Below are 230,686 nucleotides of genomic sequence, written 5' to 3'. Positions count from 1 at the left end.
CACCGTGCTTGACGTGGCTGTCGGCGAAAACCTTGATGTGTTCAGCGCGCAGCAGCGAGCGATAGCGCAGCGCCTCACCTGCACGGCCTTCCATGAAGCCTTCGTTGGCGACATAGGCATTGGCCCACTGGTTGACGCGGATGAAGCTGGCGCTGCCAGCAAGCGCGATTGCGAGTGCCGGAATGGGCGCATTGGCAAGCACATTGATGCCGATCGGCACACCGGTAGCCTGTTTGATCCGGTCGGTCACCACAGACATGAAGGCCGCCGTTTCATGGCCGATATCATCCGGTTTGGAAAACGGAATATCGCCGTGGTTTTCGATCACCAGCCCGTCGAGCCCGCCGCCGATGAGCGCGTCTGCATCGCGCATGCAAGTGTCGTAGATGCTGTCGACAGATTGATCCCTGTAGCGCGGTGAACCGGGAAAGGACGGGCAATGGATCATTCCGAGCAATACCTTGTCAGTTTTGAATATTTCCCGTATGGCGCTTGAAGTTCCACCTGATATTTTCTGCATAAAGTTCTCCAGGAAGCTAAAAAATGCGTGCGTTTGTGATTGGCAATGCCGCCATTGACGAAACAATTTCAGTCGACGGGCTACCCGAGCCCGGCGTTTCGATATTAGGCCGGATCGCCAGCCGCGATCTCGGCGGCAAGGGCACAAACCAGGCCGTGGTGATGGCGCGCGGCGGCCTTGAAACGATACTCGTTTCGGCCATCGGCGACGATTTCCGCTCCGCCACGATCCGCGAGCAACTTGCCGAGGAACCACTCGATGCGCGGCTTTCCAGCCTGTCCGGCATAACCACCGACTTCTCGATGGTGCTGACCACCCCGGACGGGGAGAATTCCATCGTAACAACAACCGAAGCAGCCGAGGCCCTGCCGCTTGAGGCGGCTCTTGAAGTGCTTCGCGAGGCCCGCCCCGGTGACTTTCTGGTGATGCAGGGCAACCTTGGCACCGCAACCACCGAAATGCTGCTCAGGGCCGGCAGGGAACACGGCATGGTGACGGCGTTCAACCCGTCGCCACTCCGACCGTATTTCGATAGCCTCTGGCCCTTCATCGATATTGCCTTTCTCAACGAAAGCGAAAGTAAGAGCCTTACGGGCAGCACCGACAGACAGGCGGCGGAAACCCTGCATGAACGGGGCGTCCGCCAAGTGGTGCTGACAGCCGGCACCGATGGCGCCATACTGAGCACCGCAGGCGGTGAGTTTGTCCATGTTCCCGCCGTCAAGGCGAAAGCCATCGACACCACCGGTGCGGGCGACACCTTCATGGGCGCGGCGCTCGCATCAGCAGCACTTCGAGGTGGTATGCTCGACGCGCGGGCCATTTCCGATGCCAGTGCCGCATCGGCGCTGACAGTGGCCCGGCGCGGAACACGCCGGGCCTTTCCCAGCCGGGACGAACTTGCACAGATATTCGCCGGTTAAGGGGAGAACCGGCGGGTTGGGAAGGCAAGCTCGTCCCTGTTCGTCAATCCTTGGCGGCAAGCCAGCCGAGGATGTTCTTCCACAGTTTGCCGTAACCGTCCCATTCGCAGAATGCCGGCGAAAGCCAATGCGGGCCGATATCCGAGGTCCATACTGCGCTGCGGCCCTTGCCGGCCTTGCCGGTCACCAGCAGCGGATGTCCGCCCTGGTCTTCAGGCAGACGGGCAACCACTTCGATATCCTCACGATCCTTCAGCTCAACCTCGTTGACGCCGAGCATGACCGGCCATTCGCCTGAAATTCCGGCAACAGTTGGGTGGTCCGCCATCAGAATATCCGGTGTCGTGCCTTCCGGAATTTCAATGCGGTCATCCCACGGCAGGCAGGTCACCGGCAGCACGTCTTCCACAGCGGTACGCCGCCAGCGCGCCTTCCCATCAATACCCTGGAAGGAGAAATAGCCGCCGCACATCAAGAGCGCGCCACCCTTTTCGACCCAGGACTTGATCAGTTTCAGACGGTTCGGCACCGTCTTCGATTGCAGCCAAACGGCCGGCGGCAGAAGCAGGGTGTTGGCGCCGATATCGGACAGGATGATGACGTCATATTCATCCAGCCCTTCCATTTCAAAGGGAAAGCCGTCAGCCGCCTCGTGTGCTGTCATGTAGGTCAGTTCGAATTCGCTGCCCTTCAGCGCGTCAACCAACGGCTTGGCGCCGAGGTGGAAATGGACGCTGCCGAACTGGTCGAATCCCTTATAGTGGGTTTCCGAGGTGACCCAGCTTTCGCCAACCAGAAGTACTTTCTTTGTCATTTCAGTCCTGTTTTCTGTTCGAATTTCGCTGCGCGGCGCTGTCAAAGACGGCGCGCGGATTGTGGTTCATGAAGCGTTGAAGCGTCTTCTCGTCAAGCCCGTGACGGGCAAGACGCGGCAGGAAATGGCGCAGCACGAAGGCATAGCCATTGCCGCCATAATGCGTCAGCATCATTTTGAGGAACACGTCATGGGACAGCAGGATCTCGGCCGCCATGACCGGCCTCAACCAGCTTGACGATGGCGCGGGCGCATTCCTCATCGCTCGGGCATTGAACCTGCTGGTCTGCATAGAAGAAATCCATGCCGATCATATCATATTCGATGAAGGCACCGCGCCCGGCGAGTTCGCTTTGATAGGTGAAATCGTCATGTGACGGGTTCATGTGGCAAAGCACGGTGTGCTTCAGATCCGCACCTTCGGCCTCGACGATATCAAGCACGTCATGGCCGAGACGGAACCAACCGGGCAAATGCACCATCAGCGGCAAGCCTGTTCGGACCTGCGCCTGAGCCGCACCCCGCAACGACTTGCGCTCTGCTTCGGTGAAGTCTCCGGACACGCCGATTTCGCCGATCAGGCCGATCTTCACACCCGTGCCGTCAACGCCGTTTATGGCCTCGGCGACGATCTCGTCGGCGATATCTTTTTCTGTCATCGCCGCGAGCTTTTCGGGATGGGAATCCTGCAGATAATAGCCTGCGCCGATGACGAGGTTGAGCCCGGTTGCGGCCGAAATCCGCTGCATGGCTTCAGGGTTACGCCCGATGCCCTGACAGGTCGGCTCGACCAGCGTACGTCCGCCAGCATCGACGAAGGACTTCAGCTCTGAAACCGCCAGCTTCTCGTCATCAAGCGTGATGTTGTGCTTGTTGACGAAGGGATCCTGATGCAGTTCGCTCAGGATCTCCATACAGACGAAGCTGTCGGCGAGATGCTGACGCTCGGGCGTTTGCGGCGGATTCCACCAGCATGTGCAGTCGTTGAGCACATGCTCGTGCATCAGCGTCACGCCCATGGCCGATGCATCCACCGGACCATTGACGGTCATGACCTTGCCGGAGTTCGTATGGGCTTCGGAAAGCTCGTTTGCAGACATCATTTGCCTCCCTTGCCCCGGCCAAAGCTGAAATTCGCGCCGAATATCCGGGTGTTGAGCCAGATCGCCAGCAGGATGATCGCGCCAGTGACAATCTGCGTGAAGAAGGGCGAGATGTGCATCAGGATCAACCCGTTGCCGATCACGGCAATGGTCATGGTGCCAAGCACAGTGCCCAGGATGGTGCCGCGTCCGCCCATCAGCGATGTGCCGCCAAGAACCACAGCGGCAATCGCCTGAAGCTCAAAACCAACTGCGGCATTGGACGAGACCGGAACCGAGACGCGCTGCCATCAGCAGGCCAGCGAGCCCGCAAGCCAGGCCGGAAAGAACATAAACCGACATCAGCACGAATTTGGCGGGCATGCCGACACGGCGTGCGGCTTCCAGATTGGAGCCGATGGCAACAACCTGACGGCCATAACGGGTCTTCGAAATCACGATGTAGCCGATGATGGCGACGACAATTGCGATCATGGCCGGAAACGGTACGCCGAAGATTTCACCGCGACCGAGAAACAGAAATCCAGGAACATCGCGGATCGGGATCGAGTAGCCCTTGGTGAGATAAAGCGCGATACCACGAAAGATCGAAAGGCCTGCGAGCGTCACGATAAAGGCCGGAATACCCTGATAAGAAACGAACCAGCCCTGAAACAGACCGATGAACGCACCGAGCGCCAGCATGGCGACTATTGCCAAGGGCCAGGGAACACCGGCAACGATGATCATGGCGACCACCGCATTGATGACAGCGATGATCGAACCGACCGAAAGATCGATGCCGCCGGTGATGATCACAAATGTCATGGCGATGGCGACAATCAGGATGGGCGCTGCCTGCCGGATGACGTTGAGCAGGTTTCCGGCCGTCAGAAAGGTGTCGGTGCTGACCGCAAAGAAGATGAAGCAGGCGACAAAGAAAAAGGCGATGGAGAGCACCTGGGCATTTTCACCGAGAAAATCGACGATCGGCGAGCCCTTGGCGCGTTCGGTGTAGGCGCTCAATGTTTTTCTCCCCCGACGATGAGCTGGACGAGGTCTTCAAGTCCGGTGTCTCCGATCATGCGTTCTGCAACCTTGGTGCCCTCATACATGACAGCAATGCGGTCGCAGACGCGGAAGAGATCCTGAAGACGATGGGTGATCAGAACCACGGAAACGCCCTTGGCCTTGACCCGGTTGATCAGGTGCAGCACGGCTTCCACCTCCGCCACGGCCAGCGCCGAAGTCGGTTCGTCCATGATCAGCACTTTCGGCTGGAACGAGGCCGCCCGCGCAATCGCGATCGCCTGCCGCTGGCCGCCGGAGAGCTTTTCCACCTTGGCGGAAAGCCGGGGAATGCGGATTTCAAGCGCCTCGAGCATGCGCTCGGCCTCGGCCGTCATTTTCTTGCGGTCGAGAAACAGTCCGCTGGAAAGTTCGCGCCCGAGAAACAGATTGCCGACGACATCAATATGGTCGCAGAGGCTGAGGTCCTGGAACACCATTTCGATATTGCGGTTGCGGGCATCGGCGGGCCCGGTCAGTTCGACGGTCTCGCCGGCAACCTTGATGGTGCCGCCGTCGGGAATATAGGTACCAGAGATGATCTTGGTGAGGGTTGATTTCCCAGCGGCATTGTCACCGACCAGACCGAGGCATTCGCCGGGGTAAAGATCAAGGTCAACGCCGCGCAGCGCCTGATGCGAGCCGAAGGTTTTTGTGATGCCGCGAAGGGAAATGGCGGGTTCTGTTGCAGGCTGTTCCGGCGAACGGAGGGGGTTCCCCCTCCGCTGCCGGCAGCACCAGTTTGCTGTAGATCAGACATCATTTAAAGATAGCACGGTAAGGTTCGACATTGGCTTCAGTCACGATTGTGACCGGCACGGAGATTACGGCTTCAACGCTGTCACCATTGGAAAGGTCATTCAGCGCTTCAATCGCTGCCGCTCCCATCAGGGACGGGTCCTGCTGGATAACTGCGATCAGGAAGCCGTCATCGATGGCGTTGATTGCCTGCGCCGTCAGGTCCCAGCCGAAGATCTTGATGTCGTCCTGCTTGCCCTGGCTTTCGACAGCAGCAATCGCACCCATCAGCGCCGGTTCGCCAGTTGCATAGATCGCGGTGAGGTCGGGGTTGGCGGTGATCAGGTTCTCGGCTGCCGTCAGCGCATTGTCCTGAACGTTGCGGCCATCAACAACACCTGCGACCGTGATGCCGTCCACACCATCGATGGCATCTTCAAAGCCCTGCTGCCGCACATTCTGGATGTAGGAATTCAGTGCACCGACGATACCGACCTTGGCTTCGCCCCCCATATCACTTTTGACATAGTCGAGGAAATAGCCGCCGATGTCACCGCCGGCCTTGGCATTGTCGACGCCAATCTGAGCCTTCTGCGGCCCTTCCGGCAGGATCGCATCGATGGCAACCACCGGAATACCGGCCTCATCGGCCTGCTCGACGGCGGCCATGATGCCGTTGACATCGATAGCGACAACGGCAAGGCCGTCAACACCTTCCTGGATATAGGTCTCGACGGCGTTGTTCTGCATCGCCGGGTCATTGTTGGCGTTGTAGATCTGCAACGCGACGCCGAGTTCGGCGGCCTTTTCTTCGGCACCGCGATTGATGTCGTTGAAGAACAGGGCCTGCTGGTTGATCTGGACAAGCGCGAAGGTCTTGTCTGCAGCCGCGGCACCGGTGGAAAGAGCGCCTGCCATCATACCGGCGGCAAGCGCTGTCGAAAGAAGCGTCCTGCGGGAAATTCTGGAAATCATGAGTTCATCCTCTGGCTTGGTTATGAGCGTCGCTGTTTTTTGATCGCCGGCGGCGCGACGGAACTCCGCACGACGATTTCAACGGGCAGCAGTTCTTCCTGCGAAAGGTTATCGGGCTGCTGCCAATCGGTTTGTAGAAGAAGGGAAAGCGAACGTGCTCCGATGGCGCGCACCGGCTGGCGCACTGCCGTCAAAGGAGGCGCGAACAAATGTAGCGGGCCAACATCATCGAAGCCCACGACCGAAACCTGGTCGGGGATGGTCACGCCTTCGGAATAAAGCACCTCGATCAGGCCGACGGCGATCTCGTCCGAGCTTGCGAAAATAGCGGTCGCCGGAAGCTTCTCGTCAAGAAAGCGCCGCGCCGCGTGACGTCCGGCTGAAACGGTGTATTCGCCCCGGTAGCGCCGGATTTCGGCATCTTCCCCGAAGCGTTCGCGCAGCCCCTGCTCCAGACCGGCATAGCGGCGGGTTGTGGAGATCATTTCGTCCGGCCCGCCGATGAATACCACCTTTTTGTGCCCGAATTCCGCCAGATGCCTGCCTGCGAGATAGCCGCCCTGATGATTGTCGCAGAACAACTTTGGAACCATGGCGCCCGGCACATCCTCATCGACGATCACGACCTTGCCGGTACGGTTGATCATTCCCGCAAGCTCGCCATCATCGGGATGGTTGGTCACGAAGATCAGGCCGTCGACATGATGATGTTCGATCAGTCCGAGATATTTCTTCTCGCGGCCCGGCCGGTTCAGCGTCGCGTTGAGCGAAACGGCAAGCCCGAGCTTGTCGGCCTCTTCCTCGATCGCCGCCACCAGCATGGCGAAGAACGGGTTGGCGATGTCGGGAACAACAAGCCCGATCATGTCGGAACAACCACGGCTTAGCCGCCTGGCATGGGGGTTGGGCACATATCCGAGCTCGCGGATAGCAGTTTCGATACGGGTGCGGGTGTCGTTGGGCAAAACCAGCGAACCATTCAGCAGACGAGAAATCGTCGCTACGGAAACGCCTGCGGCTTTCGCAACATCTTTAAGGCTCGGTGCCTTCGCCATACTGTTCGCCCTTGCGTGACCGTTCAATGGCCATCATCATAATTCTGTAAAGCGATTTACTAAACCGCTTTACAAGAAAAGTATAACGTCCCTATTTTGTCAATACCGTTTGTGAAGAAGCTTGGAAAACAATACCCGGCGCCGCCGAATGTAACGCAGAGCGACCCAAGGGGCTTCTCTGACGGCCTCGGCTCGCCGCTTGCGGCAGTCTCGACGACAAGCCTGTTTGTTTCTGCCGAACACGCATTCAATCCCCCTCCTCCACCGCCATTTGCGCCGTGTTCGAAGGCCTCACTGCCGCCGATTCAAGCCTGCAGCCAGGACTAGCCACCAGACACCGGCAGTTCTTGGAGGCATCCTATGCCTGGACGATAGGCAAAGATGGCCATTGGGGCCGCAGGGAATAGCCTACGGCGCCAGCGGTCTGAAAACCGAGAAGACAGACGGAGATTTCGTCGTCTTCGGAATGCCCCTGGTCCGGGACACGCATCATGGCGAAAAACGGAAACGCCCTGAAGCTCAGACGGATGACGAGCGGCCGGGTTCGAATATCGCCAGATCACAGGCAGGAACCGTCTTCTGCCCGAGCAGGAAACGCCTGGTTTCAAACGGGATGGTCCATGCCCCCGGTCCGTAGTTGAAGACGAACATCAGTTTGCCACGCCGCTGAAGCCGGACATGTTCGGGAACGGTAGTTTTTGCAATATCGAAACGGTCAAGCATCATTCCGAAGATGGCGTGGAGCAGGTCCGGGTCGGCCCAGGCACCGAGATAGCTCGCGCGCTCATTGCCCACCATCACCGGCGCTCCGTCTTTTGCCGTAACCATCGCGTCCAGCTCAGTCTCAAGCAATTCGCGCCAACGCGAGATCGTCCCGCTCACCCCTTCCCCGCTCACCGCGATTTCCACGCCCAGCCGCAGCGAGGAAACCTCCGCAACCGTCACCGGCAGGAAATGCTGCAAAATCCCCGGCGGCAAAGTGGATGGAATGGCAAAGTTCTCTGTCTTCGAACCACTGCGCGGACCAAACAGAAGATGCGCATCTGTCGCCTCAAACGCCGCCATCGCGGCTTCGGAGATCGACGGCATGCAGGGTACGAGCACAAGCTTGTAGCCTTCAAGCGGCGCACCGGGCGTCAAAACATCGACATTGATGCCGTGCCGGCGCAGGGCCTCATACCAGCGATGCAGCAGAAGCTTGTAGTTGAAATCTTCGCCCTGCGGCTCAATCGTCGTAACCCAGGCGGCCTCGTAGTCGAGAACGATCGCCACATCGGCCTGCATGATTTGCGGCAATGACCCGACAGCCTCGATCTCGCGGCCCAGAACGGCAACCTCCTTGCCACCCGGAGACAATTGTCGGTCCGGACGCTGCAATCCGGCATGCATCTGTTCTTGCGCGAAGGGCACCTGACGCCAGCGGAAATAGCTGACGACTTCGGCGCCATGGGCGAGCGCCTCCCATCCCCAAAGCCGAACCATGCCCTGGCGTGGGGCCGGGTTCCAGTGGGCCCAGTTTACCGGCCCCGGCTGCTGCTCCATGATCCAGAACCGATCATTGCGCAGCTTGCGGTAAAGCGCATGGTGGAACGCCGAAAAATCGGGATGCGATGTATCATACCAACGCGCGCGCTCTTCATTGGAAAGCGGAAAGTGCTCGACCTTGCCGAGGGGATATGAATCCCAGCTGCAAAAATCGAGAGAGGCTGCGAGCCGAGCATGATCGAACTGATGAAAGAAGCCCATGAAATTATGGGTGATGAAACGCCCCGGCGCGTATTTGCGCAGGATGTCTGCCTGGGCGGCACAATACTCGGCAAGACTGTCTGATGAATAACGCCAGAAATCGAGCAGTGCGGCCGGATTGGCATCGGAAACCTGTCCCGCCGGTGGAATGACCTCGCCAAAAGACCGGAACTCCATGGACCAGAAGACGTTGCCCCACGCCCGGTTCAGTGCCTCGACCGACTGATATCGCGCCGAAAGCCATGCCCGGAACCCTTCGGCATCTTCGGGACCATACAGAAGAACGGTATCGTCACCGCCGAATTCATTGTCGATCTGCCAGCCTTCAACAGCGGGGTGGCCACCGTAACGCTTCGCCATTTCGGTGACGATCCGGTCGGTCTCGGCCCGAAATCGCTTCGATGCGGCGGTATAGTGCCGGCGAGAGCCGAAACCACGCGCCTTGCCATCGGCAAAAACCGGCAGCACATCCGGATACATGTCGACCAGCCATTTCGGCGCTGCCGCTGTCGGCGTGCCCAGCACAACACGTAGCCCCTCGCCCGCAAGAACCTCGATCGCACGATCAAGCCAGCCCCAGTCATAGCGACCGGGCGACGGTTCCATCCGGCTCCAGGCAAATTCGGCAATGCGCACGTAACGAATGCCCATTTCGCGCATTTGGCGTGCGTCTTCCGCCCACCAGTCCTCGTCCCAATGTTCAGGATAGTAGCAAACGCCGAGCATCTCGTTTTCCTTTTCCGGCTTGAAGTCTTGCGCGCGGCCTGGGCTATTCAGGGGATGCTATTGCGCTGAAAACCACGGTTTTGCCAGCAGCATTGAACAACTGGCAGGCTTCCGGCCGGACACCAAGCGAAACACTGTCGCCCGAACGCACGTGGCTGACGCCGTCGACCTTGACCATCAGCGTGATGTCGCCTTCCGTTTTCAACATCAACAGGGTTTCAGCACCAAGGTGCTCCACCAGCTCCACCGCCGCTTCGATTTTTGAGGCTCCGTCTCCCCCGACCACGAAATGTTCAGGACGGATCGCCAGGGTCACGGCGTCACCCTTCGAAATATCGGCTGAATCAAGCGGCAGCGAGACGGTTGCGCCGCCGGGAAGCGGCAGGATTGCAACCCCTTTGTCGACCGCCTGCACCACCGTTTCGAAACAGTTGATCTTAGGAGAGCCGAGAAACTCGGCGACAAAACGGTTAGCCGGTTTGAGATACAGATCCAGCGGTGAGCCAACCTGCTCGATATGGCCGCCGTTCAGCACAACGATCTTGTCTGCCATGGTCATAGCCTCCACCTGATCATGGGTCACATAGATCATCGTCGAGCCCAGGCTCTTGTGCAGTTTCAGGATCTCCACCCGCATTTCATGGCGAAGGGCTGCGTCAAGATTGGAAAGCGGTTCGTCAAACAGGAACACGCTGGGATCACGCACGATGGCCCGGCCGATCGCAACGCGCTGACGCTGCCCACCGGAAAGATGTGCAGGCTTGCGGTCCAGATAGGGCTGCAGGTGCAGCATCGTCGCCGCCCGCTCCAGACGCTCGGCAATGATGGCCTTGTCCACGCGGTTCATGCGCATGCCGAAGGTTATGTTGTCTGCAACCGTCATATGCGGGTAGAGGGCATAGGACTGAAACACCATCGCAACGCCGCGATTTGCGGAATCGACCGCTGTCATATCGCGTCCGTCGATGACAAGGCGGCCTTCGCTCATCTGCTCAAGCCCGGCAATCAGGCGCAACAGCGTTGATTTTCCGCAGCCCGACGGACCGACGAAGACGACAAATTCGCCCTGCTCGATCGACAGATCGATGCCTTTGATGACGCGGGTCGTACCAAAATCCTTGGCGATATTTTCAAGAGAAACATAAGTCATTTTTGAAACCCGTATTGTCAGCCCTTGGTGGCACCGAAAGTCAGCCCGGCGATGAATTGTCGCTGCATCAGAAAGAAAACCAGAACCGGAGGAACGGCAGCCAAAAGCGAACCGGCAGAAATCAGATGCCAGGTATTGGTCCACGTTTCGCGCAACGCCTGAAGACCTGCGGTCACCGGGCGGGCGCTGTCCGACTGCACCAGCACCAACGACCAGAAATAGTCATTCCAGACAAAGGTGAAGACCAGCACGAACAGCGCGGCCAGGGCCGGGCGCACGAGCGGCAAAATGACGTGGAAGAAGATCTGGATCTCACTGACACCTTCGACGCGTGCAGCCTCAATCAGCTCACCCGGCAGTTCGGCAATGAAATTGCGCATGAACAGGGTGCAGAACCCTGTCTGGAATGCGATATGGAAAATCACCAGCGCCCAGATCGTGTCATAGACCGGTATCACGTGAATGGCGATATCGCGCACCGGTATCATAAGCATCTGGAACGGCACAAAATTACCCGCAATGAACAGTGCAAGCAGCAATGTCGAGCCGCGAAACCGATAGCGGCTCAGCGCAAAGCCCGCCATCGCCGAAAGCGCAAGCGCTCCAACGCAGGAAACCAGCGTGATCACCATGCTGTTGAACAGGAAACGCAGCATCGGTGAGGACGTGAAGACACGGGTGTAATTGGCGACTGCGCTGAACTCGGTCGGCCAGCCCCAGTAATTACCGGCGTTCAGATCCTGAACAGAACGGATCGATGTGATGGCGATGGCGATAATGGGAAGCAGCCAGACAAAGAGGCAGATCCAGACGGTCGCATAAAAGACCCGTCGCCTCGCAGGTGAAGCGGTTTCAATCGGTATCGGAAACATGGCCTCAGCGCCTCCCTCTTGGCAGCGAGCGAATGAGAAAGATGACGATGCAGATGTCCATCAGGAAGAACAGGCAGGAAGCGATTGCAGCGCCATAGCCAATGCGAAATGCGCCGAATGTCTGATCGTACATGTAATAGGCCAGCACCGTGGATGACTGGTAGGGGCCGCCATCCGTCATCACCGATACGAGATCGAAAGAGCGCAAGGCACCGACCACCGAGACAATCATCGCGATTGAGGTGGCGGGACGGAGCTGCGGCAGCACGATATGCCAGAGAAGCTTGAACCCCTTCACCCCCTCCATCCGTGCCGCTTCGAGAAGCTCCGGATTGATGGCAGTCAGCCCCGTCAGATACAAGATCATGCAATAGGCGACCTGTGGCCAGAGCCCAGCTGCAATGATGACGAAGGTCGCGGTATTCTCGCCCTCGAGGAGAGAGACCGGCGGCAGGCTGAAAAATGCCAGGATGTGGTTCAAAAGCCCGAACTCGGCATTGAAAAACCAGCTGAACATCAGACCAACAACAACCTGGCTGATCACGAACGGCATGAAGTAAAGTGACTTTACAAACCGCATGCCAAAGCCAGACTGGTTCAGAAAAAGTGCCAGCAAAAGCCCGAGAGCCGGCGAAACCAGAAAGGCGATCAGCCAGTAGATATTGTTCTTCAAAGCGGTCCAGAAAACCGGGTCTTCGCTGACCAGCTCGACATAATTCCCAAGCCCGATGAAGCGGGCCTGATTTATGCCGTCCCAGTCATAAAGGCTGAGCCGCAGGCTCATGATCACCGGAATGATCACGAATACCGTAAACATCACAACTGCCGGGGCCAGGAACAAGGCCGGCGCCAGCCTGCGCTGGTTTCGCCGCCAGAAGCCCGGTTCATGCATATATGGTCGTTTCAATATCTGTTCGGACAAGCCGGAAACTCCCCTCGGTCTTCTTCATGGATAGCCCGCAAATGGCGACCATGGACCTTTTGATTTTGGCCGTGCGCGAATAATCGAGCACCGACGACCCGAAGGCCGCCGGCACTGTGTTGCTATGTGGTTACCGTACGATCAGTTGGGATACGCACGGGCTTGTGCCCGCTGGATATTGGTGAGGATCCGATCAAGCCGGTCGGGATGGACGAGGAATTCCTGGAAACCGTCCATCGCGATATTGGCGACCTGCGAATCCGTGTCGCGATCGATGAACTGGGCATAAAACTCGGCCCCTGCGGCAAGATCCGCGCTCTCCTGCAGCAACCGGACATCCGGTGCTGTCGCTTCAGGATTGGCCGGAAGAACCGGATAGATTTCCGTCATCAGCGATTGCGTTGAAGGCTCGGCAAGAAAAGCCAGAAAGGCCTTTGCATCCTCGATGTTCTTCGCCTTGGCCGGAATATGGTAGGTTTCTATGGGGGCGTCTTCTGCGCGGGCAATATCGGCATTGATGACCGGGAAGTTCATCACGCCGGTGACGGGCTCGCTTTCCGGCGTCAGGCTGGCAATCAGATAATTGCCCATCAGCATCATTGCCGCTTCGCCCTGGTTCATTTTGGCGAGGCCTTCACGCCAGGCCAGACTGGTGTGGTTTTCCGCGAAGCAATCGGCATCGACCATCTTCTTCCACTCGGCAAAGACGGCCTTCACCCTGTCATCGGTCCAGGCGACCTTGCCATTCATCAAATCCATGTGGAACGCGTAGCCGTTCAGCCTGAGGTCGATATAGTCAAACCATCCGGCAAGCGGCCATGGCGCTTTGGAGCCGAGCGCAACGGGCGTGATATCGTTCTCGCGAAATACCGTGCAGGCTGCGATCAAATCGTCAAACGTCTCAAGCGGAGCGGTCAGGCCGGCATCCTCAAAAAGATCGGTGCGATAGTAGATCGCCCAGGTCGAGTAGGATGTCGGCACACCATACTGTTTGCCGTCAAAACTCACCGATTCAACCATGCCCGGACCAAACTGCGCTTTCAGCGTGTCGGGCCAGATATCGCTGACATCGGCCAGCAAACCGGGCTCGACAAACTGGACCATCTTGTTGCCGCCATACCATTTTACGACGTCGGGAGGACTTGTCGTCAGCCAGTTGCGGATGGCGGTCTTGTTGCTTTCCTCGTCATAAAAATTCACTTCGACGGTGATATCCGGATACTCTTCCTCGAATGCTGAGATTGCGGCATTGAGAGATTCCCGATCGGGTTCACTGGCAACGGATGCGTTGAAAACCACCGTGCCGGCGAAAGCCTGCGGAGCGGCCAGTATGCTGGCGCCGAGCAGAGCAGCTGCAATATGCTTGGAAAACGTCATGAAACGGCCTCTAAATACGGATTGGGTCAAACGAATGCTTGATTGTATGCAGATTGCGCACAACAATTCGTCTTGCTTTGACCTCTTTAATTCCTGAATAGTAAGATTTCCGTATGACCAACAAACGCAAGGCGCCCTTCGGAGTTGCCGAAAGCCTGTTCTCGGCAGATCAGCGCGACACAGTTATCCCGATGCGCGCGCCGCATGTTCATAATCAGGTTGAGCTCAACCTCATTCTTTCGGGAACTGTACGGTATCTCTTCAACGGCAGGGTCGTTGATCTGAAGGCGGGAGATTTCGTCTTCTTCTGGGGATCGATCCCGCATCAGGTCACGGAAACGACTGGCGATGCCCAATTCGCCTGTATCTATGTGCCGGTCGAGACTTTCATGTTCACGGCGTTCAGCAAAGCGCTCAAACTCGCAATCCTCAGCGGCGGTTTCGTGCGGATCGATGAGAAGCTCGCGCTCGATACCGACCTGATGCTGATGATTCAGAGAGAACTTCGCGCCAGCGAGGAGGTGCTCTCAACACTCAATTATGCGCATCTGGAATTGAGGTTACGCAGGGCGGACCACACCGGCTGGACGGATCTTCTGGAGACTGCGCCAAAGGTATCACGAACGCTCAGGAGCAATCATCGCAAAGTGGTGGAGATGACCCGCTACATCAGCGCCAACGCCGATACCAATATTCAGACGGATGACGTGGCGCGGGCTGCGGACCTGCATCCGAAATATGCCATGAGCCTGTTTCGCCAGTCGACCGGTATGACAATCACCCAATACCTTCTGCGCTGCCGCCTTGTTACCGCTCAGCACATGCTGCTCGGGAGCGAAAAGAATGCAGCAGCCGTCGCTTTTGAGGCAGGGTTCGGATCTGTCAGCCGCTTCTACAAGGTCTTTCGCGAACAGACAGGCATGTCACCGAAACGGTTCCGTGACGTCTACCGCCTTGTTTCAAGCGAACCCGCCTGACTGAAGTGGTTTGAGAAAAACGAACAGGCGGGATATAATGTCGTAGAGCTCCTTGATGGCGCCGACATCGACGCCATTGGTGGGTTCGACGATGATGTAGAGCGAAGCCTTCGCACTCATCCATTTGCCGATCACCACCTTCTGCTGGTTGCCGCCGGAAAAGAACCGGACCTGGATCGAAGCGTCGCGCGGCCTGACCGCCAGCCGTTCCATCACCCCGTCGGCATACGACTTGACCGGCCCGGGCCGGATCATCAGCAGGCGCTGCAGCGAACCGAGCACCGGCAGGCAGACGTTTTCGGCAACCGAAAGCGAGGGAAACAGCGCCTGTTTGCGGCGGTCCTCCGGGATCAGCGCAACGCCAGAGCGGCGGGCGGCAATCGGCGTGTTGACGCTGACCGGCCTGCCGCCCAGCTTCACCGATCCTGAATGCCTGGTGACGCCGCCGAGCGCACGGGCAATGTCTTCCATCCCGCCGCCGACAGGACCGGTGATGCCCAGAACCTCGCCGGCGCTGATCTGGAAGTTGATCGGCGCAAGATTTGCCGTGGAAAGCCCTTCGACCTCAAGCAGCACTTCATCGCGGACGTTTTCGCCCTCATTATAGGTCGCAAGCTGTGAGCGGTTGCGGTCCACCATCAGTTCGGTGACGCGGTCTTCGGTCACCTCGCCGCGATTGAGCGTGCCGGAGACCAGCCCGCCGCGCAGGATCGTCGCCCGGTCGCAGATCTCCTGCACCTCGCGAAGCCGGTGGGAGATATAGACAATGGTGATGCCCTGTTTCTTGAAGCCTTCAATGATGCCGAACAGAACCTCGGATTCAGCCGCTGACAGGCGCGCCGTCGGTTCGTCGAGAACGATCAGTTTGTAGCGGCGGTGAAACAGGGTCGCCAGCGTCACAAGCTGCATCTCGGCGGCCGACAGATCGCCCGCCAGACGGTAGATATCGAGATCCAGCCCCATGCTGTCGAGGATTTCGGCGGCCTCGCGGTGAATGGCGCGATAGCTGATGCCGATCCTGCCCGGTTCATTGCCAAGCAGGATGTTCTGGCCGACCGTGAAACCCGAGAACAGTTCGGCATCCTGGTAGACCGCGCCGAGGCCGAGCTTGTGGGCCTCCGGCGGGTTTGAAATTCTGACCGGCTTGCCTTCGAGCAGGATCTCGCCCGCGCTCGGTGAATAGACGCCGGTGAGGATCTTGATCAGCGTCGATTTTCCGGCGCCGTTTTCGCCCAGCAGGCCATGGACCTCGCCGCGCAGGAATTCGAGGCTGACGCCTTTCAGCGCCTTGGTGCCCGCGAATTCCTTCTCCAGATCTTGAAGTTCTACAAGTGCGTTGCCGGTCATTGCCTATACCTCAGATGAACTTCAGGTGGACTTCTTCCCGGTTGAGCAGCGCATTGGCGCCAACCGCGATGATGAGAACCAGCCCCTGAAAGATATGGCGGGCGGCAAACGGGAAACCGACCATGTTCATGCCCGAGTCGACCATGTAGAGGAAGAATACCCCGACCAGCGTGCCGAGCAGATGCGGCTTGCCCTTGCCGAGAACCGTGGCCCCGAGAAAGACGGCGGCGAACGCCTCGAGCAGATAGCCATCGCCGCCGACCGGCTGCGCGGAGGAGGAAATGGCGGTGACGATGATGCCAGCACCGCCGGACAGAAGCGCGGAGAGCATGAAGGCCAGAATGACCCAGCGATAGACATTGATGCCGGAATAGAACGCCGCCATCGGATTGTCGCCGACGGCCGAAATATAATGACCGATGCGGGTGCGGATCGCGGCAATGTATGCAATCGCGAAGACCGCAAGCAGGATGATGACCGGCACGGCGATCATGCCGATTTTGCCCTGGCCGAGATAAAGGAATGCGGTCTCGTCATAACCGACGGGCACCTGATAGCCGCCCGTTATGAAAACGTTGATCCCGTCGAGAACGAACACACGCCGAGCGTGACCACGATGCCTGAAAGCCGTCCATAGGTGACCAGCACGCCATTCACCAGCCCGATAAGGCAGGCTGCGGCAAGCGCCAGGATGATCGCGGCCCAGGGCCCGACCACGGGAATGAGAAAGGCAACCAGGATCGAGGTGGTCGTCACCGTCAGCCCGATCGACAGGTCGAAACTGCCAGCGATGACCACCCAGGTGAGACCGAGCGACACCAGAGCACTGACGATCATCGAAAACAGGATGTTGTTGAGGTTCGACACGGTTGCGAAATAGGGAGACGCCACGGCGAAACCTGCCGCCGCCAGCACCAGCACGATGATCGTGCCCCACTGCCGCAAAATTCGAATGGCCGTAGTTTCGCCGCGTGTCGCCATTGCTGTCCTGGCGGTGTCCTGAGGGGGGCTTCCCCGGCCAGACTGTCCTGTTCCACTGTCATACTGCCTGATTCCAGTCGTTAGGTTGCGTTCGTAGTCTCACCGACGGACGCAGTCCGACGATGGTGTTCTTCGATCTTTCAGATGTTTGCCGGGCACCGGGCGACGGCGACAACCGCCGCCGCCTTGCTGCAATCAGCCGCCGAACTGCTTGAGCAGTGCGATCGCCTGTTCGTCCTGGCTCTTGAGAAGGGTAAGCGCCTCTTGCGCCTGTTCCGGCAGAACGGTGATGACCGGAACGCGGTAGACCAGGTTCGGCACATCTTCGCCGCGTGCAAGCTTGACCGCCAGTTCGCCGGTCTTGCGACCGATTTCGGGGAACGGGGAATCGCAGCTGAATGCAACCGGCACCTGCTTGGCGACCCAGGCCTCGAGGAACTGAATCGAGAGATAGTGGTTGAACAGCGGCACATCGCTTCTGTTCATCTGCTTCAGCGCCTGAGCGGCGCCGAGCGTGAACGGCCACCACCACGAGATAAAGCCCGCAAGCGACCCCGGTTCCGGATTTGCCTGCAGCAGCGACAGCATGTTCTTGCGACCGACGGAGATTTCGTCGGACGTGCCCTGCCCGCCATCGATGAACGGCAGCACCTTCATGCGCGGCTCGTAGCTGCACATCAGCTCGAACATGTCGACTTCCATGTCGAAGGGCGTGAAGTAGCCGCGCTGCTCGGCGGTCTGCGCGAAGGTGCCCTGGCGCTTGGTGTAGTTCTGAACGAAGTAGCCAAGCGTTGTCGCCGTGCCCCAGACATCGTCCATGACGGCCGGCGAATCCTTGACCGGAATGGTAAAGCCGACGGTCTTGATGCCGCGCTTGTGGGCTTCGTCCGCGATATAGGCGGTTTCGGATTCCTGGGAATAAATGCCCATGACCAGCGCGTCGATACCGCGGTCAAGCAGCGCCCGTTCGGCTGACTGCTCGCTGGCCTTGGTCGGCTCTCCGCGCACCGTCACCACCTCGCCGCCGGCATCGAGAACCGCCTTGACGATCTGCCAGCATCCGCGCCGCCAGGGTTGATTGAAGGGTCCGTAAGTCAGCGGCACACCGATCCGCACCTTCTTGCCCGGCTTGGGGGGCGTGATTTCCTCCCTTTTATCGCAACAGCCCAACCATCGATACCGAACTCCACCTCCAGAGCCGCATGGCTGCGATGCCATCATGTTCCGGTTACTAATGAACCATATAACATGGTTGCCTGACAAGTTAAATCTGGTATTCTCGTGATGATAATGTTGAGACTCCTTGTGGAAAGGGGTTCAACGCGTACAAGATTGATTCGAGGGAGATTGATATGGCTTATGACGACAGGGTGCGGCGCGGCCCCTCCCTTGTGGACTCGGTGTCGGCTCGGATTCGCGACGAAATCACATCAGGTGCGTACAAGAAGGGAGACAAGCTCCCGACCGAGCGCGACCTCTCGCAGAAATACGGAGTCAGCCGCCCGATCATCCGCGAGGCGATTGGCACGCTGAAGCGCGACGGTCTGGTGGCGACCCGACAGGGGCTTGGCGCATTCGTAGTCGAAACCCGCGAAGTCGCCTTCCGTCTGGCCAATTTCGACCTGAGCGACACAGACGATATCCGCAATGTCATCGAATTGCTGATGGCGGTGGAATCGGCAGCCACCGCGCTTGCCGCGGTGCGTCGCTCGCCGGAACAACTGGCCGCGATCGAACAGAAACTTCATGCGATCCAGACCGCATTCGACAATAATCAGGCCGGCATCGAAGAAGATTTGGCGTTTCACCGGGAAATCGTGGACGCCTGCGGCAACCCGCAATTCCGCGACATGTCGGACTTTCTGGAATCCCATGTGCGCAACTTCATCCGCAGCGCCCGCGCCAGTTCGCTGCGCAATGCGCTGTTATCCGAGGTACAGCGCGAGCATGTCGCGATATTCCAGGCGATCGCTTCGTCAGATCCGCAGGCGGCCCGCAAGGCCGCCGAGGATCACCTGCGGGGCGCAGCAAACCGGCTGGCCCTGCACCGCGGGAGCAACGAGCCGGTTGGCGAGGCTGTGTTCGAGAAACGATAGTTGGGTTCCGCCGGGGTTTGCCCCGCCTGTAAGCCGCGTTTTGAATATGTCTTCAATGCAGCCGCTGGTCAGTGTGTCGAGGCCGACTTTATCATGGGTGTCGATTTATCGTTGAAACAGGGACTCTCGTATTTCATTCTTTCCATGGCTTGCGCAACGTGTCGGTGACCTCGAAGATTGCACTGGTGCTCAACCTGCGTCCGGCTGTAAGCGTCATGGTAATCGTCTCGAATGGAGTTCTTCCAGCAATCAACGGCATACTTATTGCGACTGTGGCGTTTGGGCTGTTGCCAGGTGGCAAGCCCCCGCGCCAAGACACCCGCGACAACAAGTGACCAGAATGAACCGATGGGTTCTACGCGGGGGAAATGCGTGTGTTCTTCCGCCGGTCGCTTACGCCGGGTCCCCCGGCGCAAAGCAGAAGTGGATATCGCGATAGTGCTCCAGTGTATGCGCCGGTTGAGCGTGTCCTTTCGGCAGAGGTAGCCGGGAAATGGCGGAAAAATAGGCCAGACAGGCGTCGCGCCACCACTTCGCCTCGCGATGCTGGATCCCGAGAAAGGCACGGACCTGCTCGAAACGCTGGCCGTCTACCTGTGAACGCAACGTCTCCCAGGATGCGACCATTTGTGCGACACCATCCACGCCTTCATCGTAGCGCACTGCCAACCCTTCCCAGAGGGTCTTTCCGGACGCCAGCATGAAGTCCCATGGGACGTGGTGAAACCAGAGCAGATAGCGCTCGTCGAAGGCATGCGGGTCAGCAAAAAGGGCGGCGACCTCGGAGCTGTACTGGGCGACCGCATTGCTGCCGTCAGAAAGGCGGCTAAAGCCGATACCGTTTTCATCCGCGCGGTTATAATAGGTCGGGTTCCACTCCGGCCGATCCAGTTCGCTCACCCACGGCCCCGGCCCGTAATGGTGGCTGGTTGCCACCTGATGGTGAAGGCCATAAGGCATCATATAATTCACCAGCGTTTCGTGAGAGCCCATCATCATGTCTACGACGGTGCGAACGAAATCGTGGTCGCCGTCAAAGGTCATCCTGACCCAGTCTTCGGCGATGGCGGCGGCCGGTTCGTCCGGGTCCCATGCCATCCTGCCGAAGACATACCAGTTGGCCTGGTTGAACGTGCCGCCGGTCCAGTCGCGGTCAGTCCCAATATTGGCAACTGCGGCTATTCCCGTCACCGGCTGCGGGAAGACCTCACCTTTGATAATTCTGCTGACGGTCGAGCCCGCGCCACGCGCAAAGGTGTCGAATTTCAGCACTTCTTCGAAGACCGGACCAAGATAGGCCAGATGCGTAGCCTGGCCGAGATATTCCTTGGTGATCTGGAACTCCATGACCAGCGGGGTTTGTGTGATCTGGCCAAAAGCGGGCGAAACCGGTTCGCGCGGCTGAAAGTCGATCGGCCCGTTCTTGACCTGCAACAGCACATTGTTCCGGAAGGTGCCGTCGAGCGGTTTGAACTCGCTCAAAGCTTCCGTGGCGCGGTCGGTACCGGGGTCCGAGGCATAGACGAAGGCCCGCCAGATCAGGATACCGCCATGAGGGGCGAGCGCGTCCGCCAGCATGTTGGCGCCCTCAGCATGGCTGCGGCCATAGTCGCCTGGACCGGGCTGTCCTTCAGAATTGGCCTTTACCAGAAAGCCACCGAAATCGGGGATCAGGCGATAGATCTCGCTGACCTTTTCCTTCCACCAGCCCAGGACGGCCGGGTTTGCAGGATCCGACGTTTCAAGCGCCCCGAGGGCCGACGGCGAAGCGAAATTGACGGAGAGGAATACTTTTAGCCCATAAGGCCGGAAGATATCCGCAAGCTTTGCCGCCTTCTCCAGGTAGCGGCTTGTCAGGATTTCAGGCGCCGCATTCACATTGTTCAGCACCGTGCCGTTGATGCCGGCAGATGCGTTGGCGCGGGCATAATCGATGTAACGCCGGTTGACGTAATCGGGAAGCGTCCACCAGTCCCAGATGGTATATCCGGCATAGCCGCGCTCGACCGAACCGTCGAGATTGTCCCAGTGATTGAGGAGCCGCAGATCGAGCTTCGGCGCGGAACCAAGGTCGATCAGCGCCGGATCGCCTCCGGTCTGGATGTGACGCAGAAACGCGAAACAGCCATGCAGAACACCGATGTCCGTGTTTGCGGCAATGACCGTCACCTGCCGGCCCTCATGTGTGAGGCTGCGCACGCGGTAGCCTTCCCGGCCAAGGTCCGACAAAGCCAGATCCAGTTTTGCGACTGCGGGCAGTGTTTCGGGGGTGCCGACCAGGACGGAGCCATCCGGAAAGGCACTTTCGTTCGCGACCGGCACGCATTTGACCAGCATCGCGAAAAATGCCCGTTCCAGCTCTTCCCGCGCAACTGTCATCGTCGGGCTCGCACTGCCGAATACGAATGCACTGACGGCATTGTCCACAGCGCTCCGGCGGGGTTCTGTGAGCGGGCGGTAGCGAAGCCAGAGGTCGTAGCCATCTTCGTCGACAGCCGATGCGGCGCAGTGGTGGCCGGTTTGAGCAGCTTCCAGTTTGAGCAGGTGCGATAGCAAGGTGTTCATCGATTTATTACCGTCAGAACCGGATGACGTGGACCATCGATCGTCCATTTTCAGCGTCAACCGTATTTCAGGGAGCAAACCTCACCTGTCTTCGGCGCTTGGCGCCAAAGCCAGATTTGTCTGCGGGTTTCAAGCAAGCGTCGGGGCGAGGCAGCGCCTAACCCGGCATTTCGTAGTCGAACCATTCAAAATCGGCGGCGTGGCCCTGGCCGCTGATGTCGTAGGCGGCCATGCCAACGAAAGCTCCGGTGAAGTTGTTGCCCTCACCGACACCGGCTTCATCCGAAAGGATGGTCGCATCCAGCACGGGGCCGACCGTCTGCCATTCACCATCGGGAACCCGCCAGCTGAACTCAAGCGCTGCCGCATCGACCGTGGCTTGCAGCTCGACCGGTCCTTCCGGCAACCGAACGGGGTCACCAGAGAAGACGGAGTTGCCGAAGGGAAAGTCGCCGAGCGCGGACATGATGCGGAGCGCCCGGCTTCCGTCGTCTTCACGCGTGATGCTGAGGAAGTGATACTGGCACTGGTTGTACCAACACATCAGCCCGGCAAAACTCTGAAAATCGCGCGGTTCATAGTGCACAAGCGTGGCGGCGCGATAGCGGTGAGCCGTCTGCCGCCGTGCGAGAAGCGCCTGCTCGAACATTGTGCCGGGCGACTGCCGTCCGTAGATGCGAAGCTGGCCCGGACTGGCATCGAGCGAAAACAACCGCGCGGGCTCAGGGCTGCGCAACCACTGAAATGCCGGCGGCAGCGGACCGGGAGCGAAGGTCGTACGCACCGCTTCCTGCACGCAGGCAGCTGGCACAATGCCCTTGGGCCGCGGCGTATGAACGGAGGTTGGATGCTGTCCACCTTCCGCCAGATAGAGCCAACCGTCGTCCCGCCATTCCACCTTCTGGATTGCTGTCTCGCGACCAAGCGGCGAACGGCGTTCCAGCGCATCCGAACCCGGCAGATCGCGCCGTGTCTGCGCGTTTCCCGCTGTTCCGCTGACCGAAATCGGGCGGGAGCAGAGGTGAACCATATAGGTCTCGCCCGCCGCAGTCTCGACAATATCGGCATGGCCGCAACGCTGCAAAGGCGCCTCCGGTGCAAAGGCCGTGGTCAGGACATGCTTGTGCGGATGGACCTCATAGGGGCCGAGAAGATCGCGGGAGCGGGCCAGCGTCACGGCATGGTCGTACCCGGTTCCGCCTTCGGCCGTCATCAGGTAATACCAGCCGCAGCGGAAATAGAGGTGAGGCGCCTCCGTCAGCTTCCGGTCGGTTCCCTCGAAAATGTTGTGAACCGGGCCAACCAGTTTCTTTTCTGCGACACTGTATTCCTGAAGGACAATGCCCGCGAACTGGTCGCCATGACCTTCCTGGCGGTGGTCCCACAGCATGTTGACGAGATATTTCTTTCCGTCCGGCGCGTGAAACAGCGAGGGGTCGAAGCCGCTGGAATTCAGATAGACGCGGTCCGACCAGGGGCCGGAGATCGAAGGCGCGGTTGTCAGATAGTTGGGCGCATCCTTGAAACTGCCGGAAAGCCGTTTGACGTCCGTGTAGATCAGCCAGAACAGGCCATCGGCATAGGTCAGGCACGGCGCCCAGATGCCGCAGCTATCAGGATTACCGCGCATGTCGAGCAGATCGGCTCGCGCCAGCGGGCGGCTGACGAGCGTCCAGTTGGCCAGATCGCGCGAATGGTGGATCTGCACGCCGGGATACCATTCGAACGTCGAGGTGGCGATATAGTAGTCCTCGCCGACCCGGCAGATCGAAGGGTCCGGATTGAAGCCGGGCAGGATGGGATTGGTGATCATGTTTTCGGTCATCGGATCGCCTGCTCATCTGTGTCGAAGAGATGCCACGCGCCCTGCCTCGGCCGGACCACGAGCACGTCGCCGCGTTGTGTTTCGAACTGACCGGGCTTGTGCAACAAGACCTCCGTGCCGTCTTCCAGCCTTCCGTGCAGGTAGGTGTCACGACCGTGCTGCTCGGCGATGGAGACCGTGAACCGCCAACCGTCACCGTCGACAACCTCAAGGTCTTCCGGGCGAATGCCGAGACTGACCTCCTGGCTCTCTTTTACCGGTAATTGCGGAACGGCAAGCGTGATGTTGCCGAGCTTTGGGGACCCGAATGTGAGTTCACCGCCGCCAACGCGCGTGATCCGGCCTTTGAGGAAGTTCATTCGCGGAGAGCCAATGAAACCAGCGACGAATTTATTGTTCGGGTGATTGTAGAGTTCCAGCGGTGCGCCGACCTGTTCGATATTGCCCTTGCGCAGAACCACGATCTTGTCGGCCATGGTCATGGCTTCGATCTGGTCGTGGGTCACGTAGATCATGGTATTGCCGAGACGCTCATGAAGGGCGTTGATCTCGAAGCGCATGACCACACGCAGTTCGGCATCAAGGTTCGACAGCGGTTCGTCGAAAAGAAAGATCTTCGGCTCGCGCACAATCGAGCGGCCAATAGCCACGCGCTGCCGTTGCCCACCGGAAAGCTGGGTGGGCCGCCTGTTCAGCAGTTCATCGATCTGCAGCAGAGTCGAAGCCTCCTGGATGCGTTTTTCGATTTCCGCTTTGGGCATGCCGATATTTTCCAGCCCGAAGCTGAGGTTCTGCCGGACGGTCATATGCGGATAGAGCGCATAGGACTGGAAAACCATCGAAACGCCACGGTCGGCAGCCGGCGTGCGCACGACGCTTTTTTCATCAATCAGGATATCGCCGGAGGTCGCAGTCTCCAGACCGGCGATCATGCGCAGAAGGGTTGACTTTCCGCATCCGGATGGTCCGACGAAGACCACAAATTCTCCGTCTTCGATGTCAAGATTGACATTCGGAATGATCTCGACAGTGCCAAAAGTCTTGTTGAGGTTTCTGAGTTTGAGATTAGCCATCGGTGGTAGCCTTTTATTTAACGCCCGAGGAAGCGATCCCGGCGGTGATATAGCGCTGCAGGAAAAGGAAGGCGCAGGCCAGCGGAAGCGCCGTCAGGGTCGTCATCGCAAGCAGAAGATGCCAGATAATCCCGTTTTCGGTCTGGAAACCTGCAAGAGCGAGCTGCAACGTGTGAACTTCAGGACGGTTGAGAACAATCAGTGGAAGCAGGAAGTCGTTCCAGCGGCTCATCACTGAGAACACGGCCACGACGGCCAGTGCCGGAGTCGAGAGCGGAAGCACGATCCTCCAGTAGATCTGCCATTCCGAAGCATGGTCCATGCGGGCCGCCTCGAGAAGCTCGTCGGGAATGGTGAGCATATACTGGCGCAGCAGGAACACACCTGTCGGCGTGGCCACGGTCGGCAGGATGACCCCCCACAGATTGTTGACCAGCCCGAGTTCGGAGACGATCAGGTAGGTTGGGACGAGGATCACGGTGGGTGGCACCATCAGCGTTGCAATGATGGCGACAAGCGCCACGGTCGATCCGGTAAACTTGTATTTCGACAGCGCGAATGCGGCCATGGAGTTCATCACCAGCGTGATGAGCGTGGCGATCACGGTAATAAAGGCCGAGTTGTAGATATTCAGCCAGATATTGCCGCCGGAGGTTTCCAGCAATTCGCGATAGTTCTCGAAGGCAAGATGAAATTGCCGGACCGGTTCCGCCTGGTCGACACCAACGGTTACCCGACCAGCATCTGGATCGGCGGGATCGACCATCTGTGCCTTGATGCCGAGGCGCCTGATTTGCGCCATCTGCTTCACCGAGCCGTCTTCCTGGGTGACATTAAACAGCGGCAAGGGCTCATCAAAGCCTTCAACCTGCATCGTCTGCAGCGTCTGCGGCAGCAGTGTCGGTGGATACTCGGAAAGGTTTGCGGGCGCCTTGAACGACGAGATCAGCACCCACAGAACGGGCAAGAGCATGACCACGACACCAAGCATAAGATAGCCATAGGTGACGTAGTCGCTCCAGCTTGCCTTGATGCCACCCTGTTTTCGGGTCAGAAACGGAACGATACCGCGTCGATTTTGCGAAGAAGCGTACATGGTTATTTCCTGTCCCCCGAAATCTTCATCTGAATGAGGGTAAAGACGAGGAGAGCAGCGCCGAGAAGCAGTGAAGCGGCGGCAGCGAGGCCGTAATTGCGTGGCTGCGCGGCAAAGCCCGTTTCGTAAATGTACTGAACCAGAAGCATGGTCGCCGAGCCGGGACCGCCGCCTGTCAGCACGTAAATTTCATCGAAGGTCTGCACCGAACGGATAACGGCGAGAATGAAAACAACCAACAGCACGGGCTTGAGCATCGGAACGGTGATGCGCATGAAAACCCGCCATGGTGACGCCCTGTCCATCTTTGCGGCTTCATAGACATCCTGAGGGATCGACTGCAGGCCGGCCAGCAAAATGATCATGAAGAAACCAGAATGCGCCCAGACGGTAACGAAGATCGTCCAGAAAAAGGCCCAGTTCGGATCGGCGAGCCAAGTGTAGCGCTCGAGGCCGAAAATACCGAGAAACCCGTTCAGAATGCCGTTTCGCTGCAATATCCATTGCCAGGTCAGCGCCACGACGACCGGCGAAAGCATGACCGGGAAAAAGAAAACGCCACGAAAAAATCCGCGCGCCTTGATCTTCCCGTTGAGAGCTACCGCAGTAATCAGCGCCACGCCCATCATAAACATGACCTGCAACGGCACGAACATGATGAGATTGCCGAGTGCGCGCCAGAACAGATCGCGCGAGCAGCTGGCGGGGTCTAGATAGTTTTGGCACGCCAGAAGCGTGGAATAATTCGAGGTGCCGACAAAGGGGCGTTCATTCAGGAAAAGATTATCGCTGCCGGTCACCGAGTAATAGATATTGATGAAGACCGGAAGCAGGGAGAAGAAGATCACGCTCGCCATGTTCGGCGCCAGGAACGCCCATGGCAGCCGTTTGACGCCGATCGTTTTCTGAAGCCATTTCCACAACGGATTGAGAGCACGGGCCGGTAGCGAAGCCACCGTGCCAAGCATGGTTGAGATCGTTCCACTTGTCACGATGTCACCTTCAGGAGTTGTCGCCTTCGGCCGTGGCGGCGAAAGACCGCCACGGCGTCTGGACCATTATTGTGATTAGTTCTGGGCCGCGGAAATCGCCAGCCGGACATCTTGGTCGATGCGTTCAAGCGCCGTGTCAACGTCCATTTCGTGGTTGATCACCTGGCTGATGCGCGTGGTCATCGAATTCATCATCGCACGCTGGAAAGGCCATCCCTGGAAACGGTATGCAGCAGGCGCCATTTTTGGAATCTGGTTGATGAAAGTGTCCAGCGCGGTCTGCACCTTGTCGGAGACGCCGGGATATTCCATGCCGGATTCGATCATCGACTGAGCCGTGGGAATATTGACGGCCCCCGAGATCATCGTCCGCAGATTTTCGTCACGTGCGGCAAAATCGAGGAACTTACCGACCAGTTCGGGTTCATCCGTATGTTTGAAGCCGGCCAGCGCTCCGCCACCGGGCATCGCCGAGCAGGCGGCAACGCCGCATGGCGAGATCGATGACTTTCCAGTCGAAAAAGTCGCCGACCTCTTCATCCAGGCGGCGAAGTTGCCATGAGCCACCATAGTAGAGAACCGTTGTGGCATTGACGAAGTCGGTGAAGTTGTCGCGCATGGTTGCGCCGCCGACGGCGCCCCAGAGATCAAGCGGCATCGTGTCGTCACGGTGCCATTCGACGAACTGCTCAATGGCATTGCGCAACCCATCGTCGATGACCGGCATGCCTTCTTCATCAACAAGCTCGGCGCCATAGGAAATGGCCATGGCAGCAAACCGGTGGCCGGAGCGATCCATCTCGAACGGAAAATCAGTATTGGTTGCTTTGGCAACGGCATGGGCAGCAGCGCCCCATTCTGCCCAGGTTGCGCCGTCAGCAGGCAGGTCGATACCAGCCTGTTCGAACAGCGTCTTGTTGACGAAACCGCCGGTGATGGTGATCGAATCCGGCAGGCCGTAGATGCCATTCGGATCGGAGCCCTTACCGCGCATCCAGTCAAGTACCATACCAAATTGCTTTTCAAAGTAGGCCTGATCAACATAGGGCGTGAGGTCAAGATAATATTTGGACAACCCGCCAAGATCCGTCACCACCGAAATGTCAGGGCCTCCGCCAGAGGCCAGCTGCACCGGAAGGCTCTCGGCGACAGACTGATAGCTGACGACCTCAAGATTGACCCTTGTCCCTGGGTTTTCTGCCTCAAAGGCGTCGATAACGGGCTGAAGATAGTTATCCAGCGTCTGAACCGTGATTTCCTGGGCCTGAGCACCCGCGGCAAGGGAAATAGATGCTGCCGCTAGAGTGAGGGCAGCGAAGCGTCGTGTAAGGCAATTCATGTCAAACCTCCCGAATGTGGTAGAACGTCCATGCGATTAAGCATTCCATAACTACCATACCATTATTGTGTGTCAATACTCCTACGATGCCATGCGAAACTCTCACATCAGCCACATGGACGAGCATACAGGGCTTGATATCCAACGCTCGTGGGCAGTCTCAAAAGCGGAGGCTCAGGTGTTGCGGAAATGCACGATTTGATGAAATCCTTATATATTAAGGGACCAAGGGCCAAAATGTTGGCGGAATTGGCCGTCGCAATTCCTTGTGGCACGGAGCGCGAAGCGGAATAGCCGCTTCTCAACGTAGCGCACCTCGCATCAGGAAAGCTTGCTTCGATGTAGCTACCCCAGTCGCCAAAATGAGAGAAAGTACGCATATTCGCGTTGAATTCCGGTGCTTTTCTGCTTTTTGGTATGGTATTTACGGAAATCAAAATGGTATGGTTGACAATCGTCGCATTTTTTGTGCGCCGCAGCTGGAGAAGAATATGACGGAAGCGAGTCTTGAGTTTCTGGGTCCGGTCGATTTTACCAAGGCTATCGCCCCCCAGGTGCACAGAAAGCTGCGCAATGCGATTATCCGCAACTTTCTTGTGCCCGGTCGCCGGGTCTCGGAGGCAGGCGTTGCCGAGGCCTTGAAGGTATCGCGCCAGCCGGTGCGCGAGACCTTCATCCTGCTTGCCGAGCAAGGCATGCTTGACATCCGTCCCAAAAGCGGCAGCAGCGTCCCGCAGATTTCAATCTCGAAGGTGCTTCAGATCCAGGCCGTTCGCGAAGCCATTGAGGCCGATGTTGCGCGCGCGGCCGCGCGGCTGATGACCAAGCCTCAGATCGACGAGCTTTATCGTCAGCTCGAACATCAAAACGATGAGCAGGCGCGACAGACTTCTGACTTCATGGAGCTGGATGACCTTTTTCACAAGACGCTGGCCCAGGGTGCAGGCCTGCCCTTTGCCTGGAATGTTATAGAAATGCAGAAAGCGCAACTCGACCGTGTTCGCTTCCTGGCCTTGAGCAAGGAACCATCCAAAGGCACGCCGGCGCAACATTTTGCCATTGTGGAAGCGATTGCCGCCCATAACCCCGAACGGGCGGAAATGGAGATGCGCGCGCATTTGCGTGACGTTCTGCGCGACCTCCCCGTGATCGCCCGCAAGAACAGCGACTACTTCAAGGATTAGGCGCAGGATCGAGCGCCGAGCGGCACCTATGTCGACTTCCGATCGCAAGCGATGAGCATAAACGGCGGAGTAAGAAGTCGGACGCGGTAAAATAGTCCGATCACGGGCGGCGTAAAACCCCGCCGCCTATTTTCGTTCCGCGGTGTGCGCAAGAGCCTGATTGCGCTGAAAATTCTCGGTCCGAATCAACGCCAACGGACACTCCGGGCGTTGGAGCAAATCAGGTTTTTATCCCGCATTGAATGACAGCCACAGTCAAAGCGGAACAATGAGACCTTGAGGAACGCGACTGATCAGCGCTCTGAAAAGAGCGCACCTCCCGCGTCCTTGAGGTTGACGCCTGTGAGGCCGCGACGCAGGGCCTCGCGGGTCAGCCAGAAGGCTTTCTCGGCGGCCAATGGTGGTTTTAGCCCGCCGTCGCGGATGTTGGAGATACAGTTGCGCTCCGCATCGGAACGGCCAACCTTCGGCCCGAAGGTGAGATAGGCGCCCAGACTGTCAACAGACGACAAGCCCGGTCGCTCGCCAATCGCCATGATCACCATCCGCGCCTTCAAGAGCGCGCCAACCTCATCGCCCAGCGCAACACGGCCGTTTTCAACGATCGTGACCGGTGCAAGCGTGAGATTGATCTTTCGCAACATCGGCACAAGATAACTGACAAAGTCGACTGAATTCTCGGCCACCGCAGTGGTCGACAGACCGTCGGCAATGATGATCGCTACGTCGGACGGCGCGGCATCAAGCGCGGAAATGGCCTCCGCCGAGGCTGATGACAGGCGGCGGCCGTAATCGGGCCGCGCCAGATAGGTGGTGCGGTCAGGCACACGGCTTTTGGCGCGGACAGTGGCGAGGCCAAGCGCCCATAGCCCTTGTTCGACCGGTTCAGGCTCAAAAGGTGTGTGGACGGCATCGCGGGCGCGCGCATGGGCAAGCGCGAAGGACAGCACCTCTTCCGTTGGCAGAGATGCGCCCGCCCGACCAATCGCAATGCGGGCATCGGTGAAACGCTTCAGACTTTCCCAGGGATCGTGCATTCGCCTGGTCGTGCGATCAGCGCTCATGAGGCAATCCTCAATAGGCTTTGCGCGTCATCCTGCGGCAAAAGATGGCCAGCCCTGTCTGCAACGCGCACTTTTTCCAGCCACGCCTCGAATTCCGGTGCCCGCTTCAGCCCGAGCACTTCGCGCAGGTAAAGCTGATCGTGGAATGATGTCGACTGATAATTCAGCATCACATCGTCAGAGCCTGGAATCCCCATGATGAAATTGACACCGGCCGCCCCCAGGAGCGTCATCAGCGTGTCCATATCATCCTGATCAGCCTCCGCGTGGTTGGTGTAGCAGATGTCGCAACCCATCGGCATGCCCATCAGCTTTCCGCAGAAATGATCCTCAAGCCCGGCACGGATGATCTGCTTGCCATCATAAAGATATTCCGGTCCGATGAAGCCGACCACGGTGTTGACGAGGAGCGGGGCGTAGGCCCGCGCGACGCCATAAGCGCGCGCTTCGAGCGTCTGCTGATCGCAACCGAAATAGGCGTCCGCCGACAGTGCAGAGCCCTGGCCGGTTTCGAAATACATGACATTCTCGCCAACCGTACCGCGTTTAAGCGCCAGCCCGGCCTCATAGCCTTCTCGCAGCATTTCAAGCGATATGCCGAAGGAGGTGTTGGCCTTTTGCGTACCGGCGATCGACTGAAAGACGAGATCGACCGGCAGCCCGCGATTGGCCATTTCTATCGATGTCGTGACATGGGTGAGTACGCAGGATTGCGTCGGGATTTCGTAACGGGCGATGATCTCGGCAAGCATTTCGACCAGGTCGGACAGCACCGCGACATTGTCTGAGGCCGGATTGATGCCGATCACCGCATCGCCGCAGCCATAGAGCAGACCGTCGACAATCGAGGCGGCAATGCCCATGCGATCGTCAGAGGGGTGGTTGGGCTGTAACCGCACGGCCATGCGACCCTCAAGGCCGATCGTATTTCGGAACCGTGTCACCACCCGGCATTTCTTCGCCGCCAGAATAAGATCCTGATTGCGCATCAGCTTGGAGACGGCGGCTGCCATTTCCGGCGTGATGCCGGGCGCGATCCGGGAAAGCGTGGCGCTGTCGGTTTTCTCCGAAAGCAGATAGTCGCGGAAGTCGCCGACGGTCAGATGGGCAATTTCAGAGAAGGCTTCGCGATCATGGCTGTCGATGATCAGGCGCGTGACCTCGTCATCCTCGTAAGGGATCAGCACTTCTGAAAGAAACGTCTTCAGCGGCACCTCGGCAAGACACATGCGGGCGGCAACGCTTTCCTCAGCCGTCTGCGCCGCAACACCGGCCAGAACATCACCGGATCGAAGCGGCGTCGCCTTTGCCATCAGCGTCTTCATATCCGGAAAGCGCCAAAGCGTGCTTCCGGCATTGATATGATATTTCATAGCCCGTTTCCCGGTTGCTGGGCTCTGATCATTCCTCCCGTATTCACATGAGCCGATACAGATTTTGGCAGTCTGGATATTTCACCGATGCTCGGCAAGAACAAGGTCTGCAGCCTTCTCTGCGACCATGATTGTCGGCGCATTGGTATTGCCGGATGTCAGCGTCGGAAAGATCGACGCGTCGACGACCCTGAGCGCATCTGTTCCGTAAACCTTCAGTGCGGCATCGACAACATCCATTTCAGGGTCTGGCCCCATGCGGCAGGTGCTGACCGGATGAAACACCGTGCCGGCGCGTTTGCGTGCATCCTCAAGCAACGCTTCGTCCGAGCGCCTGTCCGATCCTGGCTCGACCTCCGCCTTGATGATTGCGGCGAGCGACGGCGCTTCGGCAAGCCTGCGTAAAAGGCGAGAGGCGGCGATCATTTCCTGCCGGTCAAACTCGGTCGAAAGATAGTTCGGGTGGATGAGCGGGGTCGCGGCCGGATCGGTACTCCTGATCTCCAGATATCCACGACTTGTCGGCCGTGTCGGCTGCGCGCCGAGCAGGAAACCGGAAAACGGGTCTGGCTTCATCAACGGTCGTTCGCCAGGTGGAGCCTTCGAGTAACTCATCGGCGAGAAGAAAAGCTGCATGTTCGGCGCATCTAGATCCGGTCGCGAGCGGACGAAGCCGCCCGCATGGTTGATGCCAAGCGACAAGGGGCCGGTCCGCGTTAGAAGATATTGCAAGCCGAAGCGCAGGCGCCCCGTCAGCGGCGACAGTTGGTCATTCAGTGTCGGCACCTTTGCGGTAAACAGGTAATCGATGCAGAGATGATCCTGCAGATGCCGTCCAACACCTTCGCGCGCGCTCACGACTGGAATGCCATGGCGCTGAAGCAACGCACCAGAACCGATGCCTGAAAGCTGCAACAGCAGCGGCGAATTAATCGCACCGGCCGAAACGATGACCTCCCGGCGCGCCCTCGCCTCGCGCGCGACGCCATTTCGCCGATAGCGGACGCCAACCGCCCTGTTGCCGTCAAACAGGATCTTCTCGGTCAGAGCATGGGTCTCGACCTTCAGGTTCTCACGTTTCCGCGCCGGCCGCAGATAGGCCCGTGCCGCCGACATCCGCATGCCACCCTTGGTGGTGATCTGGTAAATGCCAACCCCGTCCAGAGAAGGACCGTTGAAGTCGTCATTTTCGACAAAGCCCGCTTCCGCACCAGCCCTGATGAAATCCCTGCAGATCGGGTGGCTATCCCTGTTCTTGCTTTCAATCGTCAGCGGTCCATCACCGCCGCGCATCTCGCTTGCACCGCGATCATTGCTTTCAAGCTTCCTGAAATAGGGCAGAACATCATCAAAGCCCCAGCCGGTATTGCCCATCGCCGCCCAGCCATCAAAATCCGAGCGATGGCCGCGAACAAAGATCATCGCATTGATGGCGCTCGAGCCGCCGAGCGCCTTGCCCCGCGGCCAGTATGACGGCCTGCCGCCAAGCCCATCATCGGGCTCGGTCATATACATCCAGTTGTAGCGCTTGTCATAAAACGCCTTGCCATAACCGATCGGCATCATCAGCCAGAATGAACGATCCGAGCCGCCGGCCTCCAGAAGCAAAACCGAATAGCGGCCGTTTTCCGAAAGCCGGTTGGCCAGCACGGAGCCGGCTGATCCGGCACCGACGACGATGAAGTCGAACTCCGCCATGGGGTCAGCGCGCCTCGATGACAAAGAGTTTGCGGACATGCTCATGGATTTCCCACTCGCCCGTCCAGCCCTGCGGCAGAACCAGAAGATCGCCGGCAGAAACCGTCCGTTCCCCGCTTCCGTCAGCGTTCTTGACCGAGGCACGGCCCCAAATGATATGGCAATACTCACCCGCATTGGTGCGGTCTGCCGTAAAGCGGCCGGGCGTGCATTCCCAAACACCGATCTTGGTGGAACCGTCGGGCGAAGACCACAGCATGGCAGACGCTTCTTCCTGACCGTCGCTCAGGGTTGTCGGTTTGGGTTTGAACGGGCCCAGCGTTACGTCGCCGAGCGCCGCAAAGGCTTCGAGACTTGTCATGTCATACTCCTCACACTTACTCGGTTTTGTTCTTGCCGCCAAAGACCAGCGCCAGCACCATCATCAGCGTCGTAATCAGGATCATGATCGTCGAAATGGAGGCGATGGTCGGGTCTATCTGATCTCTCAGAGCATTGAACATATTGCGGGTCAGAGTCGGATTTTCGCCGCCGGAGATGAACATCGCCACCACCACTTCATCGAACGAGGTGAGGAAGGAAAGCAACGCCGCCGTGACCACGGCAAAGCGGATCTGCGGCAATGTAACCGTCAGAAAGGCCTTCCATCGCGGCGCGCCAAGCGAGCGTGCCGCATTTTCCTGCGCCATATCGAAGGTCTTGAACCCCGACCCGACGACGATCACCACAAGCGGCAAAGCAAGAACTGTATGAGCCAGAACCAGACCGGTGACCGTGTAGAGGATATTCAGTTTGACGTAGACATAGAAGGCGCCGACAGCCACCAGAACCAGCGGCACCATCATCGGCGTGATCAGCAGCACGAAGGCAAGCCGGACGATCGGTATTTTTGCGGTGTGCAGGGCGTAGGCCGCGAGCACGCCGACCGGCGTTGCCACCACCATGGTCAATATCGCGACCTTGATCGAGGTTCGGGTTGCCAGCATCCACTCATCGGACCCGAAATAATGTTCATACCATCGAAATGACCAGTTCTGCGGCGGAAACTCCAGATATTGACTGTCGGAGAACGACATCGGAATGACGATCAGGGTCGGCACGACGAGGAACAGGATGATCAGCGTTGCCAGCGCATAAAGCCAGAGCCGGCCGCCATGGGTGATCTGCGTCTCGGTTGCGGGGGATTTAAGCCAATTCAGCATCAGTGCCCGCCTCCTGCGATCCGGTCGAGGTTGAGGAATTTCGAGGCAATCCAGAGAATGATCATGGTCATGATCAGCAGCACGACGCCAAGTGCGCTCGCAGCTCCCCAGTTTACGAACATCTCGATATTGGAGACGATCTTCATCGATACCATGATGACCTTGCCACCGCCGAGAACAGCAGGCGTGACGTAGAAGCCGAGGCAAAGGATGAAAACCATCAGCGCTCCGGCAAACAGGCCGGGAATGGTGAGCGGAAAGAATACCGTCCAGAATGCATGTTTCGGCGATGCCCCCAGATTGGATGCGGCCTTCATCAGGTCGCGATCGATCGATTTCATCGCGCCATAGGTGGGTAGGATGAGGAAGGGCAGCATGATGTGCACCATGCCGATCAGCGTGCCGTTCAGGTCATGCACCATCTTGATCGGCTCATCCCAAAACCCGAGCGCAATGGCCCATTGGTTGATCAGCCCCTGCTTCTGCAACAGAACCAGCCAGGCGTAGGTACGCACAAGCAGCGAGGTCCAGAACGGCAGCAGCACGGCAATCATGAAAACACTGGCAAGGCGGTTGGGCAACTGCGCCAGGAAATAGGCCATCGGATAGCCGATCAGGATCGTCAGGGCGGTCGTCAGAACGCTGACCTCGAAGGTCATCTCGAAAATGCGGCGATAGGATTTTCGGTCGATCATCCGGGTGTAGTTCTCAAGCGAGAACGTGCCGTCTGCGCCGAGGAAGGAGAGATAGAAAAGCCAGCCGACCGGGATCACAAGCACCACAAAAACGATCAGTAGCGCTGGCGCGCTGAGACCGAAAAGTTTCAGCTTTTCAACCCGCTCATCGTGCCTCAGGCCGGCAGCATTGGTCTCGTTTGCGAGGGATGCGGCCATATCAATCCTCGCTTCCGTCAATGACGACGGCATCGTCAGGCTCGAGATTGAGCATCACCTGATCGCCAACGGACGGCATAACGGAAAGATTGGCACCGCGCACAGCACCGCGCATGGTGATCAACGTTCCATCCGCCAGTTCGGATTGCAGAAGATAGCTGTCACCCTGATAGACCACTTCACGCGCCACTGCCGAAAAGCGATTGCTGCTTTCGCCGTTGTTGTCGCGGGCCAGCGTGATGCGCTCCGGGCGGATCATCAGCTGCAGGTCTTTGGCATCCGGCACGGAACCGGCGATTTTCAGCGGCATATCGCCAAAGGCAACGCCTTTGCCCTGACGATGGACCGGAAGAAATGTTGAATCGCCGATAAAGTCGGCAACGAAGCGGTTGGCGGGCTGCTCGTAGAGATCGCGCGGTGCGGCCAGTTGCATGATCCGGCCATGGTTCACAACGGCAATACGGTCGGACATGGTCAGCGCCTCGCGCTGGTCATGGGTCACGTAAACCGTGGTCATGCCGAGCTTTTCGTGCAGATGGCGAAGCTCGATCTGCATCTGGTCGCGCAGCTTCTTGTCGAGAGCCGACAGCGGCTCGTCCATCAGCAGAATGCGCGGCTCAAAGACGATTGAACGCGCAAGCGCAACGCGCTGACGCTGACCACCGGAAAGCTGGGTGATGCGGCGATCACCATAACCGACGAGTTGGACTGTTTCCAGCGCATTTTCGACACGCTCGGCAATCTCCGCCTTGGGCACTTTTCTCAGTTTGAGCGGATAGGAAACATTGCCCGCCACCGTCATATGCGGAAACAGCGCATAGTTTTGAAACGTCATGCCGACATCGCGCAAGTGCGGCGCAAGGCGTATCACTTCGCGGTCGCCGAATTTCAGGCTGCCGCTGTCAGGCCGGGTAAAACCCGCCAGAACCATCAGAAGTGTCGTCTTGCCCGAGCCGGACGGGCCGAGCAGGGTGAGAAATTCACCGCTTTTGACCTCCAGCGAGACGTCGTTGAGCGCATGAACTTTCCCGTAGGTCTTGGTAACGTGGCTGACACTAATAGGCAGCGCTTCAATATTTCGAGCCGTCAAGGCCGTCCCTCCCTAAGGAGCTTGAATGATTGGATGTGCAGGAGTGCCGGGCGACGGTGCGCAGCCCCGACAGGCTAAGCACCGTCGACCAACATTTAAGATCAGTCAGACGCCTATTCGGTGATCATTTCCTGATACATTTCATTCGCCGTCGTTTCCCACTTGATGTACCACTCAAGAGAGATCGGAAGCTGCATAGCTGCATTTTCCGGAGATGAGGGAAGCATGGCTGCAACCTCCGGCGAAATCTCGCCCGTTTCATAGGCCAACATATTGGTGGGGCCGTAGGGGATGTATTTCGGCAGGTCGTCCTGATATTCCGGCTTGGAAATTTCCGCCAGGAACTTCATCGCCAGATCCTTGTGCGGCGCGCCCTTCGGAATGGCGAAGCAGTCAACATCGGCCAGGCCCTGATTGAAGCTGTAGGCGACCTTGCCGCCATCTCTGGCGGCGGTGTCAAAACGACCGTTCCAGCCTGTGGACATATCAACTTCGCCATCCTTCATCAGCTGCGCCTGCTGAGCGCCGGAAGACCAGAAAACCTCGATATGCGGCTTCAACTCGCGGACCTTTTCGATGGCGCGCTCGATGCCTTCTTCGGAATCGAGAACGCTGTAGACATCCTCCAGTGCAACGCCGTCGGCCATCAAGGCCGGCTCCAGCGCGCCGGCAACGCTGTTGCCCCGATAGGCGCGGCTGCCCGGAAACTTTTCAGTGTCCCAGAAATCAGCCCAGCTGTTGGGGCCATCTTCGCCATAGGTGTCGGTGTTCCAGGCATAGGTGGTGGAAAACACGTCGCTGCCGACGCAGTATTCGGAATAGGTGCCTTCAAGGAAATTCGAAACATCGACGACATCATAATCGATCGGTTCCAACAGGCCTTCCGCACCAGCGCGCGCAGCCAGATCCGGTGCCGCTTGCCACCAGATCGAAGGTGACCTGCCCGGTCTGAACCTGCAAACGGACGTCTGACATGCCGCTATAGGTTTCCTGCGTCAGATCAATGCCCATTGCCTCGGCAGCAGGCTCAAAAAGCGCCTTGCTTTCGGCGTCTTGAAACGAACCGCCCCATGAGGCAACCGTCAGTTCATTCTCCTGCGCCATCGCCGTCGAGGCGAGCAGCGTTGCTGCCAGTATCAAAGTCAATCTGCTGTTCATTTTTCCCTCTTTCTCTGTTTTTAGAGCCTTCAATAATCGTATGCTCAGGTCCGCCATCTCCAATGCATTCCGGTCTCAATGCCACTAGACGTGTGGCCTCCCCCGGCCCATGGGTGCTTGTCGACAAAGCGGTACCAGGTCACTGCGGCGGGCAGGAACCAGGGTTTGCCGAAATAGAATGGCCGCGTCGGGTGATTCAGATCGTCAAAAGCTGTCCGCCCTTCCGGCGAACCCAGAATTTTGAGGCCCGCCTTCATGCCAAGATAGCTCGCCATCGACACGCCGGAACCGCAATAACCGAGTGCATAGTGAACGCCGTCATGACAGCCCGTATGGGCCAGCTCATCGAATGAGTAGGCGACGAACCCGCTCCAGGAATGGGTGATCGCAGCGCTCGCAAGCTCCGGAAAGATGCGGATCATCGCTTCGCGAAGCCTTGGGCCACTGACCGCCGGATCCATCTCGGACGCCGACACACGGCCGCCGAACAGAATGCGCTTCCGATCAGGGCTGGCGCGATAATAGTAGAGCACCTTGCAGGTATCGCTGGCGATCCGCCCGGTCGGGAACAGCCGGTCAACCACACCTTCAGGCAGTTCCTCGGTCGCTATCATATAGCTGCCGATCGGGATGACCCGTCGCTGCAGCCACGGCGTTGCCCCGGTCGTGTAGCCATTGGTCGCCACCAGAACATTGCGCGCCGAAACCGGTCCCTTTTCGCTCCGGACTTCGAAGCCAGACCCCTTCCGCTCAATACCAGAAACCCTGCAGCTGCCGACAATTTCGACACCGGCCTCAAGCGCCCGTTGCATCAGGGCACGGTGGTATTTGGCCGGCTGAAGCGCGCAATGCTTCGTATAGACCACACCGCCGTGATAGGCGTCGCTGCCAAGCTCCTTGTGCTGTTCTGCGCGCGGCACGGCAAAGGTTTCGATGCCCTCGTCACGCTTCAGCTTTTCCGCTTCGCGCACCAACTCCTCATAGTGCTTGGGCGTATGAGCAGCATGAAATCGACCCTTGCGCTCAAAATCGCAGTCGAAACCTTCATCCGCAATGAACCGGCCGAACCAGTCCAGAGCACCAGCTCCGGCTTCGCGAATGGCGCGTGCCTTCTCTTCCCCGAACTTCGCCGTCAGCGTCGCCAGTGACGGCTTTACGCCTGTGCTGATTTGCCCACCATTGCGCGTCGAGCAACCGAAACCCGGCTCTTCGGCATCAAGCACCAGAACAGACCGGCCGCCACGCGCAGCAACCAGCGCGGCGTTCAGCCCGGTATAACCGGAGCCGACAATAACCAGATCCGCCTGTTTCGGCGGCTCTGGCAGAGTGTCCGGCGCAGGCCCCAGACCCATGTGCCAATACGGTGTTGTGCTTGATTGCGCGGAGCGCATGCGTCTTTCCTATGTTAAGCGACCTGACAGTCTGATGGCCGGACAGCCAATGGCTTTGATCTTCGTTAGGAAAATCGTATGAGAGAAATGGATTACTCGTGATATCCAATTTGACGATTTAACCAGACCAATTTGAATTCAGAGACGGCAGATCGCGGACAATATCGATCCCTTTGCGCAACGCCTCCGGCGGCGCGCTGCCAAAGCCGAAAACCAGTCCGTTCTTTTCAATCGGCTGAAGGCAATAGCGCGATAGCGGTGCCAGAATAACGCCGCGTTCACGCGCCTGCTCAACGACTAGCTTTGCGTCGATATGCGGCGCGAGATCGGCCGTTGCGTGAAATCCGCTTCTGGTTTCTTGCAACCGCACGGTTTCAGGAAGCGAGGCGGCGGCTTCCTTCAATGCCTCGTAACGGGCCTTGTAGAGCCTGCGCATCAGGCGGATATGGGTGGCAAAATGCCCCTCATCCATGAAATCCGCGACAATCGCCTGCGTGGCGGTCGCCGGGCCACTGGCCCAGGCAGAAAAGGTCTGGTCGAAGGCGTCGATCATGCGTTCGGGTACAAGAATGAAGCCGAGCCTCAACGCCGGGAAAAGCGATTTCGAAAAGGTGCCGACATAAAGCACACGCCCGGAGGTATCCGTGCTGTAAAGCGCCGGCTGCGGTGCATTCTCAAAATAAAACTCGCCATCATAATCATCTTCGATCACAAGTCCCTGCGCCTCTTCAGTCGCGCGCAACAACTCGAACCGCCGCGCCAGAGACATCACATGGCCGAGCGGCTGTTGATGCGTCGGCGTGACGAAGGCCAGCCGGAAATGCGGCGACTTACTCAACCCGTCGGAAACGACCATGCCCTCGTTATCGACATCAACCGGCACCAGTTCAGCACCCTGCGACAGAAAGGCGTTGCGCGCACCCGACGCACCTGGGTTTTCCATCCATACCCGGTCCCCCGGATTGAGCAGCATATGCCCGATCAGCGCAAAGCCGTGCTGTGCGCCGCAAGTAATGAATATCTGATCCTCGTGACAGCGTATCCCCTTCAACGCGCTTAGATGCGTGGCAATCGCACGCCTGAGCGCCCGCATGCCTTTCGGCTCGCCATAGCCCATGACCGTGCTGCGCGCACCGCGTAGCTGCCGCGCGGATATGCGCGCCCAGTTGGTCATTGGAAAGGCATCGAGCGCAGGCAGTGCGGTAATAAACGCACGCGCTTCATGCGGCAGCCAGTTACGCCGCGCGTAAGACGGCTCGGCATGGGTGATGGCATAGGAGAGGCGCGGCCTGTTGCTGTTTTTCGCAGGCGCAGGCTCGCCCTGTGCCGGGCGCTGGGCATCAAGCACATCGCTGACAAAGGTGCCCGCGCCGACCCGTGACACCAGCATGCCTTCGGCAACGAGGCGTTCGATGGAATCAATCACCGTCGTTCGCGAAACACCAAGTTCACGTGCAAGAATGCGCGTTGCAGGCAGACGATCACCGGCCCTCAGACCGCCGGAGAGGATGATGTCGCGCAGCGCCATATAAAGCTGCACGCCGACACCCTTGCGAGAAGAACGGTCGAGCTTGATGTAGGAAAGAAGCGCACCGGCAGAATGTTTCATAAACCGCCATCCTCACGACACGTGATAAAATTGGTCTGGAATAAGTTCCGAAATGGATATGTCTGATACGCCAATTATGCCGCAAATGAGAAGAAGTACAAGTTGACCAGAACAATTGAAGCCTTATGAAACTGACCAAAATCGAAACATTCACTGACGAATTCATCTGCTTTGTCCGCGCCACTGCGGAGGACGGGGCCATCGGCTGGGGACAGGTCGCCCCCTATTTCGCCGATATCACCGCCGAGGTGCTTCACCGGCAGATTGCGCCGCATGTGCTCGGCTTTGATTGCGACGATATTGATGCCATGCTTGACCATGCCCGCGACAGGGAACACAAGTTTCCGGGCGCCTACCTGCGCCGCGCCATGGGCGGTGTCGATACCGCATTATGGGACATGGCAGGCAAACGCACAGAAAAACCGGTTTGCGCGCTGATCGGCGGCACGCCCGGCACGCTCAGGGCCTATGGCTCGTCGATGAAGCGCGACATTACGCCCGCCGATGAAAAGGAACGTTTCCTGCGCCTTCGTGGCGAACATGGCTTCGACGCTTTCAAGTTCCGTATCGGGGCCGAAGTCGGACATAATCAGGACGAGTGGCCGGGCCGCACCGAAGAGATCGTGCCGATGATTGCGGGTGCGCTGGGCAACGAAGCCGCGCTGCTGGTTGACGCCAATTCCTGCTACTCCCCAGCAAAGGCCATCGAAATCGGGCATATGCTTCAGGACAACGGCATCTCCCACTATGAGGAGCCCTGCCCTTATTGGGAATTTGATCAGACCAGGCAGGTCAAGGAAGCGCTCGACATCGACATTACCGGCGGCGAGCAGGACTGCATGATCGAGAACTGGCGGCTGATGATCAACGATCAGGTCGTCGACGTACTGCAGCCTGATATCCTTTACCTGGGCGGCATCTCACGAAGTCTCAGGGTTGCCCGCATGGCTGAAGCTGCCGGCATGCCGGTGACGCCGCACGCCGCCAATCTGTCCATGGTCACGCTGTTTACGATGCATTATCTGCGCGCGATCCCGACCGCCGGCAAATATCTTGAATTTTCGATCGAAGGCCGCGACTACTATCCGTGGCAGGAAGGCCTCTTCCTCAACGATCCATTCCGCCTCGAAGGCGGCAAGGTGACGGTAACCGACGCGCCGGGATGGGGGATCGAAATCAATCCGGAATGGCTGACCAAATCGCACTATCAGGTCAGCGAACTGCAAGACTGAAGGTATAATCATGAACATCGAAGATATTCTCTCCGGGAAAAGGCCGGAAGGTCTGCCCGAGGGCCACTTCATTGATGGTCAGTTCCGCCGCGCATCTGATGCCGAAATGATGGAAAGCTTCGACGCCGGGCGGGGCGAGGCCTTTGCCAGTTTCGTCAACGGCACGGCTGCCGATGTCGATGACGCGGTTGCGAGCGCCCGCAAGGCATTTGTGAATGTCTGGCGCGACATGGCCCCGGCCGAGCGCGGTCGCATTCTGAGCCGCGCGGCAAGCCTGTTACGCGAAGAGGCGGAGCGCTTTGCCATTGTCGAAACGCTCGACTGCGGCAAGACGCTTTCCGAAGCTCGCGGCGACGTTCTGGGTGCCGCCCGCGCCTTTGAATATTACGCCGGCGCTACCGACAAGCTGCAGGGCGCAAGCTTTCCGCTGGCAAAAGGCTATCTCGGCTTCAGCCTGAATGAACCGATGGGCGTTTCCGCGCAAATTATTCCGTGGAACTATCCGATTTCGACTGCAGCGCGCGGCATGGCCCCCGCCCTCGCCGCCGGATGCTGCGTTGTCGCCAAACCGGCAGAGCAGACCCCGTTCACCGCGCTGATGCTCGCCGAACTGCTGTCGCGCGCAGGCCTTCCCGATGGCATCTGCAATGTTATCACCGGAACCGGCGTTGCCGTCGGCGCACCGTTGACAGCGCATCCAGATATCGACCAGATCACATTTACCGGCTCCGTAGTCACCGGCCAGCGGGTGATGCGCACCGCCGCCGAACACGTTACCCGGCTGGTGCTGGAACTTGGCGGGAAATCACCAGTCGTCGTCCTTGGCGATTGCAATCGCGAAGCGGCCATCGATGGTGTTCTCGGCGCGATCTTCGAAAATGCCGGGCAGATCTGTTCGGCAGGCTCGCGGCTGGTGATCGAGCGCTCGATCCATGATGACTTCGTCGCCGAACTTGTTCGCAGGGCTGAAACATTCGGCCTCGGCCACGGGCTCCGCGACCCGGATTTCGGCCCGCTGAATTCCGCCGCACATCTGGCAAAAGTCGCCGGCATCATCGATCAGGCCAGAGCACGCGGTGCAGAAATCCTCACCGGTGGCGAGGTAGCGACCGATCCGGAAACCGGCAAAGGCTGGTTCTACAAACCAACGATCATTGCCGACACGCCGTCCAGTGATGATCTGGTGCAGGAAGAAATCTTCGGCCCCGTACTGACCGTCCAGATTGCAGACAATCCCGAACATGCGCTGCAGCTTGCCAATGACTGCCAGTATGGGCTCGTCGGCGGCATTTACACGCAGGACATCTCCAGGGCCCTGACGCTCGCCCGTGATATCGATGCGGGGCAGATCTTCGTCAACGAGTATTTTGCCGGTGGCGTGGAAGTGCCCTTTGGCGGCAACAAGATGTCCGGCTTCGGTCGTGAAAAAGGCCTCGAGGGCATGCTCTCCTACTGCAAGAGCAAGAACATCGCGATCAAGTTATAGCTCGTCCCCCAGATGCTGGCAGCCTCCATAGAGATTGCATAGCAACCCCAGGCGCAAACACGAGCGTAACCGCATGGTATATCCTTTCGAGGTCGGAGGGAGTCTGATAGAGATTTCGGACAGCACCGGAGGGGTTGTCGTCGCAGGATCGGCGATCCTGGCAATGCAGTCACGCACAGCCATTGTCGGCTTGAGCGACGATCAGCAAAAGTGCTGGTATGCCTGCCCTTGGGAGAAGAGGCAGACAGCGGATGTCATGCTTGGCCAGCTGCCGTTGCGTGTTTGGAATCTGCGATTTATCGCACGAACGCTCACCAACATAGCCGGAAAACCGGTTGTCACTCAGAGCACGCGGCGCAGGCCTGCCTGGACATGAAGCCGTTTCGGCAGGAACGTGTCGGCTAGTGTATCCACGCCTGCGGCCGTTGCGGCCATGCCGGTGTTGAGCGCGGCGACGGTTCTACCGCGTTTACCGATCAGCGGCACAGCGATGGAATGGAGACCGGCTTCGACCTCTTGGTCGAAAATGGCTAAACCGTCTTCACGCGCCTGGTCGACACACCCGAGGATCTCCGCCGGGTCGGTCACGGAAAAGGAGGTGCGCGGTGTGAGGTCGGATTTTTCGATCAGGGCGATCGCCTGTTCGCGGGGCCGTGAAGCCAGCAGGATGCGCCCCATAGAGGTGCAAAAGGCAGGCAGGCGCGTGCCGGGCATGCGGCCGATCAACATGACACGCTTCTGCGCCGCGCGGGCGGCATAGACGATTTCGGTTTGATCCAGAAGCGCCACCGAACAGCTTTCACCAATCTGCTCGGAAAGCTGATCGAGCCACCGCTGGACCAGTTGCGGCAGCGGCAGAGAGGCCAGCCCCGAGGCGCCGGATCTGCGGCGTCAGCGTGAAGTATTTCCCATCATAATCGGCATATCCCTCGCGGGTCAGCGTCAGCAGAACGCGCCGTGCCGTGGCGCGGCCTGGGTGATGGAAAGACGATCGCGCAAGTCGCAGAACTCGGCACGCCCGGTTCGATCGATCCCAACCAGGCGATGCAGGCTGCAAGTTTCTCTGCATCGAAAGCTTCGAGTTGATGCGGCTGCGCTCAGCCGCCGGTTTCCTGATCTCAGAGAGCCTGCTCCCCGGCCAGCTGCGTGAATACATCGACGGAACCCATCTGGCCGCCCTTCAGCGCCACTTCGAGCCCGTCGAGTTCATTGTCGGCTGCAAGTCGGAAGAGCGATGTACCAGGTGTGTTGCCCGGATAAAGCGCAGTAACGGCCAACCCGCCCAGGGCGGTCATGATCCGCCCGGAGGTATCGCCTCCGGCAATCACGGCACGGGTGAGCCCGGTTTTAGCCAGCACACAGCGCGCCACTTGCCCAAGCGCCTCGCCCAGATGTTCCTGCGCCTTTGCGGGGGCATGGCCCTGCCGACGGACAAGTTCGCCGAATGCTGCAACCGCGGGGTCATCCGGCCCGGTGGCGCTGAAGATGATCGGCATCCGTCCCCGGTTGAGAATGGCCTTGGCGCTCGCGGTGGCCCGTTGTGATGCGGCCTCGGCCGATCCCGGCAGCAGCTCGTCCGGACGAGATGCGGATGCCCTCAAAACCATGGGCAAGCGCATGGTCGATCTGCGCTGCCGTTGTCGGCGACACCGAGCCTGAAATGACCACCGTCGGACGCGGCTCGGGTCGTGGCGGCGCAGGCGGGGAGGCAAGCATGCCTTTTTTCGGAAATGGGCGACAAGAGCGACCTGAACCCCTTGCGAGCCGATCACGAATCGCCGTTTCCCGCGTTCGCTCCAGATCGCAGCGCCTGTTCTTTCCATATCGGCGGCATTATAGGCATCGAGACAGATGATGCCGTCGATTTCCGGTCGTGTCGTCGCCGAATGAGCGCTGACGGTCTGCAGCATGGTCTGGGCAGCCAGATGGCGTGCGACATCGGCCTCATGCATAGGGGTCACTGGATGGCGGGTCATCACCGGGTGCCGATCGAGACGGTGGACGGCGCCATCAGGGCCGGTCGCGAACAGATTGCCGAAAACCTGATAGCGCCCCATGGAAGGGCAGGCGATAAGGCAATCGACCGACGATTGCGAAAACGCCGTCAGCCCCAACTCGGCGGCGTGGCCGATGGAGCCGACTCCAGGGGCTGAATCGAGCGTCGAACAGGCCTTGTAGGCCACAATCTCGGCGCCCGTAGCCGCGAGCCAGCGATAGGTCGTCGGCAGGTTGGTGTCCATCCATTCGGGCGATTGCGCCCGTGCCGTGCCGGCAAGTCCGATGACGTCGAGCCCTTCGAAGCGAAGCATCTCATCCGCCGTCGGCATCTTGAGAAAGGCCGCGCCGTAAAGCCCGGCGAAGGCGAAGATTTCCAGAACGGCGAGGGTGCCAGTGAAGTCATCGCCATACCAGGCGCAGACCGGCCTGCCATTCGTGAATGCTGTCACGTTACTGCCTCCCAGGCCGCCCGCATTTCGGCCACCCCCGCGGCAGGTCCTCCGGGGTGGCCGAGAATGCCGCCGCCTGCGGCGTGAATCAGATCGTCCGCGCCGAGCGCGCGATAGGTCTCGGGCACCTGTTTCGGCGTCTGGCCCGAGGAAAATACCGGCATGATGATTGCCGGTTTTGAGGCGCCAAGCGGTTCGAGGCAGGAGCGGGCCGAGCGGATCACACTCTCATTGCTCTCGCAGAACTTGTTGTCGAGGCCATTCACATGGATATGGTCTGCTCCGGCAAGCCTCCAGAGTTTCGACCATGCCGGAAACGACCAGCCGAGCATCGGATGGCGGCTCAGCGCGCCCCAGCCGGCACGGTGGGCGTGAACCGGCAACGGACTGTCGCGCGAAATCGCCATGAAACCTGAAAGCCCTACAGCATTGAGCGACATCATTATACAGGTACCACCGGCATTGAGCACATGGTCGCGCCGCCGCTTCATATCGTCCAATTCACCAGTGATGTTGAAAGCAAACATCGGCAGTTTTCCGGTGCGCTCGGCATGCCGCTTCAGTCGCCTCATCACGGCATCCACGCGCTCATCGAAGGGACAGGCGGGGCTGTCGGCCTGCAATTCATCGTCCTTGATGAAATCGAGCCCGGCCTCGGCCATGGTTTCGGCAAGGTCGGCCGTCTGTTCGGGGGGCAGGCCGACAGACGGCTTGACGATCGTACCGATTAATGGCCGGCCATGCACGCCGGAAAGCCGGCGCGTTCCCTCGATGCCGAAACGCGGTCCCGGTCCGGCTGCGAGAAAAGCCTCCGGCAGGCGGATGTCATCAAGTCTCAGGCCGGAGAAATCCTTCAGTTCAAACAGATTGCCGCCAATCACGATTGAGAGATGCGGCACGGAAAGCCCGACGGTTGCCATTGGCCAGGACAGCGTCACGCGCGCGCGCCGGATCGGCGCGCCTTGGCGCGCGCCCGGCAGCGAGGGTTCGGCGACGGTTTCGAGGATTTCCAGGTTTTCAACCCGTGCTCCGGCGCGTTCCAGCAATTCCGGGGTCTCGCCGGGGACCTTCGTGAAGGTGCCGGAGGATTGCTCGCCAGCCATGGTGGTGGCGACCTTTTCCGGTTCGCCCGCCGTTTCGATGATGTAATCGGCTTCGATACGGTCGTTCAAAGCGTATCTCCCTTGTCGATATGAATGGTCGAACCGCTTGCGGCCGAGTCATAGGCCGAAAGCGCCAGCGCCAGCGTCATGAGGTTGTCGGCGCCGGAAGGCTGCGCGGCTGCCCGGCCTGCCATCACCTCGATCACGTGCGTTTGAAAACGGATGACGCTGTCCTGGACGAGAATGCCACGGGGCCTCGCCCCAGGCCGGAATTGCGGGCGCTTCATAAAATACCTGCCGCCCGTCCTTTGTGTGCAACGTCAGTTGACCGTCTGCTGCCAGCGCCAGCGTTCCCGTATCGCCCTCGATCCAGGCGAGTGTGCGCGGAAACGGATCGGGATCGATCACCGAGCGGAACGAGCAGTCGCAGATGGTTGTGGTCCCGGTCTCGTGAACCAGCATGGCGGTGAAGGCGTCCTCGCCGCGCACCTTCGGATTGAGACGCTGGCTGTTGCAGGAAATCCGCGTGACATCGCCCATGAAATGGCGCGCGAGATCGAACAGATGAAGCCCCACATCCATGATCGTGAAGCGCTCGATTTCGGCGAGATAAGGCTGGTTGACGTAGTTGTCGAAGCCGTGACGGAAGGAAAAACGGGCGAATTGCAACGCGCCTATTCGGCCCTCATCGACCATTTTCTTTAGCGTTACGAACGGTTTCTGCCAGCGGAAATTTTCGTGGATGATCAGCGTCGCCCCTGCCGCGCGGGCAACCTTGACCATCGCCTGCCCGTCTTCCAGCGCCTCGGCAAACGGCTTCTGGCAGATCACTGTCTGCGCATGCTGCACGGCCTGCGATACCAGCGGGCGATGAGAAGGCGCGGTGGTGGCGATATCAACGAAATCGAGTTTTTCGCCCGCAAACAGAGCCTCCGCATCGTCATAAACGGCGGCGATGCCGAATTCCTTTGCAGCCTGCTCGGCGCGGCCGCGGTCTCGGTCGCAGACAGCAACAAGTTCGGCCTCTTCAAGTCCGCGCCAGGCATGCAGGTGGTTTCGGGCAAAGAAGCCGCAACCGATCAATGCCCCTTTGAAAGATGCCATCATTTATCCTCCGTGTATGTAACGCGCCTCGCCGCCGGATCGACATGCAGCCTGCCAACGGGCCCGCAGAGCGTCATTGCGCCATCGTCATGCCGGACAAGCTCCATCGCAGCGCCCGCAAAGCGGGAAAGGGCCTCGATCAGATCGGCAAGCGGGGTTGGCTTGCCGTTTGCATCATGGAGGCCAAGCGGACCGCGCGGAGCCGCAAGCGCCATCGCCTCGATACCGCAAGCTGCCGCCAGCAGCACCGCACAGGCGGCAAAGGCCGCACCTTCCCCGGTAAAGTGGCGGCCGTCGAAGCCAGCCATGGCTTTAGGGCGGCCATCCATATTGTCGGCCAGACCCGCGCCATACGGGTTTGATCGCATCGGGATCGCCACCAGTCCGAGTCGCTGGGGCCGCTTGCCGGCATGTACCTTTGCCGAGGCGAAAATGTCGGGCAATGCTTCCAATGTCTGGAAGACACTTGCCGTATCCGCCGCATGAACGATCGCGGATGTGCCATAGGTCACGTAGTCGCCTAGCCCTTGGGGCGGCGGGCATCGATTCAACTCGGTGAACAGAGTCAGCATCCCGACCCCAACCCGCGCCTGCGGAAAGGCCCTTGCCGCCGCATTGACGGCGTCTTCCGGCGTGGGGGGATCCGGCCACGGCCCCTCCGGCTGATAGCTCTTGAGATAGGCGACCGGCAAAGCGATGACATGACGGGGGGCCAGTCCGAGACGCGAGAGCCGTTCAGCAAAGGCGGCGAGTTCCGCTTCCGGATCATTCCCGGTGACATATTCAAGATCGAAGGGCGTATCGCCCGACAGCTCGGCGAAGGCGGAAAGCGCCTCGTCGGAAAACGGGTTGTCCGGTCCCTCGCGCAGCAACCAGCCCGAAGGTCGGACCGGTGGCATCGCAATGGCGCCGGGCTCGGCGATCAGCAGCAATTCGGGTAGTCTGACAGCCTGCGATGCGGGCGGTGCGGATGGCGCGGCGGTGTTTGTCGTATCGCGCGAAAGCATAATTGTGACTTCCTGCTCGATCCGCTCGCCAGCCTCAAGCCGCATCGGAACCGGCAGGGAGAGCGGCCGACAGTAGGTCTTGTAGCTGGCGTCGCTCCAGTTGCGCTGGTCCTCCATCTCGAAGACCTCGCCGGAAAACCGGTAGCTGCAGGTAATCGCGCCGATCCTGTGTTCCATGGCGGCAATGTCGCGCGCGGGTTGGGCAGGCGCGATCAGCGCCGGAAAACGGGTAGCGGTCTCGCGGCCATCGGGATGTTTCAGGTGAAGCGGCGCCCCCTTTGGCCTGCGAGCGGATGCAGAAGGCAGAAGCCGGCACGGTTGGCCGCAAAGCCGCGCTCGGCTTGCAGCGAGAAGCGGGCGGTGACCGAGAAGCCATTGCCGTCGCTTTCGAGCCGGATCATCATTTCCTGCCGGGCTTCGCCCTCCGCAAGCCTGGCGGTGCGGGTGTAAAGCCATCCATCCCCCGTTTTCACGAGGTTGGTGGCGATCCCATCTTCCTTCATGGTGCCCCAGGAAGGATCACGGATCGGCGCGCTCAGCCCGCGCAGAATTTCAACGCCGTCGAGCACCAGCGACGTCAGTCCGTTTTCGCTGAAAACGGCGCTCAGATTGCCGTTGTCGTGCTGAATTTCAATGTCCTTCATGATGCGGAACGTTTCCTCAAATCTCGTTTCGGCGCAGCCTGACCGACTTTTTTGTTGCATTACTGGCATACTGGTATAATAACAATATAACTGCAAGCCCGATTTCGGGTTACGCAGTTCATCATTGCGAAAGGGGAGGAAAGCATGAAGAAATTTATATTGGCCGCAAGCGTTGCGGCTGCGAGCGTTCTGGCCGGCAGCGGGGCCTTTGCAGCAGATGGCAAAAGCATATGTTTCGCCTATCAGACCCTTGAGACCGAATTCTGGGTGGCCGGTCACAAGGCGATAACAAAATCGCTGGCCGACAAAGGCATTGACGTCATCGAGGTCAACGCCAACGAGGATGCAAACCGTCAGCTGGAACAGGTGCGTGATTGCATTACACAGGGTGTCGAGGGCATCATCATCATTCCGCAAGACGGCGAAAGCGTTATCAAAATGATCGCCGAAGCCAACGAGGCCGGCGTTCCCGTTGCTGTCTTCAATCGTCCGCCGAACCCCTCCAACCCGAACGATGCGATCGTCGTGGTTGCCGACAATGTCGCGATCGCTGAGGCCGCCGTCGAACATCTGACCAAGGAAGCGCGCGCGCTCGATCTTGACCGTAAGGTGCAGCCTTTGATCATGGTGGGCGCCCTTGCCGATACCAATGCGATCGGTCGCCGCGAGGGCTTCTTCAATGTCATCAACGCCAATCCCGACCTTTACGCCGAACCGATCGAAGTGCCGACCGAGTGGGACGCAACGGTGGCGCTCGCCAATCTCGAAAGCGCGATGCAGGCCAATCCGGATGTCGACGTAATTTTCACTTCGTCCGACTTCCTTTTCCCACAGATTCGCGCTGTCTTGCTGCAGCAGGGGCGCTGGACGCCTTCGGGCAAGGAGGGGCACATGATCCTCGGCGGTCTGGACGGCGACGTCACGGCCTGCAACCTGATCCGCGAGGGGTATGTGGATTCCACCGGCGTACAGGATCTCTTCTTCGAAGCAGATTCAACCGTGGAGGCGCTGCTTGCCGCGATCGAGTCCGGCGACAATACGCCGAACCAGATGATCAACGACAAAGGCTTTGCCTTGACCCAGGATAATGAGCCCGAGCGCCACGCTGATATGTGGGGCTGTGTCCTGGCCGACCAGTAACAAGAGATAGGCGGAGTGCCGACGTTTGAGGAAAGCGGCGCTCCGAACTGGCAATATGCATCTGAATGCCGGGGCGGGAACGATCCGGCCTGGCGATGTGTAGCGCAGGTGGCTTTCGCCATCCGCCGCCTTAAACTGGAGGAGACCCCATGCCCAACCAGACCGCCTCTTCCGGCGGCAAAAGCAGCAACGCCGGGTTTGTCAATGCGGTGCTGAAGTCACAGCATTTCGTGCTCTACGTGACGCTGGCATTCTTTGTTTTGCTGATTCCCTTCATCCCCAGCGTTGCCACGGCCGGCAATCTCTCCAACCTTCTTTCCAATGTCTGGCCGCTGCTGGTCATCGCGATCGGACAGACCTATGTCATGATCGTCGGCGGCATCGATCTCAGCCAGATCGCCGTAATCGCGGTGACCAGCGTGATTGGGGCTGCGGTGATGACGCTCGGCGTCGATCCGCGCATCTTCGAGGGCACGGTGCTTTGGGGAACAATCATCGGGCCTGACGGCGGAATTCTTTCCGGCCATATATGGTCGATGCCCGCAGCCGTGATCGTGATGCTGGTTGTTGGCGGCGCGATCGGCGCGCTGACCGGTTTTCTGATCGCGAGATTCTCCATACCGGCCTTCATGATGTCGCTGATTGCCCTGCTGTTTTTCTCCGCCTTTGCGGTATGGCTGACCCATTCCGAAAACGTCACAAACCTGCCAAGCTCCTTCAGTGTAATTGCCGAGCGCGGCTATGGCGGCTTCCTGTCGTGGTCGGCGCTGATCGCGATTGCGGTGGCCATCATCGCCCATATCGGCCTGTCGCGCACCATTTTTGGCCGTTGGGTCTACGCCACCGGCATGAATCCCGGCGCCTCGACGATTTCCGGCGTGCCGGTGCGCCGCGTCATCATCCTGAGCTTCTTGGTTTCCGGTGTCTGCGCGGCGATTGGCTCGGTGCTCTATTCGGCCAGGCTCGAAATGGGCCGCCCCGCTTTCGGCGATAATATGAACCTTTTGCTGGACGTCGTCGGCGCCACGGTCATCGGCGGAACAAGCCTTTTCGGCGGGTCGGGCAAGATACTGTGGACCGTATACGGCGTTCTTTTGTTCACGCTGCTTTCGAACGCGCTCAACCTGATGAACCTGTCATTTTTCGCGGTCTTCATCGTTAAGGGCGGCGTTATTCTATTGGCGGCCTATCTCGATGTCTGGCGGCGGGAGGCGGCGCTCAAATGAACACGGTAGCACGCGAACCGCTTCTGGAATTCAAGGGCCTGGGCAAGAGCTTCTTCGGCGTGCAGGTGGTCAAGGGCGTCGACCTTGCTCTTGCCCCTGGCGAAATCCTGTGCCTTGTCGGCGAAAACGGAGCCGGCAAATCGACCATGATGAACATGCTGGGCGGGGTGCATATTCCCGATGAGGGGAAAATGCTGCTGGCTGGCGAACCCTATACGCCGGAAAAGCCCGCGGATGCGAGCGCTGCTGGCATCGCCTTCATTCATCAGGAGCTGAACCTGTTCGGCAATCTTTCCATCGCCGAGAACATATTGCTGAACCGGTTGCCGCATACCGGCAAGCTGCCGATCGTCAACCGCCGGCGGATGCGGCGCGAGGCGGAAGAGGCAATGCGTCAGGTCGGGCTCGATCTTTCCCCAGATACAACGGTCGATACGCTCGCGCCGGGCGAGAAGCAGCTTGTCGAGATTGCCAAGGCGCTGGCGCTTGATGCCCGAGATCATTATTCTCGACGAGCCCACGACATCGCTGACGACCCGCGAAACCGAGGTGCTCTTCGCGCTCTTGAAACGGCTGCGCGCCGAAGGTCGGTCGATGATCTATATCAGCCATGTGCTGGCCGACGTCATGGCGCTTGCCGACCAGATCCTTGTTCTACGCGACGGAAGTCGTGTCGATGGCGGGCCTACGGGCGAATTCGATATAGACCGCATGATCCTCAGCATGGTCGGCCGCTCGCTGGAGCAGCTGTTTCCCGAGCGCCACGCCGCAATCGGCGCGCCGGTGCTCGAGGTTGCAAGTCTTGGCCAACCCGGCGTTATTCGCGACATTTCCTTCTCGCTGAAACGGGGCGAGGTGTTGGGCTTTTTCGGCCTGATGGGCGCCGGGCGCTCCGAAATGGCGCGCGTTCTCTTCGGTCTGGATCCGCACAGCAGCGGTCACATCAGACTGAACGACGTGGAATTGCCGGATGAAGGCGCGCGCGAGCGGGTGGCGCGTGGTATGGCATTCGTCACCGAGGACCGCCGTCATGAAGGCTTGCTGATGGACAGCTCCATCCGCGACAACATGGCACTTGCAAGCCTCGGCCGGTTTGCAGGCGCCGGCGGCATGGTGAAGGCCGACGCGCTGTCCGATGAAATCGGCGACATGTCGTCCAGATTGCGGCTGCGCACTGGCGATCCCACACTTTCCATTCCGGTTCACAGCCTCTCGGGCGGCAATCAGCAGAAGGTCGTGATCGGCAAATGGGTAATGAACAGGCCCGAGGTGCTGATCATGGATGAGCCGACGCGCGGGATTGATGTCGGCGCAAAATACGAGGTGTTCACGATCATGAACCAGCTCGCGGAAGAGGGTGTCGGCATCCTCTATATCTCCTCCGAACTTGATGAGCTGATCGGCGTTGCCGACCGCATTCTCGTGATGCATCAAGGCATGCTGAACTCGAGCTTCGAACGCGGTCAATTCGACCGCCAGGCCATCCTTTCGGCAGCCTTCGGCGGGAGGACAGTCGCATGAACCTGCATCGGATCACCAATTTCGCGCTTGCCCATGCGCCGGCACTACTGTTCATCGTCATCTTTATGGTGTTCGGGGCGCTGTCCGACCGGTTCCTGCAATTCCAGAGTTTCGAGAACATCGTCAAGCAGGCAAGCTTCATCGGCATTGTCGCGATCGGCATGACCTTCGTAATGCTGACCGGCGGCATTGATCTCTCGGTCGGCACCAACATGTATCTGTCCTCGGTGATTGCCGGCCTTCTGATGCGCGATTTCGGCGTTTCGCCCGCCATCGCCGCCATCGGGGCGATGGCCACCGGGTTTGTCTTCGGCGGCATCAACGCCTTTTTTATCGTCAGGCTCCGAATGGTTCCCTTCATTGTCACGCTCGGCATGCTGGTCGCCGGGCGCGGCGTCGGCCTTCTGCTCACCCAATCCCGTGGCGTGATCTTGCCCAATGATCTCCTGAGCTTCGGCGCGGGCCGCACCTTCGGCCTGCCGAACCCGATCATCGTGTTTCTGTTGGTTGCTGTGCTTGGTCATATCGTGCTGACCAGAACGCGTGTCGGACGTCATATCTATGCCGTGGGCAACGATATCAAGGCGGCGACGCGCGCCGGGATCGCGGTGGGGCGCACGCTCGTTTCGGCCTATCTTGTCTGCGGCGTATGCGCGGCTCTTGGCGGCTTCATTTCGGTGTCACAGCTTGGCATCGTCAATGCCGGCTTCGGCGAATTTTCCGAGCTTTATGCCATCGCGGCCGCGGTGCTGGGCGGCGCGAGCCTGTTCGGCGGGGTCGGCACCGTACTGCCGGGAACGGTGCTCGGCGCGGTGCTGATCCAGATGGTGCAATCCGGCCTCGTTTTTCTGCGGGTAGACATCTATCTTCAGCCGCTGATCCAGTCAGCGATCATCCTACTTGCGGTTGTCATAGATTCCGTGCGCAACCGGATGATCACCCTCAGAAGCCGGCGCAAGATCCGCGTTGACGAGGAATAGTGCCGTCAGGCCGGATCATCAAAAGCACGGTAAAGCGTGTTGGCGCGGGACAAATGGTGGCGCATTGCCTGGTCCGCCGCTTCGCCGTCGCCTGCTTCTATGGCGGCGATGATTGCGCGGTGTTCCTCAAGCGTCACGTTTTCAAGGCCGGTGGTCCTCACCGCCACCGGGTGGAACCGTTTGAGCCAGGCGAAAATCGCCCGCACCACCGAAGCCATAAGCAGATTGCCGGAAACCTCGGCAAGCCGTCCGTGAAAGACACCATCCATTTCCATAAAGCGCGGCGTTTCTCCGGTAAGCTCGGCCTGTTGTGCCACGATCGCCTTCAGTTCGGTGACGTCGGCTGCCGTGGCCTTTTCGGCCGCGATGCGGGCGAGCTGGGCTTCCATCAGTAGCCGCGCTTCCTTCAGTTGCGCCAGAACATTCGAATCATAGGTCAGCACATGGTGCATGGTCAGTGCAAGCTGCTCGGCAAGCAGATCAAGCTGAGGTTCGGCGACACGGGGGCGTTCGCCATGTCGGACTTGTATGAGACCGAGGTTCTGGAGCGATTGCATCGCCTCGCGGATTGCCGGTCGGCCAACACCCAGCGTTTCCATAAGTTCGCGCTCGGAAGGCAGCGGTGCGCCGGGGGGCAGGTGCCCCTCCTCAATTTCCGCCAGCAGCCGCTCACGCACTTCGTCGGACAGTTTTTTCTTCCGAATTATTTCTTTTTTCAAGTCGCAGACTCCGGTCCAGTGAAGCGATTTGGCTATCTTAGCAGAAGTTCAACAGATTATACCAGATTGACTTGTCACATGATTTCTCCTACTGGTATACTCAGTATATGGTAAAATCACCTAGCAGGAGGAAATTTCATGCATTCAGTCGCCGTTTTCGGTGCGGGCGGAAAGATGGGCTTTCGCGTCACCCGCAAGATCAGGGACGCCGGTTACGAACTTAGGGCTGTCGAAGTGAGCGAGGCCGGCCGCACCCGTCTCGCCGAGGCGGGAATCGAAACTGTCGAGCAGGACGCTGCCCTTGCGGGTGCGAAAGTGGTCGTCCTGGCACTCCCCGACTCGCTGATTGGCCCGGTTTCCGGCAAAATCGTGCCGCAACTTGATGCCGGCACCATTGTCGTCATTCTGGATGCCGCAGCCCCCTATGCCGGGGTTCTGCCGCAACGCGAAGACATCACCTATTTCCTTGGCCACCCCTGCCATCCCCCGCTTTACGCCGACCTTGCCGATTCCGAACAACGCCGCGATGTTCATGGTGGCGTCGCGCCGCAGTCGATCATTTGCGCGCTGATGCAGGGACCGGAGGCGCATTACGCGATCGGCCGGGAGATCTGCGAGACCATGTGGTCGCCAATCCTGCGGGTGCACCGTGTGACGACCGAGCAGCTTGCGATCCTTGAACCAGGGCTTTCGGAAATGATTGCCATGCCCTTTGTCGACGTGATGATCGAGGCGGTGGAGCTATGCGCGAGCCGCTATGGCATCCCGCGTGAAGCGGCATTCGATTTCATGATCGGCCATCTCAATGTCGAAATCTCGATGTGGTTCGGCTTCACCCCGAAAGTCCCATCCGATGCCGCGCTCCGCCTGATGCGCTTTGCCCGCGGCATCGTCGTGCGCGAAAACTGGGACCGCGCGCTCGATCCCAAGGTCGTGCGCGAAGCTTCCGAACTGATCGTCAACGGCTGATAGATGTGAACTCCGGCGGAACCTGAGCAAGGGGCGGCGCTGCACGGCGCGCCGTCCTTCGTCATCAAAGGCCCGATGTAGGTCACCGGAACGTCGAGTATCGGCTCCCTTGCCGTACGCATTTTGGGCAACCGAGCACTCTATTTGCAACATATGCCCCACACGGAATATTATGCATTCTCCGGCAATGCCCCTTTCGCCGGCTTTCCAAGCGAAGGCGATAGCGACCGACACACGGGACAACATTAGCAATCGTAATCAGCTTGCGTGCGAAGGCGACGATGACGAGCTTGTGGGGTTTTCCACGTTCCTTGAGGTGTTTGGCAAGGGGCTTCATCGTCGGGCTATGGCACGCAGCAGCGAGTGCAGCCTGAAAAAGAACATGTCGCAGCGCTCACCGGCCTCCCGTGGTCATCCGGCCAAGTTCAGGCATCTCAGCGATCAGCATGCTGCCGAAACCGGGCCAATCCCCGGGATGGACCGCAAAAGCCGCGCTTTCGCAGCCATCTGTTCTTCCTGAGCAATAAGGATTTCAATACGGCTCTCGAGGCCGGCGAAATGATCGTCGAGCGCGGCCTTGAGAGCTTTACCCAACGCTCCGAATGGTGTTGTCACATTAACTCACCCAGTCTGCCCGTTTGGGAACGGATGAGAGATCAAGCTGCGTTTGCTGCAATTTCCCCTGCATCGAACGCTTTGAGCCGATGGTAGCGGATTGTTTGTGCAGCGCGGCGGCGGGCTGGAACTGAAAAGCAATTGCGGCTAACGGAGTGCATGGCGACGAACCGTTGCAATGCTCCCGGTGACCGGTGGCCTTGCATGGTTCGTTCCCGTTTTCGAAACGGCACATGTCTGTTCTCGGCCCTATTGTTGAGACCCTTGTGCGACCAGCAATCGAGGCCGGGTGCCACGTCCGCCTTCGCCGCACCGTACCAGCGCAGTTTATCGGTGATGATCCGCTTTGGAACAAAGCCATACTGATCCACCGCACGCCAGAGCCGGAACTTCTCTCCAGCGCATTTCACAACGACCTCGTCCAGACGCCAAACATCGCCAGGGCGCGCCTGTCGTTGCCGCAGATTGCAGGCAATCCGAGGTCCGAGCTTGGCGATCCAACGGCGGATTGTCTCATAGGAAACGTCGATCCCACGCTCAAGCAGCATTTCCTCAACTTCGCGCAGGCTCAGATTGAACCACAGGTTAAGCGACAGCCGGGGATGCGGTCGAGTTCGGTGACATCGCAAACAACTGTGTTGACTTGCGGCAGTCGTTCCAACAGGCACGCCCCCGGCAGACTGTGACCGGATGGTGCCATGACCGTGTGGGTGATCTCACATTGTTGGTGACGACTCACGTCGGGTGAATAACCGTCATGCGGAACGGGCCTGCATTTTGCCGGGCACATGCGACCGCCTCGTTTGCGTCATCAAGCCGGAAGGCATCGAAGGCGAACTGGTCGAGGGGAAGAAAGCCACCTTCGGCCAGTCTGATCATGTTCGGCACGGCATGGCGCGGATACATCCATTGGCCTCGGATCGTAATATTGTTGCGCATCAGATGGCGATAGGGCAGATCAAGGCTTACGCCCGAGCCGCCCATCAAGACGACAGTGCCGCCGGGACGCACCGCCATTGCCGCGGCGCGGATGGGTGATGCGTCCGCCGCCAGCGGGGGCAGGATGTCGAGGACGCAATCGATCAGTCCGGCGGCTGCAGCCATGTTGCGGCGATCCTCGTCTTCGTCTCCGGTCAATTGAACCGTACGCACCCGATTGCCAAACCGCGCAGAAAGATCGGAGAGAATTGCGGCATTTCGCCCGGGGGCGACAACGGTGACCGCGCCCATTGCCAGCGCCACGGCCACGGCCGCACTGCCAAAATGACCGGTCGCACCGCTGATCAGCGCCGTCTGCCCCGGGCGAAGCCCGCTTGCCAGCAGGCCACCATAGGGAACGAGGAACGAGCCGAGCGCGCACCACCTTGTCGGGTCATCGTCCGCGCCAAGGGCGATGCGGCTTGCGCATTCCATCGGCATCAGCATCTGCGTGGCGAAGGCGCCATGGTGAAAATGCTTCTGGAGAGCCTGCGCGCCGACACTCGGAGCGGCCCAGCCCTGCAGGAGAATATCGGGCGTTTCGGCGTCATCACGGGCCCGGAACGTCGGGTCGCAATAGACCCAGTCTCCGACCTTCAGACGCGTCGCATCCGGCCCGATCGACCGGATACGACCGACGGCGCCGCAGCCGGGAATGATCGGCAGTTGCAGGCCGTGTGGGCGGCTGTTGGCAAACACCTCATCGGAATAGGGTAGAACCGGCACTGCATGAATATCGGCAACGAGTTCGCCGGCGGCGGGGACCGGGTCCGGACATGTCTCGATCGCGAGCGGCATGGAGAATTGACGGAGGACTGCGGCTTTCATTTCATACCTCTTTGCAAATTGTCGCACCAAAACAGCATGTCTTGGCCAGGCAAAGACGAACTGGTATTATCCTAGCATTATGGAAACACATGGGAACAAGGCACTCGGCGACTTCCTGCGGGCGCGCCGGGCTCGACTTTCGGCGGAGACGCTGGGATTGAAGACGAACCGCCGGCGACGTACGGAGGGATTGCGTCGGGAAGAAGTCGCGGAGCGCGCCGACATCGGGATCGATTGGTATATTCGCCTGGAGCAAGGACGGGCGATCTCGCCCTCCATCGCGACGGTAGATGCACTGGCACGCGCGCTCTGCCTCGATGAAACAGACCATGCCCATTTGCGGGCGCTGGCACGTTTGAAATCTCGACAGCAATTTGCGCCTGAAGAGGTCAGCGCCGACGTCAGCGTTGTGGTGCGGTCCCTACGCGAACCGGCCTATATCATGGGTCAAAGATGGGACGTGCTGTGCTGGAACGAGGCCACGGCATCACTCTTTGTCGATTTCGCCCGCATACCCGAAACGGAACGCAACATCCTTCATTTCATGTTCCTTGACGGGAAAGCGAAAGCCCTGTTCGGCTGTGGCTGGACAGCGCAGGCCCGTCGAATGGTTGCGCAATTCAGAGCAAACCACGACCTCTGGTCCGGCGATCCGGCGTTTCAGAACCTTGTCGGCGTACTGACCGATGGCAGTCCGGAATTCTCCGGCTGGTGGCGCGCCCATGACGTCGGGTTCCCGGAAGCGGGCGCCAAAACCCTCTACGACGGCGCCAAGCAGCGCGCCTTTCACCATGCGAGCTTTCTGGTCAGCGACAATCCTGCACTGAGGCTGGTGATCTATACCAGCCTGTCTGACGATGCAGATCACCGGATGGAGAAGAGCTAGAGATCACGCTTGCCGATGTCGGTCTGATAGACCTCCAGTTCGGCCATCATCCGGTCTACGTTGCCAAGGGTGACAACCCCTGCCTCGCCGACTTTCTCTCCGGCGCGGATATGGATAGCCAGCACCGTGCCGGCTTGAGGCGCGACAATCCTTGCCCCGGCAATATCTAGAATGGCCCGATCGAGCCTGGCGCGCGCCACGTCCACATTGCGCTGCGCCAATACGATGTCGGCCTGTGTGCCTTCCTCCACGCCGGCATATCGTTCGAGGAGCGCTGTCATCCGATCAATTTCTGCTGAAGCCTGAGCGGCAGTCGATTGCGCCTGGTCCAGTTGTATCTGCGTGCTCAAGTTTTTTTTCGGAGAGCTTTGTCATCCGTGCAAGCTCCTGCTTTGCAAGCATAAGGGCAGCCTCGGCGCGTGTCTGATTGGCGCGGGCTTCCCGGTAACTCGCAAGCATGGCGGCGCGGGCCTGTTCCAATGTCGCCTGCTGCGCGGCAAGCTCGGACTCCGCGCTCGATTTCTGGGCGAGAAGTTGCGGCAGATTATCGCGTTCCGCGATCACCTGCCCGGCTTCGACCCGCTCACCTTCCGCCACGAGCAGCCGCGCAACGCGTGCATCGCCAGCCCCGCTCGGCAAGGCCAGTGCCACGATGTCGCCAAGCGGAAGCAGGCGACCAAGGGCGACGACATCCAGAGGCTCTGCAGCGGCAGATACCGGAGCTTCTTTCGTTGTTGATTGCGCGGTTTCGCTGTCGCCTCCGCGTCCTGCAATTTGGCGGAAGACACCCAAAACTGCCGGCTGGAGGCAGGCGCCAATAATGGTGCCGGCCAAAAGCGCTGCCGCCATCCGCAATCGTGGCCTGGAACGCGGTGATCCGTCATTCGCCATAAGCCCTTGATCCGATAGCGGGACCTTCCTGCTGATCATCAGCGGCAAGGCGGTATCGTTGTTGTCATCGACCACCGCGTCCCCCGACAGTTCGGGACACGAGACCTTGCCACTGCCTGGCATGGGCAACACGGCAAAGCACGTCCTTGGTCGCTGCTGCCGGGTCTTTCGGCATCGCAAAGGCGCGCCAGGCAATGTAGCCGTCCGGGCGGATCAACGACGCACCGGATGGGCCGATACCAAAGGCCCGCGTAAAGGCATCGGGTTCAACATCCGCAACAGAAGGGGCCGCGATCCCCGCAAACGCCAATTCGGCCCTCGCAAGCGCATCAGCGGAGATACTGTCGGGCGCCAACGGCTGAAGCTGGCGAAGGCTCATGGATTTGCTTCTCCGGTAATCCGGATGATCCATCATCTCCGGGAAAATTGATGCAAGCGCGGAGCTGCGCTGTGGATCGGCGGCAATCCATTCGATCGGCAAATCAAGTACATTGCTGGTTGCTGATGGCGTCGGATTCTGCAACCGCCCCGCCAATCAGGACACATTCAAGCTTGAGTTCCAGGCTATCGACTGCAGCCTGCGCAGCCGCGAGCCAGCACGTGTCTTCGGTCAGCATCACCCAGCCGGACTGCACCAGATCCAGTGTGGAGATCCGTGCGCCACCCACTGCAACCCAGACATGGGGCGCCCGCGTGCCCGGCTGGCCATTCCACTGATCGGGCCGCAAGGCTGGCGGTAATTCGTCGCTGGCGTCCATCACGGCAGACGAGCGGTACAACTGGCCCAGCTCCATCGCCTCGTCCTCGATCACAGGCACTTCCACGTCCGATTCCGTCGCGAACCGGCGGTAGTCCGGTCTTGCGAAAATTTGTCCGTGCCGAAGCCAGGCGATCGGCCGGCGTTCGGCATCATAGGTATCCAGCAGGTCCGGATTCTGATACTCCCGAAACCACGCAGGCGATTTTCCAGGCAAGGTTGTGGGCATCCTCGATGCCGGTATTGGCACCATAGCCGCCGCGCGCGGGGGTAACGTATGAGCAGCGTCGCCGGCGAGAAATACGCGGCCGGACGTGAAGCGATCTGCTATCAACGCACTGAGTTCCCACCGGCCCGTGGTGATGATCTCCACCGGCAGATCGGTCCGGCCTATGGCCTTCTCTATCAGCGTTACCAGGCCCGGCCCGTCCTGGTCCTGTTCGTCGGGAAACATCAAAAGCCAGCGACCGTCCCGGTAAGTTGTCAGCATTCCCGCGAAGTCGGGCTGCTCGATCTCGAACTGGCTGATGCCGGATTGCAGATATTGCTCCAGCGGCGCACGAAACAGCACGCTTCGTACCGTGTGAAGCAGACCGCGCCCGTCTTGCCCGATGCCCAGCGCCTGACGGATAGGACTGGAGTGCCCGTCCGCCGCGATCATGTAGTCCGCCCTCAGCGTATATTCGCGACCGTCACGGTGCAGCAGGGCGGTTACCCCATCGGCATCCTGATTGAAGGAACGAAGTTCGGTCGACATCCTGACATCGGCGCCCAGCTCCGCGGCTCTGGCCCTGAGAATAGGCTCGAGGCGATCCTGGGCCAGCGTCGCGCCGGTGCAGATCGAGTATTCGATGCCGGCCGGGGCCTGCTCCGCGGCCTCGCCGTCAGGTCCGGCCGGGGTCCATGCGATCTCATCATCTGCCCAACGGCCAGCCAGGCTCTCGACCTTCAACCGGCGGGGGCCCCGGAGCCAGCTGGCGCCTGGGGAATTCGCGCGCCGAGGCCGACGGCACGGTAGAGCTCCATCGTACGCGTTGTGAAACCGAACGCGCGGGGGTGCGGCGAGCTGTCGGCATGGCGCTCGACCAGCAAGCACTGAACGCCGCGCGCAGCGAGGAAGACCGCCGCCGACAGCCCCACAATTCCACCGCCGACCACCAAGACCTTCGTTGCTTCATTCGTCACGTGGGCAGACCTTTCGCCATCCAAGCTGCATATTTGCAGAAATTTACGGCGTACACATATATACACTGTAAATAATTACTGTAAAGCTGGTTTGGAGCAGCTCTGGCCGCGCCTTCCACCCGACTTGAACGGATGCAGGCCCGTTTGAAAGCGCGGTGTCTGCGATGCCTTCAAACCGGGGCGCCCTGGCCGGCAGCAATGGAAGGCGTTGACCAGAGATGATACAAAATGAAATGATCGTCATGGCAAGCAAGCCGATACCGAAATGCAACCCGGCAGACAGGTGAAACAAATTCGAGCATGACAAGACGGCCGAAGAAGACTGACCTCGAAAACCTGTCGATTTGGGAACGACCGGAGCCGGTCAGCCGCCCCGCGCCCGTTGCATTGAGCCGGGACATGATCGTTCGGGCTGCTGTGGCCATCGCGGACGAAAAAGGCATGGACGCGGTTTCTCTTCGAAGCGTCGGCGGAGCGATGAAGGCCGTCCCGATGCGGCTCTATCGCTACATCGCGACGAAAGAGGAACTCGTCGACCTGATGATTGATCACGTCTATGGAGAGACGCATATCGGCGGGCCGGATTCGGTTGACTGGCGAGACGCACTGAAGGCCTTTGCGTTTCGGACACGGGAGGTGGCGCTTCGGCATCTTTGGTTCGCCGCTTTACTGGGCGGGCGCCGTCATCACCGTGGACCGAACGCGCTGGCTCATTTCGAGACGGCGCTCGCCGCGCTCAGCAAGGTGCGGGGCTTCGAGGACATCAACATCATCGTCAAGGCGATGAGGACCGTTCAGGCCTATGTCATCGGGGCCATTCAGCATGAGGTCAGCGAAATCCGCCTGGGGGCAGAGACAGGCCTGAACAAGGCAGAATGGCAACAGGCGAACTGGTCAAGCGCAGAACGAATGATCAATTCCGGCCGTTTCCCTACACTGTCCCGTTTCGTTCTGGAGGCCGACGACGTCCCGGCAGAGACATTGTTCAAAACCGGCCTCGATTGCGTCCTCGATGGAATAGAAAAGGGAATAGGCAATCCGCAGGACGCCGATTGAAACAGGTTCGATCACGGCGCGAAACCACAAGCCGGATCAATAGGCTGGGGCGGTCTGGGGCACATCCGTTTTCTGTACCGATTTGTCGGTCCATGACGGCGGCGGACCGATCTGCGTGCTCTGCCCCCTGAAAACCGGATCGTTTGAAGTTAGAGTTTTCCGCGGTATTTTCCCGGCCGGGAGAAGGAGTGGAAGAGATGAAGGCATCGAGGTTTTCGGACGCCCAGAATGCGTTTATTCTCAAGCAGGGCGATGACGGTGTGCCTGTGGCTGAGATCTGCCGCAAGGCTGGGATCAGCCAGGCGACCTATTTCAACTGGAAGAAAAAATATGCGGGCCTGCTGCCTGACGAGATGCGCCGGCTGAAGGCTTTGGAAGATGAGAACTCCGGGCTGAAACGGATCGTGGCGGACCTGACGCTGGACCGCGAGATGCTTCAGGATGTCATTCGCCGAAAGCTCTAAGGCCTGCCCGGACGCGCAAGCTCGTGGATGGGATACTGGTGGATTGGGGCGTGTCGATCCAGACGAGCCTGCAAGGTTTTGACGTTCGACACCTCGACCTACCATTACAAATCCCGCCGCATCGGTCAGGCCGCTCTTGAAAGGCGTATCAAGGAGATATGCGAGACACGCGTCCGGTTTGGCTATCGCCGTGTTCACGTGCTCCTTCGACGAGAAGGCTGGACGGTCAATATCAAGAAGACCCGCAGAATTTACAAGGCGTTAGGGCTTCAGCTCAGGAACAAGAACCCGAAACGCCGGGTGAAGGCAAAGCTGCGCGAGGACCGCCAGGAGGCCATAGGGCCGAACGATATCTGGGCTATGGACTTTGTTCACGACCAGCTCGCGGCGGGCAAGAAACTGCGGATCCTGACCATTGTGGATATCCATTCCCGCTTCAGCCTGGCGACCGACCCGCGCTTTGCCTATCGCGGTGAAGATGTGGTGCACACCCTGGAACGGATCTGCAGGAAAGGCGGTTATCCGAAGACGATACGGGTCGATAACGTCCTATGTCGAGAAAATCTGGCTGCTTAGGTCAGCAGGTCATAGGGCATCCGGTGTCCCGGGTGCCTTGTTAAGATTGCCCAGACGGGCTCTGCCGTCAAGAAATGATCTCTTCCATGAGCCAAACACAGGGTACGCGCGATGGCGGCCCTCACCGTCCTTAATACGAGATCCCAATTCCCAAGCAGAAGGCCCGAACATTATCTACGAGGTCAGATGCCTGCCTCCACGGCTCGTGTCAGAAAGAGGTCCTTCCGCCTGGGCTCACCCCCTCGAAGAAGGGGCGATAGGGTTCGCCGTGTTTAACTACGGCGTGTACGGTGCGCGCCATCTTTGCCGCGATCGCGGTGTAAGCCTTGCGACGCAGATGAGCGTTGTGTCGATCTTTCGAGATGTAGCGTTCGAACTTGTCACGAAAGCTGTTGGTCCGCTTGAGAACGGCAGTCTGGCCGGCCATCCAGAGCGTACGACGCAGGCGGGCGTTGCCGTACTTCGATATCCGGCTTTGACCGCGGAACATGCCAGACTGCACAGTGGCGAGGTCCATGCCGCAGAACTTCAGGAATTGCCGGTGATGTCGGAACCGGCGCAGGTCACCTGCCTCGGCCAGAATGGTCATGGCGTTGATCGGACCGATTCCGGGAATGGTTGTCAGCAACTGATAGTCCGGCAGCTCGACTGCCCTGGCCTCGATCTCGTTGCGTTGGCGGACAAGGCTTCTGCCCTCGGCAAGGACAAGGCGGAACATGCGCACGGCGTCGGAGCCCGCATGTACGGGCAATCCAACAGAGATTTCGGCCGTGGCGTAAATGTCTGAAAGCAGGCGCTCTTTGGAGACCTTCTTGCCAACCACCTGCCAGGTGTCTGCGATGAAGGCTTCCTGGTTCATGGTCGTAATCATCGTCGGTGTTGGATACTTCTCGATGAATGCCAGGAGCCAGTCGGTCCGAGAGCTTCGATGAAACCGCTCAGCCTCGGGGAAGTAGAGTGGCAGGTAATGCGTCAGGATGCGGTGCCAAAGCTCGGTCTTCGAGCGTGAGACGATCTCGTGGGTCTTCGAGAGCTCCTGAATGTCCGCTGTCCCGACGACCAGGGGATCATGGAAAAACTGCACTGCTCCGATCTCGAGCATGTGCAGGATAACCTGAGCATCCTTCGGGTCATTCTTGTCCCAGCTGTTGTGCAGGGCCTCCCGCGTCCGGGCGAGGCCGACAGAAGAGACGAGCTTCAGCTCAAACCCATACTGGCCGAGATGGTGCGCCAGTGGCCGGTGATAGTTACCGGTCACCTCGAACCCGATCCGCACCGGGAGATCGTAGCTGGCTAGGGCCGCAGACAGTCTTCTGAAGTCCTCGAGCGTATTGGTGACCGTCATGCGCCGGCGGCGCTTCTTGCCCGGAATTCCGATCAGAACCTCGTGGCGATTCTTGGAAATGTCGATGGCGACCAGCAAGGTCGCGGGGGTAGTATGGTGAATGGTCATAGCCTGTCTCCTCAGCGGTGTGGTTCAGCAAAACCACTGTTGAGACCTGGGACCGGTTATGGCCACCCACTATGCTATTTGGGGCTCCGCGGTTGGCCATAACCTATCGACAGCACTTCTTCCCGACGTGCTATGGCAGCGAATTTATCTCCCGCGACCTCGATCTGTGGGCCTATGTGAACATAGGTCACACTGGACTTCTCGCGGCCTGACAAGCCGACCGACAACGGCTTCATCGAAGCCTTCAACAGCAAGCTGCGTGCGGAATGCCTGAACGCGAACTGGTTCATGAGCCTTGCGGATGCGCGCGAAAAGTTGGAGGATTGGCGTAGACACTTGTATGAAGCGTATTTTGTCAAGCCATTGAAATTCTCTTCTGCTGCAGTCGGTTGAGCTTGTTGGTTTGGGTCTGCATTCGTTTGGCTGATCTGGCACCGTTGGTGCCTCCACTTGTATCCGGTCGGAGCCTCGCTCCCCACCATAATCCCGATCCACGGTGGCCAAACGGCTGCTGGCAAGCGCAGTACCAAACTACAACTCGGCGTATGGTTGGTTGCCCTATCTACGCACGGTATCCGCACTTGCCTTCAACTGCCCGTCGGCAGATGAGATGATTTAATTGGCGGTTATTTTTGCTCCCTCTGGGATAATGCCATCCTCGATGAACCTCCAAAATGCAATTGCCAGTTTGCGAGCCAACGCAACAATACCAACTTTTCCAGATCGGCTTCCGTGCCCTGAGAAACGAGACTGGTACCATTGGGTCAACCGGCTTTCTGGCTGATATTTGAGCCAGCACCACGCCAGTTCGATAAGCATGACACGAGCCTGCTTGTTTCCCGCTTTGCTGATACCCTGGTCTCTGGAAACTTCTCCACTGCTATAGGGGCTTGGAGCTAACCCGAGATAAGACGCCAAATGCTTTCGATTCTTGAAGCTTCGATGGAAAACTTCGCCAACAAGCTGAACGGCTCCCACTTCTCCGATTCCGGCAAGCCGCTTTAGGGTCCTGATCTTTTGAACATTACTGACACCGTTTGCAGCGCTGCACACTTCCATGCGCTCCCGTTCAAGAGCTTTGAGCTGAGCGTTGACAAGATCAAGACGTTCAAGCTGACGGCACAACTCTCTGCGAATGAACGAACCTAATTCTCGCCCGTCACCGGTGCGGGTCCTCAATAGCCAGTCTTTCCATCGCCCGCCCCAGAGACCCGGAACTGATCGAATTCCATGCAGGATCAAAAGCGCGCGTATGCGATTGATGTGTCGAGTACGCTCCTTCTTCAATTACGTTCGTTCGCGCGACAGGCGCTTGGCATCTTCCTCGTCCACGCTTGGTAGACGAACAGGGCGGCAAACCGATTTGTCGCCGAGGGTGTAGGCCTTCAATGTGAATACCATGGCCTCAACATCAATTCGGTCCGTCTTTGCCCTACGTCCACGTCGTGAAACCAGGAAACTTGAAGGGTCGAGGATCAACGTGTCGATATCACGATCGATTAGAAATCGTGCCAGCCAGAAGCCGTCATAGCCTGCCTCGAAACATACCCGAAGGGTATGTGAGCAACGCTCTGGACCGGTTTCCATTTGGCATTTGCTGGCAATCTTTGACAGCGCCTCCAGTAGAGCGTCGGTGTCGCCACCTGCGACATTCTGCGTTTGCACCTTTTTTGAGCCAGGTAAAAGATAGCCAATTAGCCAGCTTCTCTGGCTGAGCTCCAGCGCCACATAGCAGTGTTCAACGTAATCGGTATCCATCGTATTCCTCCTCTTCAAAGCGGAGGTCGATTATCAGGCTCCGCGGTGAGCCTGCATAGGATCTACAATGAGGACCGTCCTCATTCGGCGATCGGATACAATGTCCCGATCGCGTTGCATAATCCCGGTGGCGCTGCCAGCCTGCCATCGTGATCATAGCCGGAAAACCCAACATCCGGCGGTCCAATAAATGGGCGCAGTGTAGATGCATGGGGAGCAGGTCACCACTTATCTCGCCTGTTCAGTTTTCCCGAGCCACTTCAGAAAGGCTACAAAAACATACACTCCCGAAGGGGGCCCTCGGGAGGGTTGGAATCGGTGGTTGCGGGGGCAGGACTTGGACACTGTTTTGCTGGAACGTGTAGATAACCACCACCTTGCCACGCAAGTGTCCCCGGAATGACGCCTGCCGGTACAGCGTTGCAGCGCGCGCGATCGGCGTGGCTAGTGCGGGCCGACCCGTCCTGGTACTCGTAGGTCTCCCCTTATCTCTTGAAGCATGAGCATACGTCTGACAAGCAGGTGTCGGAGACGCCGACAAGATTTATGGCTGATGGAGCCGTTGTTATAGAGGGCGTTGGCAGCGTCCACATTTTCCGTGCTTCGTGCGGAAGGATCGTTCTTGAGCAACGGACAAGCGGCACGATCAACCGTTGATTTTGGCGAGGCGGAACTCGTGTTCTACTACATGATAGCCTGCGGAAAGCTCCAGCCGCAGACCGGGGATGCGGGTTCGCGGTGAGAGCATGTTGGTGTTGGTGCGGCTACTGTCGATTTTCGCGCGTGGCAGGTCACCCCGCGCGGAGATCGCGGAGACCGCGTTTTCTCCCTTCAGAACCAGCGCCATTTCAGCGTCGCCGTCCAGCCTTTCTGCCTCCTGATACCACTGATTCACGGCAAAGCCAGTTTCGACGAGACTTGCCGGCCGGTCCAGAACAAAACGGTGCTCGCGGGTAAACCGACCATCGCCGATAATAGTGATTGTCGTTTCGACCTCCTGCAATCCGCTTCTCCAACGCACTGAAAGCGTTTCGCGGTCAACGGAAACCGAAAGGTTCTGCTGCCGCATCTGCCAGTTGGCACCGCCATCGAAGCTGAAAGCCAGAATATTGTCGCCGAATTGGTTCATATCGGCATATTGGAGCGCGCCGACGTCAAAACCGCAAAGCGTCGAATAGGCAAACTTGTTGTATTTGTCGATCTGCAGCCATCGGTGGATCGGTGCGGCAAAATGAGCGATGGCGTGGCCGCCGGTCCGCTGAACAAGCGTGTCGCATCCTGGCATGGGGTAGACCTTGCGCGGCGCGTCAAGCGGTTCTTCTTCCGCCTGCCAGAAATCCGCGTCCTCCGACATCGCCAGCGGCATAAAGGCTTTCAGCGCCCAGTATGGCGACGTCGGCGAATTATACTCCTCGCAAACACCGAGGTTCGGATAGGCATAGCCGCGCGAAAGCACGCCGTCCGGCCGGAAAATCGGACGCTTTCGCCAAAGCCGCAGCTGCCGCGCCCACAGCCCCTTGATCTGGCCAACCGGAAGCGGCCGCTCGCCGCTGAGCGCCAGCATGCCCCAGAAACCCGCAGTGGCGAAACGATAGGTCAGCGAACGACCCTCGATCATCGCCTCGCCGTTTTCGGCAAACCAGTGCGCAAAGGGTTCGGCAAAGACGCGAGCGCGGGTGCGGAAGAGATCTGAAAATTCATCCCCTGCGTCACCCTTGAGCCAGGCGTAGAGCAGCCCGTAGAAATGCATCGCGAAGCCGCCATAGTGATCGATCGCGCCGGAGCCGCCATCGCCATACCAGCCATCGACCCGGTACCAGTCGGCGAGTTGGCGGAGGTTGCGTATCTCCACCGCGTCATCGACAAGATCGCTGCGCCCGGCCCTGCGCAGCCCTTCCTGAACCAGCACGGTGAAAAACAGCCAGTTGTTCTGTGAAAGGACACGCTTCTGGATGTCGGCGAGCCAGACGGCAAGATTTTCCTTCACACGCGAGGGCAGCGGTGCCCACCCTTCGGAGGGAAACGCGGCCAGAAGAAAGCCGATCGCCGCCATCTCGACCGAACGTTGATCCATATCTCCCACCGCGCCCCAGTAGCGGGGAGTCGGGATCGGTGCCTTCTGCGAGCGCATTTCGGAAGACCTGCCAGTGACCGAACGCACCACCGCCCAGTCCATAGGGAACAAGACCCCAGAACGGCCGCGCCACGCCTTCGAGCGAGGCCGCCCGCATATCGAATTTCGCCGCACCTTCCTCCAGATCGATGGCAGCACCACCGGCTTCAAGATGCGGCAAGAGCTGCATGACAAGGACTTCGAGAGCGCGCTGAAAATCGGCGCGGGATGTCATCGGGTTGTCGGAAAAACCTTTGAGCAGAAGAGACATGACGGATCACCGGAAATACGGGAGAAGACCTTGGCGGGCCAAGCCCGCCAGCGCACCGATATCAAACGCCGAACAGACGCGGCAACGTCAGCGACAGGGCCGGCACGAAGGTGATCAGCAGGAGCCCGAGGATCTGGACCAGAAAGATCGGCAAAAGCGGCCCCACAACCTTGGTGATCTTTTCACCCGACACGCTGCATGACACGAAGAGTACGGTTCCGACCGGCGGCGTGACGACGCCCATCGACAGATTATAGACCATCAGCACGCCGAAATGGACGGGATCGACGCCCATTGCAGTGACGACGGGATAGAAGATGGGGGTGAAGATCAATTGCGCCGGTGCCATGTCCATGAACACGCCGACGATCAGAAGCGCCACATTGATCAGCAACAGGATAACGTATTTGTTGTCGCTGAGACTGGTCAGCATCTCGCCGATCGTGTCGGGGATCGAGGCAAAGGTCATGCTCCAGCTCATCAGGTTCGAGCAGGCGATCAGGAACAGGATGATACCGGTCGCCGCAGCCGTTTCGATCAGAACCTTAAGCAGGGTCTTCGGCGTCAGGCTGCGATAGAAAAGCGCCAGGATGAAGCTGTAGAGCACCGCAATGCCAGAGCCTTCCGTCGCGGTAAAGACGCCCATGACGATGCCGCCGATAACCACGACCACAAGCATGAGGCTGGGTGCCGCCCGCAGGAAGGTGCGGGACACCTCGCTCATGCGGAAAGGGCTCTTGTCGGTCGCATATTTCCGCTTTTTCGCGTAGATGTAGGCGACTATCATGACCGTAGCACCCATGATGATGCCCGGGACATAGCCTGCAAGAAACAGGGCGACAATCGAGGCGCTGCCGCCGGTAATCAGCGAATAGACGATCAGCGCGCCCGATGGCGGGATCAGCATGCCGCATGGAGCCGATGCCGCATTCACCGCCGTGGTGATCGGCATGTCGTATTTTTCCTCGCGCGCGATCGGCGTGACGATGCCGCCGATGGCGGTCGCAGCGGCAATGCCTGAACCGGAGAGCGAACCGAACAGCATGTTGGCCAGCGCATTGGTCTGCCACAGGCTGCCGGGAATACGCCGGCCAAGTAGCATGGCGAAATCGATGAGACGGCGGGCAATGCCGGCCTGGTTCATGATGTTTCCGGCCAGCACGAAAAAGGGAAGCGCCAGAAATCCGAAACTGTCGAGACCATTGAACAGTTTCTCACCCATGGTCGAGAAAAGCTGCGCGGTGTCGACCTGCAGGCTGAGCGTTAGGATCCCTGAAAACGCCAGACCGACAGCGATTGATGTTCCCAGAACCAGCAAGGCAAACAGCGTGCCGAATAAAATGATGATCGAGAACAGTTCGAGGTGGTTATCGACCCAGCTCATATAAGTGTCGGTTCCCCGGAAGACGCTGGCAAGAAAGATGAATGCCGTGATCAAGGCGATGACGAAAACGACATCCACCACACGCGTCTGACCTGAGCGGATCAGCATTGCCAGCACAACAAGCTGCGACAGACAAATCAGCAGACCGGCGATCAGCAGCACGCTTTGCAGCGTGCCCACGGCGACATGAAGCATTGGTGTGAGGGTCAGCGCATTGCCAATCATCGAGTGATAGCCGCCCCATGCCAGAAGCGCCCCGAACAGGAATGTCAGCGCTGCGTTGAAGGCGTTGAGCCTGCCGGCCCGGCGTGGGCTCAGCGCATCGACCAGGAGCGGCAGGTTCAGATGCTTGTTCAGCATGAAGCAGTAGGCCGAGCCAAGAATACCGAGCCATATCAGCGAGTAACGCAACAGTTCTTCCGTCAGGCTGCTCGGCGCGTTGAAAAAGTATCGGGAGATCACCTGATAGGAAATCAGCACAGACATCATTGCCAAAAGCAGGGCAAGGACGACGCCGAGTGTATGTGTCAGGCCGTTATAGGCGCGCGAGAACAGGCCATCTTCGCGCAGGACTTCATCAAATGCAGGTTCTGATTGCTTGGTCATGGATCTCGTCCCGGATGGAGCGGCTCGGCAGATTGCGCCCGGTCGGCACCCTGAAAAATGTCAACGGGCGACCCCGGTGGCGCCGCCCGCATCTCTCTAGTTGAGTTGGCGACCTTCGATCGCAAAGATGGCCTCCAGCAAGGCAGCCTTGCCGGGGTCCTTGGCCGCTTCCGTGTACATCGGTTCGACCGATTTCATCAGCGGCTCCTTGTCGATCTGGATGACCTCGACACCAAGTTGATCGACGGCTTTCTGCAGATCCTCGGCTTCGCTGCGATCGGCAATTTCAATCGAACGGGCCGAGATGTCGGCGAAGACGGCATTCACAACTTCCAGATCTTCCGCAGGCAGGCTGTCCTCGAACTTCTGGCTGGCGACAACGAAATCGGTGAGGCGCGTCTGTTCGGTCTCCAGCGCATATTTAGCGACTTCGCCGAATTTTGCCGACCACAGCCCCGCAAGCCCGCCTTCCGCACCGTCAACAACACCCTGCTGCAGGCCGGAATAAAGTTCACCGAAGGAAAGCGGCGTCGGAACAGTGCCGAAGCGATCCAGCATTTCGATGTAGGTCTCGGAACTCATCGTACGGAGCTTCTTGCCCTGGAGGTCGTCAATATTTGCGACCGGTGAAGTCGTGTAGATCGACCGGAAACCCGATGAGAGAAATCCAAGCGGCACGAAATTGTGTTTGCCGGCCTCATCGAAAAGCGCTGCACGCACGCCGGGATCGGCCATCACCGCGCCATACTCTTCAGATGTGCGGAAGATATAGGGCAAATTGACGACGCCATAGGCCGGAATGACATTTTCGAGTGCAGCGCTGTTGACGAGACCCAGATCAATGACGCCCTTCTGAATCTGCGAGAAATAGTCAAGCTGGTCGCCGAGCACGCCGTTGGCAAAGATCTTGATCTTTACCCGGCCGTCGGTCCCTTCCTCGACCCGCTCGGCGAACTCGGAGAGCATATATCCTGCTGTGCTATCGGGCTGAACATTGTGAGCGAGCTTGTAGGTCTTGGCCTCGGCGCCGGTCGCGAAAACGGCGAGAACGCAGGCCAGTCCCATAATTTTGCGAGAAACTTTCATTTTTCCTTCCCTAAGCTGATCGTCATGGCAAAGACCGGGGACCTCCTGACCAGACCACCCTTTCGGATGGAGTTGCGGCCCCTTTTGCGGAGCCTGCCGGCCGGACTTCCGAGCCAACCGAAAATTCATATCGTCCTCCGCGCCCACGCTGCAGTGACGATCTTGAGCAGCGTGAACAGTTACAGTGGTACTGCCAAGGGACACGAAAGGTCAACACAAATTTTCTCTATTGACGAAATAACGAAAGTTTACGAAATTGGAGGCGTTGATTTCGCCAAGAGGAATACACCCCATGAACCGTATCGCCGACTCGTATTTCGCAAAGGAATCCGACGTGCATACAAACGTCGCGCATCAGGAAGCCCTGACACGCTGTGTTGAACGCATCCATCAGCAAATGCCGGCCGTCGGTCTGCGCAACCCCAAGATCGGCAATGCTGACAACCGCTGGATCTACTGCAACGGCGCAGATTGGGTGATGGGCTTCCAGACGGGACAACTCTGGCTTGCCTGTCAGCTGACCGGCAGCAGCACATTCAAGAATGCGGCCAAGGCGAGAAGGCCCGAATTTGAACAGGTCCTCCGCGATCGACGGCTGCGCGATCATGATCTGGGCTTCCAGTTTTCACTCTCTTCCGTCGCCGAGTGGCTGATGACAGGCGACAAGTCAGCCCGCGCAATGGGCCTTGCAGCCGCCGACGCCCTGTTGGCGCGGTTCAGGCCAGAAGGCGGCTATATCCAGGCTTGGAGCGCACAGGGCACGCATGACCGGGAGAAGGCAGCCTTCGCCAACGGCAGAATGATAGCCGACACCATGCAGAACCTCGCGCTTCTCTACTGGGCGCACCGCGAGACTGCGGTTGAAGATTACCGCGATGTCGCGCAGATCCATGCCGCCACTGCCGCCACCTGTCTTGTCCGGGATGATGATACCAGCTTCCACACCTTCGTCTTCGACTCGTCAACCGGCGAACCCATTCGCGGCGAAACCCATCAGGGATACGCAGATTCGTCATGCTGGGCCCGTGGTCAGGCCTGGTTGATGCATGGATTTGCACAGTGCTATGCGGCGACCAAAGACCCTGCTCATCTCGAGGTCGCACGCAGGCTCTCTGCGAAGGCCGAGGCGCTGGTCGGCTCTGCCTCCGTTCCTGTCTGGGATTTCAACCTGCCCGAGACCGAGACGCCTTACATCGATTCCTCAGCAGGCGCCGTCATGGCGGCAGGGCTTTACCTGCTGGCGGATCAGGATATCCCCGCAGAAGAAGCCCTGCGATGGCGCGCCTTTGCCGATCGCCTGATAGACGGGTTGCTTTTGACCTGCGATCTGACCAAGACCGAAGGTGCCCAGGGGCTTCTGGCCCATGGCGCCGCGCATGTTCCTGCCGGACGCTGCGACACGATGCTGCCTTATGGCGACTATTATTTCATGGAAGCGCTGATGCGCTCCGACGGGCACACTCGGTTTTTCTGGTAAAAAACGACTTCAACGCGTGATGGGAATAGGAAAGTTTCGGAAAGTTTCGTATAAGGCCGGCAAGAGACCAAGCGACCGGAATGATCATGACGAAACCATTGCCCGCACCAACGCTCAAAGATGTCGCAGAAGCCGCCGGACTATCCGTTGCGGCAGTTTCCAAGGTCTTCAACAATCGGGAAGGCGTCAGCGCAGCCAATCGGGTTCTGGTAACACGCATCGCGGAGGAAATCGGCTATCGCGGCCGCAGCGGCCGCGCCACAATCGCCACGCGGATATCATCCGCGCTCGTGGTCACCCTCGACAAATACGTCACCAATGACGTGTTTTACGGTCAGATCGTCGACAGTCTGCTCAAAAGTGCTCGCGAGGAGAGCATCGATATTGATCTGGCGCTGGTGACATCCAACGACCCGACAAGCGCAGACTACGACACCCTGCGCAACATCCGCGCCGACGCTGCGATCCTCGTCGGTCTTGACGAGACGCCGGTCATCGATGCCGTGCGCTCCACCGGTCGCCCTGCGGTACTGGTCAATGGCATGGATCGCAAGATGCAGCTTTCCAGTGTCTCGCCGGACTATAATTTCGGCGGCTGGGCGGCCACTCAACACCTGCTGGAGCTTGGCCATCGCGAAATCATTCACGTGACCCATCTCTACCGGGAATCGCTGAAACGCCGCATGCTCGGCTTCCGCGATGCCATGGAAGAAGCCGGCGTCGCCTTTTCGTTTGCTCACCACGTGATCGATGTCGGCGATCCCGATCTCCTCACACTGTCCTGCCGCGACAAGATCACGGAGATCCTCCGTGAGCGCACCCCACGGCCCACGGCAATCTTCTGCGCCAACGATCTGGTCGCCCTTGGCGTGATGCAGGCCGCGTCCTCCCTCGGGCTTTCCGTGCCGGACGACCTGTCCATCATCGGCTTCGATGACCTTTCGCTCGCCGCGCACGCTTCCCCGCCGCTGACCACAATGCATATGGACCGCGCGGAAATGGGCCGCCTGGCCGTAACTCTGCTTCTGCAACAGTCACTGGCCACCTTCAATTCGGCGCGCCGTATTACACTGGGCGTTCAGTTGGTGGAACGAAAGACGACCGGCCCGGTGGGAGGAATTGCGGCCCTGCCGCGGAATGAAGTGGCTCGGTTTGTTTGAACGGGCTTATGGTCGTTCTTAAGTGGTTTCCGGCGTCGTTATGCTGCCGCTGATATGGCGGGCAGCGTGTTGAAGTAAGCCTGATCGGGTGTCTTGCGGTCAAGCGATGAATACGGGCGACGGCTGTTGTAAAAGGTCAGATATCGCCCGATGCCCGCCCTGGCTTCGGCGACAGACTTGTAGGCGTGAAGGTAAACCTCTTCATATTTGATAGACCGTCACAGCCGTTCAATGAAGACATTGTCGCGCCATGCGCCCTTGCCATCCATCGAGATCTTGATCTCGGCCTCTTTCAAAACATCAGTAAAATCAATGGACGTAAACTGCGATCGCTGATCGCTGCTGAATATCTCGGGCTTGCCATATCGGCCGAGCGCTTCCTCGACGGCTTCAATGCTAAACGCGGCTTCCAGCGTGATCGAAAGCTTCCATGACAACACCCGGCTTCTGAACCAGTCGATGGTATAAAAAAGTAATTCGCAAAACCGACAAGTCGGCCATTCATTTCAGCCACGAACCCATTGGGTTGCCCCGTTCTTTCAACGAGGGCCGTCCACGTTCTCTGGGTAGTTCTTTCTTCCACCTTGCGAAGATAAAAATGAGTGTACCCAGACCAGAGCGCCAACCAGTCTAACCTGTCGCCGACTAAAGCATCACCAACTTTTATGCCTGGCATCTGCAATCCTCAATAAACTCATAATCTTCATATTCGTGAATGACGCATTCGATATTGCGCCTTACGGGAACGGGAAAGCGGAAAACGCTGTGGTCGCCTCCGCGCGAGCGCACAGAGCGGTAAGTGCCGGGTGAGACTCGGCATCGACAAGGTCCGGTAGCGATTCGCGGGAGAAGCGGAATGCGACGGCACTCGTGATATCTGCCTGAAGCGGGCGGGCATCGAAGAGCCAAGGGTCGGCCTGTCTGACATGCTCCTCCAGCAGCCGATAGGCCTCCGACAGTTGGTCGCCGACGCGATCGATCCAGGGCTGATGCAGCTTTTCCGCCGGACGGAGATTGTGTTCATAGACTATCTGAACAGTCTTCTCGCAGGCAGCAAGTGCCAGGCCGATAACCCTTTGTGCCTGGACATGCACATCGATATCGCTCGGCGTGAGCTTGCGATCGGAAGAGGCCAGCCGCTCGCCAAGTTCAAGGATCAGGCCGGAATCCATCAGGGCGGTTCCATCATCCATCACCAGTGTCGGCGCTTTCACGACTGGGTTGATGGCAGCGAACGCGTCGAAGGCAGAGAAGACGGATAAAGGCCTGTGCTCAAAGCTGATGCCCTGAAGGTAAAAGGAAATCGCTACACGCCGCACAAAGGGAGAATCCAGCATCCCGATCAATTTCATTGTCTTAATCCCGGGTCGAATTTTGTTTGTGGGAAGGTACTTTGATCCTCCCGCAACGATGACGCTACCGGGACGGCAACATCATTGCGAGTGACCGAATTTGCCACTATCGTAACAATCATGCCAAACGACTTCCGTCCACTCGTCGTCATCATTGCTTATGACCAGCTCTGCACATTCGAGTTCGGCTGCGCCTTCGAAGTCTTCGGTCTGTCACGCCCTGAAATGGGATCCGGCTGGTATCGCTGCAGAACCGCCGCGGTCGAGCCGGAACCGATCCGGGGCGCCGGCGGATTGCGGCTGGAGGCAGATGGCGGGCTGGAACTCCTCGAAGCGGCAGATATGATTGTCATTCCGGGTTGGCGCGGGCCGGCCGTAGCCGGTCCCGAAAGGCTGCTCAATGCTCTCCGCCGGGCAAATGCAAAAGGGACCCGCATCGTCGCGATCTGCGGCGGGGCTTTCTTGCTCGCTCAGGCCGGCCTGCTTGCGGGTAAGCGTGCGACGACGCATTGGCGCCACCTCGATGCATTGTCATCTCGCTATCCGGAGATCGTGGTTGAACGAGACGCCCTTTATGTCGATGAGGGCGATATCCTCACATCGGCCGGAAGCGCCGCCGGACTCGATCTGTGCATCCATATTGTCCGAAAGGATTTTGGAGCGAAAGCTGCCAACAGTGTTGCGCGCAGACTGGTCGTCGCGGCTCACAGGGATGGCGGCCAATCGCAATTCATCGAGCGGTCTCTTCCTCCCCGTCCGGCGCGAGGCTCTCGAAATTGCTCGAAGTGATTCAGAGGCGAATTGGCGAAAAATGGACCGTCGAACGCATGGCGACGGAGGCTCATGTCAGCGTTCGTACCCTTCACCGGCACATCAGTGAGGCAACCGGTCTTGCACCTGGCGACTGGCTTCAGCGACAGCGTATGGCTTATGCGCGCGATCTTCTGGAGGAAACAACCCTGTCCATAAAAGAGGTTACAGTTCGAGCCGGTTTCGGCACAACCACGAATTTCCGTCAGCATTTCCGCGCCGCCAGCGGTTTGTCGCCAGCGACCTACCGGACCCGGTTTCACCTCAGGCAGGACCCGTTGGGTCAGTCTGCTAATTGTTCAGATATGAACACAAATGGTGATACAGCTTCAAACTGAGGTTAGCGGACGTCCGACGCACTTGACGTGGTCCCGGCTTTCCGTACAGCTCGGCGGCCAAGCTAAAATGTTCCTGGATGGTTCCCATGCCGCCAGTTTCTCATCTTGCCCGCGCGAAGCCCAACCGCTGTTCCCGTGGCCAATGAAATGCGGCTTCGGGAAAACGGATATGGCAGTTTCGGATAAGTTGTTTGACTGAAAATATCGTCTGAGGCAGGTAAACGGGCGATGCAACTCGCGCACATAGAGGGAGCCATGCGGGTATTCATTCTGGGTGGAACGGGGTCCATTGGCACCGCAATTGTTCGCGAACTGCGCTCCCGATCGCACGACGTTGTCGCTCTATGCCGTTCCGAGGTCTCTGAAGAAAAGATCAGGAACCTCGGCGCAATACCTTATCGAGGCGACATGCGCGCACCGGAAGCATGGGTGAACGACGCCATCGACCATGATGCCATTATCCAAACCGCCGCAACTTTTACTGAGGACATGGGAGATATTGATGCGCGGGTTGTATCTGCTCTGCTCCATGCATCGGCGAATGCAACGAAAACTCGTCGTCTGCTCTACACTGGCGGATGTTGGCTCTATGGCAAGACCGGAGATGAAGTAGCAACGGAAGGTTGGCCGTTTAATCCCCTACCAGCATTTGCTTGGATGGTGAGCCATGCCGAAAAGCTGTTGCGTGCCGAATTCCTCTCAACCGCCGTCATTCATCCTGCGATGGTTTATTCCGAGGACGGCGGCGTGTTTGAAGAGTTTATTGACGCCGCACGAGGCGGGCGCACGATTGAAATTTGGGGAAGCCCCGATACACGTTGGCCAATAATACATCGCTCTGACCTCGCTCGCGCCTATTGCGATCTGCTGGAAAGACATGACCTGACCGGGCATTTCAACGCCGGTGCAGAACAAGGTGTCCGGGTGAGCGACATTGTGAAAACCTTGGCTGACCGGCATGGCAATACGCTTGAACCGTCGATCCTGGGCGTCGAAGGTCTTGCCGAACGCCACGGCGACTGGGCCAAGGGGCCAACGCTTGATCAGCAAATGTCATCACACAAACTGCGACAGGCGACCGGTTGGGAACCGAAAACCGGCGATTATCGTCTGTCAGATCTGCTTGCCTGAGTTCAGATTTTGACAGCAAAGCGGACCACAAGGAGGAAAACCGGTTGTGAGCCAAACCACGCATGACAATCGCCAGGGTATTTTGTTCGAGCCACTGCTGCTGCCCTGCGGCACTGTATTGAAAAATCGCATCGTGAAAGCAGCAATGTCGGACTCCTGGGCGATGGGACAGGGCATCCCACGCAAGCACAGATCAGGTTGTATCAACGCTGGGCCGAGGGCGGTGTGGCCCTGTCGATTATCGGAGAGGTTCAGGGGAGCGGCAAATTTGCCGAGAAACCGGGCAACCTCGTTCTCGACGACACCGCCGATCTGGAACGGTTCGAGGCGCTTGCCCGAGCCGGCACCAGTGCATGGTGCCCAGCTCTGGCTCCAGCTCGGTCACGCCGGCGCCCTGGCTTACCCCTCGACCAGCACCCCCAAGGGTCCGAGCGCACTCAATCTGCCCGGCTTGATCTGCGCGGAGCTGTCGCGGGACGAGATCGCGGCACTGCCTTTCGAGTTTGCGCGAACGGCGCGACTGGCTCGGGACGGAGGGTTTGGCGGGGTCGAAATTCATGCCGCCCATGGCTTCCTGATCAGCCAGTTTCTGTCACCTCTGTTCAATCGGCGCACCGATGACTATGGCGGCTCCATTGCCGGGCGGATGCGGCTCTTGCTCGAGGTCGTGGGGGCAGTGCGCGCGGCCGTCGGTCCGGACTTTCCCGTTGGCTTGAAGCTCAATTCATCTGACCAGTTGGAAGGCGGTCTCGACGCTGAAGACGCATTGTCGGTGATCGCCGCGTTGGACGGGACCGAACTCGACCTGATCGATATCAGCGGTGGAACGTATTTTCCAGGCGCCCGGTCCGCTTCCGACAGCGGCGGCAAGGGTCCCTATTTCGTCGATTTCGCCATGCGCGCCCGGGCGGTGACGACAAAGCCCCTGATGGCGACAGGCGGATTCAAGACACTGGGCCAGGCTGAGGAGGCGGTGGCCGGCGGCGCCGTCGACCTCGTCGGCATGGCGCGAGCGCTTGCCCTTGAGCCGTCACTACCAAGTCTCTGGCAAACGCGGCACGTGGCAAATCCGGCATTTCCGAGTTTCACCGATCCTCCGGAGGGCGGTGTGACCGCATGGTATACGATGCGGCTGACCGAGATCGGTGAAGATTGCGGTCTGTCGACGACAGACGATTTGCGGGCAGCTCTTGAGACCTACAAGGCACGCGACAAGAAGCGCACGGAAATCTGGCTTCGCCGTTTCTAAGCAACTTCGCAATACAATCAGTGTTGAAATGCATGAACAGACACACCCCAAAACGTCCATCTGAGAATGTGTTGGCTGAGTGACTTGCCCTCACATGAGCGAAAACCATGGACCGGAGCGAGAGCGGCGCGCGCTCAAGCTGAACTGCTTTGCCGCTCTGTCCTTTTGTGGTCGCATCGGTTTCTGCGCGAAACCGGGGCCAGTTTTGCGTACGATGCTCTATATGGATGCGCCGCGCCGGGTGCATCGGCCACCCCAGCGATGATGGTGCGGATGACCATCGCTGACCTGTCTTTACCGCCGCCACATGACAAGTAGCGCTCCAAAAAAGCCCAGGATCGCCACGGGCGCAAAAGTCGTGCCGGGAACAAGATCGACCAAACCGCCAGTGATAGAGGGTCCGATCACTCCCCCGAAGGCGTAAGCGAGCGAGAAGGCGGAGGCGCCTGCCACCAGCATTGCACCGCTATGTTCCTGCCCCAGAATTGCAAGCGCGCTGGTGTAGATGCCGAAGAATGCCGCCCCTCCGAGCGCGCCAAGCACCCAGATAAGGGCTCCCGTCGCTGGTACGAAGACAAGCAGGCCGAAAGCCAGACCTGTCGCAGCCATGCATCCTGCCGCCACGAGCCTGCGATCCACTTTGTCCAGCACCACCCCCAGCAGCGGCTGAGCAACGATCATGCCCATGTGCATGACTGCCACAAAGGTCGCTGCAGTTGCGGCGCTAACACCGCCTGCCGTGAGGTGCAACGGTGAGAGTGAAAGGACTGTGGCGTCCACGAAGCCAAAAATCACAATCAGGAAGACAAGCAACGGCGCGGCACGAACAAACCGCGGAAGGTCGGCGAGCACCAGTTTGTCCGGCTCGATCCGAGCGCGGCGCGACAGAAGCGCGAGACCAAAAGCAACGAGAGAGACCAGCACCGCGCAGGCGGCGAAGGCCAATCCATCGTCCGTGCCCAGCACCGGGATGGCCAGCGGACCTATCACAAACCCCGCAGACATGCCCGCGCCATAAACGCCCGAGACGCGACCGCGCACCGCGTCGGCAGTGGCAGCGTTCAGCCAGGCCTCGCCAAAGACGTAAATGGTATTGACGCAAAAGCCCAGGGCGAAGCGCAGGATGAACCAAATCCTCAGGTCCTCGGTAGCAGCGAACCCCGCCAGAATTACCGCTGCGCCCAGCAGGCCGGCAACAATCACTTGCCCAGCCTTAAGATTTAGCGTCAGTGCGGGCACGACGATCACCGACACTCCCAAACCAAGCATAAAGGCGGCCGCGTTGAGGCCAACGATCGTGTCAGATGCGCCCATCTGGCCGAGAAGCAATGAGATAAGAGGATAGGTCATCCCCTGCGCCACGGCAAAGACGGTGATCCCAATGATGACGGTGGCCACCGACCACCAGTCAGTAGCGGGCAACCGATGTGGCGACACGGAGCGGGTGGAATTCATACCGGATCTATCCCACGGAGGTGATGGCAATCACAAGACAAGACGCGGTTGGAGAGAGCAATGAAACCATTCGGACAAAACACTTTAACTTCAACCAAAGCGGCTACGACCGTCATGCGTGATCGTGATGGCGTTTTACACTCGCGTGCATGATGGTACGGCTGTTCGCTCAAGGAGGACCGGATACGCTATTGGGACTGGAAATTCCGGACAGGGGCGGCAGATGGTCCGAGACCTCGGGGTGTTCGGGCACCTCGAACGAGACGACCTCGACCGCGCCATTGACCAGCATGTAATCGGCGAACCGGCCCGGTTTTTTGTAGTGCGACGAGCGCGTGCCGGAAAACCCGCGGCCAGTCACAAGTTCATCCATGCCGATTTCGCTGAACACCTCGAAGGTCTGGCTGTCCGGTTCGACGTTGAAGTCGCCGCATATGATAAGGCGATCGCCCGGTTCTGAAACGCCTGTGGCAAGGCTGGCAAGCCTTTGCGCCTGTTGCATGCGCTCGGGCGTGTCCATTTTCCCGCGCCGATCCCGCAGGCTATGCATATGCGCGATTGTCACCGGCCAGCCCCTTTCATAGTCCCAGAGAACACCCTGCGCCGCCGGGCAGAACGTGGCCGTGTGTCCCGGCAAGGCCTCGCAGACGTCGCGAAAGAAGTTCGCGCGCTGTGGCAGGACATGTTCGCCATCGCGATAGGTCAACCAGCCTTGTTGCGTGTCGGGCGTGTGCACGACCTCCTGGAGGCACAGCACGTCGGGCGATGTTTCGCGAAGGTAATTCTGCAGGTGATCACAAAGCTTGCCGCCCCATCCATTCGGACACATGATACGCAACTGAAATCTCCTTGTTTCAACGATCAGCTGGTCGAGGGAGCGGTGTGAATGAGGAGTTCCTTACTATCTGACTATTCATTACATCCAGCGACTTGCGCTCACCACCCACGCGGCATGATCGGGGGAACACGCATTGCAGGCTTTGAAGCCGTGCTTCCGAGCCTCATCCGGCGTATCGAAAAACAGGACAGCGTCCCGATCAGTCGGGCGGTTGTGGCAAAGTGGGGAATGGTAGAGACCGTCGGCTTTGTTTCCATAAACGAATGTTCCGGCAGCCTGCGTATCGCAAGTCTGGATAGCCTGCCAGCGTAGGTCATTCCTGGTCATGATGTCGTCGTTTCCTTTTTTCGAAAGGCTGTTGTACGGACGGCCTTCCATGGTCGTCCATCGATCGCTGCCAGTCCGACGCCGATCAGCGCCATGCCCGCGAAATGGCGGGCAAGCAGGACTTCGCCGAGAATCAGGGTGCCGAGAAGAATGGCGCTTACCGGAATGAGGAAGGTCACAAGGAGCAGGTTGGTTGCCCCTGCCGTGGCAAGAATGCGGAAATACAGAACATAGGCCAATGCGGTTGAGATCGCCGCCACACCGATCAATGCACCGATAGCGTTCAGGCTGGGTGCCTGGAGCGTCCAGGGACGATCCACCACCATGACGAGCGGCAACATGATGAGACTCGACGCTACGACCTGCCCGGTCGCTGTGCTCATCGGCGTAACGCCCATTGCCCTGAAACGGCGCCCGTAGATGCCTGCGAAGGCATAGGAAACCGCCCCGGCGAGACAAAGCAGCTGTGCCGCGACATTCACGCCGAAATCGCGGAACGCATCCGTACCGATCATAACTGCGACTCCGATGAAGCCGATCAGCACGCCCGACAACTTGCCCCCCGTCATGCGTTCATCGCGGGTCAGGAGGTGGGCAAGAATGACTGTAAACAGCGGCGTCGAGGCGTTCAGGATCGAGGCCACGCCCGAGGCGATGTGCTGCTGTCCCCAGACGATCAGCGAAAACGGGATGGCGTTATTCAAAAGGCCCATGCCGAAAAACGCCGCCCAGACACGTCTGTCGCGGGGCATGCGTTCTCCCCGCAACCGCATGATGACAAGCAGAATGATCGCGGCCAGCGCCACGCGGGACACCACCACGGTGAAGACCGGCAGTTCCAGAACCGCAATGCCGTTAAAGAAGAACGAACCGCCCCACACAATGGCGAGAGCAAGCAGCATGACCCATTCGAAAGCGGTCATCGGGCGGTTGGTTGTTGATGCTGTCGACACGTCAAGTCCTCTGCTTCTGCCAGTGGGGTGTTCGGCGAGACGACGATGTCATGTAAGGAATGTGCTGCGCGATCCGTTTCTTGCGCTCAAATTCCGAAGCCCTGTTTTGAAAGCAAGGAACGGAGTGAGATCGGCACCTGGTTCTCCTATGGTGTTCTCGACATCTTCAATCGAACGAGTCTGACATGGTCGAAAAGCAGACATCCACCGAACTTGATCCACGCTGGCAGAGCGTGGTGGCGCGTGATGCCGAGGCTGACGGTTCTTTCGTCTTTGCCGTAAAAACAACCGGCATTTACTGTCGGCCTTCTTGCCCCTCACGGAGGGCGAAGCCGACGAACGTGACCTTTTACGACACGCCTGCGGAAGCGGAAGCAGCAGGCTATCGCGCCTGTCTACGGTGCAACCCGAACGGGCACTCGTTGGCGGAAGCGAATGCAGAGATTATCGCCGAGGCCTGCCGGCTGATCGAGGCCTCGGACAAGACCCCAAAGCTCGATGAACTGGCCCGGCGGATCGGATTAAGCCCCTTCTACTTCCATCGTCAGTTCAAGGCGATCACAGGCCTGACGCCGAAACAGTGGGCCTCGGCACACCAGGCCAGCAAGATTCGGACCGGGCTTGCAGAGCAGACGGAGAGCGTCACCGGCGTCATTTACAGCGCCGGCTTCAATACCAACAGCCGCTTCTATGAACGTTCCAACGACGTGCTCGGAATGACACCGACCGCCTACAGGAACGGTGGCGCGGACACCGACATCCGCTTTGCCATGGCCCAATGTTCGCTTGGAGCGATACTCGTAGCCCAAAGTTTGCGGGGAATTTGCGCGATCAGCCTTGGCGACGATCCGGAGCAATTGCTCCGTGACCTCCAGGATCGCTTTCCCAAAGCCAATTTGATCGGCGGCGATGAAGCGTTCGAGGCGCATATCGCTCAGGTGGTGGGTTTCATCGAGGCACCGCAGATCGGCCTGGACCTGCCGCTCGACATACGCGGAACCGCGTTTCAGAAACGCGTATGGCAGGCTCTGCGGCAGATCCCGCCAGGCCGGACAGCGTCCTATACCGACATCGCCCGTGAAATCGGAGAACCGAAGGCTGCTCGGGCCGTGGCCCGGGCCTGCGGCGCGAACAAGATCGCAGTGGCTATTCCATGCCATCGGGTCGTCAGGAACGATGGCGCGCTTTCCGGGTATCGCTGGGGTGTGGAGCGCAAACGCGCTCTTCTCGAAAAGGAAGCCCCGGCGTGAGCATGGCCACGGCTGCCATGCCTTCAGCGGAAAAGAGGCAACGGTGCGCAACAGAAAAATGGTTATTACGGGTGCGGGCCGTGGTCTCGGCAGAGCGTTGTCGATTGTTGCCGCGCGCCTGGGGGCGATTCCCATCTTGCTGGGCCGATCCGAACATGCCCTGCAAGACATTGCTGACGTAATATTCAACGATAGCTCCGCGAGGCCGGACATCGTGGTTTGCGACCTGTCCGACACTGCATCAGTGAGTCAAGCGGCCGCCGAGATTGCCATCGCTCATCCAGACATCGACATCCTTGTCAACAACGGCGCTCATTGGACAGGCGGAGCCCTTGAGCATCAAACCAACGATCAGATATCGGCAGTGGTCAACTCCGCGGTTACCGGTACATTGGTCCTTACACGGCAACTGCTGCCCTTGCTCAAGGCCAGGGCGCACGCGGATATTCACACGGTCGTATCGATGTCGGGCTTGCCGTATACGAGGTTTGCGGGAGCCTCACTGCCATTCCGGGCCGCAAAAGCGGCCCAGGATGGCTTTGCGAAGGGGCTTCTCGAGGAGCTGCGGGGGAGCTCGGTCCGCGTGACATCGATCTATCCGGGTATGATCGAAGACGTGCCGCCGGAGTGGGACAGAGAACGCGGGATCAATGAAAGTCTGACAAACAAGGACGTCGTCGATGCGATCCTTTTCGCTTTGTCCGCTCCGGCGAATGTCTCATTTCGCCAGATTGTCATTGAACGCACCCGCTCCCATTTCCTGCTTTCTGGATGACCATGCAGCGAGGATTGGTTGAGCTGCCCGCCATCGCTTGGACAGGTTTAGGGCATGTCTTCGTGCCTTGGATGCAAGGAAACCCAGTATCTCTTCCAGGCATATCCGGGGTGCGTCCAAATGGGGCCAGTGCCCCACACCATCTATCATCACACCCCTCGATCCTTGCCCAATGCGACCTAGGCCTCCTTTAAGACGACCTTTCCGATGACTACGTTCAACCGTGAGCGGTCTTCGTCTGCTGTCACCGTCAGCAGCACCAGAAGCAGAACGCCCCGCCCCGAAATAGCCGCCATGGAGGGCCACAGCCCCTCCGCCATGCCCGTGACGGGCCCTATTGCCACATTTTTCCGCATATGCCAGCGGTTGAGCGCCGGGAAGGTGAAGAAGGGGCCTCCGCCCGCGATCTCGTTGCGCCATCCGCCAACAGGGTCGCCCCCATGAGCAGCCCTATATCCGATATTTGCATCCCGTCCTCCGATCCGCGTCCGCGCGATCCTGACGGAAGGGATGGAAAAATATATCGTGCGGATGACGGATGATGTCGGGGAGGTGCCAGAATGCAGAGAGACGAGACCGTGGCTTTATCGAGGATGGCAGTCCCGTGATCGGTACGGTCACAGGATTTTAGGCCAGCGCCATGCCTGGCGTCCATGCCCACCGGCGCGGACAGCTCCCCTGCCATCGCATCCGGCCCCCTTCGCGTTGAAGGCTCTTGAGAATGAGCTAATCAGAACGCTGGCAAGCGCCCCGCACGCGGACCGGCGTGCCCCATCTGGAGGGAGATGAACAGTCGCTCGACCTGTCGCGTCGCAGCCTGCAACGCCTCGTCAACCGCAACACCGGGCGAAACTGGACTGCCTGGATGAGGGAACTGCGGCTCGCAAGGGAAATTGCCCCGCTTATGGTCGGGCCAACGTGCAAGTCGCCGCGCATACCGCGGGCTATGCCACGGCGAGCGGTTACGTCGCCGCCTTCCACGCCGCCCACGGGATCACCCCAGGGCAGTTCCAGCGCCGGATGCGGTCCTGAACCCGGCTCTACCGGGCCGTCGCACGTCCGTCGCTGTCCCAGTCGCTCCATCCCGGGAATGTCAGGGGCTCAAGAGTGTCGGCCCGCAGCACATATCCGGCCCACTCATTCAGATTGTGCCTCAGCCGCAGCCGCAGGCTGTCGGCCCCCTCATAGGTATAGCCATGCCCCTGCACCCCGTGGGAGATAAACGGCCGCAGCACGGAAAACCCCAGATAGTGCAGTGAGTACTGCAGCGGCCAGAGCATCGTCTCGAAGTCCCCGCCACGCGCGCCAGGTCCAAGCGCCGCCTCCGGCGCGCCGGAGGTGACCGAAACCAGCGCGCGCTTGCCTCGGAAGTACCCCGTGTCGTAGCGCATCCGACTGGTATAGAGCCCGCCACTGACGAACACCCGATCGAACCAACCTTTCAGGATCGCAGGCGGCCCGTGCCACCAGAGCGGGAATTGCAGGATCAGCAGATCGGCCCATTCCAACGCATCGATCTCGCGACGGACATCGGCGGGCAGGTGGCCGCTCTTCCAGCCATGCCGCTGTTCGGCCAGAGGAGCGAAGGTTTCGGCTTCGGTTCGATCGGGATAATGTCGCGCGGCCTCCACGGGATCGAACCCGGAGGCGACGAGATCCTGAAGCGAAACTTCATGTCCCGCCCCTTCCAAAGCCTCGTGCGCACGCTGCGACATGGCCCCATTGTAGGACGCAGGCTCGGGATGCGCCTGCACGATACGAACACGCATGAATGCTCCTTTCCTTCAGACCGCGCTCGGCGTGGGAGGCAGCCGTTTTTCCATATCCACGATAGTAAACCCGGGCCGATCCGGCGTGGACCGACGGCCAGTCTAGCGGTATCCGAGTCTCCGGTAGAAAGCGATGTTCAGCTCCATCAGCGCGTTGGTTTACAGTCTCATGCTGGTCTTTCCGGTAGCGGTGGACCGACGCTCTGCCTCCGCCATCAGTTGGCGCCCGACGCCCTAGCCGTGAAATCGGGATTTATCGCGACGCTGTAGATCAGATCGACGGACGGCCCGGGCTTCACCACAACAACCCCGCCAATTCGGTCGTCGCACCAGACCAGAAGCACCTCTCCCCGGAAGATGCGCGGCGCGTGATCCTCCGTCACCGGCCGAGGTGGATAGCCCAGCACCGGCAACCAGACCGTAAAGGCGCGCCGGATCAGCTCGTGTACCGCCGCGAAATCATCAGGCCTCTCAAGTCTGAAGGACATGCACATCCGCCCAGTCTCTTGAGGCTATGGCGACAGAGCCCCACCGGCCCGAAGCGGTCGGCTAGCAGAACAGCGCGTGGTGTCCGCAGAAAGGTCCGCGCCTTATGGGCCATCAAGGTCCAACTGAGATTGATGGCAGCTAGAGTTACGAACTTGACAGCCGCAAGAGCCGACCAGTCTCGCACACCGACCGAAGACACGTCGATCAGGGCGGACAGCAAAGCCACATAATAGACCATGATTTTGGGATTGCCCAGCGCCAACGGCATCCCAGTAGCAAACATCGGCAGTGGCACCGCGCGCTTCGGCAAGGTCCCTACGGCCGTTTCGGCAGGCTGGCGCCATATCCGGATCGCCAGCCAGAGCAGATAAGCGACGCCAAGCCATTTCAGAATGTGGAATCCTATCTGAAACGTCTGCGCCACGGCAGAGAACCCCGCCAGCGCCATGGTCAGCCAGATCACTTCTCCGATCCACATCGCTGCCAGGAACGGAATTACATCACGCCATACCACACAGCGATTGCGCGAGAAACAAGGGCCGTTATACTGGGTCCCGGCATTCCGGCGTTCAGAAAGAGCGCCCCGGCAAAAACGGCGACGACAAACGGGTCCGTTCTCCAAACTCCTCTTGGTCCGGCCATCCGAAACGGACGTCAGGCCTCAACAATCGGCCCTACGATCCGCTGATCGCACGTCTCGCAAACCGCCTCCACCTCTTTCGGATCATGTGGAACCGGAAGTGCCGACAGGGCCCGAAAGAAACGGTCGTGATGCGCAGGGTTGGACACCAGCGTCATCCGTGCGGGTTTACTCCCAAGCGCGGAAAAGCTGTGAACCTGCCTCCTGCCCGCGAACAGGTGGTCGCCAGCTTTCGCCTTTATCCGGTCCTCGCCGATCAGGAACAGGAAGTTCCCCTCGGAGATATGGAAGACCTTGTCCTCGTGAAAAGAAATATGCGCCGGAGCGCCCATCCCGGGACGCACAATCATCTCCATCACCGTGAACGGCTTACCGTCGCCGCCCATAAGGATCGTTGCATCTATGCCGGAAAACTCGGCCGTGCCCATCGAGGTCAACCGGCCACTGGCACGCGGCACGGGTGCGGGGTTCTGGGTCATGTTCTTCTCCTTTTCTGGGGAGAAGGCTAGACCCTCAACACTGTTCGCATAAGATGCCCATTTATGTTTACAAAGGGCAGATATCTGCACAATGGAAAAACTTGATCCGCTGCAAACCTTTGTGGAAGTGGTGCGCGCCGGCAGCTTCACTGCAGCAGCCAAGGCGCTCTCCATGCCACGTTCCACGGTGAGCCTGCATATCCGCTCGCTAGAAGCCGCGCTCGCCACGCGGCTGCTGAAGCGCTCCACGCGATCCCTGTCTCTGACCAATGACGGGCAGTTGCTGTTTTCGCGTGCGGAAGACGGCCTGCGTTCGCTGATCGCGGCAATGGACATGGTGCGCGGCGACCCGGGCAACCTGAGCGGGCTGATCCGCCTGACCGCCCCTGCCGACTTCCCGGCCGAAACTCTTGCCACTGCCATGACTGGATTTCGGCAAACCCATCCCGCTGTTCGGTTCGACATAAGGCTGACCAATGCCGCGCTCGACATGATTGCTGATGACGTCGATATCGCCCTTCGGATCGGCCGGCGTGGCGATCTCGACCGGGTGGAGCACAAACTGGCTCCGGTGCGATGGCAATTCTGCGCGAGCAAGGACTGGGTTGGTCGCAACGGCACACCCGGAACGCTTGGGGAGATCGCCGAGTTCATCTCTCCCTCCCCGGATCTGCGAGCATTTCTGGAACGGTTCGTGCTGGCTGGGCGCAAACTGCCGACCGGTGTCATCACGGCCGACAACCAGTTGATGATCCGCGATCTTGCCATTGCCGGGTCCGGGGCCGCATTGCTGCCCTCGGGCGTATGCCAAACGCCGATTGCCGCGGGTCGCCTCCTGCCGCTTCTGCCGGACATCCCGACCGAGGCGCCATCGTTGAACCTCACCTTTCCCAGCCGGGCTGACATCACGCCACGCGTCCGGGCCTTTGCCGATGCGCTGGCCTTACAGTTCCGGTGAAGGCTCTTATCCGGACAAGACCTGTCCCTCACGGCGCAAGCACCTTGACCGGGCGCCTGCGAACAGAATTGACTCGGTTCCATCGATCCAGCGCGCCATCCTCAAGTATACGCGCCGCACGGCCGGCAACGAAAAGCCGAGCGCATAGCAGTGCGGGATCGTCCCTGTCTGGGCGCCGACCGCGACGACGGCCAGGGCCAAATCACCGGCGGAGACGTTGGATGGCATTCCTATGCCAAAGAGTGCCGCAAAGAAGAAAATCGCCTTCGGGTTGGTCAGGTGGAACCCCAACCCGGTCAAATAGGAGGTGCGGATCGGATGAGGCATCGCCGCCTTCTTCGACAGCGACGGCCCGCCGCGCCGAAATGCCGATCGAGCCGCCTTATAGGCCAGAAACAATAGGTAACCGCCGCCCGCATAGCGCAGGATGGACCTGTGAATCCGATGCTTCACATCGGAACCAAAACCCGCCGTTTTGTGACTTTTATGGGTGCATTTACAACCAGCTTCGACGCGTTGAGCGCGAGGGCCGGCGAACTGGCACAGTGGGACCAGGCCGACGGGGCGCTATTGAGCTGGCTGCGCGAGGCGATCGCGGTGACCCACAGCTACAAGGGTGTCATCGCGCCGATAGTGGCCGCGATCGCCGACGAAAACTCGGCCCTGCACTCCTCATGCGTGGATCTGCGGCAGGCGGGAGCGGAGCTTCTTCAACGGGCGCAAGCCAAAGGGCTGACGCGGGATGATATGGATGGCAACGATCTTTTCGCGCTGATCAGCGCCCTGGCTTGGCTTGCCGATCAGCCTCCGCTCGAACCGCGGGCGGATCACATATTCGACATCGTATCGGACGCCATTCTTCCGAGGCAGACCGGCGTGGTTCCAGGAATCGACCGCGCCTGAGCTGCCTGAGAAGATCTGCCCAGCGTCTAGTCGGGCTTATGTGCGGGACTTGCAGCGCTCTGCGGACCGGCCGCGCGATAACGCAGCCCGTCAACCAGAAGGGCGACCAGCCGGCGAGCGGCTGCTGGATTTCCATCACTTGACGGCATGCACAGGCTCGCCACCGCTCGAAGGAGATCATAGGGATTTGCGTCGGGCCTTATTTCTCCGGCGGTGACGGCGGCATCGAGCAATTTTTGCAGCGCAGGCTCAAACCGGCTGTCGAAATAGGCCGGCAAGGCCTCGAATGCCGGGTCGCCCGAATGCAGCGCGGCGGCCAGTCCGCGCTTGGCAACGATGAAGTCGACATAGCGTTGCATCCAGCGGTCGAGCGCTTCTCCGGGAGGAAAGCCTTCGGCAAGACTGGCCGCGGCGTCAGCGCAGGCGTCGACCTCACTGCGAAACACCGCTGCAATCAGATCGGAGCGCTGCGGAAAGTTGCGGTAGATGGTCCCGACGCCGACACCTGCCTTTTCCGCGATCTCGCGCATTGGCGCCTCGACCCCGGATGTGGCGAACACGTCCCGAGCGGTGCGCACCAATGTCTCGATATTGCGTTGCGCATCGGCCCGCACGTTCCGTTCCGACGATCTGCCAGGCATGGATTCCAAAAATTCCCCAATACGCACTTGTTAAACGGAACATCGTTCCGTATATAGACGGAATACCGTTCCGCTTAGTACGCCTTCGATCTTCAAAAAGCCAGCAAAGAAACAAGGAAACTTTATCATGTCGGACGAACGCGTTGCTCTGGTCACGGGCGCCACTCAAGGGATAGGCCTCCAGATCGCCAAGTATCTGGTTGCAAAAGGACTGACGGTGATCGTCGGCGCGCGCGACCTTGAAAAGGGCGAGAGGGCGGCGCAGGACATCGGAGCGGGCGCCCACGCCATCCAGCTCGACGTCACGGATGAAGCATCGATCGCTCAGGCGGCCGCTTTCATCCGCACCCGGTTCGGCCGTCTGGACATCCTGATGAACAATGCCGGGATCTCTCGGGCGAAGCCGAACCAGGAGTTCGCGGAAGCCGTCAGGACAAACCTGCTCACGGACGCGCCGCTTGCCGATATCCGCACCGTGTTCGAGACCAATGTGTTCGGCGTGATTGCCGTGACACAGGCGATGCTTCCGCTTTTGCGCGAGTCGCCTGCGGGCCGCATCGTCATCACCGGCAGTTCCGGCGCATCTCTGACGCTCAACTCCGATCCCGCCAACTCGCATCGGCGGATGTTCGGCAATTACTCCGCGTCCAAGGCGGCGGCGCATGCCGTGATGCTGGCGTTTGCGCTGGCGCTCGAAGGCACGAACATCAAGGTCAATGCCGCATGCCCCGGTTTTACCTCGACCGCGCTCAACAATTTCAACGGCACGCGCAGTGTGGAAGAGGGCGCGCGCGAGCCTGTGCGGCTTGCACTCATCGGTGACGACGGCCCGACAGGAACCTTCTCCGATGAAAATGGAACCGTGCCTTGGTGAAGCGCGCGGAATTGCGGTCTGCACTCGGGGAGACAAGCCACTCCCACAACCAATCTGAGGGATAAGGAATGCGAATTTTTCTGACTGGCGCGACCGGGTTCATCGGTTCGGCGATCGCGGCCAACCTGCTCAACGACAGACACGAGGTCCTGGGGCTTGCCCGGTCGGATATGTCCGCGGATGCCTTGCGGCAAGCCGGCTGCGACGTCGTGCGGGGCGATCTGCGCGATCTGCAGAGCCTCCGCCGTGGCGCGGAGCAGGCCGATGCCGTCATCCACACAGCCTTCGATCATGACTTCTCCCGCATGGCCGACAACTGCGAGATGGATCGCCTCGCAATCGAGGCGATGGGCAGCGCCCTTGCCGGATCAGGCAAAAGCTTTGTCGTTACGTCGGGCCTGCCGCCTCTCATGGGACACGTTTCCACCGAGACCGACATACTGCCGGCGGGCGCCCATGGCATGCCGCGCGTATCGGAACAGGTGGCGATGGCGCTGACCGACAGCGGCGTCCGCGTCTCGGTCATCCGGATGCCGCAGGTCCACGATCAGAACCGGCAGGGATTCGCGTCCTACCTGATGGATCATGCGCGTAAACACGATGTCTCTGCCTATGTGGGCGACGGACAAAACCGCTGGCCGGCGGTTCATCGGCTCGACGCCGCCCGGCTTTACAGCCTCGTCCTCGACAAGGGTGTGAGTGGCCAGTGCTACCATGCTGTCAGCGAGGAAGGCGTTGCGGTTCGGGACGTCGCCGAGGCGATCGGCAAGCGTCTGAACGTGTCGGTGACGTCGCTTTCAGACGAAGACTCGATTTCCCACTTTGGCTGGCTTGACCGGATCGCGAAAATGGACGTTCCCGCGTCCAGTGTCCTGACAAGGCAAAGCCTGGAATGGCACCCTGCGCAGAAGGCCGGCCTCATCCAGGACATCTGGAGTCGGATTGAACGAAGAACTCTGTCCAAGATATCAACCTCGTGAATGGAGACCAAGCCCATGCCTGAACCAACCGTAAAGCCGGACAGACCGCCGGTGCCGATGGCCACCCCGATCCTCTCCTTCAGTCCGGTGACCTTCGAGGTCCCGGAACGCCAGGCACCGCTTGAAATGCGGGTCGTCGTCCCGGCGACGGGCGACAAACTGCCGGTGATCCTGCTGTCTCACGGCCACGGCTCCTCGAATTTCATCGCCTCGATGCGTGGCTATGGCCCGTTGGTCGACTTTTATGCCTCCCACGGTTTCGTGGTGATCATTCCGACGCACGAGAACTCGAAGACCCTCGGTCTCGATGTGTCTGGTCCCGAAGGGCCGCTGTTCTGGAAATCACGCCCTCGGGACATGAGCTTCATCATCGATCATCTCGACGAGATCGAAACCGCCGTTCCCGGCCTTGCGGGACGCATCGACAGGAGCCGCATCGCTGCCGTGGGTCATTCCCTGGGCGGGCACACCGCTGCCATGCTGGCCGGCATGCGCGTGAAGGATCCCGCAAGTGGCGAAGACGTCGACGTCTCCGAGCCCCGGATAAAGGCGGCTGTGCTGTTCTCGCCGCCCGGCAGTGGCAGCGGTGCCTCCGCCAGGATCGCCGAGCTTTATCCGGCGCTGGTCAACAGCGACTTCAGCGGCATGACGACGCCTTGTCTGGTCGTTACGGGCGACAAGGATGTCAACCCGATGTTCTCCGAGCGCGCGGACTGGCGGGCCGATGCCTACCGGCTTGCGCCCGGCCCCAAGTCACTCCTGTCCCTGAACGATGCCGGACACATCTTCGGCGGCATATCGGGCTATGATGCGGCGGAAACGTCGGACGAAAGCCCTGAACGGGTTGCCGCTGTCCAGCGCATCACCTGGGCCTATCTCAGGACCGCCCTTTATCCCGATGATCCGGCCTGGAGCACGATAAAGAGTGAAACTGAAAATGGCTCTCCGGGGCGGATCGAGAGCAAATAGGCAGGCCGGAAAAGCTCCGCTCCCGACCATCGTGCCGGCGGCAGGAACTCGCGCGAGCCGTATGACTAAATTGGCGACCAGGCTGATACGGCAGGCGGCGGCTCAGTCTGCCACTCGCGCCGCCAGGTTGCTCAAAAGCCAGCGACCTGCCGGGCCAGGCACACGATCGGCGAGATGGGCCGCGTAAATCGTCAACGGATCTGTATTCCCTCTGGTATCGTCATCAAGCGTGAGCCTGACCAGCCTGCCTGCATCCAGGTGCTCCTTCACAAGGTGCTCGGGCATCCGGCACCAGCCGAAACCCGCGAGCAGGAAATCCATGCGCCGCCCAAGATCGACGAACCGCCATGGAGCCGAGCCCGTCAGGCCATAGTTCGGGCCATGCCGGTTCGCCGGATCGGATAGAACCAGCTGGATATGGGTCTCCAGATCGACACGGGTTGCCGGACGGCCAAGGGTCGCCAGGGGATGATCTGCTGCAGTCACGGGCAACAGGTTGATCCGGATAAGCGGCGTCGCCGTCACATCCTCCGGCGCGTCGGGCAGCAGCAGGCAAAGGGCAAGCGATACATCGCCTGCGCGCAAACGACGGAGCGCGCCTCCAAGCCCCTCGGTCGAAAAGCTGATCTGCAATTGTGGATGGGTCTCGTGCAGCGCGCGAAGACTTCCGATCAGGGGCGCGGTGGGAACCAGCGGATCGATGGCCAGCGCCAGTTCTGCCTCCATCCCTTGACGTGATCCTGCGGCCACGGCCTCGAAACGGGCAGCGCTCGCCAGCACCATTCGCGCTTGCTGCACCAGGATCCGGCCCGTGTCCGTGAGCTGCGGGCGGTGACCGCTCCGGTCGAAGAGCGTGACCTCCTGGGTGGCCTCCAGTGTGGCGACGGTCTGGCTGATGGCGGATTGTACCCGTCTCAGATTGCGACCGGCGGCGGAAAAACTGCCGGCGTCGGCAATCGCGACCAGCACGCGCAGTTGATCAAGGCTCAGCGATGAAATCAAAACTATCACCTGATATGATGGAAAGCATCGGATTTATATCACTCCCGCTGAATAGCTGGAAGCCCTATCCTCTTTGTCATGCTCCCATCAGGAAAAGGAACGTGGCATGACCAGACTTCTCGTTGTTGAAACCAGCCCGCGCGGAAACGCCTCGGTATCGCGCAACATGACGCGGCGCTACCTTGCGGAATGGCAGGCGCTGAACCCGAACGGCAAGATCATCACCCGAGATCTTGCCGATGTGGCGCTTCCCCACGTCACGATGCCGTGGCTTGCTGCCTATTTCACACCGCCCGATGCACAGACGGCGGAGATGAAGGCACAGTTGGGGCTTTCCGATACACTTGTTCGGGAACTTCTGGACTGCGACGAGCTTGTTATCGCCACTCCGGTCTATAACTACAACATTCCCGCCGCGCTCAAGGCGTGGGTTGATCATATCGTGCGCAAGGGCTTGACGCTCGGGTTCGATGGCAGCGGCCTGGTCACGGGGAAAAAGGCTACGTTGCTGATCGCCTCGGGCGGCGAATATGGCGAAACCTCCCCGATCAGGGATCTTGACATCGCCACGCAATATCTCAGGATGATCCTGAATGTGCTCGGGATCGAAGATATCACGGTCGTCGCCGGCGGCGGTGCCAAGAATGTGGATCTCGGGCAAATCAGCATGGAAGACTTCGTCGGCAAGCTCGATATGCTGCCGAGAGAGAAGGCCTTCGCCTGAGCAAGCAGGGAAACCGGTTCAGTCCCACAACGCTAAAGCTCTGTGCCCCTCGAGCCCGGGATTAACATTCGCCATAACGCCGGAAGGGCCGCCGCAACCGTAGACGGCCGAAAGACCGCTGCTATGGAGCTCTTCCGGCCGTAGCGGTCAGGCCCAGGACGCGCGCACTTAAAACCCGGATCGGCCGATGGGGCAGGGTGTTTTCACCAACACGCCTTCTATGTCTTTGTATCCCCGTAATGCTGTTGCAATCTTGGCAGGAAAGACTGCTGCTGCATAAAACACGGAGAAGCGATGAGACTCCTGCTGATTGAAGATGAAAGGGAGTTGGCGAATGCGCTGTCGGCGGCGCTGAGCAAGCAAGGCATTGTCACGGACCATACCTTATATCTCGCGGATGCATTTGAACTTACACTTCAAAACAACTACGACGCCATTCTCCTGGACCGGCGATTGCCCGATGGCGAGGGCCTGACGTTCATTCCGAAGTTGAGGCGGGCCGGGGTTGATACGCCCGTCCTTGTGCTGACGGCCAGAAACGAACCAATGGAGCGTGTCGAGGGGCTGGACCTTGGCGCGGACGATTATTTGGGCAAGCCGTTTCTCATCGAGGAACTGATGGCGCGGGTGCGAGCCGTGCTACGGCGACCCCCAACCCTGGAGGAACAGACTATTCGGGTAGGGCGATTGCACATCGACCCGCTGCATCTCGATGTCCTGTCGGGCTCCGTGCCGCTTGATCTTCCCAGGCGCGAACTTCTGGTCCGGCAGGCACTCGCCAGGCGGAAGGGAAAAACCGTTCTTCGCTCGGCGCTTGAGGATGCGGTCTACAATTACGAGGAGGAAATACAATCCAACGCTCTTGATGCCCACATTTCGCGACTGCGAAAGCGGTTGGCGGACGCCGATGCGGGGGTAACGATCCACAATATCCGAGGTGTCGGATATCTTCTGAGGGAAGAATGATGCGTGCAGGACATCAACCCAATCCCTCGCTCCGATGGAGATTGAGCTGGCAGCTCAGTCTCGTGATCACGGTCGTCATTGCTGTCGTTATTATCGGGCTTTCCGTCTATGCCACGATGGTTCTTTCGCCGAATATCGCCATGGAGCAAGAGGTCAAATCCGCCGTGGCGGAGGCGATCGAGCGCGATCGCCAAGGCCAGCTCGCAATCAAGGAAACACCGGCACTTCGATCGTTGATCGAGCGGAACGAGGGGCTTTGGTTCGTGGTTGCCACAACCGACGGGGCTTCTCTTTCCCAAGGAACTGTCCCCGCAACCTATGCCGCCATTGTTCCGCTCGTGCATCTGTTTCATTCGGCCGATATTCGCGGGGCAAGCGGTGTGCGTGAAATCGCATCGATCGAAGACGTCGAGACGCCGGTCGGGGAAGTCAGGATTCTCTTCGGCGGTATCGCCGGCAAAGGGTGGCCTGTTCTTGCGATCCTCGAAGAGGCCTATCCGATCTACCTCTCGTTGCTTGCGATTGCGCTGCCGGCAATCTTTCTCGCAATTCCCCAAATTGTCGGGCGTTCGATCGTGCGCGTAAGCGACGTCGCTGACATGGCGTCGCAAATCGAACCTGAACGGCGTGGGGACCGTCTTCCTGTGGCTGGCATCCCCAAAGAGGTTGCTCCTCTGGTCATCGCGTTTAACGGCGCGCTCGACCGTATTGAGAATGAGTTCAGGAAACGCCAGCGCTTTTTGATCGACGCGGCGCATGAACTCAGGACGCCGATCGCGATTGTGCAAACACGCATCGAGGGTCTGTCTGAAGGGCCGGAGCGCAGGCGATTGCTGGATGACGTTGCGCGTTTGGCGGATATGGCAGAACAACTCCTCGACTTCGAGCGCGGCCACCAAACGGTCGATCTCGACGAAACGGTGGATCTCATCGATGTCGCGCGCATGGCGGTGGCGGATCTCGCGCCGCTCGCAATCGCGGCAGGTTACGAGATGTCGTTTCAGGGCGACGCAATGTGCGTCGAGCGCAAAGGCGACAGTTCCGCCCTGCGCCGAGCGATCGGCAACCTCATCCGCAACGCCATCGAGCACGGCAACGGCTATGGGACAATCACGGTCTCCGCCTTGGCGGACGGCGAAATCAGCGTGAGCGACGAAGGGCCCGGCATCCCGGCAGATCATCAGGAATTGGTGTTCGAGCCTTTCTACCGCGTGGTCCCGAACAGCCGGGGGGCCGGACTTGGATTGAGCCTGGTAAAGCAAATCGTCGAAAAACATGGCGGGTATGCCAGTATCGAAAGCGGCTCCAACGGCACCAAGGTAACAATGCGGCTTTAAGCACGAAGAGCAGTCCGCAGGCCCCGAAAAGGGAAAACCTCTCTGACAGGGGGCATCCGCCTCCATTCGTGGCTCGGGCCTGTAATGTCCACGCAATTCTTGCGTTTCATTGTTGTTTGCGAGCCGCCTCCGCAGCCTGCGGCGGTGTTGAAACGAGAGTAACCTCCATGAAAAAATACCATTGCACGTCATGGGCAAGAGGCCAGTCGACTTCGCTGACAGTCGAGTTCCTCGCGCCCACCTCGATCGCAGCTTTAACAACCCATGATCGTGTCCCGCAGCGTGGTGTAGCTTCGGCGTTCGCCATGCCTTCCGGACAGGGCCGGGAACGGATCAGCTTGCCGCAGCGGGCAGGCTGATGAGCGGATCATCGCTCATTGTGGCGATGGTCTCAAGGGTCATGTAGCGGGACCGCTGGACGGCCCACTCGTCGTTTTGTTCGAGGAGTAGCGCGCCGACCAGTCTGACGATGGCGTCATCGTTGGGGAAAATGCCGACGACCTCGGTGCGGCGCTTGATCTCGCCGTTCAGGCGTTCGATCGGGTTTGTCGAGTGAAGCTTGGCCCAATGCTGCCTGGGAAAGGTCATATAGGCGAGCACGTCCTGTTCGGCGCTGTCCATGAGCGTGGCGAGTTTCGGCACGTTCGGCCTGATCTGGTCGGCAACATTGCGCCACTGGGTGCTCGCCGCCTCCGGCGTGTCCTGTGCAAAGGCGGTGGCGATGAAGGCGGAGACGACCCGCCGCCCGTTCTTCCCGGCATGGGCGAGCGCATTGCGCATGAAATGGACCCGGCACCTCTGCCAGGTGGCGCAAAGCACCTTCGACACGGCTGCCTTGATGCCCTCGTGGGCATCGGAGACGACCAGCTTGACGCCGCGCAGACCCCGCCTTGTCAGCTTGCGCAGGAATTCCGTCCAGATCGGCTCCGCCTCGGATGTGCCAACCTCCATGCCGAGCACTTCGCGCCGGCCGTCGGTGTTGACGCCGACGGCAATGATGACGGCGACGGAGACGATCCGCCCGCCGCGCCGGACCTTCATGTAGGTGGCATCAATCCAGAGGTAGGGCCATTCTCCTTCAATAGGCCTTTCGAGAAAGGCCTTCACCTTGTCGTCGATCTCCTCGCAAAGTCGGGAGACCTGGCTCTTGGAGATGCCAGACATGCCCATGGCCTTCACCAGATCATCGACGGATCGGGTCGAGACGCCCTGGATATAGGCCTCCTGGATCACCGCCGTCAGTGCCTTCTCGGCCATGCGCCGTGGTTCGAGGAAGCTCGGGAAATAGCTGCCGGTGCGAAGCTTCGGAATGCGAAGCTCCACCGTCCCTGCTCGCGTCTCCCAGTCCCGGTCGCGGTAGCCGTTGCGCTGGGCATGCCGGAACGCGTTCTTCTCGCCATAGCCCGCGCCGGTCTTCGCGCTCACTTCCAGCGCCATCAGCTTCTCGGCGGCAAAGCCGATCATCTCGCGGAGCAAATCGGCATCGGCGCTCTTCTCAATCAGTGAGCGCAGGTTCATCATATCGTCGGTCATCGGTGGTCTTTCCATCAGGTTGGTCTTTGACAACCCGACCCTAGCGGAAAACACTGGTGACCACCGATCCAACTACACCACATGCAGGGACACGATCCAACCCATTCCCGGAGGCAGCGCTCATGACCTGGGATCCGCGCGCAGAATGGAAGGGCTATGCCGCCCCAACATCGTTCGATGACTACGCGAAGCGTTATGAGAGCTTCTTCAAGATGCGGCGCGAGGGCGGCATCATCGAGCTTCGCATGCACACTGACGACGGTCCCTACAAACATACCCACGCCGCCCACAATGCTTGGGCCCGTGTATGGCAGGATGTCGGCAATGATCCCGAGAATCAGGTGCTGATCCTGACCGGCACAGGGGACAAATGGATGATGGGCGATCCGAAAAGGCTCAATCCGAAACCAGCGGCGGAACTGGATCCGGATCATATCTTCCAGCGGATGATGGACGGATGGAAGCATATAGAGAGCTTCATTTACAGCGTCGACATGCCCACCATCGCGGCCGTCAACGGTCCCGGCGTCCATACGGAGTTCGCACTGCTGTCCGACGTCACCTTTTCGGCGCCGGACGCGGATTTCATGGACCCTCACTTCTGGTTGGGGAGCCCTCCGGGCGACGGGCAAGGCATGGCGCTGCAGGCTCTGATGGGGCCAAAGCGCGCCGCCTATTATATCTATGCGGCGAAATCCATTCCGGCGCCAAAGGCCCTCGAACTCGGTCTCGTCAATGAGATCTTTCCCCGTGAAGTGCTTCTCCAAAGGGCCTGGGATCTCGCCCAGTACATAATGAAAAGGCCGCGCTATACGCGCTGGGCGACCCACAACATCCTGTCAAGACACTGGAAGAAGGCGCTCTCCGAAGATTTCGGTTTCCATATGGCGCATCAGATGCTGGCAAACGTGGCAAGCAAATCGGTTGTGCCGGATCCGGCGCTGCTGGTCGATCCCCGCAATCCCTTTTAATCAAGCATCGGGTTGTCCTACCGAGCAGCCGAAGCCACCCGCCTTGATTGCTCGGCAGGGCACATCTTTTCCCGGAGTGAGCATGGTTGACGATCAAGAAGCCCCCATCGCCGTGCAAAGACGCGGACAGTTCCCATTAACACGCCGTACACTGCTCGCTGCCTCTTTAGCGACAATTGCCGCCGCTCCGGTCTCGAAAGCCTTTGGCGGTGGCTTGCAACCCGTAACAGAACAGATCAACCCCGAATGCGCCTACCCGTATGCCTATGCCTATGTCCTAGAGTAGCCGGGAATGAGCATCATCGGGCACTGCCGGTCCCTACCGCACGGAATGAGTCAAGACATCCAATCGAACGCAATTCTTCCTCTCACAGATGGGGAGATGCGTCACACCAACCAGCATCTCGAAAAAGCAACCGCAGCCGGCATTAGAGCGCATCTACTTACCAAGAGATACGGCAATAAGCTGGTGGTGAAGGATCTGTCATTCACCGCGGAACTGGGTGTCATTACCGGCTTCCTCGGCCCCAACGGAGCGGGCAAGAGCACAACCTTGCGGATGCTGCTCGGGTTGACCGGGCCAACATCGGGCGAAATTATGATCGCCGGTCATCATATCACCCAGTTGAATGATCCAGCCCGGACCATCGGCGCATTGCTGGATGCACGGGCAACTCATCCGAATCGTACTGCATTCAACCACCTGCTCTCCTTCGCACAAGCTGCGGCCCTGCCGCAGAATGAAGTGGCTCGGTTTGTTTGAACGGGCTGATGGTCGTTCTTAAGTGGTTTTCGGCCTTGTTTATATTGCCTCTGATATCGCGGGCAGCGCGTTGAAGTAAGCCTGATCGGGTGTCTTCCGGTCAAGCGATGAATGCGGACGGCGGCTGTTGTAAAAGGTCAGATATCGTCCGATCCCGGCTCGGGCTTCTGCGACCGTCTTGTAGGCGTGAAGATAAACCTCTTCATATTTGATAGACCGCCAAAGCCGCTCGACGAAGACGTTGTCGCGCCATGCGTCCTTGCCATCCATCGATATCTTGATCTCGGCGTCTTTCAGAACGCCGGTAAAATCAATAGATGTGAACTGCGATCCCTGATCGCTGCTGAATATCTCGGGCTTGCCATATCGGGCGAGCGCTTCCTCGACGGCTTCAATGCAGAACGCGGCTTCCAGCGTGATCGAAAGCTTCCACGACAACACCCGGCGGCTGAACCAGTCGATGACGGCACAGAGATAGACAAAGCCTCGCGCCATCGGCACATACGTGATGTCGAGTGCCCAGGCCTGATTGGGGCGGGTGACCGCAACATTCTTCAGGAGATACGGATAAATCTTGTGGCCCGGCGCCGGTTTCGAGGTGTTCGCACGGCGGTATATGGCCTCAATACCCATCTTCCTCATCAGCGTTCTGACGTGCAGCCGCCCGACGTGATGGCCTTCCGCTGTCAAAAGCCCCTGCAGCATCCGGCTTCCGGCGAAGGGGTAGTCCAGATGCAGCTCGTCAATCCGGCGCATCAGCGCCAGATCTGCCGCCGATGTCGCCCGAGGCAGATAGTAGACACTGCCACGGCTGATGCCGAGAGCCCGGGCCTGACGGGAAATGGGAAGGGTATGGTTCCGGTCGATCATCGTTTTCCGCTCAGCAATCCGGCCTTGCCGAGCGCGCCGGTTATCGCAGCCGAGACCTGTGGCTCGGCGGAGCATCGTTCTCCAACGTCAGTTCGCCGATCTTCGCATGAAGGTTATTGACGTCAACGACAGGCGCGGCGTCTTCCTTGCGCCCATCATCGAAGACGTTCATCGCGCCTTCGAGCAATTGATCTTTCCATTGCTTGATCTGGTTGGCGTGGATGCCGAACTGCTGCGAAAGCTCCACCATCGTCTTTTCGCCCTGGATCGCGGCAAGCGCGACTTTCGCTTGGAAAGCGGGGCTGTGATTGCGGGGACAAACGCCCACCTTGACGTGCTTTTCCGGGCGGCCGCATGAGCATTGATCCTTACGAAGTTAGAGAGCGTCAGTGCGCATCCCTGCGCTGGCGCCAATTTCCGAAACAGTTCAACTCATTGATCGAAACCAAACCCTTACGACGCCCAAGAGCAGGCTTATGTCGGGCGCCTTTCAAAACAACATTGCCGTGGTCAGTTCGGCGCCGCGCCGTCGACGTTGAACGTGGAATGGAAACTGCGGATCAACGAGAATAACGTTGCCCCTAACGCCGTCCCTTCGGATCAGCGCCCTGCAACGGGTCGCGCGGCCCAAGGGTCTACCAACTCAATCCGAAAGCATCTCGTCACAGGTAGTCCAGAAAACTGTCGAGAAACACACGTACGCGGTCTGGAATGACTTTCTCGTCTGAAAGTTCTGAGCGTTTGCCTCATCCACGTGCAGCAAGCGAAAGGGTTTCGGGAATCGCATCAAATGCTTCCTCCACTCTGCGGATGAGCATATCGCGGCCACCATGCCCGCGAATGCCTTGCGCTTCCGATCCTCTACCGGCAACCCAATTACTGGCGCCGCAGCGCCACGCGCCGAGCACGAATTCGCCGAGCATGCGGAAACGGACATCCTCCCGGCCGACTATGCCGATTTTGTCTCCGAGAACGTCGATCAACTGCCTCTGTGCTCGCAGCGAAGCAAGCTCCGAGTGGTCGTACAAAACGGAACTGCCTGCGTAAGCCACAATCCTTCGCGTCTGGAGGAAACGCCTGTCCCACTCCGCGTCCATTGAGCGGAGCGAGGCCAGGAGAGCCTCTCTCAGGAAGGCGAGAAAGCGCCCCTGCACGTCGCGGTCGCGAACCTCATCGATATAGGCCTCCCAGAACTCGGCTTCGGTTGCTATCGCGACGTCCTCTTTGGAAGCGAAGTAGCGGAAGAAGGTTCTCTTCGAGACGTCTACGCGATCGACCAGTTCATCGAGAGTCGTCGCGGCAAAGCCTTTCTCGGTAAAAAGCTCAAGAGCGGTGTCAGCGAGCGCCTGACGGGTGCGAAGTTTCTTTCGTTCCCGAAGTGGCAGCCGCCGATTGTCTAGGGTGCTGGCGCTAGGTTCCATACCGCATATTAATCATATCGCTGCTGAAGCGCAATTGCGCTCAATCATAAAACGCCACTGATTAACAAATTATACGAAGTGGCACATTCTTCCACAATGTTTCGTCTCACCTAGGCTCAGGACTCGTTAAAATCATAGCCAGAAGATAACAGCAGCAGCGATGCATATGCTTGAGAAGAAAGTGTGTGCACAACGGTCGTATCGGGTGTGAATTCGGCGCCAGTCCTTGAGCCTGCCAAACATGTTCTCGATTTTATGACGCTTTTGGTAGAGCTTGCGGTCATGCGCTATTGGGACCTTTCTGTTCGCCCTCGATGGAATGCAGGCCTTGATTTTGCGCTCCGCCAAGGCCTCTCGAAACCAGTCGGCATCGTAGCCTTTGTCGGCCAGTAACGTCTTTGCTTTGGGAAAGGATTCTATCATTCGGGCAGCACCTTTGTAGTCGCTCGTCTGCCCTTCGCTCAACAGCATGATCAGTGGTCGGCCATGGCCATCGCAAACCGCATGCAGCTTGGAGTTCAGGCCGCCTTTGGTGCGCCCGATACGTCTGGGAACATCCCCTTTTTTAGCAGACTGGCTGCGGTGCGATGTGCTTTCAAATGCGTGGCGTCGATCATCAACTGTTCCGGCTCACCGCATTCGGCCGCCAATTCAGCGAAAATCCTGTTGAACACACCAAGCCTGCTCCAGCGGATGAAGCGATTATAGATCGTCTTGTGCGGTCCATATTCCTTCGGCGCATCGCGCCATCGCAAACCATTGCGCAAGACAAAGACAATGCCGCTCACGATCAGCCGATCATCAACACGAGGCACACCGTGGGACAGCGGGAAATAAGGTTCAATCCGGCGCATCTGCGCCTGCGACAGCAGCGGAAAATCACTCATTGCGGTTCTCCATTCGAGTCCAATGAATCAAAACGAAGAGAACGTCGCAAGTGATTTAATAGGTCCTGAGCCTAGGAAGAAGTCCATGCATGCAATGCCGGTTATCGACGGAGAAGACTCCCGAGAAGCTCAGATCCCTTATCGCGTTGCGCTGACGCTGCTGCTGCTCGCCTCGACGCTCGCGGTGATGGCTGGATCCGCCATCACACCGATCGTGGAACTCATGCGCGGTGATCTCGGGGTAGATGGAACGGCGGCCGGCCTCATTCTCACTATGCACGGGCTTGTTATTGCCATCGTCAGCCCGCTGGCAGGCTGGATGATCGACCGATGGGGGGCGCGCGGGCCACTGGCCGGCGGCCTGCTGCTCTACGGGCTGGCCGGCAGCGCGGGGATCGTCGCATCCAGCTATTCGGCATTAATCGTCAGCCGTGCGATCTTCGGCATCGGAGCGGCGTTCGTTTTCGCCGGAACCACGGTGGCAATGCTGTCGCTTTATCGCGGTGCAATCCGTGACCGTGTCATGGGCTGGCGCACCACGGCGACCAGCTTGGGCGGCGTTCTGTTTCCCATCATCGGCGGCGGCCTGGCCACGGCTTTCTCGTGGCACGCCACCTTCAGTCTGAACGCCGTGGGCGTGCCCCTGGGTCTCGCCGCGCTGGCCGTCATTCCCAGGTCCGGGAGTGAGCCAAGTCCGGATCGGGACAGGGGATCCCTCCTCACCCTACTGCTCCGGCCAGCCCTCATCGCCGTTTACTTCCTGGTCGTAACGCAGGCTGTCATGCTTTATGCCTTGCCGGTCTTTCTGCCGCTGCGGCTGAGCGAACTCGGCCTCACGGCACCGGTTTTAGTCTCGCTCTACATGGCTCTGATGGCGGCGGCGTCGAGTATTGTCGGTGTCATTTTCGGATGGCTGGGCAAGCGCTTTTCCTATCTTGCTCTCTTGCGATTGACCGCTTTGACATGGGTTCTCGCCTTCCTGACCCTCGGCACGTCCGGTGACTTCATCGTGCTCGCCATTGCGAGCGCCATGCTCGGTATCGGCAATGCTCTGGCGTTTTCCACTACGTCCGTCCTGATCGACGACTACGTGCCGGGGTCTCTACTCGGACGCGCCATGGCCGTGTTCAGCACGTGCATGTTTCTCGGTCAATTCGTCTCGCCTCTTCTGTTGGGGCCGCTGATGGAAGCGACCTCGATCACGACCGGCTATCTCGTCTTGTCCGGCAGCGCTGCCATCATCCTGGCGGCTCTGCTTGTTCTGCGCAGCGAGACCAGGACACCACCAAGCATCAATGAAGGTTGAGTGCTCGGCTCCGACCCTGCCGCATCTACAATGAAAGCCAGAAGGAAAGCGTAAGCAACATGGGAATTGCAGCCCCGAGACCGGACAACACCCCCTGCAGGAAGGGACACTCCTCAAGGCAGAGATACCCTGCCGCAATCGGGTCGCATTGGCAGCGATGACCCATTATTCCTCTCCCGAGGACGGTTCGATCGGCGAGGCCGAACTCGACTATATTGAGCGCCGCTCCGCCGGGCCGGGATTGGTGTTCACTGCTTGTGTCGCGGTTTCTCCAAACGGTAAGGCCTATATCGGAGAACCCGCCGCGCATGATGATTCCCTACTTCCCGGGCTGGCTGCCTGGGCCGAAAGGATCAAAGGCGCGGGCGCAAAGGCGATCCTGCAACTCCATCATGGCGGCGGCGTTTGTCCTCCCGCGCTGGTGCCGGATGGCGATGTTGTCTCCCCCAGCGGCATCGCTACGCCGGACCGCAGCGTTGCGGTTCCCCGCGCGCTTACCGATGCCGAAATCGGCGACATTATCGGGAGCTTCCGATCTGCGACAGAACGGGCGATCAAAGCCGGTTTCGACGGCATCGAAATTCACGGCGGCTATGGTTATCTGAACGAGGCTCGCGGCCGTCAAGCTTGCACGGTAGAATTGCGGCACGTCTCGATGAAAGCCCGCAGCGACGCCGATGTGAAACGGCTTGGATAATACAGACGCGGCCCGTCCTGCTCGGGCCAACAGTGTGGCAAAATGGGAACAAGCGTCCCTGTGCGGAAGTCATCCTCGAGCCAATTGCGGAACACGCCGATGATGCCCAAACCGGTTCGGGCAAAGCTCAGCCCACTGTTGAGAGAATTCACGCTCAAAACGAGCCGTGTGACGGGCTTCACCTCGATTGTGTCCTCTTTGTCCTTCAGCACCCAGGGCAGAAGGCGTCCGCTCAGCAATCGGTAACGGATCGCGTCATGGTGCAAAAGGTCCGCAGGCGTCTGCGGAAGACCGCGTCGCGAAATGTATTCGGGTGACGCGGCCAGCGCAATTTGCTGGACCCGGGGTCCAATCGGAATGGAAACCATGTCCTTTTCGACAGACGAGCCATAGCGGATCCCTGCATCGCATCCCGCCGCGATCATGTCGACAAGGCCGTTCTCCACGACGATCTCGACCTCCACCGCCGGGTGATCATCCTGAAATGCCTGAAGCAGCGGCGGCAGGATGTCCGGCATCACCGCACCAGGCACATTGAGTTTCAGTTTGCCCTGCACCCGGCCTCTGGAATTGGCCGTTTCAGCACATGCCGCCTCGACTTCCTTCAACAGCGGCGCGAGGCGTTCCGCCAGGGCGAGGCCTTCCTCCGTGGCGCGTATGCTTCGCGTCGTACGCAGGATAAGCGGCAACCCGAATTGTGCTTCAAGACGAGAAATCGTTGTGCTGACTTTTGAGGGTGCGACACCCAGCCGGCTCGCGGCAGCACGAAAGCCGCCTTCGTCAAGAACCGCAAGGAAGACGGACAGGTCGTTTGGGGACACATTGTTCTGCATGGAGAACAGGCTATTCCATAATTGCTGGATTATCAAAGCCCATGAAAACAATCATTTTGGTTTGTGAATTGACGGCCGGTCGGCAGATCCGTCCGGCCAGCCTGAAAAACTCAAGGACACAAACCCATGTTGATCGTCACCGGCGCTTCCGGCCAACTCGGCCGCAAAATCGTAGAAAATCTGCTCGATCGCGTTCCCGCCAAGCAAATCGGCGTCAGCGTCCGCGATCCTCAAAAGGTCGCCGACCTCAAGGCGCGCGGCGTGCGCGTCCAGCGCGGAGATTACAACGACCTGAAGAGCCTTCGTCTTGCCTGGGAGGGGGCGGAACGCCTTCTGCTGATGTCCTCGAATGCGGTGGCCTCCGGCGGCGATCCTTTGAAGGAGCATGCCAATGCAATCCGGACAGCGTGCGACCTCGGCGTCGAACGCCTTTTCTATACCAGCCAGATCTCCAGCTCCATGACTTCGCATTTTCCGCCCGGCAAAGACCATGCTGCCACCGAGACAATGCTTGCGGAGTCGGGCCTGCCCTGGACGGCAATGCGCCACGGTTTTTATGCCGCCAGCGCGATTGCGATGAACGCGCGTGGCTTCGCGTCCGGAATGATCGCGGCGCCCCAGGACGGCAAGGTCGCATGGACCACGCATGACGATCTGGCCGCCGCCGACGCCGCGCTGCTGGCCGGGAGCGAGGTCATCGACGGACCGACGCCTCCCATGACAGGCAGCGAAGCGTTGGATCTTGCCGATCTCGCCCGCATGTTTGGCGAGATCACGGGCAAGCCGGTTGCTCGAACGACCATCAGCGATGAAGAAATGCTGGCGAATGTGCGGAAGGCCGGTCTTCCCGAGGGGGCTGTCGCGGTCATGTCGGGATACTACCAGGCGGCGCGGGCGGGTGAATTCGCGACAGTTGATCCGACCTTGGCCGGAATTATCGGCCGCGCCCCGCAAACAATGAACAGTTTCTTGAAATCGAACCTGAAACGGAACGTCTCATAGAGCTGACAACGCAACAAACGACTGTTCCGTCTCAACGCCTTTGAGACAGATGCTGGTTAACGGATAAGGGAGGATTCTGGCTCATCATGGCTCAGGCAAAGGAAGCGAAGATGAGACAGAAGTCCGGGCAGCAGAAGTCGAGCGCAGACAAGGCGATCAAGGATATCCGCCGTGCCACACGTAAATCCTATTCGGCTGAAGAAAAGATCCGTATCGTGCTGGAAGGCCTGCGTGGCGAAGACAGTATCGCCGCGCTCTGCCGCCGCGAGGGTATCGCCGAAAGCATGTACTACACCTGGTCGAAGGAGTTTCTTGGGGCCGGCAAGCGGCGCCTGGCCGGTGATACGGCACGGGCCGCGACCACGGATGAGGTGAAGGTGTTGCGCCGTTAAGCGCGCGATCTGAAAGAGGTCGTGGCCGAGCAGACACTGGAGCTGCGCCTGCTCAAAAAAGCATGATAGCGGATGGGGGCGACGAAGGATGAGGTACCTCGCATCCGAAAAGCTGGAAATCATCCGGTTGGTTGAACAATCGCATTTGCCGGTGAAGATGACATTGGATCAGCTCGGCATTCCACGACAGACTTTCTACTGCTGGTATGACCGGCTCCAACGGCTTGGCGTTGAAGGTCTGGAGGATCGCTCATCCGCCCCGTCACGGGTGTCCGGCATTTCCAACGGCCAAGTCTCCCGGCTCTGCGAGGAGATCGACGACAAGGTGAAGGCCTACCTCGACCGACCGATTGAAACAATGACGCCATTGTCAGGCTGGTCGGGGCACTGCTGCTCGAATAGAACGACGAATGGGCCGTCCAGAGATCCCGCTACATGACACATGAGACCATCGCCACAACGAGCGATGATCTCCTCATCAGCCTGCCAGCGGCAATCTGATCCATTCCGGCTCTGTCCGGAAGGCGCGGCGAGTGCCGAAGCGACACCACGCCGCGGGACACGATCTCTGCTCCCCGCAGGTTAACGGAACTTTGCGGATCGTATGGGGTGTCTGGCTCTATGTTCCATAGGGAAAATGGGAAGAGGTCTATCGGCAAGAGCATACCAGTCCTTTTTGGGGTAGCTTGGTAAATCTCGAACTCTTGACCTTCTTCCGCAGCTGCTTTTTTGCCATTGGACTCCGTCCTTAAGGGTTCCATATGACTACCGGGCGGCCACAAGCGTATGGTTTTCGACCTCGCTGTTCAGATAGCGGCGGACGGGAAGCGGCAGTTTCGGCGATTTTTCCGCAATCAGGCCGCATCCCTCCAGGAGCTTGCGCTTGTCGGGGTTTGTCCCAACCGCCCGCCATATCGTCCGCGTGGAATAGGGCAGGTTTTCCTGGCGCCATGAAACGCCGGTCGTGACGCCGCGAAGATAGGTGCGCTGATGCTCGGCAAACGGCATCAGCGTCGTCTGACACAGGAAAGATTGCTCCCCAACCCCGCGCTCGACGATGAAAAGCCGGTTGCGCCAGTAGGCCGCCAGTCCGACATATTTCGAGAACTGCCGGATTTCCAGTTCCCGGTCGTAAAGCCGCTCGATGGATTTCACGGTGATCTGACCAGCTGTTTCTTCAAGCTTGGCGCAGCTTCGGACAATTTTTCCGGGCCAGGACAGGCTTTTATGGAAAAGTTCGTAATAGCCCGCATAGGGGCGCAGCTCCGGCAGGTTCCCGGGAAAGCCTTCCCGCAGCAGAGAGACAGGTCCGGCGGTTTCGGCCGGCGTGTCGAATACTTCCTGAAAGCGTTTTGCCGGCAGCAGGAAATCCTGCGGCTTCAGACCGAAATACCGCGCGATTTTCCCTGTATTATAAGGCGAAGGACGTGTTTGCGCGGCAAGATAACGATTGAACTGTTGCCTGTTGATTCCGATTTCGCGGCAGATTGCGGTAATCGACGGACGGGTGTCGCAGGCGAACCGCAAATTGGTCGCAAAACTACTGTTGATCCGGGATGTCATTGTGGGGCGATGCAATCCTGATAGCGTCAATTCGCGTCATTATGCGTCAATAAGCGAAGTTGTCTGGTCCGCGCAAGCTGCTTATGCATCTGCACATGATTTTTGACCTGCTGGTCAATCGCGCCTGCAGGTATTTTGACATCGCCTTTGCGAACATCCGCCGAGCGCTGTTTTCCAAGTGGCATGGGCGAGAAAATGCAATGTTAAAGCAGTCAGGGGAAACCAGATGAAAAACACAAAAACCGCCACTCCGCAGACCGGCCTCAACCGCCGCGCCTTTCTTGCATCCGCAGCCGCAGCCGGGTTCGCGGCCACCGCTTCCGGCCTGCTGATCCCGCGCGAGAGCCTTGCCGCCGACGAACCGCAGCGCGGCGGTCACCTCGTGCTCGGCCTCGACGGCGGACAGACGACCGATATTCTTGATCCCGGCACCTATGCCGGCAGCACCATGTTTCTGGTCGGATTCACCTGGGGCGACCGGCTGGTCACCACCGATCCGGTTTCCGGCGAGGCGCTGCCGAGCCTTGCCGAAAGCTGGACGTCTTCCGAAGACGCAAAGGTCTGGACGTTCAAGCTGCGCAAGGATGTGCGCTTTCATGACGGCTCCCCTTTCACTGTCAATGATGCGGTCCAGACGCTCCGCCGGCATTCCGACAAGGATTCGACGTCGGCGGCACTCGGTCTTCTCGAAGAGATCGAGACCATTGAGGAGAGTGCCGGCGACCTGGTGATTACCCTCAAGAACGGCAATGCCGACCTGCCGCTGATGCTGACCGACTACCATTTGCAGATTCAGAAGAACGGCGGCAAGGACGATCCCAACAGCGCCATCGGCACGGGGCCCTACAAGCTCGAAAGCTTCGAGCCGGGCATCCGTATCACCTTTTCGAAGAATGAAGATGACTGGAATGAGGATCGCGGTTTCGTCGATAGTGTCGAGGTTCTCGTCATTAACGACAACACGGCACGTATCGCATCGCTGTCGTCCGGCAAGGTCCACTTCATCAACACGCTGAGCCCGAAGACGATGTCGCTCCTGTCGCGGGCGCCGAATGTCGAGACGCTGAGCACCAAGGGCAAGGGCTTCTATTCGTTCCTGATGCATGGCGACACTGCGCCCTTCGATAACAACGACCTCAGGATGGCCCTGAAACTCGCCATTGACCGCGAAGCTATGTTGAAGACCATTCTCGGAGGCTATGGCACGCTCGGCAATGACTACCCCGTCAACGATGCCTATGCGCTGGCACCGACCGACATTCCGCAGCGCGCCTATGACCCGGAAGAGGCGGCGCACTACTTCAAGAAGTCCGGCCACGAAGGCCCGATCCTGCTGCGCACCTCCGATGCCGCCTTTACCGGCGCGGTCGATGCTTCTGTCCTGTTTCAGGCCAATGCCAAGGAAGCGGGCATCGACATCAAGCTCCAGCGTGAACCTTCCGACGGATATTGGTCGAATATCTGGAACAAGAAACCGTTCTGCGCCTCCTATTGGGGCGGACGGGCGACCCAGGATATCCGTTACACCACGACGCAGCTTTCGACGTCAACGTGGAACGACACCCGCTTCAAGGACCCTGCATTCGACAAGATGCTGCTTGAGGCCCGTGCAGAAACCGATAAGGACAAGCGCCGCGCGCTCTACCACCAGATGGCGATGATGGTGCGCGACGACAGCGGCCTCATCCTGCCGGTGTTCAACAATTATCTCAATGCACGTTCGGTGAAGCTGAAGGGCTGGATCGATGACGTCGGCAACGACCTGTCCAACGGACAGATCGCCAGCCGCGCCTGGCTCGTCTCCTGATCCGTCAAAAGAGGAAGCCGCGGGACACAACCGCGGCTTTCATGGTCCCATGACAGATACGCAACCAACCCCTTCCATCCCTGTTTCCGCGCCTCCGCCGGGCCCTGTCGCCGTTTGGCGCACGCGCTTTCCCATGGCAAGCCGCATTGCCGAGCGGATTGTGCTCGGCATCGGCCTGCTGTTTGCGAGCTCGATCCTGATTTTCGCCGGGATTGAAATGCTGCCCGGCGACTTTGCCACAACCTATCTCGGTCAAGCGGCAACGCCTCAGGCGATCGCCAACCTGCGCGCTGAATTCGGCCTCGACCGGCCTATCGTGGCCCGCTATTTCGACTGGCTTTTCAACATATTACATGGCGATTTCGGTCATTCCTGGGCAAGCGGCCAGTCGGTCAGCGGCCAGATTGCCGACCGGCTGGGCAATTCGATGCTGCTGGCCGGAGCCGCGGCGGTCATCGCTGTTCCGCTTGCCGTCGGCCTCGGCCTGATCGCGGTGCTTTATCGCGACCGCCTGGTGGACAGGCTGATCAACCTCGTTTCGCTTGCCGCCGTTTCGCTGCCGGAATTCTTCGTCGCCTACCTGTTGATCATGGTGTTTGTGGTCCAGCATCCGGTCGCGGCGTTTCCGGCGACGGTTTATGACAGCATGAGCCTTTGGCAGAAGCTTCAGACCATCATTCTGCCGGTGGCGACGCTGGTGCTGGTGGTTCTGGCGCACATGATGCGCATGACCCGCGCCGCCATCATCAACGTCATGGCGTCGGCCTATATGGAGACCGCAGAGCTGAAGGGCATCAGCGCCTTGCGGGCGATCGTGAAACATGCAGCCCCCAACGCGCTGGCGCCGATCATCAATGTCGTCGCGCTCAACCTGGCCTATCTGATCGTTGGTGTCGTGGTTGTCGAAGTGGTCTTCGTCTACCCCGGCATGGGCCAGTATATGGTGGACGCGGTGACTGTGCGCGACCTGCCGGTGGTTCAGGGCTGCGGGCTGATCTTTTCGGCAATCTACATTCTTCTCAATATGGTCGCCGATATTCTGTCCATTCTTGTCAATCCGCGTCTGAGGCACCCACGATGAATATCCGATCCGTTCCGCTGACGGCATGGATCGGCATGGCCGGTATCGCCATGGCCGTCATCGCAGCCGCCTTTGCGCCCTGGCTTGCGCCCTTCGGCGAAAACCAAATTGTCGGAAGTCCCTGGGAACCGGCCAGTCATGCCTTTCCGCTCGGCCTTGACAATCTCGGCCGGGATCTGCTGTCGCGCATGATCTACGGTGCTCGGATGACGCTTTTCGTGTCTTTCTGCGCCACCGTTCTCTCCTTTTCGCTGGGCATTATCCTGAGCTTCGTGGCAGCTGTCATGCGCGGCGTCGTCGATATGGGCCTCTCGCGTCTCAACGACCTGATGATGTCGATCCCGACGCTGATCTTCGCGCTGATCGTGCTCGCGGCGCTGCCGCAGAACCTGTTCGTGCTGATTGTCGTCATGGCGGTGCTCGATTCCACCCGCGTGTTCCGTCTCGGGCGTGCGCTGGCGGGCGATATCGCGGTGATGGACTTCGTCGAGGCGGCAAGGCTGCGCGGCGAGAAAACGCTGTGGATCGTGTTCCGCGAAATCCTGCCGAATGCGATGACGCCGCTTCTGGCCGAATTCGGCCTGCGCCTTGCCTTCGCTGTTCTGTTCATTTCGACCCTGTCATTCCTCGGTCTCGGCATCCAGCCGCCGACCGCCGATTGGGGTGGCATGGTCAAGGACAACAAGGACGGCATCATCTTCGGCGTTTCCGCAGCTCTCGTTCCGGGCGCGGCGATTGCTTCACTCACCATCTCGATCAATCTCGTCGTCGACTGGCTGCTGAAACGCACATCCAGTCTGAAAGGGGGCCGCGGTGGCTGAGCTACAACAACAGGACGAAGCGCCTCTGCTTCAGGTTCGCAACCTAGAGATTGGCGCCATGGCCTATCCGCCGGGCGAACGCCCGCATCCCATCAAGATCGTCAGGGGGTAAGCTTCACACTCAAACGCGGCAAGGTTCTCGGGCTGATCGGTGAATCTGGCGCGGGAAAGTCCACAATCGGGCTTTCACCGCTGGCCTACGGGCGCGGCGGTGTCACCATTACCGGCGGCGAGGTTCTGCTGGACGGCGTAGACATCCTGAAACTCGGAAAATCCGGTACGCGGGCGCTACGTGGCGCACGGGTATGCTACGTCTCGCAATCGGCGGCGGCATCTTTCAACCCCGCCCACAAGCTCGGTGATCAGGTGATTGAGGCGACCATCCGCCATGGGCTGATGAGCCGTTCCGAGGCGCGCGCGCGGGCCATTGAACTTTTCGGCATTCTCGGCCTGCCGGATCCGGAAACCTTCGGAAACCGTTATCCACATCAGGTGTCCGGCGGGCAGTTGCAGCGTGCGATGACGGCCATGGCGCTTTGCAGCCGGCCGGAACTCATCGTCTTCGACGAGCCGACCACGGCGTTGGACGTTACCACCCAGATCGACGTTCTGGCCGCGATCAAGACCGCGATTGCCAAGACCGGAACCGCCGCGCTCTATATCACCCATGATCTGGCGGTCGTGGCCCAGGTGGCCGATGACATCATGGTGCTGCGCAATGGTGAAACCATAGAATATGGCAGCGTCGAGAAGATCATCGAAAATCCCGATGCCGACTATACCCGCGATCTGGTGAATGTCCGCGCCATCCGGCATGCGGAAGCCGGTGACCAGTCCGAGCGCTTCTTCGAAATGAAGAATATCTCGGCCGCCTATGGCACAATGCCGGTTCTGTTCGATGTGTCGCTTCACGTTCCCAAGGGGCAAACGCTTGCCATTGTCGGCGAATCTGGATCGGGAAAGTCGACGCTGGCGCGGGTCGCAACGGGGCTTCTGCCGCCTTCGACCGGCAGTGTGCGCTTTGACGGGCAGGACCTACCGTCGGCGCTGAAGAAGCGCAGCCGCGAGGAACTGCGCCGGCTTCAGCTGATCTACCAGATGGCCGATACCGCGATGAACCCGCGCCAGACCGTTGGCGGGATCATCGGCAGGGCGGTGACATTTTACGAGGGACTCAGAGGGTCTTCGCGGCGCAACCGCGTCGATGACCTGCTCGAGCAGATCGAAATGGGCAGCGGCTTCTACGACCGCTACCCAGCCGAACTGTCTGGCGGCCAGAAACAGCGTGTGGCCATTGCCCGTGCGCTGGCCGCAAAACCTGAGCTAATCATCTGCGACGAGCCGACCTCGGCGCTCGACCCACTGGTTGCTGATGGCATTTTGAAGCTGCTGTTGCAGCTTCAGAAGGAAAAGCAGCTTTCCTATATTTTCATCACCCACGACATCGCCATTGTTCGCGCTATTGCCGACAGTGTCGCGGTGATGCACAGGGGCAGGCTTGTCCGATTTGGTCCCAAATCGGAAGCGCTAACCCCGCCCTTCGACGATTACACCGACCTGCTGCTGAACTCCGTGCCGGAGATGAAAACCGGCTGGCTGGAACACGTACTCGCCAGCCGCAGGATTTCCAGCGCCGGCAACTAAAAAATTACAGCCGGGCCGCGACGGCGGCCCGCGCCTGTTTCCCTAAAAAATCTGAGAATGAAAAGGTCAAAACCATGGCGCAACAAGGTTTCACGACGTCCGAAGACCAGTGGATCACGCTAAAGGACGGCACCCGCCTGGCGACGCAGAATCTGGATGCCTGAGGGCGCTGAGGACAAGCCGGTTCCCACAGTCCTCGAATATCTGCCCTATCGCAAACGCGGCGGAACCGATCCGCGCGACGAATCCACTTATCCGGTGTTCGCCGCTGCCGGGATTGCGGGTGTGCGGGTCGATATCCGCGGATCGGGCGAATCCGAAGGGGTCATCGATGGCGAATACACCCCGCGCGAACTCGCCGACGCCTGCGAAATCCTCGAATGGATTGCCGCCCAGCCTTGGTCGAACGGCAATGTCGGCATGATGGGCATTTCCTGGGGCGGCTTCAACTGCCTGCAGGTAGCAGCTCTCAAGCCGCCGCAGCTGAAGGCCGTAATCTCGATCGCCTCGACCGTCGACCGCTACAATGACGACATTCACTACAAGAACGGCACCCACCTTTCAACGCAGCTTTCCTGGGCCGCGACGATGCTGGCCTATCAGTCGCGCTCGCCGGATATCGATCTGGTTGGCGACCGATGGAAGGAGATGTGGCTGGAACGGCTGGAAGGAGAGCCGTTCTTCATGGAGGAATGGCTCGCGCACCAGCGCCGTGATGATTTCTGGAAACATGGCTCGATCTGCGAGGATTTCGACGGGTTTCCCGTGCCGGCGCTCGTCATTGCCGGCTGGGCGGATGGCTATCGCAACACGCCGCTGAAGGCCATCGAGGGCCTGCATGAGAGAGGCAAGGCGATTATCGGCCCGTGGATTCACAAATATCCGCATTTCGCATGGCCAAAGCCACGCATGGATTTCCACACCGAAGCCATCGCCTGGTGGAAACGCTGGCTGGACGATGCAGACAACGGCGCGGAAGACCTGCCGCAGATGCGCGCCTACATTCTTGACGGTCCGCGCCCGGCGCTCAGGCGCGAAAACGATCCCGGTTACTGGGTTGCCAAGCAGGACTGGGAAGAGCCGCAGACGCAAATGCTGACCGTGGCCGCCGATGGAATGCTTAACGCCAAAGACGCCAGCGAAGGCACCGGCGATATCGATCTACGATCACCGCTCGACACTGGCATCAGCAGTGGCGAATGGTTCACGCTGAAGCCCGACGCGGAAATTGCCGGCGATCAGCGCATTGATGACGGCGGCTCGCTGGTTTTCAAAACCGCGCCGCTTGTCGAAGAGGTCGTTTATCTCGGCGCGCCGGAACTCACCGTCGATGTCGCCTGCAAAGGTGACTGGGAAAACCTTGCCGTCCGCCTCATCGATGTCCACCCCGACGGTACCGAAACCCGCGCCTGCTACGGAGTTCTGAACCTTGCCCATCGCGAGGGTAACGAAACGCCGGTCAAGATGCCGAAGGGCGAGAAGACACGCATTTCCATGCAACTCGATGCCATGGGCTATCGTTTCGCGCCTGGTCATCGCATCAAGCTTGCGCTTTCGACAAGCTACTGGCCGACCATCCTGCCGTCGCCGCAGGCGCCTGGGCTGACGATCGACACCGCCAGCATCCGCCTTGCCATGCCACTTCTCGGCCAGCATGAGCGCATCGCCGTCGACGCGCCGGAAAACGCAGATCCGTTGCCGCAGTATGAACTGCTCCTGCCGGACGAAACCCGCCGGTCTGTCAAAAGGGATCTGGTCACCGGGCGGACCCATTACCGCCTCTATGAGGACACCGGGCTGGAAGTGCACCCCGGAAACGGATTGCGCACGCAGGAAATCCGCAACGAGGACTGGTCGATCGACCCGAACGACCCGCTGTCGATGATGGGCGATATCGACTGGAAAATCCGGATTGAACGCGATGGATGGTCAGTGACGACAAAAACCACCACGACAATGCGCTGCACGGACAAAGACTGGATCATTGCGGCAAGCGTGACCGCATTCGAGAGCGACCGTGAGATCTATGCCAAAGAGTTCGAAAAGCGCATTCCGCGCGACTTCATGTAATCCGTCCTGCCGTAGGGCAGTTCCGGCGCGACGGCGGTTTCCGGACGGCTCTCCGAAAAATCGGGGGGCCGTTTCATTTGAATTGAATTTCAAACAACTGAAATTCGGCCGCACTTTTGCCAGCGACATCCGCCGTCGATCGTCCGGCCGGCTTGGGGACAGGTGGCACCTCGATGAAGTCGTTGTTTCAATCCGCGGCAAGAAGCACTGGCTGTGGCGCGCAGTTGATCAGGACGGTTTCGTCCTCGAGGTTCTCGTTCAAAGCCGCCGAAATGCCAAGGCGCCAAGCGCCTGATACGCAAACTGCTGAAGAGCCAGGGACGATCGCCGCAGGTAATGATCACAGACAAGCTGCGATCCTATCGCGCAGCAAAGCGAGAGATCATGCCTTGTGTCGAGCATCGCTCCCACACAGGGTTGAATAATCGGGCGGAGAATTCTCACCAACCAGTCCGGCGCCGAGAGCGGATCATGAAGCGCTTCAAGTCACAGCGACATCTCCAACGCTTTGTCTCTATCCATGACCCGATCGCCAACCTATTCCACATCCCGCGCCACGACATCCCTTCCAAGCATCATCGCAAATTGCGTTCAGCGGCGATGAACCTGTGGGCGGAAATCGCCCGAGCATGATCGGCGAAATAGGCCGTTGTCATGGTCCGCCTCGTTGCCGTTAAGTTGACGATGCCGCTTTGCCCTTTTTGCACACTCGGGGCATCTCCCCTCAAGGGGGAGACTATTTGTTGCTACACCTCGCGTGAGCGGCACCCGAAGCGTCTTGTCCCTCAGGCAGCGCCCCTTTGCGGGCGCATGTCGTTGGCATCGATGCCGGCGACGACGACCGGTTTCTTCATCGCATCGCGGCGGAAAGGTTCGCCGAGCTCCTGATTGAGAAGCACCTCGATGAAGGTGGTTTCCTTGTTGGCAAGCTGCCGCTCCACGGCCGCCGAAAGCGCCTCGGTCAGTTGCTGCTGGCTGCGGACCTGAACGCCGTGTGCTCCGCAGGCCTTGGCGATCGCGGCATAAGAGGTGTCGCGGTCAAGCTCGGTGCCGACGAAATTGTTGTCGTACCACAGCGTTGTATTGCGCTTTTCCGCGCCCCACTGATAATTGCGGAAGATCACCATGGTGATCGCCGGCCAGGGATCGCGACCGCAGGCGGTCATCTCGTTCATCGAAATGCCGAACGCGCCATCGCCCGCAAAGCCGATCACCGGCGTATCGGGATTGCCGATCTTGGCGCCGATGATGGCGGGAAAACCGTAGCCGCAGGGGCCGAACAGCCCGGGTGCCAGATATTTCCGGCCCTTCTCGAAGGTCGGATAGGCATTGCCGATCGCGCAGTTATTGCCGATATCGCTGCTGATGATCGCCTCCTGCGGCACAGCCTGCATGATCGCACGCCAGGCCTGGCGCGGCGAGATCAGATCCGAATCGCGGGTGCGCGCGCCCGAATTCCACTCCGTGCCCGGATCGTCATCCTCATGGTCGAGGCTGGTCAGCTCCTGCACCCAGCGCGATTTGGTCTGGGATACGAGATGCTTGCGGTCCGCGCGCCCGGCATCGCCGGCGGTTTCGGAAAGCTGGGCCAGAATGCCGCGCGCCACCTTGCCCGCATCGCCCTGAATGCCAACACTCACCTTCTTGGTCAGCCCGATGCGCGAGGCGTTGATGTCGACCTGAATGATCTTGGCGTCCTTCGGCCAGTAATCGATGCCGTAGCCCGGGAGGGTTGAAAACGGATTGAGGCGGGTGCCGAGCGCGAGCACCACATCGGCCTTGGCAATGATCTCCATGCCGGCCTTGGAACCGTTATAGCCGAGCGGGCCCATGGCAAGCGGATGCGCGCCCGGGAAACTGTCATTGTGCTGGTAATTGCTGCACACCGGCGCATCGAGCCGTTCGGCAAGCTGGATCAGATCCGGGATCGCACCGGAAAGCACGACGCCAGCGCCCGAAAGAATGACCGGGCACTTCGCTTCCGAGAGAAGTTTCGCGGCCTCCGCTAGTGCCAGTTCGCCGCCCGCCGGACGCTCGAAAGCGACGACCTGCGGCAGGTCGACATCGATCACCTGGGTCCACATGTCGCGCGGAATGTTGATCTGCGCCGGTGCGGAATTGCGCCAGGCCTCCATGATCACGCGGTTCAGCACTTCGGGAATACGCGAGGGATCACGGACCTCCTCCTGATAACTGACGCAATCGGCAAACAGCCGCATCTGCTCCATTTCCTGAAAGCCGCCCTGCCCGATTGTCTTGTTGGCGGCCTGCGGGGTCACCAGCAACAGTGGCGTATGGTTCCAATAAGCGGTCTTGACCGGGGTTACGAAACCGGTAACGCCGGGACCGTTCTGGGCGATTGCCATCGACATCTTGCCGGTGGAACGGGTAAATCCGTCGGCCATCAGCCCGGCATTGGTCTCGTGGGCGCAGTCCCAGAAGGTAATTCCGGCCTCTGGAAAAAGATCGCTGACGGGCATCATCGCTGAGCCGATAATGCCGAAGGCATGTTCGATCCCATGCATTTGCAGAACTTTGACAAAGGCTTCTTCGGTGGTCATTTTCATCGGCATTTTTCCTTAAGCCCGCTCGTCGCGATAGTGATAATACTGGTAGAGGCCCCATTGTCCGAGGCGGCGGAATGGTGTTTTCCAGCCCTCGTGTTTCAGCTCCGAGCCGTAGATAGGCAGGTCCGGGATCGGTTCACCGGCAACAAGCTGCGCCAGACGGCGACCGGCCATGGCCGAATACATCACCCCGTTGCCGCCATAGCCGAGCGAATAAAAGGCGCCGGGCAGATCCGGCATGCCGGTGACGCGCGGCATCATGTCGTGGGAAACATCGACCCAGCCCCACCAGCTGTAATCCAGCTCGACGCCCTTCAGCGCGGGGAACTTGCGTGCCATAGCATCGCACAACCCTTTCAGATGCGCCGGATTTTCGGCATCACGCCCGGTGATCGCAGCACGCGAACCAATCTGCAACCGGCTGTCGGGCAGCAGCCGGTAGTAGTTGCGCAGCGTGCGCGTATCGGTCAGCGGCGAAAGCATCTTGATGCCGATGGACTGTAACTCATCGTCGGTCAAAACCCGCGTGACGACGCTGTTGGACATGATCGGCAGCAGCCTGTCCTTGACACGTGGATGCAGACCACGCGGCGCATAGGCGGCCGTGGCGACTGCCACGCGCTTCGCACGCACCGTGCCGCGCGGGGTCTTCAGATGGTGAATGCCGTCCTTGTACTCCCAGACCTGAACCGGGCTGTCGATATGCACCTTCGCGCCCAGTTCGCGGGCAACCCGGAGATAGCCGAAGGCGAGTTTGGCGGCGTGAATACCGGCGCCATCAGGCTCCCACATCGCGCCATGGGCTTCCATATCGCGGGCAACCGTTTCCAGTACTTCCTCGCGGCTGAGCATACGTGAGCCGTAGCCGAACTTGTCGTTCAACACCCGCGACTCGGCTTCCAGTCCGGGCATGGCGGACGCTTTGTGGGCGATGTAATAATGCCCGCCATCCTGCGGTTCACAGGCAATCGCGTGGTCGCGAACAAGCCCGCGAAACAGGTCGAAGGCCCCCACCATCTCATCGTGCATCGCCCGCGCCGTCTGCAGATCCCAGCGATCGATCCACTGGCTGCGCTTCAGCCGGCCGGCGCTGATCTGCGCCTGCCCGCCATTGCGGGTGGAGCAGCCATAGGCAACGCCATTCGCCTCAAGGACGGTCGCCTTGATGCCGTGCATCTTGGCGAGATGGATCGCGGTCGACAGCCCGGTATAGCCGGAGCCGATCACCACCGCATCGACATCGATGTCGCCGGTGACCGGTCCATCGTCCTCGGGCAATTCACCGGCCGTGCCGATCCAGTAGGTCGGCGCGTAATCGCTGCCCGGCCCGAGGGTTCTGTCCATCAGGGGATCATATTGCGGATCGAAGGGCTTCGACCCCGGACGTTTCTCGTTGACCTGCATGATCGCCTCACATCACTTCGTGGAAACTGCAGGACGCTGTTTGCGGATCGCCTGTTTCTCGACAATCTGGCCGTCGCGGATCCGGAACAGATCAACGCCCTGCACCTCGGTGCGGGTGCCGTCAGGATTGGTGGCGCGGAAGGTCCACTGGCTCACGCCGCGCGTGCCGTCTTCCGACAGGAAATGGCTGTGGTCGGCCCACTGCACGTCCGGCATTGCGGTCCATACGCCGACAAACGCCTTTGCGATCGCGTCCTTGCCTTCGATCCGGTTGCCGTATTCGTGATCGCCCGCGACGGAGAAGAACACGCAGTCATCGGCAAAATGGGTCATAACCCCGTCGATATCATGGCGGTTGAAGGCATCGAATGTTGTCTTCAGATCGGCGGCGGTAAGCTTTGTTTTTGTTGCAGTCATGGGAGTTTTCCTTGCCCTAGTAGCCCATCATCCGCGGCAGCCAGAGGGAGATTGCCGGGAAGCTGGCGATTATGAAGATGGCGATGACCGAGGCGATCGCGAACGGGATAGCGCGCAGGCTGATCCGCTCGATCGAGATCCCGGAAATGCCGGATGCGATGAACAGGTTCTCGCCAAGCGGCGGCGTCTGGAAGCCGACCGAAAGCGTGCAGATCATCACGATTCCGAAATGGATCGGGTCGATACCCATCATGTAGGCGACCGGCAGCATCACCGGCACCAGGATCATGATCGCAGCGAGCGTTTCCATAAACATGCCGATGATCAGCAGCAGGCCGATAACCATCGCCCAGATCACATAGAGATTGTCGGTCAGCGACAGGATCCCGCCGGCAATCACGCCGGGTACGTCGTTTTCGACCAGAAGCCGGCCGAAGATAGTTGCCGCAAACAGCACCAGCAACACCCGGCCCGCAAGCCAGGTCGTTGTGTCGAGCGACTTGATCACCTGGCGGACATCGAGTTCGCGATAGATCACCGCACCCACGAACAGCGTGTAGAAGATCGCCACGATCGCGGCCTCAGTCGGCGTGAAATAGCCGGAATAGATGCCGCCGAGGATGACGACGGGCGCGAGCAACGCCCAGAAGCCGTGATAGCCGGCGCTGGCGACGCGGCGAAGCGAAAATGGCTCGTCCGCTCCGTGAAAGCCGCGAATCCGGCAGCGGATATAGTTCATGGTCAAAAGGCCGCCCGCCATCACCACGCCCGGCAGGACGCCGGCGATGAACAGCTTGGAGATCGAAACCGACTGGAACGCTCCATGAATCTCAACCGCTTCGGGCGGCGGCTGCATGCCCATCGCCGAAATACCGAAGATCACCATCGGGATCGAGGGCGGAATGATGATGCCGAGACCGCCCGCTGCCGCCGTGACTGAAGCCGCATAGCCGGGGCCATAGCCCTGACGCGCCATCGCCGGGATCATCAGCATGCCGACGGCGGCCGTGGTCGCAGGACCCGAGCCCGAGATCGCGCCGAAGAACAGGCAGGCCATCACGGTCGCAGCGCCCAGCCCACCGGTAAACGGGCCGGCGAGGCTTTCGGCAAAGGCAATCAGGCGGCGGGACAGACCGGCGGCTTCCATCAGGGCGCCGGCCAGAATGAAGGCGGGCAGAGCCATCAGCGGGAACGATCCCACTGACGACCACGCCATCTGCACCATCTTGATCGGGTTGTCGCCAAGATAGAGCATGGCGACCAGAGAGGCGACGCCGAGCGCCACCGTGATCGGCGCGCCGAGGATCAAAAGGCCGAAGAACGAACCGAACAGAATTTCAATCAGCAGGCTGTCCATCAGGGATGCCTCCGATCATAGGCGCGCTGCTCGTCGGCGGCGAATTCCATGGCCGCCTCGACGCTCGCCTTGTCCGGATCGGTCGGATCAATGCCCATCACGAGTTTCATGTAGTTGACCTGCAGGATGCGGATCGTCATCAGCGTGAACGCGATCGGCAGCGCCAGATAGATGTAGCGCATCTCCCAGCCAAGCGTCTGGGCCTTCACGAATGGCTTCAGGCGGCCGATGAAATCGATCGATTCCCAAATGAACACGATGTTGAAGACGATCCAGAACGCATCGCCGATGGCCTCGATAATACGGGCCTTCTCTCGCGACATCGCGCTGAACTGGAAGGTGACGCGATTATGCGCCGCAATCCGCGCGGCATAGGAGGCGCCGAAATAGGCAAACCATACGAACAGGATGACCGAAAGCTCCTCGATCCAGGTGATCGAGAAACCGAACAACTGGCGGGCGACGATCTGCACGAACAGTAGCGTCACGAACACCGCCAGAAGCACGCGGCAGACATGACTTTCGAACTTGTCGGCAAATTTCCAAAATGCGGACATGGCAACCTCGGGAGGAAAGGGCAGAAAGGGCGACGTTGGAAAGAGGCGAAGCTATCGGATTACGGCCTATGCCCTCCCCTCTCGTGTCATGCTCGGGCTAGACCCGAGCATCCAGGCGACACAGAGAACATTGCCTGCACCCTCGGGCCTAGCCCGAGGGTAACGGATGGGAGAGAGAAGGGGCAGAACGCCAACAGCGCGCCCCTGCCCCATTACTTCGCCGGATCGCGGCCGAGCGAGGTCAGCACGTTGTCGAGCACTTCCTTGCCGCCGATCTGGTCGTAGAACTGCGGCCAGACTAACGTGGTGGCGAGATCAATGAACTCCTGCTCGTTATTGGCGGGATCGTCAATCTCCATGCCGCGGCTGACAAGTTCTTCACGGATCTTGGACTCTTCCGCCTTCAGGAATTCCGAAGAGGCCTTGGTCGCGGCTTCACCCGCTGCCAGCACCTGCTGTCGCTCTTCTTCCGACAGGCTTTCAAACAGCGCCTCGGAGACGATCAGCGGCTCGATCGAGAAGATGTAGTGCAGGTTGGTGATATATTTCTGCACCTCGTCGAACTTCATCGCATAGACGGTCATGTAGGGGTTGTCCTGACCGTCAACGACCTTCTGCTGAAGCGCGGCGAAGGTTTCGCCCCATGCCATCGGCGTCGGGTTGACGCCCCAGCTCTTGTAGGTCTCGATCATGATCTCGTTCTTCGGAACACGGATCACGAGGCCCTGCAGATCGTCGACGGTGGAGACAGGCTTATTGGAGTTGGTCAGCACGCGGAAGCCGGAATAGGCCCAGCCGATGATCCGGACGCCTGCGTCCTCGATGGTCTGCTCGATCATCTGCTGGCCGATCTCACCCTGGGTAAGCTGTTCGGCATCGTCCTGGCTGAGGATCACGTAAGGCAGCGTCAGCGTGCCGACAGACGGCGAGAACGGGGTGATGTTGTTGATGGCGAGGATCGAGAAATCGAGCGTGCCGGTGGCCGCCGCCGTGACGGTGTCCTGCTCATCGCCAAGCTGGCCGTTCAGGAACAGCTTGCCGGTCATCTCGCCGCCAGATTCCTGCTCCAGCGCTTCGATGAACGCGAGGCCGAGCGCTTCCTGGGTTCCGCCCGCGCCATCGCCAACGGCAACGCGGTATTCGGTGGCGGCAGCCGGCAGGCTGAGAGCGAGAGCGGCCACGGCGCCGGTCACAAAACGGGTGATAATGGTCATTTGTATTCCCCTATTTTCGATTAATACGCCGCTGCTTTGCGTTCGCGGTCATTTGACATTAGTCAAGATTGCAGCAAGCGCGGTTCCGCGATATGTCCAGATTGCAGCTTCGTTAGGTCCAGATGAAAAACACGATCGCCGCCGAGAGTATCTTCCTGCGCGCCACCGATGCGCCGACCCTGCAGGGGCGGCTCGCCGCAGCCTTGGTACGCGCGATCCTGGAAAGCCGCGCGCGGCCCGGCACCCGCCTGCCTTCCAGCCGGCAGCTGGCCGAAACACTCGGCCTGTCGCGCATGACGGTGACGTTGGTCTATCAAGAGCTTGTCGGACAGGGCTATCTCGAGACCCGTCCGCGCTCGGGCGTCGCAGTCGCCGCCACCGCCCCCCGCCGCAAGCTGAAGGTCGCCGGCATGACGGCAGGCGACAGGCCGCTGGACTGGACCGACTGGCTTTCCGGCCATCCACCGCCGCTACGTGTCATCCGCAAGCCAGCGGATTGGCGCAGCTATCGCTATCCATTTATCTATGGCCAGCCCGATCCGCGCCTTTTCGATCACCACGCATGGCGCGATTGCGCCCGTCGGGCGCTTGGCAGCCGCGATTTCGCTGATGTTTCGACCGATCGCTACGGCAGCGACGATCCGCTGCTGATCGACTATATCTGCTCCAACACATTGCCCCGGCGGGGCATCCATGCCAGGCCTGACGAGGTGCTGGTAACCCTTGGCGCGCAAAATGCGCTTTATATCGTGGTCGAACTGCTTTGCCGTCCAGACCGACCGGCCGTTACCGAGGAGCCGGGCTACCCCGATATCGCCGAGACGCTGCGCCGGTCGCAAAGCCCGACCTCCTTCCTGCCGGTCGATGCGCTGGGGCTGAACCCGGAAACGCTGCCGGACCATACAAGGCTGGTGATGATAACCCCGAGCCACCACATCCCGACCGGCTCGACCATGCCGCTTGGCCGCCGCCAGGATCTGCTGAACCGCGCCGCCGCCCGCGATTTCGTCATCGTCGAGGACGATTACGATTTCGAGATGTCCTATCTCGGCCCCTCCGCGCCAGCGCTGAAATCGCTCGATACCCAGGGTCGGGTGCTCTATATCGGCAGTTTCTCGAAATCACTGTTTCCGGGCCTCAGGATCGGCTATCTGGTGGCACCTGCCCCTCTCATCGCCAAGGCGCGCGAGCTGAGGACGATGTTGCTGCGCCACCCGCCCGGCCACCTTCAGCGCATCACCGCCTATTTTCTGGCGCTTGGCCATTATGACGCCCACATCGTCCGGCTGCGCAGTGCGATGGTGAAGAGGCGCGCGACACTGGAACAGGCGCTGGCGAAAAGCTGCCTCACGCTCGAAAGCGCGGCCTTGGCAGGCGGCGCGAGCGTATGGCTCAGGGGCCCCGATGGGCTCGACAGCGCCGAACTCGCTGAAAAGCTGAAGGCCGACGGTGTGCTGATCGAACCGGGTGCGGTCTTTTTCGAAAACCCGCCCGACCCCTGCCCTCTGTTCCGGCTCGGCTATGGCTCGATCGATTCGGCCGATATACCGCGCGGTATCTCGTTGATCGATGTAGCGGTCAAACGGGAGATGTGATTCGGTCTGTCTGAAAAGTTTCGGGCGTTTCTTTAGGTTGATTTTCAGCATAGCCCCGACTTATGGCTGTTTGGGCACACGCATCGGCACCTGAGGGGAAAAGTCGGAAGGACGCCGATCGTGAACGTTTCTTTCGGGTACCTTCCGTGAAGGTGACTGCGTCGGTTGCGCCCTGGCTCATATATCTGAATTAGGTAATCGGGCAGCCTGTTTGCTGCGTTCAGGCGGGCGTAGCCCGAGCGGGACTGTCAATCGGCGTTGTAGTGGGCCCCCATTTAGGCGCCCAAAAGGAACACTTTCCAGCGATTGCATTCGGCGATTAGCGCGCGCAGGCCCGGAGCCATCGATTTAGCGGAGAGGCCTGCGCACGCGAATGGCTTGATTTCTTCGACTTTAGCTTTGAAAGCGGTTTTTGAAGCGCCAGGATTCGTTTCCGGTTTCTATAATCTCGCAGTGGTGCGTGAGCCGGTCGAGAAGCGCAGCGGTCATCTTTGCGTCGCCAAACACGGCTGGCCACTCGCCGAATGCGAGATTGGTGGTGACGATGATTGAAGTGCGCTCACAAAGCTTGCTGACCAGATGGAAGAGATGCTGACCGCCTGCCTGGGCGAACGGGAGATAGCCCAGTTCATCCATTATGACGAAGTCGAGTCTGGTGATTTAATCTGCGAGCCGTCCTTGTTTGCCATTGCCCGCTTCTGTCTCTAGCTGATTGACGAGGTCAACAACATTGAGGAACCGGCTTTGGCTAGGCCAAGCGGGAGATCATGCTCGGCGTCGAACGTCGTTCTCATAAGGGACTGAACAATCGAGCGGAGAAATCCCATCAGCACGTCAGACGAAGGGAGAGTGTCATGAAGCGCTTCAAGTCGGCGCGACAACTTCAATGTTTTGTGTCCATCCACGACCCGATCGCAAACCTCTTCAACGTTCGCCGCGACGATATTCCATCCAACCATCATCGCAAACTGCGAACAGCAGCCATGCATGCACGGGGCCAGATCGCCCGCATTCATGACGCATGGGATTCACGCCCAAATGGCGGTTTCGAAGCGTTAAGTGCACAGTGCCCTTCAAACAAACCTAGCCAGTTCAGGGGCCATGACGACGACGATTGACATCTCAAAGCTCTTTCGAGCACGAGAGGTCCGATTCCAACATTTGGTTCCCCTCGCTGCGACCTCATCAGCAAATGTTGGAATCATAGGGATCGCTAGCAAGTATATGTTTTCTAGTGGAATTTTAGAATTTGACATTTGATGGACCAGGTCGCTGAAATGGGAACCAAATATCAAATTCATTCCACTAGAGATATCGATATCATAAAAATGAGAGAAACTGACGAGAAAGAACAGCGAATGTTTACCAGAAGTGCGATTTTCCGGGGTCGGATAAAGCCGGGACGGGAAGAGGAATTCTATACGGCCGTTCAGGAAAGGCTTGTTCCTGCGTGGTCTCAGATGCTGCATGCGGCCGCTGTTCGGGTTTACAGACCCCGGCATTGTGAAGCGGGCGAAGAGGATGTTTTCCTGGTTCAGGAGATCGACTATCCGTCGATGGCGCACATTGAAGAAGCGTTGTCGTCACCGCGGCGTGAAGCCGCTGTCGAAGCGCTTGCGTCCGTTCGTTCACTTTATGATGGCGAGCATCGCCATATCATCTATGAGCGTTTGACGGATTGACGCCGGCCTTGCTTTTCCAGGAGCAGGCCAATCGTTTTTGATCTTGATGCCAAAGATGCAATGGGGACGCATAACCGGAAGAGTCGGCCGCCCGATTTCAGCCGGCGGATGATCCGCATCCTGAACATCAGCTTCGGTTCCCTCCCCTCAATAAAGCTTGAAAACCACAAAATCCCCCGAACCGAAGTCCGGAGGATTTTTTCGCAATGGATACTGAAAGCGCTATTCAGGCATTTTCGCAAACACACTTGTCCTGAACATCCGGTTGAGCAGCATCACTTGGTCGTGACAGCCTGAACCTTGTTGACGAGGTCGTCGCCATATTTGTCGGTGAAGGTCTTCCAGACCGGCTTGACGGCCTGCTGGAAGGCCTGACGATCGACATCACTGTTGACGACCATGCCTTCCTTTTCCAATTCGGCGATCATCGATGCTTCGCTGTCCTTGGAAAGCTGACGTTCATAATCGATGGCATCCTTGGCCGCCTTCATGATGATTTCCTGCTGGTCGTCCGGCAGACTGCTGAACTTCTTCTCATTCATCGCCAGCACCAGCGCGGCATAGGAGTGATTGGTCAGCGACAGGTATTTCTGGACTTCGTAGAACTTGAAGGATTGAACGATGGTGATCGGGTGATCCTGCGCGTCGACAACGCCGGTTTCCAGAGCGGTGTAGAGTTCTGCTACTGGGATCTGCTGTGGATTGGCCTTCAAAAGCGCAAACATATCATTAAGCGCTTCGGAATTGTTGGTGCGCATGCGCAGCCCTTCAAGGTCCTTCGGCTCGACAATCGGGCCGCGGTCATTGGTGATTTCGCGGAAACCGTTTTCCGGAAAGCCAAGAACCTTGAGGTCGAAGTTCTCAAAGTCGGCCGCTGCTTCCTGACCGATAGCGCCATCATAGACTTCATAGGCCTGATCACGATCGGTGATCATGAACGGCAGCATCAGCCCGCCAAGTTCGGGCATCATACCGGTAAAGTTGTTCAAACCGCTCATAACGATGTCAATGATGCCGGTGCGCGCACCGGTGATCATCTGGGAATCATTGCCGAGCTGGCCCTGCGGAAAGATCTGAACGGTGATCTTTCCGTCAGACATAGTCTTAACATCTTCGGCAAAGTGCTCGGCGAGCTTCTGCTGCAGGTCGCCCTGTGGGGCCGCATGGGCCAGACGAAGCGTGGTCGCATTGGCCGAGACGGTTCCGGCAACCAGCATGCCGATGGCGAGAAGGCCTGTTGTAAAACGTTTCATTTCATTTCCTCCGTATAAAAAGTTGAGAAATCAGCCCGCGATCCATCCAAGTGGAACAGTGATGATCTGGGGTACAAGTATGAACATGATCAGCACCAGCACATAGACGGCTATGAACGGCAGTACTCCACCGACTGCGTCCTGAACGCGGGTTTTTCCAACGCCGCAAACGACGTTGAGAACCGTACCGACCGGGGGCGTAATCAGGCCGATACAGGTATTGATGACGAACATCAGACCGAAATAGACAGGGTCGATGCCGGCTTCCTTGACCACTGGCATCAGAAGTGGAACCAGGATCAAAATTGTGGGGCTCAGATCCATCACCATGCCAACGAGCAGGACCAGGACCATGATGGCAGCCATCAGCAGGCGCGGGCTGTCGGTGAGCGGGCCGAGCATAACGGCGAGCTGCTGCGGCAACTGGGCAACGGTGATCAACCAGGAGGCGACCATGGCCGAGCCGACAAGGAACATCACCATGGCGGTTGCGCGACCGGAATTGATCAAGACCCGATAGAATTTCGCCGGTGTCAGTTCGCGGTAGATGAGCGTTGAAACGAGGATGGCGTAGACAGCTGCGACAACCGCCGCCTCGGTTGGCGTAAAGATGCCGAAGCGGATACCGCCAATGATGATGAGCGGCAGGAGCAGGGCCCATATACCATCCTTCAGTGCGGCGCGGCGTTCTTCCTTGGACGCCTTTTCATGCTGCTCAAGGTTTTCCTTTCGCATCAGGAACGTCCATGTTCCGATCAGCGCCATACCCATGATCAGGCCCGGCACAATGCCGCCGAGGAATAGTTTGGCAATGGAGATGTTTCCGGCAACACCCATGATGATCAGTGGCAGCGATGGCGGGATAACTGGCGCGATGATGCCGCCTGCGGCAAGCAGACCGACCGAGCGACTCTCTGGGTAATTGGCGCTGCGCATCATCGGATAGAGAATCGAAACCAGCGCCGCTGCGTCTGCAACAGCAGAACCGGAAAGGCCTGCCAGCACAACGGACGTAAAGATCGCGACATAGCCGAGACCACCTTTTTTATGGCCGACATAAGCCATGGCCAGACGGACGATCCTGCGCGACAGACCGCCAGTCGACATGGTTTCGCCTGCGACCATGAAGAACGGGATGGCGAGAAGCGGAAAGCTGTCGACGCCATTGACCAGCGACTGTGCAAGAATGTCGGGGCTGAACAGGTTCATGTGCAACATCAGGCCGACGGCGCTTAACAGCAGCGCGAAAGCAACCGGAACCCCGAGCAGAATGGCACCAATCAGAACGGAAAGAAAAAGCACAAGTGTCATTGAGCCGCCTCCTCAGTGCCTTCAGCATCGCTTTCAAAATCCGGTACGGCTCTGCGCGGATCGAGCAAGCGCAACAGGGCAATGGCTGCCATCAATGCGCCGCCGATCGCACCGGCGAGGTAAAACATGCCGACCGGAATACCGCTCATCGGCGATATATTGTCCCAGTTGGCGATGACTTGCGGCGAGGCACCCCAGACCAGCATCACGCAACAGCCGAGGATGACGAGGTTGACGAAGCGGCGTAGCCAGTATTTTGCCCTGGGGAACATGCCCTCTGCGACGCCATCCAGTGAGAGGTGCTCAAAATTGCGCAGGCAAGCCGCCGAGCCGAGCATGATGACCCAGACAAACAGGAGTCTTGAAATTTCAACCGAGCCGAGGATGCCGCTGGAAAAGCCGTAGCGAAGCACGACATTTGTGAAAACCAGCACGATCATCGCCACGAGCGCGATGGCTATCATCGCGTCAATGATGCGCCAGCCAATGCTGACGATGCGCGTGATCAAACCCATTTCAAGCTACCTCCCTGGATCGCGATTGGGTAAGTGCAACATGTTATCGATAACATGTATAAATGCAATAGTCTCGTACTTTTGTCGTCTCTCTTGAATAAAGTCAGGACTTTTGCAGGGGTATACTGAAACCCGCGGCGGATGCCTATCCAGTCAGTGCAGGTCTCGCGGCACGGTTTCAGGCCGGCGTGTACTGGTCGCCGTCGAACACGTGGTGGTGAACGCGCCCGGTGAACATGTCCAGCAGGCCCTTGGTCACTTCACGGCCCTTGTAACGAACATCGGATTCCAGCGCCTTGGCGACGGCATCGAGGTTATCGTAGCGGACCCCCATGACGAGCGCGTATTCCGGCGCGCCGTCATCACGTTCGACACCGAAATAGACCTGCAGGTCCCGGGCGCCGGGAAACTGCCGCCAGATGGGGATCAGCTTTTCGTGCACATAGGTCTTGAACTCGGCCTCTCGACCTTCATTGATCGTACCTTCGAAAAGGGCGTAGCGAATGATCATCCTGTCCTCCCTGGACAACCGTCATCGGACGGTTTCTCGTTTGCGGCGAAGGCGTTTTCATGCCTTTGCGCCAATCAATCCTGTTCATTCTCGCCGATCACGCGGTACCGGTGTCGCCGTCGAGCAGCCGCATCATTTCAGCCGAATCCTTTGGTCCCAGACCGGCGGCGACGAGCAAGCGGTGAATTTCGGTGACCTGACCGGTCATCGGCAGCGGCGTGCGGGTCTTCAAGGCAAAGGCCTGTAGGCTGTCGAGATCCTTGAGCATGTTGTCGATGCGCCCGGTCGGTGAATAATCACGAGCGGAAAATTTGCCCATGAATTCCTGCATGATGTTGCTGTCGGCCCGTCCACCGGCGAGCGCCTGTGGAATGTTGGCGGCATCGACGCCACCGGCTTCAGCAAGCTTGACGGCTTCAGCGACGGCCTGGAACTGAACAGCACAGAAAAGCTGGTTGATCAGCTTGGTGGTCTGTCCGGCACCGCTTGGTCCCATCAGAGTGTAGTTGGCGCAGAGATCCGCCATGACAGCACGAGCTTTTTCGAAGTTCTCTTCTGTGCCGCCAGCCATCACGGTCAGCCGTCCGCCAAGGGCACCGGGTGCACCACCGGAAAGCGGGCAATCGACCCAGCCCATGCCGGTTGCCGAAGAAAGCTCAGCCGACATTTCGGCCGTCGCCTTCGGGTCGATCGATGACATGTCGATCAGAAGCTTGTCGGCACTGGCGGCTTCGGCCACGCCGTTGCTGCCGAACACGACAGCCCTGACGATATCGGCATGGTTCAGGCTCATGATGGTGAAGCCAGCGCCAGAAGTGGCCGCTTTTGGGCTTGTGGCGGCGCTGGCGCCCTTTTCCACCAGTTTGGCGACCTTTGCGTCGTCAAGATCGGAAACGATAACCGTGTGGCCCGTCTCCAGAAGGCGTGTCGCGATCGCGGTGCCCATAATGCCCGCGCCGATGACGGCGATCTGTTCAGTCATTTTCGGCTCCTTGTTCCGCTCCCAGAAAGGCGAGAGATTTCTCGGTGATGATGGCCGGCGCAAGGTCGCAATCAAGCGTCAAAACGTCGCCCTCACCATCCGTGGCTTCCAGCGTTGAAAGCTGACTGTCAAGCAGCGAGGCCGGCATGTAATGGCCGGGGCGGTTCTCCATACGCGCGGCAAGCACCGCGCGCTCGCCTTTCAGGTGGATGAGACGCAACTCCGGGCCAGCCAGACAGCGCAGCAGATCGCGGTAGCTCTTTTTCAGGGCCGAGCATGCGACGACGACATCTTCATTGCGGGGCGCTTCCGCGAGTGTCCTGCCAACCACTTCGAGCCATGGCTTACGATCTTCATCGTCAAGCGGAATGCCGGTGCGCATCTTTTCCACATTGGTTTCAGGGTGAAGGCTGTCGCCTTCGACAAAGCGTGCACCGAGCTGTTCCGCCAGCGCACGGCCTGCGGACGACTTACCGCAGCCGCTGACACCCATGACCACGATTTTCATCTCAGACACTCACAGTAATGCCGCCATCAACGGCCAGTACATGGCCATTGATGAAGGAGGAAGCCGAAGATGCGAGGAAAATGGCCGCGCCGACAAGTTCGTCGACATCACCCCAGCGACCGGCAGGTGTGCGCTTTTCAAGCCAGGCCGAAAATTCCGGATTATCCACCAGCGCCTGGTTCAGCGGCGTCTTGAAATAGCCCGGCGCGATACCGTTGACTTGCAGGCCATATTGGGCCCAGTCCGTGCACATGCCCCGGGTCAGGTTGCGGACCGCGCCCTTGGTGGCTGTGTAAGGTGCGATACCGGGGCGAGCCAGTTCGCTCTGCACCGAGCATATATTGATGATCTTGCCACTGCCGCGCTTGATCATGTGGCGGGCAACAGCCTGACCGGTAAAGAAGACGCCGGAAATATTGGTTTCCAGCAGCCGGTGCCATTGCTCTTCCGGATAGTCTTCCAGCGGCGTGCGGTACTGGATGCCGGCATTGTTGATCAGGATTTCGATCGGACCGACCTCGGCCTCAATCTGGTTCACGCCGGCTTCAACAGCGGATTTATCGGTAACATCGAAGACCGCGGAATAGGCTTTGATACCCTTGTCTTCGAAAGCCTTGACGGCAGCTTTGGCGTGATCCGCGCTGCGTGCATTGACGACAGGGATAGCGCCTTCTTCGGCGAGACCTGAAATCAATGCGTGACCGATACCCTGGCTGGAGCCCGTCACAAGTGCGATTTTTCCATCAAGTTTGAACCTGTCGGACATAGTGTTCTCCTTCCCTATGGGCGGCGCGATGGGGCGAAGTTTATGACTCCGCGCCGAAATGTCAGCGCCGTCTCCGAATATTCTTGACTTACCTGTTATCGATAACATAATCAAGACCAAAATCGGTTCTTGAACAAATTCGGCGCGGCAACCGAGCAGAACCCGGAAGAACCCGGGCTCAGATTTTTCGTTGTCACGCCGAGCAAAGCTTACCAAGGGAGGTAGTGATGAAAGCTGCAATCATTCACGCGGCAAAGGACCTGCGTATCGAAGAAATCACCCCCGAGACAGCCGGCCCCGGTCAGCTCGAAATCCGGATCGGCGCGGGCGGCATTTGCGGTTCCGATCTGCATTATTACAATAATGGCGGTTTCGGCGATGTGCGCGTTCGCGAGCCGATGATCCTCGGTCATGAAGTCGCCGGCACGATCACCGCGCTCGGTAGCGGCGTCAGCAATTTCTCCGTCGGTGACCGTGTCGCGATTTCGCCGTCGCGCCCCTGCAACACATGCGAGTTCTGCCTGAAGGGCTTGCAGAACCATTGCCTCAACATGCGGTTTTATGGCAGCGCCATGCCGATGCCGCATATTCAGGGTGGGTTCCGCGAAACACTGGTGGCTGAAGCCTGGCAGTGCCACAAGGTCGCCGAAAACGTATCCTTGGGTGAAGCAGCAATGGCCGAGCCGCTGGCCGTGACGCTGCATGCGGTTTCGCGTGCCGGTTCGCTTCTTGGCAAGCGGGTTCTGGTGTCCGGTTGCGGCCCGATTGGCGCGCTGTGCATTGTTGCGGCCCGTGCCCACGGCGCCCGCGAGATCGTGGTCACGGATGTGATGGACGATGTTCTGCCTTACGCTGAAGCAGTTGGCGCAAACCGGGTTATCAACGTTGCCAAACAGCCTGAAGAGCTTGCTGCCTATGGCGCTGGAAAGGGCACGTTCGATGTGATGTTCGAAGCGTCCGGCAATGCCCGTGCTCTGGCAAGCGGTTTGCAGGCGCTGGCGCCGCGCGGCATTCTGGTTCAGCTGGGTCTTGGCGGCGAAGTCGGGCTGCCGCAGAACATGGTGGTCTCCAAGGAAATCGACATCCGCGGTTCGTTCCGCTTCCATGAGGAATATGGCCTTGCCGTTGATCTCCTCAATCAGGGCCGGATCGACGTCAAGCCGCTGATTTCCGGAACCTACCCGCTTGCCGACGCGGTTGCCGCATTCGAGACCGCCAGCGACCGGTCGAAATCGATGAAGGTTCAGCTTGCTTTTGAATAAGCTGAAGCGTGCCCATAGGTAACACTTTAAATTGGCACCGAAACAAAACGCCCCGGCCTTGCGACCGGGGCGTTTTGCATGCTGGGAGAGGACTTGCCGAGGCTTACTGAACGCCCCAGATCTTCTTGTATTCGGCACGGTAGTCATTGCCCGGCTCGAATGTGTTATCGGGGCCGCCGTCATATTCGATATTGTCTTGGGTCACGACATGGAACGGGGCGATATAGCCCGACCATTCCTGACCGGCCAGCGCGCGGTTCATCTCGTCGACGAGCTGCCAACCCTGCATGTAGAGCGGTTCGGCAACGGTGACCGCCTGATACTGGCCTGCGCGGATACGCTGATAGGCACTTTCCGAACCATCGCCTGCGGCGACATTGACCGGCGCACCATCCCCCGGCAGACCGGCCGCTGCCAGCGACGGGCCCATAAAGTCGAAGTACAGATCGTTGATCGCCAGCGAATGCGTCCACTTGTCCCCGTACTTCTGCAACAGCGAGGTGGTGAGCTGCGGCATGCGCTGTGATGTTTCGGCAATTGGCGTATCGACATATTCGAGCACCGTGCCGCCAAGCTTTTCGATCTGCTGCTTCATTTCATCGGCCTTGGCGATGGCAATGGCGTAGGTCGAGTCCGTGAAGATAATGACGCCCGGCGTGCCATCTGCATCAATATAGGCCCAGTCGGCAGCCGCTTCCGATACCTTCATCGGATCGGTGGTCACATTGGTGAAGATGCCGATATCCGGTTCGGGGCCGGCTTTGGGTGCGGCGTGCCAGGCGACCATCGGAATGCCGGCATCCTTGGCCTGCTCCATCGCCGGGCCCTGCTCGATAGCGTCAAAACCGTTGATGATGATGCCATCCGGCTTGAGCGCCATGGCCTGACCGAAGGCGGCTGTGCGGCCTGCAATCGAGCCTGCGCCGTCCAGTGTGGTGACTTTCCAGCCAACGGCCTTGGCGGCTTCGTCGATGCCATCGACAACTTTCAGGATCCCGCCATTCTTCATGTCAGCCGCCAAAACGACAATGGTCTTGTCGGATGCTGCTCTTGGTCCGGTGGTGGGACCATCCCACGTCGTCACCTGAGAGGCGTATTTGTCGACGAAGCTCTTGGCATCCGACATCGCGTCTGCCAGTGCCGGTCCAGCCATGGCCAGCATGGCGGTGCCTCCGGCCATCATCTGCATAAATGTTCTGCGTTTCATGTCTTCCTCCCTTTGGAAACAAAGCTCCCACTCCCGTGAAGCCTATTTGCACGCAGCGCGTTTGGTGTCGGCACCACGCTTGCGCTGGGCGTAGCCCGCAATGCCGATTGCCACCAGAAGCGTCACGCCGTTGAAAAGCGGCTCGACAAAGAATGAACCGCCGAATTGCTGAATGCCGGAAATGCCCACTGCCAGAATAATCACGCCGACAACCGTGCCCCAGACATTGACGCGGCCGGGCTTGATGGTTGTCGACCCGAGAAATGCACCAACGAGGGCAGGCAGAAGGTATTCGAGGCCGACGCTGGCCTGTCCGATCCGGAGCTTCGAGGCCAGAAGAACGCCGGCGAGCGCTGACAGAAAACCCGAGCTGACGAAGGCGCCGACAACGAATTTGCGCACCGGAATACCGTTCAGCGCCGCCGCCTTCGGATTGGCGCCGATAGCATAGAGATATCGCCCGATCGGCAGGTATTCGAGTGCGATCCACATGATCAATGCAATTGCGAGCACATAAAAGCCGGTGATCGGTAGACCGAAAACCATTGTGCCATTCAGGTCATAAAACCCTTGTGGCAGCATGCCGACAACCTGTCGTCCGCCGGTATGCCAAAGTGCGATGGCATAAAGCACCGTTCCCGTGCCCAGCGTGGCAATAAAGGCGTCGATCTTGGCAACCTCGACGAGGAAACCATTGATCAGCCCTGTCAGAGAGCCGAGCGACAGTACAATCAGCACCGCCACCGGCCACGGTATGCCGAACACCGTTTGCAGACTGATAGCCAGAATGTGCCAGAGCACGATGCCGTAGCCGACCGTCAGGTCGATACGGCCCGCGGCCATCGGGATCATCGCGGCCAGCGAAAGAATGGCAATGATAGCCTTATCAGAAATGATAGAGCGAACATTGAGAAGTGTCGGAAAGGTATTCGGCAGCATGATCGAAAACAAAATGATCAGCAGCGCGGTCAGGATCACCAGCCCATAGACCGGCAAAAAACGCCCGATCCGCTGTGCCAGAGAAAGCCCTTTCAGCTCCGCTCTGGTTGGTTCCAGAGCGGTTGATTCAAGTGACTGCATTTTTTCCTCCCGGTTCAGGCCGCTTCGGAAGCGGAGGCGGCTGTGATCAGCGCCTGTGTCGTCAGGTGATCGCCCTCAAGAGCGCGTACGATCCGGCCCCGCGAAAACACCAGGGCACGGTTGCAGATATTGGCGACTTCCTCGAAATCCGTGGACACCACCACGACAGCAAGCCCGGCATCCACCGCGCGCGCAATCAACCGGTAGATTTCCGCCTTGGCACCGACATCGACACCGGCCGTCGGGTCCTCTGCGATCAGAAGCTTGCGCCCCGTCGCCAGCCAGCGGCCAACGACAACCTTCTGTTGGTTGCCGCCCGATAGCGCTTCGACCGCGATCTCCGGGTCATTGGGCCGCAATCCGACGCTGCCGCCGATCGTCGTGCAGTGATCTGCCTCGCTCTTATGGGTGAGGAATTTGAAAAGGCTGCGCCCGACGGCCGCCGGGTTCAAAAACATGTTCTCCCGCACCGAAAGCGACATGGCCACCGATTCTTCAGCGCGGTCACGGGCAATCAAGCCGACCCCCGCGCGCATGGCAGATCGCGGTGAGGAAAGGTCCGGCGTTTCACCGTTGAGCGTGATTTCGCCGGAAAATTCCACCGACCCGAAAAGCGCGCGCCCAACGGCTTCCTGACCAGCACCGCGCAGGCCGACAAGCCCAAGAAGTTCGCCTTTATGGATATCCATTGAAACCGGGCCGACGCCAGCGCAGCAAAGATCTGAGATGCTTGCGACACGCTCTCCCTGTTCCACACTGCCTTTGACGAAAAGCTCATCGGTCTTGCGGCCGACGATCAACTCGACGAGTTCACTTGGTGTGGTATCGGTAACGGCGGTTTCGCCGACAAGCTTGCCATCGCGCAACACCGCAACGCGATCAGCAATACGGAAGATTTCATCAAGCCGGTGGGACACATAGATCATCCCGACGCCTCGATCCTTCAAAGGGCGGATGGCATCGAAAAGCCGTTCCACCTCGTCGGCAGGCAGGCTGGCGGTTGGCTCATCAAGCACCAGAACATCGGCATCGGTGGCAAGCGCGCGGGCAATCGCAACCAGAGCCTTTTCCGTTCTGGTCAGATTTGAGATCCGGGTCTGTGGATCGAAATCGCAGCCGACAAGTTTCAACGCCTCGGCCGCACGGTCATCGGTCGACGACCAGTCAATCAGGCCTGCACGCGAGGAAAAGCCCTGCGCCAGACCGACATTTTCGCCAACCGTCATCCATTCGATTAGACCCATGTCCTGATGAATAAAGGCCACTGGCTGGCGTTGCAGCGGTTTGGGCGGACGGTGCACATAGGGCTCGCCGCAAAACAGAATTTCGCCGCTATCCGGCTTATGGATACCCGCAAGCGTCTTGATAAGGGTTGATTTTCCGGCGCCATTTTCGCCGAGCAGCGCCAGAATCTCTCCCGGGCGCAGTTCAAGCGAAACATCAGACAGTGCCTGCGTACCACCAAAGACTTTGGTAATCGCGCGAAACGACACAAGACTTAAATCATTCATCGAGCATTCCTCCCGAACTCTCGAAGCCGATCAATTGTTATCGATAACATAATTCTATGTCAAGCCGGAAAATGATCCTTGCAAAGTCACGCTTGATTTTTATCAGCTACGCGATGTCGGCTGACGTTCATGAAACCGCAGCATCCGGCTTCTGGCAAGACACCCCGAAGCCGGATACTCAAGCGTCTATCTTGCTGGCGAGAGACTTGAAAAGATGCCCTCGGGCAGCCTTAAAATGGATGCAAAGAACATGAGGAGCACGGAGACGCATCCCCGGATGAAGGCAGGCACATGCGGGGGCACTACCCTGTCATAGGCATCATGCCGGGCAGACCCGAGGGGCGGATATAGGTCTCAAAATCAGTGCTTTAACGAGCAAGAGGGCCCGCAGCGGCGACACCGCCACGGGCAAACCGGATCGTGCTCAGAGCTTGTCGGCACCAATGGCTTCAAGGGCAGCGGTTGCGACGACGACATCCTGTTCGCCCGTTCCGGAACCAATGCCGATGGCACCCGCGAGCAGTCCATCGAAGCGGATCGGGAAACCGCCCTTCAGATTGATAACCTCGCCATCCGTCGCGATGGCGGCAGCTGATGCAAACTCTGGTGCCATGTTGCCCGTCGCAGTGTTAAGCGAAGCGGCAGTGATGGCTTTTGCCCGTGCCGTCTTCATCGAGGTGAATTTTGCACCGTCCATGCGGAAGACGGCGAGCGTCACACCGCTTTGATCGACGATCACAACGTTTTGCGGGACTTTGATTTCTTCTGCCTTGGCAATGGCGGCGGCCAGTGCCGTCATAACGCCCTTATGGCTGAGTGCGGTAGCGGGACGGGTATTGGTCAACTGGAATTCCTTTTCTCGGCTTTCAGCAAGATGCTTACGTGCTTTCACGCAGAAGCACCTTGTAAGGTGTCAGGATCAGTTCGTCACCACCGAGATCGTCGCCGGCAAGTTCGCGCAGCAATTTCTGGGCGGCGAAGCGACCGATATCGCGGCAGCCGACATTCACCGTGGAAATGCGCGGATGGCAGAAGGCGGAAATCTCGTAATCGCCAAAACCGGCGATCGCGATGTCGTCCGGCACTTTTATCCCGCGCCGCTGGCATTCCATCAGCGCACCGAAGGCAGAAAGGTCGGAAACGCAGATGACCGCTTCGGTGTCTGGCCAGCGCTCAAGCATCGAAACAACAGCCTGCGCCCCCTGTTCGATTGAGATCGGCGGCACACCGAAGGAGATCATCCGCCCAGGCTCAAGATCCAGTTCCTTGATTGCATTGAGGAACCCTGTCCGGCGTATGTTGCCGCGCGTGTCGCGGGTTGTCGTGCCGCCGATATAGCCAAACTTCCGATACCCCTTGGCCGCCAGCGCCTTTACCATGTCCCCCATGACCGCGCTGTTGGAAAAGCCGACAACGCTGTCGATCGGATCTTCGGGGATTTCCCAGGTCTCGATCACCGGAATGCCTGAATTGACGAGCATTCGTCTGGCGCTGGGCGTATGGGTGCTGTCGGTCAGAATAATGCCTTCCGGGCGGCGCTGCAGCATGGATTGAATCAGCTGCTCTTCTTTTTGTTCAGAATAGTCGGTATAGCCCAGCAGAAGTTGCAGGCCCGAACCTTCAAGCGCTTCGGTAATGCCGCGGGCTGTTTCGGAGAAGTTCGAATTGTTGATGGATGGCACAAGCGCGGCCACAAAACCGGTCTTGCGCGAGGAGAGTGATCCGGCCGACTGATCAAGAACATAGCCAAGCTGATCGACGGCTGCGAGGATCTTCTTTCGTGTGTCTTTTGAGACATGACTGTCTTTTTTTAGCGCACGCGAAACCGTCATGGTCGAAACGCCTGCGAGCTGTGCGACATCGGCCATTGTTGGCGCACCGAGCGGTCTCTGGGCGCTCTTCTGGCCGTTTTTCGTCTTGCTTATTGCCAAAATCGCTCCCCGTAAACGGTCTCCCTGCTTCTCAAACGCAAAATGAACCCGCCCGCACTTTCTTCTGTCCAATGCAAGGTGCAAGTGTCAATATTGCGCAACCTCCGCCCCCAGAAGTTGCCGAAACATTTTACGCGGCATTTGCAACTTGACAGGGCTTTGTCTTGACGTCCATAACATATCTGTTATCGATATCATAGATGTTTCTTGCAGTCGCGTCAGTAACGCAGCTTTTTGGGAGGAAGCGATGTTCGGGGTTCTGGAAGGAAGCGGATTTGAAGTGCTCGATCCGCGCTTTGAAACATGTTTCGTCGGCCATGCGCGGGTGGAGCGGCTATGGACCGGAGGTCGCTGGCTGGAAGGGCCTGCGTGGTTTGCGCCCGGTCGGTTTGTGCTGTTCTCCGACATCCCCAACAACCGGATGATGCGCTTCGATGAGGCGAGCGGAGAGGCTTGCGTTTTTCGTCAACCGTCGAACAACAGCAATGGCAATACGGTCGATCAATTCGGCCGTCTCGTCACCTGCGAACACCTTGAAAGGCGTGTTGCGCGCACGGAGTTTAACGGTAGCATTCGGGTGATTGCCGATCGCTATGATGGCAAGAGGCTGAACTCTCCCAATGATGTCGTGGTCAAATCCGATGGCACGGTCTGGTTTACCGACCCCTCCTACGGAATCATGCATGATTATGAGGGCGATTTTGCCGAGCAGGAAATTGCCGGTTGTCATGTCTATTGTGCCGATCCCGAGACGGGGCGGATAATCCGTGTTGCCGATGATTTTGAAAAGCCGAACGGACTTGCATTTTCGCCCGACGAGAGCCTGCTTTATATTGCAGATACCGGTGCGACCCATCTGGATGGCGGGCCGCGCCACATCCGCAAGTTCCGTGTCAAAGACGACAATAAACTCGAGGACCTTGGGGTTTTCGCCACCTGCACAAACGGACTGTTCGACGGTTTCCGTGTTGATCGCAGCGGCAGGATCTGGACCAGTGCGGCCGATGGCGTCCACTGCTACGACCCTGACGGAACCCTGATCGGCAAATTGCATCTGCCGGAAACCGTTTCCAACCTCACCTTTGGCGGCGCAAAGCGCAACCGGCTGTTCATCACCGCAACGACATCGCTTTATGCGGTCTATGTCACCGCCAATGGCAGCAAACTGGGATAAGACCAGCATGAAAATCGCATTTCTGGGAACCGGGTTGATGGGCGCGCCGATGGCGCTGAATCTCATCAAGGCAGGCTTTTCCCTCACCGTCTGGAACCGAAGCACAGGCAAGACAGCGGCGCTCGAAAAGGCGGGCGCGTCTGTCGCTGAAACGCCTGCTGCCGCAGTGGCCGGAGCCGATGCCGTGATCACCATGGTTTCCGATGGCCCGGCCGTTGCCGATCTTCTGTTCGCCCAGGGCGTGGCTGAACATATCCCGGATGGCGCAACCGTCATCGACATGAGTTCGATCAAGCCCGAAGAGGCGCGCGACCATGCCGCAATGCTGGCAAAACGCGGCGTCAGCCATATCGATGCGCCGGTCAGCGGCGGAACGCGCGGCGCCGCGGTGGGAAGTCTGGCGATCATGGCCGGTGGCGACGACGACGCTTTCGCGCGTATCGCCACGGTTTTTGAACCGATGGGAAGCGCGATCCTGCTTGGCCCTCCGGGCAGCGGACAACTGGCCAAACTCGCCAATCAGGCGATTGTTGCCATCACCATCGGTGCTGTGGCTGAGGCGACGCTTCTGGTCCGCGAGGGCGGTGTGGATCCGGCACGTTTCCGCGCCGTGCTCCAGGGCGGTTTCGCCGATTCCGTCATTTTGCAGCAGCACGGCGCCCGCATGCAATCGAGTGACTTCACGCCCGGCGGACGTTCTGCCTTCCAGTTGAAGGATCTGGAAAATGTGCTGGCGGAATGCAATGCGATGGGGCTTTCCCTGCCGCTGACGATGCTGCAGCGTGATCGCTTCGCCGATCTTGTGACCCGGCTTGAGGGCGGAGATCTGGATCATTCGGCGCTGTTTCTCGAGCTGCTCGACCGCAACAATCTGTCCTGAAATCGAGAGCCACCAGCACTCAAGCTGTGGCTCTTCTATTTAGAGCCGAATGATATCGATAACAAAAACGGAGACACTCATGACGAAAGCTGAAATCCTGCAAATCGGTCCTTACCCCAGCTGGGATGATGAGCGACTGAACGCGCATTTCACCATGCATCGCCTGTTCGAAGCCGCCGACAAGCAGGCCTTTATCAAGGCGCATGCAGCCAGTATCCGTGGCATTGCCACCCGTGGTGAACTTGGTGCCGACCGGGCACTGATCGAAGCGCTTCCGGCGCTGGAAATCATCAGCGTTTACGGCGTCGGCTATGATGCCGTCGATCTCGATGCGGCACGCGAACGCGGTATTCGTGTTACCAACACGCCGGATGTTCTGACCAAGGATGTGGCGGATCTCGGTGTTGCGATGATGATATGCCAGTCACGCGGTATGGTCGGCGCCGAAGCCTGGGCCAGAAGCGGCCACTGGGCCTCGAAGGGTCTTTATCCGCTGATGCACCGCGTTCACGGAAAGCGCGCCGGTATTCTCGGCCTTGGCCGCATCGGCTATGAGGTTGGCCGCCGCCTGACCGGTTTTGACATGGAAATCTTCTACAGTGATGTTGCCGCAAAGGACTATGCGCCCGACTGGACCTTTGTCGAAAGCGCGACAAAACTCGCTGAGGGTTGTGATTTCCTGTTTGTCACGCTGGCAGCGTCCGAGGCAACACGGCACATCGTCAACAAGCCCGTGATCGAAGCGCTCGGCCCTGAGGGAATGCTGATCAACATCTCACGCGCATCGAATATTGATGAAGACGCGCTTCTTAATGCGCTTGAAGGCGGCAAGCTCGGTTCGGCGGCACTCGATGTATTCGACGGCGAGCCGGACATCAATCCGCGTTTTCTTGCACTCGAAAACGTTCTGTTGCAGCCGCACCACGCCTCCGGCACCTATGAGACGCGCAAGGCCATGGGCAAGCTGGTCTTCGACAATCTCGAGGCACAATTTGCTGGCGAGGAACTGCCTACCCCGGTGCTGTAATCCTAGATCTGGAAGCCCGGACAGCTTCCAGGCCAATTCCGTCGACCAAGCCAGCGTCTCTGCGACGCTGGTCTCCTTGTCTTATCGGGAAAATCTCTGCGCGTGTCCGAACGGCGGTTCGGCAGGTTCTGCCTGCAGGTGCGATCAGACGTCTTCGCGCCAGTTCTCCTTGTGGCCGAAGCCCCTGCGGTAATCCTCCCCTTTTTAACGGGGCTTTTTGGTAGAATTCACGCAGCCATTTTCAGTTTCTGTGCGGGTGTCATTCCGCCGATGCCCATATTGGGTCGCTCGTTGTTATAGCTCCATAACCATTGTGTGGCGAACGCCTGCGCCTCTTCGATACTCTCGATGATGTATTGGTCAAGCCATTCGTGTCGTACTGTCCGGTTGTAGCGTTCGACATAAGCGTTCTGCTGCGGCTTTCCAGGCTGGATGTAATTCAGCGCAATGCCCTGATTTTCAGCCCAGTCCATAAGCCTTCCACTGACATATTCCGGGCCATTGTCAACACGTATTGCCAGCGGTTTGCCGCGCCACTCAATGATCTGGTTCAGGCTACGGATGACACGCTCCGCAGGTAGAGAGAAATCGACCTCAATGCCAAGCCCCTCACGGTTAAAGTCATCCAGAACATTCAAAAGCCGAAACTGCCGGCCATCGGCCAGCCGATCCGCCATAAAGTCCATGGACCAGACCGCGTTCGGCGTTGTCGGGACATTGAGTGTATCCGGTTTTTCCCGTTTCAGCCGCCGGCGTGGCTTGATCCTGAGGTTCAGCTCAAGCGCGCGGTAGATGCGATAAACACGCTTATGATTCCAGCGCCGTCCCTGTACGTTCCGCAGATAGAGAAAACAAAGGCCAAAGCCCCAGTTCTTCTTTGCCTGCGTCAAGCCGGTCAGAAGATCGGCGATCTGTTCATTCTCATCATTGCGTTTGCCTTTGTATCGGTAGCAAGTTTCGCTGACACCGAACGTTCGGCAGGCAAGTGCTATGCTCACCCCACGTATCGCCACGGCTTGCGCGGCCACCTCCCGGCGTAGAGATGGCCGCGTCATTTTTTCCCAAAGCCTCTTTCAGCAGTTCGGTTTGCATGCTCATCTCCGCATACATCTTTTTCAGACGGCGGTTCTCGTCTTCCAGCGCTTTCATCTGGCTGATCATCGACGCATCCATGCCGCCATATTTGGCCCGCCATTTATAAAAACTCGCTGAACTCATCCCGTGCTCCCGGCAAAGTTCAGGCACAGGAACGCCACCTTCTGCCTGACGCAGAATGCCAATAATCTGTGCTTCGCTAAATCTCGTCTTTTTCATCAAAATCTCCTCAGTCATAAAACCCGAGAAAATTCTACTTTTGAAGCCCATTATTTTTCGGGGGGATTACCGCCTGAAGACACGTGGAAAACGCCACAAGCTCGTCATAATCGCAATCGCACGCAGGCTGGTCACAATCGCAAACGCAGTCCTCAAGACGGCCACACCTTGCGTTCAGAAGCCTCCACCTAAACACAGTTGCTAGATAGTCTCGCGCAGCGCGTCCCGCTCGATAATCAGACGATCAATTGTGTCCTTCAGCTCTGCTACCGCTTTCTCGTAGCCGTCAACCATTTCTTGTCGATTTGTCAGCGTCGCTTCACCATATGTCTTGAATGCATCACGTTCGACCGCGAGATTGCCAATCGTGACGTTGAGTTCAGCGATGGCTTTCTCGTAGCCGTCAGCCATTTCCTGCTGGTGAGCCCGCATCCGATCATTGTCAGTCTTGAATGCATCACGTTCGACCGCGAGATTGCCAATCGTAACGTTGAGTTCAGTGATGGCCTTCTCATAGCCGTCAACCATCAAATCTGCATCGTTCTTTATCTGAACACAGCTTGCACTCCGCGAGTCCCGGTCAACGATGAGGTTTTCCACGGTCTCCTGAAGTTGCTCGATTGTGATGTCTTTCTTTGACTTCGGCGACTGGGTGCCAGTGTTCCGCTGATGAGATATACTCTCCCACCCGGGCATGATTGAATCGAGCTGTGACAGAAGAGACTCGTGCACGAACCAGTCGTCAAACAGAGAGATCTCGTTGAGAATACGGTAGTAGCTGTTCGCTTTCAGCAGGTTGAGAACCTGGTCACGTGTTGAGGAGTAATTGTGCTCACACGCTATTATGTTGAAGCGAAATCGTGAAAAGTCGAAGCCCTTTAGGATCGAGAGTTCACTGCCTTCCGTATCGATCGAGATAAAGTCGATCTCTTCGGGAGCACCATGCTGGCATAGAAGATCCAGAAGCGTGATGGTCTCGACAGGATAGGTTTCTCCAAACTTTCTGGTATTTCGATGCAGGTCAATATCTGAGAATTCAACGATGGACGAGAGGGCGAAATCCGACTGGACTTCTCTGAACATCAGTTGGGCCCCGGTCTTTTCATAGACGCATCTGTCGTCGATGATCGTACGTGGGCGGTTTTCTCGAAGCGCCTCAAGCCAGACTCGTGCGGGCTCGGCCAGGATGCCCGTCCATCCCAAATGCTTCTCAAGCAGAAACGTATTGCTGAGATAGACACCATCGGTGGCACCGAATTCAACAAAATAGCCGTTTCGTTTCAAACGAGACAGAACCGCCACAAGAATATCCTGCCGCAACTGGGCCTTCGCCTGCGGCAAAAGGCTTGCTGCATCCGGCAGAAAATCATCGCTAAACAGTCGAAAAAGTTCCACGTCGTCGAAATCGTCGTGAGGCCGATTTCGGTTCAGGCACTGAAGGATAGCGCGGATCTGCGACATCTCGTTGATGGTGTTCATCTGGCTCCCAGAAACTGGTATTTAAAAATCACCTGCTATAGGTTGTTTTTTCTTGCTAGCATCAACATAACGTTATTTCGGTACAAATAAGATATTTTCAAGTAGTAGCGCATAATTTCATTATGTTATTCGTTTCGTTGAGTGCGTTATAACCGGAATTTTAAATCCAAAATAAGAGAACGACTTCTACCCATGGCTGTAGGCGTATCGTCTGAAGGATACACAGCGGACCATATCCTCGGCTTTGGTGGGCGAGGTGTATTCGTCATACGCCTTTTTGAAGAGATCGTAGACATCGGCATCTAGGCCCTTCAAGAGGGTCATGACATCAGTCAAGAGACTCTCATCACGATATAGATCGAAGATATCGTGTTTCAGGTTGAAGAAAAATTCGGTCGGCCCAGCCCCGGCAAGCAATGATAGCTTTACCCTGACGATAATATGCTCTGCGTAGCTCTGGGCAATCTTGGTCTGTGCGCGTGCTGTCTGCGGGTGCCGACGAAAATGATTCAGGTTTTCGGCGAGGTACGCAATCGATCCATACTGCATCGCTCTACCAACAAAAAGCCAGTCTCCGGCGAGGCGATACTTCTTGATATCTTGATCGAAGGCTTTCTGGAACGTGTCGGTCTTCACCAGAAGGCTACTCATATTTGGAACGACCATGCCGCTCGCCTGAAACTCTCTAAGTTCATGTTTGCCGTCCACGGCAAAGCTTCGGCGCCACCTGGCTGGGTGAAACACCGCTGGGAAATATCCGTCCGCAGTTGTATCAATAATATTGTTGTACTCGTCGATGATCAAAGAACCACAATAGGCCATGTTGATATCTGGCCGTGTCCTCATGGTCTTTACCAGCTTCGGCACCAATGTTCGATCGCAAGAATCATCGCTTTCGCATATCCAGATAAGATCCTCGGTCGTGTTCCTTGCCGCATATTCCCACGCACTGAATGGGGTTCCGCTATTCTTTTCATTGCGGATGTATTCGAACTCGATTTCTTCCTGCAGTTTCCGGATAATAGCGTCCGAATTGTCGTCCGAACAGTCGTCAATGACTGTGATCCGAAGTTTGTCATAGTCTTGTTCAGCAATGCTTTGGATGCGCTGCTCTATATAGTTGCCATGCTGGTAAGAGGGTACGATCGCATGGACGCTCGGCAGTCCTTGGGCTGAAATTGACGCAGGGATCGCATAGGTTCGCTTAATCTCAGGCCACTTTGATTCCCAGCCATAGTATTGTTTGCAGACCTCATAAGCGGCCCGGCCCATTTGATCACGGCGTTCGCTGTCTTTGAGCAATTCCACAATATACGCGGCAAACTGGCGGGGGTCTTCGCTGACCAAGATTGAGTGTCCGTGTTCGTATTTAAGGCCATTGGCGGAAATCGGTGTAGCAACCGTAGGCAATCCAAGATGCGCATATTGGTTGATCTTTCCTCGAAACCCAGCGCCAGACAAGGCCGGGGCGATTCCAACGGCAGCATGACCGATCTCGGGCCCAACCCGATCCACTTCACCGACATAGGTAACGCATGGTCGCGATTTCGCGAGAATACCAGAGACGTTCCCCCGACCGACAATGCGGAAATCATAATCCCCGAACTCTTTGATGACATGAGGATGGACTTCGTCCAGATACCACTGCAAGGCATTGCGATTGGTGTTTGAGCCGAAGTAGGCGATGAAACATACTGCGTTGCGGGACCGCTTTACTGTGTCCGATTCGAGAAACTCGATCGACGATACGCCAGTTTCGATCGAAGTGATGGTGTCGATCCCAACCGAGTCTGCAATACAGTCGGCGTCGATCTGCGACACGCAGATGACCTCGTCGACCAGTCGGCAGATCTGGGCCTCAAGCTTGGCCTCGGTGTCGACAAGGTCTGCTTCAGGAATGCTTGATACGTCGTGCTTCAGGCATTCAGTACGAATGAGGCTCTCCATCGGCGTGAAGATCAGTCGGTTGCCGATCTCGCGATACGCTTTGATGGTCTCTGTCGGTTGCGAGAATTGGAAATCGACAACATCAAAAAGGCGAACATTTTTTGACTGCTTACGATACTGAGCAAGGGAGAAGTCATGATTTTCGGCATAGACAACCCTGTCGACGAGTGCATAGGCCTCGCCGGCCCCGCCCAGCAGCGACTTGTTGGAGCTCACAAAAAGCTCAATATAGACCTTGCTGTTGCGGCTCTTGATGACTTCGATCATGTCCAGAATGCGAAGTCCGCCCGCATGCCGGGTGGTCGGCATGTGGGTACTGACGATCAAAATTGAGTGGCACTCGCGGTCCAGATGGCGGTCCACCGCGATATGATTTTCCGCGACAACGAGCCCGAGCCTGAGCATTGCCTCCTTTTCGGAGAATCTCGCGGGCTTTCGCTCATCTCCGGCCCCTTTGACCATGCCCGCCGTCGGCAGACGCTGATCATTGTTTGTTCGCTTGGCGAGAGAGCGGGTGAAGCGGCGCTTCGCGCGTTCACTCAGTCCTGGACACATCAAGGCCAACGTCAGTGCCGCGATCTGGGGCCTCTGCTTGAATGTTGGTCGGCCGACATTGAGGCGGGTCTTTCGAGCCTTCAACTCCGCCTTGCGCCTCGATATGGAGGTCAGGAAGCGCTCCTTCTTGCGTTTCGACAGAAAGGGAATTAAACGCGCTGCTCTGAGAGAAGCGATCATAATTTTTAACTGCAAATCTGGGGCATTGGCGTATCTGTTCATCTATCTGGGTCGTTTCGATTTAAAAAGACGGTCATCTCGGTGGCGATCCGTTGAAAATCTTGAGGGCATGGCGGATTTTTGAATTATCTCAATCAACTGACTTCTACCGTCAGAGCGCCTGCCGTTTCGCTTGACTTTCGGCGAATGTGATCAGTTCGCAATAGCTGTTTACAATGTGGTAAAGCGAACTGGCAGGAGCGCTTTCCAGCTCAAATGAACCGTCTGCCTTCATTTTGTCATACCAGATCGCGCGATCATTCGGGTCCAGATATTTCTGGAGTCCGTCGAAGGCCTCGCAGATGGCGAAAACTTCTTCTTCGTCGCCAAGGCGCCGCGCCCGTGCAACCGCAGCCTTCATCCGCTCGGTTTGAGGCCATAACCGACCGCGGTTCTCGCGAAGTGAGCCATCGGTGGACACTTCGTTGATCGTGATCCCGCGACTATGATCAATTCCGTGCAGTCTGGCAAAGGAGGTGAGGCGATCAGAGATTTCGGTCCCTCGGCCACCACGTTGCTCAAAAAGCCAAGCCCACTCGAAACAATGTCCTGGCTCGACAACCTTGCCTGTCTCCGCACAAGGTCGAAGCTCATTGTCGAAATACTCGATGAGTGCGCCGCTATCAGGATCGATGAAACAGGCCTCGGCGAGACCCGCCAGTTCCTCGGCTAATTCCCGCCAATAGGCGGTGCCTGTGGCTCGCAGCATCGAAAGCGAAGCTTCGAAAAGGTGCATGTGGGGGTTTTGGCGCCGCGGTGGTGTTGATGCTATCTCGCCCTCGCGAAAACCGCCTTCCGGATGACGCCAATGCGCTGACAGCGTCTCCATGAGCGTGCCGGCCGCATCAAAAAGGTCGGGTCGATCGAGAACCTTTCCCGCATGCGCAAACATGAAAATCATGAATGCCTGATCATAAAGATCTGCTCTGGAATCTGCGACAGAACCATCAAGCGCAAACTTATGGATATAGAATCCGTCCGCCCGTCTTCCATTTCGCAGAATGTGCTCAAGGGCGTTGATGGATCGTTCGCGCCAATTGCCGTCCCAGCCTAAGGCTCCGATGCTGAGAAATGAATATATTGACCGTGCCTGAACGAACAGACGATGATCACACAGATCAGGCTCACCCGACCGGAGTATCCGCTCGGGGAACATGTCACTGCCTGCGATTGCTGGCCCGATCCATCTCGGGGCAGCTTCTTGAAAAAGCCATGCGCGCGCGGTGTCCGCGCAACCGTTCAGTCGTTTGCCAAGGCTGTTTCCGACCATTTGGAACTCCGGTTAAATGCTTGTGGGATCGAACATGCAAAGCTCTGTTGATCACACATTTCCTCTTTGGGAACGCGGCAATTCCGGGTTCCCGTTCCTGCCTAGTCGTGATTCTCACAATACCATTCCCAGGTCTCTTTGAGGCCCTGTTCGATGGTGTATTGGCAGTTGAAACCAGCCGAGGTGATCTTGGTCAAGTCGTAAGCGCGATAGTCCTGTCCGTTGGGTTTGGATGCATCCCACTGAATCCTGTCGGAGAGGCCGGTAATCTCGCCAATGGCCTCGACAATCTCCCGGATCGCGAACACTCGGCCACTTCCGATATTTGTCGGGCCTTCGATATCGTTCATGATGAGGCTGGCAACCCGAGCCGTATCCTTGACGTACATGAAGTCGCGCTGAGCCGAGCCATCGCCCCACACCACGACCGGACCACCGGTTACCTTTGCCTGATGGAACTTCTTGATGAGAGATGGAACCACATGCCCGAACTCGGTGTCGAATTTGTCGCGGGCACCAAAAAGATTGCACGAAACGACATAGGCCCATTTCAGCCCGTAACTTTCTTCATAGGCTTCAAGCATGGCAAGCATGGCACGTTTGGCATGTGCATAGGCGCTTTCTGAACCGTGCGGCCTGCCCATGAAGATCATATCTTCTTTCAGAAGCGGGCCCGGTGACGGGAAGGGGTAAACGGCCCCGGTTCCCATAACCGTGATCTTCTCGACGGACGAAAGATGCGACGCCTCAACGACATTGGTGTTGATGACCACGTTATCGCGAAACGAAAGCGCCTGGTTTTTCATGTTGCCCATGATGCCATAGACGCGGGCAGCGGCATGAAAGACATATTTCGGATTATGAGACTCGAACGCTGATACGGTCGCCAGTCGATCCGTCAGATCGCAGTCTTCCCGTCCCAGAGCAACGACGTTCTCATAACCTTCGGAGCGAAGGTGTTCCACCAATGCGGAGCCGACAAGACCGCGCGCGCCGGTGACCAGAATGGTTTCGTCTTTTTTCATAGCTTTTCCAGACTAGAATGTGCCGTTTTATCAGCGAGACAGGAATGAACTGCTTGAACCGACCCGTTCGCGCCAATATTCGAGAAGATCTTCCATAGTCTGGTCAAAAGAAATTTCAGGTTTCCAACCAGTATGGTTCTGGAACTTTTGGGTGTTCGGCACCTGGAGGTCTGCATCGATCGGCCGCAGGCGATCGGGATCCATTTCGACCTTGATGTCCTTGCAGGTCGATTTCGAAAGCAGCGTGTCTAGCATGTCTCGGACCGAGCAGGTGTAAGTCCCGCCAATGTTATAATAGGCGCCTTGTGTCGGGTTGACCGTAACCAACATATAGTATGCACGCACTGCATCACGAACATCGGCCCAGGTCCGCAGGGAATCCAGATTGCCGACATTTACGACCGGCGGCAACTTATTGTGTTCTATCATGGCAATTTGCTTGGCAAAGGTCGACTCGGCAAAGACGTCGCCGCGTCTCGGTCCGGTATGCGTAAACATGCGTGTGGTCATGACGGTCATATCATAGGCTTCTGCATAGTAGCGACCGACCAGATCTGTTCCGACCTTCGAAATGGCATAGGGCGAAGCCGGGTGGAAGCTGCATTCCTCATCAATCGGAAGCTTTTCCTTCGGCACTCTGCCGAAGACTTCCGAGGAGGCGCATACATGAATCACGGCTTCGGGCGCATATTTGCGCAGGGCGCCGAGAACGCGCTCAGTCCCCTGAATGTTGGTGTCCATTGTATCCAGCGGTGCAGTGAACGATGTTTTGGGATAACTCTGCGCAGCAAGATGAAAGACGTAGTCTGGCTTTGCTTCCTTTATTGCATTATCGATCGACATCGTATCGCGCAGATCGGCATAGTGCAGCCGGAAACGATCTTTCTGGTTGATGCGATCAATATGAGCGGTCAGGTTGTCGAGCGGGCTGCGCCAACGCAGCATACCGTGAATTTCCCAGTCCGTGTTCTCGAAGAGATAATCGGCAAGATGGGAGCCGACCATGCCGGTGATTCCTGTAATAAAGGCTCGCTTCACCATGAAATTAGCTTTCTTTTGTCTTCTGTTGTTTCAGAAACACGCTGCCTTGGTAGGCGTCGGTTGATGTCTGGCGCTCACGCAAAACTATGAACGATACTGGCGCCGTTGTCCTCAGTCGATATCTTGACGAAATTCTTATCGCCGAAGCGCTCACGCAGCTTTGCCTGGACGTAGTCCGGCGCGAGGAAGAGCATAAATCCACCACCGCCTGCTCCGCAGAGTTTTCCGCCATACGCGCCAAGTGACATGGCGGTTTCGTAAATATCATCGATACGGGCCGAGGAGACCGCGGGCGAAAGGCTTCTCTTCGTCATCCAGCCCTCGCTAAGCAGCCCGCCCAGGTCTGTCAATGCTCTCTGAGGGTCGTTGCCTTCAAGGACACGCACACCCTCCTCGCAAAGCTCATAGAGGTGTCTCAGTTCCTTGACGATCTTGCGCTCACGGGTGTTGCTGATCTGGGTTTCCAAGGTCTGCGAGGCGGAGCGCTGCACGCCCGTGTAGATAAGGCACATTGAAGCATTCACTGCATCTCTGCAATCGGTTGTCATGCGCACGGGCTGGAGCGAAAAATCATTTCCATGGAACCGGTAGTGATTGAGCCCGCCAAACGAAGCATGCGACTGATCCTGAATTCCACAGTTTTCGTGCAAAAGCTCGGTTTCAACCCGGACAGCCTCACGCATGAGGTCCAGCTTGGTGATTGAACGCCCCTGAAGATGGGAAATCAGCTTTACGAACCCCACAGTGAATGACGAAGAAGACCCGAGCCCCGAGCCTCCCGGCAAATCCGATATGATGGCAATGTTCAGCGGTGCGTCATACTGCTTATCCTGAAGGACGGCGCGAATAGCATTGTGTTTGATCTCAGAAACATTATCGACCGTTTCGACATTGCGATAGGTAATTCGATACCTCGTTTCGGCGACACCTGCCATCGGCAGGGTGACGGTATAAATGAACTTGTCGATCGCCGTCCCGAGCACTGCTCCTGGAAACTCCTGAAAGTAATCCGGGTAGTCCGTTCCTCCACCGAAGAAACTCACGCGCAAGGGGGATTTCGAAATTGTCAGCATTTCAAGACGTCTCCAGTAGGGTCTATTTACCGGTTGTTGCGCTGCGGACAACGGCAGCAAGATCACACCAATTCGCTTCGACCAGCGTCCCCGGGATACCGGCATTCTGTGCGGCCTCTATGTCGGAAGCCTTGTCGCCAATCAGAAAGCTGCCTGCCCGGGTTATCGGCCAATCATTGAACGCGTCCTCAATCATGCCTGGATTGGGCTTTCGGTGCGAATGATCGGCTTTATAGCGTTCAATGGCGGCATCCGGGTGGTAAGGGCAAAAATAGAAGGCGTCGATATGAGCGGCATGTCTGATAAGTTCAGCGTTCATTGCAGCATGAAATCGGCGCACGGCGGACTCGTCATAATATCCACGGGCCACACCTGCCTGATTGGAGACCACGATGACATAATAGCCGCTTCTGTTGAGCGCGCGGATTCCGTCAATTGCGGTTGGGGTAAAAACGAGATCTTCTACGGCGTGGGTATAGCCATTATCGACATTGATAACGCCATCACGGTCGAGAAATGCTGCAGGCCGGGAAATTGCATCAACCAGTTCGGCGCTTGCCTGACCATAGCTTTCGGGAAGCCCAATATCGATAAAATAGCCTTCGCCCGCGCATGCCTCAAGATTGCCTGAAGCAACCCATGATGGGAAAACATCCGCTTCAATTGATGCAGGAAATGTCAAATTTGAAGCGAGAATTGCCTCTCGTCGAAGCAAACAAACACCGCTATTAACCATCTGTCGTCCGCTATCGGGCTGCTTCTCCATGAACGCCTGGACAAGGCCATCCTGATCTACATGCACAGCTCCATAGCGCGATGCGTCTTCTACCTCGGATAACAGCAGGCGACCGTTGGAGCCAGGCTTCAGTTCCTGACCGAGTAATGTGCTCAGATCCGCATCAAACAGTGAATCTCCGTTCGACATGACGAAGAATTCATCCAGGTATTCAACTGCGAAAACCAGAGCGCCAGCCGTCCCAAGAGGACGAGGCTCGACTACGACGGTCAGTTCGACATCGTAAAGGCTTTTACCGTGATAGCGATCCACGACCATGTCGCCCTTGTATCCGGCGACCAAAACGATTCTGCGTATGCCATAGCGGGAAATATGTCGAATAACATGTTCGAGAAAAGGACGCCCGCCGATTTCGACCATAGGTTTAGGGCAATCGAAGCCCATTGATCGTAATCGCGTGCCCTGTCCGCCTACAAGGAGAACTGCCTGCTCAACTCCCATAGCTCATTCAAACCTATTTTATCAACGCGACAGGACAGTAAAACTGGCAGACTGCGTCATGGATTTATAATAAAAATACCAAGAACTATTGCTCTCTGGGTGCTTTAAAGCAGTGAGCTTGAGATTGTCAACATTCAAGGGATAGTCATCTGAAACGACAAAGGGTTCAGCGATTTCTCTACGGTTGGATTTTGATGGGGCCAGGTTGAGGCTTCTGGCTCGACAGACATGCAATGCCGATCTGACCCGGCGTCTTCTCGCGCTCGCATCGATCTATGAGAGGGAAACCCATGCCGCACGTCAAAGGTCAGGGCCGCCGTCGATCATGTGTCCGCAAGGCAAAAGGGCAAGATGAAGCTCTTCATCAGAACCATCGGCATCAACAGGGCGAAGGTGAAGATCGGCATGGCCAATATCGCCTACAACATGCTCCGCTACGTCTTCGACGAAGGAAGACGTAGCGGAGCATGACGACGAGGCCCCGGGAAGGGGCTGAAATGCCAAACACTCAGACACCGAAATGACCGGAAAGCCGCATCAAGGACCGTTTTTTTTGTCGTACCGGCTCAAATCGGGGTGTCCAACTGATAGAGAATTTGCCTCACGGTTCTGGTTGCCTCCCTGAGGTATCCGCTCCAAAGGAGATGCCGAAGCCTCGGCACATGAACCCCGACGTCTCGAAGAGAGATATTCAAATCGCCCCGCCAAGCACAGCGCTTCCTGTCAGCCCACGATCAGATAAATGCCATCTTTCGTCCCCGCCGGTACAACCTCCCAGCCCGCTCCTGGCGACACGCCAGGGCAGATGCCTTCGGCCTGTGGTCCGATTACACTGCAGAAATGACTGCTTGAAAAGGCGGCAGCCGCGCCGCCTTGCAACCAATCACAAACAACTTGGCAATACCCCTGACCGCCACCGATCATCGCCAACTCCGCGGCCACGCCAGCACCACCTGGCGTGAGATCGCCTTGTCGATCAAAGCGTGAAGTTCACCTCGAAGCAATGATCGCGGGCTGTGCCCGGTTAAGGCGACGCCACCATTAAGGTTGGTGGTGGCCAAGGGCTGCGAACAAAGCTAAGTTCGAAGGCCGTAACTTTACTAGGACAGTTGGTGCCAGATGGAAATCAAGATGCGGCAGCTCGAAGCCTTCAGGGCCGTCGTGAAGTTAGCTTCCGTAAGCGGGGCAGCGCGCACCCTCGGCCTGTCGCAGCCAACGGTCAGCAATCTGATCACCTCGCTCGAGGCCGAGCTTGGCGTTCAACTGTTCCAAAGAGTCAAGAAACGACTGGTGCCGACGACCGAGGGTCTGTCCTTTTTCGATGAAGTCGACCGGACCTTCAGCTCCATCGAACGGCTGACAAATGCAGCGGGCCGCCTGACGACACCCTCATCCGCCTGGCTGCAGGTGGTGCTGCCGCAATGTTTCGTGGTCAGCGTTATCCCCGAAGCCCTGCGCATCCTGCATCGAAGCAATCCCGGCATCGGCGTCACGCTGGAGTATCTGCCATCGAAGGAGGCGGTTGAGCTTGTCGCGTCCGGCGAGTGGAATTTCGGCATCGCGCACATGCCGATTTCCAACCGAGCGGTTGAGGCGCGGACGATCATGCAGAGCGCCTATGTCTGTGTTCTGCCTGAGGGGCACCCGCTTTGCGACCGCGAGCGGATCACGCCGCGCGATCTTGCCGGCCAGCCGCTGGTGCTGCAATCGCGCCGTCACGAGGCGCGGTTCACGATCGAAGAAGCGTTCCGCAAGGCAGGCGTGCGGATGACAAGCGTGGTTGAGACCGGCGCCCTGACGGGCTCCTGCGCCCTGACATCGGCGGGTGTCGGTATCTCGATCCTCGATGCGATCCTACTCGAGGGCTATCCGGACAAAAGCCTGACGGTGCGCCCCTTCGACCCGGCCATTACCAATCAGTTCGCGCTGCTGCGCGAAAAGACGGCGGATCTGTCACCGGAAGCGACGGCCTTCTTCGAGGCGATCATGACCGCCGCCAACGCGATGGCGGATGCCTCTCACAACTGGCTAACGACCTATAGCTGAGCCGCTTTCCGCCGTACCGAGCGGATCGGATAGGGGGTCATCATCCATGTGATCGGCTCGGCGAGCCCGTAGAGCCTGTCGAGAACCGCAAGTCCCGAGACAATCTGCGCGAAGGCCGCGAAGCCGCGTCCATCGGGATTGCGTGCGCCACCGAAATCGAAATAGGGCGCATCCTCTACACAGAAAAAGAAATGCGGACCGGAGAGCCCGGCGGAATCCCGCCCCATCGAGACCGTCCCGCGTTGGTGGCGAAGGCCGGTGACTTCGGTCGTCTCGAGCGGGATCGGGGGAAAGGGCAGGCTTTCCGGCGCGTCCATCGGGTCCCAGCCGCGCCCGAGCGCCGGATCGTATCCGGTCTTTTCGGGTCGCCAGCCCCATTGGACCGCACGGCTGTCGCAGAGCCGCTCCGGCCGGTCGTTTTCCGGCGTCACGATGCGGAATACGGATGCCCCGTCAAGCAGGCCCTTGTCGCAATAGCCAAGAAAGTTACGGACCGTGAGGGGGGCCTGCCGCGGATAGAGTTCGATTTCGATTGCACCGAAGTCGCAGATGAATTCGACAATCGGGTTGGATGGGTTGGTCATCTTGGCCTGTCTTGTTTCGACGGATCGAGCGGCACCTTAAAGGAGGCTTGGAAGCCAGAGCGCGACAATCGGAAACAATGTGAGAATGAGCGTTCCCAGACACATCAGAAGGAAGAATGGCAGCGCATCGAGCGTCACCCGGTTGATTGCCCGACCGGTCAACCCCTGCAGGATGAACAGGTTGAGCCCGATGGGTGGCGTCAGGGCGCTCAACTCGATCATGATGATCAGAAATACTCCGAACCAGATCGGATCGAAGCCCGCGGCGACGACCACAGGCAGCACTATTGGCACCGTCATCACGGTGATTGACGTTCCGTCGAGAAACATACCCATGACGATATAAAGCAGCGCCAGCACGAACAGCAGCATGTAAGGCGAGAACGCCGCCTGCGAAAACCAGATTTTGATCTCCTCCGGCAGGTTCATGTAGGCGAGACAGGCCGACAGCAGCGAGGATGTCGCAATCAGCACGCACAGCAGGGTCGAAACCCGGACCGCGTTCAGCAGCGTCTCCAGCAACATTCTGCGCGAAAGCTGGCGGCCGATCCCGGCGATCACCATGGCGATTGCCAGTCCGACCGCCGCTGCCTCCGAAGGCGTCGCAAGGCCCGAATAGATCGAACCGAGCACAACCACCATCACCAGCGTGATCGGCATCAGGTCACGAATGGAGGCGAACAGAATACGCATGGTCATGCGGTCCGTCGCGTCCTCGGGCCTGTGCCTGGAAATCGCGCTTCGGATGGCGATATAGCCGGAAAACAACCCGGCCATCATCAGGCCCGGCAGCACGCCGGCGGCAAACAAACGGGTGATCGAGACCTCGGCTAGCACGCCATAGACGATCATTGCGATCGATGGCGGAATCAGCAACCCGAAACTGCCGGCGCCGGCCAGAGAGCCGACCGAAAGCGAGGTATTATAGCCACGACGCGTGAGTTCGGGAATGGTGATCTTGCCGACGGTGGCGGTCGTCGCCGTGCCGGAGCCGGAGATTGCCGCAAACACCGTGCAGCCAAGGACATTGGTGTGGATAAGGCCGCCGGGTACCCGCGCGACCAGCGGTGAAAGCCCGCGGAAAAGGCGCTGCGAAAGATCTGTGCGCAGGATGATTTCGCCCATCCAGAGGAAGATCGGGACGGCCGCCAGTTCCCACGAGACCGCCTTGTTGGCGATGACCTTGGACGCGATCGCGCCGATCCGGTCGGGCGAAAAGCCAAGGCCGAAATAGAGCGAGGCGATGCTGACGATCAGGAGGGCGGAGAATATCCAGATTCCAGCGCCGAGGGTGACGACAAGGAGCCCCAGAAGAAGAACGGTTGCGGCCAGAGTGGTCATCTTGACTTTCGCGGTTTCGGTCAGAGGGAAAGGCTGGTCTCGCTGCTTTCAGACAGCACCAGAAGACGCAGGAGCATCACCAGAAGCTGCAGCGCCAAGAGGATCAGGCCTATGAGGAAGATAAGTGCCGGAATCCAGAGCGGAACGGGGATGTAATCGCCGCTGAGCGTTCCGCGACGGATGAGCTTTCCCACCGTCTCCCATTGATAGCTCAGCACGAACAGTACTGCGGCGAGGCTCAGGACGATGCCGAAGAACTCTGCAACCTTGCTGGCTGCGGGTGGAAGCCGGGCGATGACTACGCTCACGCGCAGCATGCTGCCTTGCTCCAGAACCCAGGGCATTGAGAGAAATGTCACGGCCGCAACCGCGTAGGCAACCCAGGAATCCGTGACGTGTGTTGAGAGTGAAAAGGCACGCAGCCCGATCTCAAGCAGGATCAGTCCCGTCATCAGCACGACGATGGTGATTGCGACATAGGCCGCGGTCATATTCGCCCTTTGCGACACCGCAGCGATGAACTGCAGCCAGACCGGCCCTTTCGGGCCGGCCGGTTTAAGCGTTTCAGCGGCGCTCATCAGGACTTCGAGGACTTGAACGCATCAAGGATGGCTTGACCGCGATCACCGGTAGCTTCGAGCCAATTCTGAACCACCGGATCGGCGGCTGTCTGCAGGAAGGCGAACATGTCCTGGGGCACTGCATCGGCATGGGTCACGGTCATGCCGTTGTCATCCATGACCTCATAGGCGCGGTCGATCGAGGCGCGCATCAGGTCCCAGTTGTATTTGTCGCATTCGGCACAGATCTGCTCGAGTGCTGCCTTGTCCTCATCCGACAGTGCGTCATAGTCGTCCTTGTGGACATGGGCGACCGAAAGCGCCATGGCGTAATTGAGCTCGGTGAAGTCGCTGACGTAATCCCAAAGCGTCAGCTTTTCGGCGCTTTCGCCCGACGTCAGCAGCGCATCGATGCCGCCGGTGGAAAGCTGCGGCGTCAGATCCGACCAGGCGATCTGCAGCGGTGCGGCCCCGGCTGCGGCAAGCGTGCGGGTCGAATTGGCGTCATAGCTGCGGATCCTGAGACCTTTCAGCGCCTCCGGGCTGGTGATCGGCATTTTGGCGTGGATACCGCTCGGCGGACTCGGCACGGCCCACAGCAACACCTGATCGTAATCTGCGAATACCTTGGCATATTCGGGTTTCGCAATCTGCCAGAGCAACAAAGCCTCGTCCGGCGTTTGGGCGACGAAGGGCAGCGAACTCAGCTCGAACAGCGGATCGACGCCGCCGAGCTGGGTCAGAACGGTGACGGCCGACTGAACGGCGCGATCCTCGACCGCATCGAACTGTTCAGCGGATTTGTATCCCAGCGTACCACCGCCGTGATATTGTACGGAAAGACGATCGCCGAGGCGCTCGCTGACCAGCTTGGCGAAATTGACGGCGGCCTTGCCGCTGAGATTGGCCTCGGTATACTCGTCGGCCATGTCCCAGCGCATGGTATCTGCGGCAAAAGCAAAGTTGTGAAGTCCGCCACCCATGACGGCGCCAGTGGTCATCAAGGTTGTTTTCAGAAATGTGCGGCGATCTTGTTTCATGTCTTCCCCGTCTGCTGTGTTTGACTGCCGCAAGCCAGCACAGCCAGCGACATTGATATTCGTCAGAGCATTGGCCAGTCGGCGCTGGAGCGTCAATTATTTATTTTCCGAATGTTTTGAGAGGTTTTTTCAGATATTGGCGCTGGCTGCGCGAGGAAAAGCCAAAGCAAGGTTGTCATCGCCCAATACAGATTTCGGAGCGGCCATCGATGTCGACTATCAACTTATAGGTAAAATAAATAATTGAATTATTTTAACAAACTTTCTTTTTTCAGGGGAAGTGCAACTCATCGGAGAGACTGCGGTTTCAGAAAACCTCTTTATGTGCGAGCGAATTCTTCCGTAGCGGTTGGAAGTCAACTTCATTTTGTCTGCAAGGGCGCGCGCAAGAACACGAGCGCCGTTGCATCATGGCTATTCCGGCAATGCCAAATCCATTGAATATAGGTCGTCCGAATGCTCACATCGCCCAAATCCTTCACCTTCTCGCTTGCCGAACGCCCGACGTTTGCATCTACCGGCCTGCATAGCCGGATGATCGAGGAGGCACCGCGGAAGCTCTCCCTCGAACATGCCGGAAGCAACGCCGACTGGCCCGAGACGCTCCGTGCCAAGCTGACCGAACTTCTCGGCATGCCGGACGAGAAGCCCGCAGGCAGCGTGGTGAAGGCGGTCGGAGAACGCGTCGACTGCGGCACGCATGGCCGGCAGGATTTCATATTCGAGGCGGAGCCGGGCGCCGAAGTGCCCTGCGTGATGCTGCTTCCTAAGAATGTCGAAGGCCCGTTGCCGGTAATGATCTGCCTGCAGGGCCACACCACAGGCATGCATATCTCGCTCGGCGAGGTGGTGCATGGCTGCGACGTCGATCATATCGGTGGCGACCGAGATTTCGCGATCCAGGCGGTAAACAACGGTTATGCCGCCATCGCGATGGAGCAACGCGCTTTCGGAATTCGCGGCGACGGTCGCGCCGACTGCTGCAGGCGCACCCTGGACCTGCCGATCAACGACGATAACCGGACATGCAAGCATCCAGCGATGACAGCTCTGCTTTTGGGACGTACCCTGCTCGGTGAAAGGGTGTTCGACGTCATCAGAGCCTGCGATGCAGTTGCCGAGTTCGAGTTTCTCGACCCCGAGCGCATTCATGTCATGGGCAATTCCGGCGGCGGAACGGTCGCCTGGTATGCCGCCGCACTCGAGCCGCGGCTGAAGGGCATCATCGCCGCATCATGCTTCTGCACCGTCGCCCGCAGCATCGGCGCCATCGATCACTGCACGGACAACTATATCCCAGGCATGCTGGAATGGTTCGACTTCCCGGATATCGCAGCCGCCATAGACGACACCAAAGTACTTATCGTCATGGGCCGTCATGACCCGCTTTTCCCGTATGAAGGCGTGCAAGAGGCTTTTGCAACGGCAGAGGCAATTTTCGAGCGTTTGGGAAAAGTTGGCGCGATCAAACTCGTTATCGGAGAGGGCGGACACCGTTTTTACTCAGACGACGCCTGGCCCGCCTTCGCTGGTTTGCTCGCAACAAAACCATGATGAAGCATGTTCGTTCGCCTTTGAGCGGCTTTCCGGATTTGAAAGCGCCTCGTCTTTGGCCTTGTGACGCAGCTTCTCGTGGAAGCTTTTGACGACATTCCTGGCTTCGATGAACTCCTTTAGCTTCCTTTCGATCGCGCCCGCAGTTATCTTTTGCGCCTTGATCAAATTGTTACGTTCGAGGGGCAGCAAACAAGCAAGAGTACATGCAAGCGGCGCGTAGCCAAGTCCGATTTACCTTTCAATGGGCGTGAAAACGGGCCATTTGGCGGAGCAAAAGTCGGCCACTCATGCCTGCGTCGTGTTTTTTGATAGGAGTTCAACCGGCCATCTGGCCTCGACTGTGATTAGGCCTGAAATAGGGGCTCTTCTCTATTCGGCGCCCTGATGTCAAGCACGTTCGAGCTTCTAACTTCATCGGAGTGTGACGTCATTCGCGGGGCCGCGCTTCTCTTCGGGATCGGCTCTTTGGCCCTCCCAGCATGGGGTTAGGAGAATGAGGCGGTTCAATCTAACTCGCGTCCTGATCGCGATGGCGCAATCGATACAAGAGCCCATAGCGAACTCACCTTATCCCTCTTCCCGCGAAGGACATCTTTCCACCGAAGGCAGAACTTGAAGTTACCGACTGGCGGCGGCTTAACGCGCCGCCGACCTATTATTCTTTGACCAGCAGAAGTCGGAGTTGTCGCACCACATGCGGTGCATGACGACGGCCAGCCGGCGCGAGAGTGCAACGATTGCCCTGCGTTGGCCACTTCTCCTGGCGAGGTTCATCGCCCAGACTTTCAGCCATGACCATTTCTTCACACGCGTGAGCATCACCTGCGCCGCCTCATATAGTAGGGCTCGCATCATGGCGTCCCCACATAGGGAGACGCGCCCGATGCGATGGCTTTCGCCGGATTGATTGAGTTTCGGCGTAAGACCGAGGGCAGGTCCTACGGATCATGAGTTTCGAAAGCGTGCAGGAACGTCGATCGTGCTCATAAAGGCGAGCGCGGTAACGGGGCCGACGCCGGGCACCGTCATCAAGCGCGTGCAGACTGTATCGTCCCGCGCGATCTAGAGAACCTTCCGATGCAGTCGTGAGAATTCCTCTCGCAGTTTCCGCCTTGCCGCAAGCAGCGGGTCCATGATCATGAACAGGTCAGACATCCCCTCCACTAGTTCATGAATGCGGTCTTCGACATGGCAGCTTCGACTATGCCGACCTTCAAACCGAAGTTGCGTAGCAGGCCACGGATGTCGTTCTCGACGGCAATTGCTTTTTCCTGCAGTACCTTGCGTGCGGTCAGCAATGCGCGGCGTTTCTGGCTGATCACCGTTTTCACATGCACGGGACGAAATAGGTTGACCCGCATCATTTGTGCGATCCCGCGTGCATCGTTGCGATCGCTTTTATTGGGCTGCGCCTTGAGAAAGGCTTTGGTGTGGCGGGTCTCAGAGCCCGATTTAAAAGTTGTTGAGTGATATCAGAAGGATGTGATTCAACCACCTCTGCCAAGAACGTGGAGGATCGCATGCCCTGGAATGATATCACCCGCCTGCAGCATAACCGGGATCGCCTTCGCTATCCAACCGATTTGACGGACCGTGAGTGGGCTGTAATTGCTCCACTGATACCGCTGGCCAAGCCCGGCGGGCGGCCACGGAAAACGAATATGAGGGAAGTGGTGAACGCGATCCTTTATATTGCGGGCAGCGGCAGTCAATGGCGGGCTCTGCCGAAGGACTTCCCTCCGGTCTCCACGGTGCGAGGCTATTTCTATGGCTGGCGCGACATCGGCCTTTGGCAGACCATCAATCATCTGCTCGTCTGCGCTACGCGCGAACTGGAGGGGCGCGAGGCCTCGCCCACAGCCGGTGTCATCGACAGCCAGAGTGTCAAGACCACCGAAAGCGGCGGGGTTTCGGGCTACGACGCCGGCAAGAAGATCAAGGGCCGCAAGCGCCACATCATCACCGATACGATCGGGCTGATGCTGTTCGCGCATGTCCATGCTGCCGATATCCAGGACCGCGACGGTGCGCCCGATGTCCTGAAAGCCATCCGCTACCGTTTCCCCTGGTTGCGCCATGTCTTCGCAGATGGCGGCTATGCCGGGCAGAAGTTGCGAAAAGCGCTGCGCGGATGCGGCCAATGGAACCTTGAAATCATCAAGCGCTCCGACATAGCGAAAGGCTTTGAGGTTCTGCCCCGCCGATGGGTGGTGGAGCGCACCTTCGGCTGGTTCGGACGATGCCGTCGGTTGGCCAAAGATTGGGAAAAGTCCATCGCAAGCGCCACAGCATGGGTCAACATCGCCAGCATCAGGGTGATGACCAGACGCCTCGCACGATATTGTTTCCCATCATGAACTTTTGAATCCGGCTCTCAATGCAAACCGTCGGCAGCCCGGCCTTGGCCAAACCGTCAAATAGCCATTGCGATAACGGCCCTGCCTCAAGTCCGATCCGCTCGATGTATATGTCAGGCCCCTTCAGAACCCCAATGAGATCATCGGGGTGGCTGATGGCCTTCACCTCGCGGAAAATATTGCCCGTTCCATCGACGATACATACGGAGGTTTCTTTCACCGAAACATCCATTCCGACATAATACTTCATGCTGCGCTTCCTTCCCTGATGCTTGTGGCTGTTTCCGACAGACCACGTTTTATCATTAACTCGAAGCGCAGCACCTCAATGCTCGCCGCTGGAGAGGGACTCAAGCCAAATACCCCATCTGACTCATTTTCGATGATGTTTGGGATTCATGATGTTGCGACGAGCCGTGTCCGAGCAGATGGATTTGGGTGCCCAATATATCTGGTGTTGTCCGTCATCGAATGATTTTGGACTGATGGCCACCAACAAAGGTTCACAAGCCCGCCATGGATATGCTCCAGCGCGGTGCAGAAACTTGGATTACTACCACCGCCCCGCGACACCTAAAGGCAGCTATTCCATATTAGTTGCTCAGAACCAAACAGGCCGCCCCCGGTCCCATTCGTGTCATCCCACCGGGTGGACCTGTCGCGTATTTGTGCCGCTCCCAGTGCTGGTTTAGGCCACTTTCCGTTCGAACGCGGCGGGGCTGTTCCAACCGAGTGCTGAGTGTCGGCGGCGCGGGTTATAGAACGCGTTGATATATTCGAAGATTGCCATCTCCGCTTGCCGCCGGGTTTCCCATGACCGCCGCCAGATGAGCTCGGCCTTGATGGTCTTGAAGAATGTCTCGACAGCTGCATTGTCGTAGCAATTCCCTTTTCCACTCATCGATACTTTGAACCCGTTTCGGCGCAGGATCTTCTGATAATCATGAGAACAGTATTGGGCAGATTCAACCGGTCGTCGCAACACCCCGCTTTAAGAGGTGTTGATGGTTACAGGGAAACGGAAGTCAGAACGCTCAACACGGCGCAAATTGTCCTCGCCAGGGCGGCCACCGGTGTGGCAGCGTGAGAACCTATGCCGGTTTTGGCAAGGAGTAGCATCGGGTCTGTCCAGTGAAGAAGCCGCCGCCGAAGCCGGCGTTTCCGGCCCCGTTGGTATCCGGTGGTTTCGGAGTTCAGGCGGTATGCCTCCAACACATCTTTCGCCCGCAGCGGCACCACTCACGAACCGCTGCCTTTCGTTTCGGGAACGGGAGGAGATTGCTTTGGAATGTGCGCGGGGCACGGGAGTGCGCGCTATAGCGCGCAAGCTGGGGCGGTCGCCCAGCACAATCTCGCGTGAGATCAGGCGCAATTCGGCGACACGCGGCGGCGACTTCGACTATCGGGCCATTACCGCGCAGTGGCATGCTGATCGAGCAGCACGACGGCCGAAGGCGGCAAAGTCGACGCTGGTCCACAGCCTGGAGCCCGGAACAGATTGCGCGGCGTCTGAAGCTGGACTTCCCCGAGAACCCGACCATGCGCATCAGCCACGAAGCCATCTATCAGGCGCTCTACATTCAGGGCCGAGGCGCCTTGAAGCGAGAGCTATCGGCCTGTCTGCGTTCTGGACGAGCGCTGCGTTTGCCCCGCGAACGTGCTCGCAACCGAGGCAAGCCCTTCCTCACAGATGCTTTGATGATCAGTGATCGTCCGTCTGAGATAGGTGACAGAGCAGTGCCCGGTCACTGGGAGGGGGATCTCATTCTGGGTCTCGGCAGCTCAGCGATCGGCACGCTGGTCGAACGTACGACACGGTTCACAATGCTCCTGCACCTTCCACGCATGGAACGTCATGGGAAGGACAAGTCTGTCAAAAACGGCCCGGCGCTTGCCAGGCATGGTGCTGAAGCGGTCCGCGACGCCATCGCCGGAACTATCATGGATCTGCCGGTACATCTCCGCCAATCATTAACTTGGGATCAGGATGCGGAGATGGCTCAGCATGCACAGCTCCGTATCGAAACTGGCCTCGAGATTTACTTCTGCGACCCTCAAAATCCTTGGCAGCGCAGGAGCAACGAAAACACCAACGGCTTGCTGCGCCAGTACTTTCCAAAAGGCACGGATCTCAGCCAGCATGGGGTCGATGAATTAAGCGCTGTAGCGCATGCTCTGAATACCAGGCCCCGAAAAACTTTGGGCTGGCGCACACCTGCAGAGGCTCTCGACCAGTTGCTCAAACAAGATATAATCAAGGGTGTTGCGACGACCGGTTGAATCTGCCTTGGCTGCCGCGATCCGTGTGGTGAATGCAGCTCTCGGGCGGCGTCCTGAATGCGATAGCCATGTTCAGCGCCCGGATCGCCAAGTCCCGTTTCATCCGGTTCGAGACGGCCCAGCCGATCACACGGCGAGAATGCAAGTCCAGGATCACAGCCAGATACAGCCAGCCTTCGCGGATCCAGACATAACTGATGTCACCCGCCCACTTCTGGTTTGGCGCGTCAGCTTTGAAGTCACGATCCAACAGGTTCGGTGCGATGTTGAACTTATGGTCGCTGTCCGTCGTCACTTTGTGTTTGCGTGTCCGCACAACGGATATGCCGTTTTGACGCATCAGACGGCCAACGCGGCGATGGCCGACCTTCAGGCCGATCTCCTTGAATTCTTCCTTCATCCGTGGCCTGCCGTAACGGCCCAAGCTGATACGCGACTGTTCTTTGATATGTGCCAGGGTCACCATGTCCGACCGCTGCCTGCGACTGGCCGGGCGGTTGCGGAAGGCACGCAATCCACGCGTGCTTACACCGACAACGTCGCACAATCGGCTGGCGGGGAAATGGGCCCTGTGTTCTTCGACGAACCTAAATCTCATTGCTTTAGGCCCACAAAGAACTGGGTGGCCTTTTTTAGGATTTCCCTCTCCTCCTTGAGAAGCCGAACCTCACGTCGCAGCCGTCCGTTCTCTTTGGCGAGGCCTGAATTCTCTTGCGAAACCACGTCAGTGTCTCGATGTGCCGTGATCCATTTGTTCAGCGTTGAATCCCAACGCCGAGATCATCGGCCACTTGCTTGCGCGTCAGCCTGCTTGTCAGCGCGATACGCACCGCATCTTGGCGAAATTCGTTCGTCCATTTCTGTCCGATAATTCATCTCCTTTGTTGCAGTAAATGCTATCAAAAGAGCGGAACAATTCCGTGACAGGTCCAATCTCCGCGACGCTGATCGACTGCTCCATGGCGCGGAACAAGGGCCCCTGCGACAATCGGGTCAACAGCCGCCGCGATGAACTAGAGCCCCGTGTCCTGAACGCCCCGTGGACCCGGCGCTATTCGCCAGGTTCTGTGAGGTCTTCACACAGGAGGTCAATCGCCTGCGCATGGAGGGTCGCGCCAATGTGGCAGCGGCAGAGACCGAGATCAAGAAAATTGATCGCGAACTGGATACCCTGCTCGACCGCATCCTCAAGGGAGGCGCGGCCGACAGGATCAACGCGAAAATGGTTGGCCTGGAACAGCGCAAGAAGGAAGTTGAGGCCTTCCTTGCGCAGGCAGACGGACCGCTCCCCTTCTGCATCCCTCGATGGCGCAGCTCTACCGCTCGCGCGTCCAGAGCCTTTATGACACCCTGCAGGTCGAGGACGAGGGGAAGCGGACAGAAGTCGCCGATATCATCAGGACGCTGGTGGAGGACATCGTGCTGACGCCGGTTGATGGCAAGGTGGAGATCGATGTTCGCGTCGATCTCGCTGGAATCCTTACGCTTTCGGTGCAAACGAAAAACCCCGCCTTGGGGCGGGGTCATCGCAAGTAAATTTGGTTGCGGGGGCAGGATTTGGACACTGTTTTATGCGATATGACGCAGCAGCCGGGCAGTTGTTCGAGAACTCCGAAACACGACAAACATTCATTTCGTTGTCATTCTGAAACGCGCCTGTCGATCACGGGCAGGATCAGGCTGCTTGGCATGAGAGGCCCTCCGAGGATTGTCTGCCGGGCGACCCGAAAATTCGCAGCCGTAGCCCTTTCCGCCGCCACACCCGACTGCGGGTTGCGGTCGAAACGCGGGAAGTTGGACGAGAGCGACCTGAAGGCGCAGCCGCGAACCCTCGGCAAAAAGGTGACTGATATGGCCGAGCGTGACGGTAACTTCGAACGGGCCATCGCCGCCGACCGGTCTTTTCCACCGCATGATGCCGTCGACAATGCCTATGCTTCGCCCCTCCGGGGTCATGTCGCAAAGCCGCGCCGTCCAGTCGGCAGTTGCGGCATCGGAAGCCACGAAAAGCCGTGCCTCGACCCGGCCGGTAACATCGAGCACGGCCTCAAGCGGCCCGGTCGTAAAGGTCACGACATCGGATCGCGCCTCGATGTCATCCTGCGGCATCGGCCCGGAATTGCGACCGAGCAACAGGCCCGGCAGGAAGGTTGCGCCGCCTGCCGTCGGCACCGGATCAGCCGGATCGGAAATCCACTCCCGGCGAAATTCCTGGGTCGGCGGGTTCTCGCAAAGGCCGTCGCCGTCAAGGTAGAGACAGTGTTGGACCGCTTGGGGAACCGGCCAGGCTGAACTGTCATGCCAGCTGTTCGATCCACTGCGGAAATAACGCACCACCGGCGTGGAAGGCGCAACGCCCGAAAAGACGGAAGCGAAGAAATCAAGCTGAACATCGGACAACCCCGCCGTCGACGCCTCGGGTCCATGCCAGAACGCGCCCTGCCAGTCCTTCGGATTGCCATGTGACCAAGGGCCGATGATTAACCTGTCCCGAATGCCGGCGGGCTCATCACGTCGTCCGCGCGCCGTGCGGAATAGCTCGAGCGAGCCTTCGAGAAAGAGGTCATTCCAGCCGGCGATGACCAGCATGGCAGGCCGGCTTTTCCCGAGTGCATCAAGATGCTCACGATCGTCTTCTGCCGCTGCCGCACGTCTTTCGTCGAACCATTGCTTGGCATAGGGTGCGAGCGCCTCAAGATCGGCGTCGATGATCGGCAGGCGGGCAAAGGCTGCATCCGGATCCCGCTGAAGCTTGTCGAGAAAGGCGCCGAGCCGCTCTGCGTGCTCTGCCGGCAGGTCGGCCAGACGTCGCTGAAGATCGGGCAATGCCAAGGCCTCGATGATCCAGAGCATCAGAAAGCCGAGTTCGGTGGCGCCGCCGCGCCAGGTCCAGCTTTCGCCGTGGCGCGCCGTGGTCAGCTGCGGCGAAATCGCCTCGAGGCCGGGCGGATTTTCGGCCGCCGCCAGAACCTGCGTCGCACCAACATAGGACGCCCCGAACATGCCCACCTTGCCATCGCAGAAATCCTGCCGCCGGAGCCAGGCGATCGTATCCGCGCCGTCTCGGCCTTCATGAACGAAGGGCACGAAATTGCCCTCCGAGCCGAAACGGCCGCGCGCATCCTGCACCATCACCGCCATGCCGCGCCTGAGCGCCGACTGGAACTCCAGAGCCGAAATATATTGCGCGCCGTGCACATCCTCGCGCCTGTAGGGCGTGCGCTGCAGGAGGACAGGAAACGGCCCCTCTCCCTCCGGCAGAAAGAGATCGCTCATCAGCGTAACGCCGTCGCGCATCACCACAGGAACGCCATCGCGGATGGTAAATTGCCTCATCGCCGCGCCCCTACCGGCCAAGGAAACACTGGCGCAACTGATCGAAGGACACCGCCAGGATCAAAAGCGCGCCGGCAGCCACCTGTTGCCATGTCGAGTTGATGTTCATCAGCGTCATGCCATTGTTGAGTACGCCAACGATCAAAAGCCCGATCACCGTACCGAACATCGAACCGACACCGCCCTTCAGTGTGGTACCACCAAGAATGATGGCAGTGACGACGGCAAGCTCCAGCCCCGTGCCCGTCGTGCCGGAGGTCGATCCAAGCTGCGAAGCGCTGACAAGGCCGGTCAGCGCCATGCAGAGGCCGGACCCGAGAAATGCGATGAACAGCGTTGTACGGGTGCGGATGCCGACAAGTCGCGCCGCCGTATCATTGGCGCCAATCGCATAGATGGTGCGCCCGAAGACGCTGAAAGCAAGCAGGCAGCCGACGATGACCGCGATAACGACGAACAGCGCTGCTGACAGCGGGATATCGAAGAGCGGACGCATGATCGCCCAGTCGAAACCATTGACCCTGACCGAGGACGCGCCGCCGATGGAAAGCGTAAGCCCGCGAAAAATCGCCAACGTGCCAAGCGTGGTGATCAGTGCATTGACGCCGACGACGGTCACCAGAAAGCCGTTGAGGCAACCAATCCCGAGCCCGGTCAAAAACGCGACGAACACGGCCGGCACAATGCCGAAGGCCTGGGCGGCCATGGCAAACATCAACGCAACAAAGGCCATGCCGGAACCGACCGAAAGGTCAAACTGGCCGCCAATCAGCAGGATGGTGCCGCCGGCCGCCAGAATGCCGGTAATCGACATGGCGGTGAAGATGTTGACCCAGTTAGGCCAGGTCAGAAAATAGGGCGAATTGAACGAGAAGAACACGATCTCGAGCAAAAGAAAGAAGATGAGCGCGGCCGATTCCGGCACTCTGATACGTCCGCCTTCGGGCACGCGTGGCTCGGCAACGGGATTTGCGGTCTTGTCAGTCACTTGATCCTCCTCCCGCGACTTCGGTCAGTCTAGCCACGTCGATCTCCTCCTGTGGCAGGGCCCGCACGATCCGGCCACGCACCATGACGAACGCGCGGGTCGCGACCTGGGTGATATCCTCATAATCGGAACTGGCAATCAGAATGCCGTGGCCAGAACGCGCCAGTTCGCGCAGCAGATGATAGATTTCCTCACGCGCGCCGACATCGACGCCGCGCGTCGGCTCGACCAGCAGCAGAAGTTTCGCACCGCTTTCCAGCCACCGGCCGAGCAGCACCTTCTGCTGATTGCCGCCAGAAAGCTTGGTGATCACCTCGCTGCCATTGCCGCTGGAGCGGATCCTCAACGGGTCGTGCCAGCGCGAATACGCAGCCGTCTCGTCACTACGGAAGATCGCGCCAAGGCGCGACAGACGCCCCCAGCTGGGGGCTGCAAGGTTCTCCGCCGAAGTGCGCGGTCCGAGCAGGCTTTCGCTCTTTCGCTCGGCCGGCAGGAAGCCGATGCCAGCAGCAATCGCCTCTACCGGATGGCGAAAATCCACCGGCCTGCCGTTTATCTCGAGGCTGCCGGCCTGCCGACGATCCGCGCCGAAAAGCGTCGCGGTAAATTCCGGAACGCCGGATCCGATCTTGCCGTAAAGGCCGACAATCTCGCCTTCGGCCACAGTCAGATCGACATCGGCAAAGCCATGGCCGGAAAGCCCGCTCGCCTTCAGCAGCGGCGTCTTGTCCGATCCGTCAAAGAAATAGGCATCCCGATTGCTCTCCACCGCATGGCCGACCATGGCGGTGACAACTTCGGGCTGGGTAACGCGCGATGGCTCCGCATTGAGTGAAACCCGCCCGTCGCGCAAAACGCAGACCCGGTCAGCGATTTCGAACACCTCGTCCAGCCGATGGGTGATGTAGAGGATCGCCGTGCCTCTCGCCTTCATCCGCGCAATCAGCTCGAAAAGGCGGCGGGTTTCGGCATCGGAGAGGGCCGCCGTCGGCTCGTCGAAGATCATGCAACGCGCAGATCCGATGGAGGCACGGGCAATTTCGATAATCTGGCGTTCGCCAAGGCGAAGGCTCGAAACCTTTGCGTCGAGCGCGATATCGGCGCCGAGATCCGCCAGCGCCTGACGCGCGCGCCGGCGCATTTCCCCGCGTCGCACCATGCCGAAACGGGCCGGCAATTCGCCAAGCGAGATATTTTCCGCAACCGTCAGCGTCGGCGCATCCGCCAGTTCCTGCGCGATCAGCCGGATACCGGCATCGCGCGCCTGGGTTACGGAACGGATTGCAAGCGGTCGTCCGTCAATATTGATCTGGCCGCCGTCATGGGTGTGATCACCGGCGATGATCCTGACGAAGGTGGATTTTCCCGCTCCGTTTTCGCCCAGAAGCGCGGTCACCGTGCCGGCGGCCAGATCGAGGTCCACGCCATGGAGAACCTCGATCGGGCCGAAGGACTTGGTGATGCCGCGAACCGAGAGAAACGGCACATCCGTGCGGTTTTCCGGCCTATGCGGCATCATGCTCATCCGCAGCTCGTTTCCGGATAATATTCCATCATATTGTCCTTGGTCAGCACTTCATGCGGTACAAGGATCTGTTCGGGAATGGTGTCACCCTTGATCGCCTTGATCAGGTTCGGGACGATCAGCTCTGCATATTTTTCCGGGAAATAGGCCGATGTCGCGATGAAGTGCGGCGCCGTCCAGATCTGGCAATTGCCGGGATCGAAGTTCTGCACGCCAAGATAAAGATCGTCCGAGCGGCCCTGGCTGCGGGCTGCCGCCAGCGCACCGGTGATGACATCCTCGTTGATGCCGACGACGATGACCCTCTTTGCGCCCGGAAGGGCTGTCAACGTGTCCATCATCTGCCGCTGGGCGGTGTCGGCCTGGCCTCCGGCGCCGGTATCGATGATGCGCTCATTGTTGACCGGACCGCATACGGCCTCGAAGCCCTTGCGCATGCCGTCCATCCTGAGATCATTTACAACGCCGACGGCAAGCGATTCCAGCGACACCCAGGCATCATGCTGGCAATCAAAGTTTTCCTTGAAATAGCGGCCAAGCTCATTGCCGACGATAACGCCCGCATATTCATTGGCCGCGCCGACAAAGGCGGTCTGGCAGGGTTGCTGTTCGATGTCGATGGCGATCACCGGCACCTGCGGGCCTTCCGCGCAGATATTGGCGGCCGCTGCAACATCGGCCTGGAATGTGACGAGGCCGTCAACATTCTGGGTGCGGAACTGACGGGCGCAATTGAGCGCATCAGCGGCATTCAGCTTGCTGTCGCAGGTGATCAGCTCGAAGCCTGCGGTCTCGGCGGCATTCTCCATGCCGCGCTGAAGCGCTTCGGGAAAGGGCACGCCAAGCGCCAGCTGTGTAAAGCCGATGGTCAGGCCCTCGCCGATACCCGGCTCGATCGGTTTGAATTCGGCAACAGCATCGGGTGGCGTCGGTTTTTCCTCAGCCAGCACCGGCGAAAACGCCGCCATGGCGGCCAATGCGAGGGCAAAGGCCCCGCCAGCCAGTTTCTTCACTCCAGTATCACTCATCTCCTGCTCCTCCCTGAGTGTTAGATTATGCGACCCGCGAAAAACCCAGTGCATTGAGTTTCGCAAGTTTCTCCAGTCTGTCGGCAATATGGCCGACGCCGACCGCGCAGTGATGCGCAGGCCCCTCGGCATTCCACGCCTCGGCAAAGGCGCGCGCACCGATGCTGAAACGATAGCGGCTGTTGGTGTTCCCGATCTCGAGGATCGGTCCTGCCACGGACTCCCCTTCGGCACACAGCAGGCTGACCCGTCCCTCCCGCTCGATCACCGACAACAGCGTGACTGGTCCGTGACGCACCGACATTTCCACCGAAACGCCCTTGCCTACCTTGCCGTGATAGACATTAAGCGGGCGAAGCTTGGTCTTGCCCTCGGCAATCGCCGTGTGTCCTGGTCCATCATGGCCCATCAGCACAACGTCATCGTCATAGTCGAGTGCATAGGGCTCGGTGAACGAGCCACCGGCGCCGAAGGCGTCCATGATCTTCATCGCCTGAGCGTTCTTGACCTCATATTCACCGGCGATGGGAATACCGGACGCCGTAAGCATCGAACAACCGGGAATGATCGAGGCGATGATATCCTCATGCAGATGGCCGGGCTCGGAAACATAGAAATATGCCATAGAGCCCAGCCGGCGCTTTTCGACCAGCTTGAAGAGGGCCGCAGCAGTCAGCGCCGCGCGGTCGATTTCCGCAGGATCGCAGCCTTCCTCGATATCGAACTCGGCTTCTATCCGCGCGCGTGCGGCTGCGACTTCCGCATCGCTTGCAGCCTGCCTGAGCGCCGCGAGTTCGTCGATCTCCAGGAAGTCGACAACCGTTCCGAAGGCGGCGCACTGCGCCGTCAGATCGGAATAAATATCCAGCATGCCCGTGTAATAGTGGCCCATCAGGCCAAGCCGGTTATGCGCCATCACATGCGAGACGCGGGCAGCTTCGATCCAGCTTTCAATCTCGGCATCGACATGGGCGTCGCCCTCAAGCACGCCGGTGACCTGGTGGGTCTCTATGCCGGAGCGCCTGAAGACGTTGGCGATTTCCGGTACCGGGCAGGCCGCGCAATGGGCGAGCCACTCACCAGTCATCTTTCTGCGGTCGCCAAGCGCGTTGAAGCTCTTGTAATCGATGGCCCGGGCGGGCTGGAGGTTGAGGATAATCACCGGAACACCGGGACGCCGGACTGCAGGCAACACTGTCGATGACAGCGCATAGGTCGTGACATGCAGGAAGATGAGATCGACATCGGCGCGGCGCAGATCGTGCCCCGCCTCGACAGCCTTGTCCGGATCGTCAACGAGGCCGAGATTGACGATCTCGACGTCCTCGCGCTTCAGCTTCTTTTCGACCATGGCGAGATAGGAGACAAGCCGCGTTTCAAGCCCCTCGAACTGGGGCCAGTAGGCCGAAAGCCCGATGCCGAAAAGACCGACGCGCAAGGGACGAGCCCCCTGCGTGGCCATGCTGCCATATTCCATTTATTCCTCCCTCGGTCCGGGCTCTCCCTGCCCGCCGCCGGCGATTTGCTCCACCATGCGAAAACTGACCTTTATCAACTCACTGTAACACCGTATGATTGCCTTCCATCATGCTATCTGTTTCGAATAATGATCTATTGAATACAAAAAATGATCAACTCAGAATCCACCGACTACTTCGCCTACATGCCGGAGAACAGCTTTTGCGAAGCCCTCGGCTGCACCGCACTTTCGGCCGGTTATACCGAGATCGCGCCCGGCTCACCCTATCCGCCGGTGCGCCATCCCGACGATCATCATTTCGTCTGGGAGAAGGGAAGAACGCTTCAAGCTTATCAGTTTGCCCTTATCAGCAGCGGGCGGGGCAAGATTGAAGCCATGCCGGACCCCGGCACCGTGCACACGGTCGAGGCAGGCGACGTGATGTTACTCTTTCCCGGTATCTGGCATCGTTTTCTGCCAGACCCGAATATCGGCTGGACCGAGCACTGGGTCGAATGCCGCGGTACCGCCTTCGATCGGGTTATGGCGGAAGGCCTGTTTTCACTCGAAAGGCCGATATGGCGCGGCGGCGATGCCGCGCTGCGCCTGTTTGAGCAGATCCACGCGCTGGTGCGCCAGGACAAGCTTGCCAACCAGCCGTCGATCTCCGGCCTCGGCCTACAGCTCCTCGCCGCCTTCGGCCAGTCACGCCAGCCGGAGGAACTGGGACACAGCCGACTGGTGGACCGGGCTCAGCGCATTCTGCTTGAGAGCCATCATCAGTATGGCGGCATCCGCGCGGTCGCCGATGAACTCGGCGTCAGCTATTCGACATTGCGACGCGTCTTTCGCGAGAAGACCGGCATGTCGCTCAAACAATACCAGAGTGAGGTGCGGATCCGACGGGCCTGCGAGCTTCTGCGCAGTTCGGACCGTTCGATCAAGGAAATTGCAGCGCATCTCGGCTTCAGCTCGACCTTCCACTTCTCGAACCAGTTCAGCCAGTCGACGGGCCTGCCGCCGACCCGCTGGCGCGAACAAAACACTGCCCGCGCCGCCGGTGGACCTGATGAATAACCACACGCAAACCCAGCGGCCGTCGAGGCGACTGGAGCGAGCTAGACGACATCTATCACATTCCGCGGCCAAGCGTTGCAGAATCCGTTTTCCAACCACTGAGTTCGCAGATCGACAAGGGCGGCGTCGGGCTTTGAACCGGACCGCGACATTTCATCCGGGTTCAGGCGAGGCGGACGGTGAGGACGTCGCGAGCGGGGACGGAGAAGCTTCCCTGATCGAGATAGGCACCGTTGGCAGCCCAGTAGGTTTCACCGCCATGAAGGGCGCAGCCGTCACCATCAAAAAGTCGTCCCTCCTGGGTTTCGCGCGTCGCATTGACGATCCAGGCAAAACGGCCTTCCGCACTCTCATGCAGACGAATTTGAACGGTGGGGTTGGAGCTCACCGTATGCTGCTTTTTGCCGGTGAAGGCGAAGCAGCGAGCAAAATAGCGCTTTCCCGCCTCCGACTGGTCTCGGTAATAGCCGACCGACGGATGGGTCCCGACGAGACGCGTGCGGCCCTTGCCGAACGCGTTTTCGACGATTGCGATCCGGCCGTCGGCAAAGCGCGCCAGTTCGCTGCCCTCGGTCACGGTGTAGGACTGCAGGAAGCCGCCGCCGGTGGTCGAAACGCCATCGAGCGTGAAGCGGATGCGGTCGCCGATATCCGGCATGAACTCCACCTCGTCCTCACGCACGCCGAAGACGGCATCGAGCCCGTTGTTCGGCTGGACCGTGCCGACTTTGCCGCGATCGCCGAAATAGCCCGGGCAGGCTTCCGACACCAGCGTGCCGCCGGCCTTCACCCAGGCGGCGATTTTAGTGGCGTTCTCGCTGGTGAGCATGATCGGGTACGGGAAATACAGAGCATCATAGGCATCGATATCCTCGATATGAACCCAATCGGCCTGGATGCCATTGTCGAAGAAGCCGCGATAGGCGCCCCACATGGCGGCCCGATAGGTGTCGTAATCGCCCTCGCGGCTCAGAAGATAGTCCCAGGCCTGCGCTTCCGGCGCGACCAGAATGCCGATCTCGCCCTTCACCGGTTTTGCCGCCAGCAGCGGCTTCTGCTCCGGGGCATTGGTCCACTTCGCGATCTTCGAGGCCATGTCGGAGCGCGGCGTGCGCGAACCGTCCATGCCGTAGGAGCCGAAGGCGCCGAACAGCGGGCCATCAAGCAAAGGCCGGTAACGCAGGTTCAGCATGCCGCGCGCGCCACCCGCAAACGAAGTCAGCGACCAGACCCGGATATCCTCGGGCTCGGCGACGCGGGCATCGTCCTTGTCGCGACCGACGACCTGCGGCTGCATCCACAGCGGCCCGCCCTGCCGCTCGGCGTGCCAGAACGGCTTGCCACGGGCGGCGGCGCGGTTGAGGTCGGCGGCGTAGAAACTGCGCCAGGACTGGTTGCCCTTGCGCGCATGGACGAAGGTATAACCATAAACCTCGACCTTGGAGGCGGCAAGCCAGTCATCCGAGCCGCGCGAGGCCATATCGGGGATGGCTCCCGCCACGCCATGGGCGGCGATCAGGCAATCGCTATCGACGGCGCGGATCGTGTCGATGCGGAATTGCATCTGGCCATAATAGTTGTCGCGCTTGAAGGCGAGCCAGTCGAGGCATTCCGGATAGGGCGCGATCTGGCGCGGCGGCTCGATATCGTCCCACTCGGCATAGGAATAGCGATACCAGGCCTTCGCCAGCGTATCGAGATCGCCATATTTTTCCTGGAGCCAGACGCGGAAGGCGGCCTTGGTATGCGGGTTGTAGTCGACGGAGGGCGCATAATTGCACTCGTTCCAGACGTCATAGCCGAGAAGCCCCGGATGCCCCTTGTAGCGCTCCGCCATTGCGGCCAGGAAGGCGCCGGCCGCTTCCTTCACTTCCGGGCAGTTCATTGTCAGCGAACCGGCGCCGCCGCCATTCGGCGCGAAGCCGCCAGTCGCCGCAGAAACGCCCATGGTCGCCGGAAGCTCGGTGCCATCGGCGCGCATCTGCCGGGCATGGGTATATTTGCGATAGGCCCAGTCCGGCACGGTATGGGTCAGTTCAGCGATGATCGTCTTGATGCCGTTCTTTGCGGCAAGCTCCATCTGCCGGTCATATTCCTCCCAGTCGTAGAAACCGGGACGGCGTTCGATCGCGCTCCACATGAACCAGTGGCGGAAGACATTGAGGCCATCCTCTGCGGCCACGCCATAGTCGCGCTCCCAGTCCTCGCGCGGCGGGTTCGATTTGCGGAAATAGACCGCTCCGAACGGCGTCTGCATCGGTATTTTCGTCATGATGTCCTCACACATTTGGCAAAACGCAGCCACGAGATTTCAGTCTTTCTTCCCCCTGTGAGGGGAAGGTTAATGGGTCAAAGCCCCGCCAGTGCCTCGAGCGTCCGGATCAGCGCCGAGTGGTCCTTTTCACCGTCGCCGCGGGCGATCGCTGCGTTCATCAATTGCTCGGTCGCAGCCGCATTCGGCAGTGCTAGACCGATTTCGCGGGCGGCATTGACGGCAAGCGCCATGTCCTTGCGGTGCAAGCGAGATCCGAAAGCCGGGGTCGAAGGTCTGCGCAATCATTCGCTCGCCGTGGATCTTCATGATCGTAGATCCGGCAAACCCGCCCATCAGCGCCTCACGAACCTTGGCCGGATCGGCGCCGGCTTTCTTTGCAAACAGCAGGCCTTCCGCCACTGCCTCGATCGTCAGACCGACGATGATCTGATTGGCGACCTTGGCGGTCTGGCCGTCGCCGACCGGGCCGACATGGGTGATGGTCTTGCCCATCGCCTCGAACAAGGGCTTGCCGCGTTCGAAATCGGCATCAGAACCGCCAACCATGATCGTCAGCGCCGCGTTCTTGGCTCCGACCTCGCCGCCGGAGACCGGCGCATCGAGATAACCGCAGCCCTTGGCCGCGATCCTTTCGGCAAACGCCTTGGTCTCAACGGGAGAAATCGAGCTCATGTCGATGACCATCTTGCCTTCGGAAAGACCGTCAGCCACGCCATTCTCACCGAACAGAACCGCGTCGACATCCGGCGTATCCGGAACGATGGTGATGATGATGTCGGCGGCTTCCGCGACCGCCTTCGGCGTGTCGCAGGCCGTGGCGCCCTTTTCGACCAGGAATTTTGAGACCGGTTTCACCCGGTTGATGAACAGTTCATGGCCGGCGTCGATCAGATGCGCCGCCATGGGACGGCCCATGAGGCCGAGGCCGATAAATCCGATTTTCATGTGATCACTCCTTAAAGCCAGGGCTTCATCCAGCCGAGACCTTCGGTTGTGCCGGCCGAGGGCTTGTATTCGCAGCCGATGAAGCCGTCATAGCCCTCCGCGTCCAGCATATTGAAAAGATAGAGATAGTTGATTTCGCCCGTGCCCGGCTCATGGCGGCCGGGATTGTCGGCGAGCTGCACATGGGCGATCTTTGTCTTGAGCCGCCGGTAGGTTTCGGCAAGGTCGCCCTGCATGATCTGGGTGTGGTAGATGTCATACTGGATGAACAGGTTTTCGGAGCCAACCGCCTCCAGAATGCGCTCGGCATGATCCGTGGTCGAAACGAAGAAGCCCGGAATGTCGCGTAGGTTGATCGGCTCGAGCAGCAGCTTGACGCCCGCGTCCGCCAAACGCGGCGCGGCGTATTTCAGGTTCTCGACCAGCGTCTGCTCAAGCTTTTCGGCTGCAATACCCTTCGGCGCGATGCCGGCGAGGCAGTTCACCTTGGGGCAGCCGAGCGCCTTTGCGTAGGAAAGCGCCGTGTCCACACCCTTTTTGAATTCCTCCACCCGGTCCGGCAGGCAGCCGATACCGCGCTCGCCGCCGGCCCAGTCACCGGCTGGCAGGTTGAATAGTGCCTGTTTGACGTTGGCCGCCTTCAGCGCGGCGGCAACGTCACCTTCCGGGAAGTCATAGGGGCCGACATATTCGACCGCCGGAAAGCCATCCTTTGCGGCCGCGGCGATCCGATCGAGAAACGGCAGATCGGCGTAGAGAAACGAGAGATTGGCGGCAAATTTCGGCATTGGAAAACTCCTCAGGCAGTAAATCGGGTTCTGTGCAGCATACGCTTGTTGCGCGGGTCCGGGTTGGGCACGGCGGAAATCAGGCTTTTCGTGTAGTCCTCTTCCGGCACGGTGCAGATTTGCTCGGCGCTGCCGAGTTCCACCAGTCTGCCCCGATGCATCACCGCCACCCGATCGCAGAAATAACGGACCACGGAGATATCGTGGGCGATGAAGATGTAGGAGAGGTCAAGCCGCTTCTGCAGATCGAGAAGAAGATCGAGGATCTGCGCCCTAATCGAGACATCGAGCGCTGACGTCGCCTCGTCGGCGATGATCACTTTCGGGTCGAGCGCCAGCGCCCGTGCAATCCCGATCCGCTGCCGTTGTCCACCCGAAAACGCATGCGGATAGCGCTCCATGGCGGACCGGTCGAGGCCGACAAGTTCCAGCAGGTCACCGACCTTCTGCTCGATCTCACGCCCGGATAGCTTGCCCTGTACGACAAGTGGATCGGCAACCACCTGCCGGACCGTCATGCGCGGATTGAGCGAAGCGAATGGGTCCTGAAACACGAGGCGGACCTGGCTGTGAAAGCTGCGCAGCCCTTGCTTGTCGAGCGTCGTCACCTCGGTTTCAGTACCGTCGCCGGGGCGGTAGACAACGGAGCCGGAGGTTGGTTCAAGCACCCTGAGAACCAGGCGACCCATCGTGGTCTTGCCCGAGCCGCTTTCCCCGACGATACCAAGATTTTCACCGCGCTTTAGGTCGAAGGAGACATCGTCAACGGCCTTCAAGATGAAGCCCTTCTTGCCGGCGCCAGCACCGAACACCTTGGTGAGGTTGCGCACGGAGAGCACGACGTCATCCTTCGCCACCGTCCGGTTTCCGTCCGCAACGCGCGGCTTTTCGAGACGCACGGTCGATGAGAGAAGCTGGCGGGTATAGGGATGCCGGGCGTTGTAGAAAATCTCGTCCACCGGGCCACGTTCAACGATCACGCCGAAACGCATCACTGCCACCTCGTCGGCAACTTCGGCGACGACGCCGAGATCGTGGGTAATCAGCAGCATCGCCATGCCGCGCTCGACCTGAAGACGCTTGATCAGGTCGAGGATTTCGGCCTGCGTGGTGACGTCGAGCGCAGTGGTCGGCTCGTCGGCGATCAGGATATCCGGATCACAAGCGAGAGACATGGCGATCATCGCGCGCTGGCGCATCCCACCGGAGAACTCGAAAGTGTAGCGGTCTATCATCGCTTCCGGGTTCGGTATTTCCACCTGCGACAGCAGGCTGACCGTTTCTGCCCGCGCCTCGGCCTGTTTCATGTTGCGGTGGAGCCGCAGCGCCTCGATGATCTGGTCGCCGATGGTATGCACCGGCGAGAGCGAGCTCATCGGCTCCTGGAAGATCAGCGAGACGCGCCCGCCGCGGATCGCGCGGATTTCCTTGCCCTCGTCGGCCAGCGCGTGGATATCGACCGGCTTGCCGTCGGTATCGAGCACGATCGTGCCGCTGGTCATTCTCGCCGCCCTGTCGACGATCTTCAGGAGCGAGCGCGCCGTCACCGACTTGCCGGAACCGCTCTCGCCGACGAGCGCCAGCGTCTTGCCGCGATGGAGATCGAAGGTGACGTCGCGCACGGCATGCAGGATGTGCTGGCGCAAGTGGAAATCGATGGACAGGTTCTTCACCTGCAGCACGGCATCACCGAAACCTTCATGATCGTGAACGATGGTCTGGGGTGTGGTCATCGTCATCTCCCGTCAGCTGTCATAGGGATCGGCGGCATCGCGCAGGCCGTCGCCGAGGAAGTTGAAGGAGAGCACCGCGACCACGACAGCGCCGGCGGGCCAGATCAAAAGCCAGGGCGCCGTGGAGATGGTGCGGATGTTCTGCGCATCCTGCAGCAGCACGCCCCAGGAGACGACCGGTGGCTTCAGCCCGACGCCAAGGAATGAGAGCGCGGTTTCCGCGACGATCATGGTCGGAAGCGCCAGGGTAATGACGGCGAGGATATGACTCGTCAGCGACGGCAGGATGTGGCGGAAGATGATGCGGCGCTCGTTCGAGCCGTCGAGCCCGGCGGCGGTGACGAAGTCATCGCCCCTGAGCGCAAAGAAGCGTCCGCGCACCTCGCGGGCGAGCGAGGTCCAGCCAAGCAGCGACACGATCAGCGTGATCAGGAAGTAGACCTTCAACGGCGCAAGCGAGACGGGAATGGCGGCTGCAAGACCGAGCCAGAGCGGAATGGTCGGCATCGCCGAGATGATCTCGATGATGCGCTGGATCGTGAGATCCACCCAGCCGCCGTAATAGCCGGAGAGCGCACCCATGATCACGCCAAGCATAAGGCTAATCGTCACGCCGATCAGGCCGATCGACATCGAAACCCGTGTTCCGTAGATCACTCGACTGAAGAGATCACGGCCGAGCTTGTCGGCACCGAGCAGGTAAAACGGGTCGTTCGCCTTCAGCGGGCCGACCAGATGAAGATCGGAAGGGAACAGCCCCCACATCTTGTATTCCGGCCCACGCACGAAAAAGCCGATCGGCACCACCTTGGTGTCGTCGACGACAAAGGAGCGGCGCAGCGATGCTTGGTCAACAGTGATGCTGTAACCCTTCACATGCGGCAGGAACTGACTTTCACCGTTCTCGCCCTTGACGAAGAAGGAGACCGTCTGCGGCGGCGCATAGCCATATTGCGGCCGGGCTGCTTGCGCCAGGTTCGGAGCGAGAAATTCCGCGAAAATGCCGATCAGATAGAGGCACAGGATGACAACCCCGGCAAAGATCGCGAGCTTGTCCTTGGCGAATTTGTGCCAGATCAGCGTCCACTGACCGGCCGCCGCATCGGCCTCGCTCGTGACGCCCTTCTTCAAGGGCGTGATCGCGGGACGGTCGAGCCCATCGTCATGCGTCGGCTGGTGAAGCGCGGTTTCCTGAAAGATGTTGTCGCTCATTGGTCAAACCTTATCCGGGGATCAAGCATGGCGAGCAGCAGGTCAGAAACCAGCATCCCTATCAGGGTGAGGACGCCCATCAGAAGGATGAAGGAACCGGCAAGATACATATCCTGCGAGATCAGCGCCCTGAGAAGCAGCGGTCCGGCCGTCGGCAGGTTCAAAACGATGGCGGTGATGGTGACACCCGAGATCAGGTTCGGCAGCACCCAGCCAATCGCCGAGACGAAGGGGTTGAGGGCGATCCGCACCGGATATTTGATCAGCGCCTTCATCGGATGCAGGCCCTTGGCGCGGGCTGTCACGTAATAGGGCTTGTTCAGCTCATCCGTCAGGTTGGCGCGGAGGATGCGGATCAGCGAGGCGGTGCCCGCCGTGCCGATGACGATCACCGGGATCCACAGATGCGCCAGAAGATCGGTGAATTTGCCCCATGACCATTCCACATGCGCATATTCAGGCGAAAACAGCCCCCCGACGCTCTGCCCCATCACCTTGTAGGAGAAATACATCAGCGTCAGCGCCAGGATGAAATTCGGGATCGCAAGGCCGAGAAAGCCGAAGAAGGTGAAAACATGGTCGCCGAGCGAATGACGCTTCACGGCCGAATAGATGCCGATCGGCAGTGACACCGCCCAGACGAACAGCAGCGAGGCGACCGAGACAGCGAGCGTAGAACCCATCCGCTCCCAGATCAGCTCGCTGACCGGCCGCTGCCACTCAAAGGACTGGCCGAAATCGCCATGCAGCAGGATGCCGGAGATCCATTTGAAATACTGGACATAGGCGGGATCATCGAAGCCGTAAATCGCCCGCAGCCGGGCAACTTCCGCAGGATCGACCGCCTGCCCGCTGTCGCTCATCGAGGCGATCAGCGAGGTCACGTAGTCGCCCGGCGGCAACTGGATGATGATGAATGCGATCACCGAGATGCCGAAGAGCGTCGGCACCATGTAAATGATCCGCATGATGATATATCTGAGCATCAGCGTCCTCCCACCGCGCTAGCAGAATTTTTGCCGGCGTTTACCACCGGCTCTCCTTGTCTGCACCCGCATCATGCCCAGCGCAGCTCGACGGTTTCCAGAATTTCGATCGTCGGAACATCGATCTCCACACGGCCATCCGCTATCCGGAACGCGATATCCTGGCCGGCGATCAGCAGTTTCGCTCCGGCGACCGACCGGCCCTCGGGCACCGCGACCGAGACGGTGTGACGAGCGACCGGATAGACAGACCGCGTCGGCCCCTTGAACATCATCGGATTGGTGAGGTTGAAGAGCAGTACCGCAAAGCTTTTCTCGCTTTCGCGCACCGCGATGTCGAGCACGGAATGGCCGTTGACCTCGACCCTTGAGCGGGCGCCGAGCGCGAAGCGGACCGCGTTCTCGATCAGGCGCTGGTGGTCGGCGGTCAGCACGTCCCAGAAGATGCTGCCGATATTCCACGGAATGTAGACGGTACGCCCGCCAGCTTCGGTCACACGGGTGACGACGGCGGCACCCCGCGGATCCTCGCGCGGATAGACCTCCTCCATCGGCAGGTCCGGAAAGTCCGGGATGGCGATAAACGGGATCTCGGTTCCAGCAAGGGGTTCGACAGCGGCAAGCCTGGTGCCGCCGATGATCCGTTCCGCGCCGCCGTAGCCGGCATTCACCGGATGATCGCCGGAGAGCGCGATATAGGTGTTCTTTACCGGTCCGCGCGAGAGTTCGGTGCGTTTCACACCGAAGACGTCGCCAAGCGCGAATTCCGTTCGCACCTTGCCGGTCTCGTCGCGCATCGCCGTTTCATGAGCGGCGATCAGGCTGCCGCCGCGAGCGGCATAGTCCCTCAGCAACGCGCACTGGGCATCGGAAAGATTGCTGGCATTGGCAAGGATGACAAGCTTGAAACGATCGAGGCTTGTCGCCATCATCGCCTCGTCGGAGAGGAATTCGAACGGCAGCTTCGCCTCGATCAGCGCGTGGTAAAACCCGAACTCATCGCCCTCAGCAGTGCGGCGCTCGTCGCGGGCCCAGTTTTTCAGGGTCGTGGTCGGATCGATGATCGCGATCTCCGCCGTCGGCGCCGTCTCATCCAGCATGGCCTCGAGCCTCACATGCTTTTCGAAACCGTCGGCGACCGGCGCGATCCAGCGCTCGTCCGGCACCACGCCGTTGAACTTGGTGAACCAGGGCAGCATACCATGGGTGACGCCGTTCGCGATCCAGCTCTCGATCTCGGGACCGGTGGTGACAGAATCCTTCCAGCGATGCTGCTCCTCCGGGCCGATCGAGGTGATCAGCACCACCGGGCGGTCCCGGAAGGTGGCCCGCATCCGCTTGGCGTTGCGCCCGGCCATCCAGACCGGCTCCAGACCGCGCCGGCCCTGATGGTCGACGACCAGGAAGGGGCAATGCTTCTCGATCAAGCCGATATCGAATTCCATCAGCGATTCACCCCCCATATTGGGGATGAAGCTCGCATGCGGGCGGATTGCCTTGACGTCATTGTCCCAGTTGATGACCATCCGGGTCAGCGCATCGCGGCGCCAGCCGGACCAGGCCCGCCAGGCTGGGTCGGCCACGTCATTGGTCATCGGCAGGTTTAGGCCGGTGGCCGCCTTGAAGCGGGACTTGCAGCTTTCGCAATAGCAAACCCCGTGGCCCTGCCAGCGATTGGCGAAGATCGCATCGATATCGTAGTTGCGGGTAATCTCCTTGACGACCTCAGGCATGAAGACATTGTTGTAGTCGCCATAGGCGCACGTGACCCACAGCTCCGGCATCGCCCAGTGGCGCCGCGGATGACCGTCCTTGTCGACAGCGATCCATTCCGGATGGGCGTCGGCGGCCTCCTGATGGATGGCGTGCGGGTCGACGCGGGCCATGACATGCATGCCGAGTTCGCGTGCGCCTTCGACAAGACGGCCGAACGGATCGCTGTTGCCGATGAAGGTGCTGACGTAATGCAGCGGAACCTTCGACGGGTAGAAGCAGATATAGCCACCGGCTGAGAGGCAGACGGCGTTCGAACGCGTACGCTTGAACACGTCGATCCAGAAATCGGGGTCGAACTTAACCGGGTCATTCTCGACAAGGGTCAACTGGGTCCAGCGCGTCGCCGTCTTGTACCATTCAGGGGTTCTGAGGTTCGCAGCGGCTTTCGGGTCGATGTAGTTCATGGTCGAGGTTCCGTTGAAAAAGCGGGGCCGTTACCGGCCCACGATATGCGGGCCGGCAGCGGTCAATCGGGAGAGGCAGTCTTTGGCAGGCGTCAGCTCTTGAAGAACTGTTCCGGGGCCGATGGACCAGGTGTCGGCCAGCCGAAGGAGTTCGGCATCACCGGCATAGTATTGACCATGTCATTTTTCACGACCCCGTAGCCATCCGGCGGCAGGCTGACGCCGAAGACCAGGAACTGTTCGGCGGCGTTATTGAGGATCTCGAGCATGATTTCCTGCTGTTTTGCCTGATCACCCGTCGCGAGCAGTTTCTTGTAGAGGTCCTGCTGTGCCTTCACATCGGCCGGCGGTTCGATCGCCGCGTCATTATCAGGCGCGGTGAAATGCAACGCCCAGCCCTGAGCATAGAGCGCGTTCGAGTTGAACGGCACGAAGTAGCGCGGATCGAGCATCGCAGCGACACCGCTATTGGCGCCGAACTGGTGTGCGGTCGCATCGAATTCGCGACCGTTGCGGACGCGGGTTTCCCACAACGAGCGGTCCATGGTCCGGATCTGCGCATCGATGCCGACTTCCTTAAAGTTCGGGATTGCGAGCTGGAACATATCGAGGAAGGTAGTGCGTACCTGGTCGATTTCGAAGATGATGGTGACCCGCCGGCCGGACTTGTCCAGGCGGTAGCCTTCACTGTCCTTGTCGGGCACGATGCCATCGAGAACCGCGTTGGCCTTTTCCGGATCATACTCGGTGTATTGCTTGGAGAGCCTTTCGACATAGAGCGGATCGCCCTCGACGATCGATGGCTGCGCCGGAGCGCCCTGGCCGACGAACACCGCATCGATCATCGCCTGACGGTCGATGGCATGCGACAGACCGACACGGAAGTCACGGTTGTTGTAGAGTTCGTTCTTGACCGGATCGGTGTGGTTGAGGTTGAGTTGGAACACCATCACGTTCGCGGCGGTTTCCTTCAGCGTGTAGAAATGGAAATTGCCGCTCTCCTGAGCATCAAAGAGCACCGGCTTGTTGGCAGGCGTGCAGATATACTGGTCCATCATGTCGACCTCGCCCTGCAGCGTCTTCAGAAGAAGCACCTCGGGATCGCCGACCATCTGGTAGTTGATGCCGTCGAAATAGGGAAGCTGCGTGCCTTCTGTATCGACCTTCCAGTAATAGGGGTTGCGCACCGCGACCGCGCGCTCGGTGTCTTCGCCCGGTGCGATGGTGAACATCCAGGCGTTCAGCGTCGGACGTTTGGAGTTCTGAAAGTAAACATTGTCTTCCTGCAGGCCGCATTCACGCTGGAATAATGCGATCCAGCTATCATAGCCACGATCCTTGGCGAGCTGGTTCGCATCCGGATTATATTTGATGTGGAACTGTTTGAGATAATGTTTCGGCGCGCGCGTGATCTGGTCCTGATTGGCCCAGGCGAGCTGCTGGGCAAAAAAACCGTTTGGCTCGGCGAACTTGACCTTGAACACCTGCGCGTCGACGACTTCGAGTTCGGCAGGCTTTCCGCCGGCGAACCAGAAGGTCTGGCCCGTGGTGGTGAGGTCCGTGGAACTGAAGATATCCTCATACCAGAACTGCACGTCCTCTGTGGTATAGGGATGGCCGTCCGACCACTTCATGCCCTTGCGCAGCGTGAAAGTGTAGACCGTGGAGTCGTCGTTGACCTCGAATTTCTCCGCGACATTGGGCGTTACGCCCGACCAGTCGGGGGTGAAGCGCACGGTCGGCTCGTAGCTCTGGTAGCGGAACAGCATGGAAAGCGAGCCGCCGCCCACCAGCGCATGGTTCCAGGTGCCGCCCTGCTTGCCTGCGCGGTCGCGCGGCGTCAGCACGAGCGGATTTTCCGGCAGTCTGCCTGAAAGCGGCGGCAGATCCGCGCCGTTCGATGCCGTTGCGTTTTGAGCCCAGGCGGGAAGCGCCAGAGAGCCGGCAAGCGCCGTCCCTGCCGCCAGAAAATGTCTGCGACTTAAATTCATGATCTCCTCCTCCTTCGATGGATTTTTTGTTATCCAATTCGAATAACATGAAGGTTGCATAAATTAGTTTGTTATGTAAAGCGTTATGATAATTTTCTGAAAATTGGTTGGCGTCTTGCGCATCCACCCGCTAGTGCTTCATTCAGAAAGAGCCATTGGGAAGATAACGTGATGCATCGGAGTGAAGTTTGGCGCGCATAACAATTCAGAAGATCGCCAATGAAGTCGGCCTCTCGAAATATGCCGTTTCCCGTGCGCTGGCGGGCAAGAGCGGGGTCAGTGAGGCGACGCGTGACAGGGTCAACGAAGCCGCCGTCAGGCTTGGCTACCGCAAGCCGCGGCAGGCCGTTCGGCTTCTGGGCGTTGTCTTTGACGACAGCGATTATGCCAATAGCGAGCTTCACATGCAGATCCAGAACGGCATTCAGAGCGATGCCCAGAGGCTCGGCTTCGGCTTGCGCATGCGTGCCACCCGGCAGCCCGCTGAGATCGAGGCGATCGCCGAAGAGTGCGACGGCCTTCTGATCGTCGGCGCACAGAGCGAAGAGGGCATTCGCCGCGCCTATGCGCAAGGCAAGCCGGTAGTGAGAAGCGGGTGGCTGGAGCCGCTGGAGCAGGTGGACCAGGTCGGCGGCACCGACCATGAGGCCGGCTCGGCTGTCGCCCGGTTCCTGCTCGACCTCGGCCACCGCAACATCGTCTATGTGCACGGCGACCCCCGCTTTCGCGGGCGGATGGAACGTCTCTACGGTCTGCGGGAAGTCTGCGAGCAGCGCGGGGACGTGACACTCCATGATCTCGTTCTAGATAATGGCAGCGAACTCGCTGGTGCGATCGACCGGCTCGAACGGCAGGACGCCGGCATCACGGCCTTCTTCTGTGCCCATGACGGGCTCGCCCTGACCGTTATTTCGGAGCTTCTGCGGCGCGGCTACAAGATACCGGGAGATTGTTCCGTCGTCGGTTTCGGAGACTATTATGCGGCGCAGCAGATTTCGCCATCGATGACCACTATCCGGGTTCCCGGTATCAATATCGGCAGGGTGGCCGCCTGGCTCCTCGATCAGCGGATCAGCAACCCTGCTTTTCCCGCATGCCCGATGCGGCTCCACGTGCCATGCCAGATCATTGAGCGTGGCTCTTCGGGCCCGGCTCCGAATGAGCATTTGTCTGTCGACTGAAACGCCTTCCATCATCTCCGCTATGGACTTGAGGAAGATGCATATGCCCACGCAACATCCCCTCTCCAGTCTCTTTGGTTTGCCGAACTTGTCGATGGCTCGGTAATAGTAGACCCACTTGCCTTTGACCTTGATGTAAGTATCATCCAGCCGTCAGGAAACGGCTGTCGGGCGCTACCTAGCCTGGGCGTTTGCCGCAATCAACGGGGCATATTTCAAGACCCACCGGTTCAGGCTCGCATGGTCGACTTCGACACCTCGTTCCGCCATGATCTCCTCCAAATCGCGATACGAAACCGCATGTAATTCGGCGCGGCACCAGGACCCCACACGCTTTAAATCTTTCAAAGACTTAACGTGCCGATCGGCGTCGAACCCCTATGCCGATTTTCACAGATATAATTCCACCGTGCCTATCCCCAGGCCCGCCTGCAATCGTCGCAGAAGGTAATCGGTGAGCGGATTTCACTCCGCCCGAAGCGGAACAATCCCGCTGCTCTTAGGCTTGCGAGGTGTGGGCCGTGCTGTCGTGCTCGGGCGTATCGCCGATCTCGGTCATCTTCCGATCCAGCTTCTCCACCATGATCCTAAAAATGTCCGCGTATTCCGGGTCACCGGCCCGATTGTGCAACTCGAACGGGTCGGCCTCACAGTCGAACAGTTCCCATTCGGGCGGCTCGTCGCCCGATGTAGCACCGATCTGGTCGAGCGGGTCGTTGTACCAGTAGATCAGCTTATAGCGCTCGGTGCGGATGCCGTAATGGGCGAAGGCATTGTGGATGACATCCTTATGCATCCAGTAGCGATGATAAGCGACATCCTGCCACTCTTCGCGCGCCCTGCCCTCAAACACCGGCCGCATGCTTGTTCCCTGCATGTAGCTGGGAACCGATACGTCGGCATAATCGAGAAAGGTCGGGGCAAAATCCACATTCATGGCGATTTTCCCGGACATGTCACCCGGGTTGATTCCGTCCGGGTAGCGCACCAGAAACGGCATCTGCAGTGATTCCTCATACATGAACCGCTTGTCGAACCAGCCATGCTCGCCGAGAAAAAAGCCCTGATCGGAGGTATAGATAACGATGGTGTTATCGGCCAGCCCTTCCTCGTCGAGATAGTCGAGCAGGCGACCGACATTGTCGTCGATCGACTGAACCGTTCTCAGATAGCGCTTCATGTAGCGCTGATACTTGAATTCGGCGAGCTGCTGCGGATCGGAGAAGGTGAATTGTTCGCCGGTCTTCACATCAATAAGCGTCAGGCTTTCACCGTCCTTCAGTTCGGGCACCTTGCGGACATGAACATTGGGATGATTGAACATCAGTTCACCAACCTCCGAGCCGCCTTCGGGCTGAACGAGCCCGAGATCCTCATAGGTCATGTCCGAGCGTACCCGCATCTTCGCTTCCTTCGCGGCAGCGGCGCGGTTGGCGTAGTCATCGGTGAAGCTGTCGGGCAGCGGCAGGTCCTCCTCGAACATGGTTTCATGTTTATGGTCGCAGACGAAATGCCGGTGCGGCGCCTTGTGATGGCACATCAGAAAGAACGGCCGCTCCCCGTCGCGGGTCTTGATGAAATCGATACTCATGTCAGTGGTGATATCGGTGACGTAGCCCGGATGTACCTTCGGGCCATCGCGATCAATGAAGATCGGATCGTAATAGACCCCCTGCCCCGGGATCACCGCCCATTGATCGAAACCGGTCGGCTCATGCGCCTTGCCCTCACCGAGATGCCACTTGCCGAAAATAGCCGTCTGGTAGCCGGAATGCCGGAGATGCTTTGCGACGTTGGGCAGGCGGTTGTCGATATGGGTATCGAGCGTCGTCACCAGGTTCACATGGTTATAGGTGCCGGTCATAATCGCTGCACGACTCGGCGTGCAGATCGAATTCGTGACATAGCAGCGGTCGAGCCGCATGCCCTCATTGGCCAGCCGGTCGAGATTGGGGGTATTGTTGAGCCCGCCGCCATAGGCTGAAATCGCACGTGCGGCATGGTCGTCGGACATGATGAAGATGATGTTGGGTCGCATCGGTTAGCCCCTGTTGATGTCAGCTTTGGTCCACAGCGAGCGAAATACCGGAAAGGGAGCGGCCTTCGCCGTCGAAGAAATGAGTACGCCCCGACAGCACGACACCGGTCAAAACACCCATCTGCGTGTTGGTGCCGCCGGGAACCCGCACCACCAGTTCCTGTCCCCATTCGGTGGTGACATAGACGAACTCGCTGTCGCCAAGGCGCTCCACCACACTGACCGTCCCGGCAAAATGCCCCTCGTCCGGTTCACTCAGGGTCATCTGATCGGCCCGAAGCCCCAGAACAGCGGTCTGTGCCGCGGCATCACCTGAAAGAGCGACGGTGCTTGCATCTTTGAACCGGAATGTCAGCCCTTCTCCACCTTCAAGATCGAGGAAGTTCATCTTCGGCGATCCGATGAAACCGGCCACGAAAAGATTGGCCGGGTTTTCGTAGAGCTCCATCGGCTCACCAATCTGTTCGACCCTGCCCTTGCGCAGCACCACGATCTTGTCGGCCAGCGTCATCGCCTCGACCTGGTCATGAGTCACATAGATCATGGTGGAGCCGGCCAGTTTCTGATGCAGCTTGGCAAGCTCCAGACGGGTCGCGACCCTGAGCTCGGCATCAAGGTTCGACAGCGGCTCGTCGAACAGAAAGACCTGCGGATGTCGAACGATTGCCCGGCCGATCGCCACGCGCTGACGCTGACCACCGGAAAGCTGCTTCGGCTTGCGGTCTAGCAACTCCTCGATCTGCAATATTTTCGCCGCCTCGCTGACGCGTTTGGCCACTTCGGCTTTCGGGGTGCCGTTCATCCTGAGACCGAAGCCCATGTTCTGGTCGACCGTCATATGCGGATAAAGCGCGTAGGTCTGAAACACCATGGCCACGCCCCGGTTGGACGGATCGACATCGTTGACGCGCTGCCCGTGGATCTTGAGGTCGCCGCCGGTAATCTCCTCAAGCCCGGCAATCATCCTCAAAAGCGTGGACTTGCCGCAGCCGGACGGACCGACGAAGACGACGAACTCGCCCTTGTCGATTTCGATATCGACGCCATGGACGACTTCGAGACCGCCATAGGATTTCTTGATGTCTTTGAGACTGACGCCAGTCATGCCTGGTCTCTCCAAAATAGCTGCACACTCATCCCTTCACCGCCCCGGCAAGGCCGTCGATGAAATAGCGCTGCAGGAACAAAAACAGGATCACCACCGGAAGAATGGAGATAGTGGAAGCGGCGGTCATGCCGCCCCAGTCGATGAAATTCTCACCGCGAAAAGCGTAAACACCGACTGAAAGCGTGCGGATCGATGGATTGGCGAGCGTGACGACCAGAGGCAGCAGGAAATCGTTCCAGGCGTAGAGCGTCTGCATCACCACGACCGTCACCACGATCGGCCGGGCAAGCGGCAGCATCACAAACCAGAATGTCTTGATGAAGCTGACGCCATCCATCTTGGCCGCTTCTTCGAGCTCGTTCGGTATCTGACTGAAGTAACCGGCGAACAGCAGGACGAAGATCACGAACGATCCACCGCAGGTGGCCAGCATCACGCCCCAGAGCGACTGCCCAAGTCCCATCCGCGTCAAAAGGTCGAAGACCGGGATGATAGTGTAGCCCTGCGGCACGAAGATCGTAAACGCGATCAGGGCGAAGATCAGCCCGCGACCCACAAACCGCCTGCGGCCCAGCACATAACCCATCATCGACGAAGCAATGGTGACCAGAATGACCGACCCCACCGTCACGAACACGGTGTTGAAGAAATAGGAACCGATATTGGCCTCTTTCCAGGCCCGGACATAATTTTCGAAACTCGGGCGTTCTGGGATCAGCCCTTCATTAGCAAAGATGGCGGCATTGTCCTTGAGCGAAGCCGAAACCATCCACAACAACGGATAGATCCAGACCGCGCAGACGGCTGCCAGTACAACGGAGATCAGCACGCGCCGCATACGCGGCGACAGCACCGGCGGACGGATTGAGACACTGGCATCATGCGGCATTGGGCTTCTCCCTGTTGCGCAGATGACGGACCGCGAGCACTTGAAGAATGGTCAGCGACATGATCGCCAGCCCGAAGAAGACACCGGCGGCGCTGGCATAACCCAGACGTGGTATGGCGCCTGCGGTGGCGAAAGCGTAGCGGAAGATATAGACCTCCATCACTTCCGAGGCGAAGTAAGGTCCACCCTGGGTCATCGACATAATCAGCGGAAACACGTTCAGAGCGCTGATGGCCGAAATCAATGCGATAACGATGGCAAAGGGCATGATCATTGGCATGATGACATAAAGCGTGACCTGCCAGCCTTTCACGCCATCGAGCTTGCAGGCCTCATAAAGTTCGGCAGGAACCGTCTGCAACGCGGCCAGCCAGTAGACCATGGTGACGCCGACCCATTTCCAGACATAGATCGCCGCCAGCGTCGATAAAACGAGGTCCGGATCACCGAGAAAATCCAGCGGCCGCGACAGCAGACCGGAATCCAGAATGGCCATGTTGATCGGACCATTGAAGGGCGACAGCATGATCGTCATCACAATGCCGATAACGGCAACCGGCGTCACCACCGGCAAGAAGATCATCGTGCGGAACAGCGCCGAAAGCTTCAAAAGCTTGTTGTTGAGAATGATCGCGATGATCAGTGAAATAAACATCTGCGCGGGCACAGTGCTGAGCGTAAACAGGAACGATCGGCCAAATGCATTCCAGAAGAACGGGTCCTGAAGCAGTTCCATGTAATTCGCAAGCCCGACGAATTGGGCGTTGGAATCAAAACCGGACCAGTTCAGAAGCGAGAAATATTCCGCGGCAAAAATCGGATAAAGGATGAAGGCACCGAAAATGAGCATGCCGGGAACAAGGAACAGATAGTCGACGCGACTATTCCAGATCCTGGCGCCCAAACGACGCGTCAGACAGGCTGGCACGGTTAAATCGGACATTGGACACTCTTCTTGAAAAAGCGAGCCCGCTGATGACAGCGGGCCCTTTCTGGCTGTCTATAGTCTCAAAGAGCCTCGTAGTCCGAAGCCACATAGTCTTTCGACGGGTCCCAGTTGGGAAAGACAAGATCGTCACGGCTGACATTTGCACCGTTGTCCTTCGCCGTCTTGAACGCGGCATCAAGCGCCTTGTTGGTAGCCGACACCAGCTTGGTCAGTTCCCCCTTGATATCGGTGGTCTGGCCGGTGAACAGTCCCTGAATGGTCTGCGGCGCGTTCGGGGTCGGCTCCTGATAGACGCTGGCGACGGATGCAAGCTCCGGGTTGCGCGCAAACGGGTTCGGCGAAATACGGATGGTTCTCTCGAACATCTGCAACGCCTTTTTCGAACGGTCGGACATGGTCGATTGTTCGACAGCCTTCGGAAAGATCGGCGGATCGGACGAGCCAACGACATTGCCCCATGCGATCTGACCTTCTTCCGTGCCGAGATAGTGGAAAACGTCTGCGGCAATGGAAGCGTTTTTGGATTTCGAATTGATGAACATGGTGTTCGAAGCCGACGCGAGCGAACCGACGATGGTGTAGCCGCCCTGGCCGGGTGTCGGCGCGATACCGAAATCGAAATTCGGGTTCTCGCGCTCCCATTGGGGAATGTTCCAGGGTCCCTGAAGGATCATGCCGGCAGCGCCCTGCGGCATCATCGCGCGCGCCTGCGGTGCATTAATGCTCATCACGCCGGGAAAGATCGAACCATCCGCCTTCAGCGCCAGCAGAAGCTCGACAGCACCAACGACCTCGTCGGCATCGAAGACGAACTCGCCGGTGCGAAAATCAATGCCATTGCCGATTGATCTGTCGCCACAAGCAAGACCGTTGGTTTGGGCCAGGGTCCGGCAGGCATCCCACCAGCGATTGACCTGGTTACCACCGATGATGAAGCCGAAGGCCCGGCCGGCATTCATTTCGGTGACCTTCATGGCTGCAGCGCGGAAGTCGTCCCATGTCAGGGGCGTGGCTTCCGGGTCATAACCGGCATCGTTCATGTATGTCCGGTTATAGAGCGTAAAGGCAGAACTGACACGTGCCGACGTATAAGGCAGGCCATAGGTCTTGCCATTGAAGACATTCAGTCCTTCAAGAAACGCACCTGCAGGGAAACCCTGTTTCCAGGTCTCGATATCGGGGATCAAGTCATCATAGGCCTGCACCCAACCCTCCTTGACGGCATAGGCTGGCGGCATGTTGAGCGGCAGGTTGAAAACGTCCTGTGCGGTATTGTTGCGGATGCCGAGCGGCAACACCTGGTTAATCTCGTTCCAGGGTAACCCGTCATAAACCACTTCAATGTCGCGCGCCTTGGCGTATTCAGGAAAGAACGCCTTGTAGAAGGTCGCCTTCTGATCGCCGCTGTCGAGCCAGCGAAACGGGCCATCGGCATTGATTGGGCCGATGGGAGCTGGAATATCGAACTCTTGCGCGAAAGCCCGCCCGGCGCCGGTCAGCGCCAGCGCGCCGAGCGCCGCACTGCCAGCCAGGAACTGGCGGCGTTTCATCGATGTCATTTGCGTCATAGTCTCCTCCCTTGGCGCGACCTGACCGGTTTTCCGATCAGGACAGACCCGGCAACATTAATCTACCATTTTCCGTTCACGAACGCTTACACACCTCAGGCGAAAACAGTCCGCAGAAAACGCCTGACGCCAACCGCAAATCTCCTCCTGAAGGTGGCGTCGGTAAACCATTTGATGACGGTTGCGGACTGATGAATATCAATTGAAGTTATCAAAAACAAATGCCATTCTTTGCTGCAGTGATAATGGAATTTGATAGCTATGTTGGACAGAATGAGCCTGCTTTTCAGGTTCCGCACCATTGCCGAGGCCGGCAGTATGCGAAAGGCATCGGAAGTGCTGAACGTAACCCAGCCGGCACTTTCACGCTCGCTTGCACAGCTTGAGGATTTCTACGATGCGAAATTGCTCGAGCGCCACGCCCGCGGCGTCAGACCGACGCCTTTCGGCGCGAAACTTCTTTCGACGATATCGCGGCTTGCCCGCGACTGGGAACTCGCCGAAGCTGAGCTGGCAGGCAACGACCCGGCTGCCGAAGGTCGGCTGCGCATTCATGCCGGACCGCTGTGGTTCTCCGTCGTACTGCCGACAGTAACCTCGAGACTGCATGAGCAATTTCCCAATCTGTCGCTTGAAATGGCACCCAGCGTGGCCGGATCATCCCAGGCCCTGATCGACGCCCTGATCGATGTCTCGTTTGGCGGGCTTTATGCAGAGAGCGAGCATCCAAATCTGGAGGCGCGTGCATTCTCAAAGATCTGCGACCGTCTCGTGGCACGCGCCGACCACCCGATCCAGCAGTGCCGCGTCGATGAGTATGAAGCGGTGCACCGCTACCCATGGATCATCTATTCCGCCGACCCGATCTATGAGGCCGAGACGCTGCATGCCGTGATGGAGCGCACTGGAAGACTGCCGCAGATCAGAGTGCGCTCAAGTTCACTTCTGGCCATTTTCCGATTGCTCCAAGATGGCGACTATCTCTGCATCTTGCCGGATGCCGCAGCGCTCGGAATTCCGGGCCGCCCGATTATGACAGTACCGCTGGAGCTTGGCAGACGGAATTCCGATACCGGCGCGGTCTACCGCAAGGCCATCAGCCATTATCCACCGCTTCAGGCCTTGATGCAGCTATGCGCAGACTATTTCGAGGCAATAGACCAGCGCAGCATTTAGACCTCATCACGCGCCGGCAATTCGGGGCATGCGGATGGGTTCGGATTTCATGAAGCCCTGGATCATCGCCTGCAGCATATCGACCTTCAGACCCTGCGCCGCCGGTTGGTCCCAGAGATTGTTGATTTCGCCGGGGTCTTCCTCCAGGTCGAACAACTCCCCGAAACGCCCCTCCCGGTAAACTGTGATCTTGTAGCGCTGACCGACATAGGTATCGACATGCGGCATCACCGGATTGTGGCGGTTCTCGCACAGAATGAAATCGCGGGCCTCCGGCCCGCCCTGCCAATTTAGCCATTGCGATACGCCTTGCATTTCACCCGGCAAGGCGATGCCTGCAGCTTCCAGAAAGGTCGGCGCCAGATCGACGAGGCTCTGCATATCATCACTGACCGCACCTGCAGCGACCCGGCCCGGCATTCGGACGATCATCGGCAAGCGCAGCATGTCCTCATAGTGGAACGGCCCCTTTGCAATGAGACCGTGCTGGCCGAGGAAATGGCCGTGATCTGTGGTGAATACCACCAGCGTGTTGTCCGTCAGGCCCATTTCATCGAGCGCGTCGAGAAGGCGTCCGATCTCAAAATCCAGAAAGCTCATCATTCCGAAATAGGTGGCCTTATCCCTCTTCAGGTCTTCCTCCGGATAGAGATGACTTTCGCAGCCATGCGCCTGATAGGGCTTGTGCCAGTCTGCGAAATCAGGATTTTCTTGCTGCGTCTTTCCAAAATGCGGCGGGTTATGGTCGTGCTCGCCGGGCGTGATCCGATCGATTTCCATGTCTTCGGGATCATACATCGAAGCCCATGGCTCGCTGACGGTATAAGGCGGATGCGGGTCATGAAAGCTCGCCCAAAGGAAAAACGGCTTTTCACTTTTTTTATGATCCTCGAGATAGGCAATACTGCGCTCCGATGTCCAGGTCGTGTAGTGCATATCTGCGGGAAGCGCCCATGATCGGTCGATCCGTGTGTAACTGCCCTTGTCGCCGACGCGCGGCGCCTTCATCGCGTTTTCACCGGGCACCGGCTGGAAATAATCCCGCCAATCGACAAGCCCCTTGTCCTCCATCCAGATCGCGTAATGCTGTCCCGCATGGCTTTCATCGGCGTGATTGCGGGCAAGTTCCAGATGCTCGAACCCGTACCAAGTTTTATTGAACCCCCGCCAGAAATCCAGATCGCGAAGAACCGGCTGGCACTCGAGAGATTCAGAGCCAGGCTTGCTTGCCAGCGGTTGAAAATGCGCTTTGCCGATCAGTGCGGTACTGTAGCCTGCAGCAATCAGATGATCCCCGACAGTCGGGACATCCTCCGGCAGCTTCACACCGATTGTCCAAGCCCCGTGGTGCGATGGATACTGCCCGGTGATGATGCTTGCCCGCGACGGCGTGCAGACCGGCGACGGACAATAGGCGCGGTCAAACCGCGTTCCCTGCATGCACAATCGGTCAAGATTGGGAGTCTTGAGTTTCGCATCGCGCACCCCGAGCGCATCGTAGTGTTGCTGATCGGTGGTGATCAGCACAATATTCGGCCTGCTCATAAGCCCCTCCCGTCCAGACGCCGCACCATAGCGAAAAGAAGCGCGAGGAGCTTTCAAAAGATACAGCCGCTCCATACAACAATTTTATCGCTCGCAGGCCGAGCCAGCAAAGGCGGTCTGCAAGAAGCCCGCCCTCTTTCTCTCCTGAAGCCCTCAGCGCGTCAGATCAGTACAGGCTGCAAAGCGAAGCTGGCTGGTGTCTCAAAACGCGGCAACAGCTATCTTCGCAAGCTCTTTATCCATGGAGCCCGAACGTGAAGTGGCTCGGTTTGTTTGAACGGGCTGATGCTCTTTCTTAAGTGGTTTCCGGCGTCGTTATGCTGCCGCTGATATGGCGGGTAGCGCGTTGAAGTAAGCCTGATCGGGTGTCTTGCGGCCAAGCGATGAATGCGGACGGCGGCTGTTGTAAAAGGTCAGATATCGCCCGATGCCGGCTCGGGCTTCGGCGCCCGTCTTGTAGGCGTGAAGATAGATCTCTTCATACTTGATGGATCGCCACAGCCACTCGACGAAGACATTGTTGTAATTCGGAGCGGCACCAGGACCCCACACGCTTTAAATCTTTCAAAGACTTAACGTGCCGATCGGCGTCGAACCCCTATGCCGATTTTCACGCCGTCAGGGCCACGCTGACGAACAGGACGACATTGAGCCTGGAATTTATGTTCACGGGCGTTCCGACGTTCCTCTGGGGCTTTGGTCGTTAGTTATTATGCTCCGAGGCAACTTGACACCCTAAACGTTTAGCATTATCAATATAACCACACTAAACGTTTAGGAGGCAAGTCAGCGTTTAGTGTGATTGGAGGAACTCATGCGCAGAAAGACGATGCGAGACGTCAGCGTCGCCACGGGACTTTCGACCTATACCGTCTCACGCGCCCTTTCGGGAGCGGACGGCGTTTCGGCCGAATCCCGCGCCCATGTCCTCAAGGTTGCCCGCGAGATCGGCTATATTCCCAATCGCGCGGCGCAGGAACTGCGACGCGCGAACCGCGATTCCATCGCCGTCATCACCGCCAGCACATCCAACTCCTACTATCTGGACCTGATGGAGGGCATCCACCACGAGCTCAGATCCACAGGACGCGCCGTCATCGTCGGCGATATCGCGATTGACGGCGCTTACAGCGCCGAACTTGAAGATCAACTCGTCCGGCGCCTGATCGAATCGCGCACGGCGGGTGTGATCGCCACCCTGACGCTAACGCCTGAAAACCTGAAGCTCCTTGACCAGTGGGACGTGCCGGTCGTCTTCGTTGACTCCGATCCGCCTGAAGACGCCAGGCACTATCCAAGCGTCACAACAGACAACTACGCGGCCAGCCTTACAGTCGGCCATCACATCGCTTCTCATGGTTACGGCAACTGGCTCCTGCTGATGTATCCGGGGAAATGGTCCACCCGATTTGAACGCGAGCGCGGCATCCGCGAAGCCGCCGCGAAACACTCGGCTGACTTGACCGTCGTAGAATGTGAAAACAATGATCTGGCTGCCCAGAAGGCATTGACACTTCATCTCGAAGGAGCGGCTCGTCTGCCCGATGTGCTGATCGCCGGAAATAATCCGCTTCTGCTCGGCGCACTCAGGTATTGCCGCGCGAAAGAGATCGGAATTCCCGATAATATGGCTGTCGTCAGCTTTGATGATTTCGCTTGGGCGCCGCTGATGGACCCGCCGCTGACCGTTCTGGACGAGGACAGCAAATCCATCGGCAGCCGCGCTGCCGCAACGCTGACGGCCATCATCGAGCAGCAGATCGAAAGCGAGAAGCGCAACCAGTCTACGAAACCGGATTACAAACCCGAATACAGACAGCAGATGCCGGCACGACTTGTCGTGCGGCGTTCATGCGGCTGCGCTTCTGCAACATAAGGAGAAAAGCGAGGAAACCGACCGGAGGCCGGCCGATTTCCATGCCTCGAAAGGCAGCAAACCAATCCGCCGGACAATTCTCCACCTGCGTGCTCGAACACGCCGGAAGGGAAGCGTTTTGCCGGAAGCATCGCCAAAAGCGATGTTGATCAGTCGTTTAATGCAATCCGGAGCGATTTTTTTACCGAACAGCTCCGCACTACCAAGGGAGGTATAGTATGAAAACGAAAACCTACACAAGGTCGGGAAGCCTGTTGGCCGTCTCGGCGCTGGCTGCACTCATGGCCTTTTCCCCAGCCAACGCGCAAGACCGGCAACTGCCTGACAAGATCGAGAAGATCGGGCTGATGGTTCAGGACATGTCCAACCCCTTCTTCTCCGCCATGGAGAAAGGCGCGAAGGACGCCGCCGACCGGCTCGGCGCATCGCTCAACACTCAGGATGCACAGCTGGACCTGTCTCGGCAGTACACACAGATCGACGCCTTCATCCAGCAGGGTGTCGACCTCATTGTCATTTCCTCCGTGGATGAAGCAGGGATCGAACCTGCAATCGAACAGGCCAAGGCCTCGGGCATCATCGTCATGGCCGTGGATACGCCAGCCCATGGCGCCGATGCAGTGATCATGACCGACGCTGTACAGGCGGGCGAGAAATCCTGCCAGTACCTGTTCGAGCAGATGGGTGGTAAGGGCAAGGTCCTTCTCGTCGACGGCACGCCGATCCAGACAATCATCGACCGGATCGACGGCTGCAACAATGTCCTCAAGGATTTCCCCGGCATTGAAGTCGTGGGGCACCAGTCCTCGATGAACGACAGGGCCTCGGGCCTTGCAGTCACCACGGACATGCTGACGGCCAACCCTGACGTAAACGGCATTTTCGGCATGAACGACCCCTCCGCGCTCGGCGCGGTTCTGGCCGTCGAACAGGCTGGCCTTGCCGATCAAGTGGTCGTGACCGGTGTTGATGGCAGCCCCGAAGGCGTCGACGAACTGAAGCGCGAAGGCTCGCCCTTCATCGGAACGGCAACGCAGAACCCGGCACAGATGGTCCGCGAAGCCGTGCGGATTGCCGAGGACATGATTGCCGGCAATCCCCCGGAAGAAACGACCATTCTCATCCCGAGCGTTCTGGTGACGCGCGACACGGTCGACGAATATCCCGGCTGGTAAGGGCCGGTCTACCCAGTCGGCATGAAATACAGGTGCACAGAGCGTCAAGGCGCTCTGTGCATTGGGAAAGGAGCGCCTCATGGCAGGCCCAACTGATGACCCTGAACCGCTTTTGAAACTGGAATCGATCAGCAAGCGCTACGGCGCAACGCTGGCACTCGACAACGCCAGTTTCGATCTTCGTGCAGGAGAGGTTCACGCCCTTATGGGCGAAAACGGCGCCGGCAAATCCACACTGATGAAGGTTCTGGCCGGCAACATCACCCGCGACAGCGGGCGCATCCTGATGGATGGCAAGGAAATCGAAATCCGCTCGGCACGCGATGCACGCGCCCACGGCATTGCGATCATTCACCAGGAACTGAATACCGTTCCGCAGATGACGGTTGCCGAAAATCTCAGCCTCGGTCAGGAACCGGTCACAGGACTGAGAATGCTGGATCGTCGCGCAATGCTGGATTCGGCACGCGAGAAACTCGCCACGACCGGCTCCGACATCGATCCCCGCAAGCCACTTGGCTCGCTCAGCGTCGGACGACAGCAGATGGTCGAGATCGCCCGCGCCATCGGTGAAAATGCGCGCGTTCTGGTGCTCGACGAGCCGACGGCCGCACTTTCACGCGCAGAGGCGGAACAGCTCTATACGCTGATCGCGAAGATGCGGGCAGAGGGCGTCGGCCTCGTCTATATCTCGCACCGCATGGAAGAGGTCTGGCGTCTGGCCGATCGCGTCACGGTATTCCGCGACGGCTGTTTCGTCGGCACCAACCGGATGAAGGACACATCCCCGCAAGAGGTCGTCCGCATGATGGTCGGCCGGTCCGTCGGGCATCTCTACGAACACCCCGACCGCAATCCAGGCAAATCCGTCCTCAGCGTTCGCGATCTTTCCGGCGACGGCGTCGAAGGGCCCATCAGTTTCGATGTGCACGCGGGCGAGGTGGTCGCCATGGCCGGCCTTGTGGGCGCCGGCCGTACCGAGGTCGCCCGCTTGATCTTCGGCGCCGGCCGCCGCACGAACGGCACGGTGTTCGTCAACGGACGGGCGTCCGAGCCCGCCGACCCAAGCGACGCGATTGCAGACGGCATCGGCATGCTTCCCGAGGACCGCAAGATACAGGGACTGTTCCTCGACCACACGGTCGCGGCGAATATCTCGATCAGCTCATTGCTGCAGTTCGTGCGCGCCGGCGTCTTGCGTGAGAAGCTGGAGCGGGAAGCGGTCGAACAGGAAATGAAGCGCCTTAATCTGAGGAGCAATGCCATCCGCTTGCCCGTCAAAGCGCTTTCAGGCGGAAACCAGCAGAAGGCGGCGGTTGCCCGCTGGCTCCTGCGCGACAGCGACGTGCTCATCATGGACGAGCCGACGCGCGGCGTCGACATCGGCGCCAAGCGCGAAATCTACGAGATGATCCAGGAGCTTGCCGAGGCGGGCAAGGCGATACTGGTGATTTCCTCCGATCTGCCGGAGGCCATCGGCATCAGCGATCGCGTCCTGGTCATGCGGCACGGGCGTATCGTTCATGAAATGTCGTCGGCATGCGCAACCGAACAGGACGTCATGTTCCACGCGACCGGAACGGCAGCGCAAGACGCGCCGGCCGGCGAAGAGGTGTTACAATGAACCAGAAAGATGAAACCGTTCGCCGGCAGCCGCTGCAAATGGAAAAGGAACCGTTTGATTTCGCCCGCTGGTGGGACCGTGTCGGTATTCTGATCGTATTGCTGGCGCTGGTCGCCTTCATGTCGATCTTTGCGCCGAACTTCGCGCGCGTTGACAACCTTTTCAACATCGCGCGCTCGATTTCGGTCAACGCCATTCTGGCAGCCGGGATGACCTTTGTCATCCTGACGAAGGGCATTGACCTATCCGTCGGCTCGACAGTCGCCGTTTCCGGCGTCGTCGCCGTGCTGGCGGCTATCGCAGGCGTGCCCGCCCCGATCGCCATTCTCTCCGGCATGCTGGTCGGCGCCGCCTGCGGTATCGTCAATGGCGCGCTGGTCGCCTATATGGGTCTTGCGCCCTTCATCGTGACGCTCGGCCTGATGACCTTCCTGCGCGGGTTGGCCTATACCATGACCGAGGGGCAGCCGATCGTCTCGAGCAGCCTCAATTTCAAGGCGTTCGGCAGCGGCTATATCGCGGATGTGCCGATCCCCGTCATCACCATGATAGTCGTCTATATCATTGCCTGGTTCGTTCTCGAACGCACACGGTTCGGACGGCATATCTATGCCGTGGGTGGCAATGAAGAGGCGGCGGAATTGGCCGGCGTGCGCGTCAAGCGGATCCTGACGGCGGTCTATGTCATTGCCGGCCTTTGCGCGGGCCTTGCCGGCGTCATTTTCGCCGCTCGGGTGATTTCTGCGCAGCCAACGGCGGGCACCGGTTACGAGCTTGATGCAATCGCGGCGGTCGTTCTTGGCGGCACCAGCCTTTCGGGTGGCCGTGGCCGGATCATCGGCACGCTGATCGGCGCCGTCATTCTGGGTGTTCTGAGCACCGGCCTGATCCTGATGGATGTTCCCTTCTTCACCCAGCTTCTGATCAAGGGCGTGGTCATCATCTTCGCCGTTGCCATCGACAGCCTGAAACAGCGCACATTCAACTTCGGCTTCCTGTCGCGCAAACAAACGCCGCAGCGGAACTAGCAAAAAATGCAGAGGGTTCAGCACCCTTTGTCCCTCCCCGACTTCAATCTCACGTCTTGTGAAAGACCGACACCATGACCCACCGTATCCGGATCGCCGATCCGCTCAATGGCGCACGCGTGCGCGAACCGATCTTCTTCACCGTCAACGCCACCATCGATGCGAGGCTCCTTTGGGCAAAAACCGACGACGGCGAGAAAGTTCTCTGCCAGAGACTGGACCAGGGCTCCAACGCGCAGCAGACTCGTTTCGTCGCGACCGTCGACGTCAACCAGGCGGCAACTCTGGAACTGGCGGAAACCTGCGAGACGCTGTCGGCCGATATCGCGCCGGTGATCAGTGAAAAGCACGGCCGCGAGACCGACTGCTTTGTCCGTCTCGACACCGGCGCCTTCGACCTCGAACTCTGCTCTGGCAAGGCAGAGGGGCTTGGCTCCTCGAAATGGGGCTTGCGGCACTTCCGGGCGCTGAGCGATGACTTCGAACTGCTGCCGTCGGGAAACAATGCCATCGGCGGTTTCTATGGCCCTTTCTTCACACCGGAAAATGGCCTTATCAATCCGCCGGAACACACGATGGTCGAAATCGAGATCATTGAAAAGGGGCCTGTCATGCATCACTATCGCATGCATGGACAAATCCCTGACGGGCTTCTGGACGAACTGAAGGGAAAGTCCTTCTCAATCGACTGGAAGTTTTACGCCGGAACGCCGTTCTTCGAGCGCCGCTACGATGTCACGCCGTTCCAGACGGTGATCAACGGCCGCTCGGTCACCAACAAGATCACGGTCGGCGACGAGTTCGAAGGGGGCAAGGGAAAGCTGGTTTTCGACCGCTTCGCCGCCTATGGCGGAACGCGCTACCGGGCGGGCGATCCCTATGCCGGAGAACTTGTCGATATGGTCGCAGATACCGTCAAGACCGTGACATCGGGCAGCTCCAAGCTTGAGGAATTCAGGGCGGAACTCGCAGATATGGAATCCGCCCACTGGGATCTTTACTGGCGGCTGTTCTGTGCCTGGGAAGGGGTTTTGAGCGAAGATGAGATCCGCAGCAGACTGGCGCAAGTGCGCGCATCTGCGCATGTGAAGGCCGACCTCAACGACCGCGAATGGATCATCACGGATGAACCCGTGGATGTTTCCGCCCTCGCCCACGAAACCATCTTCCCGGGCCCCGCAAGCAAGACCGTCGAATTCCACCAGGAAAGCGGTCGCGCAATGGTCTGGTGGACATCGAAACCCTCTGGCGCTTTCCAGATCGTTCAGCGCAAACAGTCTGGCTGGGTCAACTGGGGTTCGAATGGCGAAAACGAATGCCCGGAACTGCCGGTCGGTGTCGACATCAAAACCGCCTATGGTCCGCTCGCAGAACGCTGGACGCAGGTCGCTGATCAACTTGAGACCACGGTGAAGGTCAGTGTTGAGGCGCTCTAGGTGTGAGCTTTCAGGAGGTTGTCCATTCGGAGCAGAGCGAGGAGACTGAAGTTACCACGCTTCAGCACTCACCGGAGGCTCCGAATGAACATCCACAAGAATGCCCGCTTGACCCTGTTGATTGCCACTGGGAACTGACCCGGCGTGGCCCGATTTTCCATTGAGAATTGCCCCATGTTCCAACCTTCCCTCGCGTGTTTTGAGCGGGGGCTATGGAGTAATTGACATAGCGTTATTGAACGTGATCCGACGCTGGCATTTTAGAGAGCATCTATCGATCCGGGCGATTTGCCGCAGGACCGGCCCATCCCGGAATACCATCCGTAAATACCTGCGCCGGCGTCGTTGAGCCGAAGTTCAGGGTACCGGAGCGACCGAGCAAGCTTGCCCCATTTGCAGATCAGTTGTCGGCTGGGCTGAAGGCCGAATCCAAAAAGAAACGCAAGCAGAAGCGGACGATGAAGCAGCTGCATGCCGATCTGGTCAGCCTCGGCTACGAAGGTTCCTATAATCGGGTTGCGGCATGTGCTCGGGAATGGCGGGATGATCGTCAGAGGGAATTGCAGACGACCGGCCGTGGCACGTTTGTCTGGACCTGTCACGGAATTGTTCCGCTCCTTTGACTTGGTATTTTGCCACAAAGGAGAAACATCATGGCACAAAAACCGACCCCGGAATTCCGCGCTGAGGCAGTGCGGGTCGCTTTGACCAGCGGCTTGCCGCGTAGGCAGGTGGCGGCAGATTTTGGCGTCGGCTTCTCGACGCTGAGCCGTTGGATCCAGCAAGATCGGCGCAATCCTGAGAAGCCAACCACCCAGTCCGATCTCGAGCGCGAGCTCGCCGAGCTGCGGAAAGAGAACCGCTTGCTCCGGGTGGAGAGAGAGGAGTTAAAAAGGCCACCCAGTTCTTTGCGGAGCGAAGCAAATGAGGTTTGCTTTCATCGCAAAGAAAGCTGACATGTCGCCCATCGAGCGGCTGTGCCAGATTATCGATGTCAGCCCGACAGGGGTGGCTCTACCTGGCTGTCATCCTTGATCTGCATTCAAGGCGCGTGATCGGTTGGGCCGTCTCAAACCGCATGAAACGTGACTTGGCGATCAGAGCCTTGAACATGGCCATCGCCCTGCGAAGACCGCCGAAAGGCTGCATGCATCACACCGACCGTGGCAGCCAATATTGCTCTCACGAAGACCAAAAAACCCTGCGCCAACATGGCTTCCAGGTGTCGATGAGCGGTACTGGAAACTGTTACGATAACGCGGCGGTCGAGGCATCCAAGGCCCAGTAAAACGCCAGCTTTAAGGAACTGATCATTCCCGCCCCGAGCACGCAAGCCGTGCTCGGTTTTTTTGTTGCGGATTCCCGCCACCCGGCCATCGCGATCAAGCTACAGCGCTTGCATCCTGCCGGAGGCGTGCGCTGCTATTTGCAGAACTCGTCTCTACGCCTGTTGATTGGCCCCAAGATCTGACAGCCGCTTACCTGTCGCCGATCAGCATCCGGTAGCGGAACTGGTCGATGACAACGGCCAGAACAAGCAGTCCACCCAGCAGGATCATCTGCATGTAGGAGCCGATCTGCATCAGGTTCATGCCGTTCTGCACCAATACGATGAAGAAGGCACCAAGCACCACGCTTTCTACCCGGCCTATACCGCCGCGCAGCGAAACGCCGGCGATGACGCAGGCGGCGATCGATTCAAGAGCGATCGTCCCGCCGAGATTTGTCTCGCCGCTTTCCACCCGCGCCGTCAGCAGCACGCCGGAAAGCGAGGCCAGAAGCGCGCAGAGCAGATAGGCTGTAAACAGCGTGCGCGTGGTATTGATGCCGGAAAGTTTCGCCGCCTTGACATTGCCGCCGACGGCATAAATGCGCGCGCCGGTGCGGGTGCGGTTCATCAGCGTCCAGATCACCACGATGGCAAAAACCGCGACGACGACGGGAACCGGCACGCCGGAGATCCGCCCGAAACCGAAGAAATCGCCGAAGGCATAGGGCAGTCCGCCAACCGGCACGCCGCCGGTGATGAACAGCGCAACCCCCGCCCCCATGGACTGGACGCCAAGCGTCATGATGAAGGGCGAGACGCCGAACTTGGCAACGCCCAGCCCGTTCAGCGCACCGATGGCGAGCGCCGCCAGAAAGCCCGTCAGGATGCCGAGCGTGACCACCAGAAAGGCTGCTTCCGGGAACACGCTGGCGAAATAGACCATCGCCGTGGCCGAGGTGACCGAGGTGAGCGCAATCGCGGTTCCGACCGAAAGATCGAAGCCGCCGGTGACAAGCACGATCATCTGCCCGAGCGAGACAAGCACGAGATAGACCGATTGGCGCGCAACATTGACGATGTTGTCGACGGTCAGGAACTGCCTTGATGCGAGCGCGAAAATGATCAGCGCGGCGACCAGAAAGAAGGGCAGCACGCCGAGCTTCAGGAAGACATCGCCGAAAAACCGCCGGAGGGAAAAGCCGGCGTCCGGCTGCGTGGTTTTCACGGCTTCCGCTTCATTGGTCATGCCGTCTGCCTTTCTTCGTGGAAAAATGCTTTGAGAATTGCCTCTTCTTCGATCTCGTCGCCGGAAAGCGATGCCGAGACCCGGCCCTGGCTGAACACCAGCATGCGATGCGCAAGGTTCATGGCTTCCGGCAGATCGGAGGAAATCACCACCACCGCCTTGCCGGCCTCGCAGATCTGTTTGATCAGGCGGTAGAGCGCCGCGCGCGTGCCAACATCAACGCCCACCGTCGGCTCGTCGAAAATGTAGACATCGCGATCGGCAGCAAGCCCCTTGCCGAACAGGATCTTCTGCTGGTTGCCGCCGGAAAGCTTCGAGGCCGTGCGCGCGAGATAGGCGTCGGAGAGGTCAACGCGCCCGCCGATCTCTGCCGTCAGTCGGTTGACCGCTTTTGGCCTTCTCAGGCCGAAGAAACCGCGCGTCTCCTTGTGGTCGAGCGTTGCAAGCGCGATATTGTCGCCCGCCGTCGCCCCCAGCATCAACCCCTCTTCCTTGCGGTCGGAAGGCAGGTAGAAGATGCCGTCCTTCAGGAGTTTTGCCAGCGGCACCCCAGTCACATCGCGGCCCTTGTAGGTGACGCTTCCGACCGAAATGCCAGACAGACCGATCGCGGCGCGAAAGGCGCGGGATTTGCCGCAGCCGACGAGACCGGCAACGCCCAGCACCTCGCCACGACGGACATCGATATCGACGCCTTCGACGCCTGCGGCCTTCAGACCGCGGATCGAAAGGACCGGCTCTTTCTCCGGGGTCGCGGCAATCACCGGATAGATTTCGCTGATCGCCCGGCCCGTCATCATTTCGACCAGCGCGTTGTGGTCGAGGTCATGTGCGCCGACCGTTCCGACGAGTTTGCCGTCACGCAGAACAGTGATCCGGTCGGCGATCTGCTTGAATTCCTGGATGCGATGGGAAATATAGATGATGCCGGTCCCGCTCGCTCTGGCGTTTCGCACCAAGCGGAACAGCTCCTTGGTCTCGCGTTCCGTGAGCGAGGCGGTCGGCTCGTCCAGGATCAGGATCTTGGCGCGGGCATGAACGGCCTTGGCAATTTCCACCATCTGCTGCTCGGCGCGCGACAGGCTCAGGACCTGACGGCGAACGTCGAGCGAAAACCCCATTTCATCGAAAATCTCCTGCGCGCGGTCACGCATGGCGGCGTGGTCGATCAGCATGCCGGTCAGCGGCTCGTCGCCGAGGAAGATGTTTTCGGCAACGGTGCGCGTCGGCACCAGTGAGAATTCCTGGAAGACGGCGCCGATGCCGGCGGCCCGTGCATCGCGCGCTGAAGAAAAATGCACCGAATGCCCGTCGATCAGGACTTGGCCCGCGCTTGGTCGGTAGACACCGGCGAGAATGGAGATCAGCGTCGATTTGCCAGCGCCGTTTTCACCAAAAAGCACGTGGACCTCGCCCGCGCGCAGGGAGAAATCGACATTCTCCAACGCCATCACGCCCGGAAACTGTTTGGAGATACCGCTCATACGCACAAACGGAATGGCTTTCTCGGCCATGGCCGGACCCTTTCCAAGGTCCGCTCCGCCTGAGTTTGCGGAGCGGAATGCTTGTCTCATTCTGATGTCAATCGACGGAGAAGACCGGACGGAAGCCCTTCGGCGGCAGGATATCGGTCTGCGGCACGCTGTCGATATTGTCGCCGTTGACGACAAAGATCTTCGGGCCGACATGCTTGACCAGTTCCTTGCCCTCCAGCGCGCGGACCGCCTGATCGACCGCAATACGCCCCTGAATGACCATGGAATCCGCCGGTGCAGCCTCGATGAAGCCGCGCTTGATGCCCTCATAGACGCCGGGGGTCATGTAGAAAGCGAGAAGCCCGACCTTGTCCTTCAGACCGCGTTCGCGGATCAGGCCCTGGGCGGCTTCGGCGGTGACGGCCGTACCGGCGATATAGGCAACATCAGGCTCGGCCTGCAGCACGTCTTCCACGAGCTTGAGCTGGGCTTCCTTGCCGGTGTCGCCATATTTCGGCTCAAGCACCGTCAATGCGGAACCCTCGACGGCCTTCATGAAGCCCTCATTGGCGGCTTCCACCCAGCCGGCACCTGCCGGGCCCGGGAACCAGCCGACAACCGCCGGGTCGCCGCCTGCGGGATGCTTTTCGGCGAGATACTTACCGGTCTCGAAACCCATCGTGTAGAAGGAGACGAGCGACTTGGCGGTGATGTCGGACGACGACATGCCGTTGACCAGATCGATGACCGGCACGCCCTTGGAAGCAACTTCCGAGACCACGCTGTTCAACCCGTCATAGGAAATGGCGCCGATGACGACGGCATCCGCGCCGCCGGCAACGCAGTCCTCGATCTGCGAGATCTGCTTGGCAAGCTCGGTATAGCCGCCGGCTTCAACCACGTTGAGCTTGACGCCGAGATCCCTGGCCTCCTCGACCACGCCGTAATCAACGCCGAGCCAATAGGCATCTTTCATATGCGGGAAGGAGACGCAGATATTGTAGGGCTTTTCAGCCTTTTCCAGCGGCGAATAGTTGATGTCGGAGGGCGTGCCATCGGCGGAGAAAGCCGGCGTGATCTCCACGGCATCATAAGGATACCAGGTCTCGGCAAGCACCGGCGATGCTGCGGAGACGGCCAGTGCCGAAATGGCGATTTTCAGGATTGAATGTGCTTTCATTGAAGTTCCCCTTCGTGGTTATAGAAAAAGCAGCGTTCAGTTGGTCTTCTCAAAAAAGCGCCCGGATTTTCTCGATAAGGGCGGCCCGGTCTTTCCGGGCGGCCAGGGCGGTATCCATGTTCACCTTGACGAAACGGGTTGGCGTGTGCGGCTGAAGCTGGCCGATCAGGTCCATGTCGGCTGAAATCACCGTGCCGACCATGAAATAGCCGCCGCCGGAAACGGCATCGCGATGCAGCACGATCGGCTCCGATCCACCCGGCACCTGCACGGAGCCATAGGGGTAGCAGGCATCGACGATGTTCGAAGGATCGGACCCCGCGCCGAAAGGCTGTTCGCGTTCGACAAACGCGATCGGATGGCCGCCACGGAAGCGGTAACCCATACGATCGGCTTCCGGCGCGACCTTCCATTCATCGGAAAAAAAGTACTCCAGCGAGGCATCCGTCATGCGATGATCGTAGAGACCGGGCAGGACGCGCAGCTTGGCAGGCGTTCCCGGCTTGCGGCGCAAAGCCTCGGGGATTTCCTTGCCGATTTCCGCCGTGCGCGCTGGTGTGCCGACGGGAAGCTCGTCACCGGCAGCAATCGCCCTGCCCTCGACGCCTCCGAGTGCGCCGATCGGATAGGTCGAGCGGCTGCCGAGCGCCATCGGAACATCGATGCCGCCTGCGACTGCGATATAGATGCGCGCGCCGGTCTTTAAAAAACCGAAGGAGAGCTTCTGCCCGGCCTTGACGGAGACCGCCGTCCAGCCCGGCACTTCCTCCTCGTCGATCAGCACCGGCATTTCGGCGCCGGTGACCGCGATCACGGCATCTTCGGTGAATTCAAGCGTAGGGCCCATGAACACCGCTTCAAGGCCCGCCGCCCCTTCGTCATTGCCGACGAGATGATTTCCGGCAATCAGCGCAAGGCGATCCATGGCACCACCTTCGGGAATGCCGAGGTGATAATAGCCGGGGCGGCCGAGATCCTGAACGGTGGTGGCAAGACCGGGATGGAGAACCTTAATGGTCATTGAGAACGCCCTCCAGCTTGGCATTGTAGCCGTCAATGTCCTTGTTGAATTCGTTGAGGTCGAAGGAGACCTCGCGGATTGGCGGGGCGAAGGTGCCGTTTTCCACCGCCTCGACCTCGGCGTCATAGGTGGCGCGGTCGATCGGCTTGAACTTGACGATGTCGCCGGGCTTGAAGAACACCATGAAGTCCTTCAGGTAGCTGGTCGTCTGGGTCGGGTCATAGATCGGCATCGGGGTGATGCCGAACATCTGGTAACCGCCGGCGCCGCGCACCGAATAGATGCAGGAAAAGCAGCCGCCATAGCCAACGGTCAGCTTCGGCGTATCGGTGCGGGGCCGCAGATATTTCGGCACCTCGATCTGACGCTGGCGCTCGACCATCTGGTACATGAACGGCAGGCCCGAGACGAAGCCGACCATGGTGACGATCCACGGCGCGCCGGAGTGTGCGTCGATGAAATCGGCCACGGAGTTGTAGTCATTGATCCGCGCTGCATATTCGAGATCGGTGCTTTCCGGGTCCTGGTGACGCTCGCGGAAGCGCATCAACGTCTCATGCGTCCACGGGTCGTCGTAATAGACCGGGATTTCGATGATCCGCGTCTTGATCAATGGCTCCGATTTCTGGTCGGCAAGCTCGATCGCCTGGACTCGCCGCAGAATTTCATCGGGATGGATGATGTCCGGGTTGAACCTGATCTGGAAGGACGCATTGGCCGGGCAGATCTCGGTAACGCCCTCGATCTTCGCGTCACGAACCCTGTTGGTGATCGACAGCGTATGGAAAAACGCCTCCAGCGACATTTCCTCGCTGCATTCGACGAAGAGGTGTTCGTCACCTCCGAAGGAATAGCGCATCTTCATGACGAGGCCTCCTCATAGACTTTGGCCGGGCTAGAGGTTTGAGGGTTGAAGTGCGTTTCGAGCCAGGGCTCGAGAAAACGGGTGTGAAAGGCGCCTTTCGCGACCGCATCGTCGCGGCAAAGGGCGAGATGCAGCGGAATGGTGGTCACAAGCCCTTCGATCTTTAGACCGGACAGTGCCGTCTTGAGCTTCTTCAGGCAGTCTTCGCGGTTCTCTGCATGCACGATCAGCTTGCCGAGCAGCGAATCGTAGAACGGCGGCACCGTGTAGCCCTCGTAGAGGAAGGTATCGAAGCGAATGCCCGCGCCTTCCGGCTCGACAAGTTTCGTCACCGTGCCGGGTGCGGGCATGAAGCCCTTTGCCGAATCTTCCGCATTGATGCGGCACTCGATGGCGTGGCCGGAAAGGGCGATGTCGCCCTGCGTGACCGAAAGCCGCTCGCCGCCCGCAACCCTGATCATCTCCTGAACGAGATCGATGCCGGTGACCATTTCCGTGACCGGGTGCTCGACCTGGATGCGGGTGTTGACCTCGATGAAATAGAATTCACCGACGTCCTCGTCGTAGAGATATTCGACCGTACCTGCACCTTTGTACCCAACCGATTTCACAAGCGCGACGGCGCTTTCGCAGAGCGCCTTGCGGATATCGTCAGGCAGACGGCAGGATGGCGCTTCTTCCCAGACCTTCTGGCGGCGGCGCTGCAGCGAGCACTCGCGCTCGAAGCAATGAACGGCGTTCTCGCCGTCGCCGAGCACCTGGACTTCAACATGACGCGCCTTGGTGATGACCTTTTCGATGTACAGACCGCCATCGCCGAAGGCCGCTTTCGCTTCCGCCGCCGCCTGTGGAAACTGACGCTCGAAATCCTCCATCGTATCCACGATGCGGATGCCACGCCCGCCGCCGCCGGCCGCTGCCTTGATCATTGCCGGAAAGCCCGTCTCCTCGATGATCGCGCGCGCCAACGCGATATCGTCAACGCGCCCGTCGGAACCCGGCACGGTCGGAACGCCGGCCTTGGCAGCAACGCTTCTTGCGGCAACCTTGTCGCCGAGAAGGCTGATCGCGTCGGCGGACGGGCCGATGAAGATCATGCCGGCATCAACGACGGCGCGGGCGAACTCGGCATTTTCCGAAAGAAAGCCATAGCCCGGATGAATGGCATCAACGCCGGCGGCCTTCGCCGCTTCGATGATCTTCTCGACGTTCAAATAGGATTTCGCGGCAGCGGGCGGTCCGATATCCACGGCTTCATCGGCGAGCTTCACGGCCAGCATATCGGCATCGGCGGCGGAATGAACCTGCACCGTCCGGATGCCGAGGGCCTTTGCCGCGCGAATGATCCGCACGGCAATTTCCCCGCGATTGGCAATCAGGATCGAGCGGATGGTCATGCCTCAACCTCTGCCAGCACCTGTCCGGCTATGACGGGTTCGGCGTCGTCAACGAGAAAGGTGATGTTGGCGCCGGCAACGCCGGCCGAAATTTCGTGAAACGACTTCATGACCTCGATAAGCCCGATCGTTTCCTTCTCCGTGACAGCCGCGCCATCTTCCTTGAAAGACGCTGCGTCGGGAGAGGGCTTGCGGTAGAATGTGCCTGGCAGTGGCGACTTAATTTCGAGCTTGCTCATGCTGTTCTCCGGATTTTTTCATTTATGATTTCTGAAACGGGGGAAATACGGATGCCGGCAGCGATCAGCGCCTCGCGCAGCGCCTTTGCAATGGCGAGCGCACCGGGCGTATCGGAATGAAAGCAGATCGATTCGAAGGGAATGTCGACGTCGCGGCCCGTCACCGCCGTGACCTTGCCCTGCTTGCAGGCGCGCACCGCGCGCGCGGCAAGCGCTTCCGGGTCGAGATGGCCAACGGAGCGGGTGAAGACGATCTGGCCATCCTCGCCATAGTCCCGATCGGCGAAAAACTCACGCACAACCGGCAGGCCAGCCTCCACCGCAATCGCCTCGGTCACCGAACCGCTCATGCAGAAAATGCTGACATTGGGGGCGGCGGTGCGCATGTAGTCGACAAACAGGTGGGAAAGCTCGGCATTGACCGCCATCTCCATGTAGAGCGCGCCATGCGGCTTCACATGCTGGAGCATGGCGCCATGGCGGCGGGTGAACTCGCGCAATGCGCCGACCTGATAGATGATATCGTTGACCAGTTCCTTCGCCGTGCCGTCGATCTTTCGGCGACCGAAGCCCTGAAGATCGTTATAGCCGGGATGGGCACCGACGCCGACGCCGTGCTCCACGGCCATGCGCACCGTCTGGTCCATCAGGTTCGGATCGCTGGCATGGAAACCCGTGGCGATATTGGCGGACGTGATGAACTCCATAAGCTGCGCGTCATCGGTATCCCCGATCTGCCAGCGACCGTAGGACTCGCCCATGTCACAATTGATGTCGACAACCTCGCGCTGCAAAACCGCACTCCCTGATTTCCGAAGGCCGACCTACAGCGGACAATAGTGCCCTGTATTTGTGCGCCAGCTTCCAATGCCTATCAATTCGTCAAAACCAAAGCTAAAACGGAAAAAGGCATTTGAAAAATTCTATTTCTTGTTCACTATTATCTGAAAAAAGAATGACCATCGGATGAGCTCGCAGTCACGGATCCGCCCGATGGCCCTGTGGAATGCGGGAATTTGGAGCGATAGCAGTATTTTCATGCGACTTCCGGGGCGCGCCATTCAAAAAACTGAAACAGTATGTTCTGAAAATCAGAAGGGAACCAGCCGATGTCATTCAAACTGAGACAACTCCGCTATTTCGTGGCGACCGCAGAACTGGGCCAAGTCTCGCAATCCGCCGTTCATCTTTCGATCTCGCAATCGGCGATCACCACGGCGATCAAGGAGCTTGAACAGACAGTCGGTGCGACGCTATTCGAGCGCACATCCCACGGCATGAGCCTGACGGATGCCGGGCGGCAATTCCTGTCGCATGCCTACGAAATCCTGCAGAAGGTCGAGGAGGCGACGCAACTCACCAGTTATACCGAAGCGCTGACCGGTACGCTGACCGTGGTCGCAACCTATACCGTCATCGGCTACTTCCTGCCGCTCCACATCGAACGGCTGCGGCGGCGCTTTCCGGGCCTCGACATCAAGCTGTTCGAGCTCAATCGCGAGTCGATCGAGGAAGGCCTGCTCACAAATCGCTACGACATGGCGGTTCTGCTGACTTCGAACATCCTCAACACCGAACTCACGACGGAGAAGCTCCTGAGCTCCGAAAGACGACTGTGGGTGCCGGCCCGCCATCCACTTTTGAGCACTGAATCGGTTGGACTGATGGAGACGTCAGAGGAATCCTACATCATGCTGACGGTGGACGAAGCCTCGCACAGTTCGCTGAAATACTGGAGCCGAACGGCGTTTCAGCCGAAGATCACACTCAGGACCTCATCGATCGAGGCCGTGCGCTCGCTGGTCGCCAACGGCCAGGGTGTGGCGATCCTTTCCGACATGGTGCATCGCCCCTGGTCGCTCGAGGGCCGGCGCATTGAGACGATCAACCTGCGCGACCCGATCCCTTCCATGGATGTCGGGCTTGCCTGGCGGAAGAATGCCGAGTTCACGCCGGCCATGTCGGCCTTCCGCTCCTATTTCCGGCAGGCCTTCCATATTCCAAGCTAGCCTCAAAATGTCGGCGGCGTGCTGGCGGAAACGATGACACAGTCTTCCGGCCCCACCTGGCGGAAGCGATGCGGCTCGCGGCTGTCGAAATAGTAAGCGTCGCCGGGCCCCAATATCTTGCGCTGGTCGCCGACGGTGATCTCTATCCGGCCGGAAATCACGATCCCGCCCTCCTCGCCCTCGTGGCGATACATCACCCGGCCGGTGTCGGCACCTGGCCTGTAGGTCTCTTTCAGGATCATCATTGCGCGGCCAACGGAATTGCCCACCTGTTTGAGCGAAAGCCGCGCCTTGCCGATCTCCGTCAGTTCCTCGGCGGCATAAAACACCGTCTTCTCGGCCTCCGGCGTGAAGGCGAAGAATTCAGACAGGCCGATCGGAATGCCCTCGAGAATCCGCTTCAACGAGCCGACCGAGGGATTAAGCCTGCCGGATTCAATCAAAGAGATGGTCGAACTCGACACATTCGCCTTTTTCGCCAGCGCCCGCTGCGAGAGCTTCGCTCGCTCGCGCACGGCCCTCAGCGTCCGTCCAAGCTCGATATCGTCATGTGAAGCGCTGAGCATGCTTCATATCCTCATCATTTCTACTTCGGTATCAATTAAATCAATATCTTGCCTTCAGCAAGAAACAGACTTTTTTACCGATCGAAAGCCAAATACGCTTCTGCCACGAAGACAGCGGCAAGGTCCGCCAAAACCAGGAGCAGCTCATGTTGAATTCGGAAATCGCCTCGCGGCGGGAAGCAGCCATCTCCCGCGGCGTCGGCATGCAGACGCAGATTTATGTCGATCGCGCAAAGAATGCCGAGGTCTTCGATGTCGAGGGCCGGCGCTATATCGACTTTGCCGCTGGCATCGCCGTCGTCAATACCGGCCATTGCCACCCGAAGGTCATGGCGGCGGTGGAAGACCAGCTAAAGCGCTTCACCCATACCTGCCACCAGGTTCTGCCCTATGAGCATTATATCCGGCTCGCCGAGCGGCTGAATGCGGCCGTGCCGGGCGATTTCGACAAGAAGACCGTCTTCGTCACCACCGGCGCCGAGGCTGTCGAAAATGCGGTGAAGGTCGCGCGCGCCGCCACCGGTCGCTCCGCCGTGATTGCCTTCAATGGCGGGTTTCATGGCCGTACCTTCATGACCCTGTCGCTGACCGGCAAGGTCGCGCCCTACAAGACCGGCTTCGGCCCGATGATGCCGGATGTCTACCACATCCCCTACCCGGCCGAATTGCACGCGACCTCCGCCGAGGACAGCCTGAAGGCGCTGAAAAGCCTGTTCAAGACCGATCTCGATCCGGCCCGCGTTGCCGCCATCATCATCGAGCCGGTTCAGGGCGAAGGCGGCTTCTATCCGGCGCCCGCGGACCTGATGCGCGCCATCCGCACGCTTTGCGACGAGCACGGTATCGTCATGATCGCCGACGAAGTGCAGACCGGCATCGGCCGCACCGGGCATCTCTTCGCAATGGAAGCCTATGATGTCGCGGCCGATCTGACGACCATCGCCAAAGGGATCGGCGGCGGCCTGCCGCTTGCCGCCGTCACCGGACGGGCGACGATGATGGATGCGGCGGGCCCCGGCGGTCTTGGCGGCACCTATGGCGGCAACCCGCTTTCCATCGCCGCCGCCAATGCCGTGCTGGACGTGATCGCAGAGGAAGACCTCTGCAACCGCGCCAACCGGCTCGGCTCCTACCTCAAGCAACGGCTTGAGGCGATCCGCGCAACCACGCCCGAGATTGCCGAAATCCGCGGCCCCGGCTTCATGGTGGCCATCGAGTTCATGACGGAAGACGGCGCGCCGAACCCGGACATGACCAATGCCGTGCGGCTGGAAGCGCAAAGCCGCGGCCTGATCCTGCTCACCTGCGGCGTCTACGGCAATGTCATCCGCTTTCTCGCCCCTCTGACGATCGAGGAAGAGGTGCTGGCGGAAGGCGTCGATATTCTCGAGGCATCGATTGCCGCCGTGAAGGAGAACCAGGCATGAAGCTGAAAGACCCGTCCCTTCTCGAGCTCCGCGCCTTTATCAACGGCACCTGGATTGAGTGCGACAGAACCTTCGACGTTTTCAATCCGGCCTCGGGCGAGAAGATCGCCGCCATCACCGATCTTTCCTTGGACGATATCCGCGCAGCGATCGACGCCGCCCACGCCGCGAAGCCCGCCTGGGCGGCGCTGACCGGCAAGGAGCGCGCCGGGTTCCTGCGCAAATGGTACGACCTGATGGTCGAGAACGCCGACGATCTGGCGACCATTCTGACGACTGAGATGGGCAAGCCATGGCCGGAGGCGCGCGGCGAAATTCTCTACGGCGCAAGCTTCATCGAATGGTTCGGCGAAGAGGCCAAGCGCGTCTATGGCGACACCATCCCGGGCCACCAGCGCGACAAGCGCATCATCGTGAAGAAGCAGCCGGTCGGCGTCGTCGGCGCGATCACGCCGTGGAACTTTCCCAATGCGATGATCGCCCGCAAGGTCGCGCCCGCCCTTGCCGCCGGCTGCACATTCGTCGCCCGGCCCGCCGAACTCACGCCGCTCTCGGCGCTTGCCATGGCCGTGCTTGCCGAGCGCGCCGGTATCCCGGCCGGTGTATTCAACGTCATCCCATGCGCCGATGCCGCCGCGGCCGGCGAAGAACTCTGCGCCAATGAGAAGGTCGCCAAGATCACGTTTACCGGCTCGACCCGCGTCGGCCGCATCCTGATGCGGCAATGCGCCGACACGATCAAGAAGATGTCGCTTGAACTCGGCGGCAATGCCCCGTTCATCGTCTTCGACGATGCCGATCTCGATGCGGCGGTCGAGGGCACGATGATCGCCAAATACCGCAACAACGGTCAGACCTGCGTCTGCGCCAACCGCATCTATGTCCAGTCCGGCGTCTACGACGCCTTTGCAGAAAAGTTGAAGGCCAGGGTCCTCGAGCTGAAGGTCGGAGACGGCTTTGCAGACGGCGTCAATGTCGGGCCGCTGATCAGCCCGCAGGCGCTGGACAAGGTCGAGGACCATATCGCCGATGCGGTCAGCCATGGTGCGACCGTCATTGCGGGCGGCAACCGTTCAAATCTCGGGGCGACCTTCTTTGAGCCGACCGTCTTGACCGGTGTTACGCAGGAAATGAAGGTCGCGCATGAAGAGACCTTCGGCCCGGTCGCGCCGCTCTTCCGCTTCGAGCGTGAGGAGGAGGTGATCGAGATGGCCAATGACAGCGAGTTCGGCCTCGCCGGCTATTTCTACGCCCGCGACCTTGCACGCGTCTTCCGCGTGGCCGAGGCGCTTCAAACCGGCATGGTTGGGATCAATACCGGACTGATTTCCACCGAGGTAGCCCCCTTCGGGGGCGTCAAACAGTCCGGCCTCGGGCGCGAGGGCTCGAAATACGGGATCGACGACTATCTGGAGATCAAGTATCTCTGCCTCGGCGGAATAACATGAAACGGGCAATCAGTTTGACCTGCTTTCTGGGCTCGCCTAGACGTCCAAATGAAAAGAAGCTGTTTCAGGGCATAGGCACCCATACTTCAAACATCCACAACGCTCACAGCCTCATTTTTCGACCTGACGGGAGGGCATAGCAAAACGGCATAACTGTATTCGCATAAGCGGCTCTGGTTGATGGTGTCCGCACGTGCCAGCGTTCAATCGTGGGGCAGAAAGCCCCGGCTGAAAAGGTGGAAGACCCCGGTGTTCATCACGACAGGCGAGGTCAAAGCAAACCACAGAGGGAAAAATGCACACAATTAAAGCTCTCACGCACCGCGGGCTGCTGGCGATTGCCGCCGGATGCTCCATCGCCGCCATTCAGATGGCACCGGCATTCGCGCAGGAGGTCCTGCGTCTTCATCACTTCAACTCGCCGCGCTCAGCCGCCCATGTTAAGTTTCTCGACCCCTGGGCCGAGGCGGTCACCGAAGCATCGAACAGCTCGCTCGAGATCCAGATATACCCTTCGATGCAACTGGGTGGAAAACAGCGGGACCTGTTTGGCCAGGTGCGCGACGGCGTGGTCGCAGCCGGCGGCGCAATCATCAAGCCGGATGTCGCGGCAAAAGCGGCTTTCGCAACGCTGGCTGAGCCGATCATCGAATACTGGGTTTCCGAAACCACATTGAGTGAAGGCGACACTGAAACACTCTATAATGACGCCTGTTGATTTCTGCTGACGGCATGTTGCTTTACCCATCCATCGGGGTGGACCTGGATGAGACAGCTTTGATCCAAGGTCATTGTGTTCGGTTCGTGACCATCGACCTTTCACAGACAAGTCAGGAGGTCATGGAAAAGCTGTGCGCATTACCCGTTCTCAGTTCCTGGTCCCCTTGACCTGCCCCCCTTACATCTCACATTTAATTTGAGGGTCTGCGGGTTGTGTAACATCACAGTCGACAGGCAGTCTTCGACCGTATTTCCAAAGGTATCATCAAACGCCACATGAGGCCCTTGCTAGATGCAATAAGCTTCCTCCCCTCCTCCCTAACTTTTTCTTCAGTGATTGAATCTGGTCGGAGACGGGATGGGGTTAAGGGGTTATACCAGACTTCAATAATTCTGACTCTCGGGCTTCCAAAAATGCGACGAATCTGAATCGATGGTGCAAACAGGAGGTTTGCGATGGGTTCAGCGATTTCTCTTCGGACAGATTTCAACGGGGCGGAGTTGCGGCTTCTGGCTCGGCAGACACGCAATGCCGACCAGGCCCGGCGTCTCCTCGCGCTTGCATCGATCTATGATGGCGGATCACGCGGCGATGCCGCCCGGCTCGGCAGCGTTACGGTTCAGATCGTGCGCGACTGGGTGGTGCGCTTCAATGCTCGCGGACCCGACGGCCTGATCAACGGCAAGGCTCCGGGCAAGCCTTCTCTCCTGAACAACGATCAGCGAACCCGATCGGCCTATATCTTCGGCGCGATCTGCCCCAGGCACGGCAAGGCCGCAGCTCTCGTCATGCCGTGGTGTGACACCTATGCCATGAACCAGCATCTGATCGAGATATCCCGCAATGTCGCCGAAAACGCTCACGCCGTCCTCATCATGGATCAGGCCGGATGGCACATGTCCAACAATCTCGTCGTTCCTGAAAACATAACCATCCTGCCACTGCCGCCCAAATCACCCGAACTGAACCCGGTCGAAAACATCTGGCAGTTCATGAGGAACAACTGGCTCTCAAACCGCGCCTTCAAGTCCTACGAGGATATCGTCGACCACTGCTGCTACGCCTGCAGAACACTCCAGGACCGACCATGGAACATAATGTCGATCGGTAGACGCAAATGGGCACAAGAGTTCTGATCAATGACGATTGGTATTAACCCCTTACGAAGGGATTTCAGAGTTTCTGATCCAGAGTTCCCGACTGCCTCTTCCCCACCATAGACAGCATGCTGCCTTCTCAGGCAGCCGAGGAAAAATCAACACAGCTCTTCGGTCATCACATGAATGGGCCAAACTCATTATCCGAAGCATTTGGCTGCTGTCGAGCTTTGACTATTGACATCCGAATGCTGTTGAGCGTCCCGGAACTCTTCTCGCCTACCCGTGCACCTAGAAGCTTAGCGATCACCGAAGTCATATTTTCAAATCGACGCACATTTCAGTTCGTCACGCTGCGCGGTCTGTCGCGCTGTTTCCTCCTCGATTTTTTTGTAAGCCTCGTTTCCAAGGCGGTCCCGTTCTCGAGATTCTTTCAGCGCTTTGGGTGTAAGCGGTACACCATTCGCTGATTCAAAGAACTCATGAAACTCAGACTGCAGGGCAATTCTGACCATCCGGGGATTGGTCAAAGGGTTTCCGGGCTTAGCATCCGGGTGACGCCTGCGTATCTCACCCTCGTGCTTTACAGCCAATGCCCTTCCGAACTTGGTCGCACTCGCCCACATTACTCCCGGACGATCAGACGGGATTCGTTTTGGGCTCTGACTCATTTTCGATGATGTTTGGGTTTCAACTGGCATTGTTTTCGATGGAGAAACAAAGCCATGCGAGCCCAATTCCGTTTTTCTGACCTGATCCCAGCCGAATTTATTGTGGAGACGATACGCGAAGACGCCACAGTGATCGTGGTCTGCGCACACGCCGCCTCGCGGGGTAGCTCATGTCCTCTATGCGGGACGGTGTCCCTTCGTGTTCACAGCCGCTATCATCGGACGATGGCCGATCTGCCGTGTTCCGGGCGGCAGATAGAATTGCACCTGACCGTTAGAGCCGGATTCAAAAGTTCATGATGGGAAACAATATCGTGCGAGGCGTCTGGTCATCACCCTGATGCTGGCGATGTTGACCCATGCTGTGGCGCTTGCGATGGACTTTTCCCAATCTTTGGCCAACCGACGGCATCGTCCGAACCAGCCGAAGGTGCGCTCCACCACCCATCGGCGGGGCAGAACCTCAAAGCCTTTCGCTATGTCGGAGCGCTTGATGATTTCAAGGTTCCATTGGCCGCATCCGCGCAGCGCTTTTCGCAACTTCTGCCCGGCATAGCCGCCATCTGCGAAGACATGGCGCAACCAGGGGAAACGGTAGCGGATGGCTTTCAGGACATCGGGCGCACCGTCGCGGTCCTGGATATCGGCAGCATGGACATGCGCGAACAGCATCAGCCCGATCGTATCGGTGATGATGTGGCGCTTGCGGCCCTTGATCTTCTTGCCGGCGTCGTAGCCCGAAACCCCGCCGCTTTCGGTGGTCTTGACACTCTGGCTGTCGATGACACCGGCTGTGGGCGAGGCCTCGCGCCCCTCCAGTTCGCGCGTAGCGCAGACGAGCAGATGATTGATGGTCTGCCAAAGGCCGATGTCGCGCCAGCCATAGAAATAGCCTCGCACCGTGGAGACCGGAGGGAAGTCCTTCGGCAGAGCCCGCCATTGACTGCCGCTGCCCGCAATATAAAGGATCGCGTTCACCACTTCCCTCATATTCGTTTTCCGTGGCCGCCCGCCGGGCTTGGCCAGCGGTATCAGTGGAGCAATTACAGCCCACTCACGGTCCGTCAAATCGGTTGGATAGCGAAGGCGATCCCGGTTATGCTGCAGGCGGGTGATATCATTCCAGGGCATGCGATCCTCCACGTTCTTGGCAGAGGTGGTTGAATCACATCCTTCTGATATCACTCAACAACTTTTAAATCGGGCTCTGAGACGCTTCGTCTGTATTGCGGCCCATTGCCACCGAAAGATTTTCGCCGAGCGCTTCAGCGACAAAGTGGTCCGCCCGATGGCGCGGCGGACAGCGCGTCTTGAGACCCTGGTTCGCCATCTTGCTCTTGCATTGGGTGGTCGTCCGGCAGCGCGGATTGCGGAACGTCTTGGGTTTCCGATCAGCAATGATATGCTGTTGAGAACTGTTATGACCGCCCGCCACCAATACCACCGAGCGTCATCGGTATCGATGACTGGGCGTGGCGTCGCAATCATCGATACGGTACGATCATTCACGACCTTCAACGGCGAAAAACAATCGCATTGTTGCCTGACCGGAACCGGCGACCGCAAAGGCCTGGCTCGTTAAACAACCCCAAATCGAGATCGTGGCACGAGACCGCGGCGGCGGATATGCTCAGGCTGCCGTGCACGCCCTACCACACGCAGAACAGGTTGCCGACCGTTGGCACCTGATGGAAAACGCCAGCCAGGCCTTTCTCGACGCCGTTCGCAAATCGATGCGACAGGTGCGTATGGTGATTGGCACAGCAACCGTTAAGACGAAACTCCTGATTTCCGCCGAGCGTTTGCAATACGAGGGTTACCTGCGGCGTGAGGAAGCCAATGCCGTTATCCGGAAGTTCGTCAGCGATGGTGCGTCCATCAAGGAAATCGTTCGCAGAACCGGGCACAGCCGTAAGCTGGTCCGCAGCGTTGTTCGCGGTCAGCGCACAGACATCTTCCGTGCCCGCCAGAGCTCGCTGGAACCGCATCTGCCGTGGCTTGAGGCGCAATGGGACGCCGGATTACGAAACAGCGCTGAACTATGGCGGCAGCTTCGGCTGAACGACCTCGATCGCCGCCGCAAGGCTCTTGAACACCAACTTGCATCAATCGAGGCACCGGAGCCGGTCCTGTTCCACCCGTCGATGGCGGCACGCTATCGCGAGCAGGTTACAGAGCTCATTGCTGGGCTGAGCGATGCTGGGGACGAAGGAAGCGCTGCGTGGTCTGATCGAGAGGATTGTTGTGAGGCCATCGGCAGACGAACGGGGCTGGATATTGATCTCTATGGTGCGATTGTGGGGTTGCTGCATCTTGCGACGGGTGTTTCGGATAAAACGGCCAAAAGGCGTCGCTGTTACCCGGCGAGGCCTTTGATATAATTTATAAAACGGATTTGGTTGCGGGGGCAGGATTTGAACCTGCGGCCTTCAGGTTATGAGCCTGACGAGCTACCGGGCTGCTCCACCCCGCGTTATCTCTGAGCTACCGGTTTTATGGTGGAAGACTTTGCGGTCTTTCCCTACCGGGATTATTTTTTGTCGGTGCTCGAAGGCTTGTGCCTTCTGCGGTTCGACGGGGCTGCTCTGCCCTTTCGTTATTTCATGTTTTCAGCGGCCACAAAAAAAGCCGCCCTTTACGGCGGCTTGATATCGGCAGTCGCCGTTTGCTGTTTTGAGAAGATCAATATGGTGCATTTTGCAGACCTGGCAGCGACTTACTCTCCCGTGCCTTAAGACAAAGTACCATCAGCGCAGGGGCATTTCACGGCCGTGTTCGGAATGGGAACGGGTGTTAAGGGCCCCGCCATAACCACCAGGTCAGCGAAGTGCAGCATATTGTGTCGAGAAGCTGGGCTTTTTATATGTGCCCTCACGCTGTCGCGATCTTTGATCGCTTCGCTCCGGACGGGGCGGCGCATCAGCGCCGGCGGCCGGTCGGCCTTGCGAAGCCTTTTGGGCTTCGTGTCCCATCCGCCGCGAAGCAGAGGTTGGGGTACAAGGTCGTGAGGTCTGTTATTGTGTTGCGCTTCAGGACAGCAGCGTAGCAGTGACTATCGAGGGACTTCCCCGTAGCACGCTAGTGCGTCGCTCAGCGCGCCCGCGCAGGGTCAGCGCATCGTCAGATGCGCGGTGCGACCCGCGAGCGATAAAGATCGTGTTCATCGACGTTGTCGATGAACATGAACAATGAGAACGATCAAGTCGATCGAGCGATTAGTACCGGTAAGCTTCATGCGTTGCCGCACTTCCACACCCGGCCTATCAACGTTGTCGTCTACAACGGCTCTGATAGGGAACACTCGTTTTCAGGTTGGTTTCCCGCTTAGATGCCTTCAGCGGTTATCCATTCCGTATATAGCTACCCTGCTATGCGGCTGGCGCCACAACAGGTCCACCAGAGATACGTCCATCCCGGTCCTCTCGTACTAGGGACAGATCCTGTCAATATTCCTACACCCACGGCAGATAGGGACCGAACTGTCTCACGACGTTCTGAACCCAGCTCACGTACCGCTTTAATTGGCGAACAGCCAAACCCTTGGGACCTGCTCCAGCCCCAGGATGCGATGAGCCGACATCGAGGTGCCAAACAACCCCGTCGATATGGACTCTTGGGGGTCATCAGCCTGTTATCCCCGGCGTACCTTTTATCCGTTGAGCGATGGCCCTTCCACGCGGGACCACCGGATCACTATGACCGACTTTCGTCTCTGCTCGACTTGTCAGTCTCGCAGTCAGGCGGGCTTATGCCATTGCACTCGACGACCGATTTCCGACCGGTCTGAGCCCACCATCGCGCGCCTCCGTTACTCTTTAGGAGGCGACCGCCCCAGTCAAACTACCCACCATACACTGTCCCGGGTCCGGATAACGGACCGCGGTTAGACATCCACGAAGATAAGGGTGGTATTTCAAGGATGGCTCCACAAGAACTGGCGTCCCTGCTTCAAAGCCTACCACCTATCCTACACATGTCTTGGTAAATGCCAGTGTAAAGCTATAGTAAAGGTGCACGGGGTCTTTCCGTCTGACCGCAGGAACCCCGCATCTTCACGGGGAATTCAATTTCACTGAGTCTGCGTTGGAGACAGCGGGGAAGTCGTTACGCCATTCGTGCAGGTCGGAACTTACCCGACAAGGAATTTCGCTACCTTAGGACCGTTATAGTTACGGCCGCCGTTTACTGGGGCTTCAATTCAATGCTTGCACATCTCCTTTTAACCTTCCAGCACCGGGCAGGCGTCAGACCCTATACGTCGTCTTAAAGACTTCGCAGAGCCCTGTGTTTTTGATAAACAGTCGCTACCCCCTGGTCTGTGCCACCTCTTAATACTTGCGTACCAAGAGGTCACGCTTCTTCCGAAGTTACGCGTGCAATTTGCCGAGTTCCTTCAACGCAGTTCTCTCAAGCGCCTTGGTATACTCTACCTGACCACCTGTGTCGGTTTCGGGTACGGTCTCATGGTGGAGCTATTTCCTGGAACCGCTCCACTGCAAGATCAATCCAATAAGACCTTACAATTTGTGCAATCCGTCACTACCACCTGGCCCACGAATATTAACGTGGTTCCCATCGACTACGCGTTTCCGCCTCGTCTTAGGGGCCGGCTAACCCTGCTCAGATTAACTTTAAGCAGGAACCCTTGGTCTTTCGGCGAGGGAGTCTCTCACTCCCTTTATCGTTACTCATGTCAACATTCGCACTTCCGATACCTCCAGGAGCCCTCACGGGTCTCCCTTCATCAGCCTACGGAACGCTCTGCTACCACGTACACTTGCGTGTACATCCTCAGCTTCGGTGCATGGCTTGAGCCCCGGTACATTTTCGGCGCAAAGACCCTTATTTAGACCAGTGAGCTGTTACGCTTTCTTTAAATGATGGCTGCTTCTAAGCCAACATCCTGGTTGTTTTGGGATCCTCACATCCTTTCCCACTTAGCCATGACTTGGGGACCTTAGCTGGAGGTCAGGGTTGTTGCCCTTTCCACGACGGACGTTAGCACCCGCCGTGTGTCTGCTGAACAGTACTCTTCGGTATTCGCAGTTTGGTTAGGATCAGTAAGACGGTGAGTCCCCATAGCCCATCCAGTGCTCTACCCCCGAAGGTATAAATTCAACGCACTACCTAAATAGTTTTCGCAGAGAACCAGCTATCTCCGAGTTTGATTGGCCTTTCACCCCTAGCCACAAGTCATCCCGATCTATTGCAACAGATATGGGTTCGGTCCTCCAGTTGGTGTTACCCAACCTTCAACCTGCTCATGGCTAGATCACTCGGTTTCGGGTCTAATGCAACTAACTAAAACGCCCTATTAAGACTCGCTTTCGCTGCGCCTACACCTATCGGCTTAAGCTTGCTAGTTACACTAAGTCGTTGACCCATTATACAAAAGGTACGCCGTCACCCTTGCGGGCTTCGACTGCTTGTAGGCATCCGGTTTCAGGATCTGTTTCACTCCCCTTGTCGGGGTGCTTTTCACCTTTCCCTCACGGTACTTGTTCGCTATCGGTCATGCACGAGTACTTAGGCTTGGAGCGTGGTCGCCCCATGTTCAAACAGGATTTCACGTGTCCCGCCCTACTCAAGGACAATGATTGTTATACGCATACGGGGCTATCACCCATAATGCCAGGCTTCCCAACCTGTTCTGCTTTATTCATCATTGCCACTGGCCTCATCCGCGTTCGCTCGCCACTACTTGCGGAGTCTCAATTGATGTCCTTTCCTACGGGTACTTAGATGTTTCAGTTCCCCGCGTTCGCTTCTTACCCCTATGTATTCAGGGTAAGATACCTTGTAACGATATCTAGAAAGATAAGATGTTCCAAAGAACACCTTAAATTTTCTAGATATCTAAGGTGGGTTTCCCCATTCGGATATCCATGGATCAAAGCTTATTCGCAGCTCCCCACGGCTTTTCGCAGCGTATCACGTCCTTCATCGCCTGTGCATGCCAAGGCATCCACCAAATGCCCTTAATTCACTTGATCGTTCTCATTGCTGATGTCCATCTTTTATGTCCTCACGCTGCCACAAACCTTGCGGTTTGCTTCGCTCCGGACGGGGCGGCGAACGGTCGCCGACGGGCTTGCGCCCTACGGGAAGTTCCTCGCAACGTCTTTTGCATGCTTTGTAAGAGCAATCACCGGGCCTTTTGTATAACCCCGGCCAATGCCATCAACACGATCTGACCACCAACTCAACAAAGTTGGCAGCCTTATTTCTTCAAGACTGAATGCCCTTCTTTTCGTTCCTCGTAGCGCAAGCGCGCGTCGCCGGAAGTCCGGCGCCCCCGCGGAAGATAGGTCCAAAGGACCGCTCATCCGTGAGCGATAGAAGAACTAAAAAGACATTCGTCTTTTTAGACCAGCTTCTCGAGATAATGT

General features: G+C 58.8%; 184 protein-coding genes, 1 tRNA gene, 2 rRNA genes and 34 pseudogenes (1 of these 221 only partly in view). 77 read left to right on the top strand and 144 right to left on the bottom strand.

Going from position 1 to position 230,686, the window contains the following annotated elements; all coding sequences use genetic code 11:
• Positions 1-520 carry the 5' portion of a BtpA/SgcQ family protein gene (locus AC0L7L_RS01120; RefSeq protein WP_272209802.1) on the bottom strand. The gene continues 326 nt to the left of window position 1, outside the view, so 520 of the gene's 846 nt are visible here — the first part of the coding sequence; its start codon is at positions 518-520; its stop codon lies beyond the left edge, outside the window.
• A gap of 23 nt (positions 521-543) precedes the next feature.
• On the opposite strand from AC0L7L_RS01120, the gene AC0L7L_RS01115 reads away from it, so the two are divergent.
• A complete protein-coding gene (locus AC0L7L_RS01115; RefSeq protein WP_473511307.1) occupies positions 544-1,443 on the top strand; it encodes a PfkB family carbohydrate kinase in 900 nt (299 codons plus the stop codon).
• A 43-nt stretch (positions 1,444-1,486) separates the two neighbouring features.
• On the opposite strand, the gene AC0L7L_RS01110 is transcribed toward AC0L7L_RS01115, so the two are convergent.
• The 11 genes and pseudogenes from AC0L7L_RS01110 to AC0L7L_RS01060 form a co-directional block, all read right to left on the bottom strand.
• Complete coding sequence (locus AC0L7L_RS01110; RefSeq protein WP_272209800.1) at positions 1,487-2,257, bottom strand: glutamine amidotransferase; 771 nt, start codon at positions 2,255-2,257, stop codon at positions 1,487-1,489.
• Position 2,258: 1 nt separating this feature from the next.
• Positions 2,259-3,357 (bottom strand): annotated as a pseudogene (locus AC0L7L_RS01105) (phosphotriesterase family protein).
• Positions 3,357-4,365 (bottom strand): annotated as a pseudogene (locus tag AC0L7L_RS01100) (ABC transporter permease). Before AC0L7L_RS01100 ends, AC0L7L_RS01105 begins: the two co-directional pseudogenes overlap by 1 nt.
• Positions 4,362-5,170 (bottom strand): annotated as a pseudogene (locus AC0L7L_RS01095) (ATP-binding cassette domain-containing protein). Before AC0L7L_RS01095 ends, AC0L7L_RS01100 begins: the two co-directional pseudogenes overlap by 4 nt.
• The gene (locus AC0L7L_RS01090) at positions 5,167-6,120 is read right to left on the bottom strand and encodes an ABC transporter substrate-binding protein (protein ID WP_473511304.1); all 954 of its coding nucleotides are present in this window, start codon (positions 6,118-6,120) and stop codon (positions 5,167-5,169) included. The pseudogene AC0L7L_RS01095 and the gene AC0L7L_RS01090 overlap by 4 nt, the downstream one beginning before the upstream one ends.
• A 20-nt stretch (positions 6,121-6,140) precedes the next feature.
• Entirely contained in the window at positions 6,141-7,175 is a 1,035-nt protein-coding gene (locus AC0L7L_RS01085; RefSeq protein WP_473511302.1) for a LacI family DNA-binding transcriptional regulator, read from the bottom strand.
• Between the two features lie 519 nt (positions 7,176-7,694).
• The gene (locus AC0L7L_RS01080) at positions 7,695-9,647 is read right to left on the bottom strand and encodes a beta-galactosidase (RefSeq protein WP_272209793.1); all 1,953 of its coding nucleotides are present in this window, start codon (positions 9,645-9,647) and stop codon (positions 7,695-7,697) included.
• Between the two features lie 43 nt (positions 9,648-9,690).
• Positions 9,691-10,797 carry an ABC transporter ATP-binding protein gene (locus AC0L7L_RS01075; RefSeq protein WP_473511300.1) on the bottom strand — a complete coding sequence of 369 codons (1,107 nt, stop codon included), beginning with the start codon at positions 10,795-10,797 and terminating at the stop codon, positions 9,691-9,693.
• A 17-nt stretch (positions 10,798-10,814) separates the two neighbouring features.
• Complete coding sequence (locus AC0L7L_RS01070) at positions 10,815-11,669, bottom strand: carbohydrate ABC transporter permease (RefSeq protein WP_473511298.1); 855 nt, start codon at positions 11,667-11,669, stop codon at positions 10,815-10,817.
• A gap of 4 nt (positions 11,670-11,673) precedes the next feature.
• Positions 11,674-12,486: a carbohydrate ABC transporter permease gene (locus AC0L7L_RS01065; protein ID WP_473511296.1), complete on the bottom strand. Its 813-nt coding sequence runs from the start codon at positions 12,484-12,486 to the stop codon at positions 11,674-11,676.
• A gap of 246 nt (positions 12,487-12,732) precedes the next feature.
• Complete coding sequence (locus AC0L7L_RS01060; protein WP_473511293.1) at positions 12,733-13,968, bottom strand: ABC transporter substrate-binding protein; 1,236 nt, start codon at positions 13,966-13,968, stop codon at positions 12,733-12,735.
• A gap of 113 nt (positions 13,969-14,081) precedes the next feature.
• Here AC0L7L_RS01060 and AC0L7L_RS01055 point away from each other — a divergent pair, with 113 nt between their 5' ends.
• The gene (locus AC0L7L_RS01055) at positions 14,082-14,945 is read left to right on the top strand and encodes a helix-turn-helix domain-containing protein (RefSeq protein ID WP_272209788.1); all 864 of its coding nucleotides are present in this window, start codon (positions 14,082-14,084) and stop codon (positions 14,943-14,945) included.
• On the opposite strand, the gene AC0L7L_RS01050 is transcribed toward AC0L7L_RS01055, so the two are convergent.
• From AC0L7L_RS01050 to AC0L7L_RS01035, 4 genes are all read right to left on the bottom strand, one after another.
• On the bottom strand, positions 14,928-16,292 hold the full coding sequence (locus tag AC0L7L_RS01050) for a sugar ABC transporter ATP-binding protein (protein ID WP_473511291.1): 1,365 nt from the start codon (positions 16,290-16,292) through the stop codon (positions 14,928-14,930). The two genes, AC0L7L_RS01055 and AC0L7L_RS01050, sit on opposite strands and share 18 nt — an antisense overlap.
• Before the next feature lie 10 nt (positions 16,293-16,302).
• Positions 16,303-16,842 carry an ABC transporter permease gene (locus AC0L7L_RS01045; RefSeq protein WP_473511288.1) on the bottom strand — a complete coding sequence of 180 codons (540 nt, stop codon included), beginning with the start codon at positions 16,840-16,842 and terminating at the stop codon, positions 16,303-16,305.
• A gap of 14 nt (positions 16,843-16,856) precedes the next feature.
• A complete protein-coding gene (locus AC0L7L_RS01040; protein WP_272209784.1) occupies positions 16,857-17,273 on the bottom strand; it encodes an ABC transporter permease subunit in 417 nt (138 codons plus the stop codon).
• A 195-nt stretch (positions 17,274-17,468) separates the two neighbouring features.
• A complete protein-coding gene (locus tag AC0L7L_RS01035; RefSeq protein ID WP_473511285.1) occupies positions 17,469-18,377 on the bottom strand; it encodes a sugar ABC transporter substrate-binding protein in 909 nt (302 codons plus the stop codon).
• 248 nt (positions 18,378-18,625) lie between these two features.
• Here AC0L7L_RS01035 and AC0L7L_RS01030 point away from each other — a divergent pair, with 248 nt between their 5' ends.
• Positions 18,626-19,369, top strand: a complete 744-nt coding sequence (locus tag AC0L7L_RS01030) for a FadR/GntR family transcriptional regulator (RefSeq protein ID WP_473511283.1) — start codon at positions 18,626-18,628, stop codon at positions 19,367-19,369.
• 393 nt (positions 19,370-19,762) lie between these two features.
• Here AC0L7L_RS01030 and AC0L7L_RS01025 read toward each other — a convergent pair whose 3' ends face one another.
• The 7 genes from AC0L7L_RS01025 to AC0L7L_RS00995 all read right to left on the bottom strand — a co-directional run bounded on the left by AC0L7L_RS01025 (position 19,763) and on the right by AC0L7L_RS00995 (position 28,259).
• The gene (locus AC0L7L_RS01025) at positions 19,763-21,934 is read right to left on the bottom strand and encodes an alpha-glucuronidase family glycosyl hydrolase (protein ID WP_473511281.1); all 2,172 of its coding nucleotides are present in this window, start codon (positions 21,932-21,934) and stop codon (positions 19,763-19,765) included.
• A gap of 157 nt (positions 21,935-22,091) precedes the next feature.
• Positions 22,092-23,747 (bottom strand): glycoside hydrolase family 43 protein, encoded by a 1,656-nt coding sequence (locus tag AC0L7L_RS01020; protein ID WP_473513713.1) that lies wholly within the window; start codon positions 23,745-23,747, stop codon positions 22,092-22,094.
• An 8-nt stretch (positions 23,748-23,755) separates the two neighbouring features.
• On the bottom strand, positions 23,756-24,832 hold the full coding sequence (locus AC0L7L_RS01015; RefSeq protein WP_473511279.1) for an ABC transporter ATP-binding protein: 1,077 nt from the start codon (positions 24,830-24,832) through the stop codon (positions 23,756-23,758).
• 13 nt (positions 24,833-24,845) lie between these two features.
• Positions 24,846-25,928, bottom strand: a complete 1,083-nt coding sequence (locus AC0L7L_RS01010; RefSeq protein ID WP_473511276.1) for a carbohydrate ABC transporter permease — start codon at positions 25,926-25,928, stop codon at positions 24,846-24,848.
• A 2-nt stretch (positions 25,929-25,930) separates the two neighbouring features.
• Positions 25,931-26,896 (bottom strand): carbohydrate ABC transporter permease, encoded by a 966-nt coding sequence (locus AC0L7L_RS01005; protein ID WP_473513711.1) that lies wholly within the window; start codon positions 26,894-26,896, stop codon positions 25,931-25,933.
• Positions 26,897-26,995: 99 nt separating this feature from the next.
• On the bottom strand, positions 26,996-27,388 hold the full coding sequence (locus AC0L7L_RS01000; RefSeq protein WP_473511274.1) for a hypothetical protein: 393 nt from the start codon (positions 27,386-27,388) through the stop codon (positions 26,996-26,998).
• Complete coding sequence (locus AC0L7L_RS00995; protein ID WP_473511272.1) at positions 27,345-28,259, bottom strand: ABC transporter substrate-binding protein; 915 nt, start codon at positions 28,257-28,259, stop codon at positions 27,345-27,347. Before AC0L7L_RS00995 ends, AC0L7L_RS01000 begins: the two co-directional genes overlap by 44 nt.
• A 491-nt stretch (positions 28,260-28,750) precedes the next feature.
• On the opposite strand from AC0L7L_RS00995, the gene AC0L7L_RS00990 reads away from it, so the two are divergent.
• Positions 28,751-29,443, top strand: a complete 693-nt coding sequence (locus AC0L7L_RS00990) for a GntR family transcriptional regulator (protein ID WP_473511270.1) — start codon at positions 28,751-28,753, stop codon at positions 29,441-29,443.
• Positions 29,444-29,736: 293 nt separating this feature from the next.
• Here AC0L7L_RS00990 and eutC read toward each other — a convergent pair whose 3' ends face one another.
• The 11 genes from eutC to pdxR (AC0L7L_RS00935) form a co-directional block, all read right to left on the bottom strand.
• The gene (eutC, locus tag AC0L7L_RS00985) at positions 29,737-30,507 is read right to left on the bottom strand and encodes an ethanolamine ammonia-lyase subunit EutC (protein ID WP_473511268.1); all 771 of its coding nucleotides are present in this window, start codon (positions 30,505-30,507) and stop codon (positions 29,737-29,739) included.
• Positions 30,504-31,880: an ethanolamine ammonia-lyase subunit EutB gene (locus AC0L7L_RS00980; RefSeq protein WP_272209775.1), complete on the bottom strand. Its 1,377-nt coding sequence runs from the start codon at positions 31,878-31,880 to the stop codon at positions 30,504-30,506. Before AC0L7L_RS00980 ends, eutC begins: the two co-directional genes overlap by 4 nt.
• Before the next feature lie 81 nt (positions 31,881-31,961).
• Positions 31,962-33,578 (bottom strand): GMC family oxidoreductase, encoded by a 1,617-nt coding sequence (locus AC0L7L_RS00975; RefSeq protein WP_272209774.1) that lies wholly within the window; start codon positions 33,576-33,578, stop codon positions 31,962-31,964.
• Positions 33,579-33,582: 4 nt separating this feature from the next.
• Positions 33,583-33,939 carry a cupin domain-containing protein gene (locus tag AC0L7L_RS00970; RefSeq protein WP_272209773.1) on the bottom strand — a complete coding sequence of 119 codons (357 nt, stop codon included), beginning with the start codon at positions 33,937-33,939 and terminating at the stop codon, positions 33,583-33,585.
• Positions 33,940-33,955: 16 nt separating this feature from the next.
• Positions 33,956-34,780, bottom strand: coding sequence for an ABC transporter permease (locus AC0L7L_RS00965; RefSeq protein WP_473511264.1), 825 nt, complete (start codon positions 34,778-34,780; stop codon positions 33,956-33,958).
• Positions 34,780-35,673, bottom strand: coding sequence for an ABC transporter permease (locus tag AC0L7L_RS00960; RefSeq protein ID WP_272209771.1), 894 nt, complete (start codon positions 35,671-35,673; stop codon positions 34,780-34,782). The genes AC0L7L_RS00965 and AC0L7L_RS00960 overlap by 1 nt, the downstream gene beginning before the upstream one ends.
• A 1-nt stretch (position 35,674) precedes the next feature.
• On the bottom strand, positions 35,675-36,763 hold the full coding sequence (locus AC0L7L_RS00955) for an ABC transporter ATP-binding protein (protein WP_272209770.1): 1,089 nt from the start codon (positions 36,761-36,763) through the stop codon (positions 35,675-35,677).
• A gap of 113 nt (positions 36,764-36,876) precedes the next feature.
• Complete coding sequence (locus tag AC0L7L_RS00950; RefSeq protein ID WP_473513709.1) at positions 36,877-37,641, bottom strand: extracellular solute-binding protein; 765 nt, start codon at positions 37,639-37,641, stop codon at positions 36,877-36,879.
• Positions 37,619-37,978, bottom strand: coding sequence for a hypothetical protein (locus tag AC0L7L_RS00945; protein WP_473511261.1), 360 nt, complete (start codon positions 37,976-37,978; stop codon positions 37,619-37,621). The genes AC0L7L_RS00950 and AC0L7L_RS00945 overlap by 23 nt, the downstream gene beginning before the upstream one ends.
• Positions 37,966-39,312 (bottom strand): NAD(P)/FAD-dependent oxidoreductase, encoded by a 1,347-nt coding sequence (locus AC0L7L_RS00940; RefSeq protein ID WP_473511259.1) that lies wholly within the window; start codon positions 39,310-39,312, stop codon positions 37,966-37,968. The genes AC0L7L_RS00945 and AC0L7L_RS00940 overlap by 13 nt, the downstream gene beginning before the upstream one ends.
• Positions 39,313-39,430: 118 nt before the next feature.
• Positions 39,431-40,921 (bottom strand): MocR-like pyridoxine biosynthesis transcription factor PdxR, encoded by a 1,491-nt coding sequence (gene pdxR / locus AC0L7L_RS00935; protein WP_473511257.1) that lies wholly within the window; start codon positions 40,919-40,921, stop codon positions 39,431-39,433.
• 125 nt (positions 40,922-41,046) lie between these two features.
• On the opposite strand from pdxR (AC0L7L_RS00935), the gene AC0L7L_RS00930 reads away from it, so the two are divergent.
• Entirely contained in the window at positions 41,047-42,153 is a 1,107-nt protein-coding gene (locus tag AC0L7L_RS00930; protein WP_473511255.1) for a mandelate racemase/muconate lactonizing enzyme family protein, read from the top strand.
• Positions 42,154-42,163: 10 nt separating this feature from the next.
• Positions 42,164-43,639: an aldehyde dehydrogenase family protein gene (locus tag AC0L7L_RS00925; RefSeq protein WP_272209763.1), complete on the top strand. Its 1,476-nt coding sequence runs from the start codon at positions 42,164-42,166 to the stop codon at positions 43,637-43,639.
• 342 nt (positions 43,640-43,981) lie between these two features.
• Here AC0L7L_RS00925 and AC0L7L_RS00920 read toward each other — a convergent pair whose 3' ends face one another.
• The 6 genes and pseudogenes from AC0L7L_RS00920 to AC0L7L_RS00895 form a co-directional block, all read right to left on the bottom strand.
• Positions 43,982-44,446, bottom strand: a complete 465-nt coding sequence (locus AC0L7L_RS00920) for an IclR family transcriptional regulator domain-containing protein (RefSeq protein ID WP_473513707.1) — start codon at positions 44,444-44,446, stop codon at positions 43,982-43,984.
• 311 nt (positions 44,447-44,757) lie between these two features.
• Entirely contained in the window at positions 44,758-46,086 is a 1,329-nt protein-coding gene (locus tag AC0L7L_RS00915; protein WP_473511253.1) for a four-carbon acid sugar kinase family protein, read from the bottom strand.
• Positions 46,083-47,258: a RuBisCO large subunit C-terminal-like domain-containing protein gene (locus AC0L7L_RS00910; RefSeq protein WP_473511251.1), complete on the bottom strand. Its 1,176-nt coding sequence runs from the start codon at positions 47,256-47,258 to the stop codon at positions 46,083-46,085. The genes AC0L7L_RS00915 and AC0L7L_RS00910 overlap by 4 nt, the downstream gene beginning before the upstream one ends.
• 48 nt (positions 47,259-47,306) lie before the next feature.
• Positions 47,307-48,293, bottom strand: a complete 987-nt coding sequence (locus tag AC0L7L_RS00905; protein WP_473511249.1) for a Gfo/Idh/MocA family protein — start codon at positions 48,291-48,293, stop codon at positions 47,307-47,309.
• Positions 48,293-49,192 (bottom strand): D-apionate lactonase family protein, encoded by a 900-nt coding sequence (locus AC0L7L_RS00900; protein ID WP_473513705.1) that lies wholly within the window; start codon positions 49,190-49,192, stop codon positions 48,293-48,295. The genes AC0L7L_RS00905 and AC0L7L_RS00900 overlap by 1 nt, the downstream gene beginning before the upstream one ends.
• Before the next feature lie 159 nt (positions 49,193-49,351).
• Positions 49,352-49,944: pseudogene (locus AC0L7L_RS00895) on the bottom strand (D-apionate lactonase family protein); the annotation flags it as partial.
• A 144-nt stretch (positions 49,945-50,088) separates the two neighbouring features.
• On the opposite strand from AC0L7L_RS00895, the gene AC0L7L_RS00890 reads away from it, so the two are divergent.
• From AC0L7L_RS00890 to AC0L7L_RS00870, 5 genes and pseudogenes are all read left to right on the top strand, one after another.
• The gene (locus tag AC0L7L_RS00890) at positions 50,089-51,084 is read left to right on the top strand and encodes a sugar ABC transporter substrate-binding protein (RefSeq protein WP_473511247.1); all 996 of its coding nucleotides are present in this window, start codon (positions 50,089-50,091) and stop codon (positions 51,082-51,084) included.
• Positions 51,085-51,233: 149 nt separating this feature from the next.
• Entirely contained in the window at positions 51,234-52,310 is a 1,077-nt protein-coding gene (locus AC0L7L_RS00885; protein WP_473511245.1) for an ABC transporter permease, read from the top strand.
• A pseudogene (locus AC0L7L_RS00880) lies at positions 52,307-52,744 on the top strand (ATP-binding cassette domain-containing protein); the annotation flags it as partial. The gene AC0L7L_RS00885 and the pseudogene AC0L7L_RS00880, both read left to right, overlap by 4 nt.
• Positions 52,745-52,799: 55 nt before the next feature.
• Positions 52,800-53,831, top strand: a complete 1,032-nt coding sequence (locus AC0L7L_RS00875; RefSeq protein WP_473511243.1) for a sugar ABC transporter ATP-binding protein — start codon at positions 52,800-52,802, stop codon at positions 53,829-53,831.
• Positions 53,828-54,811 (top strand): ABC transporter permease, encoded by a 984-nt coding sequence (locus AC0L7L_RS00870; protein ID WP_272209748.1) that lies wholly within the window; start codon positions 53,828-53,830, stop codon positions 54,809-54,811. Before AC0L7L_RS00875 ends, AC0L7L_RS00870 begins: the two co-directional genes overlap by 4 nt.
• Positions 54,812-54,816: 5 nt before the next feature.
• Here AC0L7L_RS00870 and nanR read toward each other — a convergent pair whose 3' ends face one another.
• Complete coding sequence (nanR, locus tag AC0L7L_RS00865; protein ID WP_473511240.1) at positions 54,817-55,530, bottom strand: transcriptional regulator NanR; 714 nt, start codon at positions 55,528-55,530, stop codon at positions 54,817-54,819.
• Positions 55,531-55,668: 138 nt separating this feature from the next.
• Here nanR and AC0L7L_RS00860 point away from each other — a divergent pair, with 138 nt between their 5' ends.
• On the top strand, positions 55,669-56,499 hold the full coding sequence (locus AC0L7L_RS00860) for a phosphogluconate dehydrogenase C-terminal domain-containing protein (RefSeq protein ID WP_473511238.1): 831 nt from the start codon (positions 55,669-55,671) through the stop codon (positions 56,497-56,499).
• Positions 56,500-57,155: 656 nt separating this feature from the next.
• Here the strand turns inward: AC0L7L_RS00860 and AC0L7L_RS00855 are convergent.
• Positions 57,156-57,704: pseudogene (locus tag AC0L7L_RS00855) on the bottom strand (IS6 family transposase); the annotation flags it as partial.
• Positions 57,705-57,849: 145 nt separating this feature from the next.
• Positions 57,850-58,920, bottom strand: coding sequence for a zinc-binding dehydrogenase (locus AC0L7L_RS00850; protein WP_473511236.1), 1,071 nt, complete (start codon positions 58,918-58,920; stop codon positions 57,850-57,852).
• A gap of 79 nt (positions 58,921-58,999) precedes the next feature.
• Here AC0L7L_RS00850 and AC0L7L_RS00845 point away from each other — a divergent pair, with 79 nt between their 5' ends.
• Entirely contained in the window at positions 59,000-59,806 is an 807-nt protein-coding gene (locus tag AC0L7L_RS00845) for a helix-turn-helix transcriptional regulator (protein ID WP_272209741.1), read from the top strand.
• Here AC0L7L_RS00845 and AC0L7L_RS00840 read toward each other — a convergent pair.
• The 5 genes from AC0L7L_RS00840 to AC0L7L_RS00820 all read right to left on the bottom strand — a co-directional run bounded on the left by AC0L7L_RS00840 (position 59,803) and on the right by AC0L7L_RS00820 (position 62,612).
• On the bottom strand, positions 59,803-60,087 hold the full coding sequence (locus AC0L7L_RS00840; RefSeq protein WP_473511233.1) for a hypothetical protein: 285 nt from the start codon (positions 60,085-60,087) through the stop codon (positions 59,803-59,805). The two genes, AC0L7L_RS00845 and AC0L7L_RS00840, sit on opposite strands and share 4 nt — an antisense overlap.
• 4 nt (positions 60,088-60,091) lie before the next feature.
• The gene (locus tag AC0L7L_RS00835; protein ID WP_473511231.1) at positions 60,092-60,772 is read right to left on the bottom strand and encodes a hypothetical protein; all 681 of its coding nucleotides are present in this window, start codon (positions 60,770-60,772) and stop codon (positions 60,092-60,094) included.
• Positions 60,762-61,076 carry an aromatic-ring hydroxylase C-terminal domain-containing protein gene (locus AC0L7L_RS00830; protein WP_473511229.1) on the bottom strand — a complete coding sequence of 105 codons (315 nt, stop codon included), beginning with the start codon at positions 61,074-61,076 and terminating at the stop codon, positions 60,762-60,764. The genes AC0L7L_RS00835 and AC0L7L_RS00830 overlap by 11 nt, the downstream gene beginning before the upstream one ends.
• A gap of 103 nt (positions 61,077-61,179) precedes the next feature.
• Complete coding sequence (locus AC0L7L_RS00825; RefSeq protein ID WP_473511227.1) at positions 61,180-62,406, bottom strand: FAD-dependent monooxygenase; 1,227 nt, start codon at positions 62,404-62,406, stop codon at positions 61,180-61,182.
• On the bottom strand, positions 62,403-62,612 hold the full coding sequence (locus AC0L7L_RS00820; RefSeq protein ID WP_473513703.1) for an FAD-dependent oxidoreductase: 210 nt from the start codon (positions 62,610-62,612) through the stop codon (positions 62,403-62,405). Before AC0L7L_RS00820 ends, AC0L7L_RS00825 begins: the two co-directional genes overlap by 4 nt.
• 327 nt (positions 62,613-62,939) lie before the next feature.
• Here AC0L7L_RS00820 and AC0L7L_RS00815 point away from each other — a divergent pair, with 327 nt between their 5' ends.
• Both AC0L7L_RS00815 and AC0L7L_RS00810 read left to right on the top strand, forming a co-directional pair.
• On the top strand, positions 62,940-63,695 hold the full coding sequence (locus tag AC0L7L_RS00815) for a TetR/AcrR family transcriptional regulator (RefSeq protein ID WP_272209735.1): 756 nt from the start codon (positions 62,940-62,942) through the stop codon (positions 63,693-63,695).
• A gap of 197 nt (positions 63,696-63,892) precedes the next feature.
• A pseudogene (locus tag AC0L7L_RS00810) lies at positions 63,893-64,702 on the top strand (IS3 family transposase); the annotation flags it as partial.
• A gap of 215 nt (positions 64,703-64,917) precedes the next feature.
• Here the strand turns inward: AC0L7L_RS00810 and AC0L7L_RS00805 are convergent.
• A pseudogene (locus AC0L7L_RS00805) lies at positions 64,918-66,188 on the bottom strand (IS110 family RNA-guided transposase).
• Positions 66,189-66,322: 134 nt separating this feature from the next.
• Here AC0L7L_RS00805 and AC0L7L_RS00800 point away from each other — a divergent pair.
• Positions 66,323-66,533, top strand: a pseudogene (locus AC0L7L_RS00800) (integrase core domain-containing protein); the annotation flags it as partial.
• Between the two features lie 270 nt (positions 66,534-66,803).
• On the opposite strand, the gene AC0L7L_RS00795 reads toward AC0L7L_RS00800, so the two are convergent.
• The 6 genes and pseudogenes from AC0L7L_RS00795 to dctP all read right to left on the bottom strand — a co-directional run bounded on the left by AC0L7L_RS00795 (position 66,804) and on the right by dctP (position 73,406).
• The gene (locus tag AC0L7L_RS00795) at positions 66,804-67,367 is read right to left on the bottom strand and encodes a transposase (RefSeq protein ID WP_473511225.1); all 564 of its coding nucleotides are present in this window, start codon (positions 67,365-67,367) and stop codon (positions 66,804-66,806) included.
• A 108-nt stretch (positions 67,368-67,475) separates the two neighbouring features.
• Positions 67,476-67,946, bottom strand: coding sequence for a hypothetical protein (locus tag AC0L7L_RS00790; RefSeq protein WP_272209732.1), 471 nt, complete (start codon positions 67,944-67,946; stop codon positions 67,476-67,478).
• A 646-nt stretch (positions 67,947-68,592) separates the two neighbouring features.
• Positions 68,593-69,231, bottom strand: coding sequence for a DUF2264 C-terminal domain-containing protein (locus tag AC0L7L_RS00785; RefSeq protein WP_334313018.1), 639 nt, complete (start codon positions 69,229-69,231; stop codon positions 68,593-68,595).
• 84 nt (positions 69,232-69,315) lie between these two features.
• A pseudogene (locus AC0L7L_RS00780) lies at positions 69,316-70,249 on the bottom strand (DUF2264 domain-containing protein); the annotation flags it as partial.
• A 142-nt stretch (positions 70,250-70,391) separates the two neighbouring features.
• Complete coding sequence (locus AC0L7L_RS00775; protein ID WP_473511222.1) at positions 70,392-72,320, bottom strand: TRAP transporter large permease; 1,929 nt, start codon at positions 72,318-72,320, stop codon at positions 70,392-70,394.
• Positions 72,321-72,416: 96 nt separating this feature from the next.
• On the bottom strand, positions 72,417-73,406 hold the full coding sequence (gene dctP, locus AC0L7L_RS00770) for a TRAP transporter substrate-binding protein DctP (RefSeq protein ID WP_473511220.1): 990 nt from the start codon (positions 73,404-73,406) through the stop codon (positions 72,417-72,419).
• Positions 73,407-73,698: 292 nt separating this feature from the next.
• On the opposite strand from dctP, the gene AC0L7L_RS00765 reads away from it, so the two are divergent.
• Together AC0L7L_RS00765 and AC0L7L_RS00760 are read left to right on the top strand one after the other, a co-directional pair.
• Entirely contained in the window at positions 73,699-74,883 is a 1,185-nt protein-coding gene (locus AC0L7L_RS00765) for a glycoside hydrolase family 88 protein (protein ID WP_473511218.1), read from the top strand.
• 86 nt (positions 74,884-74,969) lie between these two features.
• On the top strand, positions 74,970-76,043 hold the full coding sequence (locus AC0L7L_RS00760) for a LacI family DNA-binding transcriptional regulator (protein WP_272209727.1): 1,074 nt from the start codon (positions 74,970-74,972) through the stop codon (positions 76,041-76,043).
• 38 nt (positions 76,044-76,081) lie between these two features.
• Here AC0L7L_RS00760 and AC0L7L_RS00755 read toward each other — a convergent pair.
• Positions 76,082-76,507, bottom strand: a pseudogene (locus AC0L7L_RS00755) (transposase); the annotation flags it as partial.
• A gap of 273 nt (positions 76,508-76,780) precedes the next feature.
• On the bottom strand, positions 76,781-77,395 hold the full coding sequence (locus tag AC0L7L_RS00750) for a glutathione S-transferase (protein ID WP_473511217.1): 615 nt from the start codon (positions 77,393-77,395) through the stop codon (positions 76,781-76,783).
• Between the two features lie 120 nt (positions 77,396-77,515).
• On the opposite strand from AC0L7L_RS00750, the pseudogene ftrA reads away from it, so the two are divergent.
• The 3 genes and pseudogenes from ftrA (at position 77,516) to AC0L7L_RS00735 (ending at position 80,923) form a co-directional block, all read left to right on the top strand.
• Positions 77,516-78,543 (top strand): annotated as a pseudogene (gene ftrA, locus AC0L7L_RS00745) (transcriptional regulator FtrA).
• 255 nt (positions 78,544-78,798) lie between these two features.
• A complete protein-coding gene (locus AC0L7L_RS00740) occupies positions 78,799-79,674 on the top strand; it encodes an NAD-dependent epimerase/dehydratase family protein (RefSeq protein WP_272209725.1) in 876 nt (291 codons plus the stop codon).
• 46 nt (positions 79,675-79,720) lie between these two features.
• The gene (locus AC0L7L_RS00735; protein WP_473511215.1) at positions 79,721-80,923 is read left to right on the top strand and encodes an oxidoreductase; all 1,203 of its coding nucleotides are present in this window, start codon (positions 79,721-79,723) and stop codon (positions 80,921-80,923) included.
• A 294-nt stretch (positions 80,924-81,217) separates the two neighbouring features.
• Here the strand turns inward: AC0L7L_RS00735 and AC0L7L_RS00730 are convergent, their stop codons facing one another.
• From AC0L7L_RS00730 to AC0L7L_RS00715, 4 genes are all read right to left on the bottom strand, one after another.
• Entirely contained in the window at positions 81,218-82,378 is a 1,161-nt protein-coding gene (locus AC0L7L_RS00730; RefSeq protein ID WP_473511213.1) for an MFS transporter, read from the bottom strand.
• A gap of 169 nt (positions 82,379-82,547) precedes the next feature.
• The gene (locus tag AC0L7L_RS00725) at positions 82,548-83,216 is read right to left on the bottom strand and encodes an endonuclease/exonuclease/phosphatase family protein (protein WP_473511211.1); all 669 of its coding nucleotides are present in this window, start codon (positions 83,214-83,216) and stop codon (positions 82,548-82,550) included.
• Positions 83,217-83,294: 78 nt separating this feature from the next.
• A complete protein-coding gene (locus AC0L7L_RS00720; protein WP_473511209.1) occupies positions 83,295-83,543 on the bottom strand; it encodes an Ada metal-binding domain-containing protein in 249 nt (82 codons plus the stop codon).
• Positions 83,540-84,466, bottom strand: coding sequence for a DMT family transporter (locus tag AC0L7L_RS00715; RefSeq protein ID WP_473513701.1), 927 nt, complete (start codon positions 84,464-84,466; stop codon positions 83,540-83,542). Before AC0L7L_RS00715 ends, AC0L7L_RS00720 begins: the two co-directional genes overlap by 4 nt.
• 215 nt (positions 84,467-84,681) lie before the next feature.
• On the opposite strand from AC0L7L_RS00715, the gene ada reads away from it, so the two are divergent.
• Both ada and AC0L7L_RS00705 read left to right on the top strand, forming a co-directional pair.
• Positions 84,682-85,746 carry a bifunctional DNA-binding transcriptional regulator/O6-methylguanine-DNA methyltransferase Ada gene (gene ada / locus AC0L7L_RS00710; protein ID WP_473511207.1) on the top strand — a complete coding sequence of 355 codons (1,065 nt, stop codon included), beginning with the start codon at positions 84,682-84,684 and terminating at the stop codon, positions 85,744-85,746.
• The gene (locus AC0L7L_RS00705) at positions 85,673-86,521 is read left to right on the top strand and encodes an SDR family oxidoreductase (protein WP_473511205.1); all 849 of its coding nucleotides are present in this window, start codon (positions 85,673-85,675) and stop codon (positions 86,519-86,521) included. Before ada ends, AC0L7L_RS00705 begins: the two co-directional genes overlap by 74 nt.
• Positions 86,522-86,700: 179 nt before the next feature.
• Here AC0L7L_RS00705 and AC0L7L_RS00700 read toward each other — a convergent pair whose 3' ends face one another.
• The 5 genes and pseudogenes from AC0L7L_RS00700 to AC0L7L_RS00680 all read right to left on the bottom strand — a co-directional run bounded on the left by AC0L7L_RS00700 (position 86,701) and on the right by AC0L7L_RS00680 (position 89,898).
• Complete coding sequence (locus AC0L7L_RS00700; protein WP_473511204.1) at positions 86,701-86,865, bottom strand: hypothetical protein; 165 nt, start codon at positions 86,863-86,865, stop codon at positions 86,701-86,703.
• A 696-nt stretch (positions 86,866-87,561) separates the two neighbouring features.
• On the bottom strand, positions 87,562-88,290 hold the full coding sequence (locus AC0L7L_RS00695) for an NAD(P)H-dependent oxidoreductase (protein WP_272209720.1): 729 nt from the start codon (positions 88,288-88,290) through the stop codon (positions 87,562-87,564).
• Positions 88,291-88,505: 215 nt separating this feature from the next.
• The gene (locus tag AC0L7L_RS00690; protein WP_272209719.1) at positions 88,506-88,778 is read right to left on the bottom strand and encodes a hypothetical protein; all 273 of its coding nucleotides are present in this window, start codon (positions 88,776-88,778) and stop codon (positions 88,506-88,508) included.
• Positions 88,727-89,421: pseudogene (locus tag AC0L7L_RS00685) on the bottom strand (LysE family translocator). Before AC0L7L_RS00685 ends, AC0L7L_RS00690 begins: the two are co-directional and overlap by 52 nt.
• A 12-nt stretch (positions 89,422-89,433) precedes the next feature.
• Positions 89,434-89,898: a cupin domain-containing protein gene (locus tag AC0L7L_RS00680; RefSeq protein ID WP_272209717.1), complete on the bottom strand. Its 465-nt coding sequence runs from the start codon at positions 89,896-89,898 to the stop codon at positions 89,434-89,436.
• A gap of 91 nt (positions 89,899-89,989) precedes the next feature.
• Here AC0L7L_RS00680 and AC0L7L_RS00675 point away from each other — a divergent pair, with 91 nt between their 5' ends.
• Entirely contained in the window at positions 89,990-90,856 is an 867-nt protein-coding gene (locus tag AC0L7L_RS00675; RefSeq protein WP_272209716.1) for a LysR family transcriptional regulator, read from the top strand.
• 6 nt (positions 90,857-90,862) lie between these two features.
• On the opposite strand, the gene AC0L7L_RS00670 is transcribed toward AC0L7L_RS00675, so the two are convergent.
• Complete coding sequence (locus AC0L7L_RS00670; protein WP_272209715.1) at positions 90,863-91,309, bottom strand: LysE family translocator; 447 nt, start codon at positions 91,307-91,309, stop codon at positions 90,863-90,865.
• On the opposite strand from AC0L7L_RS00670, the gene AC0L7L_RS00665 reads away from it, so the two are divergent.
• Positions 91,301-91,759: an SbtR family transcriptional regulator gene (locus tag AC0L7L_RS00665; RefSeq protein ID WP_334313016.1), complete on the top strand. Its 459-nt coding sequence runs from the start codon at positions 91,301-91,303 to the stop codon at positions 91,757-91,759. The two genes, AC0L7L_RS00670 and AC0L7L_RS00665, sit on opposite strands and share 9 nt — an antisense overlap.
• Positions 91,760-91,785: 26 nt before the next feature.
• On the opposite strand, the gene AC0L7L_RS00660 is transcribed toward AC0L7L_RS00665, so the two are convergent.
• Positions 91,786-92,400: a TetR/AcrR family transcriptional regulator gene (locus tag AC0L7L_RS00660; protein WP_272209713.1), complete on the bottom strand. Its 615-nt coding sequence runs from the start codon at positions 92,398-92,400 to the stop codon at positions 91,786-91,788.
• A 127-nt stretch (positions 92,401-92,527) separates the two neighbouring features.
• Between AC0L7L_RS00660 and AC0L7L_RS00655 the strand changes: the two genes are divergently transcribed.
• The 3 genes from AC0L7L_RS00655 (at position 92,528) to AC0L7L_RS00645 (ending at position 95,223) form a co-directional block, all read left to right on the top strand.
• Complete coding sequence (locus AC0L7L_RS00655; RefSeq protein WP_473511200.1) at positions 92,528-93,274, top strand: SDR family NAD(P)-dependent oxidoreductase; 747 nt, start codon at positions 92,528-92,530, stop codon at positions 93,272-93,274.
• Positions 93,275-93,342: 68 nt separating this feature from the next.
• Positions 93,343-94,254, top strand: coding sequence for an SDR family oxidoreductase (locus AC0L7L_RS00650; protein ID WP_272209711.1), 912 nt, complete (start codon positions 93,343-93,345; stop codon positions 94,252-94,254).
• A 15-nt stretch (positions 94,255-94,269) separates the two neighbouring features.
• Positions 94,270-95,223: an alpha/beta hydrolase family protein gene (locus AC0L7L_RS00645; protein WP_272209710.1), complete on the top strand. Its 954-nt coding sequence runs from the start codon at positions 94,270-94,272 to the stop codon at positions 95,221-95,223.
• 102 nt (positions 95,224-95,325) lie between these two features.
• On the opposite strand, the gene AC0L7L_RS00640 is transcribed toward AC0L7L_RS00645, so the two are convergent.
• Positions 95,326-96,225, bottom strand: a complete 900-nt coding sequence (locus AC0L7L_RS00640) for a LysR family transcriptional regulator (RefSeq protein WP_473511196.1) — start codon at positions 96,223-96,225, stop codon at positions 95,326-95,328.
• 106 nt (positions 96,226-96,331) lie between these two features.
• Here AC0L7L_RS00640 and AC0L7L_RS00635 point away from each other — a divergent pair, with 106 nt between their 5' ends.
• The 3 genes from AC0L7L_RS00635 to AC0L7L_RS00625 all read left to right on the top strand — a co-directional run bounded on the left by AC0L7L_RS00635 (position 96,332) and on the right by AC0L7L_RS00625 (position 99,252).
• Positions 96,332-96,949 carry an FMN-dependent NADH-azoreductase gene (locus AC0L7L_RS00635; RefSeq protein ID WP_272209708.1) on the top strand — a complete coding sequence of 206 codons (618 nt, stop codon included), beginning with the start codon at positions 96,332-96,334 and terminating at the stop codon, positions 96,947-96,949.
• 294 nt (positions 96,950-97,243) lie between these two features.
• Positions 97,244-97,915 (top strand): response regulator transcription factor, encoded by a 672-nt coding sequence (locus AC0L7L_RS00630; protein WP_473511194.1) that lies wholly within the window; start codon positions 97,244-97,246, stop codon positions 97,913-97,915.
• Complete coding sequence (locus AC0L7L_RS00625; RefSeq protein WP_473511192.1) at positions 97,915-99,252, top strand: sensor histidine kinase; 1,338 nt, start codon at positions 97,915-97,917, stop codon at positions 99,250-99,252. Before AC0L7L_RS00630 ends, AC0L7L_RS00625 begins: the two co-directional genes overlap by 1 nt.
• A 333-nt stretch (positions 99,253-99,585) precedes the next feature.
• On the opposite strand, the gene AC0L7L_RS00620 is transcribed toward AC0L7L_RS00625, so the two are convergent.
• Positions 99,586-100,785: an IS256 family transposase gene (locus AC0L7L_RS00620; RefSeq protein ID WP_473511190.1), complete on the bottom strand. Its 1,200-nt coding sequence runs from the start codon at positions 100,783-100,785 to the stop codon at positions 99,586-99,588.
• 122 nt (positions 100,786-100,907) lie between these two features.
• Here AC0L7L_RS00620 and AC0L7L_RS00615 point away from each other — a divergent pair, with 122 nt between their 5' ends.
• The 3 genes from AC0L7L_RS00615 to AC0L7L_RS00605 all read left to right on the top strand — a co-directional run bounded on the left by AC0L7L_RS00615 (position 100,908) and on the right by AC0L7L_RS00605 (position 102,519).
• Complete coding sequence (locus AC0L7L_RS00615) at positions 100,908-101,756, top strand: enoyl-CoA hydratase/isomerase family protein (RefSeq protein WP_272209706.1); 849 nt, start codon at positions 100,908-100,910, stop codon at positions 101,754-101,756.
• Between the two features lie 82 nt (positions 101,757-101,838).
• Positions 101,839-102,042 carry a hypothetical protein gene (locus AC0L7L_RS00610; protein WP_272209705.1) on the top strand — a complete coding sequence of 68 codons (204 nt, stop codon included), beginning with the start codon at positions 101,839-101,841 and terminating at the stop codon, positions 102,040-102,042.
• A gap of 6 nt (positions 102,043-102,048) precedes the next feature.
• Positions 102,049-102,519 (top strand): ATP-binding cassette domain-containing protein, encoded by a 471-nt coding sequence (locus AC0L7L_RS00605; protein WP_473511187.1) that lies wholly within the window; start codon positions 102,049-102,051, stop codon positions 102,517-102,519.
• A 39-nt stretch (positions 102,520-102,558) separates the two neighbouring features.
• On the opposite strand, the gene AC0L7L_RS00600 is transcribed toward AC0L7L_RS00605, so the two are convergent.
• From AC0L7L_RS00600 to AC0L7L_RS00590, 3 genes are all read right to left on the bottom strand, one after another.
• Positions 102,559-103,717 (bottom strand): IS3 family transposase gene (locus AC0L7L_RS00600; RefSeq protein ID WP_272209703.1). Its coding sequence is split into 2 segments (ribosomal slippage): positions 102,559-103,462 and positions 103,461-103,717, totalling 1,161 coding nucleotides; the frame shifts between segments, so codons are not numbered across the junction.
• Positions 103,718-104,135: 418 nt separating this feature from the next.
• Complete coding sequence (locus AC0L7L_RS00595) at positions 104,136-104,810, bottom strand: TetR/AcrR family transcriptional regulator (protein WP_473511184.1); 675 nt, start codon at positions 104,808-104,810, stop codon at positions 104,136-104,138.
• 132 nt (positions 104,811-104,942) lie between these two features.
• A protein-coding gene (locus AC0L7L_RS00590; RefSeq protein ID WP_473511182.1) for an IS5 family transposase occupies positions 104,943-105,697 on the bottom strand; the annotation gives its coding sequence in 2 pieces (ribosomal slippage) (positions 104,943-105,364 and positions 105,364-105,697; 756 coding nt in all).
• An 85-nt stretch (positions 105,698-105,782) separates the two neighbouring features.
• Here AC0L7L_RS00590 and AC0L7L_RS00585 point away from each other — a divergent pair.
• Both AC0L7L_RS00585 and AC0L7L_RS00580 read left to right on the top strand, forming a co-directional pair.
• The gene (locus AC0L7L_RS00585) at positions 105,783-107,003 is read left to right on the top strand and encodes an MFS transporter (protein WP_473511180.1); all 1,221 of its coding nucleotides are present in this window, start codon (positions 105,783-105,785) and stop codon (positions 107,001-107,003) included.
• A 94-nt stretch (positions 107,004-107,097) separates the two neighbouring features.
• A complete protein-coding gene (locus tag AC0L7L_RS00580; protein ID WP_473513699.1) occupies positions 107,098-107,700 on the top strand; it encodes an oxidoreductase in 603 nt (200 codons plus the stop codon).
• Here AC0L7L_RS00580 and AC0L7L_RS00575 read toward each other — a convergent pair.
• Positions 107,625-108,521 (bottom strand): LysR family transcriptional regulator, encoded by an 897-nt coding sequence (locus tag AC0L7L_RS00575; RefSeq protein ID WP_473511178.1) that lies wholly within the window; start codon positions 108,519-108,521, stop codon positions 107,625-107,627. The genes AC0L7L_RS00580 and AC0L7L_RS00575 overlap by 76 nt on opposite strands.
• A gap of 138 nt (positions 108,522-108,659) precedes the next feature.
• On the opposite strand from AC0L7L_RS00575, the gene AC0L7L_RS00570 reads away from it, so the two are divergent.
• From AC0L7L_RS00570 to AC0L7L_RS00560, 3 genes and pseudogenes are all read left to right on the top strand, one after another.
• Positions 108,660-109,535, top strand: a complete 876-nt coding sequence (locus AC0L7L_RS00570; protein ID WP_473511176.1) for an NAD(P)H-binding protein — start codon at positions 108,660-108,662, stop codon at positions 109,533-109,535.
• Between the two features lie 110 nt (positions 109,536-109,645).
• Positions 109,646-110,198, top strand: a pseudogene (locus tag AC0L7L_RS00565) (transposase); the annotation flags it as partial.
• 83 nt (positions 110,199-110,281) lie between these two features.
• Positions 110,282-110,428, top strand: a pseudogene (locus AC0L7L_RS00560) (IS256 family transposase); the annotation flags it as partial.
• A gap of 264 nt (positions 110,429-110,692) precedes the next feature.
• Here the strand turns inward: AC0L7L_RS00560 and AC0L7L_RS00555 are convergent.
• The gene (locus tag AC0L7L_RS00555; RefSeq protein ID WP_272209696.1) at positions 110,693-111,490 is read right to left on the bottom strand and encodes a helix-turn-helix domain-containing protein; all 798 of its coding nucleotides are present in this window, start codon (positions 111,488-111,490) and stop codon (positions 110,693-110,695) included.
• A 226-nt stretch (positions 111,491-111,716) separates the two neighbouring features.
• On the opposite strand from AC0L7L_RS00555, the gene AC0L7L_RS00550 reads away from it, so the two are divergent.
• The 6 genes and pseudogenes from AC0L7L_RS00550 to AC0L7L_RS00525 form a co-directional block, all read left to right on the top strand.
• A complete protein-coding gene (locus AC0L7L_RS00550; RefSeq protein WP_473511173.1) occupies positions 111,717-113,297 on the top strand; it encodes an ABC transporter substrate-binding protein in 1,581 nt (526 codons plus the stop codon).
• 49 nt (positions 113,298-113,346) lie between these two features.
• Positions 113,347-114,378, top strand: coding sequence for an ABC transporter permease (locus tag AC0L7L_RS00545; protein ID WP_473511171.1), 1,032 nt, complete (start codon positions 113,347-113,349; stop codon positions 114,376-114,378).
• Positions 114,375-115,199: an ABC transporter permease gene (locus AC0L7L_RS00540; protein ID WP_272209694.1), complete on the top strand. Its 825-nt coding sequence runs from the start codon at positions 114,375-114,377 to the stop codon at positions 115,197-115,199. Before AC0L7L_RS00545 ends, AC0L7L_RS00540 begins: the two co-directional genes overlap by 4 nt.
• A gap of 58 nt (positions 115,200-115,257) precedes the next feature.
• A pseudogene (locus AC0L7L_RS00535) lies at positions 115,258-116,843 on the top strand (ABC transporter ATP-binding protein).
• Between the two features lie 74 nt (positions 116,844-116,917).
• Positions 116,918-118,913: pseudogene (locus tag AC0L7L_RS00530) on the top strand (CocE/NonD family hydrolase).
• A gap of 100 nt (positions 118,914-119,013) precedes the next feature.
• Positions 119,014-119,546 (top strand): annotated as a pseudogene (locus AC0L7L_RS00525) (IS6 family transposase); the annotation flags it as partial.
• A 152-nt stretch (positions 119,547-119,698) separates the two neighbouring features.
• On the opposite strand, the gene xsc reads toward AC0L7L_RS00525, so the two are convergent.
• From xsc to AC0L7L_RS00495, 6 genes are all read right to left on the bottom strand, one after another.
• Positions 119,699-121,480 carry a sulfoacetaldehyde acetyltransferase gene (gene xsc, locus AC0L7L_RS00520; protein ID WP_272209689.1) on the bottom strand — a complete coding sequence of 594 codons (1,782 nt, stop codon included), beginning with the start codon at positions 121,478-121,480 and terminating at the stop codon, positions 119,699-119,701.
• A 12-nt stretch (positions 121,481-121,492) separates the two neighbouring features.
• Positions 121,493-122,884 carry an NAD(P)/FAD-dependent oxidoreductase gene (locus AC0L7L_RS00515; protein WP_473511167.1) on the bottom strand — a complete coding sequence of 464 codons (1,392 nt, stop codon included), beginning with the start codon at positions 122,882-122,884 and terminating at the stop codon, positions 121,493-121,495.
• Positions 122,885-122,896: 12 nt separating this feature from the next.
• Positions 122,897-123,301, bottom strand: a complete 405-nt coding sequence (locus AC0L7L_RS00510) for a nuclear transport factor 2 family protein (RefSeq protein ID WP_272209686.1) — start codon at positions 123,299-123,301, stop codon at positions 122,897-122,899.
• Positions 123,302-123,317: 16 nt separating this feature from the next.
• Complete coding sequence (locus AC0L7L_RS00505; RefSeq protein ID WP_272209685.1) at positions 123,318-124,658, bottom strand: TRAP transporter large permease; 1,341 nt, start codon at positions 124,656-124,658, stop codon at positions 123,318-123,320.
• The gene (locus AC0L7L_RS00500) at positions 124,658-125,215 is read right to left on the bottom strand and encodes a TRAP transporter small permease (protein WP_272209684.1); all 558 of its coding nucleotides are present in this window, start codon (positions 125,213-125,215) and stop codon (positions 124,658-124,660) included. Before AC0L7L_RS00500 ends, AC0L7L_RS00505 begins: the two co-directional genes overlap by 1 nt.
• A gap of 212 nt (positions 125,216-125,427) precedes the next feature.
• Positions 125,428-126,429 carry a TRAP transporter substrate-binding protein gene (locus tag AC0L7L_RS00495; protein WP_272209683.1) on the bottom strand — a complete coding sequence of 334 codons (1,002 nt, stop codon included), beginning with the start codon at positions 126,427-126,429 and terminating at the stop codon, positions 125,428-125,430.
• Between the two features lie 122 nt (positions 126,430-126,551).
• Here AC0L7L_RS00495 and pdxR (AC0L7L_RS00490) point away from each other — a divergent pair, with 122 nt between their 5' ends.
• Positions 126,552-128,024 carry a MocR-like pyridoxine biosynthesis transcription factor PdxR gene (pdxR, locus tag AC0L7L_RS00490; protein ID WP_473511164.1) on the top strand — a complete coding sequence of 491 codons (1,473 nt, stop codon included), beginning with the start codon at positions 126,552-126,554 and terminating at the stop codon, positions 128,022-128,024.
• Positions 128,025-128,417: 393 nt separating this feature from the next.
• On the opposite strand, the pseudogene AC0L7L_RS00485 reads toward pdxR (AC0L7L_RS00490), so the two are convergent.
• Positions 128,418-128,771 (bottom strand): annotated as a pseudogene (locus AC0L7L_RS00485) (ATP-binding protein); the annotation flags it as partial.
• Positions 128,772-128,776: 5 nt separating this feature from the next.
• Here AC0L7L_RS00485 and AC0L7L_RS00480 point away from each other — a divergent pair.
• Together AC0L7L_RS00480 and AC0L7L_RS00475 are read left to right on the top strand one after the other, a co-directional pair.
• Positions 128,777-129,031, top strand: a pseudogene (locus AC0L7L_RS00480) (DDE-type integrase/transposase/recombinase); the annotation flags it as partial.
• A 249-nt stretch (positions 129,032-129,280) separates the two neighbouring features.
• Positions 129,281-129,706, top strand: coding sequence for a hypothetical protein (locus tag AC0L7L_RS00475; RefSeq protein WP_272209680.1), 426 nt, complete (start codon positions 129,281-129,283; stop codon positions 129,704-129,706).
• A 275-nt stretch (positions 129,707-129,981) separates the two neighbouring features.
• Here AC0L7L_RS00475 and AC0L7L_RS00470 read toward each other — a convergent pair whose 3' ends face one another.
• The 7 genes from AC0L7L_RS00470 to AC0L7L_RS00440 all read right to left on the bottom strand — a co-directional run bounded on the left by AC0L7L_RS00470 (position 129,982) and on the right by AC0L7L_RS00440 (position 135,552).
• A complete protein-coding gene (locus AC0L7L_RS00470; protein WP_473511161.1) occupies positions 129,982-130,959 on the bottom strand; it encodes a DctP family TRAP transporter solute-binding subunit in 978 nt (325 codons plus the stop codon).
• A 30-nt stretch (positions 130,960-130,989) separates the two neighbouring features.
• Complete coding sequence (locus AC0L7L_RS00465; RefSeq protein ID WP_473511159.1) at positions 130,990-132,270, bottom strand: TRAP transporter large permease subunit; 1,281 nt, start codon at positions 132,268-132,270, stop codon at positions 130,990-130,992.
• Positions 132,267-132,785 carry a TRAP transporter small permease gene (locus tag AC0L7L_RS00460; RefSeq protein ID WP_272209679.1) on the bottom strand — a complete coding sequence of 173 codons (519 nt, stop codon included), beginning with the start codon at positions 132,783-132,785 and terminating at the stop codon, positions 132,267-132,269. The genes AC0L7L_RS00465 and AC0L7L_RS00460 overlap by 4 nt, the downstream gene beginning before the upstream one ends.
• A 178-nt stretch (positions 132,786-132,963) precedes the next feature.
• Positions 132,964-133,296 carry a hypothetical protein gene (locus AC0L7L_RS00455; RefSeq protein ID WP_473511156.1) on the bottom strand — a complete coding sequence of 111 codons (333 nt, stop codon included), beginning with the start codon at positions 133,294-133,296 and terminating at the stop codon, positions 132,964-132,966.
• Between the two features lie 97 nt (positions 133,297-133,393).
• Positions 133,394-134,278 (bottom strand): NAD(P)-dependent oxidoreductase, encoded by an 885-nt coding sequence (locus tag AC0L7L_RS00450; RefSeq protein WP_473511154.1) that lies wholly within the window; start codon positions 134,276-134,278, stop codon positions 133,394-133,396.
• Positions 134,271-134,786, bottom strand: coding sequence for a gluconokinase (locus tag AC0L7L_RS00445; RefSeq protein ID WP_272214016.1), 516 nt, complete (start codon positions 134,784-134,786; stop codon positions 134,271-134,273). The genes AC0L7L_RS00450 and AC0L7L_RS00445 overlap by 8 nt, the downstream gene beginning before the upstream one ends.
• A 1-nt stretch (position 134,787) precedes the next feature.
• The gene (locus AC0L7L_RS00440; protein ID WP_272209675.1) at positions 134,788-135,552 is read right to left on the bottom strand and encodes an SDR family oxidoreductase; all 765 of its coding nucleotides are present in this window, start codon (positions 135,550-135,552) and stop codon (positions 134,788-134,790) included.
• A gap of 227 nt (positions 135,553-135,779) precedes the next feature.
• Here AC0L7L_RS00440 and AC0L7L_RS00435 point away from each other — a divergent pair, with 227 nt between their 5' ends.
• The gene (locus AC0L7L_RS00435) at positions 135,780-136,814 is read left to right on the top strand and encodes an L-idonate 5-dehydrogenase (protein WP_272209674.1); all 1,035 of its coding nucleotides are present in this window, start codon (positions 135,780-135,782) and stop codon (positions 136,812-136,814) included.
• A 103-nt stretch (positions 136,815-136,917) separates the two neighbouring features.
• Here the strand turns inward: AC0L7L_RS00435 and AC0L7L_RS00430 are convergent, their stop codons facing one another.
• The 5 genes from AC0L7L_RS00430 to AC0L7L_RS00410 form a co-directional block, all read right to left on the bottom strand.
• Complete coding sequence (locus AC0L7L_RS00430; RefSeq protein ID WP_272209673.1) at positions 136,918-138,021, bottom strand: ABC transporter substrate-binding protein; 1,104 nt, start codon at positions 138,019-138,021, stop codon at positions 136,918-136,920.
• 42 nt (positions 138,022-138,063) lie between these two features.
• Positions 138,064-139,101, bottom strand: coding sequence for an ABC transporter permease (locus tag AC0L7L_RS00425; RefSeq protein WP_473511149.1), 1,038 nt, complete (start codon positions 139,099-139,101; stop codon positions 138,064-138,066).
• 14 nt (positions 139,102-139,115) lie between these two features.
• Complete coding sequence (locus tag AC0L7L_RS00420) at positions 139,116-140,612, bottom strand: sugar ABC transporter ATP-binding protein (RefSeq protein ID WP_473511147.1); 1,497 nt, start codon at positions 140,610-140,612, stop codon at positions 139,116-139,118.
• A gap of 424 nt (positions 140,613-141,036) precedes the next feature.
• Positions 141,037-141,504, bottom strand: a complete 468-nt coding sequence (locus AC0L7L_RS00415) for a GlcG/HbpS family heme-binding protein (protein WP_272209669.1) — start codon at positions 141,502-141,504, stop codon at positions 141,037-141,039.
• Positions 141,491-142,480, bottom strand: coding sequence for a LacI family DNA-binding transcriptional regulator (locus AC0L7L_RS00410; RefSeq protein WP_473513697.1), 990 nt, complete (start codon positions 142,478-142,480; stop codon positions 141,491-141,493). The genes AC0L7L_RS00415 and AC0L7L_RS00410 overlap by 14 nt, the downstream gene beginning before the upstream one ends.
• Positions 142,481-142,790: 310 nt before the next feature.
• On the opposite strand from AC0L7L_RS00410, the gene AC0L7L_RS00405 reads away from it, so the two are divergent.
• The 3 genes from AC0L7L_RS00405 to AC0L7L_RS00395 all read left to right on the top strand — a co-directional run bounded on the left by AC0L7L_RS00405 (position 142,791) and on the right by AC0L7L_RS00395 (position 145,624).
• Positions 142,791-143,717, top strand: a complete 927-nt coding sequence (locus tag AC0L7L_RS00405) for an SMP-30/gluconolactonase/LRE family protein (RefSeq protein ID WP_272209666.1) — start codon at positions 142,791-142,793, stop codon at positions 143,715-143,717.
• 7 nt (positions 143,718-143,724) lie between these two features.
• Entirely contained in the window at positions 143,725-144,597 is an 873-nt protein-coding gene (locus AC0L7L_RS00400; RefSeq protein WP_473511144.1) for an NAD(P)-dependent oxidoreductase, read from the top strand.
• Positions 144,598-144,676: 79 nt separating this feature from the next.
• Positions 144,677-145,624, top strand: a complete 948-nt coding sequence (locus tag AC0L7L_RS00395) for a 2-hydroxyacid dehydrogenase (RefSeq protein ID WP_272209664.1) — start codon at positions 144,677-144,679, stop codon at positions 145,622-145,624.
• Between the two features lie 227 nt (positions 145,625-145,851).
• On the opposite strand, the gene AC0L7L_RS00390 is transcribed toward AC0L7L_RS00395, so the two are convergent.
• The 8 genes from AC0L7L_RS00390 to AC0L7L_RS00355 all read right to left on the bottom strand — a co-directional run bounded on the left by AC0L7L_RS00390 (position 145,852) and on the right by AC0L7L_RS00355 (position 156,784).
• Positions 145,852-146,938 (bottom strand): IS3 family transposase gene (locus tag AC0L7L_RS00390; protein ID WP_272209663.1). Its coding sequence is split into 2 segments (ribosomal slippage): positions 145,852-146,683 and positions 146,682-146,938, totalling 1,089 coding nucleotides; the frame shifts between segments, so codons are not numbered across the junction.
• 201 nt (positions 146,939-147,139) lie between these two features.
• Positions 147,140-148,417, bottom strand: a complete 1,278-nt coding sequence (locus tag AC0L7L_RS00385; protein WP_272209662.1) for an FkbM family methyltransferase — start codon at positions 148,415-148,417, stop codon at positions 147,140-147,142.
• Between the two features lie 186 nt (positions 148,418-148,603).
• Positions 148,604-151,141 (bottom strand): glycosyltransferase, encoded by a 2,538-nt coding sequence (locus AC0L7L_RS00380; RefSeq protein ID WP_473511140.1) that lies wholly within the window; start codon positions 151,139-151,141, stop codon positions 148,604-148,606.
• Between the two features lie 109 nt (positions 151,142-151,250).
• Positions 151,251-152,294 (bottom strand): AGE family epimerase/isomerase, encoded by a 1,044-nt coding sequence (locus AC0L7L_RS00375; protein WP_272209658.1) that lies wholly within the window; start codon positions 152,292-152,294, stop codon positions 151,251-151,253.
• Positions 152,295-152,509: 215 nt separating this feature from the next.
• The gene (locus tag AC0L7L_RS00370) at positions 152,510-153,433 is read right to left on the bottom strand and encodes a GDP-L-fucose synthase family protein (protein WP_473511138.1); all 924 of its coding nucleotides are present in this window, start codon (positions 153,431-153,433) and stop codon (positions 152,510-152,512) included.
• 30 nt (positions 153,434-153,463) lie between these two features.
• A complete protein-coding gene (locus AC0L7L_RS00365) occupies positions 153,464-154,474 on the bottom strand; it encodes a GDP-mannose 4,6-dehydratase (RefSeq protein WP_272209657.1) in 1,011 nt (336 codons plus the stop codon).
• A 74-nt stretch (positions 154,475-154,548) separates the two neighbouring features.
• Positions 154,549-155,547, bottom strand: coding sequence for a GHMP family kinase ATP-binding protein (locus tag AC0L7L_RS00360; RefSeq protein ID WP_473511136.1), 999 nt, complete (start codon positions 155,545-155,547; stop codon positions 154,549-154,551).
• A gap of 22 nt (positions 155,548-155,569) precedes the next feature.
• Positions 155,570-156,784 (bottom strand): HAD-IIIA family hydrolase, encoded by a 1,215-nt coding sequence (locus AC0L7L_RS00355; protein WP_272209656.1) that lies wholly within the window; start codon positions 156,782-156,784, stop codon positions 155,570-155,572.
• 300 nt (positions 156,785-157,084) lie between these two features.
• Between AC0L7L_RS00355 and AC0L7L_RS00350 the strand changes: the two are divergent.
• From AC0L7L_RS00350 to AC0L7L_RS00335, 4 genes and pseudogenes are all read left to right on the top strand, one after another.
• Positions 157,085-157,255 (top strand): annotated as a pseudogene (locus tag AC0L7L_RS00350) (IS5/IS1182 family transposase); the annotation flags it as partial.
• Between the two features lie 198 nt (positions 157,256-157,453).
• Positions 157,454-157,636 (top strand): annotated as a pseudogene (locus tag AC0L7L_RS00345) (IS6 family transposase); the annotation flags it as partial.
• A 54-nt stretch (positions 157,637-157,690) separates the two neighbouring features.
• Positions 157,691-157,771, top strand: a pseudogene (locus tag AC0L7L_RS00340) (IS6 family transposase); the annotation flags it as partial.
• A gap of 132 nt (positions 157,772-157,903) precedes the next feature.
• The gene (locus AC0L7L_RS00335) at positions 157,904-158,830 is read left to right on the top strand and encodes a LysR substrate-binding domain-containing protein (protein ID WP_473511133.1); all 927 of its coding nucleotides are present in this window, start codon (positions 157,904-157,906) and stop codon (positions 158,828-158,830) included.
• On the opposite strand, the gene AC0L7L_RS00330 is transcribed toward AC0L7L_RS00335, so the two are convergent.
• From AC0L7L_RS00330 to AC0L7L_RS00315, 4 genes are read right to left on the bottom strand one after another with little or no spacing between them, the layout of a single operon-like run.
• The gene (locus tag AC0L7L_RS00330) at positions 158,821-159,414 is read right to left on the bottom strand and encodes a peptidylprolyl isomerase (protein WP_473511131.1); all 594 of its coding nucleotides are present in this window, start codon (positions 159,412-159,414) and stop codon (positions 158,821-158,823) included. The two genes, AC0L7L_RS00335 and AC0L7L_RS00330, sit on opposite strands and share 10 nt — an antisense overlap.
• Before the next feature lie 36 nt (positions 159,415-159,450).
• Positions 159,451-160,755, bottom strand: a complete 1,305-nt coding sequence (locus tag AC0L7L_RS00325) for a TRAP transporter large permease (protein ID WP_272209653.1) — start codon at positions 160,753-160,755, stop codon at positions 159,451-159,453.
• 20 nt (positions 160,756-160,775) lie between these two features.
• A complete protein-coding gene (locus AC0L7L_RS00320) occupies positions 160,776-161,333 on the bottom strand; it encodes a TRAP transporter small permease (RefSeq protein WP_272209652.1) in 558 nt (185 codons plus the stop codon).
• The gene (locus tag AC0L7L_RS00315; RefSeq protein WP_272209651.1) at positions 161,333-162,355 is read right to left on the bottom strand and encodes a TRAP transporter substrate-binding protein; all 1,023 of its coding nucleotides are present in this window, start codon (positions 162,353-162,355) and stop codon (positions 161,333-161,335) included. Before AC0L7L_RS00315 ends, AC0L7L_RS00320 begins: the two co-directional genes overlap by 1 nt.
• Before the next feature lie 456 nt (positions 162,356-162,811).
• Here AC0L7L_RS00315 and AC0L7L_RS00310 point away from each other — a divergent pair, with 456 nt between their 5' ends.
• Positions 162,812-163,909, top strand: coding sequence for an alpha/beta hydrolase family protein (locus tag AC0L7L_RS00310; protein WP_473511128.1), 1,098 nt, complete (start codon positions 162,812-162,814; stop codon positions 163,907-163,909).
• Between the two features lie 639 nt (positions 163,910-164,548).
• Here the strand turns inward: AC0L7L_RS00310 and AC0L7L_RS00305 are convergent.
• Positions 164,549-165,354, bottom strand: a pseudogene (locus tag AC0L7L_RS00305) (IS110 family RNA-guided transposase); the annotation flags it as partial.
• 78 nt (positions 165,355-165,432) lie between these two features.
• Here AC0L7L_RS00305 and AC0L7L_RS00300 point away from each other — a divergent pair.
• Positions 165,433-166,269, top strand: a complete 837-nt coding sequence (locus tag AC0L7L_RS00300; protein ID WP_473511068.1) for an IS5 family transposase — start codon at positions 165,433-165,435, stop codon at positions 166,267-166,269.
• Position 166,270: 1 nt separating this feature from the next.
• On the opposite strand, the pseudogene AC0L7L_RS00295 reads toward AC0L7L_RS00300, so the two are convergent.
• Both AC0L7L_RS00295 and AC0L7L_RS00290 read right to left on the bottom strand, forming a co-directional pair.
• Positions 166,271-166,519 (bottom strand): annotated as a pseudogene (locus tag AC0L7L_RS00295) (IS110 family RNA-guided transposase); the annotation flags it as partial.
• Positions 166,520-166,957: 438 nt separating this feature from the next.
• Positions 166,958-167,230, bottom strand: a pseudogene (locus AC0L7L_RS00290) (integrase core domain-containing protein); the annotation flags it as partial.
• 43 nt (positions 167,231-167,273) lie between these two features.
• Here AC0L7L_RS00290 and AC0L7L_RS00285 point away from each other — a divergent pair.
• A pseudogene (locus AC0L7L_RS00285) lies at positions 167,274-168,549 on the top strand (IS30 family transposase).
• A gap of 7 nt (positions 168,550-168,556) precedes the next feature.
• Here AC0L7L_RS00285 and AC0L7L_RS00280 read toward each other — a convergent pair.
• Positions 168,557-169,418: pseudogene (locus AC0L7L_RS00280) on the bottom strand (IS3 family transposase); the annotation flags it as partial.
• Positions 169,419-169,854: 436 nt separating this feature from the next.
• Here AC0L7L_RS00280 and AC0L7L_RS00275 point away from each other — a divergent pair.
• Positions 169,855-170,085, top strand: a complete 231-nt coding sequence (locus tag AC0L7L_RS00275) for a hypothetical protein (RefSeq protein WP_473511126.1) — start codon at positions 169,855-169,857, stop codon at positions 170,083-170,085.
• 93 nt (positions 170,086-170,178) lie between these two features.
• Here the strand turns inward: AC0L7L_RS00275 and AC0L7L_RS00270 are convergent, their stop codons facing one another.
• Genes AC0L7L_RS00270 through AC0L7L_RS00250 form a run of 5 tightly spaced genes read right to left on the bottom strand, consistent with a single transcriptional unit; the run spans position 170,179 to position 176,903 of the window.
• Entirely contained in the window at positions 170,179-171,885 is a 1,707-nt protein-coding gene (locus AC0L7L_RS00270) for a CocE/NonD family hydrolase (RefSeq protein ID WP_473511124.1), read from the bottom strand.
• A gap of 10 nt (positions 171,886-171,895) precedes the next feature.
• Entirely contained in the window at positions 171,896-172,873 is a 978-nt protein-coding gene (locus AC0L7L_RS00265) for an ABC transporter permease (RefSeq protein WP_473511121.1), read from the bottom strand.
• The gene (locus AC0L7L_RS00260) at positions 172,866-174,398 is read right to left on the bottom strand and encodes a sugar ABC transporter ATP-binding protein (RefSeq protein WP_473511119.1); all 1,533 of its coding nucleotides are present in this window, start codon (positions 174,396-174,398) and stop codon (positions 172,866-172,868) included. The genes AC0L7L_RS00265 and AC0L7L_RS00260 overlap by 8 nt, the downstream gene beginning before the upstream one ends.
• Positions 174,395-175,426: a sugar ABC transporter substrate-binding protein gene (locus tag AC0L7L_RS00255; RefSeq protein ID WP_473511117.1), complete on the bottom strand. Its 1,032-nt coding sequence runs from the start codon at positions 175,424-175,426 to the stop codon at positions 174,395-174,397. Before AC0L7L_RS00255 ends, AC0L7L_RS00260 begins: the two co-directional genes overlap by 4 nt.
• Before the next feature lie 25 nt (positions 175,427-175,451).
• Positions 175,452-176,903, bottom strand: coding sequence for an arabinose isomerase (locus AC0L7L_RS00250; RefSeq protein WP_473511115.1), 1,452 nt, complete (start codon positions 176,901-176,903; stop codon positions 175,452-175,454).
• A 150-nt stretch (positions 176,904-177,053) separates the two neighbouring features.
• On the opposite strand from AC0L7L_RS00250, the gene AC0L7L_RS00245 reads away from it, so the two are divergent.
• Complete coding sequence (locus tag AC0L7L_RS00245) at positions 177,054-177,962, top strand: helix-turn-helix domain-containing protein (RefSeq protein WP_272209638.1); 909 nt, start codon at positions 177,054-177,056, stop codon at positions 177,960-177,962.
• A 163-nt stretch (positions 177,963-178,125) separates the two neighbouring features.
• On the opposite strand, the gene AC0L7L_RS00240 is transcribed toward AC0L7L_RS00245, so the two are convergent.
• The 8 genes and pseudogenes from AC0L7L_RS00240 to AC0L7L_RS00205 form a co-directional block, all read right to left on the bottom strand.
• Positions 178,126-180,234 carry a beta-galactosidase gene (locus tag AC0L7L_RS00240; RefSeq protein WP_473511113.1) on the bottom strand — a complete coding sequence of 703 codons (2,109 nt, stop codon included), beginning with the start codon at positions 180,232-180,234 and terminating at the stop codon, positions 178,126-178,128.
• Positions 180,235-180,311: 77 nt separating this feature from the next.
• Positions 180,312-181,182, bottom strand: a pseudogene (locus AC0L7L_RS00235) (2-hydroxy-3-oxopropionate reductase).
• A gap of 11 nt (positions 181,183-181,193) precedes the next feature.
• Positions 181,194-181,970 (bottom strand): hydroxypyruvate isomerase, encoded by a 777-nt coding sequence (gene hyi / locus AC0L7L_RS00230; protein WP_272209635.1) that lies wholly within the window; start codon positions 181,968-181,970, stop codon positions 181,194-181,196.
• A gap of 11 nt (positions 181,971-181,981) precedes the next feature.
• A complete protein-coding gene (locus AC0L7L_RS00225) occupies positions 181,982-183,703 on the bottom strand; it encodes an ABC transporter ATP-binding protein (RefSeq protein ID WP_473511109.1) in 1,722 nt (573 codons plus the stop codon).
• Positions 183,704-183,715: 12 nt separating this feature from the next.
• Positions 183,716-184,915, bottom strand: a complete 1,200-nt coding sequence (locus AC0L7L_RS00220) for an ABC transporter permease (RefSeq protein WP_473511107.1) — start codon at positions 184,913-184,915, stop codon at positions 183,716-183,718.
• A complete protein-coding gene (locus AC0L7L_RS00215) occupies positions 184,912-185,901 on the bottom strand; it encodes an ABC transporter permease (protein ID WP_473511105.1) in 990 nt (329 codons plus the stop codon). The genes AC0L7L_RS00220 and AC0L7L_RS00215 overlap by 4 nt, the downstream gene beginning before the upstream one ends.
• Positions 185,902-185,972: 71 nt before the next feature.
• Entirely contained in the window at positions 185,973-188,081 is a 2,109-nt protein-coding gene (locus tag AC0L7L_RS00210; RefSeq protein ID WP_473511103.1) for a family 10 glycosylhydrolase, read from the bottom strand.
• A 92-nt stretch (positions 188,082-188,173) separates the two neighbouring features.
• Entirely contained in the window at positions 188,174-190,075 is a 1,902-nt protein-coding gene (locus tag AC0L7L_RS00205) for an ABC transporter substrate-binding protein (RefSeq protein WP_473513695.1), read from the bottom strand.
• A 185-nt stretch (positions 190,076-190,260) separates the two neighbouring features.
• Here AC0L7L_RS00205 and AC0L7L_RS00200 point away from each other — a divergent pair, with 185 nt between their 5' ends.
• On the top strand, positions 190,261-191,253 hold the full coding sequence (locus AC0L7L_RS00200; RefSeq protein ID WP_473511101.1) for a LacI family DNA-binding transcriptional regulator: 993 nt from the start codon (positions 190,261-190,263) through the stop codon (positions 191,251-191,253).
• A gap of 78 nt (positions 191,254-191,331) precedes the next feature.
• Here the strand turns inward: AC0L7L_RS00200 and AC0L7L_RS00195 are convergent.
• From AC0L7L_RS00195 to AC0L7L_RS00170, 6 genes and pseudogenes are all read right to left on the bottom strand, one after another.
• Positions 191,332-191,556 (bottom strand): annotated as a pseudogene (locus AC0L7L_RS00195) (DDE-type integrase/transposase/recombinase); the annotation flags it as partial.
• Positions 191,557-191,752: 196 nt separating this feature from the next.
• Complete coding sequence (locus tag AC0L7L_RS00190; protein ID WP_473511099.1) at positions 191,753-193,291, bottom strand: sulfatase family protein; 1,539 nt, start codon at positions 193,289-193,291, stop codon at positions 191,753-191,755.
• A 19-nt stretch (positions 193,292-193,310) separates the two neighbouring features.
• Positions 193,311-194,396, bottom strand: coding sequence for an ABC transporter ATP-binding protein (locus AC0L7L_RS00185; RefSeq protein ID WP_473511097.1), 1,086 nt, complete (start codon positions 194,394-194,396; stop codon positions 193,311-193,313).
• 28 nt (positions 194,397-194,424) lie between these two features.
• Positions 194,425-195,288 (bottom strand): carbohydrate ABC transporter permease, encoded by an 864-nt coding sequence (locus AC0L7L_RS00180; RefSeq protein ID WP_272209617.1) that lies wholly within the window; start codon positions 195,286-195,288, stop codon positions 194,425-194,427.
• On the bottom strand, positions 195,278-196,231 hold the full coding sequence (locus tag AC0L7L_RS00175; RefSeq protein ID WP_272209616.1) for a carbohydrate ABC transporter permease: 954 nt from the start codon (positions 196,229-196,231) through the stop codon (positions 195,278-195,280). The genes AC0L7L_RS00180 and AC0L7L_RS00175 overlap by 11 nt, the downstream gene beginning before the upstream one ends.
• A 65-nt stretch (positions 196,232-196,296) precedes the next feature.
• Entirely contained in the window at positions 196,297-197,805 is a 1,509-nt protein-coding gene (locus tag AC0L7L_RS00170; RefSeq protein ID WP_473511094.1) for an ABC transporter substrate-binding protein, read from the bottom strand.
• Between the two features lie 273 nt (positions 197,806-198,078).
• Between AC0L7L_RS00170 and AC0L7L_RS00165 the strand changes: the two genes are divergently transcribed.
• Positions 198,079-198,981, top strand: a complete 903-nt coding sequence (locus AC0L7L_RS00165) for a LysR family transcriptional regulator (protein ID WP_473511092.1) — start codon at positions 198,079-198,081, stop codon at positions 198,979-198,981.
• Between the two features lie 6 nt (positions 198,982-198,987).
• Here the strand turns inward: AC0L7L_RS00165 and AC0L7L_RS00160 are convergent, their stop codons facing one another.
• Positions 198,988-200,526, bottom strand: a complete 1,539-nt coding sequence (locus AC0L7L_RS00160; protein WP_473511090.1) for a sulfatase-like hydrolase/transferase — start codon at positions 200,524-200,526, stop codon at positions 198,988-198,990.
• Between the two features lie 315 nt (positions 200,527-200,841).
• Positions 200,842-201,048 (bottom strand): annotated as a pseudogene (locus AC0L7L_RS00155) (integrase core domain-containing protein); the annotation flags it as partial.
• Positions 201,049-201,340: 292 nt separating this feature from the next.
• Between AC0L7L_RS00155 and AC0L7L_RS00150 the strand changes: the two are divergent.
• The 7 genes and pseudogenes from AC0L7L_RS00150 to AC0L7L_RS00120 all read left to right on the top strand — a co-directional run.
• Positions 201,341-202,402 carry a LacI family DNA-binding transcriptional regulator gene (locus AC0L7L_RS00150; RefSeq protein WP_272209611.1) on the top strand — a complete coding sequence of 354 codons (1,062 nt, stop codon included), beginning with the start codon at positions 201,341-201,343 and terminating at the stop codon, positions 202,400-202,402.
• Positions 202,403-202,620: 218 nt separating this feature from the next.
• Positions 202,621-203,577: an ABC transporter substrate-binding protein gene (locus AC0L7L_RS00145; protein ID WP_473511088.1), complete on the top strand. Its 957-nt coding sequence runs from the start codon at positions 202,621-202,623 to the stop codon at positions 203,575-203,577.
• 79 nt (positions 203,578-203,656) lie between these two features.
• Positions 203,657-205,201 carry a sugar ABC transporter ATP-binding protein gene (locus tag AC0L7L_RS00140; RefSeq protein WP_272209609.1) on the top strand — a complete coding sequence of 515 codons (1,545 nt, stop codon included), beginning with the start codon at positions 203,657-203,659 and terminating at the stop codon, positions 205,199-205,201.
• The gene (locus AC0L7L_RS00135) at positions 205,198-206,229 is read left to right on the top strand and encodes an ABC transporter permease subunit (RefSeq protein WP_473511085.1); all 1,032 of its coding nucleotides are present in this window, start codon (positions 205,198-205,200) and stop codon (positions 206,227-206,229) included. The genes AC0L7L_RS00140 and AC0L7L_RS00135 overlap by 4 nt, the downstream gene beginning before the upstream one ends.
• Before the next feature lie 74 nt (positions 206,230-206,303).
• Positions 206,304-207,665: a hypothetical protein gene (locus AC0L7L_RS00130; RefSeq protein WP_272209607.1), complete on the top strand. Its 1,362-nt coding sequence runs from the start codon at positions 206,304-206,306 to the stop codon at positions 207,663-207,665.
• A 226-nt stretch (positions 207,666-207,891) separates the two neighbouring features.
• Positions 207,892-208,255: pseudogene (locus AC0L7L_RS00125) on the top strand (IS21 family transposase); the annotation flags it as partial.
• A gap of 63 nt (positions 208,256-208,318) precedes the next feature.
• Positions 208,319-208,935 (top strand): annotated as a pseudogene (locus AC0L7L_RS00120) (DDE-type integrase/transposase/recombinase); the annotation flags it as partial.
• Positions 208,936-209,143: 208 nt separating this feature from the next.
• On the opposite strand, the gene AC0L7L_RS00115 reads toward AC0L7L_RS00120, so the two are convergent.
• The 8 genes from AC0L7L_RS00115 to AC0L7L_RS00080 form a co-directional block, all read right to left on the bottom strand.
• Complete coding sequence (locus AC0L7L_RS00115) at positions 209,144-210,181, bottom strand: ABC transporter permease (protein WP_272209606.1); 1,038 nt, start codon at positions 210,179-210,181, stop codon at positions 209,144-209,146.
• Positions 210,178-211,695, bottom strand: a complete 1,518-nt coding sequence (locus tag AC0L7L_RS00110) for a sugar ABC transporter ATP-binding protein (RefSeq protein ID WP_473511083.1) — start codon at positions 211,693-211,695, stop codon at positions 210,178-210,180. The genes AC0L7L_RS00115 and AC0L7L_RS00110 overlap by 4 nt, the downstream gene beginning before the upstream one ends.
• A 67-nt stretch (positions 211,696-211,762) precedes the next feature.
• Positions 211,763-212,836, bottom strand: coding sequence for a TMAO reductase system periplasmic protein TorT (gene torT / locus AC0L7L_RS00105; RefSeq protein WP_473511081.1), 1,074 nt, complete (start codon positions 212,834-212,836; stop codon positions 211,763-211,765).
• Between the two features lie 49 nt (positions 212,837-212,885).
• Complete coding sequence (locus tag AC0L7L_RS00100) at positions 212,886-213,857, bottom strand: 5-oxoprolinase subunit C family protein (protein ID WP_473511079.1); 972 nt, start codon at positions 213,855-213,857, stop codon at positions 212,886-212,888.
• Positions 213,847-214,722 (bottom strand): 5-oxoprolinase subunit B family protein, encoded by an 876-nt coding sequence (locus AC0L7L_RS00095; protein ID WP_272209603.1) that lies wholly within the window; start codon positions 214,720-214,722, stop codon positions 213,847-213,849. The genes AC0L7L_RS00100 and AC0L7L_RS00095 overlap by 11 nt, the downstream gene beginning before the upstream one ends.
• Entirely contained in the window at positions 214,719-216,119 is a 1,401-nt protein-coding gene (locus AC0L7L_RS00090; protein ID WP_272209602.1) for an acetyl-CoA carboxylase biotin carboxylase subunit, read from the bottom strand. The genes AC0L7L_RS00095 and AC0L7L_RS00090 overlap by 4 nt, the downstream gene beginning before the upstream one ends.
• Positions 216,116-216,358 carry an acetyl-CoA carboxylase gene (locus tag AC0L7L_RS00085; protein ID WP_272209601.1) on the bottom strand — a complete coding sequence of 81 codons (243 nt, stop codon included), beginning with the start codon at positions 216,356-216,358 and terminating at the stop codon, positions 216,116-216,118. Before AC0L7L_RS00085 ends, AC0L7L_RS00090 begins: the two co-directional genes overlap by 4 nt.
• Entirely contained in the window at positions 216,355-217,119 is a 765-nt protein-coding gene (locus tag AC0L7L_RS00080) for a 5-oxoprolinase subunit PxpA (protein WP_473513693.1), read from the bottom strand. Before AC0L7L_RS00080 ends, AC0L7L_RS00085 begins: the two co-directional genes overlap by 4 nt.
• 348 nt (positions 217,120-217,467) lie before the next feature.
• Here AC0L7L_RS00080 and AC0L7L_RS00075 point away from each other — a divergent pair, with 348 nt between their 5' ends.
• A complete protein-coding gene (locus tag AC0L7L_RS00075) occupies positions 217,468-218,367 on the top strand; it encodes a LysR family transcriptional regulator (protein ID WP_272209599.1) in 900 nt (299 codons plus the stop codon).
• 2 nt (positions 218,368-218,369) lie between these two features.
• Here the strand turns inward: AC0L7L_RS00075 and AC0L7L_RS00070 are convergent, their stop codons facing one another.
• Positions 218,370-218,933 (bottom strand): cupin domain-containing protein, encoded by a 564-nt coding sequence (locus AC0L7L_RS00070; RefSeq protein WP_272209598.1) that lies wholly within the window; start codon positions 218,931-218,933, stop codon positions 218,370-218,372.
• A 146-nt stretch (positions 218,934-219,079) separates the two neighbouring features.
• On the opposite strand from AC0L7L_RS00070, the gene AC0L7L_RS00065 reads away from it, so the two are divergent.
• From AC0L7L_RS00065 to AC0L7L_RS00045, 5 genes are all read left to right on the top strand, one after another.
• On the top strand, positions 219,080-220,360 hold the full coding sequence (locus AC0L7L_RS00065; protein ID WP_272209597.1) for a 4-aminobutyrate--2-oxoglutarate transaminase: 1,281 nt from the start codon (positions 219,080-219,082) through the stop codon (positions 220,358-220,360).
• Positions 220,357-221,808 carry an NAD-dependent succinate-semialdehyde dehydrogenase gene (locus AC0L7L_RS00060; RefSeq protein WP_473511075.1) on the top strand — a complete coding sequence of 484 codons (1,452 nt, stop codon included), beginning with the start codon at positions 220,357-220,359 and terminating at the stop codon, positions 221,806-221,808. Before AC0L7L_RS00065 ends, AC0L7L_RS00060 begins: the two co-directional genes overlap by 4 nt.
• Before the next feature lie 295 nt (positions 221,809-222,103).
• Positions 222,104-222,526, top strand: a complete 423-nt coding sequence (locus AC0L7L_RS00055; RefSeq protein WP_473511073.1) for a hypothetical protein — start codon at positions 222,104-222,106, stop codon at positions 222,524-222,526.
• Positions 222,527-222,984: 458 nt separating this feature from the next.
• On the top strand, positions 222,985-223,665 hold the full coding sequence (locus tag AC0L7L_RS00050) for an IS630 family transposase (RefSeq protein ID WP_272209595.1): 681 nt from the start codon (positions 222,985-222,987) through the stop codon (positions 223,663-223,665).
• 686 nt (positions 223,666-224,351) lie between these two features.
• The gene (locus AC0L7L_RS00045; RefSeq protein ID WP_473511070.1) at positions 224,352-224,597 is read left to right on the top strand and encodes a transposase family protein; all 246 of its coding nucleotides are present in this window, start codon (positions 224,352-224,354) and stop codon (positions 224,595-224,597) included.
• Here AC0L7L_RS00045 and AC0L7L_RS00040 read toward each other — a convergent pair.
• Positions 224,592-225,428: an IS5 family transposase gene (locus AC0L7L_RS00040; RefSeq protein WP_473511068.1), complete on the bottom strand. Its 837-nt coding sequence runs from the start codon at positions 225,426-225,428 to the stop codon at positions 224,592-224,594. The genes AC0L7L_RS00045 and AC0L7L_RS00040 overlap by 6 nt on opposite strands.
• Positions 225,429-225,492: 64 nt before the next feature.
• Here AC0L7L_RS00040 and AC0L7L_RS00035 point away from each other — a divergent pair.
• Positions 225,493-226,357, top strand: a pseudogene (locus tag AC0L7L_RS00035) (ISL3 family transposase); the annotation flags it as partial.
• A gap of 336 nt (positions 226,358-226,693) precedes the next feature.
• Here AC0L7L_RS00035 and AC0L7L_RS00030 read toward each other — a convergent pair.
• The 3 genes from AC0L7L_RS00030 to AC0L7L_RS00020 form a co-directional block, all read right to left on the bottom strand.
• Positions 226,694-226,770 (bottom strand) — tRNA-Met (locus AC0L7L_RS00030).
• 230 nt (positions 226,771-227,000) lie between these two features.
• Positions 227,001-227,116 (bottom strand): 5S ribosomal RNA (rrf, locus tag AC0L7L_RS00025).
• A 375-nt stretch (positions 227,117-227,491) separates the two neighbouring features.
• Positions 227,492-230,290: ribosomal RNA gene (locus AC0L7L_RS00020) — 23S ribosomal RNA — on the bottom strand.
• Positions 230,291-230,686: the final 396 nt, after the last annotated feature.

The sequence above is a fragment of the Martelella sp. K41-7 genome, from assembly GCF_055808365.1.
This window is presented reverse-complemented; position numbering and strand designations above follow the sequence as displayed.

Bases quoted from the DNA above. Each gene is read 5' to 3' on its own strand.
- AC0L7L_RS01115 (WP_473511307.1), top strand. From the start codon at position 544: ATGCGTGCGTTTGTGATTGGCAATGCCGCCATTGACGAAACAATTTCA.
- AC0L7L_RS01110 (WP_272209800.1), bottom strand. From the start codon at position 2,257: ATGACAAAGAAAGTACTTCTGGTTGGCGAAAGCTGGGTCACCTCGGAA.
- AC0L7L_RS01090 (WP_473511304.1), bottom strand. From the start codon at position 6,120: ATGATTTCCAGAATTTCCCGCAGGACGCTTCTTTCGACAGCGCTTGCC.
- AC0L7L_RS01085 (WP_473511302.1), bottom strand. From the start codon at position 7,175: ATGGCGAAGGCACCGAGCCTTAAAGATGTTGCGAAAGCCGCAGGCGTT.
- AC0L7L_RS01080 (WP_272209793.1), bottom strand. From the start codon at position 9,647: ATGCTCGGCGTTTGCTACTATCCTGAACATTGGGACGAGGACTGGTGG.
- AC0L7L_RS01075 (WP_473511300.1), bottom strand. From the start codon at position 10,797: ATGACTTATGTTTCTCTTGAAAATATCGCCAAGGATTTTGGTACGACC.
- AC0L7L_RS01070 (WP_473511298.1), bottom strand. From the start codon at position 11,669: ATGTTTCCGATACCGATTGAAACCGCTTCACCTGCGAGGCGACGGGTC.
- AC0L7L_RS01065 (WP_473511296.1), bottom strand. From the start codon at position 12,486: ATGTTTACGGTATTCGTGATCATTCCGGTGATCATGAGCCTGCGGCTC.
- AC0L7L_RS01060 (WP_473511293.1), bottom strand. From the start codon at position 13,968: ATGACGTTTTCCAAGCATATTGCAGCTGCTCTGCTCGGCGCCAGCATA.
- AC0L7L_RS01055 (WP_272209788.1), top strand. From the start codon at position 14,082: ATGACCAACAAACGCAAGGCGCCCTTCGGAGTTGCCGAAAGCCTGTTC.
- AC0L7L_RS01050 (WP_473511291.1), bottom strand. From the start codon at position 16,292: ATGACCGGCAACGCACTTGTAGAACTTCAAGATCTGGAGAAGGAATTC.
- AC0L7L_RS01040 (WP_272209784.1), bottom strand. From the start codon at position 17,273: ATGGCGACACGCGGCGAAACTACGGCCATTCGAATTTTGCGGCAGTGG.
- AC0L7L_RS01030 (WP_473511283.1), top strand. From the start codon at position 18,626: ATGGCTTATGACGACAGGGTGCGGCGCGGCCCCTCCCTTGTGGACTCG.
- AC0L7L_RS01025 (WP_473511281.1), bottom strand. From the start codon at position 21,934: ATGAACACCTTGCTATCGCACCTGCTCAAACTGGAAGCTGCTCAAACC.
- AC0L7L_RS01020 (WP_473513713.1), bottom strand. From the start codon at position 23,747: ATGATCACCAATCCCATCCTGCCCGGCTTCAATCCGGACCCTTCGATC.
- AC0L7L_RS01015 (WP_473511279.1), bottom strand. From the start codon at position 24,832: ATGGCTAATCTCAAACTCAGAAACCTCAACAAGACTTTTGGCACTGTC.
- AC0L7L_RS01010 (WP_473511276.1), bottom strand. From the start codon at position 25,928: ATGTACGCTTCTTCGCAAAATCGACGCGGTATCGTTCCGTTTCTGACC.
- AC0L7L_RS01005 (WP_473513711.1), bottom strand. From the start codon at position 26,896: ATGCTTGGCACGGTGGCTTCGCTACCGGCCCGTGCTCTCAATCCGTTG.
- AC0L7L_RS01000 (WP_473511274.1), bottom strand. From the start codon at position 27,388: ATGCCCGGTGGCGGAGCGCTGGCCGGCTTCAAACATACGGATGAACCC.
- AC0L7L_RS00995 (WP_473511272.1), bottom strand. From the start codon at position 28,259: ATGAATTGCCTTACACGACGCTTCGCTGCCCTCACTCTAGCGGCAGCA.
- AC0L7L_RS00990 (WP_473511270.1), top strand. From the start codon at position 28,751: ATGACGGAAGCGAGTCTTGAGTTTCTGGGTCCGGTCGATTTTACCAAG.
- eutC (WP_473511268.1), bottom strand. From the start codon at position 30,507: ATGAGCGCTGATCGCACGACCAGGCGAATGCACGATCCCTGGGAAAGT.
- AC0L7L_RS00980 (WP_272209775.1), bottom strand. From the start codon at position 31,880: ATGAAATATCATATCAATGCCGGAAGCACGCTTTGGCGCTTTCCGGAT.
- AC0L7L_RS00975 (WP_272209774.1), bottom strand. From the start codon at position 33,578: ATGGCGGAGTTCGACTTCATCGTCGTCGGTGCCGGATCAGCCGGCTCC.
- AC0L7L_RS00970 (WP_272209773.1), bottom strand. From the start codon at position 33,939: ATGACAAGTCTCGAAGCCTTTGCGGCGCTCGGCGACGTAACGCTGGGC.
- AC0L7L_RS00965 (WP_473511264.1), bottom strand. From the start codon at position 34,780: ATGCTGAATTGGCTTAAATCCCCCGCAACCGAGACGCAGATCACCCAT.
- AC0L7L_RS00960 (WP_272209771.1), bottom strand. From the start codon at position 35,673: ATGGCCGCATCCCTCGCAAACGAGACCAATGCTGCCGGCCTGAGGCAC.
- AC0L7L_RS00945 (WP_473511261.1), bottom strand. From the start codon at position 37,978: ATGGCGGACCTGAGCATACGATTATTGAAGGCTCTAAAAACAGAGAAA.
- AC0L7L_RS00940 (WP_473511259.1), bottom strand. From the start codon at position 39,312: ATGCGCTCCGCGCAATCAAGCACAACACCGTATTGGCACATGGGTCTG.
- pdxR (WP_473511257.1), bottom strand. From the start codon at position 40,921: ATGAAACATTCTGCCGGTGCGCTTCTTTCCTACATCAAGCTCGACCGT.
- AC0L7L_RS00930 (WP_473511255.1), top strand. From the start codon at position 41,047: ATGAAACTGACCAAAATCGAAACATTCACTGACGAATTCATCTGCTTT.
- AC0L7L_RS00925 (WP_272209763.1), top strand. From the start codon at position 42,164: ATGAACATCGAAGATATTCTCTCCGGGAAAAGGCCGGAAGGTCTGCCC.
- AC0L7L_RS00905 (WP_473511249.1), bottom strand. From the start codon at position 48,293: ATGGCATCTTTCAAAGGGGCATTGATCGGTTGCGGCTTCTTTGCCCGA.
- AC0L7L_RS00900 (WP_473513705.1), bottom strand. From the start codon at position 49,192: ATGCCACCGGTCCGACCTTCGGGCTGGTTGCTGCGCGAGGGACCGGAC.
- AC0L7L_RS00890 (WP_473511247.1), top strand. From the start codon at position 50,089: ATGAAGAAATTTATATTGGCCGCAAGCGTTGCGGCTGCGAGCGTTCTG.
- AC0L7L_RS00885 (WP_473511245.1), top strand. From the start codon at position 51,234: ATGCCCAACCAGACCGCCTCTTCCGGCGGCAAAAGCAGCAACGCCGGG.
- AC0L7L_RS00875 (WP_473511243.1), top strand. From the start codon at position 52,800: ATGCCCGAGATCATTATTCTCGACGAGCCCACGACATCGCTGACGACC.
- AC0L7L_RS00870 (WP_272209748.1), top strand. From the start codon at position 53,828: ATGAACCTGCATCGGATCACCAATTTCGCGCTTGCCCATGCGCCGGCA.
- AC0L7L_RS00860 (WP_473511238.1), top strand. From the start codon at position 55,669: ATGCATTCAGTCGCCGTTTTCGGTGCGGGCGGAAAGATGGGCTTTCGC.
- AC0L7L_RS00850 (WP_473511236.1), bottom strand. From the start codon at position 58,920: ATGAAAGCCGCAGTCCTCCGTCAATTCTCCATGCCGCTCGCGATCGAG.
- AC0L7L_RS00845 (WP_272209741.1), top strand. From the start codon at position 59,000: ATGGAAACACATGGGAACAAGGCACTCGGCGACTTCCTGCGGGCGCGC.
- AC0L7L_RS00840 (WP_473511233.1), bottom strand. From the start codon at position 60,087: ATGACAGCGCTCCTCGAACGATATGCCGGCGTGGAGGAAGGCACACAG.
- AC0L7L_RS00830 (WP_473511229.1), bottom strand. From the start codon at position 61,076: ATGAGCCTTCGCCAGCTTCAGCCGTTGGCGCCCGACAGTATCTCCGCT.
- AC0L7L_RS00815 (WP_272209735.1), top strand. From the start codon at position 62,940: ATGACAAGACGGCCGAAGAAGACTGACCTCGAAAACCTGTCGATTTGG.
- AC0L7L_RS00790 (WP_272209732.1), bottom strand. From the start codon at position 67,946: ATGGATACCGATTACGTTGAACACTGCTATGTGGCGCTGGAGCTCAGC.
- AC0L7L_RS00785 (WP_334313018.1), bottom strand. From the start codon at position 69,231: ATGCCAGGATGCGACACGCTTGTTCAGCGGACCGGCGGCCACGCCATC.
- AC0L7L_RS00775 (WP_473511222.1), bottom strand. From the start codon at position 72,320: ATGACCAAGCAATCAGAACCTGCATTTGATGAAGTCCTGCGCGAAGAT.
- dctP (WP_473511220.1), bottom strand. From the start codon at position 73,406: ATGAAAGTTTCTCGCAAAATTATGGGACTGGCCTGCGTTCTCGCCGTT.
- AC0L7L_RS00765 (WP_473511218.1), top strand. From the start codon at position 73,699: ATGAACCGTATCGCCGACTCGTATTTCGCAAAGGAATCCGACGTGCAT.
- AC0L7L_RS00760 (WP_272209727.1), top strand. From the start codon at position 74,970: ATGACGAAACCATTGCCCGCACCAACGCTCAAAGATGTCGCAGAAGCC.
- AC0L7L_RS00750 (WP_473511217.1), bottom strand. From the start codon at position 77,395: ATGAAATTGATCGGGATGCTGGATTCTCCCTTTGTGCGGCGTGTAGCG.
- AC0L7L_RS00740 (WP_272209725.1), top strand. From the start codon at position 78,799: ATGCGGGTATTCATTCTGGGTGGAACGGGGTCCATTGGCACCGCAATT.
- AC0L7L_RS00730 (WP_473511213.1), bottom strand. From the start codon at position 82,378: ATGAATTCCACCCGCTCCGTGTCGCCACATCGGTTGCCCGCTACTGAC.
- AC0L7L_RS00720 (WP_473511209.1), bottom strand. From the start codon at position 83,543: ATGACCAGGAATGACCTACGCTGGCAGGCTATCCAGACTTGCGATACG.
- AC0L7L_RS00715 (WP_473513701.1), bottom strand. From the start codon at position 84,466: ATGACCGCTTTCGAATGGGTCATGCTGCTTGCTCTCGCCATTGTGTGG.
- ada (WP_473511207.1), top strand. From the start codon at position 84,682: ATGGTCGAAAAGCAGACATCCACCGAACTTGATCCACGCTGGCAGAGC.
- AC0L7L_RS00705 (WP_473511205.1), top strand. From the start codon at position 85,673: ATGGCGCGCTTTCCGGGTATCGCTGGGGTGTGGAGCGCAAACGCGCTC.
- AC0L7L_RS00695 (WP_272209720.1), bottom strand. From the start codon at position 88,290: ATGCGTGTTCGTATCGTGCAGGCGCATCCCGAGCCTGCGTCCTACAAT.
- AC0L7L_RS00690 (WP_272209719.1), bottom strand. From the start codon at position 88,778: ATGTCCTTCAGACTTGAGAGGCCTGATGATTTCGCGGCGGTACACGAG.
- AC0L7L_RS00680 (WP_272209717.1), bottom strand. From the start codon at position 89,898: ATGACCCAGAACCCCGCACCCGTGCCGCGTGCCAGTGGCCGGTTGACC.
- AC0L7L_RS00675 (WP_272209716.1), top strand. From the start codon at position 89,990: ATGGAAAAACTTGATCCGCTGCAAACCTTTGTGGAAGTGGTGCGCGCC.
- AC0L7L_RS00665 (WP_334313016.1), top strand. From the start codon at position 91,301: ATGCTTCACATCGGAACCAAAACCCGCCGTTTTGTGACTTTTATGGGT.
- AC0L7L_RS00660 (WP_272209713.1), bottom strand. From the start codon at position 92,400: ATGCCTGGCAGATCGTCGGAACGGAACGTGCGGGCCGATGCGCAACGC.
- AC0L7L_RS00655 (WP_473511200.1), top strand. From the start codon at position 92,528: ATGTCGGACGAACGCGTTGCTCTGGTCACGGGCGCCACTCAAGGGATA.
- AC0L7L_RS00650 (WP_272209711.1), top strand. From the start codon at position 93,343: ATGCGAATTTTTCTGACTGGCGCGACCGGGTTCATCGGTTCGGCGATC.
- AC0L7L_RS00645 (WP_272209710.1), top strand. From the start codon at position 94,270: ATGCCTGAACCAACCGTAAAGCCGGACAGACCGCCGGTGCCGATGGCC.
- AC0L7L_RS00635 (WP_272209708.1), top strand. From the start codon at position 96,332: ATGACCAGACTTCTCGTTGTTGAAACCAGCCCGCGCGGAAACGCCTCG.
- AC0L7L_RS00630 (WP_473511194.1), top strand. From the start codon at position 97,244: ATGAGACTCCTGCTGATTGAAGATGAAAGGGAGTTGGCGAATGCGCTG.
- AC0L7L_RS00625 (WP_473511192.1), top strand. From the start codon at position 97,915: ATGCGTGCAGGACATCAACCCAATCCCTCGCTCCGATGGAGATTGAGC.
- AC0L7L_RS00620 (WP_473511190.1), bottom strand. From the start codon at position 100,785: ATGACCGACGATATGATGAACCTGCGCTCACTGATTGAGAAGAGCGCC.
- AC0L7L_RS00615 (WP_272209706.1), top strand. From the start codon at position 100,908: ATGACCTGGGATCCGCGCGCAGAATGGAAGGGCTATGCCGCCCCAACA.
- AC0L7L_RS00610 (WP_272209705.1), top strand. From the start codon at position 101,839: ATGGTTGACGATCAAGAAGCCCCCATCGCCGTGCAAAGACGCGGACAG.
- AC0L7L_RS00605 (WP_473511187.1), top strand. From the start codon at position 102,049: ATGAGCATCATCGGGCACTGCCGGTCCCTACCGCACGGAATGAGTCAA.
- AC0L7L_RS00595 (WP_473511184.1), bottom strand. From the start codon at position 104,810: ATGGAACCTAGCGCCAGCACCCTAGACAATCGGCGGCTGCCACTTCGG.
- AC0L7L_RS00585 (WP_473511180.1), top strand. From the start codon at position 105,783: ATGCATGCAATGCCGGTTATCGACGGAGAAGACTCCCGAGAAGCTCAG.
- AC0L7L_RS00570 (WP_473511176.1), top strand. From the start codon at position 108,660: ATGTTGATCGTCACCGGCGCTTCCGGCCAACTCGGCCGCAAAATCGTA.
- AC0L7L_RS00555 (WP_272209696.1), bottom strand. From the start codon at position 111,490: ATGACATCCCGGATCAACAGTAGTTTTGCGACCAATTTGCGGTTCGCC.
- AC0L7L_RS00550 (WP_473511173.1), top strand. From the start codon at position 111,717: ATGAAAAACACAAAAACCGCCACTCCGCAGACCGGCCTCAACCGCCGC.
- AC0L7L_RS00545 (WP_473511171.1), top strand. From the start codon at position 113,347: ATGACAGATACGCAACCAACCCCTTCCATCCCTGTTTCCGCGCCTCCG.
- AC0L7L_RS00540 (WP_272209694.1), top strand. From the start codon at position 114,375: ATGAATATCCGATCCGTTCCGCTGACGGCATGGATCGGCATGGCCGGT.
- xsc (WP_272209689.1), bottom strand. From the start codon at position 121,480: ATGAAAATGACCACCGAAGAAGCCTTTGTCAAAGTTCTGCAAATGCAT.
- AC0L7L_RS00515 (WP_473511167.1), bottom strand. From the start codon at position 122,884: ATGCAGGTCAACGAGAAACGTCCGGGGTCGAAGCCCTTCGATCCGCAA.
- AC0L7L_RS00510 (WP_272209686.1), bottom strand. From the start codon at position 123,301: ATGACTGCAACAAAAACAAAGCTTACCGCCGCCGATCTGAAGACAACA.
- AC0L7L_RS00505 (WP_272209685.1), bottom strand. From the start codon at position 124,658: ATGGACAGCCTGCTGATTGAAATTCTGTTCGGTTCGTTCTTCGGCCTT.
- AC0L7L_RS00500 (WP_272209684.1), bottom strand. From the start codon at position 125,215: ATGTCCGCATTTTGGAAATTTGCCGACAAGTTCGAAAGTCATGTCTGC.
- AC0L7L_RS00495 (WP_272209683.1), bottom strand. From the start codon at position 126,429: ATGACCATTATCACCCGTTTTGTGACCGGCGCCGTGGCCGCTCTCGCT.
- pdxR (WP_473511164.1), top strand. From the start codon at position 126,552: ATGAAAAACACGATCGCCGCCGAGAGTATCTTCCTGCGCGCCACCGAT.
- AC0L7L_RS00470 (WP_473511161.1), bottom strand. From the start codon at position 130,959: ATGAAACGTTTTACAACAGGCCTTCTCGCCATCGGCATGCTGGTTGCC.
- AC0L7L_RS00465 (WP_473511159.1), bottom strand. From the start codon at position 132,270: ATGACACTTGTGCTTTTTCTTTCCGTTCTGATTGGTGCCATTCTGCTC.
- AC0L7L_RS00460 (WP_272209679.1), bottom strand. From the start codon at position 132,785: ATGGGTTTGATCACGCGCATCGTCAGCATTGGCTGGCGCATCATTGAC.
- AC0L7L_RS00455 (WP_473511156.1), bottom strand. From the start codon at position 133,296: ATGATCATTCGCTACGCCCTTTTCGAAGGTACGATCAATGAAGGTCGA.
- AC0L7L_RS00450 (WP_473511154.1), bottom strand. From the start codon at position 134,278: ATGACTGAACAGATCGCCGTCATCGGCGCGGGCATTATGGGCACCGCG.
- AC0L7L_RS00445 (WP_272214016.1), bottom strand. From the start codon at position 134,786: ATGAAAATCGTGGTCATGGGTGTCAGCGGCTGCGGTAAGTCGTCCGCA.
- AC0L7L_RS00440 (WP_272209675.1), bottom strand. From the start codon at position 135,552: ATGTCCGACAGGTTCAAACTTGATGGAAAAATCGCACTTGTGACGGGC.
- AC0L7L_RS00435 (WP_272209674.1), top strand. From the start codon at position 135,780: ATGAAAGCTGCAATCATTCACGCGGCAAAGGACCTGCGTATCGAAGAA.
- AC0L7L_RS00430 (WP_272209673.1), bottom strand. From the start codon at position 138,021: ATGAAACGCAGAACATTTATGCAGATGATGGCCGGAGGCACCGCCATG.
- AC0L7L_RS00425 (WP_473511149.1), bottom strand. From the start codon at position 139,101: ATGCAGTCACTTGAATCAACCGCTCTGGAACCAACCAGAGCGGAGCTG.
- AC0L7L_RS00420 (WP_473511147.1), bottom strand. From the start codon at position 140,612: ATGAATGATTTAAGTCTTGTGTCGTTTCGCGCGATTACCAAAGTCTTT.
- AC0L7L_RS00410 (WP_473513697.1), bottom strand. From the start codon at position 142,480: ATGGCCGATGTCGCACAGCTCGCAGGCGTTTCGACCATGACGGTTTCG.
- AC0L7L_RS00405 (WP_272209666.1), top strand. From the start codon at position 142,791: ATGTTCGGGGTTCTGGAAGGAAGCGGATTTGAAGTGCTCGATCCGCGC.
- AC0L7L_RS00400 (WP_473511144.1), top strand. From the start codon at position 143,725: ATGAAAATCGCATTTCTGGGAACCGGGTTGATGGGCGCGCCGATGGCG.
- AC0L7L_RS00395 (WP_272209664.1), top strand. From the start codon at position 144,677: ATGACGAAAGCTGAAATCCTGCAAATCGGTCCTTACCCCAGCTGGGAT.
- AC0L7L_RS00385 (WP_272209662.1), bottom strand. From the start codon at position 148,417: ATGAACACCATCAACGAGATGTCGCAGATCCGCGCTATCCTTCAGTGC.
- AC0L7L_RS00380 (WP_473511140.1), bottom strand. From the start codon at position 151,141: ATGAACAGATACGCCAATGCCCCAGATTTGCAGTTAAAAATTATGATC.
- AC0L7L_RS00375 (WP_272209658.1), bottom strand. From the start codon at position 152,294: ATGTTCCCCGAGCGGATACTCCGGTCGGGTGAGCCTGATCTGTGTGAT.
- AC0L7L_RS00370 (WP_473511138.1), bottom strand. From the start codon at position 153,433: ATGAAAAAAGACGAAACCATTCTGGTCACCGGCGCGCGCGGTCTTGTC.
- AC0L7L_RS00365 (WP_272209657.1), bottom strand. From the start codon at position 154,474: ATGGTGAAGCGAGCCTTTATTACAGGAATCACCGGCATGGTCGGCTCC.
- AC0L7L_RS00360 (WP_473511136.1), bottom strand. From the start codon at position 155,547: ATGCTGACAATTTCGAAATCCCCCTTGCGCGTGAGTTTCTTCGGTGGA.
- AC0L7L_RS00355 (WP_272209656.1), bottom strand. From the start codon at position 156,784: ATGGGAGTTGAGCAGGCAGTTCTCCTTGTAGGCGGACAGGGCACGCGA.
- AC0L7L_RS00335 (WP_473511133.1), top strand. From the start codon at position 157,904: ATGGAAATCAAGATGCGGCAGCTCGAAGCCTTCAGGGCCGTCGTGAAG.
- AC0L7L_RS00330 (WP_473511131.1), bottom strand. From the start codon at position 159,414: ATGACCAACCCATCCAACCCGATTGTCGAATTCATCTGCGACTTCGGT.
- AC0L7L_RS00325 (WP_272209653.1), bottom strand. From the start codon at position 160,755: ATGACCACTCTGGCCGCAACCGTTCTTCTTCTGGGGCTCCTTGTCGTC.
- AC0L7L_RS00320 (WP_272209652.1), bottom strand. From the start codon at position 161,333: ATGAGCGCCGCTGAAACGCTTAAACCGGCCGGCCCGAAAGGGCCGGTC.
- AC0L7L_RS00315 (WP_272209651.1), bottom strand. From the start codon at position 162,355: ATGAAACAAGATCGCCGCACATTTCTGAAAACAACCTTGATGACCACT.
- AC0L7L_RS00310 (WP_473511128.1), top strand. From the start codon at position 162,812: ATGCTCACATCGCCCAAATCCTTCACCTTCTCGCTTGCCGAACGCCCG.
- AC0L7L_RS00300 (WP_473511068.1), top strand. From the start codon at position 165,433: ATGCCCTGGAATGATATCACCCGCCTGCAGCATAACCGGGATCGCCTT.
- AC0L7L_RS00275 (WP_473511126.1), top strand. From the start codon at position 169,855: ATGGCGCAGCTCTACCGCTCGCGCGTCCAGAGCCTTTATGACACCCTG.
- AC0L7L_RS00270 (WP_473511124.1), bottom strand. From the start codon at position 171,885: ATGAGGCAATTTACCATCCGCGATGGCGTTCCTGTGGTGATGCGCGAC.
- AC0L7L_RS00260 (WP_473511119.1), bottom strand. From the start codon at position 174,398: ATGAGCATGATGCCGCATAGGCCGGAAAACCGCACGGATGTGCCGTTT.
- AC0L7L_RS00255 (WP_473511117.1), bottom strand. From the start codon at position 175,426: ATGAGTGATACTGGAGTGAAGAAACTGGCTGGCGGGGCCTTTGCCCTC.
- AC0L7L_RS00250 (WP_473511115.1), bottom strand. From the start codon at position 176,903: ATGGAATATGGCAGCATGGCCACGCAGGGGGCTCGTCCCTTGCGCGTC.
- AC0L7L_RS00245 (WP_272209638.1), top strand. From the start codon at position 177,054: ATGATCAACTCAGAATCCACCGACTACTTCGCCTACATGCCGGAGAAC.
- AC0L7L_RS00240 (WP_473511113.1), bottom strand. From the start codon at position 180,234: ATGACGAAAATACCGATGCAGACGCCGTTCGGAGCGGTCTATTTCCGC.
- hyi (WP_272209635.1), bottom strand. From the start codon at position 181,970: ATGCCGAAATTTGCCGCCAATCTCTCGTTTCTCTACGCCGATCTGCCG.
- AC0L7L_RS00225 (WP_473511109.1), bottom strand. From the start codon at position 183,703: ATGACCACACCCCAGACCATCGTTCACGATCATGAAGGTTTCGGTGAT.
- AC0L7L_RS00220 (WP_473511107.1), bottom strand. From the start codon at position 184,915: ATGAGCGACAACATCTTTCAGGAAACCGCGCTTCACCAGCCGACGCAT.
- AC0L7L_RS00215 (WP_473511105.1), bottom strand. From the start codon at position 185,901: ATGCTCAGATATATCATCATGCGGATCATTTACATGGTGCCGACGCTC.
- AC0L7L_RS00210 (WP_473511103.1), bottom strand. From the start codon at position 188,081: ATGAACTACATCGACCCGAAAGCCGCTGCGAACCTCAGAACCCCTGAA.
- AC0L7L_RS00190 (WP_473511099.1), bottom strand. From the start codon at position 193,291: ATGCGACCCAACATCATCTTCATCATGTCCGACGACCATGCCGCACGT.
- AC0L7L_RS00185 (WP_473511097.1), bottom strand. From the start codon at position 194,396: ATGACTGGCGTCAGTCTCAAAGACATCAAGAAATCCTATGGCGGTCTC.
- AC0L7L_RS00180 (WP_272209617.1), bottom strand. From the start codon at position 195,288: ATGCCGCATGATGCCAGTGTCTCAATCCGTCCGCCGGTGCTGTCGCCG.
- AC0L7L_RS00175 (WP_272209616.1), bottom strand. From the start codon at position 196,231: ATGTCCGATTTAACCGTGCCAGCCTGTCTGACGCGTCGTTTGGGCGCC.
- AC0L7L_RS00170 (WP_473511094.1), bottom strand. From the start codon at position 197,805: ATGACGCAAATGACATCGATGAAACGCCGCCAGTTCCTGGCTGGCAGT.
- AC0L7L_RS00165 (WP_473511092.1), top strand. From the start codon at position 198,079: ATGAGCCTGCTTTTCAGGTTCCGCACCATTGCCGAGGCCGGCAGTATG.
- AC0L7L_RS00160 (WP_473511090.1), bottom strand. From the start codon at position 200,526: ATGAGCAGGCCGAATATTGTGCTGATCACCACCGATCAGCAACACTAC.
- AC0L7L_RS00150 (WP_272209611.1), top strand. From the start codon at position 201,341: ATGCGCAGAAAGACGATGCGAGACGTCAGCGTCGCCACGGGACTTTCG.
- AC0L7L_RS00145 (WP_473511088.1), top strand. From the start codon at position 202,621: ATGAAAACGAAAACCTACACAAGGTCGGGAAGCCTGTTGGCCGTCTCG.
- AC0L7L_RS00140 (WP_272209609.1), top strand. From the start codon at position 203,657: ATGGCAGGCCCAACTGATGACCCTGAACCGCTTTTGAAACTGGAATCG.
- AC0L7L_RS00135 (WP_473511085.1), top strand. From the start codon at position 205,198: ATGAACCAGAAAGATGAAACCGTTCGCCGGCAGCCGCTGCAAATGGAA.
- AC0L7L_RS00130 (WP_272209607.1), top strand. From the start codon at position 206,304: ATGACCCACCGTATCCGGATCGCCGATCCGCTCAATGGCGCACGCGTG.
- AC0L7L_RS00115 (WP_272209606.1), bottom strand. From the start codon at position 210,181: ATGACCAATGAAGCGGAAGCCGTGAAAACCACGCAGCCGGACGCCGGC.
- AC0L7L_RS00110 (WP_473511083.1), bottom strand. From the start codon at position 211,695: ATGGCCGAGAAAGCCATTCCGTTTGTGCGTATGAGCGGTATCTCCAAA.
- torT (WP_473511081.1), bottom strand. From the start codon at position 212,836: ATGAAAGCACATTCAATCCTGAAAATCGCCATTTCGGCACTGGCCGTC.
- AC0L7L_RS00100 (WP_473511079.1), bottom strand. From the start codon at position 213,857: ATGACCATTAAGGTTCTCCATCCCGGTCTTGCCACCACCGTTCAGGAT.
- AC0L7L_RS00095 (WP_272209603.1), bottom strand. From the start codon at position 214,722: ATGAAGATGCGCTATTCCTTCGGAGGTGACGAACACCTCTTCGTCGAA.
- AC0L7L_RS00090 (WP_272209602.1), bottom strand. From the start codon at position 216,119: ATGACCATCCGCTCGATCCTGATTGCCAATCGCGGGGAAATTGCCGTG.
- AC0L7L_RS00085 (WP_272209601.1), bottom strand. From the start codon at position 216,358: ATGAGCAAGCTCGAAATTAAGTCGCCACTGCCAGGCACATTCTACCGC.
- AC0L7L_RS00080 (WP_473513693.1), bottom strand. From the start codon at position 217,119: ATGGGCGAGTCCTACGGTCGCTGGCAGATCGGGGATACCGATGACGCG.
- AC0L7L_RS00075 (WP_272209599.1), top strand. From the start codon at position 217,468: ATGTCATTCAAACTGAGACAACTCCGCTATTTCGTGGCGACCGCAGAA.
- AC0L7L_RS00070 (WP_272209598.1), bottom strand. From the start codon at position 218,933: ATGCTCAGCGCTTCACATGACGATATCGAGCTTGGACGGACGCTGAGG.
- AC0L7L_RS00065 (WP_272209597.1), top strand. From the start codon at position 219,080: ATGTTGAATTCGGAAATCGCCTCGCGGCGGGAAGCAGCCATCTCCCGC.
- AC0L7L_RS00060 (WP_473511075.1), top strand. From the start codon at position 220,357: ATGAAGCTGAAAGACCCGTCCCTTCTCGAGCTCCGCGCCTTTATCAAC.
- AC0L7L_RS00055 (WP_473511073.1), top strand. From the start codon at position 222,104: ATGCACACAATTAAAGCTCTCACGCACCGCGGGCTGCTGGCGATTGCC.
- AC0L7L_RS00050 (WP_272209595.1), top strand. From the start codon at position 222,985: ATGGGTTCAGCGATTTCTCTTCGGACAGATTTCAACGGGGCGGAGTTG.
- AC0L7L_RS00045 (WP_473511070.1), top strand. From the start codon at position 224,352: ATGCGAGCCCAATTCCGTTTTTCTGACCTGATCCCAGCCGAATTTATT.
- AC0L7L_RS00040 (WP_473511068.1), bottom strand. From the start codon at position 225,428: ATGCCCTGGAATGATATCACCCGCCTGCAGCATAACCGGGATCGCCTT.